This window comes from Clostridium sp. UBA7791, from assembly GCF_002480755.1.
In the GTDB taxonomy this organism is placed as follows: Bacteria; Bacillota; Clostridia; order Clostridiales; family Clostridiaceae; genus Clostridium_J; species Clostridium_J sulfidigenes.
In genome coordinates this window covers 139,408-319,299 of sequence record NZ_DLCT01000003.1, presented here as the reverse complement: position 1 = coordinate 319,299, position 179,892 = coordinate 139,408, and the positions used below count along the sequence as shown (strand labels likewise).

Sequence of the window (179,892 nt, the reverse complement as noted above, 5' to 3'; positions counted from 1 at the left end):
AATAAATTAACTGGTTATTTGCATTACTATTATTTATAATTTCATAGTATGAAATTTACATTTATCACCATGACAAATTAATCTTTTCATGCTAATGTATCTTTTAATGCCTTTGTCTAATTCCAATTTTCACGCCATTTGGATCATTTATAAATATATAATTTTCCATAGGTCCATTAATCACCTTTACATTTTGTTCTTCTAATTTTCTTACCGCTTCATTGAAATTATTTACATTAAATACAATAGAGATATTTGAACCATTAGCTTTTTTTAATTCTTTAAAGCTATTTGGATATTCTATTAATTCAATAGTTCCAGACTCTTCATCCTTTAAGAAAATAATGTGTATTCCTTCCGGAGTATCTATTCTTTGTACTTCTTTTAATTCTAAAATTTCTTTATAAAATCTTTCTGATTCTTCTAACTCTGCTACTGCTATTGTGACCATTTCTAAATTCATAAATACTACCTCACTTTATTAATTTTACATCTGCTACGATATATTTTTACTATCCCCTTTATTTATATACCTAATATAATAGCCTTTATATTATATTAAACTTTATTTACATGAAAATTATACTGTAATCTTTTACTTATTCAACATTAATCTCTAAATAGATAATCTCCTTCTTACATGGATAATATTCCATAACTCCATAGGCAGAATCATAATATATTTCATTATAATAAACCATAATTTGCCCCTTTTTATTTCCTTGGATAGTATTGATTACCTTAACAAGTATCATCCCTTTTTCTCAACATGTTTCCCATGCATTAAAAAAATGTAAATAAATGTTCCATTACCCTCTTTTTTCAAAATAGAGTTCAATGAATATCTCAAAGTCAAAACTCACATATTATTTATTTTACTTTTCTGATGAACATACAAAATCCACTTTTACATTTCAGAAACAGTATTTTTTAGTGCCTTAATTGCCTCTTCATACTCTAGGCTTCCACATAATACTTTCAAATCTTCTTCATCCATAAGTGATTGAAATAGTTTTTTTCTTATTATCTTCTGCCCTTCCACATTTACCTCTAGTTTAAGATTTTCAAAATAAGGGTTATTGCTATAATCATATTCTGTAGAAAGTAGCTCTTTTACATAATTGTTAAACCATTTTGCAGCAAGCTCCTTGTCCCCTATTTCAATATATAGCCTACAGTAATTATATGCTCCTGAACCCATCCCTATTTTAAATATACTCTCTACTTGATTTAGAGCATCTAAATAGAAAACTGCCTTTTCATAATTATGTTCACCTTTTGAGAGCCTTGCTAATATTGCTATCATTGCATTGCTTTGATTTAAATACTGTATAAGCATTCCTTTGCACATATTTTCCGCTTCTTTGTTCTTTCCTTGCTTCTGTAACAATGACGAATATAGTACCATGGGATCTATAAATGAATTTGATAATTCCTTAAGGGCCTTTTCACTTTCTTCATAGTTTTCTAAGGTCATCTGTATATTAGCAATAGAAAATAAAGCTACTGATATATACTTTGAAACCTTACTTTCAGTAACTTGATAAAGCAAAGTTAAGCAATACTCCATTCTTGATTTTATACATTCCTCTGAAACATTACCTGACATCATAGAATACATTTGAATCAATTGTGCAATTATCAATTTTAAATATACACTATTAGGGTATTCTTTCTCATATTCTTTACATCTTAATTCACCATCCATATAACTCTGATGTAAAAATACTTCAACTAATTCTTTTTTTATATTAATTACTTCTACTTCAGAAAGTTCTTGTTGAAAGGAAAGTAAAACATCTAAAGAGGTATCCAATGCTCTTGCCAATGGCGCTAATAAAGAAATATCTGGTGTTGAATTTCCAGTCTCCCATTTACTTACTGCTCCTGCTGAAATTCCAATCATACTTGCCAACTGCTCTTGAGTAACCTTTTTTTCTTTCCTTAAATGTAAAATAGTCTCTCCAATATTTAATCTATTCATATTCACTACCTCCGCCTTTGAGCCTTTTTAGTACTTTTATTATAAGCTTAATTACAACTGTCAACAATGGAGAGTAGTTCATACTTGAGTTGAAAAAACTTGAGTGATATTCAACTTTATGGTTATAAGTCATAGTTATTAGCCTACTCTATGTCTCATATCTCAAATATCATTATAATTTTTTTGTATAAACTCAATAAGCGGCTTAAGATTTTCTTTATTTGTCCAATCGAAGTTAGAGCCAATTGCTTGCATTAATGCAGCTTTCCAAGGTTCATATTTGTTAGAGTCTTTTTTTGCAACAGCTTTTTTAAGAATATTACAAAGTGTTTTGTCTTTCCAACATGTTCTATAAGTATATTTTATTTTCTATAACTTCGTGTCATAATAGGATTAATAAATAATTTATGGAGATGATTATATGAATACTGAAATAGAAAAACTAACACAAATTTTAAGAAATAGCAATAACATAGTATTCTTTGGTGGCGCAGGAGTATCTACCGAATCAAATATACCAGATTTCAGAAGTGCCAATGGGCTTTTTAATGCAAGACTTAACATGACCCTTTCTCCTGAACAGCTAGTTTCTCATACTTACTTTATAAGATTTCCTGAGGAATTTTTTAATTTTTATAAGGCAAAGCTTATATATCCTGAAGCTAAACCTAATGGAGCACATATAGCCCTTGCTAACCTTGAAGAAATGGGTAAACTTAAAGCAATCATTACTCAAAACATTGATGGACTTCATCAATCAGCTGGTTCTAAAAATGTATTTGAACTTCATGGCTCAATTCATAGAAACTATTGCATTAAGTGTAATGATAGCTATGATATGGATTTTATTTTAAATTCTAAGGGAATACCTACTTGTCCTAAATGTAGTGGAACTGTTAGACCTGATGTAGTTTTATATGAAGAAGGTTTAGATGAAAGTGTACTTAAAGGAGCTATCGATGCTATCTCAAAAGCAGACACATTAATTATAGGTGGAACTTCTCTAGTGGTTTATCCTGCAGCTAATCTTATAAACTATTTTAAAGGCAAAAATCTAGTGCTTATAAATAAAAGTAGTACTTCTGCTGATTCTAGAGCAGACTTAGTTATTCACGATTCTATTGGGAAAGTATTAAGTGAGTCAGTTAATTTTTTATAAAATAAAGGTAGTCATTGACTACCTTTTATTAACCAAAGTCTTATGTTGTTTTCTCATTAATATTTCTATATTAATTTTATGTCCACTTTAATAAAAAAGCAATTTATATTATACTATTATAATACCTAATACATATACAAAGGAGAATTTATTATGCCACAATTGCCTTTTAAGGATCTTAAAAACATAGATATTTCACAATTTGGTACCCAAATTGAAGATTTTAAATCTCTTTCTTTAAAATATCGTTGTGCCCTTCGTGAAATCGAAACAAAATTTGCAATACTTAATGATGAATATAAAAGTATTCACTCTTATAATCCTATTGAACATATGAAATCTAGACTTAAAGCTCCTGAGAGCATACTTGAAAAACTTCAAAGAAGAGGATTAGAACTCTCTATTGAGTCTGCAGAAACTTTAACTGATATTGCTGGAATTAGAGTTATTTGCTCTTTCCTTAGTGATGTTTATGAAATTGCAGCTTCAATTAAGGCACAAACTGATTTAACTATTATTAAGGAACGTGATTACATAAAAAATCCAAAAGATAATGGTTATCGTAGTCTTCATTTAGTTGTTAGTGTTCCTGTATTCTTCTCAAAGAAAGTTGAAAATGTTCCTGTAGAGATTCAATTTAGAACAATTTCAATGGATACGTGGGCAAGCCTAGAACATAAGCTTAGATATAAATATGAGGGCGAAATGCCTGATGATATTAGCACCATGCTGCTAAACTGTGCTGGTACTACAACACACCTTGATGAGGAAATGCTTATGGCACGTAACAGACTTATGAACAATCATGTTTAATGCTTAATTAAGTAACGTTTTTACAAATATATATTTATTTTTCATAAAATTTGAGCATGTTCTCTAATATAGAGACATGATCAAATTTTATTTAAATTAATTTCTCTTAGGAAAGTTTTGTATTTTAATCTCTATTAGGAACTACTTTTGTATCATATAAAAGGTCATCTACTTGATAATCATTAATATTCAAATTTATTTTTTCCTGCATAAGCTTTAGTATAAGTTCTTCCTTTTCATCTTCAAATATACCAGAGCTTTGAATATTTTCTATGAAACTATCTAAATCATAAATAATACAATCTCCTTCATAGGCTCCTAATTCAGTACATATATCTACTGAAGCTTGAAGGGGGTCTGTTCCATAATCAACATAGACTTTACTTCTATCATCTGATAATTCTTCTATTTTTCCTACATAATATCCTGCCACATATTTTCTTGCATCATCCTCTTCTCCAAATCCTAATACGTCTCCATTTGGTGTTACAACTATATAATTATGATAAGGTACACGTGTATCCATAACTAAATGCATTCTCCTTTTCAGTGGATTTTGACTATACTATATATTAAGTTTTCCAAAGGATAGAATTATTATACTGAGCAAAAATGAAATAATTATTACATCGTCTAAACCCTTGATAAATCTAATATATAAAATAGAATTCCATAGATGATAAAAGAAAAGCACATAAATACATGATATATAACATCAAATTTTATTATATTATTTCTAAATTTATTATCCATTAATTTTTTCTTTGATAATAATATTTTCATTCTAAAAAAAATTTCAAATATCCCTAATAAAACTGCTGGTACTGATAATAAGTTTAGCTTAGGAGCAAAAATATCACCAGATATAATATTTCTCATATCTCTAGTAAATCCACAAAGAGGACAAGGCTCTCCTAAAATTCTATAAGAAAGGCATCCATAGGTAATAGGAAATAATTTATTCACAGCTCTAGATATAAAGGGTAAAAATATCATAGCTATTACTAAAGTAATTAATATCACATTAAAAATATTATATTCTTTTATTATTCCTTCACTTTTCAACTTTTAACCTCCTTGTAACTAAAATAAGATGCCTATACAGACATCTTTTAATGATATAATTTTATACTGCTGCTCCTAATGAAGCTAATCCCACAATAAATATTAAAAATATAATAGCCATACATATTCCTATTATGGAACATATAAATCCACCTTTAGCCATTGCAAAAGCTTCACCTGATTCTTTCTTTTTCTTCATGTCTATAATTCCTAATACTACACCTACAACGCCTAGGATTAGAGATAACCACCATAGGCACCCCCATGAAATTACAGCAAATACAATACTACAAATTCCCATTACTAATGAAGCAACACCCATACAAAATCCTCCTTGTAAATTTTATCACTCCATTCATTTTATTAGTCCACATTGAATATTATTACAATTTTATTAACAAAATCATTTATCTAGAATTATTAGATAAAATTTAAACTATGTAAATAGATATATATAACTATAATCCTATATAAATATTTATATAGGAAACTATTCATATATAAAACTAGTTAAATAGTTAAATAGTTGTTGTCATAGTGCGGGTTTGCGAGATTCATGAATATTCAATATAGATACTAGCGTATTACAAAATAAAAAAGGTGCCCATGCACCTTTTTTATTATTCTTCTACAAATTCTATAATATCTTTACCAAGCTTACTAACTCTTGCTAGTGAATATACTTCATAACCTTTATCTTCAAGATTTTTACGACCTGGTTGGAAGGATTTTTCTATGACTATTCCAATTCCTGCAACCTTTGCTCCAGCTTCTTCTACCAATCTTATAGCACCTTGTGCTGCTTCTCCATAGGCTAAGAAATCATCTATTATAAGTATATTATCCTCTGGTGATATAAATTTCTTTGATAAAGTTAACTCATAATCTACAGCTTTAGTAAAAGAATGTACTGTAGTTTGATATACATCTCCACTTAAAATCTTAGATGTTTGTTTCTTTAGTGTTACCATTAGTAATTCCATTTGAAGTGCGGTCATAACTGTAGGAGCTATCCCTGAACTTTCAATGGTAAAGATTTTAGTTATTCCATGGTTTTCAAAATGTTCTTTAAAGGTCGTTCCTATTTCCTGCATTAATTTAGCATCTACTCCATGGTTTAAGAAAGAATCTACCTTTAATACAGATTCATTTAACGCATGTCCATCTTTTAATATGCGATTTTTTAAAGTTTCCATTATGCCACCTCACTTTTTTCTACTTTTATTTTCTCTACTTTATCTTCTTTTAATACTAAATTTAATATTAAAGCAGTTATAGTTCCTGTAGATATTCCTGATGAGAAAATCATCTTTAATCCTTCTGGTAATTGTGCTATAACATCTGGCCTAAAGGTAACTCCAAGACCTAAAGCTATAGATGTAGCTATTATAAGTAGATTTCTTTCAGTAAGTCTTACTCTACTTAAAGTCTTTATTCCTGCTGCTGCAACAGTTCCAAACATTACTATTCCAACTCCACCAAGAACTGGTTGTGGTATTCCACTTATTAGACCTGCTAGTTTAGGTAAGAAACCTAAAATCACCATAATTATTCCTGCCATAACTGCAACGTGTTTGCTTGCTACCTTTGTTAATGCTATTAATCCTACATTTTGGCTAAAGGTAGTATTGGGGAAAGAACCTACTACTCCACCTAACATACTTCCTATACCATCTGCCAATACACCAGCACCCACACGTTTTTCATCCATGTGTATCTGAGAAATTTCTCCAATAGCCTTAAGACATCCAACAGTTTCTATAGTAGTTACAAAATATGCTGGAATAAATGCAATTACAGCTTTTATATCAAAGGTTACTCCATATTCAAATATTTTAGGGAAGGAAATCCAACTAGCTTCTTTAATAGCTGTAAAACTCACTAAATCTAAGGGGATACAAATTATATATCCCGCAACCATCCCAATTAAAATAGATGCACTACTAACCATACCTTTTCCATATCTATTTAAAATCAAGGTAAAAATTAAAACAAACATGGCTATTGATAAATTCTTAATACTACCATAATCTGCAGCTCCAACTCCACCTGCAGCCCAATCAATAGATACTGGTAATAATGTAAGTCCAATCAAACATACCACTGTTCCCGTAACTATTGGCGGAAATAATTTCATAAGAGGTTTAATAAAGTAACTTAAAATAATTTCAAAGAATGCTCCTAAAATAGTAGCTCCAATTATTCCTGGAAGTCCAAGTACTGTTCCTACTGAAATAGCTGGTGAAACGAAGGTAAAGTCTGTACCCATGATACAAGCAACCCTTGAACCTATAACTCCGAAACCTCTAGCTTGAATTATAGTAGCAATACCAGAAGCTAAAATTGTTGCACTTATTAATGTTGTAGTTATTTTTGCATCAAATCCTAATGCACTTGCTATTACTAGAGGCACTACTACTATCCCTCCAAAAGCTGCAAATATATGCTGTAAACCAAATAATATCTTTTTAACTAAAGTTGGGTTATCATCAACACCATAAGTTAATTCAATATCATTAGTTAATAGTTCTTCATTATTCATAAGTTCATCTCCTTTTAGATGTTGTTTTAATTTTATCTAAGGGTTAGCTACTTCCTTAGATTTATTTAAATCAAAAAATAAAAGCACCTCAATAAAAATTGAGGTGCTGTGATTCATCACTATAATGATTATAGTTATAATAAAATACAACTCCCCGTAGTCTGCAAATTTATGGTTTGCAGGTAGAAACTTTCGGACCATATTACCGATTATATACGAGTCTTACCAATTGTATTGTCATTATAACACGAACATTTATATTTTACAACCAGCTATTGTTAGGATTTTTTGTAATAATAAATTTATTGTTACATTGATTGTTCTTTTATATTTTTCACTGATTTTCCTTTTCTTCCTTCAATTATATTTTGGAGATTTTCCCCTGCATTTTTAAATACTATTGATATTGTTAAAAATACAAGAAGAACAATTCCAAGGATTAAGAAATCTTTTCCGACTATTCCATAATTAATTGTATTGGCTGAAATAACTTCTCTTAATAATTCTACACTATAAGTAAATGGCATATATGGATTAATCACTTTAAAGAATTTAGGTACTATCTCTAGTGGGAATGTACCTGCACAAGCTGTTAGCTGAAGTATTAATAATACTATTCCTAAAAGTCTTCCTGCATCTCCAAATAGGGATATTAAACATTGAATTATTGCTATAAATACCAATGATAAGAATACTATGGATACAAAATACATAACTGTACTTGTTGGGGTTAATCCTAGCCCCATTACAACTGCACTTACAAGTAATGCTTGTAATAAACCTATAAATCCAAAGGATAAGTATTTACCTATAACTTTATCAAACTTGGATAAATTAGCATCATCATCAGTTTTAGCTGAGATAACGAAGAACATCATTATTGCACCTATCCATAAAGATAGTGATATAAAGTATGGTGCAAAACCTGTTCCATAGTTAGGTACTTTATTTATTGGTTCATTTTTCATATTTATTGGAGCTGATACAAAGTCACCCATTTCCTCAGAAGAATTTTTAAGTCCGGATTTCATCTCTCCTGCACCATCTTTTAAAGCAGTTGCAAGCTCATTTGATCCTTTATATAACTTATCTACCCCATCTTCTAATTGTGGTACTTTTCCTGTTAACTCTGACACTCCATCATTTAACTTGTTTTGTCCATCAACTAGAGCATTAGAACCATCTACTAGTTGATTTGAACCATTATATAAAGCTTGTATTCCACCACTTAAAGTTGGAATATTGCTTCTTAGCTGTCCAAGACCACCATAGATTTCACTAGATCCATTATATAAAGCTTGTATTCCACCACTTAAGGCTGGAATATTGTTTTTTAATTCTCCAAGACCTGAATTTAAAGCATCCATATTGTCTGATACTGATTTTAATCCATACCCAAAAGAATCTTTAGTATTTTCGTTAAGTCCAGCTTCTAAGGAATTTAAGCCTCCACTTATTTTGTTTACTGCTACACCAATGTCACTCACACTATCTGTTAAAGCTACTGTACCTGTTGCAAATCCATTAACCTTACCAGTGTACTCATTTACAGAACCATTAAACTCTCCTAAGTTATCCCCAAATTTCTTAGTTCCTGCTTGTAATTCTTGTATCTGCTTTGGTGTTTCACTAGTTGCTTCGTTTAAAGCTTGTATATTTACAAGTGTAGCTTGAATATTGGGATCTTTTGCTACTTCAGGATTTGAATTAACTGCTGTTATAATATCTTCAGATATATCCTTCATTTTTTCTGAAGATTTATTAACGCCACTTATAAGCTTATCAACTCCACCTTTAACTGATTCTTGATATCCCTTATTTATGGCTGTTGATGATGCTGCTACATCATCACTAGCAGTTTTTAATTTTTCTCCACCTTCTTTTAATTTTTTTACACTACTTTCTCCATCTTTTAATTTACCATTTAACTTATTAGCTCCATCTTTAAGTAAATTTACATTTGGATAAATTCTTGTATTAAATGCACTATAAAGGCTTTTACTTCCTCCTGTTAATGCACCTGAACCATCATATAGCTTATTTACTCCTGGACTTAAATTTGAAACCTTACTATTTGCTTCTGATAGTCCATTTTTCAATTCCTGTGAACCATTATATAGCTTTTCTACACCTGAACCTAAAGTTGGCACCTTGCCATTCACTTCTGATAAGCCATTATTTATTGACTTTATTCCCGAGTTAAGAGCACCTTGTCCATTTTTTAATTGTGCTGAACCATCTCCAAGCTGATTAGCACCTTCCGCTAGCATAGGTACCTTTTCATTTAGTTCACCAATTCCATTATAAAGTTTTTCACTTCCATCAGTTGCCTTTATAAATCCATCTTTTGCTTCATATAACTTATCAAAAGCAACAGTGACATAGTTGTTTGAAATTGTTCCTACAATTTCTTCTTTTAGTAATTTTTCAACCTGTGAATTGATTTGAGCTGCTAAAAAGTTTTTCTTTTCGTTACAAACAAATTGTAAATCTGCTACCTGAGGCTTACCTTCTTTTGCAGCCACAACACTTTTTGAAAAGTCTTTAGGAATTACAAATTTAGCATAATACCCTTGTTTTTCTAAACCTTCATTGGCTTTTTCATTGCTAGTAAAATCCCAGCCAACCTCTTCATTTCCCTTTAGGTTTTCTACAATGTCTTCACCGTAGTTTACCTCTTTTCCATCAAGTAAGGCACCACCATCCTCATTAACTACAGCTATGGTCATGTCTTGAATTCGCGCATAAGGATCCCAAAATGCATCTAAGTACAACAATGAGTATAGTAATGGTACTATAATAATTGCAATAACCGATACTCTTATGAATCTGTTCTTAAAAATGCTTTTTATATCCTTACCGGCAATTTTTAAAAAGTTCACACTATCACCTTCTTTAATTTTTTATACTTTACAGTCAATATTATATATATACTATTTTTGCACTGACTAGTCAATATTATTAAAGAATATTTTTACTGTTATCCTTTTCAAAAACATTAAAAAAGAGCTTTCTAACTTGCTATTCTCCTAGTTAGAAAACTCTTCTATTAAAATTGTATATTATTTTTTATTTATATTTCATATCTCATATCTCAAGATAACCTTATGTCATAGTTAATGTAATCCATAAATTTTTCTACTACTTCATCATGATTATAATTATCATTATTTATAATTTCATAGAGTGCAGATGAAAATAATACCCCTATAAAGCAGTAACTTAATATATCTGAATCTTCGCCAGAAATATTTCTACTCTTTGTAATTCCTTCTAAAAATTTAGAATTCATATTAATTAAGTTCATTACCTGCTCTCTTATTTCTTCATGACGTTCCTTTTGTCCCCATACCTGACTCATTATTACTCTAAATAAATCCTTATTAATATACACATATTTTAACTGAACCCTAGCAGATTCCTTCAATCTTTCTATAGGGTCACTTATTTCTTTTATGGATTCTTCAACTTCACTGTTTATTAAATCAATTCCTGTCTGTACGACAAAATAAAATAATTCCTCTTTACTTTTAAAGTGATAATATAAAGTTCCCTTTGCAACTCCAGCTTCGCTTGCTACTTCATCCATAGTGGCACTCTCGTAACCATTGCTTGAAAATACTTTTATCGCGGCCTCAAAAATAATTTTTCTAGTCTTATTCATAATATACGCTTCTATTCATCATGATATGAAGCAACACAACTCCTTATAATTTATATTTTATCTTTTAGTGATATAAACATTATTATATCATAATATTTATATACTACTAAATAATAAACTAAAATAAAATTTCTAATAATGATTTTAGGAGTCACATTAATTGTATATGTCCGAAAATTCTATATTACATTTTTCTACCTTTGAACTTATCATTTCACTTTTATGAGGCACATGGTCTTTTTCACCCTCCTCCATTTCTACAATCCTTATTGGAAGATAAAATGTAAATTTAGTACCTTCCCCAACCTTACTTGTCACATTAATGTTACCACCATGCATTTCGATTAAGGATTTAACCAGTGATAATCCAATTCCACTACCTTCATATCTTCTTTCTGAGATATCATCCACTTGAATAAATCTATTAAATACTAAATCTACCTTTTCATTTTCTATTCCTTCTCCATTATCCATAACTGATATAAAGACTTTTCCGTCTTCGATACCTAAATATACTTCAATTCTTCCATTTACCTTTGTATACTTAATTGCATTGGATAATAAATTAAGCATTATTCTCTCAATTTTGTCTGGATCACAAGCAATTATTTCTTCTTCAATTTCTGTATCAAATATTAACTCAATTCCTTTATTTTCCACATACTGAGCTACAGAAATAGTAATATCCTCTACCACATTAACAATATTATGATTTTCAAGTTGTAATTTATAATATCCTGCATCTATCTTAGTTATATCTATTAGATTATTAACAAGCCTTAATAATCTATAAGAATTTTGTTTAATAGAATTCATGTATCTTTTTAAAGCCACGCCTTTGTCAGCACTAATACGCTCTTTTTCTATATTACTATTTATAAGTTGCATAGTTGTAAGAATAATATTTAAAGGAGTTTTAAATTCATGAGATATATTTGAGAAAAACTCACCTTTAATTTTCTCTAATTTTATTGCCTCCTCATAATTTTTTCTTTGCTCTTCTAACTGATGCTGCTCTGTTACATCCTTACCTGTACATATAGATATTCCTCTACTTTTTAAATATCTACTATTCCATTGAATCCACTTTGAATCTCCACTTTTGCACATAAGTCTAATCTTAAAACTCATTATCTTTTCTTCTGTTTTTAATTTTTTTATAAATTCATTCTTTAATTCTAAATCCTCTGGGTGAATTATATCTGTCCACTTCATCTTTAAAAGTTCCTCTTTGCTCCATCCTAAAGTCTTTTCCCACCCTGAATTTAACTTTCTATGTTTATCATTATCACCAATTATAACCATTAAATCAATGGCTGTATCTAAAAATAATTGTAATTCACTTTCTGTTTCCATACGTTTTTTAAGTTCTAATTTAATCTCTTTAGATAAACTATGATTTTTTATTATTACCGCAATTTGATTACATAAGATTCTTATGAACTTTTCATTACTTGATTTTGCATCATCCATTTTACTATATAAAAAATTTACAGCTCCTATAATCTTATTGTTGTATTCTAGCTTATAAACTCCAACAAATTTTACACCCTTTTTTTCTAATATATCTTTATTAGGATAGTTTTTTCTATCACATAAGAGTTTTATTCCCTCTGCTCCTTCTTCTTTAAAAAATCCCTCCAACTCTTCATAAGTTATTGGAAGTTCTATATTATCAATATCTCTTTCATTATACTTTCCTAGATAACATTTACAATTAAGTTTATCTTCCTTATCGTCATAAGTCCATATATTTATATCATCCACACCCAATTTTTGGATAATATCTTCTTTAAAATTATCAAATCTTCCACTACTTTCATTATAACCATTGCTTACTACTTCATTTAAAGCATAAAATTGCTTATGGCTATCCAACAATTCTGATTCTATCTTCTTGTTAAAAGTTATATCCCTTGAAACACCAATTATATACTTTACGTCTCCATATTGGTCTAATATTGGAGCCTTATAAGTTTCAAGCCAAATATCACCTTCTGAGTTATGAATCACTCTTTCATATAGTATTGGTCTTTTGTCAACAATTACTTCATGATCTGTTTCACTTGAATAATCACATTGGTCTTCATCACAAAAGTTCCAGTCATAAGCTCCTATAACCCTCTCCTTATCAACATCCAAGTTTTTTACATATTGAGTATTTGCATATATATATTTGCCCTCAACATCCTTCATCCACATGCTATAGGGTAGATTGTCTACAAGTATTTCTAAATCTTTTTTACTATATATTCCTTTTTCTTTTAACGTAACAAAAAAAGCTGACTCTCCGTACCACATCCCTTTGTTAACATTTACATCACAGTGAATTTTGCCTAACCCTTGTAAAGAAAGCGTATACTCTATAACTCTATTAGTATACATTTCAAAATTACATATAAGTTCCCTTAGTATATCCCTATCTTGTTGTAAAGCTATGTCTCTATAAGATTTTTGTAAGTCTTTTTCATTTAATTCAAACCGTTCTATTAACTTAGAGTTTGCAAATAGAACTTTTTCTTTACTATCAACTATTAATATCATATCATCCAGACTATTAAAAACCTGTTCCATAAACTTCCATCTCCCTTATTATATCTTTCTTCACTGCACTGAAATTATTATAAAAGTTAATTTTTATAGCTTTTTCATATATGTATATTTATTTATATTATATCTCCATATTTCTCTACAAGTGTATATTCACACTACCAATTATACATTTTAAAGTAATATATTACAATATATAGTAACAAATTAATGACATGAATTATTATATATTGGATTATTTTGTAGTATTTTATCTTTTAAATTACTTATTTCCTTATAAATTAGAGAAAACAAGAGTAATTTATATCTATTTTACTCTAATCAGATTATATGGCACTTTTAAACAATACCATTTAAGTCAGTACTAGTGTATCATGTAATTAAGACACTATAACTGATAAAATGAGGTGATGAAATGGAGTTAGAATTAAACTCAAAGGAACCTATATATATTCAGATAAAAAATTACATGAAAATGAAAATTGTTTCTGGAGAACTTAAAAAGGGGGAGAGATTATTGTCTGTTAGGGATTATGCCAGTGAACTCAAAGTTAACCCAAACACTATATTAAGAGTTTATTCTGAGCTTGAAAATGAAGGATTAATAAATACTCAAAGGGGTATCGGAAAATTTTTAACAGAGGATGAAACTATAATAGATAATCTAAGAAAAGAATATTCTAAAGAATTACTAAGGGATTTTATCCACAAAAGTAAAACCTTAGGGTTTTCTAAAGAAGAAATTTTAGAACTAATTATGAATATGTATGAGGAGGAATAATCTTGAAGAATGACGCAACTACCATAGTAACTAAAGATGAACTTTTAAATAATGTTGATTTAAACACATTAAGTGATAATGTACTAGAAATAACTACTCTATCCAAAAATTTTGGAGCCAAGCATATTTTAAATGAGATAAGTTTTAACTTGAAAAAAGGAAAAGTTCTTGGAATCCTTGGACCAAACGGTCAAGGAAAAACAACCTTGTTAAATGTTATATCTGGACTCTTTAAACCCACTCTAGGAACTGTAACTATTAACGGCATGTCAGTTGGAAGGGAAACTAAACAGTTTGTTTCATACCTACAGGAAAAAGATTATCTATTTAAGTGGATGAAGGTAAATGATGCTCTTAAGTTTTATAAAGATTTCTTTTATGATTTTAATGAATCTAAAGCTTTAAGCTTATTAAAATTTATGAATATCCAAACAGATGCAAAACTTAAATCATTATCTAAAGGAATGTTAGAAAAGGTTGCTCTTAGCCTAACCTTAAGTAGAAATTGTAACTTATATATCCTTGATGAACCTATTTCTGGAGTTGATATTATAAGTAGAGATAAGATAATTAATGCAATTATAGATAATTTAGATAGTAATGCTTCAATGATAATTACAACTCATTATGTAGGAGAACTTGAGCAGATTTTTGATGAAGTAATATTTTTAGGTGATGGCTCAATAATTGAAAAAGGTGATGCAGAGGAGTTACGTATAAAGTATGGTACGTCTATAGACAAAATATATAGAAAGGTATTTGCAGAATAGGTGAATATTATGGAAAATAAAATAATTAAAAATAAATCAATTAAAATGAAAAACATTTTTAGTATAGCTAAATATTCTTTTAGAACCTTGAGAATTATGTATTTAATAGAAGCTATTATCCTAGTTTTAGCTCTTGGGTCAAGTTCATTTTTGTCTAAGTTCACTCAAGGATTAGATCTAATACCAGCTGTTTCAATTCTTATCGCTACGAATTTTATAGCTCATATCATAATATTTTCTATGCAATTATCAAAGGAATATGGGCGACTTTTATTTTTAGCTCCTATATCTGGTATAGATTTTATTCTAGGTAATCTTTTAGAATTAATTTTTATAAATCTTTTTATTACTACAATTGTAGCTTTAGGTGCTATGGTTAACTCTGGCAATTTTCCATCCATAGTTCTTAATATTTCATTATCTATGTCCTTAGGTACTATTATAAGTTATTTAATTATAACTGCATTAATCGCAATACTAGGTTCCTATATTAGAAGTACTGCTTTATGTGTATTAGCCGTAATAGGTGCTAGTATTGTTGGAAATATTATTTACTCCTTTATAGCTAATTTAATATTATACTTTTTACCTTATATGTATATGACCATAGGTAAATATGGAGCTATTGAATTAGATATATTTGCAATAATTATAGATATATTAGCCCTAATTATACTTCAAATAGTTGCTGCCAATAGAATAGACAAAAAACTAGATATAATTTAATTAATTTATTAAAATAGAGGTGTTTTTTATGAAGAAGAAACTTTTTATTATAATTCCTACTCTAATCCTTACGACTACTCTTCTTGTGGGTTGTAATGTAGAGTTTGGTGTGAAATCTCGACCTAAGAATAGTAATTCAGTGAATTTTAATAATGATAAATTATTTGGAAATCTAGGTACAGACTTTCTAGATAATTTAGATGATATTAGTAATAACTTTGATAACTTTGATGATAATGGAAATTTGACCACCTATGATGAAGACATATCCAAAACCATTCCTATGAAAAATATAGAAGATATAGATATTGAAATCCATGCTTCTAATGTAAATATTAACTCTGTTGACAGTTCAGATTTTACTATAACTTGCAGGGGATCTAGTTCCTTTGTAGATAAAACCACAATTGATGTTATAGGAAATACCCTCAACATTAAAGAACATGGTTTAAATTCTTCTATAAACTTAGGATTTTTTAATAAATCTACATCTAGAGAAATTACTATTAATATTCCTAAAGATTTTAATAAGGATTTAGAATTACATGGTGGTGCTGGTAACATTTCTATTAATGGAATAAATATTAATAAATTAAAGGTTGAAGGTGGTGCTGGAAATCTTACCTTGAAAGATATAGTTTTTCAAGATCTAAAGCTTGAACAAGGAGTTGGAAATACAACCATAGATCTTTCTAGCAAATGTGGTGATATAGATATTGATGGTGGTGTAGGTAATCTTTCCATTATCTTTGCTGAAGTTGGAGGAGACTTAACTTATGATGGTGGTGTAGGTAAAACTGTTATATCTATTCCAAATAACTCTCCTGTAAAGCTAGATACTTCTACTGGTATAGGTAGCATAGATATAAATGCCAAAACTTCTGGTGAAGATATATACACCTTTGATCTAAATGTAGGAGTAGGTAATCTGATTGTAAACTAACTAATTTATCATAAAATAACTTAGTGTGAAAAAATATTGAGCAAGTACTTATATTATTAAGGCTAAAGCGCTTCGTAATATTAAAGTACATGCTCAATATTTTATATAAGATTATTTATATATTTTTATAAAAGTCCTTTGTATTATATTGTAGACAGCATTTATTCTAAGTATATAGATTTATAAAATAATTCTACATACCTATAACAGTAAGGCCTACTGCAATTATCACTCCTGAGTATAATAAATCTATTATACAGTATCCCATAATATCCTTTGCTCCTAGACCTGCTATTCCAAGTGCTGGCAAAGCCCAGAATGGTTGAATCATATTTGTCCACGCATCTCCCCAAGCAATTGACATTGCTGTTTTAGCTGTGCTTACTCCAAGTTCTGCTCCAGCTGGCATCATGATAGGCGCTTGTACAGCCCATTGTCCACCACCAGATGGTACAAAGAAATTAACTAATCCTGCACTTAAAAATGAGAACATTGGGAATGTAACTTTATTTGAAATAGTTACAAACACATTTGACATTAACACAGCTAAAGATATCCCCTCTGCATTTGCTCCTGTCATCATTCCCATTATACCTGCATAAAATGGAAACTGAAGTAATATAGGACCAGCTCCTTTAGCGCCATCCATTAGAGCATTTATAAATCGCTTAGGAGTTCCATGTAGCAAAATACCTAAAAATAAAAATATAAAGTTTACTATGTTAAGGTTTAAATTAAATCCTGAAGTAATAAAATAATATATTATATAGGTAAATCCCATTATTGAAATTAACCAAGTAACTATCTTACTATTTTCTAACTTATCAGCTGGAGTCATATTTTCTTTTGGCATCTCTACAAGCACTTCTTCATCCTCTAATAATCCTTTATCTATAACTACAACACTGCCCTTATCTGGGTGCATAGCTCTATTTATAAGTGGTAGAGTTACTACTAAAACACCTACTATAACTAGATTAAATATTGAAAATATAGTCTCACTAGTTGGTACTCCCGCAGCACTTACTGCTCCTGCTGTAGCTTTAACTAAAGATTCTCCACCAGTAGCAAGAGTTAATGGAATTGATGCTGATAGTCCAGCATGCCATAATAAGAAACCTGAATAAGCTGAAGCTATTAGAAGTCTATAGTCAACACCATCTACTTCCTTTGCAAGTTCTTTTGCAAATATTGCTCCTATAACTAATCCAAATCCCCAGTTTAATATACATGCTATAGAAGATACAAAAGTAACTAATAAGATTGCTTGGGTTGGTGTTTTGGGGATTCTAGCTAGTTTCTTTGTAATTTTTTTAAATGCTGGTGCACTAGCTAAGGTATGACCAAAAACAAGAACCAATGCCATTTGCATTGCAAATGCTAATAAACTCCAAAATCCATTTGTCCAATGAATAATCATAGATAATGGAGATTGTCCTGTGAATAAAACACCTGAAATAAAGATTATGAAAGTTAAAATGATACAAAATAAAAATGGATCTGGTAGGTAATTTTGAACTAATTTAACACAACCATTTGTAAATTTTTTAAACATTTTCTTTCCCCCTTAATAAATATATGGATTTCTTTATATCAGCAAATAGTTATATTTTTTATGTAGCTATTTGTTGCTATCAATTATATTGCTTTCATTTGAATAGTTAAATTTTTAACTATATTGGTTGTACCATATTTTTATACATGAAGATTATTCTACTTCAACACATGTATACTCAATTCATGTTTAGTATACCATATTTTCAATATTTTTTAAATATACATATTACTTTTTTTAGATTTTATTACTTAATAATACATATATAATACTTTTTTCATACATTTTAATCTATGGTTCTTTATTTTATTAGTACATGGAGTGAGTACATTCTATTACTATATTTTTCAATAGAATCACTTAAATTTATTAGTAAATCGAAAAATTAAATATCCATTAAATTCATTAAATATTATTTTGTAATTTGAGTAAACTATATAGAAAATAGAATTAAATTTTACTTTTATTTTTTATAATGAGTTCTAATATATTACACTAAAGTTCATTTGAAATAATTTTATGGGAGGAGATTTTTATGAATAAAATAGGTGATGAAGTTAAAGAAGGTATGAATAAAGTTACTAGTGAAGTTAAGGATATGTATACTGAAGTTAAAATTCAGTATGGTGAAAAAAAGGAAGATATTAAAGAATTTATTTCAAATAAGAAATTTGTTCACGACCTTAAAAATCAAATGAAAGATGAAGTTAGAGAAGAAGGTCAATTAGCTAAAAACCTGTATAATAAAGCTATGGTTGGAGGAAAAACAATAGCTAAAGAATTAAAAAATGATGTGAAAAATCAAATGAAAAACTAATAAACATGAAAATTAATTTAGGTCTATATTGATATAACTACTTTATATATCAATATAGACCTAAAAAATTCCTACTAATTATTTTTTTACTTCTTGAAGAATTTCTTCTATTTCACTAATACATCCTCCACAAACAGTTCCTGCTCCTGTAGCTTCCATTATATCATCTACTGTCTTAGCACCATCTTCAATGGCTTTCTTTATAGTATTATAGTCTACATCTTGACAAGTACATATAATTCTATTTTCTGACATTTATTCTTCCTCCTTAATATAGACATATATGATTAACATAATTAATCATATATAATGTAATTATTCTATAATAGTATTACTATAAATTACATTTCAATACACTATATTTTTAGATTTTAGATTTACAGCTAATGAAATTGTTTGTAACATTAAAATATATTATTTATTTGATTCAATTAAACTCTCAATAACACATTTACATTTTCCACATGCTGTTCCTGCCCCTGTAGTTACACCTACTTTTTCTACAGTAGTATCTCCATTTTGTATTGCTTTTACCACCTCTTCAGTAGAAACATTTCTACATGTGCATACATCGCCTAATATTTTTTCAATTCTTTCAATACATCCTCCACAAACATCTCCTGCTCCTGTAGCAGCTTGAATATCTTCTACTGATCTAGCCCCTTGAGCCATAGCCTCTCTTACTTGAGCATAAGTAACCCCATTACATAAACATACGATTTGTTCTAGTGACATTTCATATTCCTCCTTAAATCTCTTATTTATATATTTCCATTATAACCTAATAGTTTTTATTAATCAATATTTATTATTATATATTTACTATTCGTGTTCCATGGTTGATATACCCACACTTCTATTCTTTGTTATTTTAAATAATATATTCAGTATAGAATATATTTGCGTCTGCCGGAAATTTAAAGAGTTTTTCCTTTCTATTCATTGACAACCTTTCTCAACTATGATAAAGTATGGATTGTTGAAATATAATAGTATATGAATGATATTGGTTTCAAAGGAAGATGGATGAAATTTCCACACAGTACCGCTACTGTAATTAGGGAGTATTAATTATTTATACCACTGAACTTTTGTTTGGGAAGGTTAATTAATATAATGATCTATAAGTCAGGATACTTACCAATATTAAAAATATCGATACTCTTCGAGTAAAGAGTGATATTCGCCATGACAACTATGCTTTTGTCTATGGTTTTATCAAGAGTATCCTTATATTCATACAAATTATAATATTTAACTGATTATAATTATAATGTTAAAGGAGAATTACAATGAAACATTTTAAAAAAATTACTTCACTTCTATTGAGCGTATTACTTATCCTTAGTCTAGTAGGTTGTAGTAATAGCAAATCTGATAAAAACACTTCTACTGAGAAATCTAATCCACCTCAAAATGAAATTAAAGATTCTCATTATCCAGTAACAATTGAAACTTATAACTTCAAAAAAGAACCTATAAAACTAACTTTTGATAAAGCGCCAGAAAAAGTTTTTGCTGTATATCAAAACTCTATAGAAACCCTTCTTGCTTTAGGTCTTGAAGATAAAATAGTGGCTGCTGCTGGTCTCGACCATCCTGTAAAGGAAGAATATAAAGCTGCTTTTGAAAAAATTAATTATTTAAAGGAATTTACTCCTTCAAAAGAAACTGTGGTTATGTCTGAACCAGACTTCATTGTTGGTTGGTATTCACTTTTTAAGGATAAAAATCTTGGTGATGTATCTTATTGGAATGATAATGGCACTAATACATATATATCTTTAAATAGTGGTATCGCTATAGAAAAAACTATTGATAATGAAATTACTGACATTTTAAACTTAGGAAAAATTTTCAATGTTGAAGATAAAGCACAAGCTCTAGTGAATAAAATTACTGAGTCCGTTGAAAATACTGCTAATTCAGTTAAAAATAAAGATAAACAAAATACTTTAGTTGTAGAATTCTTTGATGATAAAATCAGTACTTATGGAGCTAATACTTTAGCTGGTGATATGATAACAAAACTTGGAGCTAATTTATTAAATCCCGAAGGAAACAGTATTGGCAAAGAAGATTTAATAACTCTTAACCCTGATTGTATATTTGTAGTTTATATGGATAGAGGCGATGAAAACATTCCTCAACAAGAAGTAGATAAAATTTTAAAAGATGAATCTCTTCAAACACTTTCAGCTATTAAAAATAAAAAAGTATATCCTATATCTTTAGGAGAAATGTATTCTAGTGGCATCAGAACTATAGATGGAATAAATACTTTCTCTGAAGGTTTATATGGAACTTTAGGTAAGTAGTAATTATGATGATTAAAAATAAAAATTTATACGGAACTAGATATTCTAATATTTTTAAGAGAATGCCTATTTATATAGGTACTTCTCTTGTTCTTTTAATAATACTTATTCTTTCAATAGGACTAGCTGTTACTATTGGCTCAGTAAATATATCCATGAAAGAAGTATATGGGATTATTCTTTATAAACTTTTTAATATAGGTGAGCTCTCTACAAGTGCTGCTAAAATAGATGTTATATGGTTGATTAGAATGCCTAGAACAGTTTTAGCTATAGCCGTTGGAATGGGATTATCCGTAATTGGAATTGTAATGCAAGCCATTGTTAAAAACCCGTTAGCCGACCCCTATATTTTAGGAATATCTTCTGGAGCATCCCTTGGGGCTACTTTAGCAATTCTACTCGGCATTGGCGCAAGTTTAGGTAGCAGTTATATTGGAATAATGGGATTTATAGGCGCTTTTTCTATCTCAATGCTAGTTTTAATGCTTTCTAATATAGGTGGAAGAACGAATTCTGTAAAATTACTTCTTTCCGGAATGGCTCTCAGCTCTGTATGTAGTGCATTTTCAAGCTTTATGGTTTATATTACCAATGATTCTCAAGGAATGAAAAATATTAGCTTTTGGCTTATGGGTAGTTTGGCTGGTGCTAATTGGAATGAAATTTCTTTTATACTTCCTATTATTTTTATAGGAACATTATTCTTTATGACCCAATATAGAACTCTAAACCTAATGCTTTTAGGTGATGAAGTATCTGTTACTTTAGGTACTGATTTACATAAATTTAGAATCATTTATTTAATTATTACTTCTTTAATGATTGGTGTAATAGTATATTCCTCAGGTATGATTGGATTTATTGGACTTATAATCCCCCATATAGTTAGAATACTATTTGGTACAGATCATAAAAAAATAATTCCTATAGGCGCTATACTAGGTGCAATATTTCTAATTTGGGCAGATGTACTATCTAGAATTATAATAAAAGGCACCGAGGTTCCAATTGGTATATTAATTTCTATGATAGGTGCACCTTGCTTTGTATGGCTTATGATAAAAAAATCCTATGGATTTGGAGGTAGCAATTAATGCATATTTCAACAGAGAATATAAAAGTTAAAATTGGCGATACTGATATTCTAAAGGGTATTAATATTAATGCTAATAATAAAGAATTCATAGGAATTATTGGACCAAATGGTAGTGGTAAGTCTACCTTATTAAAGTGTATCTATAGAAACTTAAAACCCAATAGTGGCATAATAAAATTAGATGATATTGACTTAAGTAAAATTACAGTAAGAGAAAGCTCTAAAAAATTAGCTGTTCTTTCTCAACATAATAATTATAATTTTGATTTTTCTGTAAAAGATATATTACTCATGGGTAGGTCTCCACATAAAAAATTTTTAGATAGAGATACAAAAGAGGACTACGATATAATTTATGATGCCTTAGATAAAGTAGGAATGGTAAATTTTATAAATAGAAGCTTTTTAACTCTTTCCGGTGGTGAACAACAACGTATTATTCTTGCTAGAGCATTAGCACAACAAACTGAATGTTTGATCTTGGATGAGCCAACTAATCATTTAGATATAAAATATCAAATTCAGCTTATGAGTATTGTAAAAAATCTTAACATAGAAGTAGTGGCTGCAATTCATGATTTAAATATTGCAGCAATGTATTGTGACAAACTTTACGTTTTAAAAGAAGGTATAATCGTTGCTTATGGTACACCTAAAGAAATTCTTACTTCTAAGTTAATTAAAGATGTTTATGGAGTTGATTCAGTGATTATAGAAAATCCTACAACTACTTTATTAAATATTTGTTATAACCCTATGTAACAATAAAGGGTATCTCCAAAACTTGAGATACCCTTTATTTTATCCATAATTTATTTCATTATCATGGTTTAATAAATATTTCTATTTACTTACTTTGAAGTGATTAATTAATTGTGATAAATCATGACAAGATTGTGATAATTCTTCAGAGTGTTGTGCTATACTTCCAAATACAACGCTTTGTTCATCTATAGAAGCACTAACTTCTTCAACGGTAGATGCATTCTGTTGTGCATTATTTGAAATGTCTTCTACTCCACCTAAGATATTTCCACTATAGTTATTAATATCTTCTGTTCTATGACTTGTTTCTCTTATTAATTCAACTATTTCTTGTAACTCATCATTAATAGAATTAAAAGATTGTTCTGTACTTAATACAGCACTTGCAGTTTCTTTGTTTATATCATTAGCATAAAGTATTGCACTTTTCACATTATTAGTTTCTTTATTTATATTAGTTAAAGATTCCTTAATCTTATTTGTTGCATCACTAGATTGCTCTGCTAATTTTCTAACTTCTTCTGCTACCACAGCAAATCCTTTTCCAGCATCTCCAGCTCTGGCTGCTTCTATACTTGCATTAAGGGCTAGTAAGTTAGTTTGATCAGATATATTAGTTATCATATCGATAACCTTATCTATTTCTTGTAGCTTGTAAACTAATCCCTGGAATATGTCATTTACCTTATTAAGTTCAGTAGTGTTTTCATTAATTTTTATATTTAAATTACTTACATTTTCTAAGCCTAATTCCGATGCTTCTGTAGAAGAATTGGATAGTTCATTCATTTTATTGATAATATTATTAATATCTTCAATGGATTCATTAAGTTTTTCTACCTTGTCTACTATGCCTACAATAGTCTCTGCTTGATTTGAGGTATCTCTAGCTATTTCTGCAACTGCAGCATTTATCTCTTCTGTTGAAGCTGTAGTTTCTTCTGATATAGCACTTAGATTTTCACTAGCACTATTGATTTGATATATAGATTTTTGTACATTAGATACTATATTATTAATATCCTTAACCATGCTATTAAAGTTATTAGTTACTTGTCCAATTTCATCCTTCAATTTAGATTTTATATCTACTGTTAAATCACCTTCTGCTACTAACTTTGCTTCCTTGGATAACTTAACTAAAGGATTAGATATTCTTTTTATAAGTATAAACAATATTATAGCTAATACTAGCATCACTACAAAAGTTATAGCCATAGTAAAATTATTAATTTCAATTATACTAGCTTGCATATCTTTCTCACTATATACAGCTCCTACTTTCCAATTGAAGTTTGGTATAGTATAGTAATATACTTCTAAATCTTCCTTACCTTCATTAAATTTATAAGAACCTGATTCTGATTTGAAAATCTCACCAAACATAGGTTGCTCTTTTAGGTTTTCATTAATTAATTTTGGATGGTATAGTGCAACTCCTTCATTGCTAACTAAAAATGCATAACCTTTGTATCCTACATTATGCTCTTTAACATTGTTTAAAGAGTTTTCTAGAGATAAGTCAACAGCTAATACTCCCTTTACTTTTCCATTTTCAACTATAGCTTTTGCTGCTGTAATTACTGGAACATTATTGTCGGCATCAATATATGGTTCTGTCCATATTACATCTTCTGGGCTTCCTGATGCCTCTATATACCATTCTCTTTGGGTTACATCATAGTCTGCTGGCACTTCCCATGTAGGTTCTGCAAGCATACTTTTATCTTGAAATCCTACATATATGCTTAATATCTGTGAGTTAGATTCAGTATAATTCTTAAATAATGATGATACCTCTTCTAAAGCTACAGAATCCTTAAGCACTTCCTTATTAAAAGCACTTTCTTCTCCAATTAATTTTAAATCTTTTTCATACTGTAATAGCTCCTTTTCAAAGGACTTTCCTAATTCCGCTACTACTGTAGTTCCTCTTTCACTTGTATCTTCTTTAAGATTTTGTTTCATTATTATAGTAGTTGTCAATTGAGTTGTTAACATTCCAACTAACACTATGCCTACTATAAACACAGTCATTTTAGTTCCTAAACGCTTAAACTTAAACATAATTCTCCCCCTATAATTAATTCCAGTCTTACATATAAGTCATTGCTTACTCAACACATGCAATTTTACTTTTTATATATTATTTTTTCTACAAGCATATATTTCATATCCATCTCCTTTCTTGGTCTAATTTTAAACTTCTTCAATATTCTATAATATATAACTATATTAAAATTAAATAGTAATCTTATTAATAAAAATATATAATTTATTTGTTTATTAAAGGTTACACAATTATAATCGTATCAACAGAATTATAATAAACACTTTAGTAAAAAAAACATCCTATGTATACGCAAAAAAACTATTAATATGTAGAATATTAACAGTTTTTGTGATATATTAATTATTTTTCCCAAATTTCTTCTATAAGTTTATTTACTTCTTTGTTAGCCTCTTCTATAGCTTCTCTTCTTTCTTCTTCAGTAAAACCTGTTCCATCCACCAATAGTTCCTCAAATTTCTTAATTCCTATATACTTCATTATATCTCTTACATAATCAAGTCCTTTATTAAAAATAGACCTTAACATCCATGGAATAGGTGCCCCTGATGATTGGATATATACCATAGCCCTTGGTTTGTCATTTAATAGTCCTTCCATTTTGTTTTCTGATATTTTTATAGTTTTTCCATCCATAACTATACAATCAATATATTCCTTTAATGGAGCTGGAAAGGAAAGACTCCACATTGGTGCTGCTATTACATATAAGTCAGCTTCTTTGAATTGATCCACAAGTTTTACAATTTTATGAACTTCTTCTTGTTGTTTTTCATTCAACTTACTAAAATCTTCTTCCTTAATCATACAATTTCTTTTTTCAAAGTATTCATACTCAAGTCTAGGTATGTGACACTGATAAAGGTCTAATTCTTCTAGAATAAACTCCTTATGCTTTTCTAAAAATTTATTTACAAATGCTCTACCTACTGTTTTACTAGCAGATAACTCTTCCGGTTTAGAGTTTACAGTTATATACAATAACTTTTTCATAAATTTCACCTCTATAATTATTAATAATGCTATTCTTTGCTTTAAAGCTTAAAATATTCATAACTATTTAGGAGAATATAAAAAAATACAAGGATACTTCAAATATACTTTGAAATATCCCTGTAAACTACATTTTTGATAAGTCAGCAGATGGACCAAACATTTCATAATTTATATAATCCTCTGACACTCCCATTGCGTTTAAGGCATCATATATCATTTTCATAAATCCTAAAGGTCCACAGAAATAAAATTCTTCATCCTTTGATAGATTTTTTTCAATCCATTCCTTAGTTAAATATCCTTCAAATTGATAATCTTCTCCAAGTTTATCATTGTCTAATGGCTTACTATAGAAAAATTCTACGTCTACATTATCATATTTTTTAGCTAAATCCCTTAGCTCATTTTTAAAAGTATGAACATTTGAATTTATAACTGCTTGAATAAATTTTACCTTTCGTCCTTCTTCTATAGCCTTATAAAGCATAGACATCATAGGCGTTATTCCAATTCCACCACTTATAAGCACTAAGGGTTTACTGTTATCCTTTAATATAAATTCACCTAATGGTTCTGTTATTTCTACTTCATCATTTACATTTATATTGTCATGCAGATATCTGGAAATTAATCCTTTATCTTCTCTCTTAACACTTATTCTATAAAAATCTTCTCCTGGCTTCATAGATAAGGAATATTGTCTAACCTCACTAGATTTATCTCCTTCAGTTATTGGTTTTATAGAAATAAATTGTCCAGCTTTATGTGTTTTTAAAACTTTTTTATCTACAGAAGTTAAATAGAAAGATGTAACTACATCGTTTTCTTTCACCTTATTAAGTACTTTAAATTTACTAAATAAATTACTTTCCTTCAATTCTTCAAACATCTCTGATCCCACACCACAGACTGGACAAACAAAACCACTTGGTAATTTTTCACTTTCATATATGTATCCACATACTTTGCAAATAAATTTTTTCATGTTAAATTCCTCCATATATACCCTATATTATAACTGTAATCTTCCTTATAGCTATATACTTATAGTATTACTAACTCACAAATTAGTCAATAATAGCTATTATTAAACAATAATTTCAACATCGCATTCCTTTGCAATATCAGTATATAAATCCAATACTTTATCTGCCTTATAAAAACATGGAAATTTTTTATTATAGTTACCCCATATAGTAAATGGGTATTTTGTGAAATATACAGTACAGAATAGAACTTCTCTAGTACTTAATCTAGTTATAAATGGTATGATGTCTTTTGTTAACCTAAAATAAATTGTGTCTCCATGTAAAGTGTCCTTAATACTTTCCATTATTTCTTTATCTTTTTCTTCCAATACCCCTATTAGTCTTTCTTTATCTTCTTTTTCTAAAGTAGAAAAATATAAATCTACAAAAGAGTTATCCTCACCATTTAATATTATAACTTCCTCCATAAATTTAATTATATTTTCTTCAGCTTCCTCTAAAGTTTTGCTTTTTAACATTGCACTCTTATAATTATTAAATCCTTCATTAATGTTGTTAAATCTTATATTAACTATTTCTTTAAACTTATTCTCATTTACTGGATGTAATAAATTATTCATCTTAATCCCCTTCTATAATATGAGTTTCACTCGCAAATAAGTATTATGTAATTATATCTAAAATATATTCATAATAATATGATTATTATATAAGTACTAATTTATAATAGTTTTAATATACTTTATATGAACTCTAAATTTAAATTCTATAGCATTAAGGAGGTGAAAATATGTCAAATATATATACCATTAAATTAAAACCATTAATAATTAGTTTAATACTCAGTTTAGGAACCGGATTTCTCTCTTCACTACTTACAAGAAATAGTAGAGAAGTTTATGCTAATCTTATAAAGCCTGATTTAGCTCCTCCAGCTATTGTCTTTCCAATTGTGTGGACTATTCTTTTTATACTTATGGGTATTTCTGCCTATATAGTTTATGAATCAAATTCTCCATATAAAGAATATAGTCTTAAACTTTATACAGTTCAACTGATAGTCAACTTCTTTTGGTCTATAATATTTTTCAACTTAAATCAATTTACCTTTGCTTTCATTTGGATTTTAGTATTAATAGTATTAGTTTCCTTTATGATATTTAATTTTTATAAGATAAATAAATGTGCTGCATATTTACAGATACCATATCTTTTATGGCTAATATTTGCTGCGTACTTAAATTATAATATAATTCTTTTAAACATTTAAATATATTCAAATTTTAATTGCTACTTGCTACTTGCTACTTGCTACTACTATATTATTTTACATTACATCACTTTGGAACTTATTATGCAAGAACAAATAAGATTAAATATAAATATTTTCTCACAAAACAAGGAATGCCATATAAGAGTATTCCTTATTTTGTATTTTCCATAAGTTTTAAATTAAAAATAAATCCTATGTATTTCTTATTGAAATTCTACTAAAAAATCTCTTTTTATTTTACAAACTTCCACCTAACTGAGAAAATACGATTTCTTTGGTATTGCCATCAAAATCTTTTCTTATAAGCACATCTCTTTCATCACATATATATCTTGCATTTTCCTTTTCTAAAATATCCTTAAGAATTTTATCACACTCCTTAGGAAAGTAAAATTTCATAAGTGGAGCTATTATATTTTTATTACTTGAGAAATCACAATAATTCACATAGTCTCCTCTTAGGGTTATATTACACCAAGTTGAATTTTCCGTAATTAATACATCATAGTGCTTAAGTCCCCTTAAGTCTGAGCTATATATTAGAGAGCCCTGGTAATATTCTTTAAAGGAAAATTTCTCCTTTAAAAATTTAAAGTCTTCTAAAAAATTATCTGTAGAGCCGCCCTCTTTACTATTATATTTATCTGTAACAATTTCAAATTTATCTGAGGCACTTTTTATATAAATATGAGGTCCCTTTACATTTATGGAAAACCCAAAGACCTTTCTCAGTACCTCGAAGGGTATCCCCGTTTTCCCCTCATTATCTATTATTAATTGGTTTAAGGATAAAACTACATATTCATCTCCATTTTTATCTGCCACTAGACCTCGCCCCTAACACTTAATTTAACTATTATCATTTATTTCTATATATAATGTTATATTAAATATTATTTCAATACAATATGAATTATTTAAATTTCAATTAACAAAAAGAAGGGTATAAATTTATCCCTTCTCCTTAACTAGTTATACTCTATATAAAGTTTGGAATTGATAAATATCTTTCTCCAGTATCTGGTAATAAAACAACTATAGTTTTCCCTTCATTTTCTGGCTTAAGAGCTAATTCTGTAGCTGCTTTTAATGCAGCTCCTGAAGATATTCCAACTAACAATCCTTCAGTCTTTGTTAGTTCCTTAATTGTATCAAAAGCATCATCATTAGATACTTTTACGATTTCATCATAAACTTCTTTATTTAAAGTTTCTGGAATAAATCCAGCACCTATTCCTTGAATTTTATGAGGTCCTGCTTTACCCTCTGATAACACAGGTGAATCTTCTGGTTCTACTGCTACAACTGACACATTTGAATTTTTTGACTTTAGGAATTCACCCGTTCCAGTTATAGTCCCCCCTGTTCCAACTCCAGCTACAAAAATATCTACTTCACCATCAGTATCTTCCCAAATTTCTGGTCCTGTAGTTGCTTTATGAATTGCTGGATTAGCTTGATTTACGAATTGTCCAGGAATAAATGAATTTGGAATTTCACCAGCTAACTCTTCAGCCTTAGCTATGGCTCCCTTCATTCCTTTAGCACCTTCAGTTAACACAATCTCAGCTCCATAAGCCTTCATCAGGTTTCTTCTTTCAATACTCATAGTTTCTGGCATCACTAATTTAATTTTATATCCTCTTGCTGATGCCACTGAAGCAAGCCCTATACCAGTATTTCCACTAGTTGGTTCTATAATAACGGAATCTTCATTTAAAATTCCCCTAGCCTCTGCATCATCAATCATTGCCTTTGCAATTCTATCCTTTACACTTCCCGCTGGGTTAAAGTATTCTAATTTTGCAACTATAGTTGCTTTTAAATTATGCTTTTTATTATAATTCGAAAGCTCTAGCAATGGTGTATTTCCTATTAATTCTGTTAAACTCCTATAAATCTTTTTCATGAGTAATTCCTCCCTATATTTTACTAAAATTTAATACTATTTTTTATTTAAAGGTTTTGCAGCTATTCCTACTACAGTTGAATTTTCTTCTGTAGATTGCAGTACTACTGAGTTAGCTCCTATTTTGGTTCCTTTACCAATATATATATTTCCTAGAACCTTAGCACCAGCTCCAATAATTACATCCTCTCCTATAGTTGGATGCCGTTTTCCCTTTTCATTACCCGTTCCACCAAGTGTAACTCCATGATACATAGTTACATTATCTTTAATTTCTGCTGTTTCACCAATTACCACCCCCATTCCATGATCAATAAATAAACCTCTTCCTATTTTAGCTCCTGGATGTATTTCTATGCCTGTAATAAATCTACTGACATTTGAAATAAATCGTGCTAAAAAGAATAATTTTTTTCTATATAAAAAATTAGATATTCTATAAAATATAAGAGACTTTATGTGAGGATATAATAAAAATATCTCAATCCTACTTCTAGCTGCAGGATCTCTTGGAAAAACTGAGTCTATATCATATTTAAGCGATTTTAAAAAGTTCATAATATATTTCCTCCATAAAATTTTCAATTGTAAAACCATAAATCAACAATATACTTATTTTTAATCTAAATAATTAACTTCATACTATCTTTAAGCGATTTTGGAGTTAAAAAAAACGCCTCTAAGATAAACTTAGAGACGGATAATATCCGCGGTTCCACTCTATTTGGTAAAAAAATAACCCCACTCTTCAAGTACTATCATACTCTATTAATATAACGGTTAAAACCGCGATAGCCTACTTAATTCGGTATCGTACTCCAAAGGGCACTTCATATATAATTCTAATAAATATCCTTTCAGCTAATGGATATTCTCTCTGAATCTTCATTAAATACTACTTTCCTTCTTCAATGTATTTGTATATTTAAATTATTATATTTTATTATATGCACATAAATAAAAAATGTCAACTTATTTTATTTATGTACATATATTTTATTATTATTAATTTTTAATAAGATGTAACTTGCTTTATCCCAATACTTTCCTAGCTATGGTTACAGATTCCTTTGCATCTTTAGCATAAAAATCTGCTTTAATCATATTTGCATATTCCTCATTAAGTACCGCTCCACCCACCATAACTACACAATCTGGCTTAGTCCTTTTTAGTTCGAATATGGTTTCTTCCATATTTTTAACAGTAGTAGTCATTAGTGCACTAAGTCCTATTAGCTTAACATTATTTTTAATAACAGCTTCTACTATTTTCTCCTTAGAAACATCTTTTCCTAAATCGATAATCTCATAGTTATAATTCTCCAGAAGTACCTTTACTATATTTTTTCCTATATCATGTATATCACCTTTTACAGTAGCTAATACTATCTTTCCTTTTGAAATCTCAGCATCAGTTCCTTTGCTTAACTTATCTTTTATGACCTTGAAGGATTCTTTTACTGTTTCTGCAGATTGGATTAGTTGTGGAAGAAATATATGTCCATTTTCATATTTTTCTCCTACAATATCTAAGGTAGGAATTATATATTCATTTACAATTTCTAGTGGCTGTTTATTTTCTAATAACTTCACTGTAGCTATTTGGGCTTCTTCTTTAATACCTTTTAATATTATTTTAAATAAATCATCTTGAATATTGTTTACATCTTTTTTTATAGGTGTTTGCTCTTTAGATGTATTTTTATTATATTTTAAATATTCCTTTGCTCCCTTATCTTCATTCCATAAAACTTTAGAGGCTACTATTGTGTCCATGATATCTTTATTTAAGGGATTTATTATAGGTAAATCTAAACCCGCAAATAAACTTGCTGCTAAAAATGTTTTATTTAGAATTTCCCTATTAGGTAATCCAAAAGATACATTGGATACTCCAAGTACAGTCTTTACATTTAACTTCTCTTTTACTAAGGAAAGTGCTTTTAAAGTTTCCTTAACATCTTTCTGTTGGGCAGCAGCTGTTAATGTTAAGCAATCTATATATATGTCTTTTTTATCTATACCATAACTTTCTGCTGTTTTTACTATTTTTTCAGCTATTCTAAATCTTTCTTCCCCACTTGAAGGTATTCCTCTTTCATCTAAAGTAAGCCCCACTACAGCAGCTCCATATTTTTTTACTATAGGTAATATATTTTCTAACACTTTATTTTCTCCATTTACTGAATTAACTATAGCCTTACCATTATAATATCTTAATCCCATTTCTATAGCTTTAGCATTTGTAGAATCTATCTGAAGAGGTACGTCTAATATGGATTGTATTTCTTTAATAACCTTAACCATTATTTCTTCTTCATTTATTTCCGGAAGACCTACATTAACATCTAGAATATGGGCTCCTGCATCAACTTGAGCTATAGCCTCCCTTAGAATATAATCTATATCTCCGTTTCTTAATGCTTCCTTAAATAATTTTTTACCTGTAGGATTTATCCTTTCTCCTATTACTTTGACCTGATCAATAATTACTGCTTTAGTAGGAGTGCATACACCACTTAAAGGACTATATTTCTTGTCTTTTATTTTTACTTTCTTTAAAGCTTTTACTAAACTTTCTATATGTCTATCTGTTGTACCACAGCATCCTCCTATTACTTTTACACCTTTTTCTTTAAACTTTGCTCCGTAAACTGCAAATTCTTCTGGTAAAATATTAAATATCGTATCACCCTTTATAATATTAGGTAATCCTGCATTAGGTTGGACCATTACAGGCACTTTAGATATTTTTAATATTTCATCTATTATAGGTTCTATTTCTTTAGGTCCTAAAGAACAGTTAACTCCAAGAGCATTTACGCCTAACCCTTCTAGTACCATTACCATAGATGTGGCATTGCACCCTGTGAAAGTCCTCTTGTCTGACTCAAAGCTCATTGTACAAAATACTGGCAAATCTGAATTTTCCTTAGCTGCTAATACTGCGGCCTTTGCTTCGTATAAGTCTGTCATGGTTTCTATTAATATTAAATCAACACCACTTTTTACCCCTTGAATAATCTGCCTTTTAAAAATACTATAGGCTTCATCGAAGGTTAAAGTCCCCATGGGCTCTAATAGTTCACCAATGGGACCTATATCTAAAGCTATATATGCTTGTTTATTCTTAGTAGCTATTTTTGCATTTTCTACTGCTGAATGAATTATGTTCTCTACACTAAAATTACTATTTTCAAACTTAATTTCGTTAGCTCCAAAGGTGTTGGTAGTAATAACATTTGCACCAGCTTCAATATAAGCTTTGTGTATTTCAATTATTATTTTTGAATCAGTAATATTTAATATTTCTGGTAATTCACCTAACTGTAATCCACTACTTTGCAACATAGTACCCATAGCACCATCAAAAATTAAAATTCCTTCTTTCAATCTTTCTTCAATTTCCACATCTATCATCCCCTTTTCTAAACATACAATTAGAATATTTATTACACTGTAAACAGCTTATTCTTTTTATGCTATTATTCTCTCTTTTAACAACCCCTACTATGGCTGTAACGGATTTTCTTGGTATTAAAATACTATTAGAGGATGCAGTAAGCCCTATAGATTTTTCTGCACTGAGCATAGCGAGAAATCTTTTTTGTATATCTATGGGTAAATCCCCATATCCAGGACTATACCTAGATGTTAGTGTATTGTTTTCATTTTGTACAACTTCCTCCAACTCTTCACATATTCTATCACATAGTTCTTCTATAGCTGTTGTAGCACAAGCATCTAGTATTAATGCCTTAGTCATGCTTATCTTTTCATAATATCTTATTTTTTCATCTACACTATTTCCTAGAGTTGCAGCCATTAAGATACAGACTTCTGATTTATCCAAGTGCTTTCTAATATCTTCTCCTGCTATACTAAAATTGCTATTTAAAATACATATTCTATCCTTCTCTTTCCTAATGTTAAAGAATTTATATACATATCTAGCTTTAATTAAACTTCTCATTTCATCCATTAATTCATCAATTAAATCATTAGTAACTTTATCTAAAACTTGATTTTTATAGCCTAAATATCTTAAAACCTCATCTTTATTTTGTAGAAATTTATTCATGGGCAAGCTCCACCTCCCTTATTCATTAATTATATATTAAATTACTTGTCTTTTATTTATAGAATTTAGTATTGAGCCAATGCTACTAGTAATTCTTTTAGCTATATATGAATTGTTCATTGTATAAAGATGTATTCCCCTTACACCAGTAGAAACTAAATCTACTATTTGTTCTAATGCATAGGCTATTCCTGCATCCCTCAGTGCATCCTTATCATGCTCATATCTATTTATTATTTTTATGAACTTGGAGGGTAGATTAGCTCCACAAAGAGAAACTATCCTTTCAACTTGTTTTTTATTGGTTACTGGCATAATACCTGCTTGAATAGGTATCTCTATATTACTCTTCTCTACAGAATTTAAAAATTTATAGAAATACTTATTATCAAAGAATAACTGGGAAATTAAATACTCTGCTCCTGCATTCTCCTTTAACTTTAATATTTCAATTTCCCTCTCTATATCTCTACTTTCAATATGTCCTTCAGGATAGCAAGCTGCTGCTATTCCAAATTCCTTGGTTTCCTTTATGTGGTTTATTAGTTCTTGAGAATTATTAAACTCCCCTATTGAGGGATTTCCTTCAGGAACATCTCCTCTCAAAGCTAATATATTTTCGATTCCATTTTCATTCAAATTTTCTAAAATTTCATTTATTTCACTTTTAGTAGAACCTATACACGTTAAATGTGCTAATGCCTCTATACCATATTTATTTTTAACTAAAGATGATAACTCACATGTTCTATTATTATTAACACTTCCACCTGCTCCATAGGTAATGCTAATATAGTCAGGATTCAAACCTTGTAATCCCTCTAAAGTATTGTATACAGTCTCTATTGGCGATGTAAGTTTAGGTGGAAATATTTCAAAAGAAAAAACTACTTCTTTTTCCTTAAATAACTCTTTTATATGCATTTACTATACCCCCTCTTAGAATAATATAATATTTGTTATCTAATAACAGCATAAAACTCATCATTAATGAAGTTTTTAATGTTACTAATAAATTTACTTATTTTCACATAATCTATATCTTTAGAGGTAAATATAATATTTTCACCAGTTTTTATCATTTTATCAACTATTTTTTCTTCTTTAATAAGGTTTAATACCTTCTCATTTAATCCATATTTAGGACTTATTCTTATATAATATATATCTTTAACTAAATCTGTATTATTGCATAATTTATCTTCTTCCTGATTTATTCCACAACTTCCATAATTATTATATATAATATCAAGAACATCACTTACCACAGCATTTGCTGTAGGTAGTTTACCCGCACCTGCACCATAAAATTTCAGCTCTCCTATATCATTCCCAATAATAGACACTAAATTATTAGCATCTTCTATCTTTGCATAAAATGAATCCTTAGACAAAATATTGGGCTCTACAGATAAATAATAATTATTTTCTTTAAATGAAGCCTTTGCTAATAGTTTTACCGTATATCCTAGTTCCTTTATTGCCTTTATGTCTACTGACTTAATAGTTCTAATGCCTCTACAGTAAATATCTTCTTCTTTTATCTCTCTTTTAAAAGCTATGGTAGATAAAATTGCTAATTTTCTTCTAACATCATATCCGTCAATATCATCCGTTGGATCCGCTTCCGCATAACCTAACTTTTGAGCAATATCTAGTGCCTGTGAAAAGTCTAGGTTTTCTTTAATCATCTTACTTAATATAAAGTTAGAAGTACCGTTTAATATACTATTTATCTCTTTAATATCATTTAAGGTTACTTGTTGTTTTAAAGGTTTAACAATAGGAACCCCACCTGCCACACTAGCTTCATATAAAAATGCTCTTTTATTTTTATTTGCTAAATCTATAAGTTCCTTCATATGCCTTGCAACCACCGCCTTATTTGCAGTTATAACATGTTTCCCTTTTGTTAAAGCATATTTTATATATTCATAAGCTTCTTTTATTCCACCTATTGCTTCTATGACTATATCTATATCTGGATCATCTAAAATAAAATAAGGATTATCTGTTAGTTTATTTTTACACTCCTTTATACTCCTATCCTTATTTATATCTTTAATAAGAATTTTACTTATAGATAGTTCATCACCCACTAATGTTCTAAAAATCCTTTTTCTTTTATATATAATTTCATAAACTCCTGTGCCTACAGTTCCAAATCCTAATAATCCTATATTCATAAAAATATCACTCCTCTTTTAATATAATTAGTTGCATATTTTAACTTTTTACTAAACATTCTCTTACCCAATTTGAGAATAAACGCTGTGAATTACTACTCCAATCTAAGTTAATTTCTTGGCTAGAATCATCACTTGGAAAATAATTTTTAGGTACGCTTATATTAAATCCACTTTTTATATCTCTTTCATATTCCTTTTTTAAAGTACAGCTCTCATACTCAGGATGTCCTGTAATATAAATTTGTTTTTTATCTCTAGTGCTTACTATATAGATACCTGATTCTTCTGATTCGCATAGGACTTCTAATTCTTTTATTTTTTCTATATCCTGTTTTCTAACTCTCCCATATCTTGAATGAGGAACTATAAATCCATCACTAAGCTCTTTTAATAGAGGCTCCTTTTTATTTACAATTACATGAGGAAAAACTCCGAAGATCTTTTCTGTTGTTACACATTTATTTATTCCAAAATTGTGATATAATCCTGCTATTGTTGCCCAACATATATATAATGTAGACTTAACCTTTTTATTAGAATAATCAATTACTCTCTGTAGTTCCTTCCAGTATTCGATATCATTAAAATCTAAAAATTCTAAGGGAGCTCCCGTAATAATAGCACCGTCATAATTACTATTTGCTACCTGACTTATGGATTTATAATGTTTCTCTAAATAGGTTTTATCTGTATTTCGTGGTGTGTGGGTTTTCATATACAAGAAATCTACCTTTATACTTGTATTCATATTGCCAAATATACTTAAAAACTGAAATTCTGTTTCACACTTTTTAGGCATTAAATTTACAATTAAAATACGTATCACGTCTGAATGGTAACTGTGAGAAGCATCTTCTATTTGGATTCCATGTTCAATTAACTTATTTACTGATAAAAGATTTTTATCTATTATTAAGGACATTCCATCACCATTCCTTTAAAACTGCTTTTTTAAGAGCTCGATCTATATCTTCTATAAGGTCATCCACATCTTCTATTCCAATAGAAAGTCTTATCATATCTGATGTAACTCCGGCATTTAATTGTTCTTTTTCATTTAATTGAGCATGAGTAGTACTTGCTGGGTGTATTACAAGAGATTTTGCATCTGCAACATTAGCAAGATGAGAAAATATGCTAAGTGATTCAATAAATCTTACTCCTTCCTTTACTCCACCTTTTATCCCAAATGTAAATATGGAACCAACACCCTTTGGAAAATACTTTTGTGAAAGAGCATAATATTTATTACCTTCTAAACTAGGATAATTTACCCATGATACAAGTGGATGTTGTTGTAAAAACTCCGTAATCTTTTTAGCATTTGACACATGTCTTTCTACTCTCAATGAAAGAGTCTCCAGTCCTTGTAAAAATAAAAATGAGTTGAAAGGACTTAAGGATGCTCCTGTATCTCTTAAAAGTTGCACTCTAGCTTTTACAATATAAGCTGCTGCTCCTATATCTTTTGCATATACTATACCGTTATAACTAGAATCTGGTTTGTTAAACTCAGGGAATCTCGGGTTATTCAACCATTGGAATTTTCCAGAATCTACAATTATTCCACCTATTGAAGTTCCATGTCCCCCTATAAACTTTGTTGCAGAATGAACTACAATATCAGCTCCATGTTCTATTGGACGTATAAGGTATGGTGTCCCGAATGTATTATCTACAATTAGTGGTATATTGTGCTCATGAGCAATGTTGGCTACCTCTTCAATATCAATAAGATTCATCCCTGGATTTCCTATAGTTTCCAAATAAATAGCCTTAGTTTTGTTATTTATAGACTTTCTAAAATCTTCTATGATATCTGGATTTACAAATACGGTTTTAATACCTAATTTAGTAAGAGTTGTAGATAAAAGATTGTATGTGCCTCCATATAAAGTGCTAGCTGCAACTATTTCATCTCCTGCTCCTGCTATATTAATTATTGCGTATGTGATTGCAGCAGAACCAGATGCAACTGCAAGAGCACCCACACCCCCTTCTAAAGCTGCCACTCTTTTTTCAAAAACATCCGTTGTTGGATTCATTATTCTAGTGTAAATATTTCCTTCTTCCTTTAAAGCAAATAGATTAGCTCCATGGTCAACGCTATTAAAAACATAGGATGTAGTCTGGTATATGGGAACTGCTCTAGAGCCTGTTGCACTATCTACTTCCTGACCTCCATGAACTTGTAATGTATCAAATTTAAATTTTCTTTCTCCCATTTTAATCTCTCCTTAAAATATTTTATTAGATAACATAAAATCCCCTTTCATCTAAATCTAAATAATCTAGATGAAAGGGGATTTACATACAAGGGTACCCATGTTATAGCTCCCTCTCATCTTTCTCTAAATTTGTAAAATTAGAGTAGGAATTGGCACCTTTTCAGACAAATGGGTCTGAAGGTTGCCGAGGTTTCATAGGGCCTATCCCTCCACCTCTCTTGATAAGAGTTTCATTATTAAATTTTAAATAGTATAATTTCTAAAAACAATTTGAAAACAAAAAACCTCTTTCGCTGAAAGAGGTTTTAACAATCGTCTTCTTATCTTTCAGCTCATACTGTAGGATTTAGCACCATATATGTAGATGAACACATTGGTTGCTGGGTTTCATAGGGCCTATCCCTCCACCTCTCTTGATAAGTATTATATTAAATATTTTATTACATATCATTATAATGACTATGAATATCTATGTCAATAGCTTTTTTATTTAATAGCTAATTAAACCATAGAGTATTAAAGTAAATACTATATATCCATAGATTTAATAAGGAGACTTGATTCTTTTGCCATATTTAACCTTAAATAATTAAGTCTGTTATTTGATTACCTATAAATTAGTATGCTATAATAAGCTCACTACATTTAAAATAAGGGGGAATATAAGAATGGACGGGAGCCCCAGTGGCAGTTTTATTCTAATCTTTTTACTAATCTTAATAAATGCTTTCTTTGCATCTGCAGAGATGGCAATTGTATCTTTAAACAAAACTAAACTAAATCTTTTAGCGGATGAAGGTAATAAGAAGGCCTTACTTCTTCAAAAAATTTTAAAGGATCCTAATAATTTCTTATCTACTATCCAAGTAGGAATTACCTTTGCAGGTTTCTTTGCATCTGCTTCAGCAGCTACATCTATTTCTGTAGGCTTTTCAGATACACTATCTGGATTTGGTATACCATACAGTGATAAAATAGCTCTAGTTGCAATAACCTTGCTTATATCTTATCTAACGTTAGTTCTAGGAGAACTAGTTCCAAAGAGAATAGCTCTTCAAAATTCAGAGAAGGTAGCTATGTTTTCTATAAAAGCTATAGTTCTTATAGCTAAATTTACTAAACCTTTCGTATGGTTTTTATCTTGCTCCACTAATCTTATAATGAAACTCTTTGGAATTAAGACAGATGGTATGGAAGATCAGGTTTCAAGAGAAGAAATCAGAAGTCTTATTGAAATTGGCCAAGAACAGGGCGCTATTAATAAGATAGAACGTGAGATGATTGATGGTATAATTGAGTTTGATGACACCATGGCTAAAGAAATTATGACACCAAGAACAGAGGCTTATCTACTAGAAGTAAATGATTCCATTAAAGACAACATAAGTTATATCCTGAGTGAAAGTTTTTCTAGAATACCTGTCTATGATAAGGACTTTGATAATATTGTAGGCGTGCTTTATATGAAAGATATATTTGCAAGCATAGTAGAAAAGGGCATAGATAATATTTCTATTAAAGATATAATGAAAAAACCTTATTTTGTTCCTGAGACAAATTCTATTGATAATTTATTCAGAGAACTTCAGACAAATAGGAATCACATGGCTATATTAATAGATGAATATGGTGGATTTTCAGGTATTGTTACCATAGAAGACATTATTGAAGAAGTAATGGGAGAAATTTGTGATGAATATGATGATGAACAACCTGAAATAGAAAAAGTAGATGAGGAAAACTATATAGTTAGTGGATTACTTACTCTATCTGATTTGAATGATTTTTTAAATCTCTCTTTAGATTCAGAGGTTGCAGATACCATAGGTGGTTTATTCCTTGAAACCTTTGGAACTTTCCCTAAGGACACAAATAACCATCAAGTTCAAATAGATAATGTAACCCTAAAACTTTTAGCCTTAGATGATAGAAGAATAGATAAGATTCATCTTATAATAAATAAAAGCAACAGCATTGAATTTTAATTTAAAGTAAATAATTAAATTGAATATAAATTTGGCTATCTAAAAGAACTAATACCATTAAATAAATTTACACTTATATTGCTAAGTGCAAATTTATTTTTATAGTATTAGATAATTATTTGAAGATAGCCTTTTTTATTAATTATTCAAACTGAGAATTATATAATTGACTATAAAAACCCTTTTGTTTTAATAACTCCACATGATTTCCTTGTTCAACTATATTCCCATTATTAACCACTAGAATATGATCTGCATTCCTTATGGTAGAAAGCCTATGTGCAATTACAAAGCAGGTTTTATCCTTCATTAAGTTTCTCATGGCTTGCTGAATTTGAACTTCTGTTCTAGTATCAACATTAGAAGTTGCTTCATCTAAAATAAGCATCTTTGCATCCAAAAGCATAGCCCTTGCTATGGTTAGCAATTGTTTTTGTCCTTTAGATACATTAGCTCCATCATCAGTAATTACTGTATCATAACCCTTAGGAAGTCTTTTTATATATGAATGAATTTTAGCTGCCTTAGCTGCTTCTACAACATCTTCCATAGTTGCATTTTCATTGCCATAAGCAATATTTTCAAATATACTTCCTTCAAATAGCCATGTATCTTGAAGTACCATAGCATAAGCTTTTCTTAAACTCTTACGTGTAACCTGTGATATTGAATTTTCATCTACCTTAATATCCCCTTCATTAACATCATAGAATCGCATGAGAAGATTAATTAAAGTAGTTTTTCCTGCCCCTGTAGGGCCTACTATAGCAATCATACTTCCAGCAGGTACATTCATACTAAGATTCTTAAGAATAATCTTATTCTTATTATATCCAAAGGAAATATTCTCTACCTTCACATTTCCTTCCATATCCACAAGCTCTTTAGCTCCTTCCTTATCTGCTAGCTCCGATAGCTCATCCATTAATTGAAAAATTCTTTCAGCAGCAGAAAGGGACGATTGAAATTCTCCCATGATATTAGCCGCTTCATTAATAGGTCCTGAAAATTTTCTAGAATACAGTACAAAGGAAGATATGTTTCCTAAAGTCATTTGTCCAAAAAGATACATAATAGCACCAAAAATACTGATAAGAGTTAGTGATAAATTATTCATAAAGTTAACTGAAGGACCAACCATAGAACCATAATAATCAGCACGATAATAAGCATTTACTGCTTCTTCATTTTTACTTGCAAATTTTTTCTTTGTGTTATCTTCTTGATGATAAGCCTTTAAAGTCTTTTGACCTGATACAAACTCCTCTACCATTCCATTAAGTTCCCCTAATTTTCTTGAACGATTACGAAACATTGGTCTTGTTACCCTAGTTATTCTTTTAGTAAGTATAATAGACATAGGAACTGTAAATACAAATACTAAAACTAACTTTTCAGATATCATAACCATAGACCCAAAGGATATAATCACAGTAATTATACTTGAGCAAATGCTCACTAAATCAGATGTTAAGGTAGAATTTAAAGTATCCACATCATAGGAAATTTTGCTTATGATATCTCCTGTTGCATGGGTATCAAAATATCCTACTGGAAGAGATAATAATCTATCAAATAAATCTTTTCTTAGTCTATAGGATATTCTCTTGCTAATTTCTAGCATAAGTACTGATAAAATATAAGCTAAAATAGAAGATAAAATGTAGAATCCAATCATAAGTCCACAGTAATAATATATCTTAGAAAAATTTACTGCCCCTCTTCCAACATTAATATTATCTATAGCATAACCTGATAACATTGGACCGATTAAGGCAAATACGTTAGAACCTATGGATAATATAATTGCTATGATAATTAATATCTTGTATTCAAATAAATAGGACATTACTCTTTTTAATGTATTCTTTTTTCTATCCTTCATAAATTAAAAATGTCCTCCTTTTTACTTTGATTTCCATAACTTATTCTCCCATCTGAGACTTATTAATTTCTTTATATACATCACAACTTTCAATAAGTTCTTCATGAGTTCCATACCCTACAACATAACCATCTTCTAATACACAGATGTGGTCTGCATTAAAAATTGAACTAATTCTTTGAGCAATCATTATAGTTGTAGTATCTTTAAAATGTTCTGTAAGATTTTTTCTTAGTACAGCGTCTGTCTTATAATCTAAAGCACTAGAAGAATCATCTAAAATTAATATTTCTGGGTGTGCTGCTATGGCTCTGGCTATAAGCATTCTTTGTTTTTGTCCACCACTTAAATCTGCACCTCTTACTGCAACTTTAGTATTAAAGCCTTCTGCCTTGCCTTCAATAAACTCAGTTGCCTTAGCATAATCTGCTGCTGATCTTATATCACTATTCTCTAGAGTTCTTCCAAACCTAATGTTTTCATAAATTGTATCCGTGCTTATAAAATCGTTTTGAAATACCACTCCAAACTTTTCTCTTAATTTTTTCATATTAATAGATCTAATATCTTGTCCATTTATATAAATAGAACCCTGATCTACATCATAAAATCTCATTAATAATTTAATTAAAGTAGATTTTCCTGAGCCTGTAGCCCCTATAATACCTAGAGTTTCACCTTTTTTAACTCCAAAGGTTATATTACTCACATTTTCTTCTTTATGATTATAAGAAAAAGAGACATTTCTAAATTCAATAGCATAATCTGTATTTATAATTGGTATGTTCCTAATTGGTAATTCTTCTTTCTCATTTAGTATTTCGGTAATACGCTTTGCGGAAGCACTTGCTTTGGAGTAATTAGTAAATACTCTAGAAATAAATAAAAGGGAATTTAATATTAAAGTTACATATGTTAAAAATGCAATTATTGCTCCTGGTTTAATGGCTCCACTATTTACTCTGTAAGCTCCAGCCAAAATAACAAATACTGTCCCCACATTTAAACAAAGATTCATTACTGGATTTAGTATAGCCATAACCATACCACTCTTCTTTTCTTGAATTACTGTAGCATCATTGCGAGCATTAAATCTTTCCTTCTCATGTTCTTCCTTTGATAAAGCCTTAATTACACGAATTCCTGTAACATCTTCACGAACTACACGTACAAAATCATCTACTTTTTTCTGAACAATTGAATACATAGGGATACCTACTTTTGATATGTACATAATAGTGATAAAAATAATAGGCATTACTGAAATCATTACTAAAGTTAGTAATGGATCTAATGTCAATGTTATAATTATTCCACCAATAAGCATTATTGGAGCCCTAATACCTAGTCTTTGCATCATTCCCACCATCTGATGGATGTTATAAGTATCCGTGGTAGCTCTAGAAATTAAAGAAGGTAGTGTAAAAGCATCCACTTGTCTATCAGAAAGACATATCATTTTAGAGAATAAATCATTTCTAACTCGCTCTGTGGTATCTCTTGCCACCTTTGAAGCCATTCTGTTAGCTAATATATTGAAAGTTACTGCACAAATGGCACATAAAAGCATAATTCCACCCCAAATTAAAATTAGAGATACCTGCTTTAATGGAATAATTTCATCAATCATATAAGACAAAATCCATGGAATTGCTAGTTCTACAATAGTTCCAGTAAACTTTATTGAAAATCCTATAAGCATGTTTACTCTATAAGGTTTTAAATACTTAAATATTTGCTTCATAATATTCCACCTTTAAGATATAATATATTTCGTTTTCCTAAATATATTATATCTTAAAGTTTTTAAAAAATCTATTTTAAAATTGAGAAATTTGCTTTAGCAATTTATAGTTCTAAAGGTTTACCTAATAATTTTTAGATGATAGAATAATAAGAATAAGGAGGTGCCATGTTGAGAGAAATAGATTATATGGCTATAGATGCTGCTAATAATCAGGATCTATTAAATAGTTTCATTGAGCAAAATGAATTGTTTATTTTGAAATGTACATCAAGAATAACCCGAAAATACATAACTAAAAGTGATGATGAATGGTCTGTTTCACTTCAGGCATTTGTACAAGCAATTAAAGGCTACGAATTAATTAAAGGAAATTTTCTCAGTTTTGCCGAGCTTATAATTCGTAGGCGTCTTATTGATTATCTTAGGCTTCAGAAGAAATATAACTTAGAATTGTCCGTAAATCCTGCCATATTTAATTGTCAGTTAGACGAAAATGAAAATGATAAAGATATTGCACTTGGACTTGCAGTAGCAGAAAAGATAATTCACCAAGAAAATTATACACTAAAATTTGAGATTGAAGCTGCAAATGAAGTATTTTTCTATTATGGCTTTTCTTTTTTAGATTTATCTATATGTTCACCTAAAGCTAAAAAGACAAAATCGTCCTGTGCAAAAGTTGTAGTATATTTACTCAATAACCCGATATTAATTAATGAATTACAAAGTTCAAAACAACTACCATTAAAAATAATTGAAAAAAATTTAAATGTACCCCGAAAAATATTAGAACGTCACCGAAAATATATAATAGCAGCAGTAGAGATACTATCCGGAGAGTATCCAAATCTAGCTTACTATTTCAGGTACATCAGAGAGGAGATTAATAAATGAAATCTGTTGTTGTAGAAATCAAGGCTGGCTATGCTGCAGTCCTTTCTGAAGATGGCTGCATATCAAAGGTAAAAGATAAAAATTATATCATTGGGCAGGTGATTGAAATGAAAAGTAGCAATTTAAAAAATATAAATAAATTAGTAATGTGTTCTGCTTTAACAGCTATGATTGCAATTGTAGGAGGCATAACACTATGGGCCTATAAAACACCTTACTCCTATGTGAGTTTAGATGTAAATCCTTCTATTGAATATTCTTTAAATCGTTTTGACAAGGTAATTAGTGTAACTGCAGTTAATGATGATGGTCAGGAAATTCTTAATGAACTTGAATTGAACAAGCTTGAAAATCAAAAAATTGAAGATGCAGTTGCTGAAACCGTTAATCAAATTAGTGAAGATGGTTATTTTGATAATAGCATTGATAATGACATTGATGGTGGAATTATTATTGCAACTTCTGGTGAAAATCAAGAAAAATCAGATGAACTTGCTGAAAAACTACAAGAAAGTTTAGAAACTGAAATTGAAGAAATAGGTGAAGATATTACCCTTGAAACTATAAGTGTTGGATTTGAACGAGTACAAAAAGCCAAAGAACTGGGTGTAACACCTGGTAAACTAAATTTAGTTGAAAAACTACAAAATAGTTCTTCAAATCCAGAAAGCATTATTCTTGAAGAGTGGTTAAACAAACCTGTTAAAGAAATTATGAGTGCTATCAAGGAAAATAAGAAAGCTAAAATAGAACAAACTGAAACTTCTGATGAAGATGAATCTACTGAAGAATCAACTACAGATAGTACAGAAGTGGCAGATGAAATAAAAACTGATAAAGCCCTAACTAAAGAAGCTGAAAATACCAATGATACTAAAGCTACTCAGGAAAGATCTAGCCAAAAATCTCAGAATAAAATAGAAAAAGCTACTAACAAGCTTGAAAAGACTGAGAATAAAGCTAATAAAAAATCTGAAGTAACTGAGAAAAAAAATAGCAACAATGCTGAAAAACCTAAAGAAAAAATACCTAACAAACCTGAGAAATCTAAAGAAAAAACACCTAATAAACCTGAAAATCCAGGAAAAAAGGGTAATTAAAAATCAAATAAAAACTAATAATAGTTTTTATATATATTACTTATATAACTAAAGATAAAAATATAACTTAAACAAACTAAAGATAAAAACATCGTAAAGTACGGAAAAATACAAAGAGTATGCCCCTAATGCCCCCATACTCTTTGTATTTTTTATATGCATATAAATACCTCTTAAACCCGCATGAACAGAACAACTATTTAACTAGTTAAATAGTTAAATATCTATATAGAATACTAATTTTATATTTGTATATTTATTTTACTGTTATTCTATTTTAGCATTATACCTAAAATATTCTTCTATACTATCAAAGCAAGTATCTATCATAAACTCTATTTCATCTTTACTTATTACATAAGGAGGTATGAAATAAAGTACATCACCTATAGCTCTTAATAGTAACCCTTTCTTCAATGCTATTTTATAAATCTCATAACCTACTCTACTTTGCCAAGAATATCTCTCCTTGGTACCTCTATCCTTTACTATTTCAATAGCAGTTATCATGCCTATACTTCTTACTTCTCCTATATGACTACAATTCTTTGCTCTTTCTATTGTAAGTTTTTCTATTAATCTTCCCTTAACTTTATTATTTTCTATTATATTTTCTTCTTCAAATATTTTTAGATTTTCTAAAGCAATAGCACAAGCCATAGCATTTCCTGCATAGGTATGACTATGTAAAAAAGATTTTCTTTCTGAGTAATCACCATAAAAACAATTATATATTTCATTAGTAGTCATAACTACAGACATTGGCATATATCCTGCAGAAATACCCTTTGAAAGGCACATAAAATCTGGGCTTATATCTGCATGATTACATGCAAACACCTCTCCTGTTCTTCCAAATCCCATGGCAATTTCGTCTACTATCAAATGTACATCATATTTATCACAAAGATTACGAAGCTTTTTAAGATAAATATGTGAATAAATTTTCATTCCTGCTGCACCTTGAACCATTGGCTCAACTATTACAGCACTTATCTCTTCATGATTTTCAACTAAACATTTTTCCATAGCTTCAAAGCATCTAGCACTACATTTATCTCTAGTACAACCATATTTACACCTATAACAATCTGGTCCATCAATCCTAAGAGTATCTAAAAGTAAGGGTTTATATATCATATTAAATGCATCAATATCACACACAGATAGAGCACCTAAAGTTTCTCCATGATAGGCATCACTTAAAGCTACAAATTTCTTCTTTTTAGTTTTATTTCTTTGCACATTATAGTGAAAGCTCATCTTTAAAGCTATTTCCACTGCAGAAGATCCATTATCTGAATAAAATACTTTATTTAATCCTTCTGGTGTTATGCTTACTAACTTTTCTGCTAAGTCAATAGCCGGTTTATTTGAAAAATTAGCAAAGATAACATGTTCTATTTCATCAATTTGATTCTTTATGGCTTTATTTATTCTTTTATTGCTATGGCCTAAGGTATTTGTCCACCAAGATGATATACAATCTAAATACTTGTTTCCATGAATATCATAAAGCCAAACACCTTCTCCTCTTTCAATAACTATAGGATTAAGCTCTTCGTAATCCTTCATCTGTGCACAAGGATGCCATATATATTCTAAATCTCTTTTTACATAATCCTTCATATAAACACCTACCCTTTACTACAATTCTTCCATCCATTCTATAATACTTTTATCATTAAAAATCCTTGATGCAGCAGTTCTTATATTATCTATATTACCTTTATCCAAGTTATCTATAGTTTTAAATTTACCTACAATAGAAATTCCAGTAAGTTTTTCTATAACCTTAATATTGTCTTTAGTTATATAATTGTCTTCATAATTATTTATAATAATTCCTTTTACTTTGATTCCCATGGACTCTATAAATTTCACAGTAAGTACTGTGTGGTTTATTGTTCCCACTCCACCTCTAGCTACAACCACGGTACTCATATTTAAATCCTTAATAAGGTCACCTAGTGTATATATTTCTTCATCCCTATTAATTAGAGGACATATTATACCACCACTACCTTCCGCAATTATAAAATCATATTTTTCTTTTAGCTTCTCAAATTTAGCCTTTATAATATTTAGATCTATAGGTTTATCTTCTATTTGGGCAGCTAAATGTGGAGATATGGCTGTCTTAAATATATATGGAGTTATATTTTCATAGGTTTCCTTTAATCCACTAACCTGGCTTACTAAGTCAGTATCCCCAGGAATCAGTTTATTACCGTCTTCTATAGCCCCACTTAAAGCTCCCTTAAAATATATTGCTCTGTGCCCTTTACTTCTAAGGATATGAAGCAGTCCTGCAGTTACAACAGTTTTTCCTACATCTGTATCCGTTCCAACTATAAATATACCCTTAGCCATTACTTCTAACCTTCAACTTTAGTTCACTTATCATTTTCTTATCATCACATATTTTATTACCAGAAGTGGTTAAATAATTTCCAGTAATAGTAGCATTTGCACCTGAGTTAAAGCATTCTTTCCCCAAATCCCTAATGAAATTTCTACCACCAGCTAATCTGATTAAAGCTTTAGGGTTTATAAACCTAAAAATAGCAATGGTCTTTAAAATATCATCTTGACTTAAATTTTTAGAATCTTCTAGGGGAGTACCTTTTACAGGATTAAGTACATTCACCGGAATAGACATAACCTTTAGTTCTTTCAATTCAAAAGCAAGATTGATTCTATCAACCCAACTTTCACCAAGTCCAATAATTCCTCCTGAACATACAGGTATACCTGCCTTCTGTGCAGCCTTTATGGTATCTATTCTTTCTGCATAACTATGAGTTGTACATATTTCCTTATAAAATTCCCTACTTGTTTCTAAGTTGTGATGATACATAGTTATTCCTCTTTCCTTTAACTTAAGTAGCTTGTCGTACTCAAGTATTCCTAAAGAGGCACATAATTTCATCTTTAGTTCTCTATTAAGTTTTTCATATATATCTAAAATTTTCTCAAAATCATTACTTGTAATACCCCTACCACTAGTAACTAAGGAGAATCTATTTACTCCCTCTGATTCATTTTCCTTTGCTAACTTTAATGCTACTTCCTTTGATACTAAATCATAGATTTCTGCATTAGTATTATAATGAACAGATTGAGCACAGAATTTACAATCTTCAGAACATCTACCTGACTTTGCATTCATGATAGAGCAAAGATCTACCTTATTACCACAAAAAGTTTTTCTTATATTATTAGCACTAAGACATAATTGTTCAATCTCATTATTATTTCTAAGCTCTGTTAATGTCATTGCTTCTTGAAAATTTATGTATTCACCTGATAAAATTCTTATCTCTAAATCCTTAATAAAACTTTTCATACTTCAAGCCTTCTTTCACTTTTATTAAATGTATCCAAACCTTTTGAATATAGGTACTATTTTTATTGCTACATACGCTGCTAAGGCTGTTAAAATCAAATCTCCAGATATGCATAGCACAAAGCCATTAAAAAATGCAAAATATAGTGACATTGGTTGTCCTAGATATAAGTTATAGCTAACATAAAGATATATAACTCCAAATAAATAAATAAAAAACAGTCCAGCTAAAAGCATCCCCATAGCTTTAATAAAACTTAATTCCTTAATCATTTCTCTTATCTTTCCTATGACATAAGCTGCCACTATAAATCCTATAAGATATCCAAAGGTAGGTTTAAATACATAGCTAAGCCCTCCCCCTTCAGTAAATACTGGTACACCTGCAAGTCCAACCATAACATAAATTATTTGGGATAGTGCGCCGAGTTTAGATCCTAAGATAACTCCTGCTAAAGCACAAAATAAGTATTGAAGAGTAAAAGGCACATAAGGTATTGGTATTTTAATAAATGCACCAATAGCACTTAAGGCTGCAAACATAGCTACTAAAATCAAATTTCTCGTATTCTTGGTAGTTTTCATAATTCTCTCCTTAGAATGTTTACTTTATAGTGAAATTATAATTAAGAATTCTTTTATTGTCAACCTATGAATTTATTATAGTTTACAATTTTGTTGTAGATATATTCCATTACCTGAACTAAAAATACATTAGGTATTATTAACAAGTACATAAAAATTAGAGAGCATGCTCTTTATATAGCAATGCTCTCTAATTTATCAAGTATTATATCTATTATTTTTCATAGGCTCTAATTCAAAATTCTTTTCTGATTTTCACCAAAAGTTTAGCCTGTACTTTAATATTTAACTAATTTTCAAGTAGCCTTTTTACTGGAACATAAATCTCCATAATCGTATCTGTTCGATAATGACAACGCTCATCATAAAATTCAAAATCTAATTTATCTTCGTCATATATATATCCACTATCTTTAAACCATTCTTCAAATATATATTTCCAAGTTTCTTTAATCACTTCTGAAAACTTATCTTGGTTAGGGTCTACAGTAACATCCACTGGAGGAGTTGTAAATACTGCATACTCCGCCTCTGGTACTTCCACTGTAATCATATCCTCTGTAACTTTAGAGAAATCCTCAACAATGACTCCTAAAAGATAGCATACATTTCCCCCTTTATCAGTTGGAACGCATAGACCAACTTCACCATGATTAGGAGGATTTAAGATTTTATACATCTTTGTTTCTAAATTTTCTCCATCATAATTGCTCCAAAATGATGCAATATCCTTTGTATAACTTGTTCCTCCAATATTAGTATTTATTCCATATCCAGCTACCTTAAAAGCTGGCTTTTTAACAATAACAGGCTTCATAATATAACCTCCAATTTTAAATGTTATTCCCTTATTGAAGTATCCATCCATTCTAGCTATATATTGTGTTGGACTATATCCAAAAGTTTTCCGAAAGGACTTTGAAAATCCACTAGGTGTTTCAAATCCATATTCAAGGGCAATATCAATAATTTTTCTTCCTTTAAATAGTTCTATTGCTGCTAATGATAGCTTACGTTTTCTAAGGTACTCCATTATAGATATACCTTTACATAAAGTAAAAACTCTACAAAAGTGGTTTACAGAATATCCCACATATTCAGCAACTTCACTCACAGTAATAACTTCCTTAATATTATTTTCTATAAATTCAATACACCTATCAATATCCTTACTGTAATTCACTTTTATCACGACCTTTTCCCTAGGGTATCTTTATTATATCAAGACTTTAAAATTTAAGCTGTTCCTAATTTGCTAAAATCTTAATCTATATAAAAAAAGTATGCTCATTTAAAAGCATACTTTCTATACATACTAATATTAATATTTATATTTGTCTATATGATTTCATTCTTCAATATTTTCTACAGCCCACTTATGCATAAGCTCCAATAAGGGAAGTAATGTCCTTCCCTTATCAGTAATAGAATATTCTACTTTGGGTGGAATCTGATGGTATTCCTCTCTATGAATTAATTTATCTCCTTCCAACTCCTTAAGCTGTTGAGATAACATTTTATGTGATATATTTGTTAGAGCTCTTTTTAACTCCCCATACCTCATTATACCTTTTGTAGATAAATACCAAAGAATAATAGGCTTCCACTTTCCTCCAATTAACTTTTGAGTATATTCTAATGGACACTTATATTTATTTTTATTTGTACCAGACATTTCAACATTACTCTCCTTTTATATAGTATCTTACACAAAAGTGCATACTATTAAAACTAATTACGCAAATATATAATTAGTATATAAAATAAATAAGTTTATTACAATCTACTTAAAATATAAGGAGTGTTTCTATGAAACTATTAGAAGTAATACAAAACAGAAGAAGTATAAGAAAATTTAAGCCCGATGAAGTACCTGAAGAGTACATTCACCAATTAATTGAAGCTGGAAGATTGGCACCTTCTGGTACAAATCTTCAACCTGCACGATATATAGTAATAAAAAGTGAGGAGGCAAGAACTAAGCTAAAAGATTGTACTCCTTTACCTTTTGTTTCTGCTGCTCCAGCTATAATTGCTTGTTGTGTTGATACTAATTCTATCACATCGACTGGAGAAAGAATGAAGGAACTTAAAGAAGCTCAAGCATTTGTTGATACCCCTCTAAATAATGCAGATGAAAATTATAATAAAGGGAAACAAAGCATTGATACTGCTTCCTTAAAAGCTTATCTAAACTTAAATGTAGCTATAGCTATTGATCATATCACTCTTAGAGCTACAGATTTAGGACTCGGAAGCTGTTGGGTTATGATGTTTGATAAAGAAAAAGTTAAAGCACTTCTAAATCTTGAAGACAGATATGATGTTTTGGCCTTATTACCTATAGGATATCCTGACCAAACTCCTAAGCAAAGACCAAGATTAGATTATAATGAAGTGCTTTTAAAAGAAATATAGTATTGAGTAATATAATTATTAAGATTTAATAGTTATATTAAATTTATCTATTCAACATATCTTCAAATATAATTAAAAGACTATATAAAAGTGAAATAGTAATATTACTATATCATTTCCATATAGCCTTTTATTTTTTATTTTATGTATTTAAAAGTAAATATTTACTTTTTAATATTTTAATAGTATATTATATTATAAGTGGTATAGTTTTTATGTGAACTTGTTTATATGAAAATAGAAACTTGTAGAAAGGATAATGTTATGGATAATTCACTCCTTCTCAATAGAGAAAAACTTATGGAAAAAATTCAATGCTATATTATTGATAGTAATTTATTACCTAATACCAAACTTCCTTCCGAAAGAGAATTTTGTAGTATGTGGGATTGTAATAGAACTACCTTAAAAAAAGCTATAGACCAATTAATTAATCATGGTAAATTATATAAAAAGAAAGGCTCAGGAACTTTTTTATCAGAGCCTAAACTTGAAAAAAATTTACAAAGTCTAAACTCTTTCCATGAATTTATAGATGAAAATTCTTTAAATTTATCTACCAAATTACTTTCATTAAAGCTATTAAATGATAATACTTTAGCCTATGAAAACCTAAAGGAAAGTTCTAATAACAATTTATGTGAACTAATTAGATTAAGATCAGTAGACTCCGTGCCCTTTGCTATAGAAAATAGTTATCTATCTTCCAAATATTATGATGAGCTAATTAGAAAAGATTTTGAAAAAACTTCTTTATATGAGGTTTTAAAAAAGGATTTTAATCTAAATTTAAAGAGTGGTTGGGAAGAAATATCCATGACCTATGCTACAGCCTTAGAATCAGAACTTTTAAAAGTTGAAGAAGGTTTCCCCCTTTTCTACCTCAAGGGTACTGTTCTAGAAGAAAAAGGTTTTCCCGTAGAATTTTTCTACTCTGTAATACGTGCAGATAGAGTGAAACTAAAAAGTGTATTAACAAGATAGGAGTTGATTATATTGAAAATAGCTACTGTAGGTGACAATTGTATGGATGTATATTTAAACTTAGGTAAAAGTTATCCTGGTGGAAATCCCGTAAATGTAGCAGTATATATGAAAGAATTAAATGAAATCTCTTCCTATGTTGGAGTGGTTGGTAATGATAAATATGGAGAATTAATGATTAATTCCATTAATTCTAAAGGGGTAGATACTTCTCATGTTCGGGTATTAGAAGGAGCTACAGCTATAACAGAGGTTGCATTAATAAATGGAGATAGAGTCATGGGAAATTATTATGAAGGTGTATTAAGTAAATTTACACTTACTAATGACGATTTAGATTTCATTTGTAACCATGATCTTTTTCATACAGCCTATTGGGGTAAAACTGAAAACTACCTTTGCCACATCAAAGAAAAAAATATTCCTATTTCTTTTGATTATGCTACTAAATTAGAAGACTCTCTTATTAATAAAACTATCCATTATGTAGACTATGCATTTTTTTCTTATTCTAAAAGAGATTACTATATAGAAAATTTTATGAAGGATATTCATAGTAAAGGACCTAAAATAGTAGTTGTAACTCTTGGCGATAAGGGCAGTGTTGCCTACAATGGTAAAGAATTTATTTTTCAAGACATCATAGGAACAAAGGTCGTTGACACTTTAGGTGCTGGAGACTCTTTCATAGCAGGTTTTTTAAAGGGTATTCTTAATAAAAGCTCCATAAATGAATCTATGCTTCTTGGTGCTAAAACTGCATCTAAAACCTTAAAATATTTTGGTGCTTGGTAATGACTGAGAATAATTCAAAAAAACAACTAAGTGGTTCCTCTCCTTTATATGCTCAACTAAGGGACATTCTAAGAAATAAAATTATCAGTGGTGAATTTAAGGTTGGTACAGCAATTCCCTCTGAAAATGAATTATCTAATACCTATGGAATAAACCGTCTAACAGTACGTAATGCTATATCCATTCTTATCCGTGAAGGATTGTTAAAGAGTATTAAAGGTAAGGGGGTATTTGTTCTTAATTCTAAAATTGAAAGAGACTTATACACCTTAAGAGGTTTTACTAAAACTATGAAGGATAAAAATACACCTTCAAAAACCACTATACTAAATAAAACTACCAAACCTGCTGGGAAACTTTTGAGTAAAAAATTCAATATAAATGAAGATGATGATATTTATGTTATAAAGAGACTGTGTTATGCCAACAAAGAACCTATATCCATAGAATATATTCATATTCCCAAATATATACTACCTAATTTAGGTGAAATTAACCTATCTTTTTTTTCAATATATGAACTCTTTGAAGTTTATAATATAAACCTTGTTACTGCAGATGAAACCTTGGAAATCGTTCGACTAGATGATAAGAATAGCAAACTTTTATCTCTAGATACCCCTTCATGGGTAATGTTATTTGAGTGTACTAGCTATGATAATACTGGAAGAGTTATAGAATTTACAAAGACCTATACAAGAGGAGATAAATGTAACTATAATGTACATTTTAATAAATAATATAGAAAGAAGGTATTTATATGTTAAATATTGATAAGTCCACTGTAGATTTTCTTGTTACAGAAAACATGGTTACGGAAATTGAAAAAGTATTAGAAAAGGACGTTCCTAAAATTAGAACCATAGTTGATGAAATGGTTAAAAGAGGAATTAACAAAGTTTATTTTACAGCTTGTGGTTCACCTCTTTGTGCTTGTGAAACTGCTTCTATGTTATTTGAAAAATACTCAAATATTACTTCTAAAGCTTATAGTGGCTATGACTTTTTAGATTTTACACCTTATAATTTAGATGAAAAAACAGCAGTGATTGCTCTATCTCAATCTGGAAACACTGAAGAAGTAGTAGAAGCTTTAAAAAAGGCTAAAGCTACTGGTGCCCTTACTGTCAGCGTTACTCGTGATCCTTCTGGAAACTTATTAGCCCCTGTAGGTGACTATTTAGTAGCCTATGAAGCTGAATGCATCTGGGAAATTCACTTATTAATTACTTATACCTTTGCATTAGAACTTATCAATAAAGTTACACCAAGCCTTGAAATTACTAGAATTCAAGAAGACATATTAAAACTTCCTAACCTTTTAGGAACATTAGTAACAAGTTGGGAATCTAAAGGACGAACCCTCGGTGAAAAAGCTTCTAATTGGGATATAATATATACTGTGGCTGCAGGTCCACTAACTCCTTTAGCCTATAAAGAAGGAGTTATTACAATGATGGAATTTGCTTGGACTCATGGAGCAAATATAAATAGTAGTGAATTCCGCCATGGACCTTTAGAAATTGTTGAAGAAGGAGTACCTTTTATTTTTCTATTAGGTACAGATGAATCTAGACACACTACTGAAAGAACTATAAATTTTGTTAAGAAATTAGATAAGGATTATATTGTCTTTGATTATAAAGAAATAGCTAAAGACCTTCATCCTATGCTATCACCTTTTGTACTTTTTGTCCCTCTTGAGTGGTTTTTCTATTATCTTTCAATTTATAAAGATCACAATCCAGATGATAGAAGATATTATGGAGGTATTGTTAAATACTAAAAATAAGGATGTGATTATTCATGAGCGAATATAAAAAATGTAACTGCGATAATTGTCTTCATAAATTATGTGTAGAAAGAGTTCCAATTTTCTCTGGTTTAAATTCTGAAGAATTAAGTAAAGTAGCTACCTTAATTGTAAAAAAGCAATATGAAAAAGGTGAGCTAATTATAATGGAAGAAAGTTATTTAGAAAATCTAATCATTATAGATAATGGTAAGGTAAAAGTATTTCGTTATACTATTGACGGCAAAGAGCAGATTCTATATATATTTGATCACGGTGACTTCTTTGGTGAAAAAAATCTCTTAAATAATCAACAATCTACCTATAATGTTGAAGCATTAGAAACTACTTATATTTGCATGATAAATAAAAATGACTTTCAAAAACTTTTAATTAATTATCCTAAAATAGGGATTAAAATCATAGAAGAATTATGTAGTCGAATGGATAAAATAGAGAGCTCAGTGCAAAATATGGGTACTAAAAACATAGAGTGGCGTATAAATTCACTACTTCTTGACTTTGCAGAAAGGTATGGTAAAAAACATCCTAATGGTGTTATTGTAGAGCTCCCATTAAGCCGTGAAGGAATAGCTAATTATATAGGTACTGCTAGAGAAACGGTTAGTAGGAAATTAAGCGTACTACAAAATGAAGGTGTCATTGATATGATAGGAAATAAACAGATTTTGATACGAGATATAGATGCTTTAATGAATTAAAAAATAAAAATAATTAGATAGTTTGTTTTAAAACTATGACTCCAGTCACAGAATATTTTATATAACTAATATATTATAGAGTTATAAACAAGAAATCTTTAAATAACACTGTATTGGAGGAATATATATGAATAAATTTAATAGTTCTCAAACCGTAGGAGAAATTGTTTCAATTGTGCCTAAGGCTAGTGAAATTTTCAAACAATATAAAATTGATTTTTGCTGTGGAGGTAATAGACCCCTTGAAGAGGTACTCTATGAATTACATCTTGATGAAAATCTAATATTAAATAAAATAAATGAGATTTTTGAAGAAAGTAATAATACAAAAGAAGTATTCATAGATTTTAGGGCATTGACATCAAGTGAATTAATTGACCATATTGAAAACACTCATCATGCCTATACTAAGAGAGTACTTCCTGAATTAGGAGAGTTAACAACAAAAATAATGAGAGTTCATGGTATAAACCATAATGTACTATTCAGAGTCCATAAGCTCTTTTCAATGCTTAAAACTGAGTTAGAGCAACATTTGCTTAAAGAAGAACAAATTCTTTTCCCATTAATTAAAGAATATGATAAAAATCCAAGTGTTAATCAACTTCAAAAAATTAATGAAGTAATTAATGAAATCGAAGAGGAGCATGAAGGTGCTGGAGATATTTTAAAGGAACTTAGAAAAATTACCAATGATTTCAAAGTTCCTAATGACGGTTGTAATACCTATGTTATAACCTTTAAAATTATTGAAGAACTAGAGAGTGATTTATTCCAGCATATTCACCTTGAAAACAATATTCTATTTAAGAGAATGAACTTGGATATTAACAAACATCAATAAGTAACTTTCTTAAAATAAAAAAATTTACAAGCCTAAGGATAATTTATTTCCTTAGGCTTTTTATCATTTTATTCCATACTTGTTTTATATCTTTACATTTTCTCTGATTTCTTATTTATTTAAAAGAGCTTTATCTGGAGTTACAAGAATTTTCACATGTTTTTTCTTTTCAGGACCGGTCAAAGCTCCAAATCCTTCTTCAACTATATCTTCAAGTGCTATTTTCTTAGTTATATATCCTTCTGCCTTAATTCTTCCATCGCTCATTTGCGCAATTGTTGCTGGAAACTCATGTCTATAGGCTAAAGTTCCTACTATTTTCTTTTCAGAAAATACTAAGACATTAGGGTTAAAGTTTATTTCATCTTCCCAAATACTTGTTATTACCATAACTCCTTCATATTTTAGACTATCTATGCCTATATCAAAGCCTATCTTTGCTCCTGTAGTTTCAAAGGCAACATCTACACCTGTTCCACCAGTGAGTTTTTTAACCTCCATAGCTATATCAACTTCATTTGGATCAAGAACAACATCTGCTCCTGCCCTCTTTGCATATTCCTGTCTTATTGATTTTCTTTGTAACACTACTACTAATTTTGCTCCTGCTGCTTTTAAGCATTCAATAGTTGCAAGACCTATTGGTCCTGAACCAAGTACTATGGCAGTATCTCCTGTTTTAAAATTAGCAATTCTAATAGAATGAAGTGCTACCGCCATTGGTTCTACTAAAGCTCCTTGTTCATAAGTCATCCCCTCTGGCATTTTATGCACATATTCTTCTGGAAATACAGTATATTCTGCAAGTCCTCCACCACTACCACAAAGTCCGTGAAATCCTAATGAAGAGCACAGATTGTATTTACCTTCTCTACATGCTGGACATTCTCCACAAGCCACTATAGGTTCTACAATAACTCTATCACCTATTTCAAACTTTGTTACTCCTTCTCCTACTTCTACAACTTCCCCTGAAAATTCGTGCCCTAGAACTACTGGTGCTATATTCCCACTTAAAGGATGAGGTTGTCCAACAGGTATAAAAATAGGTCCTCCTAAATATTCATGCAAATCTGAACCACATATTCCACACCATTTAACTTTAATTTTTATATTTCCTTTAGTAACCTTTGGTTCATCTACCTCTTCAACTCTAATATCTTTCTTAGCATACCATAATGCTGCTTTCATAATAAAAGTACCTCCTAAAAAATATAATCTAATATATTGTTAATATTCTCACATATTTATTATGCAAGACTTATGCCAAAATCATTGTTTAAAATACTTTTTAAAACATTATTCATCGTATTTTGCCTGCAGCTATGAAAATGACTACATTGAGTCCCATTCTACATTTCTAATTAAATTTACTTTAAACCTTATTCAAAAATTTAATTTATATAGCAAACTAAAAAATCTCAAAATGATACACAACTCAGTGTCTCATCTTGAGATTTACTATTTTAAATTCTCATTTTGATACATATATAATTCTAATCATTGATAATAAAAAAACAAAGTAATTTATAGGTCATTTATGTTATATTTTTTTATCTTTCTATAAATAGTAGCTCTACTTATACCTAGCATTTCCGCAGACTTTAATATGTTACCTCCGCAAAAGTTAATAGCTTTTATTATACTTTCTCTTTCTAAAATATCTATAGGTACTATTTCATCTACATCACTTGCTTTCTCATTATTAAAATTAGCTTCTATTATTTGTGACTTTTCCAAAGATTGTACACAAATTATATCCTTTTCACTAGAATAATAATCCCTTTCTATAGCATTTCTAAGTTCTCTTACATTTCCAGGCCAATCATGTTTTTTTAGTTCATTTATATAATCTGTTGTTATTAGTTTATATTTAGCTTTATTTTTAAAATTAAGACTATTAACAAAGTGTCTTGCTAGTGTCTCTATATCTTCCTTTCTTTCCTTCAAAGGGATGGTTTTTATATTCATTACATTTAACCTGTAATACAAATCTTCTCTAAAAGCTTTTTTACTTATCTCTTCTTTTAACTCTTTATTAGTTGCTCCTATTATTCTTACATCTAATTTCTTTTCGTAATTTCCGCCTACTCTAACTATGGTATTGTTATCTAAAACTCTTAATAATTTCGATTGCATATCTAAAGGAAGTTCTCCTAATTCATCTAAGAAAATTGTTCCACCATCTGCTAATTCAAATTTCCCTGGATGTCCCTCTTTAGCAGCTCCAGTAAAAGCGCCCTTATCATAACCAAAAAATTCACTTTCCATTAGATCTCTAGGAATTGAAGCACAGTTTACAGCTACAAAAGGTCCATCACTTCTTTGACTATAATTATGTATAGCTTGAGCTACCAGTTCTTTTCCCGTACCGCTAGGTCCTTCTATTAATATATTGCAATCACTTCTTGAAGCCCTTTTTGCAAAATTTATCATATTTATCATTTTATCGTTACTAGTTACAATGTCTTTAAACTTATAGTTAGCCTTATATCCTACCACTTTATTTACAAACCTATGTACAGATTTACTTTCTCTAAAAGTTATAACTACTCCCATGGACCTATTATTAACATTCATAGGTACAACATTTAATATACATTTTATTCTTTTATTATTAATATTAAAGTCACATTCTATGTTATTATACGTTTCCTCATAATTTTCTATAATGTAATCAAAATTTAAATTACCTAGAGCTTCTTTTATATTTATTTCAAATATTTCATCTTGATTCATATCTAAAATATTTTCTGCTCTATGATTCACTCTCTTAATATTAAATTTTTCATCTATTACTATCATTCCCTCTACAATGGAATCAAAAGTTATATTTAATAAATTATAGGATAATATAAGTTCTAACTGTTTCTTTATGGATTCAGCTGCTGCAATAACTATTCCTAAAGTATGCAGATGTGCATCCTTGCATATGCCAGACATATTTATACACCCTATTATTTTCCCATCACTATCATGTATAGGTGCTGATGAACACGTCCAAGAATGTTGTTGTATACCATAATGCTCAGCCCCAATAGTTTGAATTGGTTTATTTAGATATAAGCAAGTTCCTATAGCATTAGTTCCTACTGCTTTTTCTGACCATAAGGCTCCCTTTGTAAATCTTAAATCCCTAGCTTTTTCTAAAATACTATCATCACCAATAACATCTATTATATATCCATCTTTATCTGCAAGGAATAAAGCAAAGCCTGAACCTGATATGGTGTTATACAAATTCTCCATTATAGAATGTGCTACTGAAACTAAATCTATATTCTCTTTAACTTTAATTCCTACAGGAGCTTTATATTTCTCAACACCTCTTCCATCCATATAGTCTACATTATACTCTTTACATCTTATCCATGAATCTCTTATATCTTTTTTAACTTTTTTATTATCTATACCGTATTTCACAAATTCATTCCATGCTTTTGTAATTAATTCCGTATAATTATCCATTCTTACACTCCCACCCCTTAAGAAATATATACTTAAAACAATAAATTTATTATTTTAGTATTTGTTTTATATCACCATAGAAAAAATATATAACTGTACTTTATAGCCGTATCCATAAACCCATCCTCGTTTTTTTTTATATTTCCCTAATGACTTAACTTCCCTAAAAATAACAATGCCTGATATAATTACAGCTATTTCTATCAGTTTAAGATCGTTACTAAACATGCTTATTGTATGTTAGGGTATATTTGTATAAATATCCAACTAAAAAATCAAACTTGTTTCACAAACAAAATATGAAAACAAGTTCTAAAATTATATTTATAATTGTTGCAATTCTCATTGTAAACATATATATATTAGGATTCCCATCAGAGTTTATAGAGTGATTTAATCCAAATGTACATAAATTAAATAAAGTTCCTTGGATTAATGGTCTAATATAAATTCTATCTACCACATTATACATCATATTTACTACCATGCCTATAATCGCAGGAATAGAAAATTTCATTATTAATTTAACTATTACTAAATTACCTAATTCTTCTTGATTTTTCTTTAAACTACTTGTTTCTATAATATCATCCTAATTGAATATATTGAATAATGTTTCTGTTGAGTATGTAACATGTTTTTAAATCATAATATAGATAATATAAGATACTATGATGGTACCATTGAGCATTTAAAATAACATATAACAACATCCTTAATCGAAGGCTAAGTTTAAACGTCGCAGTAACCTATAACTTTTAGTATAATTACGAATGAAAAATAGAGTACTACCATAATGGTAGCACTCTATTTTTCATCTAACTTTATAAAGTATTCTGCTACTATAACTTATTAATTCGCTCTTTACATAGTTTTATGATTTTTATTGGTGGCCTTGACTACTTTTACAATTTCATACCAACTTACTGAAATTATAGACATGAAAATAGCTACCCCAAATTGTTTCAAAGATAAAGGTGAAAGCTTTAAAAAAACATTTATTGGAGTATAAAGTATCAATAAAAGACCTGCTATTGTACCCAAACTTACACCCCACATTATTTTATCTTTAGCTAACCTCTTAACAGATTTAATAGCCAATTCAGAATCTGAACTATTAACTTGAACTAATAATATATTAGCCATCAGTATAATAGTTAACCCCATTGCTCTTGCAAGTGATGCATTATTGGGATACTTACTTAAAAAAGTAAAATAAGTTCCGAATGATGCTCCAAATATAATAACCCCTTGAAGTATGCTTTTAAAAAGCATTTTAGACGTTAACAATTTTTCATTAGGATCACGAGGTTTTCTCTTCATGATATCATACTCTGCTGGTTGGCGCTCTAACACAATAGAACATGTAGGATCAATTACAAGTTCAAGTAAAACCACATGTAGTGGAAGTAACAAAAGACTTGTAGGACTTATTGCTAATAAAGGAGCAAGTACTGAAGCAAATGCTATAGGAATATGAATTGTAAATACATAGCCAACAGCTTTTCTTATATTATCATAAATTCTTCTGCCATCTTCTATTGTATCTACTATAGTAGAAAAGTTATCATCAAGTAATATTAAATCCGCAGCTTCCCTTGAAACCTCTGAGCCACGTTTCCCCATTGCAATACCTATATCTGCATGTTTAAGTGCGGGAGCATCATTAACTCCATCTCCAGTCATTGCTACTATTTCTCCATTTTCCTTAAAAGCTTTAACAATTCTCATTTTGTGTTCCGGCACAACTCTAGAAAAAATGCTAACTTGTTTAACTTTTTCACATAACTCCTCGTCACTCATTCTGTTAATGTCATCACCTGTAATTACTTTATCAATGTTCTCCATTCCAATTTGATTAGCAATAGAGCTTGCAGTTATACCATTATCTCCTGTTATCATTACAACTCTAATTCCAGCCTCTATGCACGTTTTTATGTCTTCCTTTACAGATTCTCTTGGAGGATCTGCAAGTCCAACTATTCCACAAAATTGCAAAACGCACTCATTTAAAATATCTGGTACATTGCTTATGCTATCATATTTTGTTCTACCGATAGCTATAACTCTAAGTCCTTTTCTGGACATTTCTATAATTTTATCTTGAATTAATTTTTGTTCTTTCTCTGTTAACTTGCATATTTTAATGATACTCTCAGGTGATCCCTTAGCTGCTATCATTATTTGATTATTTTTTAACCAAACATTCCCCATCATTTTGTCTTCATTACTAAAAGCATATTCTTTAATTAATTCACCATGAAAAATCATATCTTCAGTAATTTCATTTTCCTCACAATAGGATATCATCGCTTTTTCCATAGGATCATATGCATCTATTTTGCATCCCATTCCCATTGTACTAACTACTGACTTTATATCATTATCAAAACTCCAAGCATCTCTAACTTTCATCTTATTCATTGTTATCGTCCCTGTTTTATCTACGCAAAGCACAGAAACTGCTCCTAAGGTCTCTACAGAAGGTAATCTTCTAACAATTGAGTTCTTTTTAGCTAATCTCCAAGCTCCCATTGATAAAAATACTGTTAGAATAACTGGGAATTCTTCTGGTATCATAGCCATTGCAAGAGTGACACCAGATAAAATACTTTCTATAATTCTATCCATAAAAGCATGGTCTGAAATGTTAAAATAAGTTACTATTCCAACAAATATAAATAGAACTGCTGCTATTAATGCACATAACTTTACTAATTTACCCGTTTGCTTTTGGAGTGGAGTTGGGCTATCTGATGCTTCCACAATATCCTTTCCTATTTTTCCATATTCAGTAGATAACCCTATTTTGTCTACTAATATTGTACCTGATCCTTGTATAACTAATGTTCCAGCATAACAATAATCACGTCGCCAATAATCATTAGTTTCTACTCTATCATCTTGTTTAGATATTTTCCATACACCTTCCGATTCTCCAGTAAGAGATGACTCATCAATACATAGTGTACTTTCTTTTAAAATTATGCCATCTGCTGGTATCTTAATACCTTCCTCAATGTACATTATATCATCAGGAACTAAATCTTCACTCTTAATTACCTTTTTAACTCCATCCCTACATACAGTTATATGAGGTGCTGATAAATCTTTTAATGCATCCAAGGTTTTATCAGTTTTCCATTCCTGTATTACTTCAATACTAATAATTCCAACGACAAAGATAAGCATAATACTACCATCTCTCGGTTCTCCTAAGATGAAGTATATTACAGCTGCAACAATTAGTAATAAAAACATTGGTTCACTAATAACCTTTAAGATTTTGTTTAAAAAGCCCTCTTTCTTTTTTGATATAAGTTCATTCTTTCCATATTTTTTCTGACGGTAATGTGCCTCATCACTTGTAATCCCTTCCATAGCTTTGATTTGTTGTTCTGTCATACTAGTTACCTCCAATTTTAAATTATTTAAGATAGCTCTATGGCATTGCAAACCTCAGAAATGTTCTAAAATTGGTCAAAAAAAACCTGTAGAACATTTTACTGTCCCACAGGTATATAATCATAATTATCCTGTTGCCAATTAAGGCCCGGCCCCACGAACTCCCAAAAAGTTCATCGCCTGCTCAGTTTGTACTGTAGATTTATATGCAGTGCAAATAGATATACCTTAATAATAACATGCATACTATGATTTGTAAATAAATTTTAAAATAAGATATATGCTAATTATAAATAATAAGCACATTTCTTACCTTGACTCTACATTTAAAATTAAATCTAATAAATAAAATAATAAGAATTATTAATGTAATCCACTCCATATTTTTCGCTTAGTTTCTTTAACAAAGTTTTTACCTTAATATTATTTTCATCTGGATTTTTTAAAAGTTCATTAAATCTGTTCTTTTCTTTTAATGTTGCTTCATCTTTTATATATCCATAAACATGTTGTACTGTGTTAATAAAATTTCCTCTACTAAAAGGCTTTTCTAAACACTGATCTATATACATATACACTTCTCTCATTGGTATAGGAGAATTTACTAAGCTACTACATTTTTTATAATAAGAATAATCCTTTTCCATTAAAGAATACTTATACTTCGCCCATTGCTCTGCCCTTATTGAAATTGGCAAGTCTTCATTAAGAGTGCAAATACACTTGATTGTTGATATTTCCTTATCCTTAACTTCAAGCATGACATCTGAATTAATTTCTGAAATACTTTTCATATAATCTAAAAAATTACTAGTAACAACAAACTTAGAATGAGCTCCTCCTTTTTTACTTATATCTCTATCAGAATAATGGAATTTTACTGGACCATCTTCAACCTTCCATGTATTTTTAACAGAGTATAAAATATCCTTCCACTCTAAAAAACAAGGATTGAGCTGATGATGAAGATTATCAAACACTGCTGGTATTTTAATATCATTACAAATATTTAATACATCTTCTATGGTATAACTTTTATCATCATTCTCAATTACCAATCTTTTTTTCAAAGAGTTTGATAGTCTATTAAAATTATGCTTAAATCGTTCCATGGCAGAAATTTTATCTCCATATACCCCTCCAACATGAAGTATAATTTTGTTGGAATAGTCCACACCTAAACTATCTAAAAATTTGCAATGATACTCTAGATCCATAATACTTTTCTCAACAACTTCCTCATTAGGAGAATTTAGAACTGTATATTGACCAGGATGCATAGAAACCCTAATATTATTATTTTTTATAAATTCTCCACACTCTGTAAGTTCTTTATTATAGGTCTCCCACCACTTTAGGTTATTAATTGGGTGACTACCAAAGGGAATTATATCTGAACTTATCCTAAATAAATATATTGCATTTTCTATATTCCACTTTAATATATTCATTAAATTATCAATGTTACTTCTAACACACTGATTAAAAACATTATCACTAAAATTTTTTAATAAAAAGCTTCTTGAAGTTTTATATGGAATAGATGCAGGTGTACATGCATATCCAATTCTATTTTTTTCAAGCAACTTACAACACCATCCTTTTACTTAAATGAAAAGTAATAAGCTAATTGCCATTACAGCCATTCCCGCTACTAGTCCGTAGATAGATAAATGATGTTCACCATATTCTCTTGCCGATGGAAGTAATTCATCAAGAGAAATAAATATCATAATACCAGCAACTATAGCAAAAATAATTCCAAGGGTAATATTATTAATAAATGGCATCAATACCAAATAACCAATAATAGCACCTAAGGGCTCTGACAGTCCAGATAGAAAAGAATATAGAAAAGCTTTTTTTCTACTACCCGTAGCATAAAATACTGGAACTGATACTGCGATACCCTCAGGAATATTATGAATAGCAATAGCAATTGTTATAGGTATGGCTATTGATGGTTCTTGTAATGCAGAAATAAAAGTAGCCAATCCTTCTGGAAAGTTATGAATAGCCACTGCTAGTGCTGTAAGTAATCCCATTCTAAGCAATTTCTTATTATCTTTTGATGTATCTTTTAAATTTTCATTTTCCGTTCCCTCTAATTCTTCAATTTTATAAATATCATGAGGATTTTCACCACTTGGTATAAGTTTGTCAATAATCGCTATAATTAACATACCAAAAAAGAAAGCTCCTACTGTAACCCAAGAACCCAATTTAAATCCAAGTTCAACGGATAATAAGTTCCTAGCTTCAACAAAAATTTCTATCATAGAAACATATATCATAACTCCTGCAGAAAATCCTAAACTAATTGATAAAAATTTTGTATTGGTCTTTTTAGCAAAAAACGCAAGAGCACTTCCAATTCCTGTACATAGCCCTGCAAATAACGTTAATGCAAAGGCAATAAAAACCTGTTCCATATCTTTTCCCCCTAATTCCTATATTTTATTCATATACTTATCAATAACTTACACAAACTTGTTTAATCAATACAATATCAATTACTGCAACTTTTACTAACTTTCACCCTAATTAAACCTAATTATTTTCATAGGATGAATTACTCTATTTTCCTTTAATAGTATAATTATTATATCATAATCAATTTAAAAATCACTACTATGCTATTCTATATAAAATAATACTTATGCTAGTATTTCAATAGTTCTATTTATATTTTTGTTTATAATATGGATATTATGTAAAAGCATACTTATGTTACAATAATATTATGTAAACTTTATTTTTATTATATAAATACTTAGCAAAAAACTTTATTACACTTAAGAATAGGAGACATTAATTATGTACGAAAATGTTAAAATGGAAAATATGACATGGCAAGAGTTTGCAAAGAAAAAAGATGATGTAATTATATTACCAATAGGTGCTACAGAACAACATGGCCCTCACTTACCTACCTGTGTAGATTCTGTATTAGCAAGAGAGTTTGCTTATCGCATAGCTGAAAAAATAAATGGAGTAGTTGCTCCAACAATTTCTTATGGATATAAATCAAAACCATTAAGTGGTGGTGGCCCATTATTTCCTGGAACTATTGACTTAAATGGTGCTACATTACAAGCCTTAGTAATGGATATAATAGATGAATTTGTTCGTGATGGCTTTACAAAAATATTTATTTTGAGTGCTCACTTTGAAAATGAAGCATTTATTGTAGAAGCTATGGATCTATGTTCTGCAAAATATGGAGACAAGGTAACGCTTCTTCTTACTAACTGGTGGGATCCAATGTCACCTGATGTAATTGATAAAGTTTTTGATGAAGTACCATTCCCAGGATGGGCTTTAGAACATGCTGCCGTTACAGAGACCTCATTAATGATGTACTTTGCACCAGAGCTTGTTAGAGAAGATAAAATATTAGATACTGAAAATGCTAGTCCAACAACTTATTTTAGATATCCTATAGAAAAAGATATCGTTCCCGAAACTGGAATACTTGCATCAGCTAAATCCTCTTCAGCTGCAAGAGGAAAAATAATTGTAGATGACGTTATTCCAAACATTGTTAAAATAGTTGAAGAAGCTTTCAGATAAATTTAAGAATTATCGCTTAATTTATAAAATTATTATGCTTCTATTTAATATAATAAAATTGCCTAGTATTATAATTATTCATACTAGGCAAACTTATTTATAAAATATCTAATTATCACATAAAACTATAATTTGTGATGGTGTTGTAATTGCAGGTATACTCTTGGTACTCATTCCATATACAACCACAAGATTTCTATTTTCTATATTGCCCAAAAAGCTCTGGCCATTTTCAAGTAATATTTGTGTTCTATTACTAATATTAAGTCTAAGTGAATCATCTCTACTGACTAATCTTCTATTGAAATGAGACACTTTGACATTTTCTTTTTTTGATTTTCTGGCTATAACAATAGCTCTATACTGTGGTGGAAATATTAATGGAACAGGCGCCAATGCATCATAAAATCCAATTATATAATCACCAGGTCTTATATTAACATGGTCTACAAAGTAAGTATCTCGGCTAACTACTAAGTTAAAATCATCATCTCTTCTTCCTCTTACTGACATTATCATTGTACATGCCGATGTGTCATTTACTGATGTTTTCATCACTTCTATACTTTTAACTACTCCTTCAATACTTAAAAATTCTTTCACTATTATTCCTCCATATAATAACATACTGTGTTGTTATTATATTATGGATTGAAAAAACTTGTGTTACAAAGAAATAAGTGCTAAATCTTATTAACTTAATAAACCTTAATTCACTTGTTTATTTTTTGTAATTACTATTTCCCTAATACAAATATCTTGTAGTTAAAACTACTTATTTTCTTGCTCAACTCTTAAATATTGAAATTATTCAGAGTCCTTAAGTTCTAAACTAGAATCTATTTGTAATTCACTACGTTTTGTTCTAACTCTTCAAATTTATTCTCATTGTTTGGATATATCCAGCACTCTGATCCAATGGCTCCTTTATAGCCTTTCTTTGAAGTGAAATTATATGTATAGAAAAATACAGCTCCACCTTCATTGAATTAGCTGTATTGATGCTATCATCTAACTTCTCTAATTTATTTTCAAATCTCATCATAAGATAAGCAGTAATTGCTATATGAAATCCCACATTTGATACTATATTTATTAATTCTTCCATTACTTTCAACCTCCTTTTAAAGTATATAAAGAGGCTCCAAAGAGAGCCCCTTTAACTAGTTAATCTCATAAGCTGTTTCACTGGTGTCTACTGCTATAGCACTAAGCTTTTCAACAAGCTTGCCATTCTTAGAGTTAAATATACTTTCTGCTCCGATGCAGTTATCCATTAAGTTAACTATATCTTGGGCCTGAACTACTTCCTTCCCATCAGAGATAGTCAAATTAAACTTAGACTCTGCAGAATCTCTGAATGCTAACACATATTTTCTAGATGCCATTTGTTATTCCTCCCTTCTTAGAATTTCTTTGATCCTATGCCTGGTTAAGTCCGAACTCTTCAACTTTTCTAATTTCAGTAGGCTCATTAACAGTTAAATTACCAATAAGCACTGCAGTATTAAACAGCTGCTCATCTGTAGCTAGTCCACTAACTGAAAACTTTTGAGAATCAACCTTTGGAGAACCATCTTCCTTTTGTCCATTCACATACTTAATTACCATTGATGACTTCATTTTTGTAGATGTTATTGCCACAAAACTCACTCCTTCCTTAACTTCTTAAATATATATGTGTTTTCATTAATTTTTTCCTTTTTCAATCTTCTAATCACATTATTTAAGGTGTAATTTATATTAAAGCATTAGAATTATTAGTAGAAGTATTAAGTGATAAATGGTTATTGAGACGATGTTTTATTTATATGTTATGGTATAATTTATGAATGTATATAAGTTTGATCAATAATAAAATATACGTTTATTTATAAGGGGGTTAAATAATTATGGCCGGATACATAATTATATCTATATTTTTTGCAATTTTACGTTCAATAAATAGTAGATGGATTAAATTTAAAAAGAGAAAAACTGAAGATTTCAAACATGAAAAAATATTTATGGTTTTAGATAAATTATTTTTAGTTCTTTGCATTTTATCACTTTTGGCTTTTCCTATTTCTTTTATTGCTGGGTGTATTATTGTATTCTTTTTTTAATAATTTAAAAAACATGTTAATTGTAAATTACAATTAACATGTTTAATTAGTTCCTATTACTTACATGATTAAAGATGAAGAGTTATTGCATCCCAAACCGCTCTATTAGTATCCACACTTTTTTCTCCACAATCAATAATATTAGTGCTTCTCACTATATTTTTAATATCTTTACCAGTTACAGCTTTTAAAATGCCTCCAATATATCCGACATCAATATGTCCCACTATTTCGGCCGTTAAGGAAAGTAGAGTTATCTCTATAGCCTTTCCAGTTTGATATTTGTATGTTGCTCGCAGTGTTGCTGCTAACTCTGTAATACCCTTAATACCTTTTAATGCATAGAATTTTTTAAGTTCAGAGTCATTTACAACATGTATAACTTTAGGTGATATACCATAAGTTATTTTATATCCACTCATAATTAGCATTGATCCACCAAACCCAATATCAAAACCAATATCCATAATAATATTCCTCCTAGAATTTAATTTTTTATTTTACTTTAATCGATTAAGTAATTACACTTATATAAAGAGTGATTTAATATTGATTTGTAAACTAATTTGAAAAATTTTTATTTATTTTTTCCTTTTTCAATTTTCATGCACTGATAATAGTGTTTTATATCTTCATTAATAATTTCACTGTACTGAATAACTTCATCTGAATATAAAAACACCTTTATTTCCTCAAGCTTCTTTATATTATCAACTTCGATTAAATAAGTACGTCTTAAAGATTCTTTTCCACTTGAATTAAGATGTAGCTCCTGTTTACCCATTTTCTTTTTAATCTTATTTATCTTACTAGATGCTCTGCTATGGTTTGTTACTCCATATGAATCATCCAAAGAAGGCTTTTCTTAATGTCCATATACATATCTTTAACCTTCTCTTTCTTATCCTCTAGGTTTTTAATATCTTCTATATCCATATAAGCGTATTGATCTTCTACATCTTCATCATATTTTTCTACATTCATTGAAGCCTCTTCCTTTGATAACACATAATTATCAATAGTTTTAATTGTTCCATCATTACTAAAAATTAATTTTTGATTTGCCATTTGAAAATCCTCCTTACCATGTTTTTAGCTTTTTATGTTTTTATGTTCTTGCACCCCTAAAGCATTGATATAACTAACATTAAACCTCCTAGGGATAAATAGCATTTTATAAATATATATATTTGATTTTTTCAAAAATAATTTTCTAGAATTAAATTTTCCATTCTCATCAGCAGATACTCAAGATAATAATTGGTGGAAGTGTCAGAAAAAAAGCGGACTAACTTTAAAAGTTGGTCCGCTTTTTTCTCACTTATTTTAAAAAATAAATACATATAGTAACTTTGACAATTACAAAATATTGTTAATATAATGATAATTTTCCTATTGTACTATATATTTTTTGCTATGATTTCCTTTAATATACAAAGGTATCACAATACAAATAAATTGAATAGCAATAAAAGAATAAGAGTAAAAGTATACAGATAGTGCCCCGTGATTAAGTTATTCTAACTATTTAGAAGTTAGAAATTATGAAATATAACTCCTCGTAAAATCTTAAAATATATAAAATTTATATCTTCATCTTTTGGTATTAAATTTATCTTCAATTGATTTAGTTTCCCAATTAATAAATATGTATCTGTTACATTATATGGTTTAGGTTACATTATACAACTTAATTTGTATTTACATATTAAGGGGGTGATAATTATATGGATTCTAATTTATATGATATTATAACTAATGCTCAATTGGGGGATTCTAATGATTTATATAATTTAATATTAAAATTTAATCCTTTACTAACTAAATACTCTAAACTTTTAAGTTTTGACTACGATATATTTAGAAAATATTTTTATTCCTGAAAGGTACACCTTTCCACACACCATTAAACACTATAAAACATTATTAAGTTATTAAATCATTTGTATAAATCTATAATTTATTAATTAAAAAGTTAGGAGGATTCAAAATTATGGATTTAAAGGATCGTATAATTATTATTTGTTCTGTAATAAATACATTAATTAATATTTACAACATTTTTAAGTAAGAAAAAAGGACAACCATCAGATTGTCCTTTTCTTATAACTTATAAATAATTTAATAATTTGTTGTTTATTATTTTATATCTATAAGTTATAATTTAAATGGCAAATTTAAATATAAGTGTACCTTAACTTTAATATTATATACCTTTATATGAAGAGCATTGAAAACACACCGTGCAATATTACAATACTAACTTCAAACCTCACTAATAATTACCTATAAATACAGATAATTTTTGACGTCACATAAAAAAGAGTAGATATATTCAGTTATAACCTACTCTTTTTTATTTTAAAACAAACTCTATAAAATATATAGATATGTTATAAACTCTTCTTTATTAGACAATAATTAATTTGAGGTGATTTACAATGAAGAAAAAAAGAAAATTAAATGTACTTGTCACTATGAGACCTGATTCATCTAGATTAATTACAGAATCATTACTAAGAATACTAGATGAACATAAAGAAGAATTTCTACAAATTTTGAAAGGAAAATAAACTTAAGGAAATTGAGTAATGATTCTATAAAATAAGAAAAGAACTTTATTATGATTAATACTTTTACATTTAATGTATATAATTAATATTAAATGTCTATAATCTAAATACATCTTAAACCATGTGCTTATACAAAAGAAAAATAAGGTAGAAAGTAATATTATATTGCTTTCTACCTTTTAAATTAGTTGTTAATTATCGTGAAAGAACCTTGCCATGTGCGTATACATAAACTCTTGGGTCTAAAGTTCTTATTTTTAGTTTATATATTCCAGTCCCAAGATTAAAAGTTTCCTTATACTCTCCAGTTCCACCTATTGGTTGACTAGTACGATAAAGTTTATATTGTCCTACTCCAACTCTTTTCCAAATTTCAAATACCATATTTTGGCCACTCCTGTCACTAGTACTCCACCTATCCATACTAATAATAACATCTGCTTTCCCGTCACTCCATAATTGAAATACGTCATCAGAACTGGTGGGTAAATTGTTGCTAATATAACTATCACGAACACCATTTGCATTGAATGACATAATAATTCTTGATTGTGCAAAAGCTTTAGAACTAAAACCCAAATTACAGCCAAGGACTGTTAAAAGTAAGCATAAACTAATTGCAATCTTTTTAAAATTAATTTTTTTCATTTTTTATATCCCCCTCAAAATTATTTTATCTACTATCTTATAACATAAATATACATACTTTTCTATATTTAATGCATGAAAGGGTCATTTTTAAACTTAAGTTTCCATATTATTATTAATTTTATAAATTTTTATATATAATCTGAATACATCTTAAACCATGTGCTTATACAAAAGAAAAATAAGGTAGAAAGTAATATTGTATTGCTTTCTACCTTTTCTATACGAAAATAATTAGTAAGTTAAATTTACTGTTGCATAATCAGTTTTTGTAACTCCAGTTGTTGTTACTCCTTTAATTGTTATTGTGTGTTGTCCTGGTGTAAGATCTTTTACTACAATTGTTTTTACAGTCGTACTACCAGAAGTTTGGATATCCAAAAAATATACTTTTGAGTTTGGATCAAATGAATCTGTAGTTCCTAAGTTTACACCATCTACAGATACATATGAGTTTCCAAAAAAACCTGTCCATTTAAACATAACAGCTACATCTTTTGTTGTTAAATTTATGGTTGGATGATATGTGTTAGATTGATACTTTCCAGCATCCCATAATTGATAACTAGGATCTGTGCTTAAATTAACAGCCTCCCCTACATATGTTACACTAAGACTTGGAGTTGTTGCTGCATAAGCACTAGATATAGGTACTAATGACATTGTGATTGCTAAAGCTAACATTAGTAATAAAGCTTTAACTTTTCTTCCTTTTGAAATTTTTCCCATGATATAATCCCCTCCTATTTTATAGTTCTATATAATTATAGCATTAATATGTATAATAGTTAATATTTTCAATGTAAATTTTTGTTATAAGTTTATATCAAGTTTTGTTTATAATGTACGATACATCATTTAGGAGGGATAAATATGTATAATAAAATACAAGGTAACTTATCTAACAACTATTACAATAATTTAAATAACATTGATACACTTAAAACAACTACATCAAAGAGTGAAATAAATAAAAACTTAGACACACCTATTGAATCTGATACAATAGAGATAAACGAAAATAATAAAGATATAATTAATGGTAAAAAAGCTCAAGACGCTTATGCTGATACTTTAGTTGCATTCACTGATAAAAGATATCCTTGTGGTAGTGGTACACAAGACATTACAGGGGTTTTAGCAACTATTGCGTCATTTGCCCAAAGTGAAGGTATAGTTTTTAGTCCTAGTAGTTCATTATTAAATCATCTAGATGATTTAGCTGAGTTTGGAAAAAAGTTTTCTCTAATCAAACCTAACTTAGTACCATCTGATTTTTTTACTTTCTGTGAAGAATATAAAAATAACTTAATAAAGTATGACTATAAATAAAAAATATGCTAGTAAGGATTTTATTCCCTACTAGCTTTTACACTCTTCTGCTGGGTGTATAGAAATATATTGTTCTATATCTGTATGATACTTAAGACTATCATACTTATTTTGTATAATCTCAGGAAAAGTATATTTTCCATTGGCAATATTATTTAAATCATCAACATTAATATTTATTATTGCTATATTCTTTTTTAGAAATAGCTTTTTAATAAATCCTTTTCCATCTACCCACTCCTGTTTCCCTGATATAGGGTGATATGAAAATAAAACGCACAATTTAACATTACGTATATCTAATAACGAAGCTACTTTTCCTAACCATGTAACTCCTATAGTTGTATTGTAATTTTTGCATTCAATAATTATATCTTCTCTCATATATGTCGGGAAAACATTAGATGCTATTAAACCTAAATCATTAAATTGAAGAAGCAGATCAATTTCATTTGTATCATTTTTAAGATTTGTTTTTATCTTATATATCGAGCTTTCAAGCATAAGATAATCTGCCAAATTTTCTAGCATTCTTCCTTTCTTAGTGCTTAATTTACCTTGTTCCTGTTTATTTGTACATTTAGGTTGATTTTCATGCAAATTAACTAATTCTTTTAGAGATTCTTTAAACTTCTCAAACGCTTCGTCTTTATTTTTAAATAATAACTTTTTTAAGAATTCAGGATCTTGGTTCGCCAGGTCTTGTAAAAAAGGCAATACACGCATTAATTCATCTTTATTGTCACTTACCTCCACATTATACCTCTCTATACATTTAAAATATTTGTAAAAACAATAACCACATTTTTGAAGTTTTTATACTTAGTGTTATATAAAATTTTGTTAAAACTTGTTATAATTACTTGCATGGGCTTTTAAAAATAGAAACTAGGAGGTTAATATGAGAAAAAACAAAAATGAACTATCCTTTAAATATGCTATGTTTTGGTTTTTATGGGGGTTGGTATGTTGGATAATTGGTCAAATTATTAGTAATAAACCTGTAGATATTTTTTTTATAATAACCATGAGCATATCAACTCTTATCACTGCTCCACTGTCTTACTCATTGGTTAATAAAAACTTTAAAGAAATTAACTTTATCAAGTTTTGTTTTATAGTAGTTCCTCTTTACATACTATTTATGATATTAATAGGGGTAGTGTTATATCTATATGGATTTTTGAGTGCATAAAATAATAAATATTAATCGTATTATAATTAATCTTACATATTAAAGAAACGTTTGTTATATCACTGAATTAATTAGGAAGGAGTTGAAAAAAATGAATGGAATCCTTAAAGTTCTACCAATGTTATTCACTTATTTAGTTAGTTATATAATATTAATGGAAATAGATAAAAAATATTCCTTAATAGTCAAAATAGATTCAAAGCTTAAAATAAAAAAATCTTATAAGCCTGTATTCTATACATCTTCTGCATTAATATTAATTTTAATTTTTGCCGTCATTGGTATGTATTTTATTACTATGTCGGAAACATTTTTCTATATTTTAGCTGGACTTATATTGGGTATTTCACTTAATTTTATAAATATAGCAAAAAAGAATTAATTATAGGTTGTATATACCTTAATTATTCATCAACTTAGATTAATTTCATTAATTTTAATATATTAGAACGGTGATCTAAGTGACTTTATATTTTATAGTATAATAAATGGAACTATAAAATAATCATAGGAGTGACTTATATATGCACAGAGAATTGACTAACAAGTGGAACCCTGTTGACATTAAATATTCTAAGATAAAAATGATAATTTTATTCTTTATTCTCTATTACGTTACTGAGTATTGTATTAAGAGTATAGGAGTAAATCTTAATAAAGTTTCTATTTTTCAAAAACTTATTTTTGCTATAGGCACAATAATACTTCATGAGGTGATTCATTTTATTATAGGCGTAAGTTTTGGAAAGAATAGATGAAAGTTTCATATAGGTTTTATACCTAAAAAAATGGCTTTCTATGCTAACGTAGATGGAACATACAATTTCTTTACTTTAATCCTTTATACAGTTTTACCATTTTGTATAACTACTATTTTATTAGGAGCTATAATGTATACATATAGTATATTAAATGCTATTCTATGGATTATAGTTTTTTACAATTCCTTTATGTTAGTTAGTGATTTATATCAGTTGATTTATATCATAAAAAATTATTCATTATCAAATAAGTTTAAATTATCGGAGTTTGTTTTATATTACAGCAAATAAGCATTGAAATATATCTATTAAAAGTAGTTACTGTAAAAAATGATAATTAGTGTGTTAATCTATACCACTAAAGTTATATCATATATAATGTAATGAAATAAAAAATTTAAATGCTAAAATCATAAAGAGTACATCTATAGAAATATAGGTGTATTTGTTATAATAAGGTGTAATATAGTTAATTAAGCATAATTAATATTAAAATATACATATAATTCGATAAAAGTAATATATATCAAATGCCCATGGGGAGGGGATTTTATTGTGTACTAACTTTGACTTTTTAAAGTCAAAACATATATTTAAAAGTTTTGCAACTAGTGCAGTGGAGGCGGAGAAGAGTCTTCTTGTGTCACCTGCTACTTGTGCTATTCTTTCAAGGAGAGCAGTGGAGCTTGCTGTTAAGTGGGTTTATAGTTTTGATAATGATCTTACAGTTCCTTATCAAGATAATATTTCAAGTCTTATTCATGAGACTACCTTTAGGCAGATTATAGACCCATCTTTGTTTTCACTTATTAAATACATAATTAAACTTGGTAATACTGCAGTTCATACAAATTCTAGCATTACAAGGGATGAGGCTGTGCTTTCTCTTAGGAATCTTCATGAAGTGGTAAGATGGATTGATTATTGTTATGCAGATGAATATACTTGTAAAGATTTTGATGAGGGTATTCTAGCACAAGGTGAAGAAAAACGTACAAGACCTCAGGAGCTTAGAGACCTTTATGATAGGCTAAGTTCAAAGGATAAAAAACTTGAAGATATACGCAAAGATAATGAATCTTTACGTAAGACTATGACGGAGCAAAGAATAAGCAATACTGAAAGCTATGACTTTCAGGTTGATGAGCTAAGTGAGGCAGAGACAAGAAAGAAATATATTGATGTTGAGCTTAAGCTGGCAGGGTGGAATATAGGCACGGATTGTCTTATAGAAGTACCAGTGGAGGGAATGCCTAATGCTGCAGGTACAGGTTTTGTAGATTATGTGCTCTATGGTAATAATGGAAAACCCCTTGCAGTGGTTGAGGCTAAGAAAACAAGTAAGGACCCTAATGTGGGTTCTCAGCAAGCAAGGCTTTATGCAGATTCTTTGGAGCATCAATACATGCAAAGACCTCTTATTTTTACCACCAATGGCTTTGACATAAATTATATCAACGATGCAGAGGACTATCCTCAAAGACCTGTCAGTGGAATTTTCACTAAGGATGAATTACAACTTATAGTTGATAGAAGAAGTAATAAAATCTCTTTTGACAATGTAATGATTAATGATGATATTTCTAACCGTTATTATCAAAAGGAAGCAATTATGTCTGTATGTGAAGCTATAAAAACTAAGCATAGAAAGATGCTTCTCGTTATGGCTACAGGAAGTGGTAAAACAAGAACTGCCATTTCTATAGTTGATATATTAATGAGACATAATCACGTGAAAAATATTTTATTTCTTGCAGATAGGAAGGCCCTTGTGAAGCAAGCTAAGAATAACTTTAGTAATCTACTACCAAGTCTTACTCTTTGCAATTTATTAGATAATAAAGATAATCCAGAGCAGGCTCGAATGATTTTCTCTACACATCCAACTATGATGAATGCTATAGATGAGAAAAGAAGCAAGGATGGACGAAAACTTTTCACTCCTGGACATTTTGACCTTATAATCATTGATGAAAGTCATAGAAGTATTTATAAAAAGTATGGAGATATTTTTCAGTACTTTGATGCCATGCTCCTTGGACTTACTGCAACTCCAAAGGATGATATTGATAAGAATACCTATAGCATTTTTGAGCTGGAGAATAATGTACCAACCTTTGCCTATGAACTAGAAAAAGCTGTAGAAGATGAATTTTTGGTAGATTATAGGTCCATAGAGGTTAAATCTAAGTTTATAGAAAAGGGAATTTATTACGACGACCTTAGTGATGAGGAAAAGGATGAATTTGAAAAAACCTTTGAAGAAGATGAAAATATAGATGATAACATTTCAAATAGTGCTATTAATGAATGGCTTTTTAATGCAAATACTATAGATATGGTTCTTAGAGAGCTTATGGAAAAAGGCCTAAAGGTTGAGGGTGGCGATAAACTTGGAAAAACAATTATCTTTGCAAAAAGTAGTCGCCATGCCCAGGCTATTGTAGATAGGTTTAATATAATCTTTCCAGAGTATGGCTCACATTTTATAAAGCAGATAGATTATAGCATTAACTATGTAGATACCTTGATAGATGATTTTAGTACAAAGGAAAAGATGCCACAAATAGCTGTATCTGTAGATATGCTTGATACTGGTATTGATATCCCTGAAATATTAAACCTTGTGTTCTTTAAAAAGGTACGTTCTAAATCTAAGTTCTGGCAGATGATAGGAAGAGGTACAAGACTCTGTACTGACCTCCTTGGAGTGGGTCTTAACAAGGAACTGTTTTATATATTTGATTTTTGTACTAACTTTGAATTCTTTAGAGCTAATCCTAAAGGCATGGAGAGTAAGAGCACCCATAGCTTAACAGAGAGAATCTTTAATACTAAAGTTGATATTTTAAGAGAACTTCAAGATATTAAGTATCAAGAAGAAGATTATATTCATTATAGAAAAGACATCTTAAGGGACCTTTTAGAGGATGTAAGAAGCCTAAATAGAGAAAACTTTAGAGTGAAGCTCCATGAAAGATATGTAGAAATCTATAAAAACAATGAGCCATGGAATACCTTAGGAACGGGAAGTGTAGCTGATATAAAGGAGTACATCTCACCATTAATTACACCACTTAATGACGATGAACTTGCCAAGAGATTTGATTGTCTTATCTATACAGTGGATCTTGCATATTTGCAAAACAAAAATGCCACAAAGCCTATAAAAGCTATTATTAATACAGCAGAGCAACTTTCTAAATTAGGGACAATCCCAAAGGTTATGGAGCAAAAACATATCATTGAAAAAGTTCTAACTGATGAGTTCTGGGAAAGTGCAGATATCCTTGACCTTGAAGAAGTAAGAAATGCCTTAAGGATTATAAGAAAAAGGTGGAGCATTACCTAAAAGAGCATAAAGATGAATTGGCTATGTATAAACTTCGTAATAATAAAAAACTCACAAAAGAAGATATGAAAACCTTAGAACGTATCCTATGGAAGGACCTTGGCAGCAAAGTAGAATATGAAAAAGAGTATGGAAATACTCCAGTTACCAAGCTAGTGAGAAAAATAGTAGGACTTCAAAGAGAAGCAGCCAATGAGGCCTTTAGCAAATTTCTTAGTGAAGAGAATCTCAATGTAATACAAATAAGATTTGTAAAACTTATTGTAGACTACATTGTAGCTAATGGAATTATAGAGGACAATAGAGTTCTTATGGAAGAGCCTTTCAGAAGTCTTGGAAGTATCACCACCTTATTTAAAGATAACATAAATGATGCAAGAGAAATCATGAATGTTATAACAGATATTAAAAATAATTGTGAGCAGATTAGTTAATGTAAGTGAAAGTGAAATAACTCTATATATAAGTAAAAATGAAAAATAAAATGTGAAAAGCTACGTAAATTTTAGATACGTAGCTTTTTATAATAATTAAGAAATTCTGTTTGATTTATAAATAAAACTCCCAATACTATTTACTAGGATGTAATACATTTTTTACTATTATCTTTTTTTTAAAATTTTACCTTATTATTATTAATTTTATAATATTATACATGTAAATAAATGTAATGTAAAATTATTCAAATTTCATTCAATATAATACTTGGTTATTGGTAATAATTTATTAAACACATTACCTAAAAAAAGCTGTAACAGCAACTGCTTCATCTCCAGCCCAAGGTGTAAGTAAAATCAATACAAAACAAATAAAGCCAAACCTAAACTACCATATATTAAAAGGCACTTACCATCAGTAAGTACCTTTTATCAAGGTTTCACTTCATCCTTTTACTTTACCATTCTTTTCTTATCATCAGATAAATCAAGACCTAATGTTCCACCTGGATTCATAATATTATTTGGATCAAAATGATTTTTTAATACCTTGAATACCTCCATTTGATTTTTACCTATTTGACCTTCAAGCCAAGGGGCTGTCATCTTTCCTATTCCATGGTGATGACTCATCGCAGCTCCATACTTCTGAATATTATCAAGTATTCCATATTGATATTCTAAATACTCATCTATTTTATTCATTTTAGCTATAAAAATAAAGTATAGATTTGCACCTTGTGGATAAACATGAGACATATGTGTCATACAAATTGTATTTGGTCTACTTTTGCAGTAAGCTCTTACTCCCTTATGAACGTAATCCATATTCTCCCAATTAACTGAACATTCAAGGGTATCAGTCATAATACCATAATCCTGTAAATCTTCTCTTAAATATGGATCTCTAAACCTTCCGTGCTCCCATGCCTTAGTTACATATCCTGTTGTCGACATAGCTCCATACGCTTTACATATCTTATGAACCTTTTTCCTTACTACCTTTGTAAAACATGTTTCTCCATCTGTAAATCCTAAAAACATACATCTCTCATTTGGCTTATATCCTCTTACAGTCATTATTTTATCAATAATTGTTTCTTCTACTCCATAGAGTTTCATCATAACATCAGTTTCTTCTGGGTCTGATAATCTAAATACTGATGGAAATCCAAATTGCCCTTGCATAATCTCTCTTGCTGCATTTCTAGCATCTTCCCAGTTCTTGAATATATAACTAAATCTCCTTTGATTTTCTGGCATGTATCTAAAAATCTTAAGAGTTACATAAACTAATATTCCATAGGCACCTTCACTTCCCATCATGATTTCATCGATGGATGGTCCTGTAGCTAATGCAGGATATTCATCGGTTTTTATTTCTCCAGCCGGCGTGATATACTCTTGACATATAACCATATCCTCAATCTTTCCAAAGTAGGTTGAATTCTGACCTGCTCCTCTAGTTACAACCCAACCTCCAACTGCCGAATATTCAAAGGATTGAGGGAAATGTCCACAGGTATATGCCCTCTTTGCACCAAAGAGTTCCTTTGCTTTATTTAATGTTTCTTCTAGTTTGGGACCTGACATACCAGCTTCTACAGTTATTGTTTGATTTATTTCATTAAAGTTAACTACCTTATTCATATGAACTCTCATATCTAAGGATACTCCACCTTTTACACACTCAACACCTCTAGTTACAGATGAACCTCCTCCGTAAACATACACTGGTATTTTCTCTTCATTACAGTACTCAACTATTTCTTTTATATCTTCTTTGCTTCTTGGATGTATTACTATATCAGGAATATTTTCAACGATACCTTCTCTAAGTCTCATTGAATCTATCATAGTTTTTCCATAAGCTATTTGAAGCCTAGAATAAGGGTCCATTCTTACATTATTTTCTCCTACTATGTGCTTAAAGTGAGCAATTTGACCTTCTGTTAAAGTAATCTCTTTTTCAAAACTAACCTTTTCTAAACCCATTTTTTGAGGTGTTTTAAAATCATCATCAGTCATTTCAAAGGTTTTCTTCATCAAAGTGTATAATCTAGGATTGGGATGTTTAAATTCCTTAGGGTTTCCCCATTTTAAAATAGATCTATATGATCCTTCTGGTGGTAAATCTTCATACCAATTTGGTGTGAAAATATCTTCATTTTTATTCATAAATAATTCCCCCATTACAATTAAATATCTGGATAATTTGTTATCTTTCCAATATCTGAATATAGTGATTTAAGTCTTCTATATATTCTCTTGTAAACTTTCTTAAAAAGTTTTGAATATATTTCTGTATATTCTTTTTCTGGAGTAAATATTTTTTTATAATGAACCATTTTCTCAATAGCTTCATTGTAAGTTACATATATTCCTAAAGCTACAAAAGTTATAATAGCTGCTCCTAATCCTGACGTCTCATGGGTCGTAGTTTTATAAACCTTTCTATTTAACATACTGGCAGTTATTTGACAAATAGTATCACTTTGAGAGCCGCCTCCTGAAACCATTACATACTTCACTTTTTCCTTAGTCTTTCTTTCTATTTTTTCTATTCCATCTAATAATCCATAATTTATTCCTTCAATAATAGCTCGATAAATATGGCTTCTTGTATGAACATCTCCAAAACCTATAATTGCTCCCTTTGCCTCAGGATATTTTAAACCTGGTCCCCAATATGGCTGAAGCATTAACCCATGGCATCCCGGTGGAACATCCTTTAATCTTTCATTTAATATTTCTTCATAAGAAATGCCTCTTTCTTCTGCTTCCATAGCTTCCTTTCTAGCAAATTCTCTCTTAAACCAACTAATCATCCAATACCCCCTAAAAATTTCAAATTCCGGATTATAATATCCTGGGATGCAAGCTGGATAAGCTGGCATAAACATTAAAGGCTCTATATATTTTTTTGACATAGTCTGAACTGTAGCTGTTGTTCCAAAACTTAAATTTACCCATTTTTCATTCTTACAACCTGTACCTAAGGTTTCACAACCTTTATCTGATCCTGCTGCAATAACAGGTATTCCAATCTTTAACCCTGTAACCTTTGCAACTTCTGAACTTATTTCCCCAATTCTTTCTCCCACCTCTACAAGCTGAGGTAGTTTTTCTCTTTCAACTCCCGAAATTTCCCATCTATAATCTTTATTTCCTTTTGGCCAATCTTTCTTTTTAAAATTAAAAGGTATATGTCCAATCTGAGATGCTATAGAATCTACAAAATTTCCTGTTAATTTAAAATTTAAATATCCTGAAAGTAATAAATACTTATAAGTGTTTCTCCATATTTCCGGCTGATTTTCCATTATCCAATTTGCTTTACATTTTTTCCTTGAAACCTCTATGGCTTTTTTCATTCCAATTATCCTAAAGAGAAAATCATATTTTTTACTTATAGGTTTTTTACACTCTGCCATCCTCTGATCTAACCATATTATTGCAGGTCTTAATGCTTCCCCATTTTTATCTACATTTATACCTGTATCTCTTTGTGTTGTTACTGATACTGCAAGTATTTCATTGAAAAAAGCAGAATTATTCTCTTTTAGTGCTGTACATACATGACATACACCTTGCCACCAAATCTCTGGATTTTGTTCTGCCCATCCTGGTCTATTTGAAAAGTATGGTTGAAAATCTAGCTTCTCTTTAGCTACTAATGTACCTAATCCATTAAATATCAACGCTCTTACACTTTGTGTCCCACAATCTATGGAGAGAACATATTTATCCTCCATTCGGATACTCCTCCTTTAATATCTCAATCAAACTTGAGGTTGAAATTATATTAACTCCAGTGTTTAATACATTTTCAATTATTACTTCATTTATATCAACATGATTTGTTATTACTACTTTACTTATTTCTCTCATTACATTAAATATTTTACTCTTTGGAATCAGTCCGTCAGTTCTCACCGGTAGTCTTGGCATTTCCTTATATATAGTATTTACTGTTGAAGCAATACTTCTTAATGGATTTTTTATCTCATTAATTCCAAATTCTATGCCTCTTTTGCACTTATTACCTTCCACTAATAGTTCTTCATTTTTTTCAATTATAGTAAGTTTGCAACCATTAGGACACACTATACAGGTGATTTTTTTTAACTCCACCTTATACACCTTCTTTAATTTTACTCATAACCAAATTTAGATTATCCATATTTTTTACAGAAAATGATTTTAAGTTTAAAATTATTTTTTCCATCTCCGGAGGTTTTATTATATTATACTTTTTCATAAATACTACCTTGTTACCTAAGTAAAATTCCACTTTTACATCTTCTATTACATCTTTACTTCTAAAGTAAATTGTTATATCTTTATCTATAGAATTTAAATCTATGCTTTGTGGTACTACATATAGAAATTCTTTTTTATCAAAGGTTATATCCACTAATTTTCTATAACTATTTTCTTCATAAGTTGCTGCCTGTTCTCCAGCATATTTCCCACTTTCTGATACATAATCTACTAAATCATTAACATGAAGAGAATTTCCACAGGAAAATACCCCATTTACACTTGTCCTAAAGTTATGATCTACCTTTGGTCCTTTGGTTAATGGATCAATTTCTATATTCAAACTTTCTGCTACCTCATTTTCTGGTATTAATCCTACTGATAATATTAATCCATCACACTTAATTATCTCTTCTGTTCCATCAATGAGCTTCATATTTTCGTCAACTCTACATGTTTCAACTGCTGAAACTTTGCTCTCCCCTATTACCCTAGTTACTGTATGGGATAAATGTAATGGAATATTATAATCTTCTAAGCATTGCATAATATTTCGGCTTAATCCTGAAGGAGTACTTTTCATTTCATACACACCTATAACCTTTGCACCTTCCAAGGTTAACCTTCTAGCCATAATTAATCCAATATCTCCACTTCCTAAAATCACACAGTTTTTACAAGGTAGATAACCCATGATATTTGTTAAATATTGTGCTGTTCCTGCTGAATATATGCCAGCAGGTCTATCTCCATTTATAAAAACTTGTCTAGACGTTCTCTCTCTACACCCATTGGCTAAAACTAACGCCTTAGAGCTAACCTGAAAAACATCTTCTCTTGAATTTATTAAGGTTAATATAAAACTATCTCCTACCTTTTCTACTTTACTTACAAATGTTGATGTATATATTGATATATCTTTTCCCATAATCTTTCTCATATATCTATCAGCATATTCTGGTCCACTAAGTGTCTCATTGAAGGTAATTAATCCAAATCCATCATGAATACATTGTTTTAATATTCCACCTAATTTTTTTTCTCTTTCAACAATTAATGTTTTACTTCCCTTCTCATTAGATGCTAATGCTGCTGCAAGCCCCGCTGGACCTCCACCTATAACTATTACATCAAAGTGAAATTTATTGTCTTTCATTTAATTTCACCTCATTATCATTTATTGTAAGATTATTATATTTACTTTGTACTTTTTCTATAAGAATGTTAGAATATTTACCTTTCTTAGTTATTTCATCAAAACTTTTACCATATTCCTCATTAATAATCTTTAATACCTGTGGTAAACAAAATCCTCCTTGACACCTACCTGCTCCAGCCTTAACTCTTCTTTTAATAGCATCTACTGTATCCACTTTTATTGGACTTCTTAAAGCATCCTGAACTTCACCTTTGCTTATTTCCTCGCATCTACAAATTATTTCACCATATTCTGGTTTCTCTTTTATTAGCTTAGCCTTTTCCTCAAAGGACATATTTCTTACTTCTGGTATTGCTTTTCTTATTGGATTCCAATAATCTTTTTTCTTTAACTGTATTTTTTCAGCTAGTAATCTACAGGTTATCTTCTCAATTTCCTCTGCTATAGCTGGTGCAGATGCAAGACCTGGTGATTGGATACCTGCTGCATAAATTAAATTATCAACACGTTCAGATCGTTCAATGATAAAATCTTCTTCATAAGTAGCGGCTCTTATTCCCGCATAATATGTTATTACATCACCATTAGATAATTTAGGTACTACAGGTAAATGCTTTCTTAATATATTCTCTATATTTGTTGAATTTGTAGAATAATCTTCTCTAAAGGGTTGTTCATAAGCATCAGGCCCTACCAAAATATTTCCATCTATTGTTTTTATAATACCTCCACCTTTGGTATTTCCTTTAGTCAGGTTTAAGCTTGGCTTAGCTACCACTCCATTAATTAAAGAACCTTTCTTTCTATCTAGTATTAGCGTCTCTCCTTTTCTTGGATGTATTGTGAAAAACTGATCATGTGCCATATTAGCAATTTTATCAGCAAAGATTCCAGCTGCATTTATAATTACCTTAGGATATATTAATCCTCTATTTGTATTTACTCCAATAATCTCATTTCCATCCATAAGGAATGATTCTACTAAGGTATCTAAGGAAAAATCGACTCCATTCATAGCTGCATTTTCTGCAAAAGCATAGGTCATCCTATAAGGAGATAATATACCTGTTGTTCCAAAATGAACTGCCCCAACTATATTCTCCGTCACATTTGGTTCTATTTTTTTTACCTGTGCCTTATTTAAAATAACTACATCCTTTACTCCAGCCTTCCGTGCTCTACTCATAAGGTAAGGTTTAGCTAACCTTATAAATCCTCTATCAAAAAGCACTGTAGAGCCACATCTTTCAAAAGGTACCCCTAGCTCTTTTGTAATCTTTGAATAAAGCTCATTACCTCTAACATTAAATATGGACTTTTTACTTCCTATAGGAGCTTCTATACCTGGATGTATCATCCCATCATTTCTTGATGATGTGTGCATTGCCAAATCTGATTCTTTTTCAAGCAATAAAATAGACATTTCCCACTTTGCAAGCTCTCTAGCAATAGCACATCCTATAACTCCTCCTCCAATAATGAGTACATCTACCCTTTTCCCATTTAAATTTGAATCTCTTATAATCGGTGCTTTAATTATAGGTATTTTTAAACCTTTCACAGTTATTTGGTTTACTACACCCTTGTATCCTCTTTTAGATGCAAGTTTACCAGCTTTAATAACCATATCCCAACTCTCTACCTGCCCTTCTAAAATAATGGAAGAGTTCCATTCCCTGCAGTAAATCTCTTTATAAACCTCTTTTTGTATAAGTTTTTGAACCTTTTCATATTTTTTTATCATTACATATCCCTTCCTTAGGATGTTCGGACATCTTAACTTCTCTGTATATACTATGATTTAACTATAAAATAAATACTTATTTTTAATAATTTATCATAGGTACATAGTATAAATTTTCTGGAACTATAAAATTTAAATAATAGAATGGTTCTTCATTATTTTCTTCATATATCCATCTTTCCATAACTAATACTCTTGTAGTTTCATCTATTTCTAACAGACTTTTTTCTTCGCTATTAGGAATTCTAATAGTTATCGTCTGATCTACCTTTGATATGTCTACCTTTAAATCATTTATAATCATACTTGCCAAGGATTTCTTAAAATCAAATTTACTATTATCATTAGAAAACTGCTGTGAAAAATATGAATTCTCAATGGCTACCGGGATTTCTTCAACAGTTCTTAACCTTTTTACATAAAGGCACTTTTGATTCATTTTCCATCTCATCTTATTTGTTAATTCCTCGCCTGGGATAAAAAAATTCTCATCTAGTATTTTGTTGCTAATCTTTATTCCCTTAGTTCTTAATGTAAAAGTTAAACTAATAAGTGGCTCAAATCCCAAAGAAGGCTTATCTCTTAAAACAAAGGTACCAATTCCTTGTTTCTTATACAGATACCCTTGACTAACTAATAAGTCTATAGCTTGTCTTATTGTAGCTCTACCTACTTCATAGTTCTCCATCAGTTCCCTTTCAGTTGGAATTCGAGAATTAACCTCCCATCTACCACTTATAATTGCCTTGGTTATTTCTTCTTTTACTTGTATATATAACGGTGTTTTATTATATCTATCTATCATTATTAATTCCTCCAATGTTTTTTATATTTATATGCTGGATGATTTATATGATTACCAATTTATTAACATGTTGAGGATTATTTATATCTTATGATTTATATTGTTAAACTATAAAAAGGCAACCTGAAACTATTTTTCAGGCTGCCTTATATAATATTTTATAATATACTAACACCAATTTATTTAACTTTCCTATGATATTTTAAAATGAACATATTTCTCAAGAATAACTTACTTTTGAAATTATTTTTAAACTTATATGTGATTATCAATTGATTTCATTGTCTTTGAATACTTCTTATAGTAAAAATATCCTAACACTGCCCATAAAATCACCAATACCATAGAAGGTCTACTTAATCTTGCAGGAGAACCTGGTATTATCAATAATCCTATGAATACTAGCCCTATAAAAGCCCCCAATGCTGAAAAATATTTGTCAACTCCTATTGAGTTTTTAAACCCAATATAACATACATAAAAATATGCTACTGCAGCTAGTAAGGATGACATATCTACAATATAAATAATAACTTCTCTACCAAACCATGGCGCTATTAAACTGACTACGGCTATAAATTTAACTCCATTTTCGAAAACATCATTTTTATTTTTCTCTTTGTACTTTGCTGGGATAAGTTTATATCTCGACAAAGCTCCAATTAACTTGCTACTCCCTAACATAAACCCATTTATCCCCCCTGCTACTGCACCAGCTAGGGATATTATTAGTAGAATAAAACCTATATATCCCATATTATCAAGTACTGCAGACCCTAAAGCCCACTGCTCCAATAAGGCTTTCTCTGGAGTATAAACTAGACCTGTTGTAATATTTAATAGGTTATAAAAAAGTACTCCAGCAAATATTGCTAGTAATGCCATTCTTGTAGCTTTTGGTGCTTCAAAATTCAAATCTGTGGATACTTGGGGTATTACATCAAAGCCAACAAACAAGAAGGGTACTATAGCAAAAACTTTTACTACTTCAGTAATATTAAACTTATAGTTATTAATATAGGTATCCCTAATCAAGCTGTGGTCTACCTTCATAAACATGAAAGCAAACACTATAATTACATTTACCACCATTAATAAAATTAAGATGTTCTGTACCATGGAACTCAATTTCAATCCTTTGATATTAATATAAGCAAATACAAGAATTATCAAGCTGGCAATGATAACCTCTGACAAGTATACTGGATAACCTGCTATTTGATATAGATATATAAAATCCACTGCTGAACCAAATAATCTTTTAAGCACCAATACAAAGGCTGTGGCATTAAGTGGAACCATACTTATATAACACAATGTCAAGGACCAGCCTACTATAAATCCATTTCCCTTTCCTAAGTTATTGTAAGTATAAGAGAATTCTCCCCCATCTTCATTATGCTTCTCCATCATTATGTGATAACCCTTTTGTATAAAAACAATAGCAAGACCACCAAGTATGAAACCGATGGCCGTGCTAATAATACCACTTTCATGGAGAAACTTTGAACCTGGCAAGGTAAATGAACCCCATCCAATAATAGATCCTAATGCTAAGGCTAATATGTCTATTCTGTTCAACTTTTTCTTCATAAAATTCAATCCTTAATTAAAATTATATTCTGTAACTATCTTTGCTCTTCCTGTTACTTGATCTTGATAATATTCGTAGCAACAAATACCTAGATAAGAACCAGATATATTGATTACATTATCATATCCACTATTTTGTAGTGCCATTACTGCATTATAACTTCTTTGACTTGAACGACAATGTAAATATACCGGTTTATCCTTTGGAATTTCAGACATTCTTTCTCTAATTTCACTTAATGGAATATTTACTGAATTCTTAAGATGTCCTTGTTCATATTCATGCTTCTCTCTTACATCTACAATAAATTCATCCTTTTCTACTAACTCCCTAACTATTGTTACTGGTACTTGTCTAAACTTACCATATAATAAATTTAGTCCTACTAAAGCTGCAAAATTAACTACATCTTTTGCTGTTCCAAATAAAGGAGCATAACATAACTCTAATTCCTTTAAATTCTCTAAGGTTCCACCCATTGTTATCATTGTTGCAATTACATCTATTCTCTTATCTACATTTCCTTTTCCTATAGCCTGTGCTCCAAGAATTCTTCCCGTTGGATATTCATATATTAATTTGAAATGCATTGGATTACTATCTGGCATTAAGCCAACTTTATCTCCTGGAATAATGTATACAAAATCATAAGAAATACCTGCTGCTTTAGCAGCTTTTTCATTTAATCCTGTAGAAGCTGCTCCTAGATCAAATACTTGAACTACAGATGATCCTATAACTCCATTATTATTGTGATGAATATTATACATATTATCAGCTGCTGCCCTAGCCTGTCTTTGAGCTGGTCCTGCTAAAGCCAGCCTTGAAGTTTTATGTGTTAAGCGATTATAAACTTCTATAGCATCACCTACAGCATATATATCTTTATCATTAGTCAAATAGTTATGATCAACTTTAATGCCTCCAGTTACTCCAATTTCAAGTCCTGCATCCTTAGCTAATCCTGTTTCCGGACTAACTCCAATTGCCATTACTACAACTTTTGCAGCCACCTTTTTACCTGATTGTAATTCTACAAAGTCTTCATCTATCTTCTTAACTCCATCACTTAATATAAGGTTTACTCCCTTATCCATCATTTCCTTGTGAAGTATTTGGGCCATATCATAGTCAAAAGGACTCATTATTTGATCAAGTGCTTCTATAAGACTTACATTCTTATCTGCTAAACATAGGTTTTCCGCTACTTCAATCCCTATAAAACCACCACCAACAACAGCAATATCCTTAATATTGTTACTATCAATATAATTCTTTAATTTCTTTATATCAACTACATTTCTTACTGTAAATACATTGGAACCTGTTACTCCTTCAATACTTCTTGGCAATATTGGATTAGCCCCTGGAGATAAAACTAATTTGTCATAGGACTCTTCATATTCTTCTCCTGTAAGAAGGTTCTTAACTACTACTTTTTTATCATCTCTTATAATTTTTATAACTTCACTATTAACTCTAGCTTCAATATTATATTGATTTTTGAACTGTGTTGGACACATTAAAACTAAATCGTCACCATTTTCCACCATGCCACTTAAATGAAATGGTAAAGCGCAGTTAGAAAAAGATACATGAGGTCCCTTCTCAAACATAATTATTTCTGCTTTTTCATCAATTCTACGTGCTCTTGCTGCAACTGAAGCTCCTCCAGCAACTCCTCCAATAATTAAAATTCTTTTACCCATAACAATGATACCTCCTTTTAATGTTGCTTAAATAGTCTTTTAGCTAGTGTATTTCCTACAATACCACCAACTACCATGAAAATTAAGAAAATCCAACCGGAAAGTGAGAAATTTGCAATTGGAGTATATAATGCTCCTACATTACATCCATTAGCAAGTCTAGTACCTAATCCCATAGTAATTCCGCCTAGTGCATATAGTAATACTTCTCTTACTGTAATGTGCATCTCTGACATAAATGTTTTCTTAAACTTACCAGCAGTTAACAAGTATATACTAGTTCCAATGAGTATTCCAAAGTTTTGCACTGAAACAGCATGTTCAAAGAATGGAACAAGATACGCCTTTGCTGGCATTTGAGTAAAGGCTGCCAAAGATTCTGGTGAAATTCCAAATATCATCAAGAATTTACCAAACCATATTCCATAAGGAGTAGATGCGCCCCATCCAGCCTTAGTAATTCCCATTAACAAAGCAAATAATATCCCTATAACTACAGCCCCTTGCACTAATGTCCAAGGTTTTACAAATAATCTGTTGTATGTTGTTTCACTTAAAAGCTTGTAATTCTTAGTGTCTAATACCTCATTTTCATCCTGTACCTTTTCCATTGAGTGACCAGTATAAGTATTATTTTGCTTACGACTTCTCTCGTAACGGTATGATATAAATACAACTACTCCACAAAATAATGCCATTAATACTAAGGCACCTAGATATCCTTCAAGACCATCCCATTTAAATAGATCTGGTAGGAATACACCTCCTGCCAACTTTTCACCTACTGGAGTTGAAAGCCAAGAGTTCTTAACCCATCCTACAGTATTTTGTATAGGGAATCCTAAGAATACTCCTAACCCAAAGAAGATTAATGTAATAAACGCTCTAGGAAGACCTGTTATTAAGTCCGTAAGTACTCCTGATGCACAACATGATGAAAATGACATACCAAACCCAAATAGTATTGCCCCTAATATAAGACCAAAGTTAATTGGGTTTATCCACAGATCGTAACTAGCTGGATCTGCCTTGAATAAAAATGCAGTAGTCAATAAAGATGAGATAAAGAACAAGAACATTAGTGTCCTCATTAATTTTGTTGATCCTGTGTTAAATGCACGATTAACACTACCTGCAAATCCTGTATAAGCCCTAGATAAAGCATAACCTAATCCCACACCCACTAAAAGTCTAAAAAATAGCATGTCAGTTTTTAATAATGTCTTTCCTAAAAGTAATACTAGTAAAATTCCTATAAATCCTAAAATTTGTTCAGTCTTTTTCATTTTTTTCCTCCTTATACTTTTAATTTAAAATTCAGTGTGATTTTTTTAACAATATTTGGTACAAAGTGGTTGTGTTTTCGTTTACATCATACCTTGTTATCTTTATAATAAAATTCTATTACATATTATTCTTTTTCCATAGAAACTAAATGTTATATACCATAACACTTCCCTTTAACCAATTTTAAAATATGCCTAATAAAAATAAATATATTTATTTCTGTGTAATATACTAGTAAAATAGAATATATGTATAATTATTTTTAGGATGTGACTATATGAATCTTGAATATCTTGAATCATTTTATATAACAGTGAAATATAATAGTATCTCAAAAGCAGCACAAATTCTTCACCTTACCCAACCTGGTCTCAGTGGTCAGCTTAAGAGCTTAGAAAATGAATTAGGTGTAAATCTTTTAAATCGAAGTAATAAAGGTGTAGAATTAACAGAAGAAGGAAAAGTAGTATTTAACTATGCAGATACTTTACTTTCTATTCAAGGAAATATTAAAAGAGATTTGATTAACTTGCATCAAGAGCAACCAAAGTTAATGATTGGTGCTTGCAAAAGTGTGGGTGAATATGCTCTTCCTTGTAGTATTTTTACCTTTAAACATCTCCATGAAGAAGTTGACATTCGTATGGCGGTAATAAATTCAAGGGAAGTTATTCAAAAACTACAAGAACACGATATTAATATTGGAATCATTCAGCATGATCCAATGTTAAATGATATTTCTACTCAACCTATTATTTCGGATGAGCTTTTGCTAGTAGGAAATAGTGATAATTCACCTAAAAGAATTTCTATGGAAGAATTAAAACATATTCCACTAATTTTACGAGAACAAAATTCTGGAACTAGATATGTAATTGAAAAATCATTAAAAGAAAAAAATGTAACTGTAGAAGAGTTAAATGTGATTTATGATTTAAATTCTCCCGAATCTATTAAGTCTTCTATTCTTTCGGGAAAAGGTTTTTCTTTTTTACCAAAATTAACAGTTGCTCAAGAACTAAAAAAACAGTCTATTCAAATCGTTGAAGTAGAGGATTTTAAAATTTCTTTCAGTTATTATATAGCTTCAAGAAAAAAATATACACTTACAAAGCACGAGCAAATGTTTGTAGATTTTATAATTTCTAATAAAAGAGGTTTTTGTTAAAAAAAGAGGACACATGTCCTCTTTTCCATTTTTATATAAAGAATTTAACTAAAATCTTAACTCCTACCCATGTACCCAACATTACAAAAATACCAAAAACCCAAGCGTGTAAGGAAAAAGACGGTATACCGCTGAAAAAAGCACCAATGTTACAACCAACGGCAAGCCTAGTTCCATATCCCATCATAATTCCTCCTAAAAGAGCAATTATAAACTGCTTTTTACTCTTTATTTTCTTCCATTTAAATTGGGAAGCTAATAACGTTGCAACTAAAGATCCTAAAATAACACCTATATTTAAAATTGTATATTGATTAATAAATATGTTTCCATTGGAAATTATAGGACCGTAGTAAGATTGAAAATGACTAAAATACTCCCATTTAAAGGGGTCTAACCCAAACCATTGTAGTATGCCAATACCCCATAATAAAAAACCACTAGTTATTTGCCAGCTTATACCAATTAGACCTAGTAAAATTACATTCATTACTCCTAATAAAATTCCACCTACCCAATAAGGCCAAGGTTTCTTAAGATATTTTATTATAGACTTCATTTTATCTCTCCCCTATTTTCCTTTTGGCTTTTGAATATATACTTCCCACTCTCCTCTACCTAATTCCACAAGCTGTATGGGATATTCCTTTTCTAGTGCCCACTTCTCTATATCAATTGCTACACAACTATGATCGCAATTAAGAATTAAAATATCTCCTGGCTCCATTGTTTTAAGCTCCTGCATTGCCCTTAGCAAAGGAATAGGACATAATTCGCTTAAACAATCTACCTTTCTTACTGTCATATAAGCTCCTCCATTACAATTATTTCAAATGTCTATTTTCATACCTTAATGCTAATTTATATAAAATTATTAATACAACTATCTGCACTAAAACAACAATTTTCAAATCAAAATGCTCTAAAAAGTAAATGGTCTTAGCATCCTTAATAAAATGCTCATACCAAAAAGAATAATCCTTAGCTCCTAGTAAGGTTCCAATTATGAATCCTATAAGGACAACCCAGTGTAAAGCATGTCCTTCTCCTATTCTCATCAATACACCTGAAGCACAGCCTCCAGCTAAAACCATTCCAATACCAAATATGAAAGCACCAATCATTACATGAATACCTACTGAACTAACTGCTCCTGGAATCAAATTGTAATCAATACCTTTATTATGAATATATCCAGATTGAATTACAGCAAAACCTACAGTACTTACAATCATAGCTAGTATCATCCCTCTTAACCCTCTTGTATTTCCACTAATAAAAGGATCTCTAAATGCTGCTGTAAAACAAAATCTCGAATATCTTAAAATAATACCAATTATAATACCTACACCTAAACATACAGCATAATTAAACTTGCTTTTCCAAAGTATAGCACACATTATTAATGTAATTAAAAGCAATGCAACACCGTAAGGAATCTGAGAATTTTCCTTTTTTACTTGACCTTGCCGTTGCTTAATCAATTCATCCATTTCTTTTGACAACATATTATCATCCCTTTAAATAAAATTAATATTTCGTGCCTCAAAATTATATATTATGCCCATATCATAAACCAATAATATATATTGGTCAATATTTTAATAAAAAAACAATTTGCTACCAATACTAAAATTATGGTAGCAAATCATATTTATATTTACATGAATTTTCTTTTATATAAAATGTTATTTTTTCAGATGATTTATTTAAAAACACCCTAAACTAATCTTCATGAAGCCAGCATCTAGACCAATGTCCTTTAAAAACCTCTTTTAAATCTGGCAATTCACTTCTGCATTTATCACAGGCTTCATGACAACGATCTGAAAATCTACATCCCTTTGATAATTGTGATAGATGTGGAACATATCCTTCAATTGTATCTAATCTCCTTTTTTTATCATCTATTCTTGGAATACATTCCATAAGCTTTTTAGTATATGGATTTATAGGCTCTTCAAATAGTTCTTTATTTGGTGCTATTTCCATAACTTTTCCACAATACATTACCACTACTTCATCTGCCATCTCTGCTACTACTCCCAAATCATGGGTATTTAATATTATGGACATATTGTATTCACTATTAAGTTTACGTAATAGATCTAAAATTTCTGCTTGAATTGTAACATCCAAAGCCGTTGTAGGTTCATCTGCTATTAATATTTTAGGATTACAAGCTATTGCCATCGCTATCATAAGTCTTTGTCTCATTCCCCCACTAAACTGATTAGGGAGCTGATGATATCTTTCTTCTCCATCCGTAATACCAACGGCTTTCATTAACTCTATAACAACCTTTTGAGCTTCCTTCTTACTAATTTTTTTATGAATTATGAGAGCTTCTGCAATCTGTTCTCCTACCTTATTCATAGGATTTAATGTTGTCATTGGATCCTGATATATCATAGATATTTCATTTCCCCTTATTTGTCTCATTGCCTTTTCACTCTTTTTAAGCAAATTTTCTCCTTTATAATGTATTTCTCCATGAATTATTTTTCCTGGAGCATCAATTAACCCCATGATAGATAAAGCAGTCACACTTTTACCACTTCCAGACTCTCCGATAATCGCCATTGTTTTACCTTCATCTAGGGTAAAGTTTATATCATCTACTGCAGGATATTCCTTTCCATTCAAATAAAAATATGTTTTTAAATTCTTAACCTGAAGTAATGTCATCTTATCCCTCCTTAATGAAATTTTGTCTTAGGTACTATAATATCTTTTAACACATTAAAAATCAGAAAAATAAAATAGTAAAAAATCGCCAGAAATAAAATAAATGTAGTAAAGGCTATTCCACCTTCATATGGTGGAATCAAATCTGTTGTATAAAAAAGTATCATATAAAATCCCATTCCTCTAAAGTAAAATAATCTTTCTACTATAATAAGACTTGAAAACATTATACCCATAACTGTTGGAAATCCAGATAACACTCCATAGATTATGCTTTTCATCATGTGGTTTTTTATAATTTGAACCCTAGAACATCCCTTTCCCCTAGCTGCCAGTATATATGGCTTTTCAAAATTTTCTTCTATTGTAGTAGCTGTTATCCTTGCAATATATGCTGCTGGAAGTATTGATATTGATATTATAGGGTAAATTGCATTTACAAATCCTTCATCTCCCAATGCTGGCAGTGGCCCTAAACCCAATAATGAAATTCCGTTGTTATATAAGTATATAGCACCCATCTGTACAAGTACTATTGTTAATATATCTGGGATTGAAAGAGGTATTAGAGATTGCAGTAATTTTATTGTTCCACTCCTCTCCCTCTTTCTACTATCTATAATTCCTTTAGGAATTCCAATAACAACTGCTAAAAGCGTTCCAAAAAATAATATAAATAAGCTTTTAGTTGCTGTTTTAAGTAATAGTTGTCCTATAGTTTCTCCCTGAACCTTAATATTAAATTCTTCACCTCGCAAAAATATTTTAAAGTTATTTCTTATGTTTTCGATAACTCCATCCATATTCATATTAGGTGTGTGTTTTCCATTGTATGAAACTATATCAAAATCTAATGGTATTCCTGTTACAGCTATAACAAGAAATACAATTACAAGGAGTATTAATATATTCATAAAAACTTTTTTAGTTACCACCTTTAATATTTCAGCTTTCATTTTTACTCCTCCCATCTTCATATAAATGGCAAGAAACTAACCTTCCATTATCAAGTTCTATAAGTTCTGGCTCAACAGTTTCACATTTAGCCACTCTTTTAGGACATCTATTGTGGAATGCACATCCTGATGGTATATTCATTGCACTAGGTATTTCACCTTGAAGCTTTATTCTATCAATGCTTCTGCTAGGCTCTGGTACTGGTGAAGCAGACATTAATGCTTCAGTATATGGGTGCTTTGGAGAGTCAAATATATCATCTACACTACCTTTTTCTACTATTTTTCCAAGATACATCACTGCTACTTTGTTACTAACGTGCCTTATTACACTTAGATCATGGGATATAAATAAATATGATAAACCAAACTCTTCTTGAAGATCCATAATAAGATTGAGTATCTGTGATTGAACAGATACATCTAAAGCTGATACAGATTCATCACATACTACAAACTTAGGTCTTGTTGCCAAAGCTTTGGCTATTGCAATTCTTTGTCTCTGACCTCCACTAAATTCATGAGGTAACTTATTAGCATCCTGTGCTGATAATCCTACCATTTCAAGTAATCTTAACACCTCTTTTTTGTATTCTAATGGCTTAACTATATTGTGTATTTGAAGTGGTTGAATCAAAATATCTTCAATAGTCATTTTATAATCTAATGCAGAATAGGGATTTTGAAAAACTATTTGTAAATTCTTTCTTAGCTTTCGGAATTCTTTGTTGCTAATGGTACTAATATCTCTTCCTTCTAAGAATATCTTTCCGTCACTTGGTTCTAAGAGTCTTAACATCAATCTCCCTATGGTTGATTTACCACTTCCTGACTCTCCAACAAGACCCAAAGTCTCTCCCTTTTCTATTTTAAAGTTAACACCATTTACTGCATGTACAACCCCTTTATTCACACCAAAAATTTTGTCTTTTATTAAAAATTGTTTAGTTAGATTTATTACTTCTATCATGGTTTTTCTCCTTTTCAAAGGTTTCTTACTAATCCATCATATAAGAATTCATTGTCATGGTATCTAATATAATTTGTCCAATATCTTTCATTTTTTTATAATTTACATTTTCTAAGATGTCAATACTACTATTAACTCCCTCTGTGGAAGAATTCCCTATTGCCACACTTGAAAGTGCATTTAAGCTCAAATTATTCATAGCTTTTGTAGTTGTATAATCATTATGAAATCTTTGGTATTTCACATCCATTTGTTTAAGTCGCTTTTCCATTCCCAGCCCCATAAGATAATTACTTTTCTCTCTTATCTGAGCTTTAGCAGTAATAATATTTAAATTTTCATCCTTACTATAACCTGGATAGCTTATATCAAAATAATAGTACTTATGTGATATTGCCATATTTACAGGTATATTTCTTGTTATATTGTAATCATAGGAACCATCAACATTTGAGTACTTCATAAAATCATATTCATTGTCCCAGAATATAAATTGAATTGATTTTTCCAATGGTTCCTTTGCAATAGACAACATCCTTGCCACCTCCAGCGATATTGCAGTAGGAGTTGCTGTCATTGCATGTGTAATTTGAGTTTCATTTATATGAACACCATCATAGCTTGCTCCTATTAATATTAATTCGCCTGGATCTTCATATGTTTTGTCTTTTCCAGGTAAAAACGCAGTAATATTTCGTCCATTATATTTAGGCATCTCTGGATAATCAAGGTCTATTTCAACTTCTCTGTAACCAGCTTCTAACTCCAACCTTAAATTATCAAAGGGAACAATAATAGTAGATTCAGAAAGGTATACGTTGGTGTTTGTATTGTAGCCTTCTGATAATATAAACTGTATATCACTAACTGCTTTATTATTAGGATTATTAGTAGTATTCTGAGATTCATTTCCTAGACCATTGAAATTTCTCTCAATTGAAAAAAACTCTGTACCCTCTGGTATATTAATTATATTTTCAGGTTCTGCAGCAACTCCTTTATAATGCAATTCTTCTTCTGGAGTATCATTAAATATATTTTTACTTACAGATATAATTGTAAAGTCTTGATTAAGATAGTAAGTCTTATTCTCACCTTTGTCATCTTTAAGCTTTATACACCCTGATTCAATTACCACAGGAGTCAAAGTTTTAGGCTTTTGTGCAAAACTTTCATTTTTTATTTTATCTGTAGTTTCTATTAATGATATATCTAGGGTATTCACCTGATATCCATAGGATTTTAAAGTATCAATTATATATTCTCCAGCTAAATATCCACCTTCAGTTCCAGCTACCCTACCTCCATATTTGTCCTTTGTAAGTTCTTCAAGATGTAATTTTGCTTGATCTATGTCAAATTCATAAAGGCTTGGATGCCAAGGGATTATCACCCATGTAATAATTCCTATTATAATTAAACTCTTGATAATTACAGGTTTGTAGTATTTCTTAATGTCCTTAATTTGAGATATAAACATTTTTGGTGATATTAGATAACCAATTTTTCTAATAGAACTAATCACTCTAGAATCTCTCTTTTGAAATTCTATTTTTAATCCTTCTCCTGTAAGGTTTATCCCAATGATTGCAATACTAAAAACCAATATAGGATAAAGGGTCATCCAATATGTTGCTTGGTATTTTTCAACATTTTCTGCAATTCTAGAAAGGCTACCTCCCCATTCAGGTTCTAAATTCATTGCATAATTTGCCTTAAAAGCTAGTTCATTGATAGATCTTGTTACTCCAACAAAAATTTCAAGAACTGCTAACTGAGCAATTAAAAACAACGCCATACCCATTTCTTTAAAAAATAAGCTTATACTAGTTGGTAATATGTGAGGTAAAACATTTTGACGTGCTATTTGCAGTTTTGTCTTCCCTATAGCTATCTCACCTTCAATAAAATCTTCTTCCATAACCATCCTAGTTGAATCTTCAATTATTCCAGCCAACTTTGCCCATCCCACAATGGTAAGTACTATTGCAAAAGCAAAAATTGATTTATCCATTTGTAGATTTCTGAAATATCCAATGTTCAAAATTACAAAGCTAAATAAAAGCATAGGTATAGCAGTAAAAAATGTATTAAATATTTTTATTATATTTGAAATAAACTTTATACCCATTCCTGCAGCTAATCCAAGGGGAAGAGCTAAAATCATTCTAAATATACCTATAAGTAGTGCTAACTTTAATGTATTTCTTGTTCCATATACAAGCCTTGAATATACATCCCTTCCAGCATCATCTGTTCCAAAAATATTATCCTTATTAGGCGGCATTGGGTTGTAAGCGAACTTTTTCACCCACTCACCTTCCTCTTTGTACTCTATATACTTAGGTGCTTCTTCAAAAAGAGGATCCTTTGATGTGAAAAATTCTGGGTAAAAGGCCACAATTGCTAGAAATATTACAATTATACTTCCAAGAAGTAGTGGAAAATTTATCTTTTTCATTTTATAGGTACTTCCCTTCAAATAATATTTTACTCATAAGTATATTTTTATTCTATATGTAAATTAATAGTTATATACTTGTCTATTATTTTATCTAATCGTAAAGGTTTCATCAATGAATTTCAAATGCCATATTTCAACATTAATCGTAAAACCCCAATATTTTTTCAACATAAAAAACCAGCAAAGATTATTATTTTTAATCTTAACTGGTTTATACATGGATTCTTGTATAACTTTCTTTAGCATTATTGTGATATTCTAATATATAACTTCTAATTTCTAATCACATTCAAATTCAATATTAAAATTTATTTTTATTCTCTATCATTTTAAAATTATTATATACACAACTATACACCTGTAATGCTATTTAAATAACATTCCTGTTATAAAGCTAAATGAACTTTTTAAAAAAGAAACTCCACTGATAAAATACTGGATATAAAGACTTGTAATTCTTATACCTAATTAATAATTATCAGTGTAGGTACTCAATATAAATTATACACAAATATAAATAATCATAACATACTTTTTAAACACCGTACTATTCAATTTTCAAAGATAATTTTATCTAACGTACTTCCTAAATCGTAAATCTGTATATTATCTTTTCAACTACATAAACTATTGTTGAAAGGTGGTCATTATATGAAAAAATTTACTGTTATGCTATTAATCTTGATAACTCTAATGTTTGGTGCATCTGCTTCTACTCCTGCATTTGCCCAAAATCTATTCAAAGAAGGCTCATATAAATTATCAGACTTCGTTCCTGCAAAAAACAATTCTTACTTCGTTCAGAATATTTCATCAAAAGGTAATTGTTACTTCGCAGTTATGGGTGAAAATGATACCTTATTACAAGTTATATACCTAACTCCAAAATCGTCAAGATATAATCTAATTCCTCTTAAATCAGAATATAAAATTTTTATAGTTGGAGATGGTGAAATATTCATTAAAGGTGTTGATTAATATATATTTTTCTATTTAATCTTAAATTAGTAATAAATAAAATATATATTATTGATATGTATTCCCTTTACAAATACTATAAAATTTTTATTTTACATTATTTTTTGACTACATAAACTATTATCGAAAGGTGGCTATTATATGAAAAAATTTACTACCACATTAGTAATTTTGATTGCATTAATACTTAGTACTTCTATTGTAGCTCTTGCATCTGACAACACTACTTATAAAGAAGGTATTTACACATTATCAGACTTTGCTCCTACAAAAGATAATCTTTATACTATCCAAAACATTTCATCAAAGGATAATTCTTACTTAATAGTTATGGATGAAAATCTTACTTCACTGCAATTTCTACGTTTAGAGCCTAAATCTCCAATACATGATTTAATTCCTCTTACTCCCAAATATAGAATTGTTATATTTGGTGCTGGAGAAGTACTTATAAAACCAGCAAAATAAAATATACATTTACTATTTCATTGTCATATGAGAATACCGCCTTACAGCAGTGCTCTCATATGACCTTATTCTTGATCTTAATTTATATTTTCATATAATAAATAGTTATATATTAAACTATTTATATATGTTAATAGGAAACTATATAACTAGTTAAATAGTTGTTGTGGTCTCAAGGGTTTCAGATATTTTGTTATTTTGAAAGAAGTAAAAGTAGTCAATGATATTCTATAACTAAAAGGATTAAAGATGATACTGTTGATATCTTAGAATCTGTTCTAAAAACAAAAACTTCCGACATATAAAAAACATATCGGAAGAATGTCTGAAGTTTAAACTATTCCATCTTGTTTAACTCTTATAAATTGCCCTATTGCTTAATTAGATTGACTACACATTCTACATGATGTCCTTGAGGGAACATGTCTACTGGTTGCAGCTCTACAGCCTTATAGCCTAATCCTTCAAAAACTTTCAAATCTCTTGCTAATGTTGCAGGATCACATGATACATAAACAATCCTTTTAGGTCTTACTTCTGCTATGGCATGTAGAAGTGATTCCTCACAGCCCTTTCTTGGAGGGTCTAGCATAATTACATCTGGGTGTATTCCACCTTCAATTAGTTTTGGAATTTCTTCTTCTGATTTTCCTACTATAAATTCCACATTTTTTACATTATTAATTATTTTGTTTTCATTAGCATTTTCTATAGCTTCTGGTATTATTTCAATTCCATATACCATTTTAGCTTTTTTAGATAAGAACAGTGATATAGTCCCTGTACCACAATATGCATCAAATACAATCTCGTTTCCTGTAAGACTTGCATATTCTAATGCTTTTTTATATAGAATTTCTGTTTGTACAGGATTTACTTGAAAGAAAGATAATGGTGATATATTAAATCTAAATTCACCTATATAATCTGATATTGTATCTGTTCCCCATAGAGTAATAGATTTGTTACCTAAAATCACATTTGTTTTATCCTTATTTACATTTTGAATTATAGATTTAAGATTTAAAATTTCTTCTCTAAGAGATTTTATAAGTGGTTTTATATTAGGTAACTTTTCTCCATTAGTAACTATTACAACCATTACCTCCTTAGTCTTAAACCCCTCTCTAATCATTATATGTCTAACTACACCACTATGATTTTTTTCATCATAAGGAGTTACTTTATTCTCTTTCATCCATTCCTTAAGGATCTTAACAACTTTATCACCTATTTTACTTTGTATATAACAGTGATCCATATTGATTATTTCATGAGATCTTGGTGCATAAAATCCTACTACTATATTTCCATCATTATTTCCAACTGGTAACTGAACCTTATTTCTATAGTTATATGGGAAATCCATACCCATAGTATTATGTACCTTTAATCCTTCTATCTTTCCTACTCTTTCCATAACATCCTTTACTCTTTGAGTTTTAAAGTTAAGTTGTTCTTCATAGGATATATGTTGAAGATTACAGCCTCCACATCTCTTATAAATTGGGCATATGGGTTCTGTCCTATATTTAGATGAGAGAATTACATCTAATAGTTTACCTATTCCATAGGTTTTACTTACTTTTATAAGCTTTATCTTTACTGTTTCACCCTTTATGGCTCCTTTAACAAACACAGTAAAGTTATTTATTTTACCTACCCCTTCTCCTTCATGTCCATATCCTTCTATCTTAATTATATAATCCTTATTCTTCGCAATTTCTATATCTGCATGATTATTATTTAATTCTAAAATAAGATTTTCTATCTCTGCTTCTCTTTCTTCACTTTCCCTATCCTCTTTTAGAAATCTTTCTTTTTCTAATGAAGCTTTCACTCTTTCTCTCTCTTCTTTTTCAGCTTCTTCTATAACTTTAACCTTACTTATCTCTTTACGTATTTTCATAAAACCACCCTTTATTAGCTTCTAATTAATTTTAATTTTATCAGAAAACTAGTCAATTAACCATAATAAGTAGTCATAATATAAAATTAAAGTAAGGGCAACTTTAGATTATTAATAAAATTAACTAAAGTTACCCTTACTATAGTGAATTAAATCTTAAAAGTTTCACAGTCTGTTCTATTACTACTTATTGCACCTACCCCATTAATGTGTACAAAGTTTGCAACGCAATCCTTATTGATATTATACCTACAGTTTATTGCATCACATATTATTCTTGGTCCTATACCTCCAGCGAAGTTATTAAAGCTTTGTTTTACTTCTCCTCCAATATTCATATTATATACATTTGAAAGAGAATTTTTTATTCCCATTTCTGTGAAGCTTCCACACTGAGTATACTCACTAGAGTGAGCATTTGCTCCTTGTACATGGATAGTATTAGCGGTGCACATTCCAGAGTTGTTGTGTGTACAATTAGTTGCATTACATGCTAAATTTCCACTCATTCATAGCACTCCTATTCTTAATTATTTTCTTAAGTCATTAGATAATACTATTATGTGGAAAAATATTTTTTTTATGCACGGGGTAGGTCTAAAATTATAGCTACTTCTTAATGCTAATATATCTAAATTAAAACTCTCGAAAAAATTAAAGACACCCTTAACGGGTGTCAATAATGAATCAGTTGCCAAAAATGTTATATTTTAAGTCTTATCCATTGGATTATTAATTATACATTAAATTTCAGATAATTTCAATATTTTTTATAAAATTTACATAAATACCATAATTATCTTAATTTTAAAATAATTCCTTGGATGAAACTACTTAATATTAGCTTTGCCGCTATATACCATTCCTACTTTTGAGTCCATAGTTATAAAACATCCAGATTTTATAATTGAAGATGCGTTTTGTGCGTTATATATAATAGGAATGTTTCTTGATGCACATTCTAGTAATACACTAGAACTCATCTCATCGCTTTCTACTATTATTCCACCAACTTCATTAAGCACATCTGAAAAATCTCTACTTAATTTATCTACTATAATAATTTGCTTTTCATCTAAAGAATTAAAAAACTTCTTAGAATTATTTACATGCATTACTGTTCCAAAGGCTGTACCAGAATTACTTCCTTTACCTTGTAAAAGTACATCTCCTATAATATGAACCTTCATCATATTTGTACTACCTATGTAGTTCATCGGTATTCCTGCAACAATTACTACAAGATCACCCTTCTTTACATAATTAGCTGCTAATGCAATTTCTGAAGTCTTATCTATTAATTCATCTGTATCTTTTAATTTTGGAGTTATTACAGGGAACACACCCCAATTTAGTGCTAAACTTCTTGCAACCCTTTCATAAGGAGTACAAGCTATTACTTCACATTCCGGTCTATATTTAGATATTTGTCTTGCTGTTTGACCACTTTGAGTCGCTGTAATTATTGCTGATGCATTTAACTCCATTGCTGTTGTACATGTAGCTACACTTATAGCATTAGGCACATTAGCAACATGTAACTTTCTTCTTTTCTTGAGACTTTCCTCGTAGTTTATATATTCCTCTGCCTTCATAGCTATTTGAGACATAGTTTTTACAACTTCTACTGGATATTTACCACTAGCAGTCTCTCCACTTAGCATTATAGCATCAGTTCCATCAAAGATCGCATTAGCTACATCTGAAGCTTCTGCTCTAGTAGGTCTTGGATTTCTAATCATAGAATCTAACATTTGAGTTGCAGTAATTACGGGCTTTCCAGCTTCATTACATTTTTGTATAATCATCTTCTGAACTACTGGTACCTCTTCAGTAGGAATTTCCACTCCTAAATCCCCTCTTGCTACCATAATTCCATCAGAATATCTTATAATTTCATCAATATTATCTACGCCTTCTCTATTTTCAATCTTTGAAAATACTTGAATATAATCTCCACCATTCTTATCAAGAAGATGTCTTATATCTAGAACATCTGTACCTTTTCTTATAAAAGATGCAGCTACTATATCTACTTCACTTTCTATACCAAACATTAAATCTGCTATATCTTTCTCTGTTAATGCTGGAAGATTTAATTTAACTCCTGGCACATTCATTCCCTTGTGATTTCCTATAACTCCTGTATTTTCAACATGAGTTTTTATTTCTTTACCTTCTATAGATAATACTTTTAATGCCACTAATCCATCATTTATTAAAAGTATGTTTCCTGGTTTTACATCTTTATATAGGTTTTTATAAGTAATAGAACATTTAGTTTCATCTCCTATAATATCCTCTCCACAATGAACTATAAAAGTTGTTCCTTCTTTAAGTTCTACAGTTCCATTTTCAAAGTTTCCAGTTCTAATCTCTGGCCCCTTTGTGTCAAGTAATATAGCAATATGCTTTTCTAATTCAGCTCTTGCTTCCTTAACCATATCTATTCTTCTCTTATGTTCTTCATGACTTCCATGAGAAAAATTTAATCTGGCAGCATTCATACCATTTTCAATTAACTTTTTTATAATTTCCTTTTCATCAGTAGTAGGTCCCATTGTACAAACAATTTTAGTTTTCTTCATAGTTATCCTCCTTTATATTACATAGACTTAAATTTTTTTGCCTAGATAACTTTATCAATGTATAAAATTATATTAAAAAATTTGTAACTCTACAATATCTATAACCCATTAATTCGACAAATCTACACTTAATTTATATAACTCTTCATTAAAACATGATTTTAAATCTAAAGCTTCTTTTATATCTATATCTATAATTTTATTTGCCTTTATACCAATAAGTCTTGCTGTCTTTCCTTCTAACAACACTTTTACCGCTTTACTACCCATTCTTGAAGCTAAAATTCTATCAAAAGCACTTGGACTTCCGCCTCTTTGTATATATCCAAGCACAGTTGCCCTAGTCTCTATACCCGTTATTTTCTCTATGCTTTTAGCTAATTTCTGTGCTCCACCTACACCTTCAGCTAAGATTATAATATTATGAAGCTTACCATTACGTTTTCCTTTGAAAATATTCTCACATATATCTTCAATAGTGAATTTTTTTTCTGGAACTATTACCTGTTCAGCCCCACCAGCAATACCTGAAAATAAAGCTAAATCCCCACAGTTTCTTCCCATAACTTCAATTACACTCACTCTTTCATGGGAGCTAGATGTATCTCTAATTTTATTTATGGCATCAATAGCTGTATTTAAAGCTGTATCAAAACCAACGGTATAATCTGTATAAGGTAAATCATTATCTATAGTACCTGGTATTCCAACTGTTGGTATACCTAAATCACTTAATTCCTTAGCTCCTCTAAAGGATCCATCTCCACCAATGACTATAATTCCATCTATTTTAAGGACTTTAATAACATTAAGTGCCTTCTGTCTCCCTTCAGGTGTTCTAAACTCTTCACTTCTAGCAGTCCTTAGGATAGTACCACCTCTTTGAATTATATCAGAAACAGAGTGTCTATCCATCTCAAATATTTCCCCATTAATAAGCCCATTAAATCCCCTATGTACTCCAAATACCTGGACTTCATTTTCAATTCCAATCCTAACTACAGCTCTTATTGCTGCATTCATTGCTGGTGAATCTCCACCGCTAGTCAATACTGCAATTTTTTTCACTATATTACCCCCTAGCTTTATTGTGGTTATTATTTATTTAAATCTCTACTTACTTAACTTAAGTTTAATGTTTAGAGTTACTCCTTGCAACCTATTATTGGATGCATTTGAGTAAATATCTATAAATTTGCTATTGTAAATGTTGTCAACTTTTAATAAAGTCTCTTATAATTTATTCTTCCCATTTTATCCTTTATAATTAATAAATTTTAATAAAATTTATATACAAAATTAAGAAGAGCTACTTCTGCAATTAAACTTATCTTTACCAATAATTCAATTTACAATCTAATATCAATAAATTTTTTATATCTTCATGCAAATTAAAGTTAAATCTAAGTAAAATTTGAGCTAACTCTTCTCATATTATCTTTTAATTATCTTTTTACTAATGGAAAAGCAATTACATCTCTTATAGATGATGAGTTTGTTAAAAACATCATCATTCTATCTATTCCTATTCCAAGACCTCCAGCTGGTGGCATAGCTACATCTATAGCTACTGCAAATTCTTCATCCATTGGGCTAGCAGTTTCAAGTCCTGCTCTTAATTTTGCTGCTTGCTCATGAAGTAAAATTCTTTGTCTTAATGGATTATTAAGTTCTGAATATGCATTTCCAAGTTCTACTCCAAAGGCATAAGGTTCAAATCTTTCTATTAACTCTGGATTTTCTCTATGAACTTTACATAGTGGAGACGAATCTAATGGAAAATCTATTACAAAGGTTGGCTCTATTAATTTATCCTCGCAATAAGCCTCAAATAATGTAAGTATTAAGTCTCCTTTATTTGCTTCTTCAATATTAAATCCGTCCCTTTGCTCCTCTTCTAATAATTCTTTTTCTATAATTAGATGTACTATTTCTTCCTTAGTTAACCTTTCCACATCTATTCCTGTATCTTTAAGAACTAGATTGCACATAGTTTCTCTCTTCCAAGGGGCTTTAAAGTCAATTTCAACACCGTCATACACAGCCTTAGTTGTTCCTTTAATTTTAGTAAATACGTTCTCATATAAATCTTCCATAATTCTCATCATATCATTATAGTCAGCATAAGCCATGTAACATTCAAACAATGTAAATTCTGGATAGTGAGTTCTATCTATTCCTTCATTTCTAAAGGAACGTCCCATACTAAAAACTCTATCAATGCCTCCAACCATCAATCTTTTTAAGTATAACTCTGGAGATACATTCATAAATACTTCACAGTCTAATGCATTTACATTAGTTATAAATGGTTTAGCTTCTCCTCCGCCATATTTTGTATCTAAAATAGGGGTTTCCATTTCCATAAACCCTTTAGAATTCATAAACTCTCTTATGGCATACATAGCCTTAGCTCTATTTACAAATCTATCTCTTACATCTTCATTCATTATCATATCTAGAGATCTATGTCTTTGTCTTAAATCCATATCTTGAATTCCGTGATATTTTTCTGGAAGCGGTCTTATAGATTTTGAAAGTACGGTAACATTCAGGGCTTTAATAGTTATTTCCTCCGTTTTTGTTTTAAATGCGAATCCTTCTACACCAATTATGTCTCCTACATCAAGAAGTTTAATAACTCCATAGGCATCTTCACCAAGATCATTTTTACTTATATACACTTGAATATTTCCATTCTGATCCCTTAAATTTAAAAATGTTACTTTACCCATTCTTCTTAAAAGCATTATTCTTCCTGATAAAATAAATCTCTCTTCACTATCTATTTTATCAAAGTTTTTTGTTATATAGTTCGAAGTAGTGTTTGGCTCAAAAGTATAGGGATAAGGATTGATTCCTCTGCTTAAAAGTTCATTTAATTTTTTTATTCTCTCTACGTTAAATTCATTGGCATCTTGCATTATTTCTTGTAAGTTATTTAATTCTACATAATCATTGTACATATATAATAGTACCACCTTTCAATTTTGCTTTTTAATTTCTCATAACTTATATGAATCTAAATAACACCTCATTATAGTTTTCTAGTAAACTCAGTTACGTTACTTTCGTCCATTATTATATTTTTGCAAAATAAAAACTCTCACCTCCAAGACAATAGTCTTGGGGACGAGAGTTTGGTAAGTTCAACTTCGTGGTACCACCCCAGTTTATTAATATGTCACCATATTAACCTTTTCAAGTACGGCTTTACAATAAAATATATTAAGCTTATACCCTAGCTCTATAACGGGAGCACCCGTTACACCATCTCTCTTCCTAAAGGAAACTTCTTTCTTTTTTAAGAAGCAACCTCACTTAAAGATAAACTCTAGTGAAGTAAAGATCCTGTGTAAAACTCCGAGGCTTTTTTCACCAAACTGTTTTTTGCTTTCTCTCACCATCTAAAGCTCTCTGTAAAAAAATTGAGTTTGATTACTCTTCTCTTCATAGTTTTATTGAGTATATTTTAATATACTCAAAATACAATGTCAAGAATTTTTAAAAAATTTATATTATCAATCGAGTATGAGATAGATATTTATTATTTAGCATTCTTGCTAAAATAGGATTGTTGGAAATTATTCATTTCCTAAGATCTTAAGATTATCATATTTAGTCTTAATTTTCTTCCATTGTTACCAATAGCATAGGCGTAGCCTTCGTCTTATCCATTCATCTAAATAAATAATTCTAAATTATCTGCAGAAGAAAACCCTCGATATTTCTATCGAGGGTTTCATGGTGAAGGTGATAATTACAATTAAAGTAACATCATAATTTGTTTTAGGTAAATATCCCTTAAACAACATGTTTATTATAACTATTTCATTGATTTTATAACACCTTCAACAATTGTATCCATATCTGTCAAATTTCCTTCATTCATAGAAGATACAAGTGTAACTTTATCTTCTAGAACTGTCATTTCTCTCATTTTATCTAGGAACTCACTCATCAAAGTTCCAGACTTACATGCCCATGAGCCATTTTCAATTATTGCAAAAGTTCTCTTTTGAAGGTTAAGAGCCTTCATATCCATAAGATAACTATGCATAGGTGGGTAAATACCAAGGTTATAGGTTACAGAAGCTAAAACTACGTGGCTAACTCTAAAGGTTTCTGAAATCAGTTCAGATACATGAGTGCTTGAAACGTCATACATAACTACATTTTTCATTCCCTTTTCTACAAATTTAGTAGCTAAGGCAGTAGCTGCAGCTTCGGTATTACCATACATTGAAGCATAAACTATCATTACTGCTTTTTCTTCTGGTTCATATCTACTCCATTTATCATACTTATCAATAAGATATCCAAGATCTGTACGCCAAATTGGACCATGTAGTGGGCAAATCATTTTAATATCTAGTCCACTTGCCTTTTTTAACAATGCTTGAACATGTGGTCCATACTTTCCAACAATATTTGTATAATATCTTCTAGCGTCATCAATCCAATCACGGTCAAAGTCAACCTCATCATTAAATAGCTTACCATCTAATGCTCCAAAAGATCCAAAAGCATCAGCTGAAAAAAGAACACCATTTGTAGTATCAAATGTAACCATAGCTTCTGGCCAATGTACCATTGGTGCAGCTACAAAAGTTATCTCATGCTTTCCAAAAGATTTTACGTCTCCCTCTACAACTTCCTCCATTCTACCATCAATTTCGAATCCAAATTGTCTCATTAGGAGAAAAGATTTCTCTGTACTTATAATCTTAACATCAGGATAACGCAATATTATTTCTTCAATAGCAGCCCCATGATCCGGTTCCATATGATTTATTACTAAATAATCTAATGGCCTACCATTTAAAACAGCTTGTATATTTTCTAAAAACTGTCTACAAATTGACCAATCTACAGTATCAAATAGCACAGTTTTTTCATCTAATAGTAGATATGAATTATATGAAACTCCTCTTGGAATTGGATGAACGTTTTCAAAAAGAGCTAGACGCCTATCATTTCCACCTACCCAATAAAGGTCTTCAGTTACCTTTCTAACACAAAACATAAATTACTCCTCCTTTTTATTGTAAAAAACTTAAAATTTCTGCTATAGAATTAGACCTCTATAAAACTATCTTTTTCTTCACCGCAATCTGGGCAAATCCATTCTTCTGGAAGAGCTTCAAATAGAGTTTCTGGTGATATCTCATTTTCTATATCGCCTATGGCTGGATCATATTCATAGCCACATCCATTACAAACATATCTCTTCCAATTAGGAACAACCTTTTTAGGAACATACTTTTTCATTTTCTTCATAGGAGGTGCTTCCTTTTTTGGTTCTCCGTTATCCAAAGCATCTGTTAATAATGGCATTATTTCTAGTAAGTCTCCAACAATACCATAGTCTGCATTCTTAAATATTGGAGCATTAGGATTATTATTAATAGCAACTATGGTAGTAGCATCCTTTATACCCTTTAAATGTTGACCAGCACCTGATATACCACATGCTATGTAGAGATTTCCATTAAATTTTTGACCTGACATTCCAACATAACGATTTAGCGGTAAGTATTTTAAGGTTTCAGCTACAGGACGAGATGATCCAATTGCTGCACCAACTTGAATAGCTAAAGCTTTAGCAAGCTCCATATTTTTTTCTTCTCCAATTCCCTTACCTACACTGACAACACGCTCTGCCTTAGATATTGGAGTATTTATATCAATACCAACAGTAAAATCATAGCCATCTGCTTTCAATGCTTCTACAAGCTTAGCAACTCTTTCCTCTGCTGTTCCATCTTTCATAATCATTTTCTTACGAGCACCAGTGACTCCACCAGCTGAACCTTTTTTAGCTCTATTCTCATTTTTAGGCATCTTTCCAATTATATGAGATGCAATTACCATTCTTTGAATTTCATTTGTTCCTTCATAAATAGTACAAATTTTCGCATCACGATATGCTCTTTCTACATCCATTCCTTTAAGGTAACCAGTTCCTCCAAAGATTTGTAATGCATCATTTACAACTTCTAAGCATATATCAGACGCATATTGTTTAGCCATAGCAGCTTCCATAGAATAAGGCTCATGATTTTCCTTAAGTTCAGCAGCACTATATACTAGAAACCTAGCCGCCCTTAGCTTAGTTGCCATATCAGCTAATTTAAATGAAATTACCTGTTGTTGACATATAGGCTTTCCAAATTGTATTCTTTCTTTTGAATATTCTAAAGCATTTTCATAAGCTCCTTGAGCTATACCTAAAGCTTGAGCTGCAATCCCTATACGACCGCCATCTAATGTTCCCATAGCTATTTTAAAGCCTTGTCCTTCTTCACCTAATAAGTTTTCTTTAGGTACTTTAACATTATTAAATACTAATTCAGCAGTTGCAGAAGAGCGAATTCCCATCTTGTCGTAATGATCACCAAATGTAAATCCTTCCCATCCTTTTTCAACTATAAAGGCACTTATACCTTTAACTCCTATACCTGGAGTAGTTACAGCAAATACAACATAAGTATCTGCCTTATCTGCATTAGTTATAAAAATCTTTCCACCATTTAAAATATAATAATCTCCTTCTAGTTCAGCAGTAGTTTCAGTTCCACCAGCATCACTACCAGCGTTTGTCTCAGTTAAACCAAAAGCACCAATCTTTTCCCCTTTTGCTAGCGGAATCATGTATTTTTGCTTTTGTTCTTCAGTTCCATATGCAAAAATTGGATATGTTCCTAAAGAAACATGAGCTGATAAAATTACACCTGTACCACCATCTACTCTAGAAAGTTCTTCAACAGCAATGGCATAACTAAGTATATCTAGACCTAATCCACCATATTTTTTAAGATACGGAGTACCCAATACCCCCATTTTACCTAACTTTTCTATAGCCTCAGTTGGAAACTTACTTTCTTGATCCAACATAAATGCTTGTGGCTTTACCTCTGTCTCTGCAAATTCTCTGATTTTTACACGAAAAGTTTCGTGTTTTTCTGTAGTCTTAAAAAACATAAATTTACCTCCTTTAATTTAGTGTTTTATTTTAATTTTTACAAATTTTATTAATAGAACTTATAAAAATTTATAATCTTTAATTTAGAAAGTACAATATACTTACAATACAAGTTGAAACTAAAATTGTTTATATGACTTTCTAATAATTAAATTAATTATGTAATTCAATTTATTTGTTAATAATTATTATTATAAAACTTATAATTTCTATTGTCAAATTTTTATGCAAATTTATTATAATTACCTTAATTAATACTATTTTCTACTACATAAAAATATATCTAAAATATCCTATTCTTCGGTCTTTTTCAAAATATTTATGACTATTTTGATACTATGACCTCTGCTGGCTTCTGACAGTTCAGCCATACATCACTGTATAGATTGTTACTTCTAAATACATATCCATAACGTATCTGTCAGCTCTCCCCAGGTAAGACCGTAATCTTTCACTCCATATATCTGCTACATTTACACTGTCTGTTTCGAATAGTTTCTGGCTTTAGTTTGTATAGCAACCTTACCCACAGACATATGCCTTATATGTAGTTTCTGTTCGTCAGACCAGAGTTTCTCCGCCGACTTTCTTCAGGTTCCACGTCACCATGGACACCTTTGTCTTAAACTATGCACTTGTCACTATCAATCCATGCTTAGGATTTTCGCCTATTAAATTACACCAATGCGAGCACAATATAAAAAGCACCAAGATAATTTCTTGGTGCTTGAATTAATTTATTTTATTATGATAGTGGACTTTACTCTTCTAAAACTTTAACATTATCATCTCCAAAAATTTCTCTCAGTTTAGATGTAGTTTCATAATCATTATTAAGCCAACTATTTTTATTTATAAGATATCTTTTCTTCGTATTAGCAGCAAATAAGTAAGTTGGTGCTGAACCAAATTCACCCATAAAATTGTCTCTTATAAGCTTCATTGCACTATTTAGCTTGCTATCATCTTCAACCCTTATATATATCTTATCCGTACTCACTTTAACTAATGGCGATATTTTCTCACATAATATTTTAGGTTGTTCTTCCTCTTCCAGTGCTATACGTCCTTCCACAGTGACTATTTCATCTTCCTCAATAAATTCTCTGCAAGCTGAAAATGTCTTTGGAAATATGACTAGTTCTATGGTTCCAAATAAATCCTCTAAGGTCGCAAAGGCCATAGCCTGATTATTTCTTGTAATTTTTTTAGAAATGGATGTTAAAAGTCCACCTAAAATTACTTTTTGTTTATCCTTTACCTTTGAAACTCTCTCGCTAATAAGTCCTTCTACACCTATACTTCCATCTTCTAGGGTATCTGCTAAAACTAAGTCTGATATCTTGTGAGTGGTTACATGTTTTAAAGTCTTCTCATAATCATCTAGTGGATGGCCTGATAAATATATTCCTGTCATTTCTTTTTCCATAGCTAATAAATACTTTTTATTAAATTCCTGAATTTCTGGATAAACTATCTTAAAGGCACTATCTTCATCATCAGCTCCTTGAAATAGACTGATTTGTCCTGGGACATTTCTCTTTCTTTCATTGTTTATTCCATCTAAAATTTTCTCAAATACAGCTATTAATTTAGATCTGTATACTCCTAAACTATCAAAGGCTCCAACTTTTATAAGGCTCTCTACAGCTCTCTTATTTACTGCTCCAGAATCAATCTTGTTACAAAAATCGCTAAAGCTCTTAAATTTTCCTTTTTCCTCACGTCTTTCCACTATTGATTCTATAACATTTACTCCAACATTTTTTATAGCTGAAAGACCAAATCTTATAGTATTACCTTGTACTGTAAATTTACTAAAGCTTTCATTTATATCTGGTGGAAGTACTTTTATTCCTATTTCTCCTGCAAACCTAATGTAGTATGCTACCTTTTCATTGTTTCCCATTATACTATTAAGCATGGCAGCTATAAATTCTGCTGGGTAATAATACATTAAATATGCTGTTTGATATCCAACTACTGCATAAGCTGCAGCGTGACTTTTATTAAAAGCATAGGATGCAAAATCCATCATCTGATCAAATATCTTATTAGCTGCTTCTTCTGTAATTCCATTTCGAATACATCCAGGTACTACAATCTTCCCTTCTTCATTTACTATTCCATGAACAAAGTTTTTTCTCTCTTCTTCCATGACCTTATGTTTCTTCTTCGACATGGCACGTCTCACAAGGTCACTTCTCCCCAGGGAATATCCTCCAAGATCTCTAACTATTTGCATTACTTGTTCCTGATACACCATTACCCCATATGTCACATCCAGTATTACTTCTAATTGTGGAGTTACATACTCTACTTTGTCTGGATTTCTTTTTCCTTCAATGTATTTTGGAATTTCTGCCATTGGACCTGGTCTATAAAGACTTATTCCTGCTATGATATCCTCAAAGCAGTCTGGTTTTAGATCTCTCATGAAGGAAGTCATTCCTGCAGATTCTAACTGGAATACACCTACTGTTTTTCCTTCTCCAATCATCTGATAAACCTTTGAATCTCCAAAGTCTATATGATCTATATCTATTTTTACACCTTGATTTTCCCATATATTCTTAATAGCTTCATCCATTACTGTAAGGGTTCTTAATCCTAGGAAATCCATCTTTAAAAGTCCTAATTCCTCTAATGTACCCATGGTAAACTGAGTTACTATCATACCTTCATTCTTTTGTAATGGAACATATTCTACTAAAGGATGGGATGCTATAACTACTCCAGCAGCATGGGTAGATGAGTGTCTTGGTAACCCTTCTAAATCTCTAGCTACATCTATAAGTTCACGTACTCTCTCATCTACATCATAAAGTTCTTGTAGCTCACTATTCATCTCCAATGATTTATCTATAGTTATATTTAATACTGAAGGGATCATCTTTGCAATTTTATCTACCTCAGCATAGGAATAATTCATTGCTCTTCCTACATCCCTGATACATGCCCTTGGTGCCATTGTTCCAAAGGTAATTATCTGTGATACATTATTTTCTCCATACTTATCAACTACGTAATCAATTACCCTTTGACGCCCTTCATAGCAAAAGTCTGAGTCAATATCAGGCATACTTACTCTTTCTGGATTAAGAAATCTCTCAAAAAGCAAAGCATACTTTATTGGATCTATTTTGGTTATTCCCAAGGTATAAGCAACTATAGCTCCTGCTGCTGAACCTCTTCCCGGTCCTGTCGGAATTCCATTTTCATTAGCATATTTTATAAAATCCCAAACAATTAGAAAATAATCAACATATCCCATTTTCTTGATTATTCCTAACTCATAATCTAATCTATCGCACAGAAGTTTTCCTTCTTCATTTTCTTCTCTTATTTTATTTACTTTTTCTTCATCCAATACTCCATTTAAAGCTGAGAATACTTCATATCTTTCAATAAGTCCCTTATAGCAATTTCCTCTAAGATATTCAAAGGGATCTACCCCCTCAGGCAAAGGGAATTTAGGTAACTTAGATTCATGAAATTTATAATCGAAATCACACCTTTCTGCTATCTTTAGCGTGTTTTCCATAGCCTCTGGTATATAAGAAAAAGTCTCATACATTTCTTCAGGTGACTTAAGATAAAATTGATTTGAAGGATATCTCATCCTAGTTTTATCTTCTACGTTCTTACCTGTTTGAATACAAAGTAATACATCGTGTGATTTACTATCTTCTTCATTTATATAGTGAGTATCATTAGTACATACTAATGGAATATCACATTCCTTAGACAACTCTAATAACATTTCATTCACTTGCAACTGCTGGGAAATTCCATGGTATTGTAATTCTAAATAAAAATCATCTTTAAATATTTCCTTATATTTTAAAGCAACTTCCTTGGCCTTTTCTTTATTATCTCTAAGTAAATTTTTTTGAACCTCACCACCTAAGCAAGCACTAGTAGCAATTAATCCTTCACAATTTTCCTTTAAAAATTCATAGTCTACTCTTGGTTTATAATAAAACCCCTCTATAGAAGCAGTAGATACTATTTTCATTAGGTTTTCATAACCTACCTTATTTTTAACTAACAAAACTAAGTGATAGGTATCATTGTCCTTTTGAGGTTCTTTAATGTACATTGATTTTCCTGCCACATATATTTCACATCCAATTATAGGTTTTATCCCATTTTCTATAGCTTCTTTATAAAAATCTACTGCACCGTACATAGTTCCATGATCAGTAATAGCAATAGCTTTCATACCTAATTCCTTAGTTCTTTTAATAAGTTTAGATATTTTCCCTGAACCATCTAAGAGACTATACTCTGTATGCACATGCAGATGTACAAAATCCTTCATATTTTCACCCCCTGCATCCTTTGTAACAATACTAATTTCTTTTAAAATACTTATTTTTATATTATTTTTCTAACTTACCTCTTACTATTAATCTGTCCTTACCATCATAAGTACATGTTACAAGGGTTATTGTTGCATCCTCACTTTTATCTAAAACATAGGTGTCTTCTGGAGCAACTGTAAAGCTCTCTGTAACTTTATAAGTAAATGTTTTATCATGATTAGATACTAGTATATTATCATTAACTTCTAATTTGTTTAGTCTTAGAAAAAATTCTCCTGTATCATAGTTTCTATGTCCTGCTAGTGCAAAGTTACCCTCTTCCCCTGGCATAGCAGTATCCTTAAAATGTCCTACTGCATATTTTATTATTTCATCCTCAGTACCTTCTGCTACTACTACTTTCAAATTTATTTTTGGTATTTCTAAAACTGCAATTGGATTTACCATATCTATATAAGGAAGTTTTTCTTCCTTACTTTTCTCGTTTTTTTCATGATTAACTTCTTGCTTTTCTTCTGATACAAATTTGTCATAAAGCTGATCTTGAACTTTTTTTGTTTCCCACTTTCCTTTAAAAGCAAACAGTAATAATCCAATCCCCACTAAAATTAAAAGTATACTTATAATGTTTCTAATCTTCCCCTTCATTAAAACACCTCTTTACTTAAAATTATAAACTATTAAGTAATTATACACACATATGTTTTGTAACATTCTCAAAAATGGAATGCCTTACATAATTAATCTTTTTAGCCCTAGTAATTAAACTATAAAACTGATCTAAAAAGTAATGATTTTGAGACATTCCATTATAAACAGAGTTTTTTTTATCTTTAAAATAATACTTTATTTAATAATAGTCAGCCACTTTAGAAACCTCAATATAGGGCTTAATTTTACCTAAAACTTCATTAATATGATATGGATGTATCTGATATTCATTCATGTCATCTACAGAATCAAATCTAGTTATAAGACATACATCAAAAGATCTATTCGTATGAAGCTCATCTATTCCTACTTCTATCTCCTTAAGCTCAGGTATTTTTCCTTCCATAGCTTTAAGAGTATTTGCTACAAACTTTACGTTTTCCCTTGTATTTTCTTTTAACTTAAATAAAACCACATGTGTAAACAACTTTTTACCCCCTATACATTAACCTATTTTATTTAATTATTTTTTAGTACCTTGGCTGATAGCATAGCCTTCGCCATAATCTCTTTATTTTGATTATACATTGTTACTTCTACCTTTGAATAATATCTTCCTCTATCTATTACTTCAGAATATACATCAATTATCCTACCCATTTGAACTGGCTTAGTAAAATAAGATGTGAAACTATCTATAGCTACATTTGTAATACCATTTTGTCTTAATACCATAGTTCCCATAGTTGATAAAAGCATATTTAATGCATTCCATGATGCAGTACCTATAGAGTCAAGCATTTCAGGCACAATTTCTCCCCAGAAATGCATCTTATTCTTACTAGACTCAAATTCAAAATTCTTTAAAATTAAATCATCCATAGTATGACCTACATGAGGCTGTCTTGTAACTATTTGTAATGCCTTTATTACATCTCCTCTGGAAATTATACCTATTAATTTCTTTTTATATACCACTGGGCATATTTGAATTCCATCCCAAGCCATGATATGTGCTGCATAGGCAACCGTACTTGTAGGGTTTAACACAATAGGATTCTTTGTCATAATGGTATTTACGATTTCATTGTCATCATGATTATTTATTTGAGTTATACTTACAAGACCTATAACTCTAGATTCCTCATCTAAAACTGGAAATCTTTCATGCCTAGTTTTCTCTGATAATTCTTTTAATGCTTTAATCTTGTCCCATACATTTAAGTATTCTGGATTTTTATCCATAACATCTTCTACTAATACAATTTCCTTCTTAACATTATTTTCATATATGGCCTTATTTATCATGCTTGCAACAGTAAATGTATCATAGGTACAGGATATTACAGGCAAATTTGTTTTATCTGCTAGAGTCTTTATTTCATCACTACATTGAAAGCCCCCAGTGATAAGCACAGCACATTGATTTTCAAGAGCTAGTCTTTGAGCTTTTTCTCTATTTCCTACTATAAGTAACGAACCTGGGCTTATGTATCTCTTAATGGTTTCAACTTCCATGGCTCCTATTATAAATCTTTCAAGAAAATTATTCTCTCCACCCTTACCACCAATTAAGGTTCCATCTACCATGTTTACAATTTCCCTAAAAGATATCTTGTCAATATTCTTTTTTTCTAATTTTTCTACTCTTACTGTGCCAACCCTAGGAATTGTATTGACAATTCCTATAGATTCACACTCTTTTATTGCTCTATATGCCGTTCCTTCACTGACACCTAATTTACTACTAATTCCTCTAACAGATATCTTAGTATTTATATCTAAGGATAGAATATATTTAATTATTTCTTCATGTTTTGACATGCCTATCTACCCTCTTTCCTAAGCTCATCAGCTATTTTTTCAATTCGTCTAAGACGATGATTTACTCCTGATTTTCCTACAGGCGGATTTAACATAGCTCCTAACTCCTTTAAGGATTCATCTGGGAAGGCAAGCCTCAATTTAGCTACTTCCTTTAAATTTTTAGGTAGCCTATCAAGTCCAATTTCACTTTCAATAAGCTTTATACTTTCCACCTGTCTTACAGCTGCATTAACAGTTTTACTAAGATTTGCAGTTTCACAGTTAACAATTCTATTTACATTATTTCTCATTTCCTTCATGATTCTTATATTTTCAAGCTCTAATAATGCATTATGTGCACCTATTATATTCAAAAGATCTACTATTTGCTCTCCCTCTTTTAAATATATTACAAAACTATTTTTCCTTTGTATTACTTTAGAATTAAGCTTATAACTGTTAATAAGATCACTAAGTTCATTGGCATAATCTTGATCATGAGTTACAAACTCTAGATGGTAAGTTTTCTCTGGGTTACTAATACTTCCTCCCCCTAAAAAAGCTCCCTTTATATATGCTCTTTTACAATTTTCATTTTTTATAACTTCACTAGGTACTCCGTAGTGTATATTAAATAAGCCATCCTTTTCTATTATTCCCAATTCTTGAAGGAGTCCCTTTACATCTACTTCTTCTGGTATTAAAACCATATATATATTATTTTTCTTTAACGAATTGCTTTTCTTTACTAATAATTTAGTGTGAATATCATAGAAATCTTTTAAATTCTTAAAAATCCATCTTGCTATAGCTGGATTTTCAGTTACTATCTTAAAAGTAATAGATCTATTAAATCCAAAACCCAATGTTCCACTTGACTTCATTATAGCTGATAATTGGGCAGCTATTTCATCTTTAGATAATTCACTATTTCTACATACTTCATTTTTTACCTTTAGTGAAAATGACATTTCTCTACTCCCTATCCTTTTTTTCTCTTCTTAATCTCTGTGATAAATATATATATTCAAAAATTCTTTTCTCATCATTAATCATTTTTTTCTTTAATATAGTTTCTATAAGTATTTTAGCCAGTTTATCCTCATCATGTCTTATGAGTTCTTTTTTAATCTTTATCATATCAAATTCTATATATTTTACATTTAGCTTATCTTTGTCACCATGGTCAAGTTGAACAAAGGTTGAGCCTTTTTGTAAGTATCTTTCTTTTATATTTTCTTCTTCCTTTGAGAGTCCTTTATTTACAATAGCATAATCAATAGGCATACCTTGGCAATGTTTCATTATAGCTCTTATATGATCTTGAACACTAAAGTTATCACTCTCACCTGGTTGAGTCATTATATTTGATACATAAATCTTTAATGCTTTAGTGGCCTTTACAGCCTCTCTTATATCACCTACCATTAGATTAGGGATTATACTAGTATACACACTTCCTGGACCTAATATAACCGCATCAGCATCTCTTATAGCATCAACGGCCTCTTGAACTCCCTTAGCATCTTTAGGCTCTATAAATACTCTATCTATAGGTGATTTTCTATTTAAGCTCTCAGTAGGTATTGAGGATTCCCCTTTTATTATGTCTCCATTTTTTAGTTTTGCATATAATTGCACATTTTCTAGAGTAACAGGCAGTACTTTTCCTGTTACTGCTAAAACCTCACTAGTTTTTTTAATAGCCTCTAAAAAATTATCGGAAATCCCATTCATAGCAGCTAAGAATAAATTACCAAAACTTTGATTTTCTAAAGAACCATCCTTAAATCTATACCTAAAGAGCTGTTCCATCAAAGGTTCAGTATCTGCTAAAGCTATTATGCAGTTTCGAATATCTCCTGGTGGTAGCATTCCTAAATCTTGCCTCAATACTCCAGAACCACCTCCATCATCAGCCACTGTAACTACTGCGGTTATATTAGTGGTATATCTTTTTAGTCCGCTAAGCATGTTGGAGAGCCCTGTTCCGCCTCCAATAACTACCACCTTAGGACCCTTTACTAATATACTATTTTTAAAAAAATCATCGTCAAAATTTTTCTTTCCCATAGAAAAATTCAACGCTTCAAACTTTATTATATCTATTACTTTTTTAGTATACTTCTCTAAACTTATATAAGTCAATACGCACCCTAAAACTAGTATCGCTACTAAAAATATTTTAATAGAAATACCTTCACCCCATCTTCTTATAAGCTCAATTATAGAGTAGGAAATTAAAAATACACCTAAAATAATTTGACATATCCACCTCTTAATTCCCACACCAGGCATTAACCCGTCCTTAAGCTTCATCGCTTTCCAGCTCCTCTACTTACATCCTCATTTATATCTCTATGATCTATAGTTACACTATTACCATTATGATTTAAAGTCTCATATACTTTATTTGCAATAGCTACAGAACGATGTCTACCTCCTGTACAACCAATAGCAACAATCAATTGTCTTTTTCCTTCTATTTTATAATTAGGGATTAAAAATTTAAGCATATCTATAAATTTTTCTACAAATTGCTGTGTTTCAACTTTAGATAATACATAATCTTTTACCGGCTTATCTAGGCCGCTAAAAGGCTTTAGATCAGCAATATAATATGGATTAGGAATAAATCTTACATCCATAACTAAATCCGCATCTAAAGGTATTCCATATTTAAATCCAAAGGATATTACATTAATAAGTAAAGGACTTTCAATTTGACCTTCATCTCCATAGGCCATAGTTATTTCTTCATTTAGCTCTTTATTAGTTAATTTTGATGTGTTTATTATTTTACTAGCCCTTTCCCTTATTCCTTTTAGTTTTTTCTTTTCTATACTTATACCATTAATAATCCTTCCATCTGGTGCAAGAGGATGTTTTCTTCTTGATTCTTTATATCTTTTAACTAAGGTTTCATCTGTAGCTTCAAGGTATAATACTTCATATAGATAACCTTCTTTATCAAGAGTGGACAAACTACCTAATAAGTCATCAAAAAATGTTCTCCCTCTAATATCTACTACTATGGCAATTTTATCTATTTTACCTTCAGTTTTAAAGCATACTTCAGCAAATTTTATTATAAGGGTTGGTGGTAAATTATCTACACAGTAAAACCCTAAATCCTCAAGTGATCTTATTGCTTGTGTCTTACCTGCTCCTGACATACCTGTAACTATCAAAAATTTCATTCTATCACACCTCTTTTGCATATTTAATTCCAGTAAAACTTTTAAATTTAATCTTATATTAATTTAAAATTATACTTCTTTTAAATTAATATTTTTAATAAAAATTAACACTAATATCTATATATTATACACATTAATTATATCATATAGTAATTTATATTACTAAAAAAGATATAGGATAAATATTTATTTATCCTATATCTTTCACATAAAATTTTAAAAATTAACAATATTATTTTTATATTTACTTATTCTATAGACTCAATTAATGATTTAAATCCAGGTAAGGCATTTTCTATAGTACTATAAGCTACACAATAAGCAATTCTAATATATCCTGGACAAGCAAAAGAAGTTCCAGGAACTATTAAAATATTATATTTTTTTGCCATATTACAGAATTCAATATCGTTCTCTATAGGTGATTTAACAAATAAATAGAAAGCACCTTCTGGTTTTATACAATTATATCCATAAGAAGTAAGTTCACTATAAAGTAGTTCTCGATTTTTATTATAAAAATCAATATTTACTTTATCATCTAAACATCTAGCTATTACTCTTTGGAAAAGTGATGGTGCATTTACATATCCTAAAATACGAGTAGCTACATTAGAAGCAGATACAACATTTTCAAAATCGGATACTTCATTTGGAATAACTAAATATCCAATTCTTTCTCCTGGTAATGAAAGAGATTTACTATAGGAATATCCAACAATTGTATTATCATAGTACTTTGTTAAATATGGGACTTGAATGTTATCGTATACAAGCTCTCTATAAGGTTCATCTGATATTAAATATATGTCAGTTCCCAATTCCTTTTGTTTTTCTTTTAAGATATTAGTAAGTTTTATAATAGTCCCTTCTGAATAAACAACACCTGTAGGATTGTTTGGAGAGTCAATTATAACAGCTTTAGTCTTATCCGTAATTTTACTTTTAAACTCATCTAAATTAGGTTGAAAATCTGTAGTGTTTGGTGATACTACTACAAGCTTTCCATCATAGTTAGCTGCATAACTTCTATATTCACCAAAATAAGGTGCAAATACTACTACTTCATCTTCTGGGTTTAAAAGAGTTTTAAAAATCACGTTTAAACCACCTGCTGCACCTACAGTCATAACTATATTCTTTTCTGTAAAACTTGTATCAAATTTTTTGTTAATTGAGTTAGCAATAGTTTCTCTAACATCCTCATATCCTGAGTTACTCATGTAACCATGAACCATAGTATTAGGTTCATTATTTAAAATATCTATAATTGCCTCCCTTACAGTGCTTGGCGGTTCAAGATTTGGATTTCCTAAGCTGAAATCATAAACATTTTCTGCACCATAAATTGATGCGAGTCTTTTACCTTCTTCAAACATAGCTCTGATTAATGAACTACCATTAACATAATCCACCATTTTTTTTGAAATCATATCCCCATCTCCCTATTTTTTATATTAGGTTAAACTATCTTCACCTATAACTCTAACTTCAGTGTGTAATTCAACCTTAAATTTTTCATAAACTTTAGCTTTTACAACTTCAATAAGATCTAAAATATCCCTTGACGTTGCATTGCCTCTATTTATGATAAATCCTGAATGTTTTTCAGATACCTGCGCGTCCCCAACGCTAGTACCCTTTAATCCTGAATCTTGAATAAGCTTACCTGCAAAATATCCCTCGGGTCTTTTAAATGTACTTCCTGCTGATGCATATTCTAAGGGTTGCTTACTTTTTCTTCTTTCTGATAGATCATCCATTCTTTCCTTGATCAAAGCTTTATCTCCATGAGACAATCTCATTCTTGTTTCCAGAACTATATATCCATACTTTAAAATTGCACTATTCCTATATCCAAATTCTAGTTCTTCTTTACTTAATTCTCTAATGTTCCCCTCATTATCAATTACTAATGAACTTTCAATTACCTTTGCCATTTCTCCGTCATAGGCACCTGCATTCATTGCAGTAGCACCTCCAATAGATCCTGGTATCCCAGACGCAAATTCTAGCCCTGATAAACTATTCTTTAAAGCCTGATCTGCAACTGAATATAACTTAGCTCCACATTGTGCAGATATTAAATTTTCATCTACTACTATTTTATTTATGTGTCCTAGTTTTATGACTACTCCTCTTATTCCTCCATCTCTTATTATGAGATTAGATCCATTTCCTAATATGAAATAATCCACCTTATTTTCCTTGCATATTTTAATTAATTCTTTAACCATTTCATAATTAGAAGGGTAAACTAATAGGTCAGCTGGTCCACCTACCTTAAAAGAAGTATGATTCTTCATTAGTTCATCTATTTTTACATTTTCATTCCCTGCTACATCTAAAACACTTCTTACAAAACTATCCTTTAATTTCATTGTATACCTCTTACTATATTATTATATATTAAGTATAAAATACTTAGGTTATATATATCAACAGTTATTACATATTTCTTTCATTTTAAGTATACTATCCTACTAATAGTATAAACACTCTAATTCAATATTTTATGCTGACATATGGTTATTAACTATTTTTCTTAAAATAATTAATTATACTTTCAGTAGCTTTCCCATCCATAGAAGGTGTAGCCATTAACTCTTCATAGGTAGCCTTTTTTATATTTTCAATACTACCAAATTTTTTTAGAAGTTCACGCCTTCTCTTTTCTCCTATTTTAGGTATTTCATCTAATATAGAAAATAAAGTACGTTTATCTCTTAAGGTTCTATGATATGTAATGGCAAATCTATGAACTTCATCCTGAATCCTAGTTATTAAAAGCATGGCCTTGGAAGATGGCTTTAACAGAATTTCTTTATTTTTATAAATAAGTCCTCTTGTTCTATGCTTATCGTCCTTCACCATACCACATACAGGTATATTAATATTTAACTCCTCCAATACTTGAAGTGCTATATTAATTTGTCCCTTTCCACCATCCATCATAATCAAGTCAGGAAAAATAGAAAACTTACCCGACTTAAAGTCCATACCATTATTATTTATCTTCCTTATTTCTTCTAATCCATGTGTAAATCTTCTTATTAATATTTCTCTCATAGAGCCATAATCGTCTGCACCTTCTACCGTTTTAATTTTAAATCTTCTATAATCACTATTTTTAGCTACTCCATCTTGAAATACTACCATGGTTCCTACGGAATCCATTCCCATGATATTAGATATATCATAGGCTTCAATTCTAATAGGCATATCTTCAATCCCAAGAACCTCTTGAATTTCAGAAAGTGCCACATTATTAAGTTCCTTGTCTACTTTATGTTTAATCTTAAACATTTCGAGAGCATGGCTAGCGTTTTTTTCTACCATATCAAGTGTCTTTCTCTTTTCTCCTTTATGTGGAACCTTTATAGTCACTCTATATTCCTTCTTTATAGATAACCATTGCTCTAAGATATCAATTTCATCACAATGACTTACATATACAGTCTTAGGTATAAAAGCAGTTCCTCCATAAAAGTTTTTAATAAATTCCTCTATGACATAGGCAGGCTCTTCTCCACCTGTATTGTCTAAAATAAAATCTTCTCTTCCAACAATTTTACCATCTCTTAAAAAGAATATCTGAATACAACTATCTTTTTCATCTTGAGAAATACCTATAAAATCTTCATTTTCAAAATTATTACTAATAATCTTTTGCTTTTCATTTATTTTATCTATGGCTATCAACTTATCTCTTAAAGAAGCTGCTCTTTCAAAATCTAAATTTTCTGCTGCTTCTTCCATTTCAGTCTTAATCTTACTAGTAATCTTTGTATCCTTCCCTGTAAGTAAATCCACCACATCATTGATAATTTTTTTATATTCCTCTTTAGAAATTAATCCTTCACATGGTCCACTACATAATTTTATATGATAGTTAAGACAAACCCTTGTTTTAGGCCCATTTTCCTTTATAACTCTTCTACATGTTCTAAGAGAAAATACCTTCTTTATAAGTTCATTTATAGTATATACTGCACTTCCATCCGTATATGGTCCAAAATATTTAGATGAATCATTTCCATAATTTCTTGTAACTAATACCCTTGGAAATTCTTCATTAGTAATTTTAATAAAAGGAAAATATTTATCATCTTTTAGCAAGATATTATATTTAGGACTATACTTTTTTATTAAATTACATTCTAGTATTAAAGCTTCTACTTCAGAATCTGTAACTATATACTCAAATTCACTTATATTCTTAACCATAGCTCTAACTTTTTCACTATGATTTTTAGAATTCTGAAAGTATTGTCTTACTCTATTTTTAAGATTTTTTGCTTTTCCTACATATATTACTTCTCTCAAAGAATTTCTCATTAAATAAACTCCAGGATTGTCTGGAAGATTTTTTAGATGATACTCAAAATCAAACATTAAATCACCTCACTTCTCATCCAAAAGTTGTTTCATCTTTAGTATAATACTTATTGAGCTTCACTTTTAATGCAATGATTAATACTCATAAGGTATATTATATAATTATATTTCAAAAGTTTTAATATTAATTTGTACTAAAATAAGATTTCATAAGCTCCTTTGCCATAGCGCTGGCATTAAAGCTATCATTTCCACCTTCTTCTGCAATTATAGCAAAGGCTATTTCTGGGTCATCATAACCTGCAAAACCTATAAACCAAGTGTGTGGCTCCTTATCTCCAGAGTCATGGTCTGCAGTTCCAGTCTTTCCTGATACTTGAACGTTCCATAACTTTGCTGCCTGACCAGTTCCCTCATTGACTACAGCTTTCATATATTCCTTTAGCAATGCTGCATTTTCAGGAGTTGTAACTGTAGCTGCTTCCTTTTGTTCATAGCTTTTAACTACTTTCCCTTCCGGACTTATGATTTCCTTTACTACATTAGGTTCCATCATTACACCATTATTAGCTATAGTACTAGCTACTAGTGCCATTTCTATTGGACTTGCTAGTACTCCACTTTGTCCTATACCACTTTGAGCTATATTACCAACCTCATCACTTTTATATTTTGGGAAAATACTATTATCAATGGTAAGAGTTTCTGATGGAATATCTTTATTAAAGAAGAACTTTTCTGATGTTCCCTTTAAATTATCATTTCCAAGTTCCATAGCTAAGGTACCAAATACCACATTACTAGACTTTAAAAAAGCTGTTCTAAGTCCAATGCTTCCATAAGCATACCCTTTGTAGTTTTCTAGGTATTCACTTTCATTAAAACTAATTTTCCCCTCATCATTAAAGGTCCTATTGGTTATATCCGACATATTCTCCAAAGCACTTATGGCTGTAATAACTTTAAAGGTTGAGCCTGGTGGGTAAAGACCTGAAACTGCTCTATTCAAGAAAGGTGTATCCTCTTGTTGTGACAGTTTTTCAAAGTCTTCTTGTATTGTATTTGCATCAAAACTTGGTTTTGACACCATAGCAAGAACCTCTCCTGTCTTAGGATTTAATGCTACTATTGATCCCTTTCTATTACCTAAAACCTCAAAGGCTCTTTGTTGTAACTTAGAATTTAAGGTAGTCACTACATGATTTCCAACTTTATTCTCATCCTTTTTGTTGGAAAATATATCCTTTATAGAATTTACTGATTGTCCTGAAAGTTCTTTATCAAACTTCTTTTCAATTCCACTAGCCCCATACTTAGCATCATTATAACCAACCACATGAGAAAAAGCTACTCCTCCAACATACTTTCTTGTTTGAGAAAACTCCCCTGTTTTTTCACCTGTAGTTAAAGGATTCATATCTCTGTCATAAATAGTTCCTCTAAGAACTCTATTTTTCTCCGCTTGATTTCTTTTATTATAAACACTATCCAAAGCTATTTGATTTTTAAATAATGTACTATAACTTATATAAGAGATTAGAGCAATAAATAATAACAGAAATACAATCATTACATTTTTTATGTTCTTTTGTAGATTATTCATAATTACTACTCTCCTCTGATATTTTTTGTATTATACCTAGTGAAAGATAACTTATCAGCATAGAACTTCCTCCATAACTAACAAAAGGCAAAGTTATTCCTGTAAGAGGTATAGCTCCAGTTACACCACCAATAATTACTAGTGTTTGAGATACCATCATAGTACTATATCCAACGGCTAATAATCTTGAAAATTTATCCTTTATGTAAAGTGCAGCTCTTATACATCTATAGAATAATAGAAAATTTAAAATTATAACTGCAAATCCAATAAGTAATCCTAATTCTTCGCATATAGCCGCAAATATAAAGTCAGATTCTACTACTGGAATATATCCTGGATATCCATTTCCAAGTCCTACCCCAAAAAATCCACCATTTGCTATAGCTATAAGGGATTGAACAAGCTGATGTCCTTCATCATATCCATACTTCCATGGGTTTCGCCATATCATAACCCTTATCTGAACATGATAAAATAAGTAATATCCTATGACACCACCAACTACAAATAACAGCAATGCTATTATTACATACTTTTTATTTGATGTAGCAATATAAAGCATAGTAAGTGCTATGGCAAAGAAAATTAGCGCTGAACCCAAGTCTGTTTGAGCTAACATAAATAGCAATGATATCATCATTACCATAGCAGGCTCTATTAAACTTATATATTTATATGAGCTTTCTTTCCTAAATCCAATTGCCTTTCCTATCTTAATCCAAAACTTCGAAGGCTTTTCATAATCCTTTAATGCTGAAGCAAGGTAAGCTACTAAGGCAATTTTCCCAAACTCAGAAGGTTGAAAACCGAACCCAAATAAATTTACCCAGTTTTTAGCTCCAAACTGTTCCTTTCCAAAAAAGGTACCCATGGACATAAATAATAATGTTATTATTAGATATAAATATTTGTACTTACTAAATCTTTTTAAATCTGGAAGTATTACAACTACTAATATAAACATAGTCATACCTAAAGCAAAAAATATAATTTGCTTAGCTGTTAAAAAACTTCTAGTACCTTCCGCTATATAACTACCTCCCGATATGGGTAAATCCAACCTATATATCATAGCAATCCCTATAACAGCAAGGATATTTGAAAATAATAATATAAATTTATCCCCATCTGGATAAAATCTTCTTATTACAAAGTGGGAATAACATAATAAACCACATATTATTGCTCCTATAAATATTGCACCCTTATCAATAGTTGGAGTTAGAATTGCTACATTAAAAAATAGTGCCATTACAAGCAAATAAGTAAATCTAAGCACTCTTTTTTCTTGTTTTATACCCTTCATACTTGCCTCCTAATAACTACATAAATTTAAAGGTAGCAGTTCCCACCTTTATTATATCCCCTGACTTTAATATAAGGGAATTCTTTATTCTAATATCATTAACCTTAGTTCCGTTAGTGCTCTCCAAATCTTCCAACACATACTCATTATTTCTTCTGAAAATTTTAACATGATGAGAAGAAACATATTTATCATCTAAGATTACTGTATTATCACTTTTTCTTCCCATAGTTAAGTTATCTACTATTGGTAGTATTCCTCCATTTTTTAGATTTGTATTTTCTCCAGCTACTATTATTTCTAGCCCAGAAGTAGCCTTTCTAGTTCTATTCCTTCTTTTACCCACTGATTTAGTATCTGTATACATTATTTTTAAAGCGTAGATTATAATAAAATAAACTATTGCTATTATTCCTAAATTCAATGCGAATTTTAAAATATTCATAAGCAAAACTCCTTTATACATATATAACATAACTAGCATCATTATAAATTATGATGCTAGTTATAAGTAATTATATCATCTTTTTTAGGTACTGTCCTGTATATGATTTAGAACATTTAATTACATCTTTAGGATTTCCTTTAACTATAATAGTTCCTCCTTGATCTCCACCTTCTGGTCCTAAGTCTATAATATAATCTGAACACTTTATTACATCTAAATTATGTTCAATTACTATTACAGTATTTCCTCCTTCTACAAGCCTTTGGAGAATTTTTATAAGTTTACTAACATCATCAATGTGTAATCCAGTAGTGGGTTCATCTAATATATACAAAGTCTTTCCTGTACTTCTTTTAGATAATTCATAGGCAAGCTTTATTCTTTGTGCCTCTCCGCCTGATAATGTGGTTGATGGTTGACCTAATCTTATATAGGATAATCCAACATCCATAAGAGTTTGAAGTTTACTACTTATACGAGGTATATTTTCGAAGAAAGCTAAGCCTTCCTCTACAGTCATATTTAAAACATCTGCAATAGTTTTTCCTTTGTATTTTACCTCTAATGTTTCTCTATTATATCTCTTTCCTTTACACACTTCACATTCAACATAGACATCAGATAAAAATTGCATTTCTATCTTTATTATTCCATCACCTTTACAAGCTTCGCATCTTCCACCTTTAACATTGAAACTGAATCTACCTTGTTTATATCCTCTGCTTTTAGCCTCTGGAACCATAGTGAAAATTTCTCTTATTAAATCAAATACTCCTGTATATGTAGCAGGATTACTTCTAGGTGTTCTTCCTATTGGACTTTGATCTATATTTATAATCTTATCAATCTGGTCATCACCTACAATTTCCTCATGTTTTCCTGGTAGTTTCTTAGAACCATTTAATTTTCTATTTAACCCCTTATATAAAACCTGATTAACTAAAGTACTTTTCCCTGACCCTGAAACTCCTGTTACAGATGTAAATAATCCTAATGGAAATTCAACACTTATATTTTTTAGATTGTTTTCCTTTGCACCTTTAACTTTTATAACTCTATTTTTATCCATAATTCTATATTTTTCAGGCACATCTATAGTTCTATGCCCACTTAAATATTGACCTGTAATGGACTCTTTACACTTCATCACATGTTTTACTGTACCTGCAGCTACTATTTTTCCTCCATGCTCTCCTGCTCCTGGGCCTATATCTACTAAGTAATCTGCTTCTCGCATAGTATCTTCGTCATGCTCAACTACAATTAAAGTATTTCCTATGTCTCTAAGATGCTTTAAAGTCTTTATTAATTTATCATTATCTCTTTGATGCAATCCAATACTTGGCTCATCTAAAATATATAAAACCCCCATCAAACTAGAACCAATTTGAGTTGCTAATCTAATTCTTTGCGCTTCTCCTCCTGATAAAGTACCTGATGCTCTACTTAAGTTAAGATAACTAAGTCCTACATCCTTTAAAAAACTAAGTCTACTCTTAACTTCCTTTAATACTTGTTCTGCTACAATTTCATCCTTTTTAGATAATTTTAATGCATCTACAAAATCAAGTTCTTCTATAATAGACATAGTACAAAATTCACTTATATTTTTACCACCTACAGTAACAGATAGAGCTTCTTTAGATAATCTTCTTCCTTTACACTTAGGACAAGGATTATCACTCATATACTCTTCTACTTCTCTCTTTATGTAATCTGAGTTAGTTTCCATATATCTTCTTTTTAAATTATTTATTATACCTTCATAAGCATAATTATATATACCAGTTTTAAATTCCTTGGTATACTCTATTCGTAATTTTTCTCCATTTGTTCCATATAAAACAGAATTTAAATTTTCTTCTGATAGTTCTTCTATAGGAGTATCTAAAGTAAACCCTCTTTTTTTAGCAAGAGCTTCTAATATGGCACGAGTCCATGAATCCTCCTTTAAACTACCTTCACCTAAAGTTAAAATTCCTCCACCTAATATGGATTTGCTTTTATCCGGAATCACCAAATCCTCATCTATCTCCATTAAAGTCCCAAGTCCATCACACTCATCGCACTTTCCAAAGGGAGAATTGAAGGAAAACATTCTAGGCTCAATTTCACCAATACTTATTCCACAACTTACACATGAAAATTTTTCACTTAAAAGTATATCTTCTCCATCAATTACATTTAAGATAGCTATACCTTCACCTATTTTTAATGCTGACTCTAAAGAGTCTGTAATTCTTGATTCAATTCCATCTTTAATAACTACTCTATCTATTACTATTTCAATGGTATGCTTTTTATTCTTCTCTAGTTTGATATCTTCATCTTCTAAATCTACCAGAACACCATCAATTCTTGCTCTAACATATCCATTTTTTTTAATGTTCTCAAGGATCTTTACATGTTCTCCTTTTTTCCCTGTAACTACAGGTGCTAAGATTTGAACCTTAGTTCTAGGTGGCAGAGCCATTGCCTGATCTACCATTTGGTCTACAGTCTGCTGGGTAATCTCCTTGCCACATTTAGGACAATGGGGTACACCTATCTTTGCATAAAGTAGTCTTAAATAATCATAAATTTCAGTTACTGTTCCTACTGTAGATCTTGGATTTTTACTTGTAGTTTTTTGGTCAATAGATATAGCTGGTGATAGACCTTCTATATACTCTACATCCGGTTTATTCATTTGGCCTAAAAACTGTCTCGCATAAGCTGAAAGAGATTCTACATATCTTCTTTGTCCTTCTGCATAAAGAGTATCAAAGGCTAAAGAAGATTTTCCTGAACCTGAAAGTCCAGTAAAAACAACAAATTTATCTCTTGGTATTTCTAAATCTACATTTTTAAGGTTATGTACTTTTGCACCTTTTATATAAATACTATTTCTCATAAATTTCTCCTTTACAAATTAAATTCTCTCTTCATACGTTCTATCTCATCTCTTAAAATCGCTGCTCTTTCAAATTGTAAGTCCTTAGCTGCTTCTTTCATTTCTTTTTCTAGTTTAGTAATATGCTTAGTCAATTCCTTCTTATCTAAAAGCAAATCACTACTTGCTTCACTGATATATAAATCTTCATCTTCTGCCACTGTAGAAATTTCTATAACATCTCTTATTTCCTTGATTATAGTCTTAGGTACTATATTATGATCATCATTATACTTTTCTTGAATACTTCTTCTTCTATTGGTCTCATTTATAGTTTTTTCCATAGAATTTGTCATATTATCAGCATACATTATTACTTTACTTTCTGAGTTTCTTGCAGCTCTACCTACAGTCTGAATTAAAGATGTTTCACTCCTTAAGAATCCTTCCTTATCTGCATCTAATATAGCAACTAATGCTACTTCTGGAATATCTAATCCTTCTCTTAAAAGATTTATTCCAATTAGCACATCATAATCTCCTCTTCGAAGATCTCTTATTATTTCCATTCTTTCCATAGTAATTATATCAGAATGTAAGTAAGTAGTTTTTACTCCTAACTCTTTTAAATATTTAGTTAAGTCCTCTGCCATCTTCTTTGTAAGAGTTGTAACTAAAGTTCTAAACCCTCTTTCAGTAGTTTTGATAATCTCACCATATAAGTCATCAATTTGACCTTTTACTGGTCTTATTATAATTTCAGGATCTAATAATCCTGTTGGTCTTATTATTTGCTCTGCTATATTAGCTGAATGTTCATTCTCATAAACTCCAGGTGTAGCACTTACAAATAATACCTGATTTAATTTATCTTCAAACTCTTCAAATTTAAGTGGTCTATTATCATAGGCTGATGGAAGTCTAAATCCATACTCTACTAAAGAAGTTTTTCTAGATCTGTCTCCTCCATACATAGCCTTAATTTGTGGTAGTGTAACATGACTTTCATCTACAAAGAAAAGAAAATCATCTGGGAAATAGTCAATAAGAGTTTGTGGTGGTGTTCCTTTTTCTCTTCCATCTAATATTCTAGAATAATTTTCTATTCCAGTACAATAACCTACTTCTCTCATCATTTCTATATCAAAATTGGTTCGTTGTTTTAATCTTTGAGCTTCTAATAACTTATCCTCATCCTTTAGCTCCCTTAATCTCTCTTCTAATTCAAATTCAATTTGAGAGATAGCTCTTTCTAAATTTTCCTTTGATGTAGCAAAGTGTGATGCTGGGAATATAGATACATGTTTTCTTCCACTAATTATATTGCCTGTTAATACATCAAACTCACGGATTCTATCTATTTCATCTCCGAAAAACTCAACTTTTATCCCTTTATTAGTTGATGATGCTGGAAATATATCTAGCACGTCTCCTCTAACTCTAAAGGTTCCTCTTACAAAATTTATATCATTTCTTTCGTATTGAATATCCACTAGCTGACTAATAACACTATTTCTATCTTTAATCATACCTTCTCGTAAAGATACAGTAAGCTTTCTATAATCCTCTGGATTTCCTAGCCCATATATACATGATACAGAAGCCACAACTATAACATCTCGTCTTTCTATCAAGGCTGAAGTAGCTGAGTGCCGTAGCTTTTCTATCTCCTCATTTATTGATGCATCCTTTTCTATATAGGTGTCAGTTTGAGCCATATAAGCTTCTGGTTGATAGTAATCGTAGTAAGAAACAAAGTACTCAACAGCATTTTCTGGAAAAAACTCTTTAAATTCAGAGCATAATTGAGCTGCTAAAGTCTTATTATGAGCAAGAATTAAAGTTGGTCTTTGAACTCTCTCAATAATATTTGCCATAGTAAATGTCTTCCCTGATCCTGTTACTCCAAGTAAAGTTTGATATTTTTTATCTTCAAGGATTCCTTTAACTATACTATCTATTGCTTCAGGTTGATCTCCAGTTGGCTTAAATTTTGAATGAATCTTAAACTGACCCATGATACATCACCTCATCTTTTTATAAAAAATTATTCTTTATCGTTACTATCTTTCTTTTCTTTAATTTTATTTAGAATATCAGAAAAACTAGAACCTCCTGGCTTTGCTACAGTAGCCTGCTTTGGAACTTCTCTAGGAACTATAACAATTCCTAATTTTTCTTTATTGTTTTTTACTTTACATTCTAATTCTTCCATAGATCCATTTTCTCTTCTAACCTTCATATTTATAATATCTGGAAGACGTTCTAACATATTAAATATAATTTCATCCTTATATAATTTAATATTATTTATTTCTAATATTAAATCTCCCATTTTAACTCCCATATTTTTAGCTATTGAATCATGGGCTACATCTAGAACACATACTCCCTCTTCATTACTCACATACTTTATTTTACCTTTCTTTTCTGCTAAGCGATCAATATATAACATATACTCATGTAATACAGGCATCAATGTAAGAATTATTACATCTAAAATCTTATTTATATCCCCAAGAAAAGATAATAGAATTAATACAGTACCATAGCCTAAAATTAATAGTCCTGAGAATATTGGCTTATTTTTTTTACTTTTTGTAAATGTTATGGTAGCATAATTAACTCCTGCAAAAATCGGTAATGCACCAATTACCATAGTAGCAAAAATCAACATGTTTTTATTATGATTAATTATTGGCCACCACTCTGGAGTGTTTACACTTCCCCCCATAACTGTATTGGCGCTAGTAGCCTGTACCATTAATAATATTATCATTGGTAATATCCATTGTCTTCTATATGCAAATCCACCTATGATTTTTTTATCTCTTGATCCAAATACAGGTATAGCACCTCTTTTCCCATCAAAGATTACTAATAACCCTTCAACAATATGCATTACTGCAACCAATACCAATAAATTAGTTATATCCATTTTTAGTACATCTAAACTTGGATTCTCCATGATTAATGATATAAAATACAACAGTATTGATAATAGTCCCAAAATAGCTCCTGAATATGAAAGACAAACTAATTTGGGACTAAAGAACATTAACGCTACTGATAATATAAATATTAGAAATATATTAGAAGTTTCATAAAAAGTAATTCCCAAAAATGTAAGAATCAAACTAGCTACTACACCTCCCAATATTCCCATAACTATTTGTGACACAGTAAGTTCAAAAGCAGTTGACGAGTTTTTACCCATAATTAATCTTTCCATCACTGTAGTTTTTTTATTTTTCATATAGAATACAACAGCCATCATTATTAATATAAGCGCATAAGACGGCTCCACAATAGCATAGGACACCTGCTGCAAAGTATACTTTAAAAGTTCCATTATTTTTCTCCTTCTCATTATGTAACAAAGAGTAGATGTGCATAAGTAAAATTAAGTATCTACTATAATAGATACTTAATTTTACATCATCATTTATCTACTTGAAACTATAAAATTAATTTTATTATTTTTCTATATGTTAACTTATTTTAATTAGTATTTATTATAATAAAAATACTAATATCTATTATAATACCCTATATTTTATTACTTAATCTTTTCTTTTGCCACTTCCAAAGCCTTTTCAAATTGAGGATCTACTGATTTATCATAGGCTTTCCCTTTTAGTTCTTCTGGATACTCAACTAAAATATCTGGCTCTATTCCTATACCATGGATATTCTGTCCATTAGGAGTATAGTATTTTGATATAGTAACCTTCAATGCAGTTCCATCTCTAAATCCATCTCTATCCCTATAAAAAGTTGTTTGAACAACACCCTTACCAAAGGTCTTAGTACCTACTAAAGTTCCTAACTTATAATCTTTTATAGCTCCTGTAAATATTTCTGAAGCACTTGCACTCCCCTCATCTATTAATATAGTAAGTGGTAATCCTTCAGCAATTCCACCTACTGAATTATAATCCTTCCTATTTCCATTCTTATCTTCCGTATAAACTATATTCTTATTCTTAGGAATAAATTGTGAACACATATTCACAGTTTGATCTAATAATCCTCCTGGATTTTCTCTTAGGTCTACTATTAAACTCTTCATTCCTTTTGAGTTTAAATCTTTAATTGCATTTTCAAAATTGCTAGATGTATTTTCATCAAACATAGTTACCTGAATATATCCTACTTGACTATCAATCATTTCTTTCTTTACAGTTATCATTTCTATTTCATCTCTTACAGTTTTAACATTAAAAGAACCTTTGTTTTCCCTAGATAAAGTAAGTTCTACAGCTTCTCCTTTTTCACCTTTCATAGTTTTCACTGCTTTTTCTAAGTCCTTGCCTTCAACCTTTGTACCATTTACGCTTTCAATTATATCCCCTGAAAGTATTCCCACTTTTTCTGCAGGTGAATTTTCAAAGGTAGCTACTACAACTATCTTATCTTCCTTAACTCCTACCTGTATTCCTAATCCAACATAATTTCCTTCTGTTTGAGAATAGAAGTCTTTAAACTCTTCGGCATTCATATATGTTGTATATGGGTCTCCTACAGCTTCTGTCATTCCCGCTGCTGCTCCATCTATAAGTTTATTAATATCAATTTCACCCAAATAATATCTATCTAATTTATCTTTTATAGTATATAACTTTTCAAAGTCTACTATATTTTCATATGTTTTTCTACTAACTATAACTTTACCATCTGGTAACTTAAAAGATATATAGTTAGATAATCCTAAAGTAATTAAATTTGTCACTATCAAAAGAGCCACTATACCCGTTACTCTTTTCCATTTATTTTTCTTACCATCCATAAAAATCACCCTCTCATTCTCATATATTTATTATTACTTTTTATCCCCGATAATAATACTATGAAATTTAAATTATTTTATTAATCCTTTCTATTACCAATATATTATATTATACACAAATAAGACTAAGAAATAAATTCTTAGTCTTATTTGTTCTTTATAATTTAAACTTTTAAGAATTTTCTCATGGATATTATACTTCCAATAGCACCTATGAAAACTCCACATCCCAGGAATTCCCAAATAATCACCTTCAATATATAAGAAATACCTACTAAATCAAATCCAAATAGTGTATCGGCGCTTAAATTATTAATTATAATAGAATATATAAAACCTAGTACTACTACCGATATGACTGCTCCAAATATTCCAAGTATCATACCTTCTATTATAAATGGCCATCTAATAAACCAATCTGTAGCTCCTACATACTTCATTATTCCTATTTCTTTTTTTCTCGTAAACACTGTAATTTTTATGGTATTTCCTATTAAGAATAGAGATATCATAATAAAAACTACAAATGCTACTGCAGCACCTATTTTAAATGAATCTGTAAGCTTAGAAATTTTTGCAATTATAGATCTTGCATCTTTTATCTCATCAATACCATTCATATCTTTAATACTACTTACAACTTTATCTACTACTAGCGGCTCTTTAACATTTACTGTAAAGGAAGCTGGGAATGGATTATTATCCTCAAATCCAGATGTTAACTGACCTAATTCATCATTCATTTGTTCCTTTACATCCTTCAAAGCATCTTCCTTGCTTTGAAAAGTTATCTTATCAATACCATCTACTTCTTTAATTTTATTCTCTATAGCATTTTTATTATTATCACTTATATCCTCTTTTAAGTAGATTTTCACCTCAACCATGGATCCCAATTGCGTAATTAATTTATCTGCATTAGCAACTCCTAGTGTTATAGCTCCTAATAAAAAAAGTGTAGCTGTTACTGTAGCTATAGATGCTATACTTAAAGTTTTATTTCTTTTTATACTTTTAAGTGCTTCCTTAAATGAATATTTAAAAGAATCAAATTTCATAACCATATTTCCCCCTTTCCTCATCTCTGGCAATAACACCCTTCTCAATAGCTATAACTCTCTTTTTCATAGAGTCAACTATGTCTCTTGCATGGGTTGCCATAACAATGGTAGTTCCAGCTCTACTAATATCACTTAAAATATCCATAATTTCTAATGAAGTTTCAGGATCTAAGTTACCTGTTGGTTCATCAGCAATTAATAATGATGGACTATTTACTATAGCTCTAGCTATAGATACTCTTTGTTGTTCTCCACCTGATAACTCTGTAGGTAAAGCATCTCTCTTTTTTGATAATCCTACCATTGAAAGCACTGCTGGAACCTTTTTTTGTATATCCTTTTCGCTTGATCCTATAACTCTTAGTGCAAAAGCTACATTATCAAATACATTCAAACTTTGTATCAATCTAAAATCTTGAAACACTACTCCAATTTTTCTTCTATAATAAGGCACTTCTTTCCTTGTTAGCTTTGTTAAATCTGATCCTGCAACTATAACCGAACCCGCTGTTGGATCAACTTCTTTTAATAACATCTTTATAAAGGTAGATTTTCCTGCTCCACTTGGGCCTACTAAGAAAACAAATTCACCCTGGTCAATATGTACATTTAAATTAGATAAAGCTAGTACATTGTTATTATAAACCTTAGTAACATTTTTAAAATCTATCATAATTATTAACTCTCCTCGACTTTTTACTTTTTATCTGTGTATATTATAACATAAAAATTTAAAATGCAAGTCCTACATAAGTTAAAAAATAATAAATTCTTATTTTTCTTCATAAAAAAAGAGTGGAAATATATATATTTTTTTCCACTCATGCTTCTTTATGTATGTAAACTACACATATAAGTTATGAATTAGCATATCGTATACTAAGAAATATGTTGCTAATAATGCAAAGGTGCAGAATATAGTTCCTACTAAACCAAATTTATAAAGATATTGTCTCCAAGTTTTCTCATAGCTTAAAGGTCTCAATAACTTTGTCGGTTGTAGAAATGCTAATGCTGATACAAATAATCCTCCACAAGAAAATATAATTCCTGTATTTCTTATTCCTCTAAGTATTCCATAAAGTTCCATAGATTGACCTTTAACTAATAGATATATACAACTAATAACTATACCTAAAACTACGGGTATAATAACTAATTTTAAAGACAATTTAAAACAAAAGACTACATCACTCATATATCCTTTAACATCTTGTTTCATCTATAACGCTCTCCTTAGTAAATCGAATTTTCAAATTATTTATAAATTATATCATAGGCTATAAAAAAAAGAAACCTAAGTCTCCTTAGATTTCTTCCATATTCAATTTTATTTTTTATTTCATACTAATTCCAGTCTTAACTGCTTTAACTATATCTAATGCTGTTAATCCATAAGCTTTTAATAATTCTGCAGGCTTACCACTTTCACCAAAAGTATCCTTTATTCCAACTCTTAAAACTGTAGCTGGACAATGTGTAGTTACTACTTCCGCCACTGCTGAACCAAGGCCACCTATGATACTATGTTCTTCTGCAGTAACTATAAGATTTGTTTCTCTTGCAGCTTTTGTTATTAATTCTTCGTCTATAGGCTTTATTGTATGTATATTAATAACTCTAACTCTTATGCCTTCTTCAGCCAAAATATTGTACGCTTCTAATGCTGCCTCTACCATAATTCCAGTTGCAACTATAGTAGCATCTTTCCCATCTCTTAAAGTTATTCCTTTACCAATTTCAAACTTATAATCTTCATTATCATTTATTATAGGTACCGAACTTCTACCAAGTCTAACATAGCAAGGGCCTTCATATTTTGTTATAGCTTCTATTGCTGCTTCAGCCTCAATTCCATCACTTGGACTAATCACCACCATATTAGGTATACTTCTCATTAATGAAATATCCTCTACAGATTGGTGAGAAGCACCATCTTCTCCTACTGTTAGACCAGCATGAGTAGCACATACCTTTACATTTAATTTAGGGTAACATATAGAATTTCTTATTTGTTCAAAAGCTCTTCCTGTTGCAAATATAGCAAAAGTAGATGCAAAAGGAATTTTTCCACAAGCTGCCATTCCCGCTGCCACAGTCATCATATTACCTTCAGCAATCCCCATATTGATAAATCGCTCTGGGCATACAGACTTAAAATCAGCAGTTTTAGTAGACTTAGATAAGTCTGCATCAAGAACTACTATATTTTCATTTTCTTTACCTATTCTTGCTAATGCTTTTCCATAGGCTTCTCTAGTTGCAACACTTTTCATTATTCTTCTCCCCCAATCTCTTTTAATGCTATTTCACACTGCTCTTTACTTGGAGCTGAACCATGCCAACCTGCCTGATTCTCCATAAAAGATACACCTTTTCCTTTAATTGTTTTACAAACTATCATTGTAGGCTTATCTTTTACTCCTTTTCCAGCTTCTATAGCATCTTTTATCTTAACTAAATCATGACCATCTTCTAAATAAATCACGTTCCATCCAAATGCTACAAACTTATCTGCTATAGGATTAGGATTCATAACCTTATCAATATCTCCATCTATTTGAAGTCCATTATAATCTACAAAAGCTGTTAAATTGTCTAGTTTGTAATGAGCTGCACACATAGCTGCTTCCCAAACTTGACCTTCCTCTAATTCTCCATCTCCTAGTAGGGTATATACTCTATATGAGCTATTATCAAGCTTTCCTGCTAGTGCCATACCTACCGCAGCGGAAACTCCTTGACCTAATGAACCTGTAGACATATCTACTCCTGGTATGTAATTCATATTTGGATGACCTTGTAGCATTGCTCCAGTTTTTCTTAATTTCATAAGTTCTTCTTTATTAAAGAAACCCTTCTCCGCAAGAGCTGCATATAAAACTGGTGCAGCATGACCTTTTGATAATACAAATCTATCTCTATTAGGATTCTTAGAGTCTTCTACATCAATATTCATTTCATTAAAATATAATGTAGTAATGATTTCTACAGCTGATAGAGAACCGCCTGGGTGACCAGATGCTGACTCTGTTACCATCTTTATAATATCTTTTCTTAAAACTTTCGCTATATTCTCTAATGCTATTAATGACTTTTCCATTGCTTATCCCTCCCTGATTTTCTTCTAAACCCATTATATCAATAATTTATTTATTCTCAACTATTTAGTTGAAATTTTACTTTTATCCATACATTTCATTATAAGAAATCTCCAATAATTATTAATATATTATTTACCTTACACTTCAATTAAATACAACTATACTTCTATCATTATAAAAGTAATAAATACTTTATATTTTTTTGTCCATCTACCGATTTAATTTAAAAGGAGCTATTTCAAAATAATTCACTAATCTCTATAAAATGTTAAGTTTCACTAAAATATTGTTGTTAGTGCATACTCCACATCCAATTAAGATTTAGTGTATTTTGAAACAGCCCCTTAATATTAAGCTTATTTTTACATTTTTAAATCTAAACTAATTTTAAGAGCAACATCAACTTTAATCATATCTTCATCGGTCATATGACCTATCTTTTCTTTTAATCTTCTTTTGTCTAAAGTTCTAACTTGCTCTAGCAAAACTACCGAGTCTTTATTTAATCCGTATTCTTCAGAAGAAATCTCTACATGAGTTGGAAGTTTTGCCTTATTTATCTGAGAGGTTATAGCTGAAACTATCACAGTTGGACTATATCTATTTCCCACATCATTTTGTATAATTATTACAGGTCTTATTCCACCCTGTTCTGATCCAACCACTGGGCTTAAATCAGCATAAAATATATCGCCTCTCTTTATAACAATTGTCATTAGGCATTCACACTCCTAAAGGCTAGCTTCATATTCACTTAAGTCATTAATATAACTCTCAAAGCCATATTCTGATAATTCTAAATTTAATTCTCTCATAGCTAAATATCCTTGTTTCATTTTCTCTATATAGCTATTACTATTATAGCCTTCACTATATACTATTCCATAATCCATAATTAATTTACTATTTGTTATAAATTGTTTTTTATCTACATCATTAAATTTTTCGCAAAAACTACTACCAAAATTCAGAATAAATTTCTTTGAGCTACCCATGGATTTCATTACCTCCAATTTAAATAACAACTTTATGTACAACTTAATTATAAATCATCAATTGTTATTATGTCAAAGAAATTATCCTCAATTTCTACTTTTTACAACATTTTTTTATACTTTTTACTATACGTAGTTTCTTACACTGAAAATTTTACCGTTTTTTGTATATATTCTTGGAATTCTCTTACTTATATCACAAATTACTTCATAATTGACTGTACCTATAGATTCTGCTATATCATCTGCTGTTATAACATTCCCTATATTATCTTTTCCAATTAATATAACTTCATCCCCAATCTTCACCCCAGGTACATCTGTTACATCTATCATACATTGATCCATACAAATACGACCTACAACAGGTACTATTTTACTATTCACAATTACTTTAGCCACCCCTGTTAATGCTCTCGAAATGCCATCTGCATATCCTATAGGAAGAGTTCCAATTATCCGTTCTGCAGGTGCTTTATACAATCTACCATAGCTTACATAATCGCCTTCCTGTATTTTTTTCAAATGAACAATTTTACATTTTAGCGACATAACAGGTATTAAGTTAACATTATTTTTATTAACATACTTGGAAGGATAATATCCATAAAGCATAATACCAGCTCTAACTCCATCATATGGTAAGTCAGGAAAATCTATTATAGCAGCACTATTGCTTACATGCTTAAAGGGTATAATTATACCTAATTCTTCAAGATATATATTAAATATATTAAATTTTTCTATTTGAAAACTAGCATAAGTTTTGTCTTTCTCATCAGCAGTAGCAAAATGAGTAAATATTCCTACAATTCTTACTCCTTTTAACTTAGTTATCCTATGTACTTCCCTAGCCTGCTCCCTCGTTGTTAAAAATCCAATCCTCCCCATACCTGTATCTACAGCTATATGAATTTTAGCTATGCTATTCTTCTTTATAGCTATGTCTGAAAGTATTTTAGCATCTTCATAATCATATATAGTTTGCTCTAGGTTTAAATCAATAACTTCATCATAAAATTCCTTTGGTGTATATCCCAATATAATAATAGGAATTTCCACACCAGCTTTTCTTAGTTCTACCGCTTCTGTAACAATAGCTACTGCAAATCTATTTATACCTTCATCCATCATAGACTTACATATATCTATAGCTCCATGTCCATATCCATCAGCTTTTATTGTAGCAATTATTTCCTTCCCCTCTGAAACCCTTTTTACTTCACTTACATTATTCCTTAAAGCATCTAAATCCACTTCTGCCCAAGAGGGTCTTATCTTTTTTTCCATATTACTCACCTTGCTCACCTTTCCAGTTGTCAAGAACTACCTCATAGTAAATACTAGATTCGCTCTTACTGTTTTGTATCATTGTTATAAATCTAACTCCACATCTTCAACCTTATCAGTCCAGTTAAAGTTTTCATAAGTATATATAATTCTTTCTCTACCTTTATTATCATAGATTATTATTTTCTTCGGTCTATTATTTTTAATATCATAATATAAGCTACCTTGGCAAATGTTGTTATTGCTTCCAGGAATCACTGTTGTTATCACAAAGCACTCACTATTATTTATTGTTTCAGTTTCAAATTCTAATTGTTCATTTGTATATATTAATCCTATATATTCACCAATAAATCCATATTTAAATACTTCATCAAACCCTTTATCTAAGGTATACTCTTTGATATTCTCCTTATCTTTAACAAGTATCTCATCACCTTTAAAAGTAAAAGATCTCTTATCCTTTAAATCCAGTTTATATCCTATATCTTTTTTATAGGTTTGAAACCCTTCATACTTATTTGTTTCTCTGTCATTTACGACCTCTATAGTTATATCACTCTTATAGGCTTTAATCTCACTTAAGGAATCAATTACATTATACTCATCTAAAGTCCTTGTTCTTCCTTTAATGAATAAAGCCACTGCAATGGTTAGGCATATAGCTATAATAAATAGTGTATAAGTTAGTCTTTTTTTCATAAATTCCTCCAATTACTTATTACACTATATGTTTATTATAGTTTTCTACTCTCTATAACCATATTTATTTTATTATAATCCACAGTTATTTCTATGTATCAATTACTATCCAAAATTTCTTTTATCCCAAAAGGTAATTCTTCTATAATATGGGTAGCATTGACACAGAACATATTCTCTGCTAGCCTATCACCACAATATCCATGTATAAATGTAGCAATGCATGTAGCTTCTAGAGCATCATATCCCTGAGCAATAAATGAAGTTATAATTCCTGTCAAAGTATCTCCCATTCCACCTGATGCCATTGCACTATTTCCTGTAGTATTCTCAAAAACCTGTGTTCCATCAGTTATTACAGTTCTATGGTCCTTTAATAAAACTATTACATCATACTCATAAGCAAAATTCCTTGCTACTTCTACCCTATTTTCTTTTATTTCATCAACAGATAATCCAGTTAATCTTGCCATCTCCCCATAATGAGGTGTTAATATAATGCTATTATTTTTACTATGAAGCAATTCAAGTTTTCCCTGTAGTACATTTAGTCCATCTGCATCTATTACAATAGGGCATTCTGCATTTTCAATCATACTTTTCACTATATTAAAAGTTAACTTAGCATTCCCCATTCCTGGTCCAATAGCAATACAATTAGACTTAACCATAATATTACCTATTTTTTCACTTTGCTCAAAATTGATTGTCATAGCCTCATTTAACTTTATGCTCATTATCTCCTGTATTTCTTTAGGAACGCAAAGGGTCACTAATCCAGCGCCACTTCTTACTGCACTTTGAGTAGTAAGATATGCAGCACCAGAAAAGCCCATAGAGCCAGCTATTATAAATGCTTGTCCATAATCTCCTTTGTAGGTATCATCATCTCTAGCTTTTAATATACTTTGTATCATTTCCTTATCCATTTGTATGGCCCTATGTTTAAATCCTATAAACCCTAATCTATTAATTTTTAATTTATCAAAAGGATTTACCATATTAAACGACCTCCAAAACAGCATAGGCAATAGCACTATCGCATCCGTGAGAAATACTCAGATGAATAGTTGTATTCCCATTCTTGTTAGCAATATTTTTTGCCTGCCCTTCTAATGTGACTGTAGGTTTACCAAGAGTAGTACTATCTACTATTATATCTCTGAAGTTGAATCCTCTAAACCCTGTTCCTAGTGCTTTTGAAACCGCTTCCTTTGCAGCAAACCTACCTGCTACATATTCCGGCCTTAAATTCCTAGTTTTCAAGTATTGTATTTCTTTACTTGTAAATATTTTTTCTAAAAACTTTTCATTTTTTTCCATTACATCTTTTATACGTCTTATTTCAACTATATCTACTCCAACTCCTACTATCACCATCTCACCTCCAAACCTAAATATTTCATATACTTATAATTAAATTATAAACATATTTTTACATCTTTAATTTTAATAAATAAATAGGTTAATATCAACTATAACTTATATATATATGAAAGTATATGATGATAATATTTTCAATTATCATATTAATTAAGTTTAACTTTATAAACTACTCATATAAATAAAAATAGTTATAATTAATTTGCTATTGCTTGTACAAGTTCGTCAAAATCAGCATAATATGCCTCTATATATTCTTCTATAATATCTATAAGATGTATTGGTGAGACCACATTATTTTTTAATAATCCCAGAAGTTCACTTCCCTTATATCTATTAGGAGTTATACATTCTACATGTTCTTTGTATTGCTTTACATGTTTGCCTTTATTTTTCACTTCACTTTCTATTTCTACACCATATACATCTATAACCCTTCTTTCACCATTCATATGGACCTCTAATTCTGATTGAATTAAATTATAAGTGTATTCTATAGTATTCTCTTCACATACCATGTTAGATTTCAACGTCTCAATTATCATAAAAGCACCCCCAAATAATGTAAAACCATTTATAGCAATAAAATTACAACATTTTATTGCCTAAAGAAATTGTATCACTATATAAAAAAATAATGTGTAAATTCTTGTAGGCAACAATAATATATTCCCCCTCAAAATTTACACCTTATTTCACAAAATTACTTATTCTTTACAGTTATACAAAACTATTTGTTATTGTTAATATATCAGTGGATAAAATGTTAATATTATGTGAGTTTTCTTGTCTTTTATTGTAGATTAATTTTTCTTGTCACTTTTTTATGTTTTTATTGATGTTATCCACATATTTTTCCACTTTTTGTTCATAAGACTTGTTTATAATATGTGTAGAAAACTTTGCTTCATTATACATATTAGTAACTTCATCAACTTCCATACAGTTATCCACTTTTATCTTAACAATATTACCAAGTTGTCTTGGAGTCATATATGTCTTAAAAATCTCTTTTTTATTTGCAACTTCTACAAACTCACTATACTTATATAAAACTTCTTCCCTAGGGGTACCCTTCTTTCTAAATATTTTTTTGATTTTATCTATAACTTTTTTATAACCAGGATCCTTTTGCTCAATCTCTTCAATTATTTCAGTATAACCATCATCTCTATTAAAATTAGTACCTTTTATTATTTTTCTTATGATACTACTTACAATTAATATTAATATTATTGTAACTATAACCTTCATTATAAATATAAATGTGGGACTTGCTGTTACCATTTCTGGCGTTAATCCTTTTATATTTGGGGGATTTTTACTACCTGAATCTATTCTTCCAAATATATCTTCTAAAGCTCCTCGTCTTTCAGTAAATAATTTTTGTAAAGCATTAAAAACCCAAGTCATTGGAATCCCAATAATTTTTACTATTACATCTATTATAAATTCAGTTATAAATTCAATTCCTCTATACAAAATTGAAACTACCTTCACAAATATATTATAAAAAAACTCCTGTGTAGTTAATAATGCCAATGAAATTAGAGATATATTTATAATTTTATTCACTTTTGAACTTTTTATATTATAACAATATCCCATAGTCTCTCTCATAGTTATAACCATCAAAATCAGATATATAACTATACCTCTAAATATGATTTCTGCATAAATAGGCCTGAACATACTACAGATAATTGATGCTATGAAAATATAAGAAATTCCATTTATAAAAATATTTTTATATCTATCATAATTTATATTTTCATTAGTTTCTCTAAGTAAAACAGCACTGATTAATGCTACAAATATTATATCTACAATGGCAATTACTATTTCTTGACTAAATATTTCGTAAACAATAATTGGGATTAAAGAAACCCCAATACAAATCTCTACCTTCTTACCTTTTCTTAGTAAATATTTGCTAGTTAATATAGATATCATCATTAAAATGAAAATAGAAAATTTCATATCCTTAGAAAATATAAGAGCTGTTACTATCATCCAAACAACAGATGTTAGCATACTAAATGTTATATCATAATAAAGCCTAACTTGTTCAGACCAACTCATTACTTCATCTCCCCCTTATATGAAATTTTATCAATTCCTTTGATATTTTTAATTTTGTTTTCTCTAGAAACATCTATAATCTTTATTTTATAGCCATTTGCCACTAGAATATTTAAAATCCTAATATCTTTTTCATTTAAATAAGTAGTAATTAATACATAGGTACAACTTTTATCAAAATAAGGCATTCTACTCTTTAAGTATTCATTAAGTTCATATTTTACAGCAAGATATATTCTAGTACAAAACTCCAATATACTATTAAAACTTCCTACCTTCGGCTCAATCTCATTTACAGAATTTTCATTACAGTAAATCAAATGTGCATTACTCCAAATACCTGTTGGGATACTTTCTTTAGATGCTTTTGCAGCTAATGCAACTGCAATATCTATAGATGTTTCTATAATATCTTCATCTATATAATTACAACAAGGATCTCCACATTGTGTATTAAGGATTATAACCATCTGTTGTTCTGAAGTATAATCATAGTCCTTAACCATAAGCTTATCTGCCTTTAATGAAGTTTTCCAATGAATATCCTTCATTCTATCTTCAACGTTATACTCTCTTACTCCTTTTATATATAAAGGATCCTTATGTATCCATCTCCTTACTGTATTATCTCCTAAAAAATTTGTCACATCAAATCTAAAGCTTCCTATTGATTTTACCTTAGGATAAATTAAAACTTCAATATAATCATTCTGCTCTCTACTTTTAATATTTAGTCCCAACATATCCCCTATAAAAATATTCATGCACTTTATTATGTAAGCTCCTCTTTTTTTTCCTACTAAAGTATAAGTTCTACTTTTTCTTTGAAATTTACCCATTACATACTTGCATATGTGCCAATTATCATTTCCATATTTGTAAGTAGAGACTTCGCCAACAAATCTTAATTCAACAGGTATTCTTTCTTCCACCACCAAGAATAGAACGGGCATTCTTTTATTGTTTTCTACTTTCATAGTTATTGTAAATTCTTCGCCCACAGTTACCCTATCTGGTTTTATTTCCCTATACACCTTTAAGTTTTCATACCCTTTTTCAGTAATAAAACTCATTATATTTACCAGTATAATTACAATTGCTGCAAAAACAAATATTTGAAGTATCATAATACACCTCTATTGCCTATCTATTGGAGTTTCTATAGTTGCGAGAATCTTTTGTATAACTCTTTCACTCTTCTCACTGCCACTATTTATTTCGCTTTTCAAGATAATTCTATGACTCATTATAGGTATTGCAAGCTCTTTAACATCTTCAAGAATCACATAATCTCTTTCTCTAATAGCAGCTAATGCTTGACAACCTTTCATAAGATTTAATGTAGCTCTAGGACTACATCCCAACTCTATTTCACTGTTAGTTCTAGTAGCATTGACTAAATCTACTATGTATCTTCTTATTTCATCACTAACATAAACTTTATTATAATTCTCTTGAACATAGTTTATTTCTTCTATAGTTATAGCAGACTCTAGGGAGTCTAATGGATCTTTTCCTATAAACCTATCCATCATTTTTATTTCTTCATCATAGCTTGGATACCCCATAGATAATCTCATAAAAAATCTATCTAATTGAGCTTCCGGTAACGGGAATGTACCAAATTGTTCTACTGGATTTTGAGTGGCTATAACAAAGAATGGCCTCTTTAACTTTATCGTATTTCCTTCTACTGTTATCTGTCTCTCTTCCATACACTCAAGTAAAGCAGATTGTGTTCTTGGCGTAGCTCTATTTATTTCGTCAGCTAAAACAATTTGACTTAGAAGCGGTCCTTCTCTGAATTCAAATTCTTTTGATTGTTGATTATAAAAATATATTCCTGTTAAGTCCGAAGGTAATAAGTCTGGTGTAAATTGAATTCTTTTAAAGCTACAATTCATAGTTTTTGACAATGTTTTGCACAGTTTAGTTTTCCCAAGTCCTGGAACATCTTCTAATAATACATGACCAGAAGTTATAAATGACACTATTATTTTATCAATTATATGCTCTTTACCAATTATAACTTTAGATATGTTTTCCATTGCTTTCTCTCTAAATACTTTAAATTTTTCAAGCTCCATAATAAACCCCTCTACCCTTATATTTTGTTTAACTATAATCTATATTTTATACCTGAAATTTACCATTTTTAAATAAGATTAAAGTTTTGCCTTATGAATTTATTATACTCTTAATATGCCTATTATCCAAATATTTTTAATATACTAACCTGTGACTTTTTAATAAATAAATATTTTTTTACTTATTATTAATTAATTTAAAAAAGCCTACTCTATTGTGATATTACAATAGAATAGGCTTTACTGATTAAAAATATTGTTTAGATTGTTATACACATATATGCGATTTACTAAAATAACAATTTAAGTCATGTAGATTTAACCAATTTCTTCTTTAGGTTTCTTAGTATTCATGAACTGAAATTCATCTGCTATAACTTCTGATATGTACTTTTTCTGTCCATCTTCACCTTCATAATGCCTACTTTGAAGTCTACCAGTTACACTAATAACACTTCCTTTAATTAGATATTCATTAACAATTTCTGCTTTCTTTCCTCTTAGTACTACTGGAATGAAATCTACATGTTTTTCTCCCGATGCAGTTTTATAAGGTCTATCTACAGCCAAAACCAATCTAGTAAAAACCTTACTACTATCTTCAAAAACTTTAATTTCAGGGTCTCGTGTCAATCTACCAACTAAAACTATTCTATTCATCATATACCTCCAAAAAAACATATCATTTTTTGTAATTTTACCCATGAATATATTTTTTAAACATATTATTAAAAATATCTTAACCATTCTTTTAATGTATGAAAAATAAAATGCTATTGGAACAACTATTCCAATAGCATTTTAAATATTCTTATCTATATATATCTGAAAACTCAATTTTTATTCTTTCTAAATTATATTTATCAGCATGATATAGATTTGTTGAACAAAATTGATTTTTAGAAAGAATGTTTGGAAGTTCTACAATAAATTCACTTCCTCCATTAACAATACTTTTTACATATGTCTTTCCACCATGATTTTCAACTATAGATTTTACTAGGGATAATCCTATTCCACTCCCCTCGTGAGATCTGGTAAATAGATCCTCGCCTTGCACAAATCTATCAAATATCTTTTCCTGAAGTTCTTCTGGAATACCAATTCCATTATCCTTCACTGAAATTTGAACCTTGTCCCCTAAATCATGAATAGACACCATAATAGTTCCGTCATCCTTAGAAAATTTAACTGCATTTGATAATAGGTTTAATATTATTCTTTCTATATTTTCTCTATCAATTCCTATAATTTTTTCTTCAATATCAGTATCGAATATTAAAGTCATACCTTTACTTTCCACATACTCTACTGCAGCCATAGTTATATCCTCTACTATAGCTACTATATCATAATTACCAAAATTCATTTTTAAGTTACCTACATCAATTCTAGTAACATCTATTAAGTTATTTATTAGTCTTAATAACCTATAGCTATTTACTTTCATTAAATCTAGATATCTATCCAATTGTTCATCATTTTTATCTTTATAATTGTATTGCAATACTTGTACAGTACTTAATATTATATTCAATGGTGTTTTTAGTTCATGGGACATATTAGATATAAATTCAGTTTTTAACTTATCATATTTTATAGCTTGTTCCAATTTAACTTTATTTAATTGAGCTTTTTTGCGTTCTGTAACTTCTTGAATTAAAAATACTACAGATCTTCCATAACTAAAATTTATTCCGAAACTTGCAATCTCAGCATCTATTAGTGCTCCATATTCCCTTCTCACTTTAACTTCCTTAAATTCTGTAGATTTTCCTCTAAATTGAGCATCAAAATACATTTCTTTAACTACATCTTTATATTCTTCATCTACTATATCTATATAGGATAAATTTTTTAATTCATCTATCCCGTTAAGTCCTAAAATATTAACTAAAGCCTCATTACCTATTTCAAGCTTACCATCAGAATATATAACCATACCAAAGGGTAAAAGTTTAAGAAGCTCAACATAATTATCCCTATTGCTTATTACTGCTTCCTCTACTTTTATTCTTCTTGTTATATCCCTAATTAAAAATATAGAATATATATCATTATCATTCACAAAACACATGGGTGTAACTTCACAATAAACAATGCTCCCATCTTCTCTAATAAACTTTCTTTCTACTATGTTCAAACTAGAATTATATTTAGAATACTGTTTTTTCAAAAATTCATCATTATATTGTATAGAATCTAACTTAATTATTTCAAAAATACTTTTACCTAAAAAGGTATCACTTTTTGGGTCTCCAATTATATCCATAGCAACTTTATTTATATAACTAATTCTATTTTCCTTTTCTATTACAATTCCAGTGGTACTATTAGCAAAAATAGCTTTATAAAAATTTATATTTAAGTCTATTTCTTTTGTTGAGATGAAGGCTTCATCCTCGTCTTTATCTACTACAATATATTTAAATTCTTCATGCTCCTCTAATTTGCTATTGTCTTTATTGATAACTTCTGATTTAAAATGGAGATTATTACTTACTATATTTTTCAACAACATTAAGGTGCCTTCACTATTACCAACTTTTATACTTCTAAAAACTAATTCTATTTCTATTTCTTTATATATTCTTGTATCTATACTTGCACGAATTCTCTCACTTCTATCATTTTTTATAAAATCCTTTACATCAAAGACACCACTCTTCAACGTAGAGAACTTTATCATTGTGTTTATATCCAACTCTTCAATTGAATCAATACTTTGAACTCCTAAAAATTCTAACGCTCCTTCATTGCAGTATTTAATTTCATTATTACTATCTATAACTATAATAGGTTCCGAAATGTTGTTGTAAAACTCCAAATCTTCCTTATTCTTAAACTCCATTATTTATCCTCCAATTTTAACGTTACTCAATGTACCACTTAATCATTTTACACTAAAATTAATACTTTTTTTACTACATTTTTCTACTATTATTCTACATTTTTTTCTTGACAGGTTAATGAGAATAAGTCTCCGTACCTCTTCTGAGTAAAAATAATAAAATTTGATATATAAAATAAAAACTGATATATATCATTGGGATTATATACCAGTTTTTATGCTCTATTATTAAATTATATATGCTTTAAATTAAATTTTTCTTCCAAAATTTTTTTAAAGTTATCTTGTAAATCTTGTCTTTTTAAAGCAAATTCCACTGTAGCTTCTAAAAATCCTAATTTATCACCTACATCGTATCTTCTACCTTCAAAAATATAAGCATGCATACTTTCCTTTTCCATTAGAGTTTTTAAACCATCAGTTAATTGTATTTCATTTCCTTTTCCTGGTTTAGTATCTTCTAGTATGTCAAATATTTCAGGAGTTATAATATATCTACCTAAAATAGCAACATTAGATGGCGCTTCTTCAACCTTTGGCTTTTCCACTAAATCCTTAACTACATACTCTCTATCATTAATTTTATCGCCTTTTACAATTCCATATTTACTTACATTTTCTTTGGCTACTTCTTGAACTCCTAAAATTGAAGTACCATGTTTATCATAAGCATCCATTAATTGCTTTAAACAAGGAACTTCACTATCTACTATGTCATCTCCTAGCATAACTGCAAAGGGTTCGTCTCCAACAAAAGCTTTAGCACAACTTATGGCATGGCCTAACCCCTTTGGATTCTTTTGCCTAATATAATGGATATTAGCCATATTAGTTGACTTATGGACTAACTCTAAAAGTTCCTTCTTCCCATCTCTCTCAAGATTCATTTCTAGTTCTACAGCTCTATCAAAATGATCTTCTATAGCTTTTTTATTTCTACCTGTTATTATAAGTATTTCTTCTATACCTGAAGCCACAGCCTCTTCTACTATATACTCTATAGTAGGTCTATCTACAATAGGAATCATCTCTTTAGGCACCGCTTTTGTAGCTGGCAAGAATCTAGTTCCTAAACCTGCTGCTGGAATTATAGCCTTTCTAACCTTCATCTCATACCCTCCATTACTATTGACCTTATATAATATTCTACATCATTGTCATTCTTCTTCATTATCTTAACACAATATTACAAATAATTAAACTAAACATTCTCATAAGTGTTAATATTAAACATGAATTTATTATATTTTGAAGCTATTTTCTTTATCATACATTAATAGTGCATTCAGTTCTCCCCCTAATAAAATTGTAGTAGATGTTATTTGTAACCAAACCATCAAAACAATAACCACTCCTATGCTTCCGTAAATATCAGTATATTTCCCATAGTTGTTTACATAAAACGCAAACCCCATTGATAAAATTATCCAAGCAATACTTGTGAATATAGCCCCTGGCAAGGCCTCTCTACATTTTATTCGTCTTGAAGGTATAAGCTTATATATGGCTGTAAATATAACTATCATACCTGCAAAACCAATTGGGTACCTTAAATATCGTATAAAATAAAATAACTTAATATCAAGGTCTAACCATTGAACTAATTCTAAACTTATCATCTCTCCAAATACTAAAAAACCTAGTACAAATATTATCATAAAAGATATCACTATCATAAATAAAACGGAGAGTATTATTAACTTTATCTTATTTTTATCTTCCTCTTCATTATATGCTCTGTTTAACCCGTATCTTATGGCTCTAAAAGCTCTAGATGCTGTATAAAGGGAGAACATTAATGAAAAAGATAATAAATTTCCATTTCTAGTTTGTAACAATTGAAGGGCTAAAGTAGATACTAAATTATATAATTCCTCGGGCATTATATTTTGTAAACTTCCAATCACTTCTATGGGATCTACGTTTATAAATCCAACTAGAGTTAGTAATAAAATCAAAAATGGGAAAAATGAAAACAGCATATCAAAAGCTAACTGTGAAGCTAATGAAGATATATGATGGTTCTTATATCTCAATGCCATTTTCACTGTGTTTTCAGTTATTTTCATAGGCAATACCCCTACCTTTTACATTATTCTATTGTCTATATATTATAATATTGACCTATTATCTAGGAAGTATATAGACAGTATTAAGAATTTATAAACTCAATTAAAAATTGACCTATTATTGGAGCTAAGTTTCCTTTAATTATACCACTTTCTTTAACATAATTAAACAAATCACCCTTCATATAATTTAGTATTAACTTTCTTATAAAATAATAAATTTCTTAGGATTATTATGAATAATAACTTTAAAATATATTATAATTAGTAATATAAGGGGTGATATTGTGAAAATTGGACTGGTACAGAATAATATTTTATGGGAAAATAAGCAATTTAACTTATCAGCAAGCAAAGAATTTTTTAAAAAAGCTAAAGAGCTAAAAATAGACTTACTTTTATTTCCTGAACTATCCTTTACTGGGTTTACAATGAACATAGAAAAATTAAAAGAATTTGATTTTTCTACGTTTTCCTACATTTCTAGTTTATGCAAAGGTTATTGCATTAATGCAGGAATTGGTTATATTCAGGGTATTACTAATGATATAAAAGGTAAAAATAATTATACAATAATATCTTCTAATGGAAATATTCTATGTAACTACTCTAAAATACATCCTTTCTCCTATGGTGAAGAAAGTAAATACTACATTGGTGGTGAGGAAATATGCTTTGCACAAATTGATGAAATAACCCTTTCACCTTTTATATGCTATGACTTAAGATTCCCTGAAATCTTTCAAATAGCTTCAAAAAAATGTGACTTAATTACTGTAGCTGCTAATTGGCCTGAAAGTAGAAAAGAACACTGGATAACCTTGCTTAGAAGTAGAGCTATTGAAAATCAATGCTATATTGCTGGAGTTAATAGGATTGGTATTGGTAATAATATAAACTATAGTGGAAATTCTTTAATTATAGACCCTTTAGGTAAAATTATAGGTAGCACAGAGGAAGGTGTGGAGGATATTCTCATAGCAGACATAGATAGATCTTTAGTCAGTAGAGTCAGAAATTCTTTTAAAGTAAAGGAGGACAGACGAGAATTACTTTATAATAAATTACAAACTGATAACAGATAAAATATAATATTGTTGATATTTTTATTAAAATATTATATAATAAATATTATTAAATAACTATAATTATTAAAAGAGGTGTTAACATGGTAGATAAAGTTTTAGAAGTACTGAAAAATTCATCTGAGCCATTAAAAGCTGGAGAAATTGCTGAAAAGGCTGGTATTGACAAAAAAGAGGTAGATAAAGCTATAAAATCACTTAAAGCAGAGGATAAAATAGAATCTCCAAAAAGATGCTATTACGCTGCAAAATAGTTACTACCTTATAATTTAAAACAAATTAATCCTAAACTAAATTGAGCCTTCACTCATATTCTTAAAGTGAAGGCTCTAATATTTATTATTTTTTTGTATATTCTCTAAAAGTTATGTCTATAGGTCTATTTAAATAACCTTATATTATAATGTAGTATAATTATAAATAACTTCTATTCCTTCTTCTATATCTTTATAATTAACCATTTCCATATTTGTATCCTTATATCTTACAGGATAAACTAAGGTTCCAGTCTTAACTCCTACTCCCTCTTTATGGATTGTTTTACCATCACCTTGAGTTTCACCAAAGATATAATGTGGTTTTTTATCCATTTTTTCATAAACTTTTTCCAATTGTTCTTTCACTTCATGATGCATTAACAAAGTTTTATCCATGAACTTTATTCCTGTACCCTTTCCTAAAGAAAACTTTCCACTTCCCCCTAATGTATCTCCAGCATTTTCTCCATCTACAACTAAAGCATACATAGGATTTATTTCATAAGCAGCTGCTCTTGCTCCTCTTCCTCCTAAAGTGTTTTGAGTCGAAAATACAAAATATATTTCCTTATCTAACTTCTCTAATGATTCTTTATTCTCTATAAGTTTCTCTATAGATTTTAGTGACATATAACAGCCTACTCTATTATCTAAAGCTGGTGCAATTATATTCTTTTCTTCCTCTATAACATTAGATGTAATAATACATACATCTCCTTCTCTTACTAGTTCTAAAGCCTCTTCTATACTTTCTACTCCTAAATCTATATACATGTCATCTATTTTAGGACTATCTTTAGTTCCGCAAATTCTTCCTGAATTTCCGTTTTCAAATTCTACCATATTATTCACAAAGGCAGCTTCATCAAATTCTCCTACTTTTCCAATTCTCAAGAAACCATTATCTTCAATATACATAACTATAAATCCCATGGTATCCATATGAGAAGAAATCATAATTCTCTTTTCTTCCTCTCCATTACTTCTACCTATTTTAGCTATAACATTTCCCATGTTATCTACCTTATTTTCAACTTCTAGTGAATTTAATTGCTCAACAATTACACTTCTAACTTCTTCCTCATGTCCACTAACTCCAAATGCTCCTACTAAATCTTCAAATAATTTATTCATCACAAATACCTCCAAAATCTATAGTGTTTTTAAGTATTCTACTAATAATTTAACTGTGTTCTTTATGTCTTCCTTTGATGCTACTGAAACTGAAGAATGGATATATCTACATGGAACTGAAATAGTAGCAATCTTTGCCCCAGATCCTGTGCCATGGAAAGTAGCTGCATCATTTCCTCCAGCTATAGCTTTTCTTCTTTGATATGGAATATTTAAATTATTCCCTACTTCCATAATATCATCAGCCACATCAACATCGAATATACTAGTTAAATCCATTATTGATATAGCTGGTCCTCTTCCAACTTCAGTAGCTCTTAAGTGCTTAGGAACACTTGGCATATCTGCACATATTGTACCCTCTAAAGCAATTCCTAAATCTCCCTTTAAATTTAAAGACGAAATGAAAGCGCCTCTTTCTCCAACTTCTTCTTGAACTGCAAACACTCCATATAGGTCTACATCATAATTTTCCTTTAATGCCTCCATAAGTACAAAACATCCTACTCTATCATCAAAGGCCTTTCCCTTTACAAGCCCTTCTCCAAATTCATCATACTCTGTATCAAAAACTACATACTCCCCTAGATCTATAAGCTCCTCACTTTGTTTTCTAGACCTAGCTCCTATATCAATACAGCAATCACTATAATTTAGACCCTTTTCTCTCTCCTCTGCTCCTTGAAGGTGAATTGGTTTTGCTCCAATAACTCCTGGTATTTTATTAGGCCCTATAAGTACAGTCTTAGAAGGTATTATCTTAGCATTTATCCCTCCTAAAGCACTAAATCTTAAGCTTCCATCCTCATTGTAGCCAGTTATTATAAAACCTACCTCATCCATATGAGCATCAACTATTACTTTTTTTCCTTTACCCTTTTTATGAACAATAATATTTCCTATTCTATCTGTAAAAATCTCATCTACATAAGGGGTAACCTGTTCTTTAATAAAGCCCCTTACTTCTCCCTCAAATCCTGAAGGACCACTTAAAGAAGTCAATTTATCTAAAATACCGTTCTTTTGAAGAATCTCATCTAAAAACATACTAATTCCTCCAATTCTTCACCCTTTATACTCTCTATTAACTTTGCCATCATATATCCTGTGTTTTTTATATCATCCATATTTACAGTTTCCACTGAAGTATGCATGTATTTTATAGGAATTGATATAAGAAGTGTAGCAACCCCTTCACCAGCTACTTGAATATCCCAAGCATCTGTTCCTGTATTTCCGGCTTCCACTTCTAATTGAAATGGAATATTATATTCTTTGCAAACCTTCATAAGATGCTTTCTAACCTTAGGATGAATATTAGGACCTATACAGATTACTCCACCCTTACCTAGTTCAGTATCACCATGTTCAAGACCATACATTCCACAATCGAAGGTAACATCTACAGCAATACCTATATCTGGATTAATTCTATTAGTAGCAGTTTTAGCACCTCTATGACCTACTTCCTCTTGAGCAGAACATACAAAATAAACATCCATATCATGTTCTATATTTTTAAGTTCCTTAGCACATCTATATAAGGCTACAACTCCACCTCTATCATCAACAGTTTTAACACTTACATTATTATTTAAAAGTTCTTTATAGTTTCCTTTAACAGTAACATAATCTCCTGGTTTAACTATGTTCTCTAAAGACTCCTTAGAATATCCTGTATCAATCAATAAAGAATCTATAGTTACTGCTTTTTTTCGATCTTCATCCTTCATTAAGTGAGGTGGCTTAATTCCTATAATACCGTGAATAGCTTCTTTTCCATGGATTATAACCTCTTTAGAAACTAAAGTCTTAGGATCAATACCATTACCTTTAAATGCTAAAAATCCATTTTCTTTTACCTCTGTTATAATCATAAATACTTCATCCAGGTGAGCCATAAGCATGATTTTACCTTTGCCCTTACCCTTCTTATGAATAATTATATTATTTAAATTATCCCTAGTAACTTGTCCAAATTCCGAAAATACCTCTGTCACATAATCTCCAAGCCAGTGTTCTCTTCCACTAGGGCCATGAGACATACAAAGTGTTTTTAGTAACTCTTTATCCTCCATAATCATAAGACTCCCCTTCTAATTACAAAATACATTTAATGATAATAAAAGTATACCTTAGCTGTTAAGTATTTACAACAATACTACTAAGGCATCTGAAAATAAATAACAAGTCAAAGATGGGAAGTATATTTTGAGTTAGACAAGGAAACAGGTTCCGTAGATAGTAGCACTATCTACGGGTTCTGTTGACGCAGTATAACACAAAATAAACGAGCATTCTGACTTATTTATTTTTTGAATATGCCTTAAGTAAAAATACTTCTTAACTTATATTTATAGTAAATCTTGAACCTAATAATATACTTTGCTATTCTATTATTAAATCATATTACAATTATTATAGGGATTATATTTTATAAAAGGAGAATATATTTATGACTAATTATACTAAAGATATTACTAAGGCCTTTGATGAAAAATTAGATGAAACTTCAATAGAATTAAGAAGAAAGGTTCAAGGCTTCTTATATGATAACTGTGAGTCTATTTTTAAGAGAAGCACACTACCTACACCGGCAGAAAATTATAATGAAAATGATTTAACTAAACTAGTAGATATAGTAGACAAGTATAGTGAAATATATAAAGATTCAATAGGAATAATTAATGGTACAAAAGTAGATTTAAATCAACGTGAATGTATAGCATGTACAAGATGTACTAAATATTGTCCTAGTCGCGCCCTTGAAAAAATAAATAAAGAATTAGTCCTACATGAGGACAAGTGTTTAAGATGTGGAAATTGCATTGGCAACTGTTCATTCTTAGCCCTATCTTCAGCAGGAACAGGATTAACTATTTATATTAATAGTACAGAATTAGCCTGTCCTCCACACATATTACCTAAATTTTATGGCATAGAGGAAATTCCTAAGGTAATGGATAAACTTTTATCCTTCTATAATGCTCATAAAATCCAAGGGGAGGCCTTTGCAACTACTGTTTATAGAATAGGTTTTAATAACCTTTTAAATTATATTGAAGACTAAAAAGAAAGCCCAGAAAGGAACTACCCTTTCTAGGCTTTTGGTATTATTATCTAATAAGTAAGTAAATAAACCCTAAAATTACAGCAACAATAATTCCAGTAGCTATCATATTTGCTTTAAAAGAGTGATTATAATAATATTTTTCTGTATCAGCACTTCTTCCCTTAAACTCTGAATCCTTAGCATTAGCTCTTTTAAACAAATCCACTGACATAATACCAACTCCATTCAATTTAAAATATTACTTATATTCTGTTAATTGTACCACCTAGTGTAGTTAAAAAATTTATTAATACCTAAAAGTATCTAAAAAGTACTTATAAGTTTATATAGTATTAATTGCCGTATAATAATTCTTCTCTTCTGATTTTGCATATTCTAAATTTTTTCCTATACTTTGAAATAAATGATCAAAATAAGTTGTAAAATCTCCTTGAAGAGTTTTTAATAGTTTTTCTTTTATTAAAGCTACATTGTTATAAAGTTCTTCCTTTTTTCTTTCCAATGCCTTAAAGTCACAGTAATATTCACCTTTGAATATACTATCTTCTTTAAAATCCAACTGAAAATACTCCTTTAAAATATCTTTTTCATCTAAAATTAATATATTAGATATATCTATACAGTACTTCTTTAGCTCATTATAATTACCATACATCTTATTCCATTTATTATATAAATCCATAATTAAGCCTTGATTATATACTTTTATATTTCCTCTATAGCTATCTATAGATTTAAAAACATTAATACCACTGATAGATTTCATATTATCCATGAGTATATCTATAATAGAGTTATAATAATTATCCTTTATGGACTTCAATGAAGATTTAATAATTTCACAAGTTATATAATTAAACTTATCTTGAAAACTTCTACACATGGCATAAAACTCTTCTTCACTATTTATATAATAAATTAGTCTAGTAAATTCATTATAAAATATACTGTTTATACTGAGTTCTATTTCATCTGTTATTTCATCAAAGCTAAATTTACTTATATTTATCATCATATTTAAAAAGTCATGCTCTAAGGAAAACACCTTATATCCTATGGTACATTCTCTATTTTTCATAGAATTATCGTAAGTAGTTGTATATCCTATTGATTCTATTTTAGTTAAATTTGATTCACAAATTTCTTTGGCTAAGTATTTATTTAATTCTTTTTTATAAATTTTTATTCTTTTAGTAAATTCATCTCCAAAGGCTTCATTAATTAAGTTAAGTAGTACTTCTATAAATTCTTTCCTTACCACTTCTGATATCTTTTCTTTTAAAGCATCTAAGGAATTTAAAATCTTATCTTCTTTAATAATTATTTTATCTGAAATATCACCCTTATTTAAGGTATCTATTCCCCTTAAATCAACCATTAATTCTTTGAATGTATTCCAAATAAACCTATGATAAGATTTTATTTCTTCTTCTAAAGCACCCATTACAATGTTTTTAAGATGAACAACTCCTATTTCTATGTATGATAATGTCCCTTCCATATCCTCATAAACATATCTATTTAGTTCATTATATATTTCTTTTTCACCATGCTTCATGTGAAATGTATACACCTCTAGCTCAAATTTCTTTTTAAATAGATTTAACCTAGAATTTATATTTTTTTCTATACTATCTAAAATATCATGGATGAATTTCTTATCTATTTTTACTTCCTTACTTAAAGCATTGCAGCTTACCTTATGATCTTCACTAGTATGTACTTTATGAAAAACCTCTTCAATTCTTTCCTTTTCTTCTACTATAACAAAGGTATTAAAATCTCCAATGAACTTCTTTGTTGTAGACTCTGTAATAGAACTATCATATTTAAAATAGCTTGAAAATTCTTTCTGTAAATATTCAAATATCTCTACAATATCTAGATACAAGTTTATTTTATTATACAATGAAGTTACTAGTGTTTTATTTACCTCTTCCATAAGTGCTCAACTCCAATACTTTAATTGAATAACTTATTCTACAAAATACATAAAACTCCTTGTTTCAAAAATAATTCACTACAGAAATCTATTAATATTCTCCTCTAATAATAAAAGGTATGCCTCATTTTATGGCATACCTTTTCTATTATTCTACTTCAACTTCTTTATCTAGTGAAAATAAGTATAAGTATTTCCTTACTTTTTCTTTCTTAAAGGCATCTTTTATAGCTTTACTATAATAATCTAATTGCACTTTATATCTTTCTTTAATTTCTTCTATATTATCTGCTTTTACATAATCAGTTTTATAGTCTAAAATAATCCCTTCTTCTCCCTCTTCAAAGTAACAGTCTATAACTCCTCTTAAAAGCATCTTTTCCTCTAAGTAAGTTTCTTTACTAACATTAGGATAAATAGTAGAAGCACTGATTTCCACTCTAAAAGGCAGCTCTCTTTTTAAAGAGTTTTCTTTAAAAGCTTCTATTACTTTTTTTCCTATGTTACTCTGTAAAAACTTAAGAATTTTATCTACCTTAACTGATTTTGCTGCTTCAAAGGTTATTAACTCCTTCTCTACCATGGTATTAATTTGCCTTGTAAGGTCATCTTTAGAAAGGTCACCACTTAGGTCTAATCTTTGCATTATATTGTGATAAGCAGTTCCCACCTCTGATGGAGTTAATCCTTTTTTTTCTTGAAGAAATAGTGGTGTTTGCATTAGAGGCCTAAACTTTCTCGGTCCTTCTACTTCATCTCCATAGGTTATAGTTTTATAATTATCTTCATCTAAACCATCACCTTCTATATATAGATTATTTTCTCTATTGGTTTCTTGTAGATTATTGTGAAGCTCTTTTAACTCTGTAACAGTTATTACTGTAGGCAGCTTTGTTGCTTCCTCATATTTATAAGTAAATTCTAATCTTTTTTTAATTACTTTATAATAATCTTTACTTATATTTTCATCAGCATTATCTAAAAGTTTATTTATTTTTTCCTTTACTGGCACTTCTTCTAAGGCTGCATCTTCTATTTCTTCAAAAATTTCTCTAGAATATATACCTACCTTAAATCTACTATGATCTTCTTTAAAATCTTCCTTTAAAATATTTTCATTATAATGCCTTAGGGGTTCTCCAGCTTTATGATTTATAAGAGAAGCTCCTATCCAATCCATATAATTTTTTTGATTTTTTACATAGGTTGATTTTATACTTCCATTTTCATCTATACCTGCCCCAGACCATTTTTCAATTTTCTTATCTAGAGCCTTACCACTTCCAACTAAGATTAATTTTTCCTTTGCTCTAGTTAGGGCAACATATAAAAGTCTCATCTCTTCTGACTTGTTTTCCCCTTGAATTTTTTTGCTTATAAACTCCCTTTGAGATGTGTTATAACTAACTCTATTATCTAAATCAATATAAGTAGGTCCAAAACCTAATTCATGGTGGAATAGTATCTTGCCTTTTAAATCACCTTCATTAAATCTTTTACCAAGACCACAGAGAAATACTATAGGAAACTCTAAGCCCTTACTTTTATGAATACTCATGATTCTTACTACATCTTCATTTTCTCCTATGATTTTAGCACTTCCCATATCTTCACTACTAGTTTTTATATTATTGATAAAATTTATAAAATTATATAAACCTCTATAGCTAGTTCTTTCAAAATCCTTAGCTCTCTTAAATAAAATTTTTAAGTTAGCCTGTCTTTGCTCTCCTCCAGGCAATGCTCCCACATAACCGTAGTAGCCTGTATCCGTTATGATTTCCCATATGAGCTGATTTATAGGGGTATATTTACTTTCTAATCTCCAGTTATTTATTTTATCTAGGAAGGTTTTTATTTTTATTTTTAGACCAGTATTATTATAGATTTCTTCCCAAGTATCACTAAGGTTTTCATCTTCATAATCCTTTTTCTCATAATCTAAAAGGCCTACCATGGCATGATAAAAACTCACATTTTTATTAGAAATTCTTATATCCGCTAACTCTTCTGTAGTGAATCCACCAATAGGTGACCTTAATACAGCAATTAGAGGAATATCTTGTATTGGATTATCTATAATTTCTAAAGCACTTATAACTGTCTTTACTTCAAGAGTATCAAAATACCCCCCTCCCCCTTCTGAGAAAAGAGGAATTCCTACTCTTTTGAATTCTTCTATAAATATAGGAGAAAGCTTATTACTTGACCTTAAAAGAATAACCATATCTTTATAGGTAGCTCTTCTATAATCATCTAAGTTCTTATCATATACCTTTAATGAATTTTCCCCATGATGCTCCATTAGCTCTCTTATTCGTTTTGCCACAAATCTAGCCTCTAGCTGCATAGAATCTAGTTCTTCTTTATCCAGTTCTTCCTCACTACTTGTGATATCACTTTGTTCTTGAAGCTCTTCTTCTATTTCATTATTTTCATTAGCTTCAACATCTTCATAATCAAGGTTTATAAGGTTAAATTCCACCTCTCCACCAATATTACCTTCACCTAAAAACTCTTTATAACTGGTCCCAACCTTGAGCTCTTCACTTTCATCATAGGCTAGTTCCCCTACATCCTCACTCATAACAGCATTAAAGATATAGTTTATCCCGTCTATAACCTCTCTTCTACTTCTAAAATTTTTATGGAGAGTAATAAGAGCATTATAGTCATCTCCATTTTTAGTGTAGGTTTCTTTCTTATTTTTAAATAGCTCGGGCTTTGCCATTCTAAACCTATATATACTTTGCTTTAAGTCTCCAACCATGAATACGTTTCTTGTATCCTTTTCTGTTCTACAAATAAGATTGATTATTTCTTCCTGAACACTATTTGAATCTTGATATTCATCTACTAGTATTTCTTCAAATTTATCTTTAAGCTCTAACGCAATGCTTGATAGTTTATTTTTATCCTCCTTATATCTTAAAATTTCAAGGGCAAAATGTTCCTGGTCATTGAAATCTATGATACCTCGTTCTCTCTTTTTCTTATCAAAGATATCTTTAAATTCTATTACTAGGTTTGTTAGTTCCTTCATTAGTGGATAAAGTTTTTTAGTAATTTTAATATTTTCCTCAGAAGTAGCATTTAATATCTTACTCTTTACCTCCACATATATTTCCTTAGCAGCATCTCTTAAATTCTTGGCTTTTTTTTGTATTACTTTCTCTTCCTCTGTTAACTTTGTTAAAGTTGGAATTCTTCCAAAACCAGTTTCTTCAATGTATTGTCTATCTTCCTTTAGTTCACCTTCAATTATTGTTAAAGTTCTCTCTAATATTTCTCCATCATTTTCAAAGGCAGCCTTATATTTATCAATAATAGGATTATTTAGTACAAAATCTAACCCTTCATTATTTATCTCTAAAGCATTTATTATATCTTCTCTTAATTCTTTTAGTAAGGCATCCTTAAAAGGTAATTTTTCAAAGGAAAAATCTTCACCCACATTGAAAATTTCGGATTTGGATTTTAGCCAAGCTACAGGAGCACCCATACTCATAGAAAAGTTATATAATCTTAGCACCATTTCTGCCAATGCTCTATCACTTTTATTATCACAATAACTCTCTACTAGCTCTATAAATTCCTCTTTTCCTTCAATATATTTCCCTTCCATAAGTTCTTCTAAGGCTTCTACCTTTAAAAGATTTATCTCCGTAGTATCCCCAACTCTAAAGTTTGGTTCTATATCTAATTGATGAAAGTTATTTTTAATTAGGTTTAAACAAAAGGAGTGAAGAGTTGATATACTTGCCTTATTAAGAAGTATTAATTGAGTTTGGAGGTTTCTATTATTAGGCTCCTCTTTAATTCTTTTATTAATAGCTTCTCCTATACGTTCTCTCATCTCTGCCGCTGCTGCATTAGTGAAGGTTACTATAAGTAATTTATCAATATCCACAGGATTATCTCTATCTGTGATAATTTTTATAATTCTTTCAACTAAAACTGCAGTTTTTCCAGAACCTGCTGCTGCAGATACTAATGTGTTTCTATATCTAATATCAATGGCCTTTTGTTGGTCCTCTGTCCACTTTACGCTACTCATTACCTTCACCTCCTTTTCCCTCTACTTCAAGCTGCTGAAGAAGTTCTTTTTTATTTTTTCTAGGCATTACTTTAAAATTATTAATCCCCATTGTTTCATCAAACTGACATATAGAAGAAAACTCACAAAATTCACAGTAATAGCTTTTTCCATTTTTACATGGAGTTACTTCTATAATTCCCTCTAACATATCTTCACAGACTTTTCTAACCTTTTCCTTCATGTGACTTCTAAGCACATTAAAACCTTCATAGGTTATCACTGAGCTATTATTCTTTGAAAATTCGGCTTCATCACTACCCTTTTTGGGTTTATTTAAAGCTACAGGAATTATGGAAGAGGTTCCTCCTTTTTCTATGGTTTTATCCATTTCCTTAATTACCTTTAAATCTCTTATGACGATTCCCTTCATTTTTAACGCCTTTAATACTTCTTCTTCTAAATTCTCCATGGTAAGTTTTTTAGACCCATCCATTATTGGATCATCTACAGAAAGATATACCATAGCTCCTGGCATGGTTCTTCCTTTTCCTTCCGATACCACTGGTTTTTTAGACACTTTCTCTTGTTCAAGAGTTAAAATTGCATCTAAATAAGTTAGTAACTGAATTTTTAATCCATTATATACATCATTTATATCTAAGTCTATTTTTCCTGTTTTATAATCCACAACTCTATAATAATTAACTCCATCTATTGAGGTTTTATCCACTCTATCAATCTTTCCTTGTAATTTTACTACTTCTCCTGTGGATAAAATTATTGGTATTGGTGGATAATAATCATCTTTTTCAAATCCAAAGGAAATTTCATAGCCTATAGGCTGAAAAGTTCCCCTTTCCATCTGCTCATTAATAATTAACACCATTCTGTATAAAATTCTTTTTACCCTTGTAGCTACATATTCATATCTCTTAGAACTTTTTAATATTCTATGTTCCTCAGAATTTATAAGCTCTGATATAACATCACTTATAACTCTTTCACAAAATTCTTTATCTAAAGTTCCCCACACCGCTTTTTCTTTCTCTACTCTTTTAGAAAACTTTTCAAGGCCTTCATGAATTAGATTTCCAAAATCCAGGGGTGCAAAGGTATAAATCTTTCTTTCCTTAGCTTTAAGACCATACTTTACAAAATAGCCAAAGGAGCAATTTGCATAGGCTTCTATTTTAGATACACTGAGACTTTTCCCATATAATTGCCTTATTTTATCTTTACTTATGGCTTCTATATGATTTTTATATGTAAAGCCACTTATTACCTTGAGAAGTTTTTCTCTATATTCTGACTCCTTATAATAATATCTATATATCTCCTTCCAAAGGTCTGTTATCTCATCTTTCTCTATATATTCATGGAGCTTTTTTATTAAATTATTAAAGGTAGGAGTTTTTCCTACTATGCCTTTTTTATCTTCTCCAACTTCATCCTTTAATATATCTGTATTCTCCAAAACATTAGGAAATAAGGCTTTTAACCTTGAAATCACCATGGAATATCTCTTAGCCTTTCCTTCTAAATCAGCAATTGGATAGGTAATATATAGTAGATTACTTGCAATACTTAGCAAATTGTATATTAAATATTGTTCTCCAAAGGCTAGTTCAAAGCTATTATCTGCCACACTTATATTATTATTTTTAAACACTATTCTATCATTATCATTAAATAGACCTTCATCTCCTGTAATCCTTGGAAGTACCCCATCATTTACACCAACAACTATAGCTACCTTTACCTCTTGAGCCTTTATTCTCTCAGCACTTCCTACCACTACTTGATCCATAGATGTAGGAATTAACCCCATTTTATTATGGGATATGCCCATAGATAGGATATTATTAAACTCTTCAATGGTCACCACTTCTTCTCCAAGAATATCTACAAACTGATCTAAAAGCTCAATAAGCATATTCCAGATACTACTATACTCATCCACTAATAAAAGATTATTATCTCTTTTAAATTTCTCTATATATTCATTTACATTTTCATAAACTCTATTATCAACTAAGAATTTATAAATACTTGAGCAAATATCTTTAACCTTATGTTTACCTTTTAATTTCTCCTCTAATTTAATGAGAGGCTCTATTCCTTTATTTTTTATTTCTATTATATTCTCATACTTAGAACTCTCTCTCCAATACTCATCATTATCATCTATCCACTTTTTCCTAGTTTTAATACCAAACTCTAAAACATAATTCTCTAGTAAATCTACTTCTGATGGTGATAAATTTGCAAAACCACTTTTAAAATAATTAACTATGGAATTATCTCTAAAGCCTTTAGAAAATATGTTTAAAAGTGAAGTTATATATATAACCAATGGATTTGAAGCTATATCTTCCTTATCATCAATAAAAAATGGAATCTCATATTCTTCAAATATTACTCTAACTATGTCCTTATAATTTTCCAAATCTCTACTTATAACTATAATGTCCTTATATCTAAAGTCCTTCTCTCTAACTAGTTTCAATATTTCCTTGGCTACATATTCTACTTCTCCATAGGGATTCTGAGCTTTAAATATACTTATATTTTTTGTAGGAGTTTTTAATGCTTTTCCCCTATTATTAAAGTAGTTTTCCTCTAAGAAGGACAATTCCTCACTTTCTTTAAATCTATGTCCAATGTGTAAATGAAGATTATTTTTAGGATAGTATCCATAATCTTGTGCAAGTTTTGTAAGCTTTTCTTCTGTAGTATAAATTGGATAAAAAGGATTAGTATCCTCATTTTTATCTTTGACCTCATCCCCACCATAGGGTATTGTTATATTGACATTGGCACAAACTCTTAAAAGTTTTCCTATGATGTCATATTGCTGAGGAGTGAAGCCACTAAATTCATCTATCCACACTTCTGCTCCCTTTAAAAACCTACTTTCTTCAATCTTTCCTTTTAAAATGGTTAAATTATCTTCAGGATCAAAATATCCTTCACTAAGTTTATCTTGAAACTTTGAATAAATTGCTTCAATATCACTTAACTTATCCACTAGTAGTGAACTTTCATCCACATTTTCCTTTAAATCTTTAAGAGTCTGTGGAGTAATTTTATGTCTTTTAAATTCCGTAAGTACTCCTATGATTTTATCTATAAACCCCTTTTGTTTTGTAGCTTGTTTAAATATGCTAAGTTTATCTTTTGACTCATCTATAGCTCTTCCTACAATTATTGCTTTTCCTGTATCATTCATGTACTTATGAGTTACTCCACCTACTTCATTAAAAATAGTAAAAGCTAATCTTTTAAAACTTAAAAGATGTACATTATTTATTCCAGTGGCACCAATCCTCTCAATGAGAGCCTTCTCTGCTCTAAAGGATAACTGCTCTGGAACTATTAATATTAATGGAGTTTTATTATCAAAGGATTTTTCATAGATTTCTTCAATACAGGTATAACTCTTACCTGTACCTGCTCTGCCGTAAATAAATCTAATTCCCAAAATCTCACTTCCTAACTTTTAAATATCCTTATATATTTCACAATTTCTTATAGTGTCTTTCTTACTTTATTATTACCTAATTATAGCATAAGCCAATGATTCTTTTTTAATATCCTTAGCTTATTTATAAGTATCTAAACATCTCTATACTTACCCATTATTATAATTAAATCAAAAATAATAAATCTATAAATTCTTTCTCTTTTAATACAGCTTTTCTTCCACTTTTAAAATATCAAAATCCCTGAAACCCTTGTGGCGAGAACAACTAGTTAACTAGTTATATATTTATATAGTTTCCTAGGTAACTAGTTTTATATTTATCTATATAAATAGTTCCATATATACCTATTTATATAGATAGATATATTAAATGAAGAAAATATAGTTTTAAGTATTTCGTGTAATATTTAACAAAATTAGACCTTAATAATTTAAAATAAATAATTTCATTAGTTTTTTAATTAAAAATTTAATCAGCCTTTATACATTGCAAAATATTTAAATTAGGGGTAAACTAGTATGGAAGAAAATTTTTTATTTATGGAGGGTTTAACATATGAATAAACTTATTTCAATTGATGAAGCAGTTGCTAAAATTCAAGATGGAATGACTGTTATGATTGGTGGATTTTTAGCTGTAGGTACTCCAGAAGCTATTATAGATGCTTTAGTTAAAAAAGGCGTTAAAGATTTAACTATCATAGCAAACGATACTGGATTTCCAGATAGAGGTATTGGTAAGTTAATAGTTAACAAACAAGTTAAGAAAACTATTGCATCACATATTGGTACAAACAAAGAAACTGGAAACCAAATGAATTCTGGAGAAATGGAAGTAGAATTATCACCTCAAGGAACTCTTGCTGAAAGAATCAGATGTGGCGGAGCTGGTCTTGGTGGATTCTTAACTCCAACTGGCCTTGGAACAATTGTACAAGATGGTAAAGAAGTTATTACTGTTGATGGACAAGAATACATTCTTGAAAAACCTCTTAAAGCAGATGTTGCTCTTTTATTCGGTTCAAAGGTTGATAAAAAAGGAAACGTATACTACAATCAAGCAACAAGAAACTTCAATCCTTTAATAGCTACTGCTGCAGATACTGTAATCGTTCAAGCTGAAGAGCTTGTAGAAGTTGGAGATATAGATCCAAACGTAGTTATGACACCATATATCTTTGTTGATTATATAGTAAAGGGGGAGAACTAACATGGATAAGAACATGATAAGAGAAGTCATTGCTAAAAGAGTTGCAAAAGAACTTAACGATGGAGACGTAGTTAATCTAGGTATAGGTCTTCCAACAATGGTAGCTAACTATATACCAGAAGGCATAGATGTAACATTACAATCTGAAAATGGATTCATAGGAATTGGTGCTGCTCCTGCTCCTGGAGAAGAGCAAAAAGACCTAGTAAATGCTGGCGGACAACATGTTACTGTTATCCCTGGAGCTGCATTCTTTGATTCTTCTGTATCTTTCGGAATAATCAGAGGCGGTCATGTTGCTGCTACTGTACTTGGAGCTTTAGAAGTTGACCAAGAAGGAAACCTTGCAAACTGGATGATTCCTGGTAAAATGGTTCCTGGAATGGGCGGAGCTATGGACCTAGTTGTTGGCGCTAAAAAAGTTATAGTAGCTATGGAACATACAGCTAAAGGTAATCCAAAAATATTAAAGAAATGTACACTTCCTTTAACTGCTGCTCATCAAGTAAACTTAATTATTACTGAAATGGCAGTTCTTGAAGTAACTTCAGAAGGTCTTGTTCTTAAGGAACTTGGACCAGAAGCTACTATTGAAGATGTAAAAAATGCAACACTTGCAGATCTTATAATCCCAGAAAACGTTAAGAAAATGGAATTATAATTTTACTTAAAATAATTAATTAAAGTCTATTGGTAATTAAAAATAATTACCAATAGACTTATGTTGGAAAGGAATTTTTTTATGCCACCTTACAAAAATTATGCAGAAGATCAAGTTGAACATGTTTTAAAAAGTGTGCTTAAAGATTATCCTAATATTTGCACTTGTCAAAAGTGCCTTGATGATATGTCTGCTCTTGCCCTAAATTCTATAAAACCCAAGTATGTGGTTAGTGAAGAAGGTAAAATTTATACTACTGCTTTAAATGAAATTGACAAGCAAGAAGAAATTTCTATAACTGCTCAAGTTATTAGAGCTGTAGAAAAAGTTTCAGTAAATCCTAAACACCATGAATATAGATAAGGTAAGAGACCCTATGATTAACTAATTGATTAAATCATAGTGGTCTTATTTTTTATTTATTTTCATTGCTTTTATACTTTTCATATATTTCTTTTACATATATAGTTAGCTTTTCTTTATTATTATATTTAGGATCTTTAATAACCATTTCTAATAATTCATCTAATATTTTTCCTATTACTATGCCTTCTTTTACCCCTAAATTTATTAAATCTTTTCCTGTAATTTTCAAGTCAGTCTTCCTATAGACTTCTTCATTTTTCATAATTTCATCTAAAATTAATTCTATTCTCGTCTTATTTAAATTGAATTGAGTTATCATTTCTAAGTTTTCTTCTTTTAAAAATGTTTTCGTTATATCTTTTACAACTATTAATTCTCCTAATACATCTAATCCTGTTCCTTGTAATAGCCTTTTAAGATATGCTTTATCTTCATAAATTGGAGTATCATAATATGCTATAAGTGTACTTACGTTCTTTATTGTCCTATTATCATAATGAAGTTCTTTAAGAATTTCTTTACATTTAATGCTTATCTTTATGTCTTGCTTAGGTATTAACTTAGATGTATTCTCTTTATAATCAATTCTTATATTATTTTCATCTTTATTACTTTTTAATATATAGTACAAAAATACAGTTAATCTCACATAAAGTTTTTTAGGACATCCCTCTATAACCTTAATACATTCTTTTACCTTAAAGAAATCATAAATATATTTTTCTTTATCTTTATATAGATAAGGTACTAATATAGGCATAATTCCCATACTAAGCATATATTTAATTCCATCACCAGGGTAATCAGATAGTATTAGCTTATTTAACTCTACAATTATTCTCTCCCTAGAAATTTTCTTAAAAAGCTCCTTGTTATTCTCTATGGCAATTAGAGTTTCTTTTTCTATTTTGTAGTTTAACTGTGCCATAAATCTCAATCCTCGCATTATCCTTAATGAGTCTTCTTTAAATCTTTTATTTGGTTCTCCTACACACCTTATAACCTTATTTTCTATATCCTTAATTCCATTAAAATAATCTATTATTCCTATTTTATGATTATAAGCTATAGCATTTATAGTAAAATCTCTTCTTCCTAAATCATCTATAAGTTTTGAAGTAAATTCTACTCTATCTGGTCTTCTCCCATCGGAATAATTCCCATCTACTCTAAATGTAGTTATTTCTACTGCTTCATTTTCCATTAATACTACCACTGTTCCATGTTCAATTCCTACATCTATAGTTTTTTTATCTATAAATATTTCCTTTATTTCCTTTGGAGTTGCTGAGGTACATATGTCCCAGTCATTAGGCTTTTTACCTATAATACTATCTCTTACACACCCACCTACTATGTACGCTTCAAAGCCATTTCTTTCTATGTCATTAATACAATTCTCTATATACCTTGGCATGTTAATATACATACTTATACCTTCTCCTTAAATACACCTATTTAATTTTACAATGTAATTTATACCACAAAACTGTTTACAATTAAATTTAAAATATAAAAAACAACAAAAAAGTTTTCAAATTGTTACTATTTCGTAATGATTATACATAATATTTCCTTTATAATTATTAGTATAAAACATAATAACTAATTAAAGGAGATTCTTATGAAAAATACTTTATTTCATTCTAAAAAACATAATAACTCACATGGTAAACTCTGTGTAATGGCTTCTATATTTTGCTTCATATTTATAGGAATTTCAGTCTTTGCTAATTCAAAGGAGAAAGAATACCAGTTTAAAAATAATGAATTATCTACTGAAATAGAATCCCTTAAAGCTACAAAGGCTAATTTACATAAAGCAAATAAGACCTTGCTAGAGTCAAGTTCAGATTTAGATGCCTTACTTGACGAACTTGCTGAAATTAATAATTAACATAAGGAGCTAAAATCATGAATTACAATATTAATCTTGAATCATCAAAAGGGAATATTAGAAGAAGAAGAAAGAAACCCTCTATATTAAGTATTATATCCTTATCAGCTTTATGTTTATGTTTTTTTATATCAGTATTAGCAACAACAAAAATGTTTGTATCTTCTAGTAAGCAAAGTAATCTATTAAAAGAAATCGATTCTTTATCATCGTCTAACAACTCTATACTTGCAGAAAATATTAAGTTAGAAAAAGAACTAAGTGAAAAACAATCCGCATATGATAAGGCAATGTCACAAAAAAAGATTGCTCATTTAACCTTTGACGATGGTCCTTCATCTAATACCTTAAAACTGTTAGATGTACTTGACAAATACAATGCTAAAGCGACTTTTTTTGTAATATACAAAGAAGGCTTTGATGACATTTATAGAGAAATCGTTAATCGTGGACATGTTCTTGCTAACCATACATATAGTCATAATTATCAAAAGATTTATTCATCTACTAAGGCCTTTATTAGTGATGTGGAAGCTCTTGATAATAAGCTAAAAGAGATAACCGGTAAAGAACCCTCTAAAATTTTACGATTCCCAGGTGGTTCAAATACAGGATATATGAGTGAACATAAAAATATGCCTCATTGTATTTTTAAAGCCCTAAAAGACCGTGGGTACACCTATTTTGACTGGAATGTTGATTCTTCAGATGCTACTAAGGTAACATTGGATGAAAAAAGTATAATAAAAAGTGTTCTTGATGGTAGCTCTAACGTTAATACAGCTAATATATTAATGCATGATACAAACTTCAAATATACCACATTAGATGCAATGCCAAAAATTCTTGAAGGTTTAAAAGCTCAAGGATATGTATTTAGACCTTTAAATCACAATTCAGCTGATATTCGTTTTATAAATTAACAATTGAATTTTATAACTTTACCCAATTACAAAATCTATTTATAAGGGTTGTTTCAAAATAATTCACTAAATCTTACTAAGTATTGAGCTTGTACTTTAATAAAATTTAGTTTATTTTGAGACATCCCTTTAGTTATTTTATATGCTAATATTCCATTTTTTTTCTTTTCGTTTATTAATTTTCCCCATTATATACACAGCTAGAATTCCACTTACAAGTCCAACTACTGCTCCACCTAATACATCCGAAAAATAATGAACATACAAATATATTCTAGAAAAACCTATTAAGATTGCCAAAGATATGAAATAAAACTTATATCTCTTAATATATGTGGAAAGTACATATGCTACAGCTATAGAAGATGCAGTATGCCCTGATGGAAAAGAAAAACTAATAGGCAGTTTTATTAGAGGATTATCTATAGGATATGCAATAATGGGTCTTACTCTCTCCACTAAATGCTTTATTACTCCCTCTGTTAAAATTGTACCTATAGATATTGCTAGTAAACTTGTTATTCCTACTTTTCTATATTTTTTAGTGCATATAAGAATAATGCTAATTGCTATCCATATAAACCCTGCATCTCCCAGCCTTGTTATGAATGGCATCATAGTATCAAAAATTTTATTCTGTAACCCAAAATGTATAGCATCAGTTATACCCTTATCTATTCCGTATAGCCACTGATTCATTAGTTTATCCCTTTCTTAAATAATCTTTTCTATATTTTGTTTTTTGTTACTATTACTTTGCTTCTAACTTTAATTGAATATGTCCTTAATTCCAATAATCTCTTCAACATATGGTTTTCCACTAGAGGTGTATATCTCTTTTAATTCAGATACTGTTACACCCTTTATTCCTAAGTATATCTTTTCTTCATTAACCTGTTCCTTCTGCCCTTTATTTTTCTTTTCATAATCCTTTTTATTTACAAATACTCCTATAACATCGTGAATTATATAATGACTATTTTTATAATTCCCTATGAACATAGCTACATGCCCATTTAAAAATATAAGGGTTCCAGGTTTCAAGCTATCTACCATTTTCAATCTTTCATGATAAGTCATTTCTTTATGAACAAGCAATGTTTTCCCAACTGATTTTTTTAATTGATCACCACTATTTCTTGGAAATTGTATTCCAAAACTTCTAAAGGTATCTATGATAAGGGAAGAACAATCTCTTCCATTGAATTCTCCACCCCACCCATACCTTTCTCCTTGGAATTTAAATATTTGTTTTAATATATTACTTCTGTTACATTTTAAATATCCTCTATGAACATCTTCATTGTATGGAATTAAAATATTAGTAAACTTTAATTTACTATTACTTTCTCTTAGTGGATACTTAACTACATAATTACCTTCACTATACATATCATAAATTAATTCTTCCTTGCTCAAATTAGTTTCTATTGGTAGTTTTACTCCCATATCAATATCTAAATTTCTTAATGCCTCTATAAAAGGATTATAACCGAGATTTATCTTTTTACCTGTAACTACAATGAAATCTTTGCATTTACAATATTCTTCTATTTCTTTTTTACTTCCAAAAGCTATATTCTCTTTTTTAATCCATCCTAAATAATTATAGGTTTTGCAAAAACACCATTTTCCATCTTTACTAAAAGCATATATAATACAAGGTTCCGCTGCATATATAGCACTTTCCATAAATCTGTCTAAATCATATTCTTTATCCCCCTTAAACACTCTATCACTAGTAGGAAATGTTCTTATACTTCCCCTCTTTACCACCAATCCATATTCTATAGAAATCTTGTCCTTTATTTCTTTTAAATTCATATCATCAATAAGTTTATCATAATATTCCTTGTTTACTTTACTACCATTCTTGTATCTA

Annotated in this window: 162 protein-coding genes, 5 riboswitches and 2 other annotated features (1 of these 169 only partly in view); of the genes, 42 read left to right on the top strand and 120 right to left on the bottom strand. The window is 29.8% G+C overall.

Annotated elements, in window-relative coordinates:
* Positions 1–103: 103 nt before the first annotated feature.
* Together B3Z56_RS03060 and B3Z56_RS03055 are read right to left on the bottom strand one after the other, a co-directional pair.
* On the bottom strand, positions 104–463 hold the full coding sequence (locus tag B3Z56_RS03060) for a VOC family protein (protein WP_346847557.1): 360 nt from the start codon (positions 461–463) through the stop codon (positions 104–106).
* 444 nt (positions 464–907) lie between these two features.
* Positions 908–1,984 (bottom strand): helix-turn-helix transcriptional regulator, encoded by a 1,077-nt coding sequence (locus tag B3Z56_RS03055; protein WP_346876590.1) that lies wholly within the window; start codon positions 1,982–1,984, stop codon positions 908–910.
* 421 nt (positions 1,985–2,405) lie between these two features.
* Between B3Z56_RS03055 and B3Z56_RS03050 the strand changes: the two genes are divergently transcribed.
* Complete coding sequence (locus tag B3Z56_RS03050; protein WP_346878217.1) at positions 2,406–3,143, top strand: NAD-dependent protein deacylase; 738 nt, start codon at positions 2,406–2,408, stop codon at positions 3,141–3,143.
* 153 nt (positions 3,144–3,296) lie between these two features.
* Complete coding sequence (locus tag B3Z56_RS03045; RefSeq protein WP_035133854.1) at positions 3,297–3,956, top strand: GTP pyrophosphokinase; 660 nt, start codon at positions 3,297–3,299, stop codon at positions 3,954–3,956.
* A 124-nt stretch (positions 3,957–4,080) separates the two neighbouring features.
* Here the strand turns inward: B3Z56_RS03045 and B3Z56_RS03040 are convergent, their stop codons facing one another.
* From B3Z56_RS03040 to B3Z56_RS03005, 8 genes are all read right to left on the bottom strand, one after another.
* On the bottom strand, positions 4,081–4,482 hold the full coding sequence (locus B3Z56_RS03040; protein WP_346878216.1) for a hypothetical protein: 402 nt from the start codon (positions 4,480–4,482) through the stop codon (positions 4,081–4,083).
* A gap of 107 nt (positions 4,483–4,589) precedes the next feature.
* Complete coding sequence (locus B3Z56_RS03035; protein ID WP_346876594.1) at positions 4,590–5,021, bottom strand: DUF2752 domain-containing protein; 432 nt, start codon at positions 5,019–5,021, stop codon at positions 4,590–4,592.
* Positions 5,022–5,082: 61 nt separating this feature from the next.
* The gene (locus B3Z56_RS03030; protein ID WP_346876595.1) at positions 5,083–5,343 is read right to left on the bottom strand and encodes a hypothetical protein; all 261 of its coding nucleotides are present in this window, start codon (positions 5,341–5,343) and stop codon (positions 5,083–5,085) included.
* A 298-nt stretch (positions 5,344–5,641) separates the two neighbouring features.
* Complete coding sequence (locus tag B3Z56_RS03025; RefSeq protein WP_346878215.1) at positions 5,642–6,217, bottom strand: xanthine phosphoribosyltransferase; 576 nt, start codon at positions 6,215–6,217, stop codon at positions 5,642–5,644.
* Complete coding sequence (locus tag B3Z56_RS03020; protein WP_346878214.1) at positions 6,217–7,563, bottom strand: nucleobase:cation symporter-2 family protein; 1,347 nt, start codon at positions 7,561–7,563, stop codon at positions 6,217–6,219. Before B3Z56_RS03020 ends, B3Z56_RS03025 begins: the two co-directional genes overlap by 1 nt.
* A 137-nt stretch (positions 7,564–7,700) precedes the next feature.
* Positions 7,701–7,802, bottom strand: a riboswitch (purine riboswitch).
* Between the two features lie 69 nt (positions 7,803–7,871).
* Entirely contained in the window at positions 7,872–10,445 is a 2,574-nt protein-coding gene (locus B3Z56_RS03015; protein WP_346878213.1) for a YhgE/Pip domain-containing protein, read from the bottom strand.
* A gap of 212 nt (positions 10,446–10,657) precedes the next feature.
* Positions 10,658–11,227: a TetR/AcrR family transcriptional regulator gene (locus tag B3Z56_RS03010; protein WP_346847566.1), complete on the bottom strand. Its 570-nt coding sequence runs from the start codon at positions 11,225–11,227 to the stop codon at positions 10,658–10,660.
* Positions 11,228–11,383: 156 nt separating this feature from the next.
* Complete coding sequence (locus B3Z56_RS03005; protein WP_346876599.1) at positions 11,384–13,801, bottom strand: PAS domain S-box protein; 2,418 nt, start codon at positions 13,799–13,801, stop codon at positions 11,384–11,386.
* Between the two features lie 391 nt (positions 13,802–14,192).
* Between B3Z56_RS03005 and B3Z56_RS03000 the strand changes: the two genes are divergently transcribed.
* The 4 genes from B3Z56_RS03000 to B3Z56_RS02985 are packed head-to-tail and all read left to right on the top strand — an operon-like array spanning position 14,193 to position 16,997.
* Positions 14,193–14,558 carry a GntR family transcriptional regulator gene (locus B3Z56_RS03000; protein ID WP_150841796.1) on the top strand — a complete coding sequence of 122 codons (366 nt, stop codon included), beginning with the start codon at positions 14,193–14,195 and terminating at the stop codon, positions 14,556–14,558.
* A gap of 2 nt (positions 14,559–14,560) precedes the next feature.
* Complete coding sequence (locus tag B3Z56_RS02995) at positions 14,561–15,328, top strand: ABC transporter ATP-binding protein (protein ID WP_346878212.1); 768 nt, start codon at positions 14,561–14,563, stop codon at positions 15,326–15,328.
* A 9-nt stretch (positions 15,329–15,337) separates the two neighbouring features.
* Complete coding sequence (locus B3Z56_RS02990) at positions 15,338–16,054, top strand: hypothetical protein (RefSeq protein WP_346876600.1); 717 nt, start codon at positions 15,338–15,340, stop codon at positions 16,052–16,054.
* Between the two features lie 28 nt (positions 16,055–16,082).
* Positions 16,083–16,997 carry a DUF4097 family beta strand repeat-containing protein gene (locus B3Z56_RS02985; protein WP_346878211.1) on the top strand — a complete coding sequence of 305 codons (915 nt, stop codon included), beginning with the start codon at positions 16,083–16,085 and terminating at the stop codon, positions 16,995–16,997.
* Between the two features lie 193 nt (positions 16,998–17,190).
* Here the strand turns inward: B3Z56_RS02985 and B3Z56_RS02980 are convergent, their stop codons facing one another.
* Positions 17,191–18,552, bottom strand: a complete 1,362-nt coding sequence (locus B3Z56_RS02980; RefSeq protein WP_346876602.1) for a short-chain fatty acid transporter — start codon at positions 18,550–18,552, stop codon at positions 17,191–17,193.
* A 535-nt stretch (positions 18,553–19,087) separates the two neighbouring features.
* Here B3Z56_RS02980 and B3Z56_RS02975 point away from each other — a divergent pair.
* Positions 19,088–19,369, top strand: a complete 282-nt coding sequence (locus B3Z56_RS02975) for a hypothetical protein (protein WP_346847571.1) — start codon at positions 19,088–19,090, stop codon at positions 19,367–19,369.
* A 78-nt stretch (positions 19,370–19,447) separates the two neighbouring features.
* On the opposite strand, the gene B3Z56_RS02970 is transcribed toward B3Z56_RS02975, so the two are convergent.
* Together B3Z56_RS02970 and B3Z56_RS02965 are read right to left on the bottom strand one after the other, a co-directional pair.
* A complete protein-coding gene (locus B3Z56_RS02970) occupies positions 19,448–19,624 on the bottom strand; it encodes a (2Fe-2S)-binding protein (RefSeq protein WP_035132038.1) in 177 nt (58 codons plus the stop codon).
* 159 nt (positions 19,625–19,783) lie between these two features.
* Positions 19,784–20,104, bottom strand: coding sequence for a (2Fe-2S)-binding protein (locus B3Z56_RS02965; RefSeq protein ID WP_346847572.1), 321 nt, complete (start codon positions 20,102–20,104; stop codon positions 19,784–19,786).
* Between the two features lie 255 nt (positions 20,105–20,359).
* Positions 20,360–20,528, top strand: a riboswitch (cobalamin riboswitch).
* A 133-nt stretch (positions 20,529–20,661) separates the two neighbouring features.
* On the opposite strand from B3Z56_RS02965, the gene B3Z56_RS02960 reads away from it, so the two are divergent.
* Genes B3Z56_RS02960 through B3Z56_RS02950 form a run of 3 tightly spaced genes read left to right on the top strand, consistent with a single transcriptional unit; the run spans position 20,662 to position 23,548 of the window.
* Complete coding sequence (locus B3Z56_RS02960; RefSeq protein WP_346847573.1) at positions 20,662–21,687, top strand: ABC transporter substrate-binding protein; 1,026 nt, start codon at positions 20,662–20,664, stop codon at positions 21,685–21,687.
* Between the two features lie 8 nt (positions 21,688–21,695).
* Positions 21,696–22,784, top strand: coding sequence for a FecCD family ABC transporter permease (locus tag B3Z56_RS02955; RefSeq protein WP_414633079.1), 1,089 nt, complete (start codon positions 21,696–21,698; stop codon positions 22,782–22,784).
* The gene (locus tag B3Z56_RS02950; protein ID WP_035132043.1) at positions 22,784–23,548 is read left to right on the top strand and encodes an ABC transporter ATP-binding protein; all 765 of its coding nucleotides are present in this window, start codon (positions 22,784–22,786) and stop codon (positions 23,546–23,548) included. Before B3Z56_RS02955 ends, B3Z56_RS02950 begins: the two co-directional genes overlap by 1 nt.
* 81 nt (positions 23,549–23,629) lie before the next feature.
* Here the strand turns inward: B3Z56_RS02950 and B3Z56_RS02945 are convergent, their stop codons facing one another.
* The 4 genes from B3Z56_RS02945 to B3Z56_RS02925 all read right to left on the bottom strand — a co-directional run bounded on the left by B3Z56_RS02945 (position 23,630) and on the right by B3Z56_RS02925 (position 28,227).
* Positions 23,630–25,618: a methyl-accepting chemotaxis protein gene (locus tag B3Z56_RS02945; RefSeq protein WP_346878209.1), complete on the bottom strand. Its 1,989-nt coding sequence runs from the start codon at positions 25,616–25,618 to the stop codon at positions 23,630–23,632.
* A gap of 346 nt (positions 25,619–25,964) precedes the next feature.
* Positions 25,965–26,615: an FMN-dependent NADH-azoreductase gene (locus B3Z56_RS02940; protein WP_346878208.1), complete on the bottom strand. Its 651-nt coding sequence runs from the start codon at positions 26,613–26,615 to the stop codon at positions 25,965–25,967.
* A 127-nt stretch (positions 26,616–26,742) separates the two neighbouring features.
* Complete coding sequence (locus B3Z56_RS02935; protein ID WP_414632267.1) at positions 26,743–27,603, bottom strand: rubredoxin-like domain-containing protein; 861 nt, start codon at positions 27,601–27,603, stop codon at positions 26,743–26,745.
* A gap of 102 nt (positions 27,604–27,705) precedes the next feature.
* Entirely contained in the window at positions 27,706–28,227 is a 522-nt protein-coding gene (locus tag B3Z56_RS02925; protein WP_346878207.1) for a hypothetical protein, read from the bottom strand.
* A gap of 170 nt (positions 28,228–28,397) precedes the next feature.
* Here B3Z56_RS02925 and B3Z56_RS02920 point away from each other — a divergent pair, with 170 nt between their 5' ends.
* Positions 28,398–28,877, top strand: coding sequence for a TspO/MBR family protein (locus B3Z56_RS02920; RefSeq protein ID WP_346847579.1), 480 nt, complete (start codon positions 28,398–28,400; stop codon positions 28,875–28,877).
* A 240-nt stretch (positions 28,878–29,117) separates the two neighbouring features.
* Here the strand turns inward: B3Z56_RS02920 and B3Z56_RS02915 are convergent, their stop codons facing one another.
* The 9 genes from B3Z56_RS02915 to B3Z56_RS02875 form a co-directional block, all read right to left on the bottom strand.
* A complete protein-coding gene (locus tag B3Z56_RS02915) occupies positions 29,118–29,705 on the bottom strand; it encodes a hypothetical protein (protein WP_346878206.1) in 588 nt (195 codons plus the stop codon).
* A 154-nt stretch (positions 29,706–29,859) separates the two neighbouring features.
* Complete coding sequence (gene cysK / locus B3Z56_RS02910) at positions 29,860–30,789, bottom strand: cysteine synthase A (RefSeq protein ID WP_346870825.1); 930 nt, start codon at positions 30,787–30,789, stop codon at positions 29,860–29,862.
* 36 nt (positions 30,790–30,825) lie between these two features.
* Entirely contained in the window at positions 30,826–31,347 is a 522-nt protein-coding gene (epsC, locus tag B3Z56_RS02905) for a serine O-acetyltransferase EpsC (RefSeq protein WP_346847582.1), read from the bottom strand.
* 131 nt (positions 31,348–31,478) lie between these two features.
* Positions 31,479–31,710, bottom strand: a binding site (T-box leader).
* 111 nt (positions 31,711–31,821) lie between these two features.
* Positions 31,822–34,200: a homocysteine S-methyltransferase family protein gene (locus B3Z56_RS02900; protein WP_346878205.1), complete on the bottom strand. Its 2,379-nt coding sequence runs from the start codon at positions 34,198–34,200 to the stop codon at positions 31,822–31,824.
* Complete coding sequence (locus B3Z56_RS02895; protein WP_346847584.1) at positions 34,190–34,870, bottom strand: methionine synthase; 681 nt, start codon at positions 34,868–34,870, stop codon at positions 34,190–34,192. The genes B3Z56_RS02900 and B3Z56_RS02895 overlap by 11 nt, the downstream gene beginning before the upstream one ends.
* A 36-nt stretch (positions 34,871–34,906) precedes the next feature.
* A complete protein-coding gene (gene metF, locus B3Z56_RS02890; protein ID WP_346878204.1) occupies positions 34,907–35,794 on the bottom strand; it encodes a methylenetetrahydrofolate reductase [NAD(P)H] in 888 nt (295 codons plus the stop codon).
* Between the two features lie 35 nt (positions 35,795–35,829).
* The gene (locus B3Z56_RS02885; RefSeq protein ID WP_346876607.1) at positions 35,830–37,056 is read right to left on the bottom strand and encodes a homoserine dehydrogenase; all 1,227 of its coding nucleotides are present in this window, start codon (positions 37,054–37,056) and stop codon (positions 35,830–35,832) included.
* A gap of 40 nt (positions 37,057–37,096) precedes the next feature.
* On the bottom strand, positions 37,097–37,981 hold the full coding sequence (locus B3Z56_RS02880) for a homoserine O-succinyltransferase (protein ID WP_346878203.1): 885 nt from the start codon (positions 37,979–37,981) through the stop codon (positions 37,097–37,099).
* Between the two features lie 4 nt (positions 37,982–37,985).
* Complete coding sequence (locus B3Z56_RS02875; protein WP_346878202.1) at positions 37,986–39,284, bottom strand: O-acetylhomoserine aminocarboxypropyltransferase/cysteine synthase family protein; 1,299 nt, start codon at positions 39,282–39,284, stop codon at positions 37,986–37,988.
* Between the two features lie 113 nt (positions 39,285–39,397).
* A riboswitch (SAM riboswitch) is annotated at positions 39,398–39,515 on the bottom strand.
* A gap of 89 nt (positions 39,516–39,604) precedes the next feature.
* Positions 39,605–39,710: riboswitch (SAM riboswitch) on the bottom strand.
* A 245-nt stretch (positions 39,711–39,955) separates the two neighbouring features.
* Between B3Z56_RS02875 and B3Z56_RS02870 the strand changes: the two genes are divergently transcribed.
* Positions 39,956–41,272, top strand: a complete 1,317-nt coding sequence (locus tag B3Z56_RS02870; RefSeq protein WP_346847589.1) for a hemolysin family protein — start codon at positions 39,956–39,958, stop codon at positions 41,270–41,272.
* A gap of 142 nt (positions 41,273–41,414) precedes the next feature.
* Here the strand turns inward: B3Z56_RS02870 and B3Z56_RS02865 are convergent, their stop codons facing one another.
* The gene (locus B3Z56_RS02865; RefSeq protein WP_346876610.1) at positions 41,415–43,157 is read right to left on the bottom strand and encodes an ABC transporter ATP-binding protein; all 1,743 of its coding nucleotides are present in this window, start codon (positions 43,155–43,157) and stop codon (positions 41,415–41,417) included.
* A 40-nt stretch (positions 43,158–43,197) separates the two neighbouring features.
* Positions 43,198–44,901: an ABC transporter ATP-binding protein gene (locus B3Z56_RS02860; RefSeq protein WP_346876611.1), complete on the bottom strand. Its 1,704-nt coding sequence runs from the start codon at positions 44,899–44,901 to the stop codon at positions 43,198–43,200.
* Positions 44,902–45,072: 171 nt separating this feature from the next.
* Here B3Z56_RS02860 and B3Z56_RS02855 point away from each other — a divergent pair, with 171 nt between their 5' ends.
* Both B3Z56_RS02855 and B3Z56_RS02850 read left to right on the top strand, forming a co-directional pair.
* The gene (locus B3Z56_RS02855) at positions 45,073–45,798 is read left to right on the top strand and encodes a hypothetical protein (RefSeq protein WP_346878201.1); all 726 of its coding nucleotides are present in this window, start codon (positions 45,073–45,075) and stop codon (positions 45,796–45,798) included.
* Positions 45,795–46,898 carry an anti-sigma-I factor RsgI family protein gene (locus B3Z56_RS02850; RefSeq protein ID WP_346847593.1) on the top strand — a complete coding sequence of 368 codons (1,104 nt, stop codon included), beginning with the start codon at positions 45,795–45,797 and terminating at the stop codon, positions 46,896–46,898. The genes B3Z56_RS02855 and B3Z56_RS02850 overlap by 4 nt, the downstream gene beginning before the upstream one ends.
* Before the next feature lie 267 nt (positions 46,899–47,165).
* On the opposite strand, the gene bioA is transcribed toward B3Z56_RS02850, so the two are convergent.
* The 6 genes from bioA to B3Z56_RS02820 all read right to left on the bottom strand — a co-directional run bounded on the left by bioA (position 47,166) and on the right by B3Z56_RS02820 (position 52,507).
* On the bottom strand, positions 47,166–48,527 hold the full coding sequence (gene bioA, locus B3Z56_RS02845; protein WP_346847594.1) for an adenosylmethionine--8-amino-7-oxononanoate transaminase: 1,362 nt from the start codon (positions 48,525–48,527) through the stop codon (positions 47,166–47,168).
* An 18-nt stretch (positions 48,528–48,545) separates the two neighbouring features.
* Positions 48,546–49,271 (bottom strand): dethiobiotin synthase, encoded by a 726-nt coding sequence (bioD, locus tag B3Z56_RS02840; protein ID WP_346847595.1) that lies wholly within the window; start codon positions 49,269–49,271, stop codon positions 48,546–48,548.
* Positions 49,264–50,247: a biotin synthase BioB gene (gene bioB, locus B3Z56_RS02835; RefSeq protein WP_346878200.1), complete on the bottom strand. Its 984-nt coding sequence runs from the start codon at positions 50,245–50,247 to the stop codon at positions 49,264–49,266. The genes bioD and bioB overlap by 8 nt, the downstream gene beginning before the upstream one ends.
* A 24-nt stretch (positions 50,248–50,271) precedes the next feature.
* The gene (locus B3Z56_RS02830; RefSeq protein WP_346878199.1) at positions 50,272–50,832 is read right to left on the bottom strand and encodes a biotin transporter BioY; all 561 of its coding nucleotides are present in this window, start codon (positions 50,830–50,832) and stop codon (positions 50,272–50,274) included.
* Between the two features lie 289 nt (positions 50,833–51,121).
* Positions 51,122–52,015, bottom strand: coding sequence for an AraC family transcriptional regulator (locus tag B3Z56_RS02825; protein WP_346878198.1), 894 nt, complete (start codon positions 52,013–52,015; stop codon positions 51,122–51,124).
* A 165-nt stretch (positions 52,016–52,180) separates the two neighbouring features.
* On the bottom strand, positions 52,181–52,507 hold the full coding sequence (locus B3Z56_RS02820; protein WP_346847599.1) for a helix-turn-helix domain-containing protein: 327 nt from the start codon (positions 52,505–52,507) through the stop codon (positions 52,181–52,183).
* 134 nt (positions 52,508–52,641) lie between these two features.
* Between B3Z56_RS02820 and B3Z56_RS02815 the strand changes: the two genes are divergently transcribed.
* From B3Z56_RS02815 to ric, 7 genes are all read left to right on the top strand, one after another.
* A complete protein-coding gene (locus B3Z56_RS02815; protein WP_346878197.1) occupies positions 52,642–53,250 on the top strand; it encodes a nitroreductase family protein in 609 nt (202 codons plus the stop codon).
* 231 nt (positions 53,251–53,481) lie between these two features.
* Positions 53,482–54,234: a GntR family transcriptional regulator gene (locus B3Z56_RS02810; RefSeq protein WP_346878196.1), complete on the top strand. Its 753-nt coding sequence runs from the start codon at positions 53,482–53,484 to the stop codon at positions 54,232–54,234.
* A 12-nt stretch (positions 54,235–54,246) separates the two neighbouring features.
* Positions 54,247–55,029, top strand: coding sequence for a fructoselysine 6-kinase (frlD, locus tag B3Z56_RS02805; protein WP_346878195.1), 783 nt, complete (start codon positions 54,247–54,249; stop codon positions 55,027–55,029).
* Positions 55,029–55,769 (top strand): GntR family transcriptional regulator, encoded by a 741-nt coding sequence (locus tag B3Z56_RS02800; protein WP_346878194.1) that lies wholly within the window; start codon positions 55,029–55,031, stop codon positions 55,767–55,769. Before frlD ends, B3Z56_RS02800 begins: the two co-directional genes overlap by 1 nt.
* A 20-nt stretch (positions 55,770–55,789) precedes the next feature.
* Positions 55,790–56,815 (top strand): fructoselysine 6-phosphate deglycase, encoded by a 1,026-nt coding sequence (gene frlB, locus B3Z56_RS02795; protein WP_346878193.1) that lies wholly within the window; start codon positions 55,790–55,792, stop codon positions 56,813–56,815.
* A 20-nt stretch (positions 56,816–56,835) separates the two neighbouring features.
* Positions 56,836–57,543, top strand: coding sequence for a Crp/Fnr family transcriptional regulator (locus B3Z56_RS02790; protein ID WP_346878192.1), 708 nt, complete (start codon positions 56,836–56,838; stop codon positions 57,541–57,543).
* 127 nt (positions 57,544–57,670) lie between these two features.
* The gene (ric, locus tag B3Z56_RS02785; RefSeq protein ID WP_346878191.1) at positions 57,671–58,387 is read left to right on the top strand and encodes an iron-sulfur cluster repair di-iron protein; all 717 of its coding nucleotides are present in this window, start codon (positions 57,671–57,673) and stop codon (positions 58,385–58,387) included.
* 111 nt (positions 58,388–58,498) lie between these two features.
* Here ric and B3Z56_RS02780 read toward each other — a convergent pair whose 3' ends face one another.
* From B3Z56_RS02780 to zupT, 6 genes are all read right to left on the bottom strand, one after another.
* Positions 58,499–59,578 (bottom strand): 2,3-butanediol dehydrogenase, encoded by a 1,080-nt coding sequence (locus B3Z56_RS02780; RefSeq protein WP_346847607.1) that lies wholly within the window; start codon positions 59,576–59,578, stop codon positions 58,499–58,501.
* A 336-nt stretch (positions 59,579–59,914) separates the two neighbouring features.
* Positions 59,915–61,855, bottom strand: coding sequence for a sigma-54-dependent Fis family transcriptional regulator (locus tag B3Z56_RS02775; protein WP_346876618.1), 1,941 nt, complete (start codon positions 61,853–61,855; stop codon positions 59,915–59,917).
* Positions 61,856–62,141: 286 nt separating this feature from the next.
* Positions 62,142–62,372 (bottom strand): hypothetical protein, encoded by a 231-nt coding sequence (locus B3Z56_RS02770; RefSeq protein ID WP_346878190.1) that lies wholly within the window; start codon positions 62,370–62,372, stop codon positions 62,142–62,144.
* Between the two features lie 347 nt (positions 62,373–62,719).
* Positions 62,720–65,260, bottom strand: a complete 2,541-nt coding sequence (locus B3Z56_RS02765; RefSeq protein ID WP_346878189.1) for a cation-translocating P-type ATPase — start codon at positions 65,258–65,260, stop codon at positions 62,720–62,722.
* A gap of 99 nt (positions 65,261–65,359) precedes the next feature.
* A riboswitch (NiCo riboswitch) is annotated at positions 65,360–65,458 on the bottom strand.
* Between the two features lie 140 nt (positions 65,459–65,598).
* The gene (gene uvsE / locus B3Z56_RS02760; protein WP_346878188.1) at positions 65,599–66,846 is read right to left on the bottom strand and encodes a UV DNA damage repair endonuclease UvsE; all 1,248 of its coding nucleotides are present in this window, start codon (positions 66,844–66,846) and stop codon (positions 65,599–65,601) included.
* Positions 66,847–66,867: 21 nt separating this feature from the next.
* The gene (gene zupT / locus B3Z56_RS02755) at positions 66,868–67,692 is read right to left on the bottom strand and encodes a zinc transporter ZupT (protein ID WP_346878187.1); all 825 of its coding nucleotides are present in this window, start codon (positions 67,690–67,692) and stop codon (positions 66,868–66,870) included.
* Positions 67,693–68,077: 385 nt separating this feature from the next.
* Between zupT and B3Z56_RS02750 the strand changes: the two genes are divergently transcribed.
* Positions 68,078–68,833: a creatininase gene (locus tag B3Z56_RS02750; protein WP_346878186.1), complete on the top strand. Its 756-nt coding sequence runs from the start codon at positions 68,078–68,080 to the stop codon at positions 68,831–68,833.
* A 108-nt stretch (positions 68,834–68,941) separates the two neighbouring features.
* Here B3Z56_RS02750 and B3Z56_RS02745 read toward each other — a convergent pair whose 3' ends face one another.
* The 4 genes from B3Z56_RS02745 to B3Z56_RS02730 all read right to left on the bottom strand — a co-directional run bounded on the left by B3Z56_RS02745 (position 68,942) and on the right by B3Z56_RS02730 (position 70,477).
* On the bottom strand, positions 68,942–69,436 hold the full coding sequence (locus B3Z56_RS02745; RefSeq protein WP_346847612.1) for a hypothetical protein: 495 nt from the start codon (positions 69,434–69,436) through the stop codon (positions 68,942–68,944).
* Positions 69,437–69,698: 262 nt separating this feature from the next.
* Positions 69,699–69,941 carry a YvrJ family protein gene (locus B3Z56_RS02740; RefSeq protein WP_346847613.1) on the bottom strand — a complete coding sequence of 81 codons (243 nt, stop codon included), beginning with the start codon at positions 69,939–69,941 and terminating at the stop codon, positions 69,699–69,701.
* Positions 69,942–69,996: 55 nt separating this feature from the next.
* The gene (locus B3Z56_RS02735) at positions 69,997–70,221 is read right to left on the bottom strand and encodes a DUF2922 domain-containing protein (RefSeq protein ID WP_346878185.1); all 225 of its coding nucleotides are present in this window, start codon (positions 70,219–70,221) and stop codon (positions 69,997–69,999) included.
* 34 nt (positions 70,222–70,255) lie between these two features.
* A complete protein-coding gene (locus B3Z56_RS02730) occupies positions 70,256–70,477 on the bottom strand; it encodes a DUF1659 domain-containing protein (RefSeq protein ID WP_346847615.1) in 222 nt (73 codons plus the stop codon).
* Between the two features lie 248 nt (positions 70,478–70,725).
* On the opposite strand from B3Z56_RS02730, the gene B3Z56_RS02725 reads away from it, so the two are divergent.
* Positions 70,726–70,938 (top strand): hypothetical protein, encoded by a 213-nt coding sequence (locus B3Z56_RS02725; RefSeq protein WP_346878184.1) that lies wholly within the window; start codon positions 70,726–70,728, stop codon positions 70,936–70,938.
* Between the two features lie 68 nt (positions 70,939–71,006).
* Here the strand turns inward: B3Z56_RS02725 and B3Z56_RS02720 are convergent, their stop codons facing one another.
* The 3 genes from B3Z56_RS02720 to B3Z56_RS02710 form a co-directional block, all read right to left on the bottom strand.
* Positions 71,007–71,405 (bottom strand): hypothetical protein, encoded by a 399-nt coding sequence (locus B3Z56_RS02720; protein ID WP_346847617.1) that lies wholly within the window; start codon positions 71,403–71,405, stop codon positions 71,007–71,009.
* 110 nt (positions 71,406–71,515) lie between these two features.
* Entirely contained in the window at positions 71,516–71,791 is a 276-nt protein-coding gene (locus tag B3Z56_RS02715) for a hypothetical protein (protein ID WP_346878183.1), read from the bottom strand.
* On the bottom strand, positions 71,770–72,006 hold the full coding sequence (locus B3Z56_RS02710; RefSeq protein WP_346878182.1) for a hypothetical protein: 237 nt from the start codon (positions 72,004–72,006) through the stop codon (positions 71,770–71,772). Before B3Z56_RS02710 ends, B3Z56_RS02715 begins: the two co-directional genes overlap by 22 nt.
* A gap of 659 nt (positions 72,007–72,665) precedes the next feature.
* On the opposite strand from B3Z56_RS02710, the gene B3Z56_RS02705 reads away from it, so the two are divergent.
* Together B3Z56_RS02705 and B3Z56_RS02700 are read left to right on the top strand one after the other, a co-directional pair.
* Positions 72,666–72,821, top strand: a complete 156-nt coding sequence (locus B3Z56_RS02705) for a hypothetical protein (protein WP_346878181.1) — start codon at positions 72,666–72,668, stop codon at positions 72,819–72,821.
* A 558-nt stretch (positions 72,822–73,379) separates the two neighbouring features.
* Positions 73,380–73,511 (top strand): hypothetical protein, encoded by a 132-nt coding sequence (locus B3Z56_RS02700; RefSeq protein ID WP_346847638.1) that lies wholly within the window; start codon positions 73,380–73,382, stop codon positions 73,509–73,511.
* Positions 73,512–73,706: 195 nt separating this feature from the next.
* On the opposite strand, the gene B3Z56_RS02695 is transcribed toward B3Z56_RS02700, so the two are convergent.
* Both B3Z56_RS02695 and B3Z56_RS02690 read right to left on the bottom strand, forming a co-directional pair.
* Complete coding sequence (locus tag B3Z56_RS02695) at positions 73,707–74,159, bottom strand: hypothetical protein (protein WP_346878180.1); 453 nt, start codon at positions 74,157–74,159, stop codon at positions 73,707–73,709.
* Between the two features lie 234 nt (positions 74,160–74,393).
* Positions 74,394–74,888 (bottom strand): hypothetical protein, encoded by a 495-nt coding sequence (locus B3Z56_RS02690; protein ID WP_346878179.1) that lies wholly within the window; start codon positions 74,886–74,888, stop codon positions 74,394–74,396.
* Between the two features lie 144 nt (positions 74,889–75,032).
* Between B3Z56_RS02690 and B3Z56_RS02685 the strand changes: the two genes are divergently transcribed.
* Complete coding sequence (locus B3Z56_RS02685) at positions 75,033–75,491, top strand: hypothetical protein (RefSeq protein WP_346847641.1); 459 nt, start codon at positions 75,033–75,035, stop codon at positions 75,489–75,491.
* Positions 75,492–75,521: 30 nt separating this feature from the next.
* Here B3Z56_RS02685 and B3Z56_RS02680 read toward each other — a convergent pair whose 3' ends face one another.
* Complete coding sequence (locus B3Z56_RS02680; protein ID WP_346878178.1) at positions 75,522–76,247, bottom strand: hypothetical protein; 726 nt, start codon at positions 76,245–76,247, stop codon at positions 75,522–75,524.
* Positions 76,248–76,392: 145 nt separating this feature from the next.
* Between B3Z56_RS02680 and B3Z56_RS02675 the strand changes: the two genes are divergently transcribed.
* The 5 genes from B3Z56_RS02675 (at position 76,393) to B3Z56_RS02655 (ending at position 81,233) form a co-directional block, all read left to right on the top strand.
* Positions 76,393–76,686, top strand: coding sequence for a hypothetical protein (locus tag B3Z56_RS02675; RefSeq protein WP_346847643.1), 294 nt, complete (start codon positions 76,393–76,395; stop codon positions 76,684–76,686).
* 91 nt (positions 76,687–76,777) lie between these two features.
* Positions 76,778–77,068 (top strand): hypothetical protein, encoded by a 291-nt coding sequence (locus B3Z56_RS02670; protein WP_346847644.1) that lies wholly within the window; start codon positions 76,778–76,780, stop codon positions 77,066–77,068.
* Between the two features lie 142 nt (positions 77,069–77,210).
* Positions 77,211–77,444 (top strand): hypothetical protein, encoded by a 234-nt coding sequence (locus B3Z56_RS02665; RefSeq protein WP_346878177.1) that lies wholly within the window; start codon positions 77,211–77,213, stop codon positions 77,442–77,444.
* 556 nt (positions 77,445–78,000) lie between these two features.
* Positions 78,001–80,799 carry a DEAD/DEAH box helicase family protein gene (locus B3Z56_RS02660; RefSeq protein WP_346878176.1) on the top strand — a complete coding sequence of 933 codons (2,799 nt, stop codon included), beginning with the start codon at positions 78,001–78,003 and terminating at the stop codon, positions 80,797–80,799.
* 23 nt (positions 80,800–80,822) lie between these two features.
* The gene (locus B3Z56_RS02655) at positions 80,823–81,233 is read left to right on the top strand and encodes a type I restriction-modification enzyme R subunit C-terminal domain-containing protein (protein ID WP_346878175.1); all 411 of its coding nucleotides are present in this window, start codon (positions 80,823–80,825) and stop codon (positions 81,231–81,233) included.
* Between the two features lie 456 nt (positions 81,234–81,689).
* Here B3Z56_RS02655 and B3Z56_RS02650 read toward each other — a convergent pair whose 3' ends face one another.
* The 9 genes from B3Z56_RS02650 to B3Z56_RS02610 all read right to left on the bottom strand — a co-directional run bounded on the left by B3Z56_RS02650 (position 81,690) and on the right by B3Z56_RS02610 (position 93,796).
* Positions 81,690–83,414 carry an FAD-binding oxidoreductase gene (locus B3Z56_RS02650; protein ID WP_346878174.1) on the bottom strand — a complete coding sequence of 575 codons (1,725 nt, stop codon included), beginning with the start codon at positions 83,412–83,414 and terminating at the stop codon, positions 81,690–81,692.
* A 20-nt stretch (positions 83,415–83,434) separates the two neighbouring features.
* The gene (locus B3Z56_RS02645) at positions 83,435–84,991 is read right to left on the bottom strand and encodes an FGGY-family carbohydrate kinase (protein ID WP_346878173.1); all 1,557 of its coding nucleotides are present in this window, start codon (positions 84,989–84,991) and stop codon (positions 83,435–83,437) included.
* Positions 84,981–85,370, bottom strand: coding sequence for a DUF1667 domain-containing protein (locus tag B3Z56_RS02640; protein WP_343826045.1), 390 nt, complete (start codon positions 85,368–85,370; stop codon positions 84,981–84,983). Before B3Z56_RS02640 ends, B3Z56_RS02645 begins: the two co-directional genes overlap by 11 nt.
* Position 85,371: 1 nt before the next feature.
* A complete protein-coding gene (locus tag B3Z56_RS02635) occupies positions 85,372–86,655 on the bottom strand; it encodes an NAD(P)/FAD-dependent oxidoreductase (protein WP_346878172.1) in 1,284 nt (427 codons plus the stop codon).
* Positions 86,642–88,402, bottom strand: a complete 1,761-nt coding sequence (locus B3Z56_RS02630) for an NAD(P)/FAD-dependent oxidoreductase (protein WP_346847650.1) — start codon at positions 88,400–88,402, stop codon at positions 86,642–86,644. The genes B3Z56_RS02635 and B3Z56_RS02630 overlap by 14 nt, the downstream gene beginning before the upstream one ends.
* Before the next feature lie 82 nt (positions 88,403–88,484).
* The gene (locus B3Z56_RS02625) at positions 88,485–89,207 is read right to left on the bottom strand and encodes a GntR family transcriptional regulator (RefSeq protein WP_346847651.1); all 723 of its coding nucleotides are present in this window, start codon (positions 89,205–89,207) and stop codon (positions 88,485–88,487) included.
* 255 nt (positions 89,208–89,462) lie between these two features.
* Positions 89,463–90,800, bottom strand: coding sequence for an APC family permease (locus B3Z56_RS02620; protein ID WP_346878171.1), 1,338 nt, complete (start codon positions 90,798–90,800; stop codon positions 89,463–89,465).
* Positions 90,801–90,812: 12 nt separating this feature from the next.
* Positions 90,813–92,510: an FAD-dependent oxidoreductase gene (locus tag B3Z56_RS02615; protein WP_346878170.1), complete on the bottom strand. Its 1,698-nt coding sequence runs from the start codon at positions 92,508–92,510 to the stop codon at positions 90,813–90,815.
* 17 nt (positions 92,511–92,527) lie between these two features.
* A complete protein-coding gene (locus tag B3Z56_RS02610) occupies positions 92,528–93,796 on the bottom strand; it encodes a YeeE/YedE family protein (protein WP_346878169.1) in 1,269 nt (422 codons plus the stop codon).
* 278 nt (positions 93,797–94,074) lie between these two features.
* Here B3Z56_RS02610 and B3Z56_RS02605 point away from each other — a divergent pair, with 278 nt between their 5' ends.
* Positions 94,075–94,965: a LysR family transcriptional regulator gene (locus B3Z56_RS02605; protein ID WP_346878168.1), complete on the top strand. Its 891-nt coding sequence runs from the start codon at positions 94,075–94,077 to the stop codon at positions 94,963–94,965.
* A gap of 31 nt (positions 94,966–94,996) precedes the next feature.
* On the opposite strand, the gene B3Z56_RS02600 is transcribed toward B3Z56_RS02605, so the two are convergent.
* From B3Z56_RS02600 to B3Z56_RS02565, 8 genes are all read right to left on the bottom strand, one after another.
* The gene (locus tag B3Z56_RS02600; protein ID WP_150841602.1) at positions 94,997–95,524 is read right to left on the bottom strand and encodes a YeeE/YedE thiosulfate transporter family protein; all 528 of its coding nucleotides are present in this window, start codon (positions 95,522–95,524) and stop codon (positions 94,997–94,999) included.
* A 12-nt stretch (positions 95,525–95,536) separates the two neighbouring features.
* Positions 95,537–95,770 (bottom strand): sulfurtransferase TusA family protein, encoded by a 234-nt coding sequence (locus B3Z56_RS02595; protein ID WP_035132122.1) that lies wholly within the window; start codon positions 95,768–95,770, stop codon positions 95,537–95,539.
* A gap of 19 nt (positions 95,771–95,789) precedes the next feature.
* Positions 95,790–96,470 carry a YeeE/YedE thiosulfate transporter family protein gene (locus tag B3Z56_RS02590; RefSeq protein ID WP_346847813.1) on the bottom strand — a complete coding sequence of 227 codons (681 nt, stop codon included), beginning with the start codon at positions 96,468–96,470 and terminating at the stop codon, positions 95,790–95,792.
* A 220-nt stretch (positions 96,471–96,690) separates the two neighbouring features.
* Complete coding sequence (locus B3Z56_RS02585) at positions 96,691–97,653, bottom strand: ABC transporter ATP-binding protein (RefSeq protein ID WP_346847655.1); 963 nt, start codon at positions 97,651–97,653, stop codon at positions 96,691–96,693.
* A gap of 11 nt (positions 97,654–97,664) precedes the next feature.
* Positions 97,665–98,609: an ABC transporter permease subunit gene (locus tag B3Z56_RS02580; protein ID WP_346878167.1), complete on the bottom strand. Its 945-nt coding sequence runs from the start codon at positions 98,607–98,609 to the stop codon at positions 97,665–97,667.
* Entirely contained in the window at positions 98,599–99,579 is a 981-nt protein-coding gene (locus B3Z56_RS02575) for an oligopeptide/dipeptide ABC transporter ATP-binding protein (protein ID WP_346847657.1), read from the bottom strand. The genes B3Z56_RS02580 and B3Z56_RS02575 overlap by 11 nt, the downstream gene beginning before the upstream one ends.
* A 28-nt stretch (positions 99,580–99,607) precedes the next feature.
* Positions 99,608–102,040, bottom strand: a complete 2,433-nt coding sequence (locus B3Z56_RS02570; protein WP_346878166.1) for an ABC transporter permease subunit — start codon at positions 102,038–102,040, stop codon at positions 99,608–99,610.
* 90 nt (positions 102,041–102,130) lie between these two features.
* Positions 102,131–102,289 carry a hypothetical protein gene (locus B3Z56_RS02565; protein WP_346876631.1) on the bottom strand — a complete coding sequence of 53 codons (159 nt, stop codon included), beginning with the start codon at positions 102,287–102,289 and terminating at the stop codon, positions 102,131–102,133.
* A gap of 405 nt (positions 102,290–102,694) precedes the next feature.
* Between B3Z56_RS02565 and B3Z56_RS02560 the strand changes: the two genes are divergently transcribed.
* Positions 102,695–103,021, top strand: coding sequence for a hypothetical protein (locus B3Z56_RS02560; protein WP_346876632.1), 327 nt, complete (start codon positions 102,695–102,697; stop codon positions 103,019–103,021).
* A 141-nt stretch (positions 103,022–103,162) separates the two neighbouring features.
* Positions 103,163–103,489: a hypothetical protein gene (locus B3Z56_RS02555; protein ID WP_346876633.1), complete on the top strand. Its 327-nt coding sequence runs from the start codon at positions 103,163–103,165 to the stop codon at positions 103,487–103,489.
* Between the two features lie 370 nt (positions 103,490–103,859).
* Here the strand turns inward: B3Z56_RS02555 and rlmD are convergent, their stop codons facing one another.
* From rlmD to B3Z56_RS02340, 43 genes are all read right to left on the bottom strand, one after another.
* A complete protein-coding gene (gene rlmD, locus B3Z56_RS02550) occupies positions 103,860–105,398 on the bottom strand; it encodes a 23S rRNA (uracil(1939)-C(5))-methyltransferase RlmD (protein WP_346876634.1) in 1,539 nt (512 codons plus the stop codon).
* A 149-nt stretch (positions 105,399–105,547) separates the two neighbouring features.
* Entirely contained in the window at positions 105,548–105,907 is a 360-nt protein-coding gene (locus B3Z56_RS02545) for a DUF1540 domain-containing protein (protein ID WP_346847660.1), read from the bottom strand.
* Between the two features lie 321 nt (positions 105,908–106,228).
* Positions 106,229–107,986: a pyruvate kinase gene (pyk, locus tag B3Z56_RS02540; RefSeq protein ID WP_346876635.1), complete on the bottom strand. Its 1,758-nt coding sequence runs from the start codon at positions 107,984–107,986 to the stop codon at positions 106,229–106,231.
* A gap of 108 nt (positions 107,987–108,094) precedes the next feature.
* Positions 108,095–109,054 carry a 6-phosphofructokinase gene (gene pfkA / locus B3Z56_RS02535; RefSeq protein WP_346876636.1) on the bottom strand — a complete coding sequence of 320 codons (960 nt, stop codon included), beginning with the start codon at positions 109,052–109,054 and terminating at the stop codon, positions 108,095–108,097.
* A gap of 377 nt (positions 109,055–109,431) precedes the next feature.
* Positions 109,432–110,952 carry a lysine--tRNA ligase gene (gene lysS, locus B3Z56_RS02530; RefSeq protein WP_346876637.1) on the bottom strand — a complete coding sequence of 507 codons (1,521 nt, stop codon included), beginning with the start codon at positions 110,950–110,952 and terminating at the stop codon, positions 109,432–109,434.
* A gap of 159 nt (positions 110,953–111,111) precedes the next feature.
* Positions 111,112–111,449: a binding site (T-box leader), on the bottom strand.
* A gap of 363 nt (positions 111,450–111,812) precedes the next feature.
* Positions 111,813–113,012, bottom strand: a complete 1,200-nt coding sequence (locus B3Z56_RS02525) for an FprA family A-type flavoprotein (protein ID WP_346878165.1) — start codon at positions 113,010–113,012, stop codon at positions 111,813–111,815.
* 50 nt (positions 113,013–113,062) lie between these two features.
* Complete coding sequence (locus tag B3Z56_RS02520) at positions 113,063–114,970, bottom strand: acyl-CoA dehydrogenase family protein (RefSeq protein WP_346876639.1); 1,908 nt, start codon at positions 114,968–114,970, stop codon at positions 113,063–113,065.
* A 761-nt stretch (positions 114,971–115,731) separates the two neighbouring features.
* Positions 115,732–119,295: a DNA polymerase III subunit alpha gene (locus B3Z56_RS02515; RefSeq protein ID WP_346878164.1), complete on the bottom strand. Its 3,564-nt coding sequence runs from the start codon at positions 119,293–119,295 to the stop codon at positions 115,732–115,734.
* 61 nt (positions 119,296–119,356) lie between these two features.
* On the bottom strand, positions 119,357–119,947 hold the full coding sequence (locus B3Z56_RS02510) for a class D sortase (RefSeq protein WP_346847667.1): 591 nt from the start codon (positions 119,945–119,947) through the stop codon (positions 119,357–119,359).
* Positions 119,948–120,149: 202 nt separating this feature from the next.
* Positions 120,150–120,437: a Dabb family protein gene (locus B3Z56_RS02505; protein ID WP_346847668.1), complete on the bottom strand. Its 288-nt coding sequence runs from the start codon at positions 120,435–120,437 to the stop codon at positions 120,150–120,152.
* A gap of 32 nt (positions 120,438–120,469) precedes the next feature.
* The gene (locus B3Z56_RS02500; protein WP_346847669.1) at positions 120,470–121,774 is read right to left on the bottom strand and encodes a DRTGG domain-containing protein; all 1,305 of its coding nucleotides are present in this window, start codon (positions 121,772–121,774) and stop codon (positions 120,470–120,472) included.
* 2 nt (positions 121,775–121,776) lie between these two features.
* Entirely contained in the window at positions 121,777–122,727 is a 951-nt protein-coding gene (gene whiA, locus B3Z56_RS02495) for a DNA-binding protein WhiA (RefSeq protein WP_346847670.1), read from the bottom strand.
* Positions 122,728–122,731: 4 nt separating this feature from the next.
* The gene (locus tag B3Z56_RS02490) at positions 122,732–124,075 is read right to left on the bottom strand and encodes a gluconeogenesis factor YvcK family protein (RefSeq protein WP_346847671.1); all 1,344 of its coding nucleotides are present in this window, start codon (positions 124,073–124,075) and stop codon (positions 122,732–122,734) included.
* Complete coding sequence (gene rapZ, locus B3Z56_RS02485) at positions 124,072–124,956, bottom strand: RNase adapter RapZ (RefSeq protein WP_346847672.1); 885 nt, start codon at positions 124,954–124,956, stop codon at positions 124,072–124,074. Before rapZ ends, B3Z56_RS02490 begins: the two co-directional genes overlap by 4 nt.
* Positions 124,957–125,204: 248 nt before the next feature.
* Complete coding sequence (locus tag B3Z56_RS02480; RefSeq protein WP_346878163.1) at positions 125,205–126,389, bottom strand: pyridoxal phosphate-dependent aminotransferase; 1,185 nt, start codon at positions 126,387–126,389, stop codon at positions 125,205–125,207.
* Positions 126,390–126,413: 24 nt separating this feature from the next.
* Positions 126,414–127,337, bottom strand: coding sequence for a UDP-N-acetylmuramate dehydrogenase (gene murB, locus B3Z56_RS02475; protein WP_346878162.1), 924 nt, complete (start codon positions 127,335–127,337; stop codon positions 126,414–126,416).
* Positions 127,338–127,488: 151 nt separating this feature from the next.
* The gene (gene uvrC, locus B3Z56_RS02470) at positions 127,489–129,351 is read right to left on the bottom strand and encodes an excinuclease ABC subunit UvrC (protein WP_346847675.1); all 1,863 of its coding nucleotides are present in this window, start codon (positions 129,349–129,351) and stop codon (positions 127,489–127,491) included.
* 127 nt (positions 129,352–129,478) lie between these two features.
* Entirely contained in the window at positions 129,479–130,897 is a 1,419-nt protein-coding gene (locus tag B3Z56_RS02465) for a peptidoglycan D,D-transpeptidase FtsI family protein (protein ID WP_346847676.1), read from the bottom strand.
* On the bottom strand, positions 130,890–132,206 hold the full coding sequence (locus tag B3Z56_RS02460; protein ID WP_346847677.1) for an FtsW/RodA/SpoVE family cell cycle protein: 1,317 nt from the start codon (positions 132,204–132,206) through the stop codon (positions 130,890–130,892). The genes B3Z56_RS02465 and B3Z56_RS02460 overlap by 8 nt, the downstream gene beginning before the upstream one ends.
* A gap of 16 nt (positions 132,207–132,222) precedes the next feature.
* The gene (locus B3Z56_RS02455) at positions 132,223–132,651 is read right to left on the bottom strand and encodes an FHA domain-containing protein (protein WP_035132164.1); all 429 of its coding nucleotides are present in this window, start codon (positions 132,649–132,651) and stop codon (positions 132,223–132,225) included.
* A 70-nt stretch (positions 132,652–132,721) separates the two neighbouring features.
* Positions 132,722–135,547 (bottom strand): excinuclease ABC subunit UvrA, encoded by a 2,826-nt coding sequence (uvrA, locus tag B3Z56_RS02450; RefSeq protein ID WP_346847678.1) that lies wholly within the window; start codon positions 135,545–135,547, stop codon positions 132,722–132,724.
* Positions 135,548–135,558: 11 nt separating this feature from the next.
* A complete protein-coding gene (gene uvrB / locus B3Z56_RS02445; protein WP_346847679.1) occupies positions 135,559–137,544 on the bottom strand; it encodes an excinuclease ABC subunit UvrB in 1,986 nt (661 codons plus the stop codon).
* Positions 137,545–137,573: 29 nt separating this feature from the next.
* Positions 137,574–138,878: a PDZ domain-containing protein gene (locus B3Z56_RS02440; protein WP_346847680.1), complete on the bottom strand. Its 1,305-nt coding sequence runs from the start codon at positions 138,876–138,878 to the stop codon at positions 137,574–137,576.
* 207 nt (positions 138,879–139,085) lie between these two features.
* A complete protein-coding gene (locus B3Z56_RS02435; protein ID WP_346847681.1) occupies positions 139,086–140,315 on the bottom strand; it encodes a S41 family peptidase in 1,230 nt (409 codons plus the stop codon).
* Between the two features lie 164 nt (positions 140,316–140,479).
* Positions 140,480–141,373, bottom strand: a complete 894-nt coding sequence (gene ftsX / locus B3Z56_RS02430; protein WP_346847682.1) for a permease-like cell division protein FtsX — start codon at positions 141,371–141,373, stop codon at positions 140,480–140,482.
* A complete protein-coding gene (ftsE, locus tag B3Z56_RS02425; RefSeq protein ID WP_035132175.1) occupies positions 141,363–142,049 on the bottom strand; it encodes a cell division ATP-binding protein FtsE in 687 nt (228 codons plus the stop codon). The genes ftsX and ftsE overlap by 11 nt, the downstream gene beginning before the upstream one ends.
* Positions 142,050–142,220: 171 nt before the next feature.
* A complete protein-coding gene (locus tag B3Z56_RS02420; RefSeq protein ID WP_346847683.1) occupies positions 142,221–142,598 on the bottom strand; it encodes a hypothetical protein in 378 nt (125 codons plus the stop codon).
* A gap of 115 nt (positions 142,599–142,713) precedes the next feature.
* Complete coding sequence (locus tag B3Z56_RS02415) at positions 142,714–143,652, bottom strand: transketolase family protein (protein ID WP_414632266.1); 939 nt, start codon at positions 143,650–143,652, stop codon at positions 142,714–142,716.
* Complete coding sequence (locus B3Z56_RS02410; RefSeq protein ID WP_035132181.1) at positions 143,652–144,479, bottom strand: transketolase; 828 nt, start codon at positions 144,477–144,479, stop codon at positions 143,652–143,654. Before B3Z56_RS02410 ends, B3Z56_RS02415 begins: the two co-directional genes overlap by 1 nt.
* Before the next feature lie 363 nt (positions 144,480–144,842).
* Positions 144,843–145,196: a type II toxin-antitoxin system PemK/MazF family toxin gene (locus B3Z56_RS02405; RefSeq protein WP_035132183.1), complete on the bottom strand. Its 354-nt coding sequence runs from the start codon at positions 145,194–145,196 to the stop codon at positions 144,843–144,845.
* A gap of 15 nt (positions 145,197–145,211) precedes the next feature.
* On the bottom strand, positions 145,212–145,475 hold the full coding sequence (locus B3Z56_RS02400) for a hypothetical protein (protein WP_051823997.1): 264 nt from the start codon (positions 145,473–145,475) through the stop codon (positions 145,212–145,214).
* 126 nt (positions 145,476–145,601) lie between these two features.
* The gene (gene alr, locus B3Z56_RS02395; protein WP_346876645.1) at positions 145,602–146,765 is read right to left on the bottom strand and encodes an alanine racemase; all 1,164 of its coding nucleotides are present in this window, start codon (positions 146,763–146,765) and stop codon (positions 145,602–145,604) included.
* 84 nt (positions 146,766–146,849) lie between these two features.
* Positions 146,850–147,467 carry a germination lipoprotein GerS-related protein gene (locus B3Z56_RS02390; RefSeq protein WP_346847685.1) on the bottom strand — a complete coding sequence of 206 codons (618 nt, stop codon included), beginning with the start codon at positions 147,465–147,467 and terminating at the stop codon, positions 146,850–146,852.
* Positions 147,468–147,565: 98 nt separating this feature from the next.
* Positions 147,566–148,468 carry an NAD(P)H-hydrate dehydratase gene (locus tag B3Z56_RS02385; RefSeq protein ID WP_346847686.1) on the bottom strand — a complete coding sequence of 301 codons (903 nt, stop codon included), beginning with the start codon at positions 148,466–148,468 and terminating at the stop codon, positions 147,566–147,568.
* A 1-nt stretch (position 148,469) separates the two neighbouring features.
* A complete protein-coding gene (locus B3Z56_RS02380; RefSeq protein WP_346847815.1) occupies positions 148,470–148,844 on the bottom strand; it encodes a holo-ACP synthase in 375 nt (124 codons plus the stop codon).
* 203 nt (positions 148,845–149,047) lie between these two features.
* Complete coding sequence (locus B3Z56_RS02375) at positions 149,048–149,395, bottom strand: DUF6514 family protein (protein ID WP_346847687.1); 348 nt, start codon at positions 149,393–149,395, stop codon at positions 149,048–149,050.
* 271 nt (positions 149,396–149,666) lie between these two features.
* The gene (locus B3Z56_RS02370; protein ID WP_346878161.1) at positions 149,667–150,932 is read right to left on the bottom strand and encodes a hypothetical protein; all 1,266 of its coding nucleotides are present in this window, start codon (positions 150,930–150,932) and stop codon (positions 149,667–149,669) included.
* On the bottom strand, positions 150,932–152,059 hold the full coding sequence (locus B3Z56_RS02365; protein ID WP_346878160.1) for a DUF58 domain-containing protein: 1,128 nt from the start codon (positions 152,057–152,059) through the stop codon (positions 150,932–150,934). Before B3Z56_RS02365 ends, B3Z56_RS02370 begins: the two co-directional genes overlap by 1 nt.
* A 9-nt stretch (positions 152,060–152,068) precedes the next feature.
* Positions 152,069–153,019: a MoxR family ATPase gene (locus tag B3Z56_RS02360; RefSeq protein WP_346847690.1), complete on the bottom strand. Its 951-nt coding sequence runs from the start codon at positions 153,017–153,019 to the stop codon at positions 152,069–152,071.
* 318 nt (positions 153,020–153,337) lie between these two features.
* The gene (locus B3Z56_RS02355) at positions 153,338–153,679 is read right to left on the bottom strand and encodes a single-stranded DNA-binding protein (protein WP_035132193.1); all 342 of its coding nucleotides are present in this window, start codon (positions 153,677–153,679) and stop codon (positions 153,338–153,340) included.
* A gap of 151 nt (positions 153,680–153,830) precedes the next feature.
* Positions 153,831–155,870, bottom strand: a complete 2,040-nt coding sequence (locus tag B3Z56_RS02350) for a PAS domain-containing sensor histidine kinase (protein WP_346847691.1) — start codon at positions 155,868–155,870, stop codon at positions 153,831–153,833.
* Between the two features lie 233 nt (positions 155,871–156,103).
* Positions 156,104–156,979: a UTP--glucose-1-phosphate uridylyltransferase GalU gene (gene galU / locus B3Z56_RS02345; protein WP_346847692.1), complete on the bottom strand. Its 876-nt coding sequence runs from the start codon at positions 156,977–156,979 to the stop codon at positions 156,104–156,106.
* Positions 156,980–157,111: 132 nt separating this feature from the next.
* Positions 157,112–157,939: a YihY/virulence factor BrkB family protein gene (locus B3Z56_RS02340; protein WP_346847693.1), complete on the bottom strand. Its 828-nt coding sequence runs from the start codon at positions 157,937–157,939 to the stop codon at positions 157,112–157,114.
* 287 nt (positions 157,940–158,226) lie between these two features.
* Between B3Z56_RS02340 and B3Z56_RS02335 the strand changes: the two genes are divergently transcribed.
* Positions 158,227–159,024 carry a nitrilase-related carbon-nitrogen hydrolase gene (locus B3Z56_RS02335; RefSeq protein WP_346847694.1) on the top strand — a complete coding sequence of 266 codons (798 nt, stop codon included), beginning with the start codon at positions 158,227–158,229 and terminating at the stop codon, positions 159,022–159,024.
* Between the two features lie 83 nt (positions 159,025–159,107).
* Complete coding sequence (locus B3Z56_RS02330) at positions 159,108–159,278, top strand: HTH domain-containing protein (protein WP_084178217.1); 171 nt, start codon at positions 159,108–159,110, stop codon at positions 159,276–159,278.
* Positions 159,279–159,422: 144 nt separating this feature from the next.
* Here the strand turns inward: B3Z56_RS02330 and B3Z56_RS02325 are convergent, their stop codons facing one another.
* Genes B3Z56_RS02325 through B3Z56_RS02315 form a run of 3 tightly spaced genes read right to left on the bottom strand, consistent with a single transcriptional unit; the run spans position 159,423 to position 162,493 of the window.
* Positions 159,423–160,415 (bottom strand): hypothetical protein, encoded by a 993-nt coding sequence (locus B3Z56_RS02325; protein WP_346878159.1) that lies wholly within the window; start codon positions 160,413–160,415, stop codon positions 159,423–159,425.
* 18 nt (positions 160,416–160,433) lie between these two features.
* On the bottom strand, positions 160,434–161,462 hold the full coding sequence (locus B3Z56_RS02320; RefSeq protein WP_346847696.1) for a M42 family peptidase: 1,029 nt from the start codon (positions 161,460–161,462) through the stop codon (positions 160,434–160,436).
* Positions 161,453–162,493: a M20/M25/M40 family metallo-hydrolase gene (locus tag B3Z56_RS02315; protein WP_346876649.1), complete on the bottom strand. Its 1,041-nt coding sequence runs from the start codon at positions 162,491–162,493 to the stop codon at positions 161,453–161,455. The genes B3Z56_RS02320 and B3Z56_RS02315 overlap by 10 nt, the downstream gene beginning before the upstream one ends.
* A gap of 377 nt (positions 162,494–162,870) precedes the next feature.
* Between B3Z56_RS02315 and B3Z56_RS02310 the strand changes: the two genes are divergently transcribed.
* Complete coding sequence (locus B3Z56_RS02310) at positions 162,871–163,485, top strand: 4Fe-4S dicluster domain-containing protein (protein WP_346878158.1); 615 nt, start codon at positions 162,871–162,873, stop codon at positions 163,483–163,485.
* A gap of 46 nt (positions 163,486–163,531) precedes the next feature.
* On the opposite strand, the gene B3Z56_RS02305 is transcribed toward B3Z56_RS02310, so the two are convergent.
* From B3Z56_RS02305 to addB, 4 genes are all read right to left on the bottom strand, one after another.
* Positions 163,532–163,699 (bottom strand): hypothetical protein, encoded by a 168-nt coding sequence (locus tag B3Z56_RS02305; protein WP_156964387.1) that lies wholly within the window; start codon positions 163,697–163,699, stop codon positions 163,532–163,534.
* 111 nt (positions 163,700–163,810) lie between these two features.
* Positions 163,811–165,430, bottom strand: coding sequence for a hypothetical protein (locus B3Z56_RS02300; RefSeq protein WP_346878157.1), 1,620 nt, complete (start codon positions 165,428–165,430; stop codon positions 163,811–163,813).
* Between the two features lie 148 nt (positions 165,431–165,578).
* Positions 165,579–169,487: a helicase-exonuclease AddAB subunit AddA gene (addA, locus tag B3Z56_RS02295; RefSeq protein WP_346878156.1), complete on the bottom strand. Its 3,909-nt coding sequence runs from the start codon at positions 169,485–169,487 to the stop codon at positions 165,579–165,581.
* Positions 169,480–172,950, bottom strand: a complete 3,471-nt coding sequence (gene addB, locus B3Z56_RS02290; protein WP_346878155.1) for a helicase-exonuclease AddAB subunit AddB — start codon at positions 172,948–172,950, stop codon at positions 169,480–169,482. Before addB ends, addA begins: the two co-directional genes overlap by 8 nt.
* Positions 172,951–173,509: 559 nt before the next feature.
* Here addB and atoD point away from each other — a divergent pair.
* The 3 genes from atoD (at position 173,510) to B3Z56_RS02275 (ending at position 175,187) form a co-directional block, all read left to right on the top strand.
* On the top strand, positions 173,510–174,163 hold the full coding sequence (gene atoD / locus B3Z56_RS02285) for an acetate CoA-transferase subunit alpha (protein WP_035135146.1): 654 nt from the start codon (positions 173,510–173,512) through the stop codon (positions 174,161–174,163).
* A gap of 1 nt (position 174,164) precedes the next feature.
* Positions 174,165–174,824, top strand: coding sequence for a 3-oxoacid CoA-transferase subunit B (locus B3Z56_RS02280; RefSeq protein WP_035135145.1), 660 nt, complete (start codon positions 174,165–174,167; stop codon positions 174,822–174,824).
* Positions 174,825–174,905: 81 nt separating this feature from the next.
* Positions 174,906–175,187, top strand: a complete 282-nt coding sequence (locus B3Z56_RS02275; RefSeq protein ID WP_346878154.1) for a late competence development ComFB family protein — start codon at positions 174,906–174,908, stop codon at positions 175,185–175,187.
* Positions 175,188–175,239: 52 nt separating this feature from the next.
* Here B3Z56_RS02275 and B3Z56_RS02270 read toward each other — a convergent pair whose 3' ends face one another.
* Complete coding sequence (locus B3Z56_RS02270) at positions 175,240–176,619, bottom strand: CCA tRNA nucleotidyltransferase (protein WP_346847703.1); 1,380 nt, start codon at positions 176,617–176,619, stop codon at positions 175,240–175,242.
* 195 nt (positions 176,620–176,814) lie between these two features.
* Here B3Z56_RS02270 and B3Z56_RS02265 point away from each other — a divergent pair, with 195 nt between their 5' ends.
* Together B3Z56_RS02265 and B3Z56_RS02260 are read left to right on the top strand one after the other, a co-directional pair.
* Positions 176,815–177,087 (top strand): hypothetical protein, encoded by a 273-nt coding sequence (locus tag B3Z56_RS02265; RefSeq protein WP_346847704.1) that lies wholly within the window; start codon positions 176,815–176,817, stop codon positions 177,085–177,087.
* Between the two features lie 17 nt (positions 177,088–177,104).
* Positions 177,105–178,010 (top strand): polysaccharide deacetylase family protein, encoded by a 906-nt coding sequence (locus B3Z56_RS02260; protein ID WP_346878153.1) that lies wholly within the window; start codon positions 177,105–177,107, stop codon positions 178,008–178,010.
* A gap of 138 nt (positions 178,011–178,148) precedes the next feature.
* Here the strand turns inward: B3Z56_RS02260 and B3Z56_RS02255 are convergent, their stop codons facing one another.
* Both B3Z56_RS02255 and B3Z56_RS02250 read right to left on the bottom strand, forming a co-directional pair.
* The gene (locus B3Z56_RS02255) at positions 178,149–178,709 is read right to left on the bottom strand and encodes a phosphatase PAP2 family protein (protein ID WP_346878152.1); all 561 of its coding nucleotides are present in this window, start codon (positions 178,707–178,709) and stop codon (positions 178,149–178,151) included.
* Positions 178,710–178,778: 69 nt separating this feature from the next.
* Positions 178,779–179,892 carry the 3' portion of an SH3 domain-containing protein gene (locus tag B3Z56_RS02250; RefSeq protein ID WP_346878151.1) on the bottom strand. The gene runs 233 nt beyond the window's last position, so only the last 1,114 of its 1,347 coding nucleotides appear in the window; the start codon falls outside the window, past its right edge; its stop codon occupies positions 178,779–178,781.

Excerpts from the sequence above, each read along its gene's own strand:
- alr (WP_346876645.1), bottom strand. The coding sequence starts at position 146,765 with ATGGAAAAAAAGATAAGACCCTCTTGGGCAGAAGTGGATTTAGATGCT.
- ric (WP_346878191.1), top strand. The coding sequence starts at position 57,671 with ATGAATAAATTTAATAGTTCTCAAACCGTAGGAGAAATTGTTTCAATT.
- B3Z56_RS02630 (WP_346847650.1), bottom strand. The coding sequence starts at position 88,402 with ATGATAAAAAAATATGAAAAGGTTCAAAAACTTATACAAAAAGAGGTT.
- B3Z56_RS02315 (WP_346876649.1), bottom strand. The coding sequence starts at position 162,493 with ATGGAGGATAAAGAGTTACTAAAAACACTTTGTATGTCTCATGGCCCT.
- B3Z56_RS02750 (WP_346878186.1), top strand. The coding sequence starts at position 68,078 with ATGTACGAAAATGTTAAAATGGAAAATATGACATGGCAAGAGTTTGCA.
- B3Z56_RS02870 (WP_346847589.1), top strand. The coding sequence starts at position 39,956 with ATGGACGGGAGCCCCAGTGGCAGTTTTATTCTAATCTTTTTACTAATC.
- B3Z56_RS02385 (WP_346847686.1), bottom strand. The coding sequence starts at position 148,468 with ATGGTAAATCCTTTTGATAAATTAAAAATTAATAGATTAGGGTTTATA.
- B3Z56_RS02770 (WP_346878190.1), bottom strand. The coding sequence starts at position 62,372 with ATGAAATTTTCTATTCCTGCGATTATAGGCATGGTAGTAAATATGATG.
- B3Z56_RS02880 (WP_346878203.1), bottom strand. The coding sequence starts at position 37,981 with ATGTCCTTAATAATAGATAAAAATCTTTTATCAGTAAATAAGTTAATT.
- B3Z56_RS02355 (WP_035132193.1), bottom strand. The coding sequence starts at position 153,679 with ATGAATAGAATAGTTTTAGTTGGTAGATTGACACGAGACCCTGAAATT.
- B3Z56_RS02670 (WP_346847644.1), top strand. The coding sequence starts at position 76,778 with ATGAATGGAATCCTTAAAGTTCTACCAATGTTATTCACTTATTTAGTT.
- B3Z56_RS02695 (WP_346878180.1), bottom strand. The coding sequence starts at position 74,159 with ATGAAAAAAATTAATTTTAAAAAGATTGCAATTAGTTTATGCTTACTT.
- B3Z56_RS02605 (WP_346878168.1), top strand. The coding sequence starts at position 94,075 with ATGAATCTTGAATATCTTGAATCATTTTATATAACAGTGAAATATAAT.
- B3Z56_RS02810 (WP_346878196.1), top strand. The coding sequence starts at position 53,482 with ATGAAAATAGAAACTTGTAGAAAGGATAATGTTATGGATAATTCACTC.
- B3Z56_RS02350 (WP_346847691.1), bottom strand. The coding sequence starts at position 155,870 with ATGGAGTTTAAGAATAAGGAAGATTTGGAGTTTTACAACAACATTTCG.
- pyk (WP_346876635.1), bottom strand. The coding sequence starts at position 107,986 with ATGAAGAAAACTAAAATTGTTTGTACAATGGGACCTACTACTGATGAA.
- rlmD (WP_346876634.1), bottom strand. The coding sequence starts at position 105,398 with ATGAAAATACGTAAAGAGATAAGTAAGGTTAAAGTTATAGAAGAAGCT.
- B3Z56_RS02705 (WP_346878181.1), top strand. The coding sequence starts at position 72,666 with ATGGATTCTAATTTATATGATATTATAACTAATGCTCAATTGGGGGAT.
- B3Z56_RS02690 (WP_346878179.1), bottom strand. The coding sequence starts at position 74,888 with ATGGGAAAAATTTCAAAAGGAAGAAAAGTTAAAGCTTTATTACTAATG.
- B3Z56_RS02515 (WP_346878164.1), bottom strand. The coding sequence starts at position 119,295 with ATGAAGGATTTTGTACATCTGCATGTGCATACAGAGTATAGTCTCTTA.
- lysS (WP_346876637.1), bottom strand. The coding sequence starts at position 110,952 with ATGTACAATGATTATGTAGAATTAAATAACTTACAAGAAATAATGCAA.
- ftsE (WP_035132175.1), bottom strand. The coding sequence starts at position 142,049 with ATGATAGATTTTAAAAATGTTACTAAGGTTTATAATAACAATGTACTA.
- B3Z56_RS02775 (WP_346876618.1), bottom strand. The coding sequence starts at position 61,855 with ATGGATAATTATACGGAATTAATTACAAAAGCATGGAATGAATTTGTG.
- B3Z56_RS02650 (WP_346878174.1), bottom strand. The coding sequence starts at position 83,414 with ATGAATAAAAATGAAGATATTTTCACACCAAATTGGTATGAAGATTTA.
- B3Z56_RS03040 (WP_346878216.1), bottom strand. The coding sequence starts at position 4,482 with ATGGATACACGTGTACCTTATCATAATTATATAGTTGTAACACCAAAT.
- B3Z56_RS02260 (WP_346878153.1), top strand. The coding sequence starts at position 177,105 with ATGAATTACAATATTAATCTTGAATCATCAAAAGGGAATATTAGAAGA.
- B3Z56_RS02700 (WP_346847638.1), top strand. The coding sequence starts at position 73,380 with ATGAAGAAAAAAAGAAAATTAAATGTACTTGTCACTATGAGACCTGAT.
- B3Z56_RS02580 (WP_346878167.1), bottom strand. The coding sequence starts at position 98,609 with ATGAAAGCTGAAATATTAAAGGTGGTAACTAAAAAAGTTTTTATGAAT.
- B3Z56_RS02675 (WP_346847643.1), top strand. The coding sequence starts at position 76,393 with ATGAGAAAAAACAAAAATGAACTATCCTTTAAATATGCTATGTTTTGG.
- B3Z56_RS02610 (WP_346878169.1), bottom strand. The coding sequence starts at position 93,796 with ATGAAAAAGACTGAACAAATTTTAGGATTTATAGGAATTTTACTAGTA.
- epsC (WP_346847582.1), bottom strand. The coding sequence starts at position 31,347 with ATGAACTTTTTAAAATCGCTTAAATATGATATAGACTCAGTTTTTCCA.
- B3Z56_RS02885 (WP_346876607.1), bottom strand. The coding sequence starts at position 37,056 with ATGAATATAGGATTATTAGGATTTGGAACTGTAGGCACAGGAGTTTAT.
- B3Z56_RS03025 (WP_346878215.1), bottom strand. The coding sequence starts at position 6,217 with ATGGAAACTTTAAAAAATCGCATATTAAAAGATGGACATGCGTTAAAT.
- B3Z56_RS02465 (WP_346847676.1), bottom strand. The coding sequence starts at position 130,897 with ATGAATAATCTACAAAAGAACATAAAAAATGTAATGATTGTATTTCTG.
- frlB (WP_346878193.1), top strand. The coding sequence starts at position 55,790 with ATGTTAAATATTGATAAGTCCACTGTAGATTTTCTTGTTACAGAAAAC.
- B3Z56_RS02360 (WP_346847690.1), bottom strand. The coding sequence starts at position 153,019 with ATGGAGCTTGAAAAATTTAAAGTATTTAGAGAGAAAGCAATGGAAAAC.
- B3Z56_RS02625 (WP_346847651.1), bottom strand. The coding sequence starts at position 89,207 with ATGATAGATAGATATAATAAAACACCGTTATATATACAAGTAAAAGAA.
- B3Z56_RS02800 (WP_346878194.1), top strand. The coding sequence starts at position 55,029 with ATGACTGAGAATAATTCAAAAAAACAACTAAGTGGTTCCTCTCCTTTA.
- B3Z56_RS02265 (WP_346847704.1), top strand. The coding sequence starts at position 176,815 with ATGAAAAATACTTTATTTCATTCTAAAAAACATAATAACTCACATGGT.
- B3Z56_RS02645 (WP_346878173.1), bottom strand. The coding sequence starts at position 84,991 with ATGGAGGATAAATATGTTCTCTCCATAGATTGTGGGACACAAAGTGTA.
- B3Z56_RS02340 (WP_346847693.1), bottom strand. The coding sequence starts at position 157,939 with ATGAAAATAACTGAAAACACAGTGAAAATGGCATTGAGATATAAGAAC.
- B3Z56_RS02860 (WP_346876611.1), bottom strand. The coding sequence starts at position 44,901 with ATGAAGCAAATATTTAAGTATTTAAAACCTTATAGAGTAAACATGCTT.
- B3Z56_RS02415 (WP_414632266.1), bottom strand. The coding sequence starts at position 143,652 with ATGAAAAGTGTTGCAACTAGAGAAGCCTATGGAAAAGCATTAGCAAGA.
- B3Z56_RS02390 (WP_346847685.1), bottom strand. The coding sequence starts at position 147,467 with ATGAAAAAAAGACTAACTTATACACTATTTATTATAGCTATATGCCTA.
- B3Z56_RS02525 (WP_346878165.1), bottom strand. The coding sequence starts at position 113,012 with ATGTTTTGTGTTAGAAAGGTAACTGAAGACCTTTATTGGGTAGGTGGA.
- atoD (WP_035135146.1), top strand. The coding sequence starts at position 173,510 with ATGAATAAACTTATTTCAATTGATGAAGCAGTTGCTAAAATTCAAGAT.
- cysK (WP_346870825.1), bottom strand. The coding sequence starts at position 30,789 with ATGAAAAAGATTTATAGGAGTTTAACAGAATTAATAGGAAATACACCA.
- B3Z56_RS03020 (WP_346878214.1), bottom strand. The coding sequence starts at position 7,563 with ATGAATAATGAAGAACTATTAACTAATGATATTGAATTAACTTATGGT.
- B3Z56_RS02950 (WP_035132043.1), top strand. The coding sequence starts at position 22,784 with ATGCATATTTCAACAGAGAATATAAAAGTTAAAATTGGCGATACTGAT.
- B3Z56_RS02960 (WP_346847573.1), top strand. The coding sequence starts at position 20,662 with ATGAAACATTTTAAAAAAATTACTTCACTTCTATTGAGCGTATTACTT.
- whiA (WP_346847670.1), bottom strand. The coding sequence starts at position 122,727 with ATGTCATTTTCACTAAAGGTAAAAAATGAAGTATGTAGAAATAGTGAA.
- B3Z56_RS02435 (WP_346847681.1), bottom strand. The coding sequence starts at position 140,315 with ATGGATGGTAAGAAAAATAAATGGAAAAGAGTAACGGGTATAGTGGCT.
- B3Z56_RS02685 (WP_346847641.1), top strand. The coding sequence starts at position 75,033 with ATGTATAATAAAATACAAGGTAACTTATCTAACAACTATTACAATAAT.
- B3Z56_RS02480 (WP_346878163.1), bottom strand. The coding sequence starts at position 126,389 with ATGATTTCAAAAAAAATGGTGGATTATGTTAATGGTAGTTCATTAATC.
- B3Z56_RS02710 (WP_346878182.1), bottom strand. The coding sequence starts at position 72,006 with ATGGCAAATCAAAAATTAATTTTTAGTAATGATGGAACAATTAAAACT.
- B3Z56_RS03030 (WP_346876595.1), bottom strand. The coding sequence starts at position 5,343 with ATGGGTGTTGCTTCATTAGTAATGGGAATTTGTAGTATTGTATTTGCT.
- B3Z56_RS02935 (WP_414632267.1), bottom strand. The coding sequence starts at position 27,603 with ATGAAAAAATTTATTTGCAAAGTATGTGGATACATATATGAAAGTGAA.
- B3Z56_RS03060 (WP_346847557.1), bottom strand. The coding sequence starts at position 463 with ATGAATTTAGAAATGGTCACAATAGCAGTAGCAGAGTTAGAAGAATCA.
- B3Z56_RS02990 (WP_346876600.1), top strand. The coding sequence starts at position 15,338 with ATGGAAAATAAAATAATTAAAAATAAATCAATTAAAATGAAAAACATT.
- galU (WP_346847692.1), bottom strand. The coding sequence starts at position 156,979 with ATGAAGGTTAGAAAGGCTATAATTCCAGCAGCAGGTTTAGGAACTAGA.
- B3Z56_RS02635 (WP_346878172.1), bottom strand. The coding sequence starts at position 86,655 with ATGAAAGACAATAAATTTCACTTTGATGTAATAGTTATAGGTGGAGGT.
- B3Z56_RS02365 (WP_346878160.1), bottom strand. The coding sequence starts at position 152,059 with ATGATACTTCAAATATTTGTTTTTGCAGCAATTGTAATTATACTGGTA.
- B3Z56_RS02975 (WP_346847571.1), top strand. The coding sequence starts at position 19,088 with ATGAATAAAATAGGTGATGAAGTTAAAGAAGGTATGAATAAAGTTACT.
- addA (WP_346878156.1), bottom strand. The coding sequence starts at position 169,487 with ATGAGTAGCGTAAAGTGGACAGAGGACCAACAAAAGGCCATTGATATT.
- uvrA (WP_346847678.1), bottom strand. The coding sequence starts at position 135,547 with ATGAGAAATAGTATTTATATAAAAGGTGCAAAAGTACATAACCTTAAA.
- B3Z56_RS02420 (WP_346847683.1), bottom strand. The coding sequence starts at position 142,598 with ATGAAACAAGATGTTAAAGGATATATGAGTGATGTAGTCTTTTGTTTT.
- B3Z56_RS02980 (WP_346876602.1), bottom strand. The coding sequence starts at position 18,552 with ATGTTTAAAAAATTTACAAATGGTTGTGTTAAATTAGTTCAAAATTAC.
- uvrC (WP_346847675.1), bottom strand. The coding sequence starts at position 129,351 with ATGTTTGATTTTGAGTATCATCTAAAAAATCTTCCAGACAATCCTGGA.
- B3Z56_RS02410 (WP_035132181.1), bottom strand. The coding sequence starts at position 144,479 with ATGGAAAAGTCATTAATAGCATTAGAGAATATAGCGAAAGTTTTAAGA.
- B3Z56_RS02545 (WP_346847660.1), bottom strand. The coding sequence starts at position 105,907 with ATGAGTGGAAATTTAGCATGTAATGCAACTAATTGTACACACAACAAC.
- bioD (WP_346847595.1), bottom strand. The coding sequence starts at position 49,271 with ATGGCTAAGGGTATATTTATAGTTGGAACGGATACAGATGTAGGAAAA.
- B3Z56_RS02405 (WP_035132183.1), bottom strand. The coding sequence starts at position 145,196 with ATGACAATTGTTATAAAGAGAGGCGATATATTTTATGCTGATTTAAGC.
- B3Z56_RS03000 (WP_150841796.1), top strand. The coding sequence starts at position 14,193 with ATGGAGTTAGAATTAAACTCAAAGGAACCTATATATATTCAGATAAAA.
- B3Z56_RS02270 (WP_346847703.1), bottom strand. The coding sequence starts at position 176,619 with ATGTATATTAACATGCCAAGGTATATAGAGAATTGTATTAATGACATA.
- B3Z56_RS02555 (WP_346876633.1), top strand. The coding sequence starts at position 103,163 with ATGAAAAAATTTACTACCACATTAGTAATTTTGATTGCATTAATACTT.
- B3Z56_RS02790 (WP_346878192.1), top strand. The coding sequence starts at position 56,836 with ATGAGCGAATATAAAAAATGTAACTGCGATAATTGTCTTCATAAATTA.
- B3Z56_RS02925 (WP_346878207.1), bottom strand. The coding sequence starts at position 28,227 with ATGAATAATTTATTACATCCAGTAAATGAGAATAAGTTTAAAGAAATA.
- B3Z56_RS02575 (WP_346847657.1), bottom strand. The coding sequence starts at position 99,579 with ATGATAGAAGTAATAAATCTAACTAAACAATTTTTAATAAAAGACAAA.
- B3Z56_RS02595 (WP_035132122.1), bottom strand. The coding sequence starts at position 95,770 with ATGACAGTAAGAAAGGTAGATTGTTTAAGCGAATTATGTCCTATTCCT.
- B3Z56_RS02665 (WP_346878177.1), top strand. The coding sequence starts at position 77,211 with ATGCACAGAGAATTGACTAACAAGTGGAACCCTGTTGACATTAAATAT.
- B3Z56_RS02620 (WP_346878171.1), bottom strand. The coding sequence starts at position 90,800 with ATGAAGAAAAAGTTGAACAGAATAGACATATTAGCCTTAGCATTAGGA.
- B3Z56_RS02600 (WP_150841602.1), bottom strand. The coding sequence starts at position 95,524 with ATGAAGTCTATAATAAAATATCTTAAGAAACCTTGGCCTTATTGGGTA.
- B3Z56_RS02455 (WP_035132164.1), bottom strand. The coding sequence starts at position 132,651 with ATGAATATTTTAAAATTCGCATTGAATTTAGGAATAATAGCAATAGTT.
- bioA (WP_346847594.1), bottom strand. The coding sequence starts at position 48,527 with ATGAAGGATTATGTAAAAAGAGATTTAGAATATATATGGCATCCTTGT.
- B3Z56_RS02310 (WP_346878158.1), top strand. The coding sequence starts at position 162,871 with ATGACTAATTATACTAAAGATATTACTAAGGCCTTTGATGAAAAATTA.
- B3Z56_RS02520 (WP_346876639.1), bottom strand. The coding sequence starts at position 114,970 with ATGTTTTTTAAGACTACAGAAAAACACGAAACTTTTCGTGTAAAAATC.
- B3Z56_RS02510 (WP_346847667.1), bottom strand. The coding sequence starts at position 119,947 with ATGAAGGGGAAGATTAGAAACATTATAAGTATACTTTTAATTTTAGTG.
- B3Z56_RS02460 (WP_346847677.1), bottom strand. The coding sequence starts at position 132,206 with ATGAAGGGTATAAAACAAGAAAAAAGAGTGCTTAGATTTACTTATTTG.
- B3Z56_RS02720 (WP_346847617.1), bottom strand. The coding sequence starts at position 71,405 with ATGGATATTGGTTTTGATATTGGGTTTGGTGGATCAATGCTAATTATG.
- B3Z56_RS02940 (WP_346878208.1), bottom strand. The coding sequence starts at position 26,615 with ATGAAAAAGTTATTGTATATAACTGTAAACTCTAAACCGGAAGAGTTA.
- B3Z56_RS02570 (WP_346878166.1), bottom strand. The coding sequence starts at position 102,040 with ATGAAAAAGATAAATTTTCCACTACTTCTTGGAAGTATAATTGTAATA.
- metF (WP_346878204.1), bottom strand. The coding sequence starts at position 35,794 with ATGCATATAAAAGAGTTATTTAAGGAAAAAGAAGTAGTTTTTTCTTTT.
- B3Z56_RS02330 (WP_084178217.1), top strand. The coding sequence starts at position 159,108 with ATGGTAGATAAAGTTTTAGAAGTACTGAAAAATTCATCTGAGCCATTA.
- B3Z56_RS02830 (WP_346878199.1), bottom strand. The coding sequence starts at position 50,832 with ATGAAAACTACCAAGAATACGAGAAATTTGATTTTAGTAGCTATGTTT.
- B3Z56_RS02280 (WP_035135145.1), top strand. The coding sequence starts at position 174,165 with ATGGATAAGAACATGATAAGAGAAGTCATTGCTAAAAGAGTTGCAAAA.
- B3Z56_RS02275 (WP_346878154.1), top strand. The coding sequence starts at position 174,906 with ATGCCACCTTACAAAAATTATGCAGAAGATCAAGTTGAACATGTTTTA.
- murB (WP_346878162.1), bottom strand. The coding sequence starts at position 127,337 with ATGAAATTAAAGGATAGTTTTGTAAGAAGTGTTTTAGATGTAGCAGGG.
- B3Z56_RS03050 (WP_346878217.1), top strand. The coding sequence starts at position 2,406 with ATGAATACTGAAATAGAAAAACTAACACAAATTTTAAGAAATAGCAAT.
- B3Z56_RS02815 (WP_346878197.1), top strand. The coding sequence starts at position 52,642 with ATGAAACTATTAGAAGTAATACAAAACAGAAGAAGTATAAGAAAATTT.
- B3Z56_RS02765 (WP_346878189.1), bottom strand. The coding sequence starts at position 65,260 with ATGACAGAACAACAAATCAAAGCTATGGAAGGGATTACAAGTGATGAG.
- B3Z56_RS02920 (WP_346847579.1), top strand. The coding sequence starts at position 28,398 with ATGTCAAATATATATACCATTAAATTAAAACCATTAATAATTAGTTTA.
- B3Z56_RS02725 (WP_346878184.1), top strand. The coding sequence starts at position 70,726 with ATGGCCGGATACATAATTATATCTATATTTTTTGCAATTTTACGTTCA.
- B3Z56_RS02965 (WP_346847572.1), bottom strand. The coding sequence starts at position 20,104 with ATGTCACTAGAACAAATCGTATGTTTATGTAATGGGGTTACTTATGCT.
- B3Z56_RS02820 (WP_346847599.1), bottom strand. The coding sequence starts at position 52,507 with ATGTCTGGTACAAATAAAAATAAATATAAGTGTCCATTAGAATATACT.
- B3Z56_RS02865 (WP_346876610.1), bottom strand. The coding sequence starts at position 43,157 with ATGAAGGATAGAAAAAAGAATACATTAAAAAGAGTAATGTCCTATTTA.
- B3Z56_RS02400 (WP_051823997.1), bottom strand. The coding sequence starts at position 145,475 with ATGGGTAGCTCAAAGAAATTTATTCTGAATTTTGGTAGTAGTTTTTGC.
- B3Z56_RS02615 (WP_346878170.1), bottom strand. The coding sequence starts at position 92,510 with ATGGGTAAAAGAATTTTAATTATTGGAGGAGTTGCTGGAGGAGCTTCA.
- B3Z56_RS03045 (WP_035133854.1), top strand. The coding sequence starts at position 3,297 with ATGCCACAATTGCCTTTTAAGGATCTTAAAAACATAGATATTTCACAA.
- B3Z56_RS02440 (WP_346847680.1), bottom strand. The coding sequence starts at position 138,878 with ATGGAACTTTTAAAGTATACTTTGCAGCAGGTGTCCTATGCTATTGTG.
- B3Z56_RS02375 (WP_346847687.1), bottom strand. The coding sequence starts at position 149,395 with ATGATAATTGAGACGTTGAAATCTAACATGGTATGTGAAGAGAATACT.
- B3Z56_RS02585 (WP_346847655.1), bottom strand. The coding sequence starts at position 97,653 with ATGACATTACTTCAGGTTAAGAATTTAAAAACATATTTTTATTTGAAT.
- B3Z56_RS03010 (WP_346847566.1), bottom strand. The coding sequence starts at position 11,227 with ATGAATAAGACTAGAAAAATTATTTTTGAGGCCGCGATAAAAGTATTT.
- B3Z56_RS02945 (WP_346878209.1), bottom strand. The coding sequence starts at position 25,618 with ATGTTTAAGTTTAAGCGTTTAGGAACTAAAATGACTGTGTTTATAGTA.
- B3Z56_RS02895 (WP_346847584.1), bottom strand. The coding sequence starts at position 34,870 with ATGAATAAATTTCTACAAAATAAAGATGAGGTTTTAAGATATTTAGGC.
- B3Z56_RS02305 (WP_156964387.1), bottom strand. The coding sequence starts at position 163,699 with ATGTCAGTGGATTTGTTTAAAAGAGCTAATGCTAAGGATTCAGAGTTT.
- bioB (WP_346878200.1), bottom strand. The coding sequence starts at position 50,247 with ATGAAAAGTTTTATTAAGGATTTAGAGATAAGAATTTTATCAGGTGAA.
- uvrB (WP_346847679.1), bottom strand. The coding sequence starts at position 137,544 with ATGGGTCAGTTTAAGATTCATTCAAAATTTAAGCCAACTGGAGATCAA.
- B3Z56_RS02300 (WP_346878157.1), bottom strand. The coding sequence starts at position 165,430 with ATGGAAGAGGTAAATAAAACACTAGTAACTTCATTGTATAATAAAATA.
- B3Z56_RS02780 (WP_346847607.1), bottom strand. The coding sequence starts at position 59,578 with ATGAAAGCAGCATTATGGTATGCTAAGAAAGATATTAGAGTTGAAGAG.
- B3Z56_RS02955 (WP_414633079.1), top strand. The coding sequence starts at position 21,696 with ATGATTAAAAATAAAAATTTATACGGAACTAGATATTCTAATATTTTT.
- zupT (WP_346878187.1), bottom strand. The coding sequence starts at position 67,692 with ATGGAACAGGTTTTTATTGCCTTTGCATTAACGTTATTTGCAGGGCTA.
- B3Z56_RS02850 (WP_346847593.1), top strand. The coding sequence starts at position 45,795 with ATGAAATCTGTTGTTGTAGAAATCAAGGCTGGCTATGCTGCAGTCCTT.
- B3Z56_RS03005 (WP_346876599.1), bottom strand. The coding sequence starts at position 13,801 with ATGGAACAGGTTTTTAATAGTCTGGATGATATGATATTAATAGTTGAT.
- B3Z56_RS02970 (WP_035132038.1), bottom strand. The coding sequence starts at position 19,624 with ATGTCAGAAAATAGAATTATATGTACTTGTCAAGATGTAGACTATAAT.
- B3Z56_RS02320 (WP_346847696.1), bottom strand. The coding sequence starts at position 161,462 with ATGTTTTTAGATGAGATTCTTCAAAAGAACGGTATTTTAGATAAATTG.
- B3Z56_RS03055 (WP_346876590.1), bottom strand. The coding sequence starts at position 1,984 with ATGAATAGATTAAATATTGGAGAGACTATTTTACATTTAAGGAAAGAA.
- B3Z56_RS02325 (WP_346878159.1), bottom strand. The coding sequence starts at position 160,415 with ATGAATAAATTATTTGAAGATTTAGTAGGAGCATTTGGAGTTAGTGGA.
- rapZ (WP_346847672.1), bottom strand. The coding sequence starts at position 124,956 with ATGAAATTTTTGATAGTTACAGGTATGTCAGGAGCAGGTAAGACACAA.
- B3Z56_RS02875 (WP_346878202.1), bottom strand. The coding sequence starts at position 39,284 with ATGGGAGAAAGAAAATTTAAATTTGATACATTACAAGTTCATGGAGGT.
- B3Z56_RS02500 (WP_346847669.1), bottom strand. The coding sequence starts at position 121,774 with ATGTCAAAACATGAAGAAATAATTAAATATATTCTATCCTTAGATATA.
- B3Z56_RS02560 (WP_346876632.1), top strand. The coding sequence starts at position 102,695 with ATGAAAAAATTTACTGTTATGCTATTAATCTTGATAACTCTAATGTTT.
- B3Z56_RS02370 (WP_346878161.1), bottom strand. The coding sequence starts at position 150,932 with ATGAGTTGGTCTGAACAAGTTAGGCTTTATTATGATATAACATTTAGT.
- B3Z56_RS02565 (WP_346876631.1), bottom strand. The coding sequence starts at position 102,289 with ATGCTAAAGAAAGTTATACAAGAATCCATGTATAAACCAGTTAAGATT.
- B3Z56_RS02985 (WP_346878211.1), top strand. The coding sequence starts at position 16,083 with ATGAAGAAGAAACTTTTTATTATAATTCCTACTCTAATCCTTACGACT.
- B3Z56_RS02655 (WP_346878175.1), top strand. The coding sequence starts at position 80,823 with ATGTATAAACTTCGTAATAATAAAAAACTCACAAAAGAAGATATGAAA.
- ftsX (WP_346847682.1), bottom strand. The coding sequence starts at position 141,373 with ATGAAATTTGATTCTTTTAAATATTCATTTAAGGAAGCACTTAAAAGT.
- B3Z56_RS02490 (WP_346847671.1), bottom strand. The coding sequence starts at position 124,075 with ATGAAGCTTAAGGACGGGTTAATGCCTGGTGTGGGAATTAAGAGGTGG.
- B3Z56_RS02735 (WP_346878185.1), bottom strand. The coding sequence starts at position 70,221 with ATGGCATCTAGAAAATATGTGTTAGCATTCAGAGATTCTGCAGAGTCT.
- B3Z56_RS02255 (WP_346878152.1), bottom strand. The coding sequence starts at position 178,709 with ATGAATCAGTGGCTATACGGAATAGATAAGGGTATAACTGATGCTATA.
- B3Z56_RS02740 (WP_346847613.1), bottom strand. The coding sequence starts at position 69,941 with ATGGAAGAATTAATAAATATAGTATCAAATGTGGGATTTCATATAGCA.